The 230,686-nt window shown below is 39.1% G+C and carries 211 protein-coding genes, 3 tRNA genes, 10 pseudogenes, 1 riboswitch and 1 other annotated feature (2 of these 226 only partly in view); of the genes and pseudogenes, 200 read left to right on the top strand and 24 right to left on the bottom strand.

The genetic code is table 11. The features are described 5' to 3' along the window. The 18 genes from AAFQ93_RS08140 to AAFQ93_RS08055 form a co-directional block, all read left to right on the top strand. A protein-coding gene (locus AAFQ93_RS08140) for an efflux RND transporter periplasmic adaptor subunit (RefSeq protein ID WP_375555145.1) crosses the window boundary here: on the top strand, positions 1-1,187 show its 3' portion. Its footprint begins 1 nt before the window's first position; only the last 1,187 of its 1,188 coding nucleotides appear in the window; only part of the start codon is in view: it crosses the left edge, with 2 bases visible at positions 1-2; it ends in the stop codon at positions 1,185-1,187. Further along, the gene (locus tag AAFQ93_RS08135; RefSeq protein ID WP_375555144.1) at positions 1,171-1,872 is read left to right on the top strand and encodes an ABC transporter ATP-binding protein; all 702 of its coding nucleotides are present in this window, start codon (positions 1,171-1,173) and stop codon (positions 1,870-1,872) included. The genes AAFQ93_RS08140 and AAFQ93_RS08135 overlap by 17 nt, the downstream gene beginning before the upstream one ends. A 1-nt stretch (position 1,873) precedes the next feature. After that, complete coding sequence (locus tag AAFQ93_RS08130) at positions 1,874-3,133, top strand: ABC transporter permease (protein WP_375555143.1); 1,260 nt, start codon at positions 1,874-1,876, stop codon at positions 3,131-3,133. A 134-nt stretch (positions 3,134-3,267) separates the two neighbouring features. Next, on the top strand, positions 3,268-5,265 hold the full coding sequence (gene metG, locus AAFQ93_RS08125) for a methionine--tRNA ligase (protein WP_375555142.1): 1,998 nt from the start codon (positions 3,268-3,270) through the stop codon (positions 5,263-5,265). A gap of 92 nt (positions 5,266-5,357) precedes the next feature. Further along, positions 5,358-6,284 carry an aldo/keto reductase family oxidoreductase gene (locus AAFQ93_RS08120; protein ID WP_375555141.1) on the top strand — a complete coding sequence of 309 codons (927 nt, stop codon included), beginning with the start codon at positions 5,358-5,360 and terminating at the stop codon, positions 6,282-6,284. A 98-nt stretch (positions 6,285-6,382) separates the two neighbouring features. Beyond that, the gene (locus AAFQ93_RS08115) at positions 6,383-6,619 is read left to right on the top strand and encodes a DUF2829 domain-containing protein (RefSeq protein WP_033683421.1); all 237 of its coding nucleotides are present in this window, start codon (positions 6,383-6,385) and stop codon (positions 6,617-6,619) included. Further along, positions 6,612-7,310 carry a 3-oxoacyl-ACP reductase gene (locus AAFQ93_RS08110; protein ID WP_375555140.1) on the top strand — a complete coding sequence of 233 codons (699 nt, stop codon included), beginning with the start codon at positions 6,612-6,614 and terminating at the stop codon, positions 7,308-7,310. The genes AAFQ93_RS08115 and AAFQ93_RS08110 overlap by 8 nt, the downstream gene beginning before the upstream one ends. Positions 7,311-7,346: 36 nt before the next feature. Beyond that, positions 7,347-7,682 carry a hypothetical protein gene (locus AAFQ93_RS08105; protein ID WP_375555139.1) on the top strand — a complete coding sequence of 112 codons (336 nt, stop codon included), beginning with the start codon at positions 7,347-7,349 and terminating at the stop codon, positions 7,680-7,682. A gap of 18 nt (positions 7,683-7,700) precedes the next feature. After that, positions 7,701-8,126 carry an SMI1/KNR4 family protein gene (locus AAFQ93_RS08100; RefSeq protein WP_375555138.1) on the top strand — a complete coding sequence of 142 codons (426 nt, stop codon included), beginning with the start codon at positions 7,701-7,703 and terminating at the stop codon, positions 8,124-8,126. A 12-nt stretch (positions 8,127-8,138) separates the two neighbouring features. Continuing rightward, entirely contained in the window at positions 8,139-8,477 is a 339-nt protein-coding gene (locus tag AAFQ93_RS08095; protein ID WP_375555137.1) for a hypothetical protein, read from the top strand. 53 nt (positions 8,478-8,530) lie between these two features. Further along, positions 8,531-8,902: an Imm51 family immunity protein gene (locus AAFQ93_RS08090; RefSeq protein WP_375555136.1), complete on the top strand. Its 372-nt coding sequence runs from the start codon at positions 8,531-8,533 to the stop codon at positions 8,900-8,902. Positions 8,903-8,953: 51 nt separating this feature from the next. Beyond that, positions 8,954-9,559 (top strand): DUF6707 family protein, encoded by a 606-nt coding sequence (locus AAFQ93_RS08085; protein WP_375555135.1) that lies wholly within the window; start codon positions 8,954-8,956, stop codon positions 9,557-9,559. Between the two features lie 39 nt (positions 9,560-9,598). Continuing rightward, positions 9,599-10,099: an NUDIX hydrolase gene (locus tag AAFQ93_RS08080; RefSeq protein WP_223139900.1), complete on the top strand. Its 501-nt coding sequence runs from the start codon at positions 9,599-9,601 to the stop codon at positions 10,097-10,099. Next, on the top strand, positions 10,077-10,976 hold the full coding sequence (locus AAFQ93_RS08075) for a putative PEP-binding protein (RefSeq protein ID WP_375555134.1): 900 nt from the start codon (positions 10,077-10,079) through the stop codon (positions 10,974-10,976). Before AAFQ93_RS08080 ends, AAFQ93_RS08075 begins: the two co-directional genes overlap by 23 nt. Next, positions 10,921-11,361, top strand: a complete 441-nt coding sequence (locus AAFQ93_RS08070) for an ASCH domain-containing protein (protein ID WP_375555133.1) — start codon at positions 10,921-10,923, stop codon at positions 11,359-11,361. Before AAFQ93_RS08075 ends, AAFQ93_RS08070 begins: the two co-directional genes overlap by 56 nt. 122 nt (positions 11,362-11,483) lie before the next feature. Beyond that, positions 11,484-14,030, top strand: a complete 2,547-nt coding sequence (locus AAFQ93_RS08065; RefSeq protein WP_375555132.1) for a M1 family metallopeptidase — start codon at positions 11,484-11,486, stop codon at positions 14,028-14,030. Positions 14,031-14,145: 115 nt separating this feature from the next. Next, entirely contained in the window at positions 14,146-14,817 is a 672-nt protein-coding gene (locus AAFQ93_RS08060; RefSeq protein WP_375555131.1) for a response regulator transcription factor, read from the top strand. Continuing rightward, positions 14,810-16,144, top strand: coding sequence for a sensor histidine kinase (locus AAFQ93_RS08055; RefSeq protein WP_375555130.1), 1,335 nt, complete (start codon positions 14,810-14,812; stop codon positions 16,142-16,144). The genes AAFQ93_RS08060 and AAFQ93_RS08055 overlap by 8 nt, the downstream gene beginning before the upstream one ends. 109 nt (positions 16,145-16,253) lie before the next feature. On the opposite strand, the gene AAFQ93_RS08050 is transcribed toward AAFQ93_RS08055, so the two are convergent. Beyond that, positions 16,254-16,529: a DUF3270 family protein gene (locus AAFQ93_RS08050; protein WP_375555129.1), complete on the bottom strand. Its 276-nt coding sequence runs from the start codon at positions 16,527-16,529 to the stop codon at positions 16,254-16,256. Positions 16,530-16,667: 138 nt separating this feature from the next. Here AAFQ93_RS08050 and AAFQ93_RS08045 point away from each other — a divergent pair, with 138 nt between their 5' ends. The 9 genes from AAFQ93_RS08045 to AAFQ93_RS08005 all read left to right on the top strand — a co-directional run bounded on the left by AAFQ93_RS08045 (position 16,668) and on the right by AAFQ93_RS08005 (position 24,948). Continuing rightward, positions 16,668-17,597, top strand: coding sequence for a peptidase U32 family protein (locus tag AAFQ93_RS08045; protein WP_375555128.1), 930 nt, complete (start codon positions 16,668-16,670; stop codon positions 17,595-17,597). Between the two features lie 105 nt (positions 17,598-17,702). Continuing rightward, positions 17,703-18,386 carry a ribose-5-phosphate isomerase RpiA gene (gene rpiA, locus AAFQ93_RS08040; RefSeq protein WP_075227727.1) on the top strand — a complete coding sequence of 228 codons (684 nt, stop codon included), beginning with the start codon at positions 17,703-17,705 and terminating at the stop codon, positions 18,384-18,386. A 12-nt stretch (positions 18,387-18,398) separates the two neighbouring features. Continuing rightward, positions 18,399-19,610, top strand: a complete 1,212-nt coding sequence (locus tag AAFQ93_RS08035) for a phosphopentomutase (RefSeq protein WP_375555127.1) — start codon at positions 18,399-18,401, stop codon at positions 19,608-19,610. Position 19,611: 1 nt separating this feature from the next. After that, positions 19,612-20,172, top strand: a complete 561-nt coding sequence (locus AAFQ93_RS08030) for a DUF1697 domain-containing protein (RefSeq protein ID WP_375555126.1) — start codon at positions 19,612-19,614, stop codon at positions 20,170-20,172. Continuing rightward, on the top strand, positions 20,169-20,978 hold the full coding sequence (locus AAFQ93_RS08025) for a purine-nucleoside phosphorylase (protein WP_375555125.1): 810 nt from the start codon (positions 20,169-20,171) through the stop codon (positions 20,976-20,978). Before AAFQ93_RS08030 ends, AAFQ93_RS08025 begins: the two co-directional genes overlap by 4 nt. Before the next feature lie 4 nt (positions 20,979-20,982). Further along, positions 20,983-22,218 carry a chloride channel protein gene (locus AAFQ93_RS08020; protein WP_375555124.1) on the top strand — a complete coding sequence of 412 codons (1,236 nt, stop codon included), beginning with the start codon at positions 20,983-20,985 and terminating at the stop codon, positions 22,216-22,218. Next, positions 22,215-22,925, top strand: coding sequence for a glutamine amidotransferase-related protein (locus AAFQ93_RS08015; RefSeq protein WP_375555123.1), 711 nt, complete (start codon positions 22,215-22,217; stop codon positions 22,923-22,925). The genes AAFQ93_RS08020 and AAFQ93_RS08015 overlap by 4 nt, the downstream gene beginning before the upstream one ends. A gap of 351 nt (positions 22,926-23,276) precedes the next feature. After that, on the top strand, positions 23,277-23,987 hold the full coding sequence (gene deoD, locus AAFQ93_RS08010; RefSeq protein WP_045763751.1) for a purine-nucleoside phosphorylase: 711 nt from the start codon (positions 23,277-23,279) through the stop codon (positions 23,985-23,987). Between the two features lie 229 nt (positions 23,988-24,216). After that, positions 24,217-24,948 (top strand): NAD-dependent protein deacylase, encoded by a 732-nt coding sequence (locus AAFQ93_RS08005; protein WP_375555122.1) that lies wholly within the window; start codon positions 24,217-24,219, stop codon positions 24,946-24,948. A gap of 230 nt (positions 24,949-25,178) precedes the next feature. Here AAFQ93_RS08005 and AAFQ93_RS08000 read toward each other — a convergent pair whose 3' ends face one another. The 3 genes from AAFQ93_RS08000 to coaA all read right to left on the bottom strand — a co-directional run bounded on the left by AAFQ93_RS08000 (position 25,179) and on the right by coaA (position 26,977). After that, positions 25,179-25,691 (bottom strand): DNA topology modulation protein, encoded by a 513-nt coding sequence (locus AAFQ93_RS08000; protein WP_060955903.1) that lies wholly within the window; start codon positions 25,689-25,691, stop codon positions 25,179-25,181. Between the two features lie 64 nt (positions 25,692-25,755). Further along, positions 25,756-26,004 carry a 30S ribosomal protein S20 gene (rpsT, locus tag AAFQ93_RS07995; RefSeq protein WP_029689628.1) on the bottom strand — a complete coding sequence of 83 codons (249 nt, stop codon included), beginning with the start codon at positions 26,002-26,004 and terminating at the stop codon, positions 25,756-25,758. 52 nt (positions 26,005-26,056) lie between these two features. Beyond that, positions 26,057-26,977, bottom strand: a complete 921-nt coding sequence (gene coaA / locus AAFQ93_RS07990; RefSeq protein ID WP_223139888.1) for a type I pantothenate kinase — start codon at positions 26,975-26,977, stop codon at positions 26,057-26,059. Positions 26,978-27,178: 201 nt separating this feature from the next. Between coaA and AAFQ93_RS07985 the strand changes: the two genes are divergently transcribed. From AAFQ93_RS07985 to AAFQ93_RS07940, 10 genes are all read left to right on the top strand, one after another. Beyond that, positions 27,179-27,583, top strand: a complete 405-nt coding sequence (locus AAFQ93_RS07985; RefSeq protein ID WP_075227720.1) for a hypothetical protein — start codon at positions 27,179-27,181, stop codon at positions 27,581-27,583. 169 nt (positions 27,584-27,752) lie between these two features. Further along, entirely contained in the window at positions 27,753-28,031 is a 279-nt protein-coding gene (locus AAFQ93_RS07980) for a 1,4-dihydroxy-2-naphthoate prenyltransferase (RefSeq protein WP_075227719.1), read from the top strand. A 107-nt stretch (positions 28,032-28,138) separates the two neighbouring features. Beyond that, positions 28,139-28,729 carry a class I SAM-dependent methyltransferase gene (locus tag AAFQ93_RS07975; protein ID WP_375555121.1) on the top strand — a complete coding sequence of 197 codons (591 nt, stop codon included), beginning with the start codon at positions 28,139-28,141 and terminating at the stop codon, positions 28,727-28,729. Beyond that, positions 28,726-30,009: a pyrimidine-nucleoside phosphorylase gene (locus AAFQ93_RS07970; RefSeq protein WP_375555120.1), complete on the top strand. Its 1,284-nt coding sequence runs from the start codon at positions 28,726-28,728 to the stop codon at positions 30,007-30,009. Before AAFQ93_RS07975 ends, AAFQ93_RS07970 begins: the two co-directional genes overlap by 4 nt. Positions 30,010-30,026: 17 nt before the next feature. After that, positions 30,027-30,689, top strand: coding sequence for a deoxyribose-phosphate aldolase (deoC, locus tag AAFQ93_RS07965; protein ID WP_371561104.1), 663 nt, complete (start codon positions 30,027-30,029; stop codon positions 30,687-30,689). After that, positions 30,676-31,065, top strand: coding sequence for a cytidine deaminase (locus AAFQ93_RS07960; protein ID WP_000246078.1), 390 nt, complete (start codon positions 30,676-30,678; stop codon positions 31,063-31,065). The genes deoC and AAFQ93_RS07960 overlap by 14 nt, the downstream gene beginning before the upstream one ends. Positions 31,066-31,154: 89 nt before the next feature. Then, the gene (locus AAFQ93_RS07955) at positions 31,155-32,210 is read left to right on the top strand and encodes a BMP family protein (RefSeq protein ID WP_375555119.1); all 1,056 of its coding nucleotides are present in this window, start codon (positions 31,155-31,157) and stop codon (positions 32,208-32,210) included. Between the two features lie 141 nt (positions 32,211-32,351). Further along, on the top strand, positions 32,352-33,881 hold the full coding sequence (locus AAFQ93_RS07950) for an ABC transporter ATP-binding protein (protein ID WP_375555118.1): 1,530 nt from the start codon (positions 32,352-32,354) through the stop codon (positions 33,879-33,881). After that, positions 33,881-34,939, top strand: coding sequence for an ABC transporter permease (locus AAFQ93_RS07945; RefSeq protein WP_000038693.1), 1,059 nt, complete (start codon positions 33,881-33,883; stop codon positions 34,937-34,939). The genes AAFQ93_RS07950 and AAFQ93_RS07945 overlap by 1 nt, the downstream gene beginning before the upstream one ends. 2 nt (positions 34,940-34,941) lie before the next feature. Then, the gene (locus AAFQ93_RS07940) at positions 34,942-35,898 is read left to right on the top strand and encodes an ABC transporter permease (RefSeq protein ID WP_049509105.1); all 957 of its coding nucleotides are present in this window, start codon (positions 34,942-34,944) and stop codon (positions 35,896-35,898) included. 94 nt (positions 35,899-35,992) lie between these two features. On the opposite strand, the gene AAFQ93_RS07935 is transcribed toward AAFQ93_RS07940, so the two are convergent. Next, positions 35,993-37,267 carry an MFS transporter gene (locus tag AAFQ93_RS07935; protein WP_375555117.1) on the bottom strand — a complete coding sequence of 425 codons (1,275 nt, stop codon included), beginning with the start codon at positions 37,265-37,267 and terminating at the stop codon, positions 35,993-35,995. 63 nt (positions 37,268-37,330) lie between these two features. Next, on the bottom strand, positions 37,331-37,972 hold the full coding sequence (gene plsY / locus AAFQ93_RS07930; protein WP_375555116.1) for a glycerol-3-phosphate 1-O-acyltransferase PlsY: 642 nt from the start codon (positions 37,970-37,972) through the stop codon (positions 37,331-37,333). A gap of 215 nt (positions 37,973-38,187) precedes the next feature. On the opposite strand from plsY, the gene AAFQ93_RS07925 reads away from it, so the two are divergent. The 25 genes from AAFQ93_RS07925 (at position 38,188) to AAFQ93_RS07805 (ending at position 63,915) form a co-directional block, all read left to right on the top strand. Then, positions 38,188-38,829 (top strand): amino acid ABC transporter permease, encoded by a 642-nt coding sequence (locus AAFQ93_RS07925; RefSeq protein WP_375555115.1) that lies wholly within the window; start codon positions 38,188-38,190, stop codon positions 38,827-38,829. 10 nt (positions 38,830-38,839) lie between these two features. Next, the gene (locus AAFQ93_RS07920; protein ID WP_375555114.1) at positions 38,840-39,469 is read left to right on the top strand and encodes an amino acid ABC transporter ATP-binding protein; all 630 of its coding nucleotides are present in this window, start codon (positions 38,840-38,842) and stop codon (positions 39,467-39,469) included. A gap of 9 nt (positions 39,470-39,478) precedes the next feature. After that, positions 39,479-40,321 carry an amino acid ABC transporter substrate-binding protein gene (locus tag AAFQ93_RS07915; RefSeq protein ID WP_375555113.1) on the top strand — a complete coding sequence of 281 codons (843 nt, stop codon included), beginning with the start codon at positions 39,479-39,481 and terminating at the stop codon, positions 40,319-40,321. A 146-nt stretch (positions 40,322-40,467) separates the two neighbouring features. After that, a complete protein-coding gene (parE, locus tag AAFQ93_RS07910) occupies positions 40,468-42,417 on the top strand; it encodes a DNA topoisomerase IV subunit B (protein ID WP_375555112.1) in 1,950 nt (649 codons plus the stop codon). 16 nt (positions 42,418-42,433) lie between these two features. Then, positions 42,434-43,543 (top strand): hypothetical protein, encoded by a 1,110-nt coding sequence (locus AAFQ93_RS07905; protein WP_375555111.1) that lies wholly within the window; start codon positions 42,434-42,436, stop codon positions 43,541-43,543. A gap of 141 nt (positions 43,544-43,684) precedes the next feature. Beyond that, on the top strand, positions 43,685-44,503 hold the full coding sequence (locus AAFQ93_RS07900; protein ID WP_375555110.1) for an aminoglycoside 6-adenylyltransferase: 819 nt from the start codon (positions 43,685-43,687) through the stop codon (positions 44,501-44,503). 218 nt (positions 44,504-44,721) lie between these two features. Further along, positions 44,722-47,199 (top strand): DNA topoisomerase IV subunit A, encoded by a 2,478-nt coding sequence (parC, locus tag AAFQ93_RS07895; protein WP_375555109.1) that lies wholly within the window; start codon positions 44,722-44,724, stop codon positions 47,197-47,199. A gap of 124 nt (positions 47,200-47,323) precedes the next feature. Continuing rightward, on the top strand, positions 47,324-48,346 hold the full coding sequence (locus AAFQ93_RS07890) for a branched-chain amino acid aminotransferase (protein ID WP_375555108.1): 1,023 nt from the start codon (positions 47,324-47,326) through the stop codon (positions 48,344-48,346). A gap of 21 nt (positions 48,347-48,367) precedes the next feature. Beyond that, complete coding sequence (locus tag AAFQ93_RS07885; protein WP_074324191.1) at positions 48,368-50,335, top strand: peptide ABC transporter substrate-binding protein; 1,968 nt, start codon at positions 48,368-48,370, stop codon at positions 50,333-50,335. 34 nt (positions 50,336-50,369) lie between these two features. After that, positions 50,370-51,059 carry a DUF969 domain-containing protein gene (locus AAFQ93_RS07880; RefSeq protein WP_375555107.1) on the top strand — a complete coding sequence of 230 codons (690 nt, stop codon included), beginning with the start codon at positions 50,370-50,372 and terminating at the stop codon, positions 51,057-51,059. Continuing rightward, complete coding sequence (locus AAFQ93_RS07875; protein ID WP_375555106.1) at positions 51,056-51,979, top strand: DUF979 domain-containing protein; 924 nt, start codon at positions 51,056-51,058, stop codon at positions 51,977-51,979. Before AAFQ93_RS07880 ends, AAFQ93_RS07875 begins: the two co-directional genes overlap by 4 nt. Before the next feature lie 13 nt (positions 51,980-51,992). Then, positions 51,993-52,637, top strand: coding sequence for a pyroglutamyl-peptidase I (gene pcp / locus AAFQ93_RS07870; RefSeq protein ID WP_375555105.1), 645 nt, complete (start codon positions 51,993-51,995; stop codon positions 52,635-52,637). A gap of 134 nt (positions 52,638-52,771) precedes the next feature. Beyond that, entirely contained in the window at positions 52,772-53,002 is a 231-nt protein-coding gene (locus tag AAFQ93_RS07865; RefSeq protein WP_000037109.1) for a DUF2969 domain-containing protein, read from the top strand. Positions 53,003-53,051: 49 nt separating this feature from the next. Continuing rightward, positions 53,052-53,132 (top strand) — tRNA-Tyr (locus AAFQ93_RS07860). A gap of 9 nt (positions 53,133-53,141) precedes the next feature. Next, a tRNA-Gln gene (locus tag AAFQ93_RS07855) sits at positions 53,142-53,213 on the top strand. A 161-nt stretch (positions 53,214-53,374) separates the two neighbouring features. Next, a complete protein-coding gene (rpsA, locus tag AAFQ93_RS07850; RefSeq protein ID WP_375555104.1) occupies positions 53,375-54,577 on the top strand; it encodes a 30S ribosomal protein S1 in 1,203 nt (400 codons plus the stop codon). 85 nt (positions 54,578-54,662) lie between these two features. Next, positions 54,663-55,160, top strand: a complete 498-nt coding sequence (locus AAFQ93_RS07845; RefSeq protein ID WP_061863210.1) for a GAF domain-containing protein — start codon at positions 54,663-54,665, stop codon at positions 55,158-55,160. Beyond that, a complete protein-coding gene (gene dnaX / locus AAFQ93_RS07840) occupies positions 55,160-56,824 on the top strand; it encodes a DNA polymerase III subunit gamma/tau (protein WP_375555103.1) in 1,665 nt (554 codons plus the stop codon). Before AAFQ93_RS07845 ends, dnaX begins: the two co-directional genes overlap by 1 nt. Before the next feature lie 22 nt (positions 56,825-56,846). Then, a complete protein-coding gene (locus AAFQ93_RS07835) occupies positions 56,847-57,041 on the top strand; it encodes a DUF3272 family protein (RefSeq protein WP_049503772.1) in 195 nt (64 codons plus the stop codon). Between the two features lie 152 nt (positions 57,042-57,193). After that, positions 57,194-57,964: a Fe-S cluster assembly ATPase SufC gene (sufC, locus tag AAFQ93_RS07830; RefSeq protein ID WP_375555102.1), complete on the top strand. Its 771-nt coding sequence runs from the start codon at positions 57,194-57,196 to the stop codon at positions 57,962-57,964. A gap of 27 nt (positions 57,965-57,991) precedes the next feature. Continuing rightward, complete coding sequence (gene sufD / locus AAFQ93_RS07825) at positions 57,992-59,254, top strand: Fe-S cluster assembly protein SufD (RefSeq protein ID WP_375555101.1); 1,263 nt, start codon at positions 57,992-57,994, stop codon at positions 59,252-59,254. A 10-nt stretch (positions 59,255-59,264) separates the two neighbouring features. Then, positions 59,265-60,491, top strand: coding sequence for a cysteine desulfurase (locus AAFQ93_RS07820; protein ID WP_375555100.1), 1,227 nt, complete (start codon positions 59,265-59,267; stop codon positions 60,489-60,491). After that, positions 60,478-60,918 (top strand): Fe-S cluster assembly sulfur transfer protein SufU, encoded by a 441-nt coding sequence (sufU, locus tag AAFQ93_RS07815; RefSeq protein WP_375555099.1) that lies wholly within the window; start codon positions 60,478-60,480, stop codon positions 60,916-60,918. Before AAFQ93_RS07820 ends, sufU begins: the two co-directional genes overlap by 14 nt. A 57-nt stretch (positions 60,919-60,975) precedes the next feature. Beyond that, positions 60,976-62,388, top strand: a complete 1,413-nt coding sequence (gene sufB, locus AAFQ93_RS07810) for a Fe-S cluster assembly protein SufB (RefSeq protein WP_375555098.1) — start codon at positions 60,976-60,978, stop codon at positions 62,386-62,388. A 129-nt stretch (positions 62,389-62,517) separates the two neighbouring features. After that, positions 62,518-63,915, top strand: a complete 1,398-nt coding sequence (locus tag AAFQ93_RS07805) for an APC family permease (protein WP_375555097.1) — start codon at positions 62,518-62,520, stop codon at positions 63,913-63,915. A gap of 36 nt (positions 63,916-63,951) precedes the next feature. Here AAFQ93_RS07805 and pbp3 read toward each other — a convergent pair whose 3' ends face one another. Then, complete coding sequence (gene pbp3 / locus AAFQ93_RS07800; protein ID WP_375555096.1) at positions 63,952-65,193, bottom strand: D-alanyl-D-alanine carboxypeptidase PBP3; 1,242 nt, start codon at positions 65,191-65,193, stop codon at positions 63,952-63,954. Between the two features lie 105 nt (positions 65,194-65,298). On the opposite strand from pbp3, the gene AAFQ93_RS07795 reads away from it, so the two are divergent. From AAFQ93_RS07795 to AAFQ93_RS07725, 15 genes are all read left to right on the top strand, one after another. Further along, positions 65,299-66,408 (top strand): AI-2E family transporter, encoded by a 1,110-nt coding sequence (locus AAFQ93_RS07795; protein WP_375555095.1) that lies wholly within the window; start codon positions 65,299-65,301, stop codon positions 66,406-66,408. Positions 66,409-66,821: 413 nt separating this feature from the next. Next, positions 66,822-68,018, top strand: a complete 1,197-nt coding sequence (gene tuf / locus AAFQ93_RS07790; RefSeq protein ID WP_001040718.1) for an elongation factor Tu — start codon at positions 66,822-66,824, stop codon at positions 68,016-68,018. A gap of 158 nt (positions 68,019-68,176) precedes the next feature. After that, positions 68,177-69,286 (top strand): glutamate 5-kinase, encoded by a 1,110-nt coding sequence (gene proB, locus AAFQ93_RS07785; protein WP_375555094.1) that lies wholly within the window; start codon positions 68,177-68,179, stop codon positions 69,284-69,286. Between the two features lie 9 nt (positions 69,287-69,295). Further along, positions 69,296-70,558 carry a glutamate-5-semialdehyde dehydrogenase gene (locus AAFQ93_RS07780; RefSeq protein ID WP_375555093.1) on the top strand — a complete coding sequence of 421 codons (1,263 nt, stop codon included), beginning with the start codon at positions 69,296-69,298 and terminating at the stop codon, positions 70,556-70,558. A gap of 3 nt (positions 70,559-70,561) precedes the next feature. Next, on the top strand, positions 70,562-71,359 hold the full coding sequence (gene proC / locus AAFQ93_RS07775) for a pyrroline-5-carboxylate reductase (RefSeq protein WP_045763719.1): 798 nt from the start codon (positions 70,562-70,564) through the stop codon (positions 71,357-71,359). A 119-nt stretch (positions 71,360-71,478) separates the two neighbouring features. After that, on the top strand, positions 71,479-72,117 hold the full coding sequence (gene tmk / locus AAFQ93_RS07770; RefSeq protein ID WP_070461005.1) for a dTMP kinase: 639 nt from the start codon (positions 71,479-71,481) through the stop codon (positions 72,115-72,117). Further along, positions 72,114-73,010, top strand: coding sequence for a DNA polymerase III subunit delta' (locus tag AAFQ93_RS07765; RefSeq protein WP_223139864.1), 897 nt, complete (start codon positions 72,114-72,116; stop codon positions 73,008-73,010). The genes tmk and AAFQ93_RS07765 overlap by 4 nt, the downstream gene beginning before the upstream one ends. A gap of 24 nt (positions 73,011-73,034) precedes the next feature. Then, on the top strand, positions 73,035-73,352 hold the full coding sequence (yabA, locus tag AAFQ93_RS07760) for a DNA replication initiation control protein YabA (protein ID WP_001034369.1): 318 nt from the start codon (positions 73,035-73,037) through the stop codon (positions 73,350-73,352). A gap of 2 nt (positions 73,353-73,354) precedes the next feature. After that, positions 73,355-74,233 (top strand): 16S rRNA (cytidine(1402)-2'-O)-methyltransferase, encoded by an 879-nt coding sequence (rsmI, locus tag AAFQ93_RS07755; protein ID WP_375555092.1) that lies wholly within the window; start codon positions 73,355-73,357, stop codon positions 74,231-74,233. A 134-nt stretch (positions 74,234-74,367) separates the two neighbouring features. Continuing rightward, positions 74,368-75,702: a methylenetetrahydrofolate--tRNA-(uracil(54)-C(5))-methyltransferase (FADH(2)-oxidizing) TrmFO gene (gene trmFO / locus AAFQ93_RS07750; RefSeq protein WP_223139862.1), complete on the top strand. Its 1,335-nt coding sequence runs from the start codon at positions 74,368-74,370 to the stop codon at positions 75,700-75,702. An 86-nt stretch (positions 75,703-75,788) separates the two neighbouring features. Beyond that, positions 75,789-76,523 (top strand): UMP kinase, encoded by a 735-nt coding sequence (gene pyrH, locus AAFQ93_RS07745; protein ID WP_000433488.1) that lies wholly within the window; start codon positions 75,789-75,791, stop codon positions 76,521-76,523. Between the two features lie 9 nt (positions 76,524-76,532). Continuing rightward, entirely contained in the window at positions 76,533-77,090 is a 558-nt protein-coding gene (gene frr / locus AAFQ93_RS07740; protein WP_001262232.1) for a ribosome recycling factor, read from the top strand. A gap of 60 nt (positions 77,091-77,150) precedes the next feature. Next, complete coding sequence (cvfB, locus tag AAFQ93_RS07735; RefSeq protein ID WP_375555091.1) at positions 77,151-78,005, top strand: RNA-binding virulence regulatory protein CvfB; 855 nt, start codon at positions 77,151-77,153, stop codon at positions 78,003-78,005. Between the two features lie 7 nt (positions 78,006-78,012). Continuing rightward, positions 78,013-78,228 carry a YozE family protein gene (locus tag AAFQ93_RS07730; RefSeq protein ID WP_001232087.1) on the top strand — a complete coding sequence of 72 codons (216 nt, stop codon included), beginning with the start codon at positions 78,013-78,015 and terminating at the stop codon, positions 78,226-78,228. A 210-nt stretch (positions 78,229-78,438) separates the two neighbouring features. Further along, the gene (locus AAFQ93_RS07725; protein ID WP_049503680.1) at positions 78,439-79,425 is read left to right on the top strand and encodes a PhoH family protein; all 987 of its coding nucleotides are present in this window, start codon (positions 78,439-78,441) and stop codon (positions 79,423-79,425) included. A gap of 58 nt (positions 79,426-79,483) precedes the next feature. Here AAFQ93_RS07725 and ald read toward each other — a convergent pair whose 3' ends face one another. Beyond that, complete coding sequence (gene ald / locus AAFQ93_RS07720) at positions 79,484-80,596, bottom strand: alanine dehydrogenase (protein ID WP_375555090.1); 1,113 nt, start codon at positions 80,594-80,596, stop codon at positions 79,484-79,486. A 168-nt stretch (positions 80,597-80,764) separates the two neighbouring features. Here ald and AAFQ93_RS07715 point away from each other — a divergent pair, with 168 nt between their 5' ends. The 13 genes and pseudogenes from AAFQ93_RS07715 (at position 80,765) to AAFQ93_RS07655 (ending at position 92,542) form a co-directional block, all read left to right on the top strand. Next, a complete protein-coding gene (locus AAFQ93_RS07715; protein WP_375555089.1) occupies positions 80,765-81,334 on the top strand; it encodes a GNAT family N-acetyltransferase in 570 nt (189 codons plus the stop codon). Positions 81,335-81,400: 66 nt separating this feature from the next. Beyond that, positions 81,401-82,042, top strand: a pseudogene (locus tag AAFQ93_RS07710) (helix-hairpin-helix domain-containing protein). Next, positions 82,026-84,245: a ComEC/Rec2 family competence protein gene (locus AAFQ93_RS07705; RefSeq protein ID WP_375555088.1), complete on the top strand. Its 2,220-nt coding sequence runs from the start codon at positions 82,026-82,028 to the stop codon at positions 84,243-84,245. The pseudogene AAFQ93_RS07710 and the gene AAFQ93_RS07705 overlap by 17 nt, the downstream one beginning before the upstream one ends. Before the next feature lie 125 nt (positions 84,246-84,370). Continuing rightward, positions 84,371-85,657 (top strand): U32 family peptidase, encoded by a 1,287-nt coding sequence (locus AAFQ93_RS07700; RefSeq protein ID WP_000169115.1) that lies wholly within the window; start codon positions 84,371-84,373, stop codon positions 85,655-85,657. A gap of 13 nt (positions 85,658-85,670) precedes the next feature. Then, on the top strand, positions 85,671-85,982 hold the full coding sequence (locus tag AAFQ93_RS07695) for a CHY zinc finger protein (protein ID WP_223139856.1): 312 nt from the start codon (positions 85,671-85,673) through the stop codon (positions 85,980-85,982). Between the two features lie 229 nt (positions 85,983-86,211). Continuing rightward, positions 86,212-86,412 carry a F0F1 ATP synthase subunit C gene (locus tag AAFQ93_RS07690; protein WP_001054551.1) on the top strand — a complete coding sequence of 67 codons (201 nt, stop codon included), beginning with the start codon at positions 86,212-86,214 and terminating at the stop codon, positions 86,410-86,412. Positions 86,413-86,444: 32 nt separating this feature from the next. Next, positions 86,445-87,161, top strand: a complete 717-nt coding sequence (atpB, locus tag AAFQ93_RS07685; RefSeq protein ID WP_060955849.1) for a F0F1 ATP synthase subunit A — start codon at positions 86,445-86,447, stop codon at positions 87,159-87,161. A gap of 18 nt (positions 87,162-87,179) precedes the next feature. Then, positions 87,180-87,674 carry a F0F1 ATP synthase subunit B gene (atpF, locus tag AAFQ93_RS07680; protein ID WP_223139855.1) on the top strand — a complete coding sequence of 165 codons (495 nt, stop codon included), beginning with the start codon at positions 87,180-87,182 and terminating at the stop codon, positions 87,672-87,674. After that, complete coding sequence (locus tag AAFQ93_RS07675) at positions 87,674-88,210, top strand: F0F1 ATP synthase subunit delta (protein ID WP_223139854.1); 537 nt, start codon at positions 87,674-87,676, stop codon at positions 88,208-88,210. The genes atpF and AAFQ93_RS07675 overlap by 1 nt, the downstream gene beginning before the upstream one ends. A 14-nt stretch (positions 88,211-88,224) precedes the next feature. After that, positions 88,225-89,730 carry a F0F1 ATP synthase subunit alpha gene (gene atpA, locus AAFQ93_RS07670; protein ID WP_049503616.1) on the top strand — a complete coding sequence of 502 codons (1,506 nt, stop codon included), beginning with the start codon at positions 88,225-88,227 and terminating at the stop codon, positions 89,728-89,730. 15 nt (positions 89,731-89,745) lie between these two features. Further along, the gene (locus AAFQ93_RS07665; protein ID WP_049549330.1) at positions 89,746-90,624 is read left to right on the top strand and encodes a F0F1 ATP synthase subunit gamma; all 879 of its coding nucleotides are present in this window, start codon (positions 89,746-89,748) and stop codon (positions 90,622-90,624) included. A gap of 81 nt (positions 90,625-90,705) precedes the next feature. Next, positions 90,706-92,112 (top strand): F0F1 ATP synthase subunit beta, encoded by a 1,407-nt coding sequence (gene atpD, locus AAFQ93_RS07660; RefSeq protein WP_000094353.1) that lies wholly within the window; start codon positions 90,706-90,708, stop codon positions 92,110-92,112. Between the two features lie 10 nt (positions 92,113-92,122). Continuing rightward, a complete protein-coding gene (locus AAFQ93_RS07655; protein WP_049503620.1) occupies positions 92,123-92,542 on the top strand; it encodes a F0F1 ATP synthase subunit epsilon in 420 nt (139 codons plus the stop codon). A gap of 42 nt (positions 92,543-92,584) precedes the next feature. On the opposite strand, the gene AAFQ93_RS07650 is transcribed toward AAFQ93_RS07655, so the two are convergent. Continuing rightward, a complete protein-coding gene (locus tag AAFQ93_RS07650; protein ID WP_375555087.1) occupies positions 92,585-93,592 on the bottom strand; it encodes a lactonase family protein in 1,008 nt (335 codons plus the stop codon). Positions 93,593-93,801: 209 nt separating this feature from the next. On the opposite strand from AAFQ93_RS07650, the gene AAFQ93_RS07645 reads away from it, so the two are divergent. The 5 genes from AAFQ93_RS07645 (at position 93,802) to AAFQ93_RS07625 (ending at position 98,247) form a co-directional block, all read left to right on the top strand. Beyond that, positions 93,802-94,965, top strand: coding sequence for an AI-2E family transporter (locus AAFQ93_RS07645; protein WP_126419784.1), 1,164 nt, complete (start codon positions 93,802-93,804; stop codon positions 94,963-94,965). Then, complete coding sequence (locus tag AAFQ93_RS07640; protein WP_375555086.1) at positions 94,955-96,184, top strand: tetratricopeptide repeat protein; 1,230 nt, start codon at positions 94,955-94,957, stop codon at positions 96,182-96,184. Before AAFQ93_RS07645 ends, AAFQ93_RS07640 begins: the two co-directional genes overlap by 11 nt. 181 nt (positions 96,185-96,365) lie before the next feature. Further along, positions 96,366-97,202 (top strand): DegV family protein, encoded by an 837-nt coding sequence (locus AAFQ93_RS07635; RefSeq protein WP_375555085.1) that lies wholly within the window; start codon positions 96,366-96,368, stop codon positions 97,200-97,202. Between the two features lie 106 nt (positions 97,203-97,308). Then, positions 97,309-97,584 carry an HU family DNA-binding protein gene (locus tag AAFQ93_RS07630; protein ID WP_001284633.1) on the top strand — a complete coding sequence of 92 codons (276 nt, stop codon included), beginning with the start codon at positions 97,309-97,311 and terminating at the stop codon, positions 97,582-97,584. Between the two features lie 342 nt (positions 97,585-97,926). Continuing rightward, positions 97,927-98,247: a heavy metal-binding domain-containing protein gene (locus AAFQ93_RS07625; RefSeq protein WP_000587311.1), complete on the top strand. Its 321-nt coding sequence runs from the start codon at positions 97,927-97,929 to the stop codon at positions 98,245-98,247. Positions 98,248-98,291: 44 nt separating this feature from the next. On the opposite strand, the gene AAFQ93_RS07620 is transcribed toward AAFQ93_RS07625, so the two are convergent. After that, entirely contained in the window at positions 98,292-98,534 is a 243-nt protein-coding gene (locus AAFQ93_RS07620; protein ID WP_000710764.1) for a type B 50S ribosomal protein L31, read from the bottom strand. Positions 98,535-98,630: 96 nt separating this feature from the next. Next, positions 98,631-99,566 (bottom strand): bifunctional oligoribonuclease/PAP phosphatase NrnA, encoded by a 936-nt coding sequence (locus tag AAFQ93_RS07615; RefSeq protein WP_375555084.1) that lies wholly within the window; start codon positions 99,564-99,566, stop codon positions 98,631-98,633. A 103-nt stretch (positions 99,567-99,669) separates the two neighbouring features. On the opposite strand from AAFQ93_RS07615, the gene AAFQ93_RS07610 reads away from it, so the two are divergent. The 6 genes from AAFQ93_RS07610 (at position 99,670) to AAFQ93_RS07585 (ending at position 101,769) form a co-directional block, all read left to right on the top strand. Further along, positions 99,670-100,113, top strand: coding sequence for a flavodoxin (locus AAFQ93_RS07610; protein WP_001162134.1), 444 nt, complete (start codon positions 99,670-99,672; stop codon positions 100,111-100,113). A gap of 115 nt (positions 100,114-100,228) precedes the next feature. Beyond that, entirely contained in the window at positions 100,229-100,495 is a 267-nt protein-coding gene (locus tag AAFQ93_RS07605; RefSeq protein ID WP_049503632.1) for a chorismate mutase, read from the top strand. After that, positions 100,492-100,866, top strand: coding sequence for a fluoride efflux transporter CrcB (crcB, locus tag AAFQ93_RS07600; protein WP_375555083.1), 375 nt, complete (start codon positions 100,492-100,494; stop codon positions 100,864-100,866). Before AAFQ93_RS07605 ends, crcB (AAFQ93_RS07600) begins: the two co-directional genes overlap by 4 nt. Beyond that, complete coding sequence (gene crcB, locus AAFQ93_RS07595) at positions 100,860-101,189, top strand: fluoride efflux transporter CrcB (RefSeq protein ID WP_375555082.1); 330 nt, start codon at positions 100,860-100,862, stop codon at positions 101,187-101,189. Before crcB (AAFQ93_RS07600) ends, crcB (AAFQ93_RS07595) begins: the two co-directional genes overlap by 7 nt. 118 nt (positions 101,190-101,307) lie before the next feature. After that, positions 101,308-101,655 (top strand): 50S ribosomal protein L19, encoded by a 348-nt coding sequence (rplS, locus tag AAFQ93_RS07590; RefSeq protein WP_001068670.1) that lies wholly within the window; start codon positions 101,308-101,310, stop codon positions 101,653-101,655. A 42-nt stretch (positions 101,656-101,697) separates the two neighbouring features. After that, positions 101,698-101,769, top strand: a tRNA-Arg gene (locus AAFQ93_RS07585). 259 nt (positions 101,770-102,028) lie between these two features. On the opposite strand, the gene AAFQ93_RS07580 is transcribed toward AAFQ93_RS07585, so the two are convergent. After that, a complete protein-coding gene (locus tag AAFQ93_RS07580; RefSeq protein WP_049504144.1) occupies positions 102,029-102,331 on the bottom strand; it encodes a YciI family protein in 303 nt (100 codons plus the stop codon). An 87-nt stretch (positions 102,332-102,418) separates the two neighbouring features. On the opposite strand from AAFQ93_RS07580, the gene AAFQ93_RS07575 reads away from it, so the two are divergent. Both AAFQ93_RS07575 and AAFQ93_RS07570 read left to right on the top strand, forming a co-directional pair. Beyond that, positions 102,419-102,736: a helix-turn-helix domain-containing protein gene (locus AAFQ93_RS07575; RefSeq protein WP_080982707.1), complete on the top strand. Its 318-nt coding sequence runs from the start codon at positions 102,419-102,421 to the stop codon at positions 102,734-102,736. A gap of 125 nt (positions 102,737-102,861) precedes the next feature. Further along, positions 102,862-102,993: pseudogene (locus AAFQ93_RS07570) on the top strand (ATP-binding cassette domain-containing protein); the annotation flags it as partial. 274 nt (positions 102,994-103,267) lie between these two features. On the opposite strand, the gene AAFQ93_RS07565 reads toward AAFQ93_RS07570, so the two are convergent. Continuing rightward, the gene (locus AAFQ93_RS07565) at positions 103,268-104,638 is read right to left on the bottom strand and encodes a sensor histidine kinase KdpD (protein WP_006149378.1); all 1,371 of its coding nucleotides are present in this window, start codon (positions 104,636-104,638) and stop codon (positions 103,268-103,270) included. Next, the gene (locus AAFQ93_RS07560; protein WP_006149379.1) at positions 104,635-105,333 is read right to left on the bottom strand and encodes a response regulator transcription factor; all 699 of its coding nucleotides are present in this window, start codon (positions 105,331-105,333) and stop codon (positions 104,635-104,637) included. Before AAFQ93_RS07560 ends, AAFQ93_RS07565 begins: the two co-directional genes overlap by 4 nt. Before the next feature lie 180 nt (positions 105,334-105,513). On the opposite strand from AAFQ93_RS07560, the gene AAFQ93_RS07555 reads away from it, so the two are divergent. The 5 genes and pseudogenes from AAFQ93_RS07555 to AAFQ93_RS07535 all read left to right on the top strand — a co-directional run. Beyond that, positions 105,514-105,654: a type A2 lanthipeptide gene (locus tag AAFQ93_RS07555; protein ID WP_006149380.1), complete on the top strand. Its 141-nt coding sequence runs from the start codon at positions 105,514-105,516 to the stop codon at positions 105,652-105,654. A 153-nt stretch (positions 105,655-105,807) separates the two neighbouring features. Further along, positions 105,808-106,719 carry an ABC transporter ATP-binding protein gene (locus tag AAFQ93_RS07550; protein ID WP_006149382.1) on the top strand — a complete coding sequence of 304 codons (912 nt, stop codon included), beginning with the start codon at positions 105,808-105,810 and terminating at the stop codon, positions 106,717-106,719. A 5-nt stretch (positions 106,720-106,724) separates the two neighbouring features. Next, the gene (locus tag AAFQ93_RS07545) at positions 106,725-107,474 is read left to right on the top strand and encodes an ABC transporter permease (RefSeq protein WP_029689695.1); all 750 of its coding nucleotides are present in this window, start codon (positions 106,725-106,727) and stop codon (positions 107,472-107,474) included. Then, positions 107,471-108,199: an ABC transporter permease gene (locus AAFQ93_RS07540; protein WP_006149384.1), complete on the top strand. Its 729-nt coding sequence runs from the start codon at positions 107,471-107,473 to the stop codon at positions 108,197-108,199. Before AAFQ93_RS07545 ends, AAFQ93_RS07540 begins: the two co-directional genes overlap by 4 nt. A 92-nt stretch (positions 108,200-108,291) precedes the next feature. Continuing rightward, a pseudogene (locus tag AAFQ93_RS07535) lies at positions 108,292-108,390 on the top strand (peptidylprolyl isomerase); the annotation flags it as partial. Positions 108,391-108,428: 38 nt separating this feature from the next. Here the strand turns inward: AAFQ93_RS07535 and yidA are convergent. Both yidA and AAFQ93_RS07525 read right to left on the bottom strand, forming a co-directional pair. Further along, entirely contained in the window at positions 108,429-109,235 is an 807-nt protein-coding gene (gene yidA, locus AAFQ93_RS07530) for a sugar-phosphatase (RefSeq protein WP_375555081.1), read from the bottom strand. A 12-nt stretch (positions 109,236-109,247) separates the two neighbouring features. Next, complete coding sequence (locus AAFQ93_RS07525; RefSeq protein WP_375555080.1) at positions 109,248-110,552, bottom strand: HD domain-containing protein; 1,305 nt, start codon at positions 110,550-110,552, stop codon at positions 109,248-109,250. Positions 110,553-110,623: 71 nt separating this feature from the next. On the opposite strand from AAFQ93_RS07525, the gene AAFQ93_RS07520 reads away from it, so the two are divergent. Next, the gene (locus AAFQ93_RS07520; protein ID WP_373093602.1) at positions 110,624-111,001 is read left to right on the top strand and encodes a DUF1934 domain-containing protein; all 378 of its coding nucleotides are present in this window, start codon (positions 110,624-110,626) and stop codon (positions 110,999-111,001) included. Positions 111,002-111,116: 115 nt separating this feature from the next. On the opposite strand, the gene AAFQ93_RS07515 is transcribed toward AAFQ93_RS07520, so the two are convergent. Together AAFQ93_RS07515 and AAFQ93_RS07510 are read right to left on the bottom strand one after the other, a co-directional pair. Then, positions 111,117-112,199 (bottom strand): DEAD/DEAH box helicase, encoded by a 1,083-nt coding sequence (locus tag AAFQ93_RS07515; protein WP_375555079.1) that lies wholly within the window; start codon positions 112,197-112,199, stop codon positions 111,117-111,119. Then, positions 112,196-113,173, bottom strand: a complete 978-nt coding sequence (locus tag AAFQ93_RS07510; RefSeq protein WP_373114266.1) for a Gfo/Idh/MocA family protein — start codon at positions 113,171-113,173, stop codon at positions 112,196-112,198. The genes AAFQ93_RS07515 and AAFQ93_RS07510 overlap by 4 nt, the downstream gene beginning before the upstream one ends. 145 nt (positions 113,174-113,318) lie before the next feature. Between AAFQ93_RS07510 and AAFQ93_RS07505 the strand changes: the two genes are divergently transcribed. The 10 genes from AAFQ93_RS07505 to sdbB all read left to right on the top strand — a co-directional run bounded on the left by AAFQ93_RS07505 (position 113,319) and on the right by sdbB (position 121,071). Then, on the top strand, positions 113,319-114,005 hold the full coding sequence (locus AAFQ93_RS07505; protein ID WP_373114264.1) for a YoaK family protein: 687 nt from the start codon (positions 113,319-113,321) through the stop codon (positions 114,003-114,005). 64 nt (positions 114,006-114,069) lie between these two features. Continuing rightward, positions 114,070-114,249, top strand: a sequence feature (ribosomal protein L21 leader region). Between the two features lie 35 nt (positions 114,250-114,284). Next, on the top strand, positions 114,285-114,599 hold the full coding sequence (rplU, locus tag AAFQ93_RS07500; protein WP_373114262.1) for a 50S ribosomal protein L21: 315 nt from the start codon (positions 114,285-114,287) through the stop codon (positions 114,597-114,599). Positions 114,600-114,614: 15 nt separating this feature from the next. Further along, positions 114,615-114,959, top strand: coding sequence for a ribosomal-processing cysteine protease Prp (locus tag AAFQ93_RS07495; protein ID WP_373114260.1), 345 nt, complete (start codon positions 114,615-114,617; stop codon positions 114,957-114,959). A gap of 16 nt (positions 114,960-114,975) precedes the next feature. Further along, positions 114,976-115,269 carry a 50S ribosomal protein L27 gene (gene rpmA / locus AAFQ93_RS07490; RefSeq protein WP_000916509.1) on the top strand — a complete coding sequence of 98 codons (294 nt, stop codon included), beginning with the start codon at positions 114,976-114,978 and terminating at the stop codon, positions 115,267-115,269. 420 nt (positions 115,270-115,689) lie between these two features. After that, on the top strand, positions 115,690-116,949 hold the full coding sequence (locus AAFQ93_RS07485) for a UDP-N-acetylglucosamine 1-carboxyvinyltransferase (protein ID WP_045763439.1): 1,260 nt from the start codon (positions 115,690-115,692) through the stop codon (positions 116,947-116,949). Between the two features lie 16 nt (positions 116,950-116,965). Then, a complete protein-coding gene (locus AAFQ93_RS07480) occupies positions 116,966-117,517 on the top strand; it encodes a GNAT family N-acetyltransferase (protein ID WP_375555066.1) in 552 nt (183 codons plus the stop codon). Further along, entirely contained in the window at positions 117,510-118,787 is a 1,278-nt protein-coding gene (gene spxR, locus AAFQ93_RS07475; RefSeq protein WP_373114255.1) for a CBS-HotDog domain-containing transcription factor SpxR, read from the top strand. The genes AAFQ93_RS07480 and spxR overlap by 8 nt, the downstream gene beginning before the upstream one ends. Positions 118,788-118,801: 14 nt before the next feature. Further along, positions 118,802-119,662: a methionyl aminopeptidase gene (locus AAFQ93_RS07470; RefSeq protein WP_049525847.1), complete on the top strand. Its 861-nt coding sequence runs from the start codon at positions 118,802-118,804 to the stop codon at positions 119,660-119,662. A 125-nt stretch (positions 119,663-119,787) separates the two neighbouring features. Beyond that, positions 119,788-120,495 (top strand): thiol-disulfide oxidoreductase-associated membrane protein CcdA2, encoded by a 708-nt coding sequence (gene ccdA2 / locus AAFQ93_RS07465; RefSeq protein ID WP_373114252.1) that lies wholly within the window; start codon positions 119,788-119,790, stop codon positions 120,493-120,495. 12 nt (positions 120,496-120,507) lie between these two features. Continuing rightward, positions 120,508-121,071: a thiol-disulfide oxidoreductase-associated lipoprotein SdbB gene (gene sdbB, locus AAFQ93_RS07460; protein WP_373114250.1), complete on the top strand. Its 564-nt coding sequence runs from the start codon at positions 120,508-120,510 to the stop codon at positions 121,069-121,071. Between the two features lie 57 nt (positions 121,072-121,128). On the opposite strand, the gene AAFQ93_RS07455 is transcribed toward sdbB, so the two are convergent. Further along, positions 121,129-122,115: an L-lactate dehydrogenase gene (locus tag AAFQ93_RS07455; RefSeq protein ID WP_045763432.1), complete on the bottom strand. Its 987-nt coding sequence runs from the start codon at positions 122,113-122,115 to the stop codon at positions 121,129-121,131. Between the two features lie 195 nt (positions 122,116-122,310). On the opposite strand from AAFQ93_RS07455, the gene gyrA reads away from it, so the two are divergent. The 30 genes and pseudogenes from gyrA to AAFQ93_RS07305 all read left to right on the top strand — a co-directional run bounded on the left by gyrA (position 122,311) and on the right by AAFQ93_RS07305 (position 160,222). Next, a complete protein-coding gene (gene gyrA / locus AAFQ93_RS07450; RefSeq protein WP_373114249.1) occupies positions 122,311-124,779 on the top strand; it encodes a DNA gyrase subunit A in 2,469 nt (822 codons plus the stop codon). After that, the gene (locus AAFQ93_RS07445) at positions 124,779-125,528 is read left to right on the top strand and encodes a class A sortase (RefSeq protein ID WP_373114248.1); all 750 of its coding nucleotides are present in this window, start codon (positions 124,779-124,781) and stop codon (positions 125,526-125,528) included. Before gyrA ends, AAFQ93_RS07445 begins: the two co-directional genes overlap by 1 nt. Before the next feature lie 288 nt (positions 125,529-125,816). Beyond that, positions 125,817-126,893 (top strand): aspartate-semialdehyde dehydrogenase, encoded by a 1,077-nt coding sequence (locus tag AAFQ93_RS07440; RefSeq protein WP_000542499.1) that lies wholly within the window; start codon positions 125,817-125,819, stop codon positions 126,891-126,893. 50 nt (positions 126,894-126,943) lie between these two features. After that, positions 126,944-127,879 (top strand): 4-hydroxy-tetrahydrodipicolinate synthase, encoded by a 936-nt coding sequence (gene dapA / locus AAFQ93_RS07435; RefSeq protein ID WP_373114245.1) that lies wholly within the window; start codon positions 126,944-126,946, stop codon positions 127,877-127,879. 106 nt (positions 127,880-127,985) lie between these two features. After that, entirely contained in the window at positions 127,986-128,843 is an 858-nt protein-coding gene (gene dprA / locus AAFQ93_RS07430; protein WP_152904343.1) for a DNA-processing protein DprA, read from the top strand. A 118-nt stretch (positions 128,844-128,961) separates the two neighbouring features. Then, a complete protein-coding gene (topA, locus tag AAFQ93_RS07425; protein WP_375555065.1) occupies positions 128,962-131,049 on the top strand; it encodes a type I DNA topoisomerase in 2,088 nt (695 codons plus the stop codon). Between the two features lie 254 nt (positions 131,050-131,303). Continuing rightward, positions 131,304-131,663 (top strand): YbaN family protein, encoded by a 360-nt coding sequence (locus AAFQ93_RS07420; protein WP_045763427.1) that lies wholly within the window; start codon positions 131,304-131,306, stop codon positions 131,661-131,663. A 93-nt stretch (positions 131,664-131,756) separates the two neighbouring features. After that, positions 131,757-132,389, top strand: coding sequence for a copper homeostasis protein CutC (locus AAFQ93_RS07415; RefSeq protein WP_375555064.1), 633 nt, complete (start codon positions 131,757-131,759; stop codon positions 132,387-132,389). Positions 132,390-132,432: 43 nt separating this feature from the next. Continuing rightward, complete coding sequence (locus AAFQ93_RS07410) at positions 132,433-133,089, top strand: MmcQ/YjbR family DNA-binding protein (protein WP_375555063.1); 657 nt, start codon at positions 132,433-132,435, stop codon at positions 133,087-133,089. A 314-nt stretch (positions 133,090-133,403) separates the two neighbouring features. Further along, entirely contained in the window at positions 133,404-134,966 is a 1,563-nt protein-coding gene (locus tag AAFQ93_RS07405; RefSeq protein ID WP_223141082.1) for a 2-isopropylmalate synthase, read from the top strand. A gap of 11 nt (positions 134,967-134,977) precedes the next feature. Next, positions 134,978-136,015 (top strand): 3-isopropylmalate dehydrogenase, encoded by a 1,038-nt coding sequence (gene leuB / locus AAFQ93_RS07400; protein WP_223141081.1) that lies wholly within the window; start codon positions 134,978-134,980, stop codon positions 136,013-136,015. Continuing rightward, complete coding sequence (locus AAFQ93_RS07395; protein WP_049526689.1) at positions 136,012-136,281, top strand: DUF1294 domain-containing protein; 270 nt, start codon at positions 136,012-136,014, stop codon at positions 136,279-136,281. Before leuB ends, AAFQ93_RS07395 begins: the two co-directional genes overlap by 4 nt. Before the next feature lie 3 nt (positions 136,282-136,284). Further along, positions 136,285-137,667, top strand: coding sequence for a 3-isopropylmalate dehydratase large subunit (leuC, locus tag AAFQ93_RS07390; protein ID WP_223141080.1), 1,383 nt, complete (start codon positions 136,285-136,287; stop codon positions 137,665-137,667). Positions 137,668-137,676: 9 nt separating this feature from the next. Then, the gene (leuD, locus tag AAFQ93_RS07385) at positions 137,677-138,270 is read left to right on the top strand and encodes a 3-isopropylmalate dehydratase small subunit (RefSeq protein WP_375555062.1); all 594 of its coding nucleotides are present in this window, start codon (positions 137,677-137,679) and stop codon (positions 138,268-138,270) included. A gap of 27 nt (positions 138,271-138,297) precedes the next feature. Further along, entirely contained in the window at positions 138,298-139,077 is a 780-nt protein-coding gene (locus tag AAFQ93_RS07380; RefSeq protein WP_000160505.1) for an L-threonylcarbamoyladenylate synthase, read from the top strand. 196 nt (positions 139,078-139,273) lie between these two features. After that, a pseudogene (locus AAFQ93_RS07375) lies at positions 139,274-141,280 on the top strand (McrB family protein). Further along, positions 141,267-142,583 carry a 5-methylcytosine restriction system specificity protein McrC gene (locus tag AAFQ93_RS07370; protein ID WP_223141164.1) on the top strand — a complete coding sequence of 439 codons (1,317 nt, stop codon included), beginning with the start codon at positions 141,267-141,269 and terminating at the stop codon, positions 142,581-142,583. The pseudogene AAFQ93_RS07375 and the gene AAFQ93_RS07370 overlap by 14 nt, the downstream one beginning before the upstream one ends. Before the next feature lie 170 nt (positions 142,584-142,753). Continuing rightward, a complete protein-coding gene (gene guaC / locus AAFQ93_RS07365; RefSeq protein WP_000931194.1) occupies positions 142,754-143,737 on the top strand; it encodes a GMP reductase in 984 nt (327 codons plus the stop codon). Then, a riboswitch (purine riboswitch) is annotated at positions 143,730-143,826 on the top strand. Its footprint overlaps the gene before it by 8 nt. Before the next feature lie 76 nt (positions 143,827-143,902). Continuing rightward, positions 143,903-144,484 (top strand): xanthine phosphoribosyltransferase, encoded by a 582-nt coding sequence (locus AAFQ93_RS07360; RefSeq protein WP_223141078.1) that lies wholly within the window; start codon positions 143,903-143,905, stop codon positions 144,482-144,484. After that, positions 144,484-145,743: a nucleobase:cation symporter-2 family protein gene (locus AAFQ93_RS07355; RefSeq protein ID WP_223141077.1), complete on the top strand. Its 1,260-nt coding sequence runs from the start codon at positions 144,484-144,486 to the stop codon at positions 145,741-145,743. The genes AAFQ93_RS07360 and AAFQ93_RS07355 overlap by 1 nt, the downstream gene beginning before the upstream one ends. A gap of 93 nt (positions 145,744-145,836) precedes the next feature. Then, positions 145,837-147,795, top strand: coding sequence for an NAD-dependent DNA ligase LigA (ligA, locus tag AAFQ93_RS07350; protein WP_223141076.1), 1,959 nt, complete (start codon positions 145,837-145,839; stop codon positions 147,793-147,795). 3 nt (positions 147,796-147,798) lie between these two features. Next, the gene (locus AAFQ93_RS07345; protein ID WP_223141075.1) at positions 147,799-148,749 is read left to right on the top strand and encodes a diacylglycerol kinase family lipid kinase; all 951 of its coding nucleotides are present in this window, start codon (positions 147,799-147,801) and stop codon (positions 148,747-148,749) included. A gap of 32 nt (positions 148,750-148,781) precedes the next feature. Next, positions 148,782-151,064 carry a type I pullulanase gene (gene pulA / locus AAFQ93_RS07340; protein ID WP_223141074.1) on the top strand — a complete coding sequence of 761 codons (2,283 nt, stop codon included), beginning with the start codon at positions 148,782-148,784 and terminating at the stop codon, positions 151,062-151,064. Positions 151,065-151,350: 286 nt separating this feature from the next. Beyond that, entirely contained in the window at positions 151,351-152,391 is a 1,041-nt protein-coding gene (locus AAFQ93_RS07335) for a DMP19 family protein (RefSeq protein ID WP_223141073.1), read from the top strand. A gap of 375 nt (positions 152,392-152,766) precedes the next feature. Then, positions 152,767-154,695, top strand: coding sequence for a 1,4-alpha-glucan branching protein GlgB (glgB, locus tag AAFQ93_RS07330; protein ID WP_223141072.1), 1,929 nt, complete (start codon positions 152,767-152,769; stop codon positions 154,693-154,695). Next, positions 154,685-155,827 (top strand): glucose-1-phosphate adenylyltransferase, encoded by a 1,143-nt coding sequence (locus AAFQ93_RS07325; RefSeq protein ID WP_223141071.1) that lies wholly within the window; start codon positions 154,685-154,687, stop codon positions 155,825-155,827. The genes glgB and AAFQ93_RS07325 overlap by 11 nt, the downstream gene beginning before the upstream one ends. After that, positions 155,817-156,956: a glucose-1-phosphate adenylyltransferase subunit GlgD gene (gene glgD, locus AAFQ93_RS07320; RefSeq protein ID WP_223141070.1), complete on the top strand. Its 1,140-nt coding sequence runs from the start codon at positions 155,817-155,819 to the stop codon at positions 156,954-156,956. Before AAFQ93_RS07325 ends, glgD begins: the two co-directional genes overlap by 11 nt. Beyond that, positions 156,953-158,386 (top strand): glycogen synthase GlgA, encoded by a 1,434-nt coding sequence (glgA, locus tag AAFQ93_RS07315; RefSeq protein WP_375555061.1) that lies wholly within the window; start codon positions 156,953-156,955, stop codon positions 158,384-158,386. The genes glgD and glgA overlap by 4 nt, the downstream gene beginning before the upstream one ends. Positions 158,387-158,448: 62 nt before the next feature. After that, entirely contained in the window at positions 158,449-159,090 is a 642-nt protein-coding gene (gene serB, locus AAFQ93_RS07310) for a phosphoserine phosphatase SerB (RefSeq protein WP_223141068.1), read from the top strand. A 16-nt stretch (positions 159,091-159,106) separates the two neighbouring features. Beyond that, on the top strand, positions 159,107-160,222 hold the full coding sequence (locus AAFQ93_RS07305) for a glycerate kinase (protein ID WP_223141067.1): 1,116 nt from the start codon (positions 159,107-159,109) through the stop codon (positions 160,220-160,222). Here AAFQ93_RS07305 and AAFQ93_RS07300 read toward each other — a convergent pair. After that, on the bottom strand, positions 160,219-160,665 hold the full coding sequence (locus AAFQ93_RS07300) for a DUF1694 domain-containing protein (RefSeq protein ID WP_045763408.1): 447 nt from the start codon (positions 160,663-160,665) through the stop codon (positions 160,219-160,221). The genes AAFQ93_RS07305 and AAFQ93_RS07300 overlap by 4 nt on opposite strands. 164 nt (positions 160,666-160,829) lie before the next feature. Between AAFQ93_RS07300 and eno the strand changes: the two genes are divergently transcribed. From eno to AAFQ93_RS07245, 11 genes are all read left to right on the top strand, one after another. Further along, positions 160,830-162,134 (top strand): surface-displayed alpha-enolase, encoded by a 1,305-nt coding sequence (eno, locus tag AAFQ93_RS07295; protein ID WP_000022825.1) that lies wholly within the window; start codon positions 160,830-160,832, stop codon positions 162,132-162,134. 234 nt (positions 162,135-162,368) lie between these two features. Continuing rightward, the gene (gene xseA / locus AAFQ93_RS07290; protein ID WP_375555060.1) at positions 162,369-163,709 is read left to right on the top strand and encodes an exodeoxyribonuclease VII large subunit; all 1,341 of its coding nucleotides are present in this window, start codon (positions 162,369-162,371) and stop codon (positions 163,707-163,709) included. Further along, on the top strand, positions 163,687-163,899 hold the full coding sequence (locus AAFQ93_RS07285) for an exodeoxyribonuclease VII small subunit (RefSeq protein ID WP_000043228.1): 213 nt from the start codon (positions 163,687-163,689) through the stop codon (positions 163,897-163,899). Before xseA ends, AAFQ93_RS07285 begins: the two co-directional genes overlap by 23 nt. After that, positions 163,896-164,771 (top strand): polyprenyl synthetase family protein, encoded by an 876-nt coding sequence (locus tag AAFQ93_RS07280; RefSeq protein ID WP_375555059.1) that lies wholly within the window; start codon positions 163,896-163,898, stop codon positions 164,769-164,771. Before AAFQ93_RS07285 ends, AAFQ93_RS07280 begins: the two co-directional genes overlap by 4 nt. Beyond that, positions 164,764-165,579, top strand: a complete 816-nt coding sequence (locus tag AAFQ93_RS07275; RefSeq protein WP_375555058.1) for a TlyA family RNA methyltransferase — start codon at positions 164,764-164,766, stop codon at positions 165,577-165,579. The genes AAFQ93_RS07280 and AAFQ93_RS07275 overlap by 8 nt, the downstream gene beginning before the upstream one ends. Then, a complete protein-coding gene (locus AAFQ93_RS07270) occupies positions 165,572-166,003 on the top strand; it encodes an arginine repressor (RefSeq protein ID WP_375555057.1) in 432 nt (143 codons plus the stop codon). The genes AAFQ93_RS07275 and AAFQ93_RS07270 overlap by 8 nt, the downstream gene beginning before the upstream one ends. 6 nt (positions 166,004-166,009) lie before the next feature. Continuing rightward, complete coding sequence (gene recN / locus AAFQ93_RS07265) at positions 166,010-167,677, top strand: DNA repair protein RecN (RefSeq protein WP_375555056.1); 1,668 nt, start codon at positions 166,010-166,012, stop codon at positions 167,675-167,677. Further along, complete coding sequence (locus AAFQ93_RS07260) at positions 167,678-168,406, top strand: metallophosphoesterase family protein (protein WP_375555055.1); 729 nt, start codon at positions 167,678-167,680, stop codon at positions 168,404-168,406. It begins immediately after the preceding gene. Positions 168,407-168,484: 78 nt separating this feature from the next. Continuing rightward, positions 168,485-170,308, top strand: a complete 1,824-nt coding sequence (lepA, locus tag AAFQ93_RS07255; protein ID WP_049510208.1) for a translation elongation factor 4 — start codon at positions 168,485-168,487, stop codon at positions 170,306-170,308. A gap of 125 nt (positions 170,309-170,433) precedes the next feature. Continuing rightward, on the top strand, positions 170,434-171,042 hold the full coding sequence (locus AAFQ93_RS07250; protein WP_375555054.1) for a hypothetical protein: 609 nt from the start codon (positions 170,434-170,436) through the stop codon (positions 171,040-171,042). Between the two features lie 356 nt (positions 171,043-171,398). Beyond that, on the top strand, positions 171,399-181,886 hold the full coding sequence (locus AAFQ93_RS07245; protein ID WP_375555053.1) for an Ig-like domain-containing protein: 10,488 nt from the start codon (positions 171,399-171,401) through the stop codon (positions 181,884-181,886). Between the two features lie 279 nt (positions 181,887-182,165). Here AAFQ93_RS07245 and AAFQ93_RS07240 read toward each other — a convergent pair whose 3' ends face one another. Next, positions 182,166-182,744, bottom strand: coding sequence for a hypothetical protein (locus AAFQ93_RS07240; RefSeq protein WP_375555052.1), 579 nt, complete (start codon positions 182,742-182,744; stop codon positions 182,166-182,168). Positions 182,745-183,947: 1,203 nt separating this feature from the next. On the opposite strand from AAFQ93_RS07240, the gene AAFQ93_RS07235 reads away from it, so the two are divergent. The 17 genes and pseudogenes from AAFQ93_RS07235 to AAFQ93_RS07155 form a co-directional block, all read left to right on the top strand. Then, positions 183,948-184,424: a PTS sugar transporter subunit IIA gene (locus AAFQ93_RS07235; RefSeq protein WP_375555051.1), complete on the top strand. Its 477-nt coding sequence runs from the start codon at positions 183,948-183,950 to the stop codon at positions 184,422-184,424. 41 nt (positions 184,425-184,465) lie between these two features. Beyond that, positions 184,466-184,771 (top strand): PTS sugar transporter subunit IIB, encoded by a 306-nt coding sequence (locus tag AAFQ93_RS07230; RefSeq protein ID WP_000590576.1) that lies wholly within the window; start codon positions 184,466-184,468, stop codon positions 184,769-184,771. A gap of 44 nt (positions 184,772-184,815) precedes the next feature. Then, positions 184,816-186,291, top strand: coding sequence for a PTS galactitol transporter subunit IIC (locus AAFQ93_RS07225; RefSeq protein WP_248034357.1), 1,476 nt, complete (start codon positions 184,816-184,818; stop codon positions 186,289-186,291). Between the two features lie 103 nt (positions 186,292-186,394). Next, on the top strand, positions 186,395-187,288 hold the full coding sequence (locus tag AAFQ93_RS07220; protein ID WP_375555050.1) for an aldose 1-epimerase family protein: 894 nt from the start codon (positions 186,395-186,397) through the stop codon (positions 187,286-187,288). Positions 187,289-187,545: 257 nt separating this feature from the next. After that, positions 187,546-187,971: a galactose-6-phosphate isomerase subunit LacA gene (gene lacA / locus AAFQ93_RS07215; protein ID WP_214261866.1), complete on the top strand. Its 426-nt coding sequence runs from the start codon at positions 187,546-187,548 to the stop codon at positions 187,969-187,971. Positions 187,972-188,119: 148 nt separating this feature from the next. Then, positions 188,120-188,635 carry a galactose-6-phosphate isomerase subunit LacB gene (gene lacB / locus AAFQ93_RS07210; protein ID WP_001216925.1) on the top strand — a complete coding sequence of 172 codons (516 nt, stop codon included), beginning with the start codon at positions 188,120-188,122 and terminating at the stop codon, positions 188,633-188,635. Between the two features lie 10 nt (positions 188,636-188,645). Beyond that, positions 188,646-189,575, top strand: a complete 930-nt coding sequence (locus tag AAFQ93_RS07205; protein WP_049526280.1) for a tagatose-6-phosphate kinase — start codon at positions 188,646-188,648, stop codon at positions 189,573-189,575. Position 189,576: 1 nt separating this feature from the next. Further along, a complete protein-coding gene (gene lacD / locus AAFQ93_RS07200) occupies positions 189,577-190,557 on the top strand; it encodes a tagatose-bisphosphate aldolase (protein WP_060955788.1) in 981 nt (326 codons plus the stop codon). A 234-nt stretch (positions 190,558-190,791) separates the two neighbouring features. Then, entirely contained in the window at positions 190,792-191,628 is an 837-nt protein-coding gene (locus tag AAFQ93_RS07195) for a PRD domain-containing protein (protein ID WP_375555049.1), read from the top strand. A 35-nt stretch (positions 191,629-191,663) separates the two neighbouring features. Next, positions 191,664-191,981, top strand: a complete 318-nt coding sequence (locus AAFQ93_RS07190) for a PTS lactose/cellobiose transporter subunit IIA (RefSeq protein WP_060955786.1) — start codon at positions 191,664-191,666, stop codon at positions 191,979-191,981. Next, positions 191,981-193,672, top strand: a complete 1,692-nt coding sequence (locus AAFQ93_RS07185) for a lactose-specific PTS transporter subunit EIIC (RefSeq protein WP_375555048.1) — start codon at positions 191,981-191,983, stop codon at positions 193,670-193,672. Before AAFQ93_RS07190 ends, AAFQ93_RS07185 begins: the two co-directional genes overlap by 1 nt. A 99-nt stretch (positions 193,673-193,771) precedes the next feature. Beyond that, positions 193,772-195,178, top strand: coding sequence for a 6-phospho-beta-galactosidase (lacG, locus tag AAFQ93_RS07180; protein WP_375555047.1), 1,407 nt, complete (start codon positions 193,772-193,774; stop codon positions 195,176-195,178). A gap of 42 nt (positions 195,179-195,220) precedes the next feature. After that, on the top strand, positions 195,221-195,475 hold the full coding sequence (locus AAFQ93_RS07175) for a DUF3884 family protein (protein ID WP_373093523.1): 255 nt from the start codon (positions 195,221-195,223) through the stop codon (positions 195,473-195,475). Positions 195,476-195,785: 310 nt separating this feature from the next. Beyond that, complete coding sequence (locus AAFQ93_RS07170; RefSeq protein ID WP_375555046.1) at positions 195,786-198,854, top strand: pneumococcal-type histidine triad protein; 3,069 nt, start codon at positions 195,786-195,788, stop codon at positions 198,852-198,854. Positions 198,855-199,140: 286 nt separating this feature from the next. Next, positions 199,141-200,070 carry a metal ABC transporter solute-binding protein, Zn/Mn family gene (locus tag AAFQ93_RS07165; RefSeq protein WP_301560178.1) on the top strand — a complete coding sequence of 310 codons (930 nt, stop codon included), beginning with the start codon at positions 199,141-199,143 and terminating at the stop codon, positions 200,068-200,070. 7 nt (positions 200,071-200,077) lie between these two features. Further along, positions 200,078-201,004 (top strand): annotated as a pseudogene (locus AAFQ93_RS07160) (pneumococcal-type histidine triad protein); the annotation flags it as partial. Between the two features lie 159 nt (positions 201,005-201,163). Beyond that, a pseudogene (locus AAFQ93_RS07155) lies at positions 201,164-203,515 on the top strand (pneumococcal-type histidine triad protein); the annotation flags it as partial. A gap of 75 nt (positions 203,516-203,590) precedes the next feature. Here AAFQ93_RS07155 and pepT read toward each other — a convergent pair. Beyond that, the gene (gene pepT / locus AAFQ93_RS07150; protein WP_375555045.1) at positions 203,591-204,814 is read right to left on the bottom strand and encodes a peptidase T; all 1,224 of its coding nucleotides are present in this window, start codon (positions 204,812-204,814) and stop codon (positions 203,591-203,593) included. Positions 204,815-204,968: 154 nt separating this feature from the next. Between pepT and hemH the strand changes: the two genes are divergently transcribed. Next, on the top strand, positions 204,969-206,063 hold the full coding sequence (gene hemH / locus AAFQ93_RS07145; protein ID WP_375555044.1) for a ferrochelatase: 1,095 nt from the start codon (positions 204,969-204,971) through the stop codon (positions 206,061-206,063). Between the two features lie 392 nt (positions 206,064-206,455). Here hemH and mnmE read toward each other — a convergent pair whose 3' ends face one another. Beyond that, the gene (mnmE, locus tag AAFQ93_RS07140) at positions 206,456-207,829 is read right to left on the bottom strand and encodes a tRNA uridine-5-carboxymethylaminomethyl(34) synthesis GTPase MnmE (RefSeq protein WP_375555043.1); all 1,374 of its coding nucleotides are present in this window, start codon (positions 207,827-207,829) and stop codon (positions 206,456-206,458) included. Positions 207,830-207,951: 122 nt separating this feature from the next. After that, positions 207,952-208,134 (bottom strand): 4-oxalocrotonate tautomerase, encoded by a 183-nt coding sequence (locus AAFQ93_RS07135; protein WP_001117401.1) that lies wholly within the window; start codon positions 208,132-208,134, stop codon positions 207,952-207,954. Positions 208,135-208,257: 123 nt separating this feature from the next. On the opposite strand from AAFQ93_RS07135, the gene AAFQ93_RS07130 reads away from it, so the two are divergent. The 22 genes and pseudogenes from AAFQ93_RS07130 to AAFQ93_RS07025 all read left to right on the top strand — a co-directional run. Next, positions 208,258-208,857: a thymidine kinase gene (locus tag AAFQ93_RS07130; protein ID WP_075227424.1), complete on the top strand. Its 600-nt coding sequence runs from the start codon at positions 208,258-208,260 to the stop codon at positions 208,855-208,857. After that, a pseudogene (locus AAFQ93_RS07125) lies at positions 208,847-209,340 on the top strand (GNAT family N-acetyltransferase). The gene AAFQ93_RS07130 and the pseudogene AAFQ93_RS07125 overlap by 11 nt, the downstream one beginning before the upstream one ends. Positions 209,341-209,349: 9 nt before the next feature. After that, on the top strand, positions 209,350-210,429 hold the full coding sequence (prfA, locus tag AAFQ93_RS07120; RefSeq protein WP_001028815.1) for a peptide chain release factor 1: 1,080 nt from the start codon (positions 209,350-209,352) through the stop codon (positions 210,427-210,429). Further along, positions 210,429-211,265: a peptide chain release factor N(5)-glutamine methyltransferase gene (gene prmC / locus AAFQ93_RS07115; RefSeq protein WP_375555033.1), complete on the top strand. Its 837-nt coding sequence runs from the start codon at positions 210,429-210,431 to the stop codon at positions 211,263-211,265. Before prfA ends, prmC begins: the two co-directional genes overlap by 1 nt. Next, positions 211,252-211,851, top strand: a complete 600-nt coding sequence (locus tag AAFQ93_RS07110) for an L-threonylcarbamoyladenylate synthase (protein WP_375555779.1) — start codon at positions 211,252-211,254, stop codon at positions 211,849-211,851. The genes prmC and AAFQ93_RS07110 overlap by 14 nt, the downstream gene beginning before the upstream one ends. Position 211,852: 1 nt before the next feature. Further along, positions 211,853-212,284, top strand: a complete 432-nt coding sequence (locus tag AAFQ93_RS07105) for a GNAT family N-acetyltransferase (RefSeq protein WP_375555032.1) — start codon at positions 211,853-211,855, stop codon at positions 212,282-212,284. A 56-nt stretch (positions 212,285-212,340) separates the two neighbouring features. After that, entirely contained in the window at positions 212,341-213,597 is a 1,257-nt protein-coding gene (glyA, locus tag AAFQ93_RS07100) for a serine hydroxymethyltransferase (protein WP_375555031.1), read from the top strand. Between the two features lie 7 nt (positions 213,598-213,604). Continuing rightward, on the top strand, positions 213,605-214,579 hold the full coding sequence (locus tag AAFQ93_RS07095) for a nucleoid-associated protein (protein WP_375555030.1): 975 nt from the start codon (positions 213,605-213,607) through the stop codon (positions 214,577-214,579). Then, positions 214,579-215,181, top strand: a complete 603-nt coding sequence (locus AAFQ93_RS07090; RefSeq protein WP_375555029.1) for a lysozyme family protein — start codon at positions 214,579-214,581, stop codon at positions 215,179-215,181. The genes AAFQ93_RS07095 and AAFQ93_RS07090 overlap by 1 nt, the downstream gene beginning before the upstream one ends. Positions 215,182-215,504: 323 nt before the next feature. Further along, positions 215,505-221,243 (top strand): YSIRK-type signal peptide-containing protein, encoded by a 5,739-nt coding sequence (locus AAFQ93_RS07085; RefSeq protein ID WP_375555028.1) that lies wholly within the window; start codon positions 215,505-215,507, stop codon positions 221,241-221,243. 192 nt (positions 221,244-221,435) lie between these two features. Next, on the top strand, positions 221,436-222,410 hold the full coding sequence (locus tag AAFQ93_RS07080) for a DUF1002 domain-containing protein (RefSeq protein ID WP_045763014.1): 975 nt from the start codon (positions 221,436-221,438) through the stop codon (positions 222,408-222,410). Between the two features lie 74 nt (positions 222,411-222,484). After that, a complete protein-coding gene (rlmD, locus tag AAFQ93_RS07075) occupies positions 222,485-223,843 on the top strand; it encodes a 23S rRNA (uracil(1939)-C(5))-methyltransferase RlmD (RefSeq protein WP_375555027.1) in 1,359 nt (452 codons plus the stop codon). 369 nt (positions 223,844-224,212) lie between these two features. Further along, positions 224,213-225,211 (top strand): hypothetical protein, encoded by a 999-nt coding sequence (locus AAFQ93_RS07070; RefSeq protein ID WP_375555026.1) that lies wholly within the window; start codon positions 224,213-224,215, stop codon positions 225,209-225,211. Then, positions 225,201-225,665 (top strand): annotated as a pseudogene (locus AAFQ93_RS07065) (hypothetical protein); the annotation flags it as partial. The gene AAFQ93_RS07070 and the pseudogene AAFQ93_RS07065, both read left to right, overlap by 11 nt. A gap of 30 nt (positions 225,666-225,695) precedes the next feature. Next, complete coding sequence (locus AAFQ93_RS07060; RefSeq protein WP_301560212.1) at positions 225,696-225,956, top strand: hypothetical protein; 261 nt, start codon at positions 225,696-225,698, stop codon at positions 225,954-225,956. 289 nt (positions 225,957-226,245) lie between these two features. Beyond that, positions 226,246-226,587: pseudogene (locus AAFQ93_RS07055) on the top strand (hypothetical protein); the annotation flags it as partial. Next, positions 226,588-226,725 (top strand): annotated as a pseudogene (locus tag AAFQ93_RS07050) (DUF4343 domain-containing protein); the annotation flags it as partial. 132 nt (positions 226,726-226,857) lie between these two features. Continuing rightward, on the top strand, positions 226,858-227,541 hold the full coding sequence (locus tag AAFQ93_RS07045; protein WP_223141030.1) for a hypothetical protein: 684 nt from the start codon (positions 226,858-226,860) through the stop codon (positions 227,539-227,541). Positions 227,542-227,768: 227 nt separating this feature from the next. Further along, positions 227,769-228,113, top strand: coding sequence for a hypothetical protein (locus AAFQ93_RS07040; protein ID WP_375555025.1), 345 nt, complete (start codon positions 227,769-227,771; stop codon positions 228,111-228,113). A 75-nt stretch (positions 228,114-228,188) separates the two neighbouring features. After that, entirely contained in the window at positions 228,189-229,472 is a 1,284-nt protein-coding gene (locus AAFQ93_RS07035) for a cellulose synthase (protein ID WP_223141028.1), read from the top strand. Between the two features lie 53 nt (positions 229,473-229,525). Then, positions 229,526-230,308 carry a hypothetical protein gene (locus AAFQ93_RS07030; RefSeq protein ID WP_223141027.1) on the top strand — a complete coding sequence of 261 codons (783 nt, stop codon included), beginning with the start codon at positions 229,526-229,528 and terminating at the stop codon, positions 230,306-230,308. Between the two features lie 28 nt (positions 230,309-230,336). Then, positions 230,337-230,686 carry the 5' portion of a DNA alkylation repair protein gene (locus tag AAFQ93_RS07025; RefSeq protein WP_375555024.1) on the top strand. The gene runs 268 nt beyond the window's last position, so the window shows 350 of its 618 coding nt (coding positions 1-350); its start codon is at positions 230,337-230,339; its stop codon lies off the right edge, out of view.

Raw genomic sequence — 230,686 nt, 5'->3', positions numbered from 1 at the left:
TGAAAAGAAAGTCAAAAGCTAAGAAATGGCCTTTATTTACTGCTATTGGAGTGGCGTCAGTACTTGTAGTGGGAGCAGCAGCTATTCTTCTATTGAGACAACCAAATCAAGCTGCAGCAAAAGATGAAACTGCTAAGATTGTCCTTGCCAAAGAGGGTTCTGTGGCATCTTCAGTTCTTTTATCAGGTTCAGTAACTGCTCAGAATGAACAATACATCTATTATGATGCAAGCAAGGGTGACTTGGATGAGGTCTTGGTTTCTGTTGGTGATCAGGTCAGCGAAGGACAGGCTCTCGTCAAGTATAGTAGCACAGAAGCCCAGGCTGCCTATGATGCTGCCAGTCGTGCTGTTGCTAAAGCTAACCGTCATATCAATGAACTGAATGAGTCTCGAAATACCGCCGCAGCAACACCTAGCCTTCCGCAAGCAGGTCTAGAAGGAGCAACTGGACAAGCACCAGCTCAGTCATCCGGTTCTGCCACAGCTGCTATTGATTCTCAAATCAGCGATGCACGTGATGTGCGTGCAGATGCAGAAGCGCAGCTCGAAAAAGCTCAAGCCCAGTTGAATGCTACTACGGTATTGAGTACGGTAGAGGGAACAGTTGTTGAAGTGAATCGGAATGTTTCAAAATCTCCAACTGGAAATAGTCAAGTTTTGGTTCATATCGTAAGTAACGATAACTTGCAGGTCAAGGGAGAGCTTTCTGAGTACAACCTTGCCAATCTATCTGTTGGCCAAGAAGTCACTTTTACTTCCAAGGTTTACCCAGATAAAACTTGGAATGGTAAGATTAGCTATATTTCAAATTATCCAAAAAATAACAGTGAAGCAAGTAGTAGCTTAGCTACTTCAAACACAGGTTCTAAATATCCATATACAGTCGATGTAACTAGCGAAATCGGTGATTTGAAACAGGGCTTTACAGTCAGTGTTGAAGTGAAAAGCACTAGCAAAGCATTGATTGTTCCGATCACCAGCGTAGTCATGGAAGAAGATAAAAACTATGTTTGGATCCTTGATGAAAATCAAAAGGCCAAAAAAGTTGAAGTTGGATTGGGCAATGCAGATGCAGAAAATCAAGAAATCACATCTGGTCTGACAGATGGAGCAAAAGTCATCAGTAATCCGACAGCTTCCTTGCAAGAAGGAAAAGAGGTGAAGACTGATGAAGCAACTAATTAGCCTCAAAAATATCTGCCGTAGTTATCGAAATGGTGATCAAGAGCTTCAAGTCCTTAAAGACATTAACCTAGAAGTTCATGAGGGAGAATTCGTAGCAATCATGGGACCATCAGGTTCTGGTAAGTCCACCCTCATGAATACCATCGGTATGTTAGATACACCTACAAGTGGTCAGTATTTTCTAGATGGAAAAGAAGTAGCTGGTTTAGGTGAAAAACAATTAGCCAAGGTTCGAAATCAGGAAATCGGCTTCGTCTTTCAACAATTCTTTCTCTTGTCCAAGCTCAATGCTCTTCAAAACGTAGAATTACCCTTGATTTATGCTGGAGTTTCAGCTTCAAAACGTCGCAAATTAGCAGAAGAGTATCTGGAAAAGGTTGAACTGACAGAGCGTAGTCATCATTTACCTTCGGAGTTGTCAGGTGGTCAGAAGCAAAGGGTTGCCATTGCGCGTGCATTGGTCAATAATCCTTCGATTATCTTGGCAGATGAACCTACTGGAGCCTTAGATACTAAAACTGGAAATCAAATCATGCAACTCTTGGTTGAATTAAACAAAGAAGGAAAAACCATCATTATGGTTACGCATGAGCCTGAAATTGCTGCCTATGCGAAACGTCAAATCGTCATCCGTGATGGTGTCATTTCGTCTGATAGTGGCCTAGTAGAAAAGGAGGAAAACTAAGATGCAGAATCTGAAATTTGCCTTTTCATCCATTATGGCCCACAAGATGCGATCCTTCTTGACCATGATCGGGATTATCATCGGTGTATCCTCCGTTGTCGTGATTATGGCCTTGGGCGACTCTATGTCTCGTCAGGTCAATAAAAATATGACCAAGTCCCAGAAAGATATCCATGTCTTTTTCTCACCTACAAAGAGTAAGGACGGTTCCTTTACACAAAGACAATCTGCATTGACCTTGTCTGGTGGTCAAGAAGAAAATTTTGTTGAACCACCAAAACCTCAAGAAGCATGGGTCAAGGAAGCTGCTAAGCTCAAGGGAGTGGATAGCTACTATGTGACCAACTCAGCCAATGTGACCTTGACTTATAAGGATAAAAAGGTCGAACACGCTAACATGACGGGTGGGAATGTCACCTATATGGATGCGGTCGAAAATGAAATCATTGCAGGTCGTGGCCTTAGAGCGCAAGATTATAAGGATTTCGCAAGTGTGATTATCCTAGATGAAGAACTAGCCAATAGCCTTTTTGGTTCAGCACAAGAAGCTCTCAACCAAATTGTTGAAGTAAATGAAATCAGTTACCGTGTTATTGGTGTTTATGCAAGTAAAGAGGCTAAGGCTGCGAAAACATTTGGAGTCGGAGGACTACCAATTACGACCAATATTTCTCTTGCAGCTAATTTTAACACAGATGAGATTTCAAATATTGTCTTCCGTGTCAATGATACTAGCTTAACCCAGACTTTAGGACCAGAGTTGGCAAGAAGAATGACAGAGATTGCAGGTCTTCAACAAGGGGAATATCAAGTTGCAGATGCGTCTGCTGCCTTCCAAGAAGTTCAACAACTCTTTGGTTTTATAACTACCATTATTAGTGCTATTGCGGGGATTTCCCTTTTTGTCGGTGGTACTGGTGTTATGAACATTATGCTTGTTTCGGTGACAGAGCGTACCCGTGAGATTGGTCTACGTAAAGCACTAGGAGCAACACGAGCTAATATTCTGGTTCAGTTCTTGATTGAATCCATGATTTTAACCTTATTAGGTGGGGTCATCGGTCTTCTGCTTGCTGCAGGAGTGACCATGCTTGCAGGTGTTCTTCTTCAAAACTTGATTGCAGGAATCGAAGTTGGCGTATCCATCCCAATCGCTCTCTTTAGCTTAGCGGTCTCAGCTGGCATCGGTATGATATTTGGTGTTCTACCAGCCAATAAAGCTTCTAAACTCGATCCTATTGAAGCTCTTCGCTATGAATAAGATAATCAACAGGAAAAACAAGATGGACATCAGTCTGTCTTGTTTTTGTATGGATTTCCTTATCGAAAATCATCGAAATATGATATAATGAAGTGTTAGAAAAACAGGTTTCATTTGCCTGGAAAGGAAATATTATGTCTGAAAAGAATTTTTATATTACAACACCGATTTACTATCCATCTGGTAAACTTCATATCGGTTCTGCCTACACTACCATCGCTTGTGATGTCCTAGCTCGCTACAAACGCCTTATGGGCTACGATGTCTTTTATCTGACTGGTCTTGATGAGCATGGCCAAAAGATTCAACAAAAAGCTGAAGAAGCTGGCATCACGCCTCAAGCCTATGTTGACGGAATGGCAGTTGGTGTTAAAGAACTCTGGCAATTACTGGATATCTCATATGATAAATTTATCCGTACCACAGATGACTACCATGAAAAAGTGGTAGCACAAGTTTTTGAACGCTTGCTTGCTCAAGATGACATCTACCTAGGTGAATACTCTGGCTGGTACTCAGTATCCGATGAGGAATTCTTTACAGAAAGCCAACTTGCGGAAGTTTTCCGTGACGAAGCTGGAAATGTAACGGGTGGTATTGCTCCATCAGGTCACGAGGTTGAATGGGTATCTGAAGAATCATACTTCCTTCGCCTCAGCAAATACCAAGATCGTTTGGTCGAATTTTTCAAATCACATCCTGACTTTATCACTCCAGATGGTCGTCTGAATGAAATGCTGCGCAACTTCATCGAACCAGGTTTAGAGGATTTGGCGGTTTCTCGTACAACCTTTACCTGGGGTGTACAAGTCCCATCAAATCCAAAACACGTTGTCTATGTTTGGATGGATGCCCTTCTTAACTATGCGACTGCTCTTGGCTACGATCAAGACGAACACGCTAACTTTGACAAGTTCTGGAACGGAACAGTCTTCCAAATGGTCGGAAAAGACATCCTTCGTTTCCACTCCATCTACTGGCCAATCCTTCTTATGATGTTGGATATCAAATTGCCTGAACGTTTGATTGCTCATGGTTGGTTTGTCATGAAAGACGGCAAGATGTCTAAGTCTAAAGGGAATGTCGTTTACCCTGAAATGTTGGTAGAACGCTATGGTCTAGATCCGCTTCGCTACTACCTCATGCGTAGCCTTCCTGTTGGTTCAGACGGAACCTTTACTCCAGAAGACTATGTAGGTCGTATCAACTATGAATTAGCAAATGACCTTGGAAACCTCCTCAACCGTACGGTTTCTATGATCAACAAGTACTTTGATGGACAAATCCCTGCCTATGTAGAAGGTGTGACAGAATTTGACACTGCTCTTGCTGATGTTGCAGAACAATCTATCTCTGACTACCATACACACATGGAAGCAGTTGACTATCCACGTGCACTTGAAGCAGTCTGGACTCTTATCTCACGTACTAACAAATACATTGATGAGACAGCTCCATGGGTACTGGCTAAGGACGAAGCGCACCGTGACCAACTGGCAAGTGTGATGAGCCACTTGGCAGCTAGCCTTCGTGTCGTAGCTCACTTGATTGAGCCATTTATGATGGAAACTAGTCGTGCAGTCTTGACACAACTTGGTCTAGCAGAAGTTTCTAGCCTTGAGAACTTGAGCTTGGCTGATTTCCCTGCAGGTGTAACAGTAGTTGCCAAAGGAACACCAATCTTCCCACGTCTCGATATGGAAGAAGAAATCGCCTATATCAAGGAACAAATGGAAGGCAACAAACCAGCAGTCGAAAAAGAGTGGAACCCAGACGAAGTTGAACTTAAACTAAACAAGGAAGAAATCAAGTTTGAAGACTTTGACAAGGTCGAAATCCGTGTCGCAGAAGTCAAAGAAGTGTCTAAAGTAGAAGGTTCAGATAAGTTGCTTCAATTCCGCTTGGATGCTGGTGATGGTGAAGATCGTCAAATCCTCTCAGGAATTGCAAAATACTATCCAAATGAACAAGAATTGGTCGGCAAGAAAGTCCAAATCGTTGCCAACCTCAAACCACGTAAGATGATGAAAAAATATGTCAGCCAAGGGATGATTCTCTCAGCTGAACATGATGGCAAATTAACCCTTCTAACAGTTGATCCAGCTGTACCAAACGGAAGTGTGATTGGCTAAGATTAGTTTGAACTGGTTCTTTTCTTTTGTAAGGTATCAGTTGATAAAAGCGTCATTCTGCTTTATAATGAAGAAAAACGGAGGAAATTGCCATGAAATACATTCCATTTGGTCAAGAGAAAAGAGAATTGTCCGAAATCGTTCTAGGCATGATGCGCATCAGTGACAAGTCGGTTAAAGAGGTTGAGGAGTTGGTTGAAACAGCCCTATCTGTAGGAATCAATGCCTTTGACTTGGCAGATATCTATGGTGGAGGTCGTTGCGAAGAATTACTGGGACAAGTGTTAAACAATCGTCCTGACCTGCGAGAAAAGATGTGGATCCAGTCCAAGTGTGGCATTCGCATAGAAGAATTTACCTATTTTGATTTTTCAAAAGATTATATTTTAGAATCAGTAGACGGGATTCTAAAAAGATTGCAGGTTGATTATCTAGATAGCTTGCTTCTCCATCGTCCAGATGCTTTGATGGAAGCTGATCAAGTGGCTCAAGCCTTTGAAATTCTACACACATCAGGTAAAGTTCGAGACTTCGGTGTGTCCAATCAAAATCCCATGATGATGGAATTACTGAAGAAAGAAGTCAAACAATCCCTATCGATCAATCAACTCCAACTAAGTGCAGCATTCACACCAGGATTTGAAGCAGGCTTCCATGTTAATATGGAAGGTAATAAGGCAGCTGTGCGTGATGGAAGCGTCTTTGAATACTGCAAACTAAACGACATAGTCATTCAGGCATGGTCAGTTTTGCAGTTTGGCTATTTTAAGGGCAATTTTGTTGGTAATGAGCAGTTTCAAGCTTTGAATCAAGTTTTAAACCGTCTTGCGCAAAAATATGGAGTAAGCCCATCAGCTATTGCCATCGCTTGGGTGTTACGCTATCCAGCTAAGATGCAAGCGGTGGTAGGGACAACAAATCCAAAACATTTGCTAGAAGCAAGCCAAGCAAGTAATGTTAACCTGACTCGAAAAGAATGGTATGAGATTTACCTAGCAGCAGGGAATGATTTGCCTTAGGGGAAAATGTATTTAAAGAACTAACAGTCAAAAAGCCGTTGAAAAACGGTTTTTTGTTATAATGAAATTAAGATTCATAGATAACAAAGGAGAAAAACATGACATTTGAAGAGATTTTACCTGGACTAAAGGCTAAGAAGAAATATGTGCGTACTGGCTGGAGGGGAGCTGAAAATTATGTGCAGCTTTTTGATACCATTGAACAAAATGGCGTCGCCCTTGAAGTAACACCCTATTTCCTCATCAATGTGTCTGGAGAAGGAGAAGGTTTTTCCATGTGGAGTCCAACTCCTTGTGATGTCTTAGCGACAGACTGGGTGGAAGTCCATGACTAAACGTGTACTGATTACAGGGGTTAGCTCAGGGATTGGTCTGGCTCAAGCTCGACTCTTTTTAGAAAAAGGTTATCAGGTTTTTGGAGTGGATCAGGGTGAAAATCCTGATTTACAGGATGACTTTCACTTTTTACAACGTGATTTAACGCTTGACTTGGAACCAATTTTTGACTGGTGCTCTCAGGTGGATATTTTGTGTAACACAGCTGGGGTTTTGGATGATTACAAGCCATTACTAGAACAAACAGCCCAAGAAATCCAAGAAATTTTTGAAATCAACTATGTGACACCAGTAGAGCTGACGCGACATTATCTTACGCAAATGCTAGCGAATAAAAAAGGGATCATTATCAATATGTGTTCCATTGCCTCAAGTCTAGCAGGCGGAGGTGGTCACGCCTATACCTCGTCTAAACATGCCTTGGCAGGATTTACCAAGCAATTAGCTCTAGATTATGCTGAAGCTGAGATCCAGGTCTTTGGGATTGCTCCTGGTGCTGTTAAGACTGGTATGACAGCAGCTGACTTTGAGCCAGGTGGTCTGGCAGACTGGGTAGCCAGTGAAACACCTATCAAACGCTGGATTGAGCCAGAGGAAGTGGCGGAAGTCAGCCTCTTTCTAGCAAGCGGGAAGGCAAGCGCCATGCAAGGGCAAATTCTGACAATTGACGGTGGCTGGTCTTTGAAGTAGCATAGTTGCTATTCTATAAATATGTGGAGGTGAGCCATGAAGAGAGATGAGTTTGGATTTGTCTTGCCCAATCTCTACTATCAGTTTTTAACAGAGTGGGAAGAGATTGACCCCTATGAAATTGGAGATACTGGTATCTGTTTGTATGCCAAGGAGGATCTTAAAGAGCGTAATGAAACTTATCAGATTGAGGAAGTAGAGCTAGATTACTTTATGATTGGACAGGAAGGAGATTTGGCCTACTTTATTAAGAAAAATGCAGATGATTGCATTTATGAAAATGACTTGGGTGCTTTAGGATCCTTAGAAATGCAAAAAGTAGCTACAAACGTCTATGACTTTATTGATAAGGTATTGGAAGAAGAATTGTAAAAAAGGAAGAAATTAATCATGTTTAGAGTGCTAGATGCAGATTCACCGATTTCAAAAGAAGATTTTTTACAATTTGAGGAGATTCTTGGGAAGAAATTACCGGAAGCTATGAAGGATTTTTACCTCAAGTACAACGGTGGTCAGCCTCAGGTAAGGGGTGTCCACGATGATCGTCATCTCTTTCCTTTCAATTCCTTTAATTCAATAGGGGAGATGAGCAAGTCTCTTACATGGTTTGACAATGAGGCTGTGCCTGAGGGATTTAAGGGCGCAGATCTTCTCCATTTTGCCTATGATCCTGGATCTGGCAATTATGCTCTTTCACTAAGGGAAGAGGACTTTGGCAAGGTGTATTTCTATGTTCTAGAAGAAACAGCTGAAGTGTATGGTCAATGGCTGTCTTTTGAAGAATTTTTGAATTCTTTTGTTGAAGAACAAGACTAAAAAGGAGAAGAGATGCGGAAACACCAAGAACTTTCACTAGAGCAGATGATCGAGCAGGTGCGCGCGGACGAGGCTTCTTCAGATGATTTTTGCCTCTATGGCAAGGAGGATGGAGAGCTAGCACTAGATAGGCTCTATTGGGTATCAGATTATCCGGATGTCATAGAAGACCGTGATGTCTATCCGATGGATGTGGCGAAGCAGGATCTCCAGCTAGTCTACTATGGAGAGCAGTTGCTTGATGTTCTCACGGTTGCACTTGAGGAAAAGCCAGATGCAAGTCCCCAAGACTTGGTCGAGGCTTTGAAATATTACCATCAGCATGATAGTTTTATGCCCTTTGAACCCTAGTTACAAAGCTAGAATGTTGCAGTTCCATTGATAATAAAAAAAGGAGTTAAGAAATGATAGATTACGAAAACATAAATGAAAAAATTGCCCCTTTTAGCCTGCTTGTATATGATGAGGATCCTAAAAATGTTCGAGGGTCGCTCATTTATTACCCTGATGGAGAATATAGACAGGAAGTGTTTGATACTCGAGAAGAGGAGGGATTTGAAGGAAATGGCTATGATTGGGCATCCTTGGCTTTGGTATTTTTGGAGGAAAAAATGCCTGAATTAAGCGATGCTATTGACTTTGATCCTGAAGGAAGTATGTTTTGTGCCTATTCTTCCAAGGTGGACGCCTTGGCTAAATTCGCTTTAGGATTTAAAGAATTTTGTGATGATATCGAATCTATGAAAGACTTGTTCAGTAGAGCAGAGTTGGATTAATTTACTAAAATCTCTTTAAATTTTTTTAAAAAAGAATAGAAAGGGTTTCAGATGAAGCTATCAGAAGTAGTTGAGCTAGTGGAAAATCATCCAGACCTACATCTCTATTTAGATAAAATTTTAAAAAAGAATAAGAAACCCCAAGCTAGCTATCTCGAATCACTGAATCATCTGGCCTATTTACTTTATCTGGATGGCCAAGAGGAAATGGCTAAGGAATTATTAGATCGTATCATACAAGTCCCATTTGAAGGGAATTATAACACTTGGACCTTTGTTGACAGTTCTCTGGTTTTATTGGCCTATATGGAAAGAGAAACAGAAAATAAGTTATCCGCCTATAAAAAACTCCTTTTGTCTCCGTTAGAACAAGGGGAAGGATCCACTCAAAACATAAGAAGGAGAGTTCATCAGAGATTTTTGAATGGTGATAGCTTGGAGCAAAAGCTTGCAAAAATTAAGCAAGCCTCAAGTCTTGAATCAGAAATGGAACGTCGTCTGCTATACTTGACAGATTTATTGAAGATTCACCTCTTTATTGCTGAGTCAACGTGTGAAGAGACAGATATTCAAGCAAAAATTGAAGAGAATATGGAGATACTGAAGAAGTATATCAAGGAACATGAAATCTATAGCCTCTTTCCTTTTAAGGGATAAGGTGAGCTAGAAATCTTTGACTTTTAGAAAGAGTGGAATATGGAAATCAAAAATCACTTTGGTGTCTATGGAATTTGCTATGAGAAAGGAAAATTACTCTGCATTGAGAAAACGAGAGGACCTTATCAACATCGTTTTGATTTACCTGGTGGTAGTCAGGAAGCAGGTGAAGGGTTGACAGAAACCCTCAAGAGAGAAGTTTTGGAAGAGACAGGCTATACTCTTAGCCGTTCTTCAAATCCTAGGATTTATGATGTGATGGTTCAAGAAGAGGGGCAAGACTTCGCAGTACATCATATCATGGCCTTTTATGATATAGTACTTGATTTAGAACGCTCTCAAAAATCCCTTCCTCATGAAGTTCTTGACGGAAGCAATGATTCAGCAAAGGCAATTTGGCTTCCTCTTGAGCAGATTACCCAAGAAAATGCCTCCCCCTTAGTATTGAAGGTGAAGGCAGAGTTACGAGGATTTCCAGAATTGGACATGACAACCTATAAGAATTGGAAGGTAAAACATGCAAAATCAACTGGCTCTTAGTGGCGAAAGAATTGTTGAAAAAATTTACCCACAACTATTTCATCATGTTGGTATGATTCGTGGCGAATATTTGGTGAGGGAAATCAGTCAAAATATACTGCTAAAAAGTTGTCAGCAATTTGTAAAAGATTATCTAGACACTATTTGCCATTTATACTCAGATGAAGAAGTCTGGTATCGCTTTTCAGAGTTAACAAATGCAGAAGCAAATAGTCTAGACGGGACTAAAGAGTATTTTGACGAACGACACCCATTATTTGGATATAGAGGGACTAGGCGTTTATTGGCGTGTCCAGATGAATTTCAGGCTGAGGCACATGTCGTTACAGAAGTTTATCAAACCAATCCTAATCTGTCTGTTATTTTTCCTTTTGTCAATGATGCTGAACAGTTAAAACAAGCTATTAGAGTATTGCGCCAGCATGGTTTTACTGGAAAAGTTGGAACAATGATTGAATTACCGTCAGCTTATTTTGACTTGAACAGAATACTGGAAACTGGTATTTCAAAGATTGTAGTGGGAATGAATGATTTGACTTCATTTATTTTTGCGACTGTAAGAAACAGTCAATGGCATGATATGGAAAGTCCCATTATGTTAGAAATGCTGAGACAGATGCAGGATAAAGCAAGGATGAAAAAGATAGATTTCGCTGTAGCAGGCTATCTGAATCCTTCTTTCATACAAAAAATGAATCAGATGGGGATTGAGTGCATTATCCACTACAGTTCTATTCCGGAGATTTTTGATTTAAAAATTGACCATCCAGACCATCTCAAACGTGTAAAAGAAGAAAGTAAAAAAATACAAAGGAGAACCCATGACACCTCAAGAAATGTGGAATGCCTACAAGCAAATCAACCCCTCTATCGGTGATGAGATAGACGCTTGGGCTTTTGGAGTAGAAGCCGATCTCTTAGCAGATTTGGTTTTAAAAGGTGAAAAGACGGCAACTGCCTCAGCCTATGATCTTTATGCAGTTGATAACGATCCCCTGCCACAAGAAGGGACCTTTGACATCATTTTAGATAGCCAAGATCGGGCTGTCTGCATTATCGAAATTACAAAGGTTTCCGTTCAGCCTTTTAATCAAGTGTCAGCCGACCATGCCTACAAGGAAGGCGAAGGAGAGAAATCTTTGGCCTACTGGCGTCAGGTTCATGAAGACTTTTTCACCGAGTGGATGAGGGAGGCTGGACTGACTTTTACACCTGACAGCAAGGTTGTTTTGGAAGAATTTCGCAAGGTCTACCCTCTGTAGACTACTAGAAGGAAGAAAGTTTTGGAAATCACCGTCCAAAGCTTTTTTCTGACTTAAAATATGATAAAATAGGTATGTTTGAACTAGAGCATTTGCTCAGAAATTTAGAATAGGAGAAAATGATGCAAGCAGTAGAACATTATATTGAAACATTTGTTCCTGAACATTATGATTTGTTTTTAGACTTGAGTCGTGAGACCAAGACGTTTTCAGGAAAAGTAACTATTACTGGTCAAGCTAAAAGTGACCGTATTTCCCTTCACCAAAAAGACCTAGAAATTACTTCTGTTGAAGTAGCAGGCCAAGCTCGTCCATTTACAGTTGATAATGAAAACGAAGCCCTTCATATTGAGCTTGCGGAAGCTGGTTCAGTTGAATTGGTTATCGCTTTTTCAGGTAAAATCACAGACAACATGACAGGAATCTACCCATCATACTATACAGTTGATGGTGTTAAGAAGGAAGTTTTGTCAACTCAGTTTGAAAGTCACTTTGCTCGTGAAGCCTTCCCATGTGTGGACGAACCAGAAGCCAAAGCAACCTTTGACCTAGCTCTTCGATTTGACCAAGCAGAAGGCGAACTTGCCTTGTCTAACATGCCAGAGATTGATGTTGAAAACCGCAAGGAAACTGGTATCTGGAAATTTGAGACAACTCCACGTATGTCTTCTTACTTGCTAGCTTTCGTTGCTGGTGATTTGCAAGGGGTAACTGCTAAGACAAAAAATGGTACTTTGGTAGGTGTATACTCAACTAAGGCGCATCCACTTTCAAACCTTGATTTCTCACTGGATATCGCTGTTCGTTCAATCGAGTTTTACGAAGACTACTATGGAGTTAAGTACCCAATTCCGCAATCTCTTCACATCGCCCTTCCTGACTTCTCAGCTGGTGCTATGGAAAACTGGGGTCTGGTAACTTACCGTGAAGTTTACTTGGTTGTGGACGAGAACTCGACCTTTGCCAGCCGTCAACAGGTAGCCCTCGTTATTGCCCATGAGCTTGCTCACCAATGGTTCGGTAACCTTGTAACTATGAAGTGGTGGGATGACCTCTGGCTCAATGAAAGCTTCGCGAACATGATGGAATACGTCTGTGTGGATGCCATCGAGCCAAGTTGGAATATCTTTGAAGATTTCCAAACAGGTGGAGTACCTCTTGCTCTTGAACGCGATGCGACGGATGGCGTTCAATCTGTTCACGTTGAAGTCAAACACCCAGATGAAATCAATACGCTCTTTGATGGAGCTATCGTCTATGCCAAAGGAAGTCGCCTCATGCACATGCTTCGTCGTTGGTTAGGAGATGCTGATTTTGCCAAAGGTTTGCATGCTTACTTTGAAAAACACCAATACGGAAATACCATTGGTCGTGACCTTTGGAATGCTCTTGGTCAAGCATCAGGCCGTGATGTAGCAGCCTTTATGGATTCTTGGTTGGAGCAACCTGGTTATCCAGTCCTTACTGCCACAGTTGAAAATGATGTATTGAAGATTTCGCAAAAACAATTCTTTATCGGTGAACACGAAGATAAGAACCGACTTTGGGTAGTGCCACTTAACAGCAACTGGAAAGGCTTGCCAGATACTCTCGAAACTGAAAGTATCGAAATTCCTGGTTATGCTGCGCTTCTTGCTGAAAACAAAGGAGCCCTTCGTCTTAACACTGAAAATACAGCCCACTACATTACTGACTATCAAGGTCAATTACTGGATGCTATTCTTTCAGAATTAGTAGAACTTGATAATACAAGTAAACTTCAAATCGTCCAAGAACGTCGTTTGCTTGCTGAAGCAGGACACATTTCATACGCAGACTTGCTTCCAGTAGTGGATCAATTAGCACAAGAAGAATCTTATCTCGTTGTTTCAGCAGTTTCACAAGTTATCGGAGCGCTTGATCGCTTTATCGATGAAGGAACTGAGACAGAAAAATCCTTTAAAGCCCTTATTGCTAAACTGGCTCGTTACAACTATGACCGTCTTGGCTTTGAAGCTAAAGAGGGTGAATCTGATGAGGCTGAATTGGTTCGTCAATTGACAATTTCTATGATGATTCGTTCAAATGACGGGGAAGCCAGTCAAGTTGCTAGCCAAATTTTTGCAGCCCACAAGGATAATCTTTCAGGACTTCCAGCAGCTATTCGTTCACAAGTTCTCATCAATGAAATGAAACACCATGAGACTAAGGAATTGGTCGCAACTTATCTCGATCTTTATACTCATGCGACAGATGCCGCCTTTAAACGCCAATTGGCAGCAGCCCTTGCTTATGCGACAGATGCAGAGAACATCCAAACACTGCTTGCAACTTGGAAGGACAAATTTGTGGTAAAACCACAAGACTTATCAGCTTGGTACTTCCAGTTCTTAGGTCATCAAGCAACCCAGGAAACAGCGTGGTCTTGGGCGCGTGAAAACTGGGCTTGGATTAAGGCGGCCCTTGGAGGAGATATGAGCTTTGATAGCTTTGTTATCCTTCCTGCCCATGTATTCAAGACAGAGCAACGCTTGGCGGAATACAAGGAATTCTTTGAGCCACAACTTTCTGACCTAGCTCTTAGCCGTAACATCGGTATGGGAATCAAGGAAATCGCAGCTCGCGTTGAATTGATTAAGCGTGAAAAAGCAGCAGTTGAAGTAGTTGTAGCTAAATATAGCAAAGATTAAAAGATTCTAGTCTAACTAGATTATAAAAACTCAACTTTCTCTTGGAAAAACAAGGGAAGTTGAGTTTTTTTTAAGATATTTTTGCTATAATAGGTATAATAAGGAGGAATTTTTGATGATCAAAATTCTATTAGTAGAAGATGACCTAGGCCTATCAAATTCAGTCTTTGATTTTTTGGATGATTTTGCGGATGTCATGCAGGTTTTTGATGGCGAAGAAGGTCTTTATGAGGCCGAAAGTGGTGTTTATGACTTGATTTTATTGGACTTGATGTTACCTGAGAAAAATGGGTTTCAAGTTTTAAAAGAATTGCGTGAAAAAGGGATTTCAACTCCAGTTCTCATCATGACAGCCAAGGAAAGTCTTGATGATAAGGGACATGGATTTGAGCTTGGAGCAGATGATTATCTAACAAAACCATTTTATCTAGAAGAGATCAAGATGCGTATCCAAGCGCTGCTCAAACGTTCTGGTAAGTTCAATGAAAATACCCTCTCTTATGGTGATTTGACAGTTAATCTATCTACAAATGAAGTTAAAGTCAATGATACTGTTGTGGAATTATTAGGTAAAGAATTTGATCTCTTGGTTTATTTCCTCCAAAACCAAAATGTGATCTTACCAAAAACACAGATTTTTGACCGTTTGTGGGGATTTGACAGTGACACAACCATCTCCGTGGTAGAAGTCTATGTATCAAAAGTTCGTAAGAAATTAAAGGGCTCAGTCTTTGCTGAAAACCTCCAGACCTTGCGTAGTGTTGGGTATATTTTAAAACATGTTTAAAAAAATTAAAAAGAATTGGTATGCGGAGGATTTTAGTTATTTTATCCGTAACTTTGGAGTATTTACTCTGATTTTCTCTGCTATGACCTTGATTATCTTACAGGTTATGCACTCCAGTCTCTACACATCGGTGGATGAAAAACTCTTATCACTGAGCAAAAATCCTCAAGACGTTATTCAATTGGCGGTCAATCGTGCAACTGAGGACGTTAAGGATTTAGGTAGTGCCAATGTTGCTCCAGCTTCTGATAAAAAACCAACGGTTAGTTCCAATACGGAAGTGATATTGCTAGATTCAAATTTGAATCAATTAGTGACTGGCAACCGCTTTTTAGGGCTTGACAAGATCACTTTTAATAAAAAGGATTTGAATCATATTCGACAACTTCATGTTCAGAATAGTTATGGTCAGGACGAGATTTACCGAGTGATTCTATCTGAAATAAATATCGATTCTGTCTCGACCAATATTAAGTATGCAGCGGTTTTGATAAATACCAGTCAGATAGAGCAAATTAGTCAAAATCATGAGCAATTAATCGTGGTAGTCATGGCTAGCTTCTGGATTTTATCCATTATTGCCAGCCTTTATCTTGCGCGTGTCAGTGTTAAACCTTTACTTGAAAGCATGCAAAAGCAACAGAGTTTTGTGGAAAATGCCAGTCATGAGCTACGAACTCCATTAGCTGTTCTGCAAAATCGTCTAGAAACTCTTTTCAGAAAACCTGAGGCAACTATTATGGAGTCAAGTGAGAGTATTGCTTCCAGTCTAGAAGAAGTTCGTAATATGCGCTTTTTAACGACTAATCTCCTTAATTTAGCTCGTCGTGATGACGGCATTAAACCGGAATTAGGAGAGGTAGAGCCAGATTTCTTTAACACAACTTTTACCAACTATGAGATGATCGCATCTGAAAATAACCGCGTTTTTCATTTTGAAAATCGTATCCATCGGACCATCATAACAGATAAGCTTCTTCTTAAACAACTGATGACTATCTTGTTTGACAATGCTGTCAAGTACACAGAAGAAGAAGGAGATATCCATTTTGTCATTGCTACGACGGAGCGTAATCTCTATTTGTCAGTAGCTGATGATGGAATTGGTATTTCTGCAGTAGATAAAAAGAAAATTTTTGATCGCTTTTACAGGGTTGATAAGGCTCGTACTCGGCAAAAAGGTGGTTTTGGGTTAGGCTTATCCTTAGCAAAACAGATTGTCGATGCTCTTAAAGGAACCATCAGTGTCAAAGATAACAAACCTCATGGTACGATTTTTGAAGTAAAAATCGCTATCCAAACACCATCCAAGCGTAAAAATAAATAAGAAAAGGCTGTGACTTAGAAAGCGGTAGACCAAGTATCGCTTTTCTAGTCGCAGCCCTTTAGCTATCGTAGAAAAAATAGGTCGGGACAAAAATCCCGACTTTTTGAATCTAATATAATTTCTTCTTAATCATCGAACGTTGAACGTTTGATGTTGCTAAACTCAAGGCAATTGCTAGGCTAAAAGCCAGAACTGTATTAAACTTGAGGGCTAAAAAGATAAAGCTAAACAAGGCCAAAAAGACGCAAAAACAAGCAATGTTTACAAAGAAAAGAACTTCCTTCAAACTAGCAACGGAAGTGGTTTCTGGAACATAGTCTTGGTATGGCGTTGTTTGAGTTTCCTCTTCTTCAAACTCATACGGTTGATATTTTCTTACGGGCATGATTCTCTCCTTAACAGTACTCTTTCATTTTACCATTTTTCAAGAAAAAAATTATTACAGTAAGGTTACAAAAATAATAAGTAAATTTATCATTTTAGGGAATAGCTGATTTTTAAGAAATGTGGTATAATTTTTCTTATGGACAAGATTATTATTACAGCAACTGCTGAAAGCATTGAACAAGTAAAAGAATTACTAGAGGCGGGAGTTGACCGCATCTATGTCGGTGAGAAAGATTTTGGACTTCGCCTACCAAAGACTTTTTCTTATGATGAACTGAGAACCATCGCTGCTCTGGTTCATGATGCAGGTAAGGAATTGATCGTAGCGGTCAATGCTCTTATGCATCAGGATATGATGGATCGTATCAAACCCTTCCTTGATTTCTTGGAAGAAATTAAAACAGACTACATTACTGTTGGAGATGCGGGTGTCTTTTATGTTGTCAATCGTGATGGTTATTCTTTTAAAACCATCTATGATGCCTCAACCATGGTAACTAGTAGCCGTCAGATTAATTTCTGGGGACAAAAGGCTGGCGCTTCTGAGGCAGTATTGGCTCGTGAAATTCCATCAGCTGAACTCTTTAAAATGCCTGAAATTTTGGAAATTCCTGCTGAAGTTTTGGTTTACGGTGCTAGTGTCATCCACCACTCTAAGCGTCCACTCCTGCAGAATTACTATAATTTTACTCAGATTGATGATGAAAAAACACGTCAACGCGACCTCTTCTTAGCAGAGCCTAGTGATCCAGATAGTCACTACTCAATTTTTGAAGACAATCATGGAACTCACATTTTTGCCAATAACGACCTCGATTTGATGACCAAATTGCCAGAGTTGGTAGAGCATGGTTTCACTCATTGGAAACTAGAAGGACTTTATACTCCAGGTCAAGATTTTGTTGAGATTGCAAAACTCTTCATCCAAGCCCGTAGCTTGATTCAAGAGGGAAGCTTAACGCATGACCAAGCCTTCTTGTTGGACGAGCAAGTCCGTAAACTCCATCCCCAAAATCGTTTCCTTGACACAGGATTTTATGACTACGATCCTGACATGGTTAAATAAGAATCAGAAACCCGAAATAAAATGTTCGGGTTTTTCTAGTACAAGGATGAATTTAAAGCGTATTCATGTTATAATAGAAGTAGCTTTTTGTTTGGAGGTGTTTAAGTGGAAAATCTGAAAAAAATAGCAGGCATCAAGGCTGCTGAGTTCGTAACCGATGGAATGGTTGTAGGACTTGGAACAGGCTCGACTGCCTATTATTTCGTAGAGGAGATTGGTCGTAGAATTAAGGAGGAAGGACTTCAAATTACAGCTGTAACGACCTCGAGCGTAACGACAAAACAGGCACAAGGATTGAATATACCGCTTAAGTCTATTGATGAGGTGGATGAGGTTGATGTGACTGTTGATGGAGCTGATGAGGTGGATCGTCAGTTTAATGGTATCAAAGGAGGCGGTGGTGCACTTCTAATGGAAAAAGTAGTTGCGACACCAACTAAACAGTATATCTGGGTGGTAGATGAGAGCAAGATGGTTGAGAAACTGGGCGCTTTCAAACTACCTGTCGAAGTTGTCCAATATGGAGCAGAACAGGTTTTCCGACGTTTTGAAAAAGCTGGTTATAAGCCAAGTTTTCGTGAAAAAGATGGCCAACGCTTTGTGACGGATATGAAAAATTTCATCATTGATCTGGATCTAGGTGTTATTGAAGATCCGATCGCTTTTGGTCGTCAATTGGATCTTCAGGTTGGTGTTGTTGAGCACGGTTTATTTAATCAAATGGTTGATAAAGTGATCGTTGCAGGACAAGCTGGCGTTCAGGTTTTAACTTCAACAAAAGGGAAATAAAGGAGGCAAATGATGTCAAAATTTAAACGTATTCACTTGGTGGTACTCGATTCTGTAGGAATCGGTGCGGCACCAGATGCTCATAACTTTGTCAATGCAGGGGTTCCAGATGGAGCATCTGATACATTAGGACACATCTCTAAATCAGTTGGTTTGAATGTACCGAATATGGCTAAGATTGGTCTTGGGAACATTGAACGTGAGACAGCCCTTAAAACCGTTCCCGCAGAAGAAAATCCTAGCGGTTACTACACTAAACTTGAGGAAGTGTCACTAGGGAAAGACACTATGACAGGTCACTGGGAAATCATGGGGCTTAATATCACTGAACCGTTTGATACTTTCTGGAATGGATTCCCAGAGGAAATCCTTACTAAAATCGAAGAATTCTCAGGTCGCAAGGTCATCCGTGAAGCCAACAAACCATACTCAGGAACAGCTGTCATCGATGACTTTGGACCACGCCAAATGGAAACTGGCGAGTTGATTATCTATACATCAGCTGACCCAGTTCTTCAAATCGCAGCTCACGAAGAGATTATTCCTTTGGATGAACTCTACCGTATCTGTGAATACGCTCGTTCAATTACCCTTGAGCGTCCAGCTCTTCTAGGACGTATCATTGCTCGTCCTTATGTTGGTGAGCCTGGAAACTTCACACGTACTGCAAATCGTCGTGACTTGGCTGTATCTCCATTTGCTCCAACAGTTTTGGACAAACTCAACGAAGCAGGCATTGATACTTACTCAGTAGGTAAGATTAGCGATATCTTTAATGGTGCTGGGGTGAACCATGATATGGGCCACAATAAGTCAAATAGCCATGGAATTGACACACTTTTGACAACAATGGGCCTTACTGAGTTTGAAAAAGGATTCTCATTCACTAACTTGGTCGACTTTGATGCACTTTACGGTCACCGCCGTGATCCACATGGTTACCGCGACTGCTTGCACGAGTTTGATGAACGTTTGCCAGAACTTACCGCTGCTATGAGAGAAGATGATTTACTCATGATTACTGCAGACCATGGTAATGATCCTACTTATGCAGGAACGGACCATACTCGTGAATACATTCCACTTTTGGCCTACAGCCCATCACTAAAAGGAAATGGACACCTACCAATCGGTCATTTTGCTGATATTTCTGCGACAATCGCTGATAACTTTGGCGTTGATAAAGCTATGATTGGTGAAAGCTTCTTAGATAAATTGGTTTAAGATGACTCGCTTTGCATTACTGGTTAGAGGGATCAATGTCGGTGGGAAACATAAGGTGGTTATGGCCCAGATTCGGCAAGAGTTGACAGAGTTGGGATTAGAAACTGTTGAAACCTACATCAATAGCGGCAATATTTTCTTTGACACAAGTATCTCGAAGACTCAACTAGTGGAGATTTTACAGGCTTTCTTTGACAAGCATTATCCATTTATTCAGAGTTTTTCCTTGTTGAGTCTGGAAGACTATGAAGAGGAGCTTAGAAATCTTCCTGATTGGTGGAATCATGAGATGGCTCGAAAGGACATCCTCTTCTACACTGTGGACTTGAATGTGGATCAAGTCATCGAGAAAGTGAACAGTTTGGAACTGGTCGATGAAGTGCTTCATTTTGGGAAACTAGGGATCTTCTGGGGTAAATTGTCAGAAGCTAGCTACTCTAAAACAGCTTATCATAAGCACTTGCTTAAGATGCCTTTCTATCGTAATATTACCATTCGTAACGCTAATACCTTTGACAAAATTGGTCAATTTTTAAAACATAAAAAAGGAGATAGACAATGACATTATTAGCAAAAATCAATGAAACAGCTGCTTTCTTGAAAGAAAAGGGAGTTGAAGCGCCGGAGTTTGGCTTGATTCTTGGTTCAGGACTTGGAGAATTAGCTGAAGAAATCGAAAATGCAGTCGTAGTAGACTACTCTGACATTCCAAACTGGGGTCAATCCACAGTAGTCGGACATGCTGGTAAATTGGTTTATGGTGATCTTGCTGGACGTAAAGTCTTGGCTCTTCAAGGTCGTTTCCACTTCTACGAAGGAAATCCTCTTGAAGTTGTGACTTTCCCTGTCCGTGTTATGAAAGTCTTGGGCTGTGAAGGTGTGATTGTAACTAATGCTGCTGGTGGTATCGGCTATGGACCAGGTACCTTGATGGCAATCACTGACCACATCAACATGACTGGTCAAAACCCATTGATTGGTGAAAACTTGGATGACTTTGGTCCTCGCTTCCCTGATATGTCGAAAGCTTACACTCCAGAATACCGTGCTACTGCCCATGAAGTGGCTAAAAAACTCGGAATCAAGCTTGATGAAGGTGTCTATATTGGTGTAACCGGTCCAACTTATGAAACTCCAGCTGAAATCCGTGCATATAAGACTCTTGGTGCAGACGCTGTCGGTATGTCAACTGTTCCTGAAGTCATCATTGCGGCTCACTCTGGTTTGAAAGTTCTTGGTATTTCATGTATTACCAACTTTGCGGCTGGTTTCCAAGAAGAGCTCAACCACGAAGAAGTAGTGGAAGTGACTGAGCGCGTCAAAGGAGACTTCAAAGGATTGCTTAAAGCTATTCTTGCTGAATTGTAAGACTATGAGAGCACGACTCCAAAGCCTACCCTACGGATGGCGCCTGCTGTTAGCGACTATAACTTTGGGAATAGGAACAGGTCTAGTTGGAATTGCTTGTCACTATTTACTAGAAGGTGTGCAATGGCTTGCCTTTGGTCAAGATGGATCAGATTTGCTCCAGCAATTCAAACAAGCTGGAGGACTCCGTAGATTTCTCGTTCTATCTGTGACAGGGATTTTGGCAGCAGGATTCTGGCATGTCCTGCAACGGCGTTATAAACTCCTTTCCATTCGAAGTCAAATTGACCTGGTTGGAGATAAAGAACCAGCGCTCTTAGCCCATATCCTTCATGCAAGTATGCAGGTTGCGATTGTCGGAGCCGGCGCTTCGGTCGGAAAAGAAGCAGCTCCACGCGAGCTTGGTGCTCTTATAGCTGGAAGATTGGGCAAAGTCTTGTCTTTGACTATCAAAGAGCGAAGAGTTTTGATTGCCTGTGGAGCAGGAGCCGGCTTAGCTGCGGTTTATCAGGTTCCTTTTGCCAGTAGCTTGTTTGTCTTTGAGACCTTGGGGGTATCTTATCGCTGGAAAAATTTTGTACTGGTCTTGTCCAGTACTTACCTAGCGGCCTGGGTATCCCAGCCTATTGTTGGCCATGGTGCTATTTATCACATGTCACTGGTTCATTGGTCAGCGAGTAGTTTCTTCCAGGCTGTCATAGTAGCTTTATTAGTTACTCCGTTGGCACTTGCCTTTCGTTTTCTAGCCAGTCGGGCTAGTCGCAAACGTCGCAAGGACGAGACGATTCTTTGGGCTCTTCCTCTAGCCTTTCTAGTGCTGGGGAGCCTAGTAGCCTTTTTCCCTATCTTTATGGGAAATGGCCAGGTATTAGCCCAAGCCTTGTTGTCTAGCCAGCCGATTCCCTATCTTCCATTGACTCTCGTAGTGAAGGGGCTTCTGGTTTATCTCCTCTTGCGCAATGGTGCTTATGGGGGAACTTTGACACCATCATTTGCCTTAGGGATTGGCTCTGGCTACCTAGTGACCTTGCTTTTGACAGCAGTTGGTATTCATCTAGATCCAGCTCTAGGAATGCTACTAGGAGCGACCGTCTTTTTAGGGACGACCTTAAAAGCTCCACTGACAGCCATTGCCCTGAGCCTTGGTTTTACAGGACAGAGCTGGACTTTGATTCTACCACTGGCACTAGCTGCTGGTGTGTCTTATGTGATTCAAAATAGATGGGAGAATAAACAATGAGAGTGCATTTTGTCTTGCACGAAACTTTTGAAGTACCGGGTGCTTATCTAAAGTGGGCGCAGGAACGTGGCCATCAAGTGACCACGACCAAAGTCTATGAGAATGAAGCCTTACCAGAGACAGTGGATGAGATCGACTTTTTGATCGTAATGGGAGGACCACAATCGCCAGATGAGGATCGCACAACCTTCCCTTACTATGATCCACAAGCTGAGATTGAACTAATTCAAAAAGCTATGAAGGCGGATTGCTACATCGTTGGTGTCTGTCTGGGTGCGCAGCTCATGTCAGTTGCTTATGGGGCGGAGTATGAGCATAGTCCAGAGCGTGAGATTGGGGTGTATCCTGTGAGCTTAACGCCTGAAGGCCTAGCAGATCCGCATGTCGGCTTGTTTGGTGCAAACTTTGATTCAGGCCACTGGCATGGAGATATGCCGGGATTAACAGAGAATGCTGTCGTCCTTGCGACCAGTCAAGGTTGTCCACGTCAGATTATTCGCTTTAGTCCTAAACATTATGCTTTCCAAGCTCATTTGGAATTTGATTCAGAAGCGATTGACCTTCTGATTGCTGCGGATGGTGAAGAAGTTTTGGAAGAACAAAGCAAAAAATTGACCTATGTTCAAAATCCTGAGACCATTCGCGCATATGATTATCAAGAAATGAATGCAAAGCTTTACGAATTTTTGGATTCATTAACAAACTAAACAAAATGGAAAGCTAGAGCATGTGTTCTAATTTGAACACGAACGGAAAGCTTTTTTAAACAAAGAATACACACAGAAAGGATAGGTTAACCGTATTAGCTGAACTGAATACGGGCGGAGAACTGTGTAAAAAAGATAAACTGTCTAGCATTTATAATGCGTCGCCAGTTTCCTATTTTTACTTTGTTCTCTGTCGCCTGTCCTATTAATAAAAAAGAAAGGTAGAGCGTGTGTTCTAATTTGAACACGAGCGGAAAGCTCGGAAAATAGATAATCTGACTGAGAAATCAGGTTTTCTCGTCAGATTCCTAATTTTCAGTCGCTTTCTGGTCGCTCTTTGTATCATAAATTATGTCTATCCATATTGCTGCTAAGCAAGGTGAAATTGCTGATAAAATTCTCCTTCCTGGAGATCCTCTTCGTGCAAAATTTATCGCTGAGAATTTCCTTGAAGACGCTGTTTGTTTCAACGAAGTCCGTAACATGTTTGGTTATACAGGTACTTACAAAGGTCACCGTGTATCTGTCATGGGTACAGGGATGGGTATGCCATCCATCTCTATCTATGCTCGTGAATTGATTGTCGATTACGGTGTGAAAAAATTGATTCGTGTCGGTACAGCCGGTTCTTTGAATGAGGATGTTCACGTTCGTGAGTTGGTCTTGGCACAAGCAGCTGCTACCAACTCAAATATCATCCGCAACGATTGGCCTCAATACGATTTTCCACAAATTGCTAGCTTTGATCTTTTAGACAAGGCTTATCATATTGCCAAAGACCTTGGTATGACTACTCACGTCGGAAATGTTTTGTCATCAGATGTTTTCTACTCAAATTACTTTGAAAAAAATATCGAACTTGGTAAATGGGGAGTGAAAGCTGTGGAAATGGAAGCGGCAGCGCTGTATTATCTTGCAGCTCAACATCATGTTGATGCCCTTGCTATCATGACTATTTCAGATAGTTTGGTTAATCCAGATGAAGATACAACTGCAGAAGAACGTCAAAACACCTTCACTGATATGATGAAGGTTGGTCTAGAAACATTGATTGCAGACTAAAGGTAGGCTATATTCAGAATGATTTCTCTTGTTCTCAAAATGATAACTATCAACAATGAATCAATCCTGAAATAGGTAAGAATAAGGAAATTGAAGAAAGCCTAATTGTGTCAAAGGACCGAGACTAGTCAGTTTAATATCTAAATCATAATCAAATGAAGTTGGAAGCCAAGTTGACAAGAAGTCAAGGCTTTCAACTTTTTAACTTGAAAATTCCTAGGAGTACAAAATGGATAAAATTGAACAACTACAAGGTATTATTGATCAAAGTCAGAGAATTGTCTTTTTCGGTGGTGCAGGGGTTTCTACAGAGTCTAATATTCCAGATTTTCGTAGTTCAGATGGTATATATAGTCTGAAACTAGGGCGCCATTTTACTGCCGAGCAACTGGTTTCACGCACAATGTTTGAGCGCTATCCAGAGGATTTTTTTGATTTCTACAAAAAGTATCTGATCTATCCAGATGCCGAGCCAAATTTAGCACATGATTATCTAGCATCGTTGGAAAAAACAGGCAAATTAAAGGCGATTGTGACGCAAAATATCGATAGCCTTCATGAAATGGCAGGATCTCAGAAAGTTTTGAAACTGCATGGTAGTGCAGATCGTAATTACTGTTTGGGCTGTCATCGCTTTTATGATTTGACTGCATTTTTGGCACTTGAAGGTCCAGTTCCTTACTGCTTAGATTGTGGTAAGGTGGTCAAACCTGACGTAACCCTTTATGAAGAACCTCTGGATATGGATGTTTTTAGTCGAGCAGCCCAAGTCATTCAGCAAGCAGATTTATTGATCATTGGTGGAACTTCCTTAGTCGTTTATCCTGCAGCTAGCCTAATCAATTATTTTTCAGGGTCAAATCTTGTCGTTATCAACAAGTCCAGCACTCCTCAAGATAGCAAAGCAGATTTAGTTATCGAAGGTAAGATTGGAGAAGTTTTTTCTAAATTGAGACAATAAAAAACTGAAAGAAGTAGGATTATACTTCCTTCAGTTTTTTTGTATCACGAACTCAGAAACTATGAACAAGATTCTCTTCATTTCTAGGGGAACTTTATTGTTGATTTATAAATTGCTTGAGTTATTTTTAATTGTTGAATAAAAGGAAAAAAGGAAGACTTTCTGGATGAAAATCTTCCTTTTTTAGTCAATCAGTACATGCTGATTTTAATGAAATGCTACTATATTGTTTACTTTTTTAAAGATCGCAAAAAACAATCAATCTCTGCTTGAGAATGGAGAATGCTCATCTTTTCTGGGTAAGTATTGTTTAAGTATTGGTATCTTTCCTTAGCATTTTTTGTACGTCCATCCCAGAGAATCCAACGGATAAATTCCCAATTGAATTGCTCAGGGCATCCCGCTGCCATACTTTCTCTCACTTTTCCTCTGTACTTTAAATACCGCTTAAAGGCTCTTAGCAGACAATTCCAAGCAGAGAAGTTTAAAAAGATGATATGGTCAGCTTGCTCCATTCTTTCCTCATAGCAACACCAAGAGTAGTTGCCATCAATGACCCAGTTTTCGTTGTTGGCTAGAAAAGTTTTCATTTCGTTCAGCATCCAGTCGCGGTCACTATCTTGCCACCCTGGCTGAAATTGGAGAGTATCCATATGAAGTTTGGGGATAGAGTAGTGATTAGCTAGTTTTTCTGCAAGAGTGGATTTGCCTGATCCAGAATATCCAATGATAGCTATTTTCATAATAACCTCCAGAAAATGTGCACAAAAAAAGCTCCGAGGAGCTCATTTTGTATGCAGTTAATGATTAACCAAGTTTAGCTGCAAGACGTGCTTTATCACGGCTAGCTTTGTTTTTGTGGATCAAACCTTTAGTTTCTGCTTTATCGATAGCTGAGCTGGCAGCACGGTAAAGTTCTTCAGATGGGTTTGCTTCAAAAGCTTTGATAGCAGTACGCATAGCTGATTTTTGAGCTGAGTTCTTTTCGTTTTGTTTAACGTTCAATTCAGCGCGTTTGATAGCTGATTTAATGTTTGCCAATGTTCTTACCTCCATTTTTACTAACTATACCATTATATCTGAAAACTTACGTTTTGACAAGGGGAAATTATTTTTTTAAGTAAATTTCATCAATTTCGTGATTTTTAGATTTATGGAGAATGACCTCGGCACGATTTCGTGTCGGTTCAATGTAATTCTGGAGATTGGTTAGGTTGATACTGGTCCAAACTTGGTGGGCAAAATCCTTGACTTCGCTAAGAGGAAGTTGAGTGAAACGATAGTAATAGTTGCCTGGATCATCTTGAGCAAAGCTAAGAAGTTTTAAGAAACGATCCAAATACCAACTTTCAATGTCTTCGACAGCGGCATCGACATAGATTGAAAAGTCAAAGAAATCAGTAATATAGAGACGGGCATTATGTGGATTTTGGAACACATTGATTCCCTCAACAATAACAAAATCAGCGGCTTCTACTCGTTGTTTTTGACCTGGCACGATATCATAGATTTCATGGGAATAAACAGGGATATCAACATCCTGTCCATTTTTGAGTTGGTCTAGGAAATTGAGCAAAGCTTCCATGTCGTAGCTCTCAGGAAAACCCTTGCGGTTGAGAATGTCTTGCTCAATTAAGACACTGTTTGGGTATAAAAAACCATCCGTCGTAACCAGTTCAACACTTGCTCTAGGGACTATACGAGAAAGCAAAATTTGCAAGAGACGACTAGTGGTTGATTTACCTACGGCAACACTTCCAGAAACTCCGATAATAAAGGGCTGTTTTTTGCTCTCTCTTTGAAGGAAAATGCCTTTTGAAAAGGCAAGATCTTCTTTGGAACGTTTGTAAATCTGAATCAGATGTGCCAGTGGCAGATAGATATCAGTAACATCTTGTAGGCTAATCTGGTCATTGAAACTCTTAATAGAATCTAACTCCTCCTCGGTCAAGGGAGGAGTTGTTTTGCGATGCAAGGATTGCCAAGTTTCGCGGTTTATCTTTTCAAAATGTAAAAATTCGTTGGTCATTTGTTTTCCCCTAGATATTTTGTCTATCATACCATAAAAAGCTAAAAAAATGAAGCGGTTTCTTGAATGTGGTAAGTCAGTAGTATATACTATAAGTAGATAGAGGATGAACAAATTATTGATGAAGTAGGAGCTGGTTTCTCCTGATTTTATCAGCTAATAAAGGGGGCTTTTTAGTTCACAACTTATAGGAGGTGTACTATGAAAATCTTAAAAAGTTACATATTGGAACTCTGTTTTATTTTAAGTTTTGCTTTACCTTTTATAAAAGGAGCCAATGCAGATAATGGCAGACGCTTTGTGGAAACCTATTACGGTTTTACTTTTTTGATGGATCATGCTATTGTAACAGCTGTCTTTATCTGTTCGCTCTTAATTGCTTTCTTACTAAAAAAACGGTGGACGAAATGGCTTGCTGCTAGTAGTTATCTATTTTTGATTTTGTGGATTGCTACAGAGGGTTATTTATTCCGCATGTCAATAGAAGATTTGATACGACTGTGGACAAGTTTGGAAATCCTAACACAAACTTATCAGTTGGGCTTTTATCTAAACATCTTATTAGGAATACTGTTGATAATTAAGTATTTGAAGGTAAAGCAATAGTAATCAAAATGTGTCTGATTATAGACAATAAATTTGTTGTTTTATCCTGACTGTGACACCTTGTAGCTCCCAATGACTTGTCATTCGTTTCCAATAATTGATTGAGATTGAAGAATAGCGCTCTCTTTGTTAAAATATAAGTGGGAAAATCTATAAAGGAGGTGCTAAGATGAAAGCTAGATTAAGAGAAAAAACGCTGGTTTTTATCAGCCTATTTGTAGTTGTTTTATGGTTATCACCAAACTGGGTGCATTTCTCCTTTTCAATAGGACCTTACTCCTATAACTGGACTATTTTTGTCCTTTTTATCTTATTGCCCCTCATAGGTCTTGGCTACCTTGTGCTAGCCTTCTTTAAAAGAAAGTGGTGGCTCTTCTTTTTTGGTTTAGCTTGTATCTTTGCTTTTCCGATTACCATGGCAGTGGGGAGCTTTTTACTAGGTCCCTAATCCTAATCAGAACTTATATTATTTTTGAAAAAATACAATGTGATTTAAAGGCTTGATACCTTTGTAAACGATTTACAAATAACTTATTTTTATGGTAAAATAGTATCATGAGTAAAATGTATTATGCAGAAAATCCAGATGCAGCCCATGATGTTCATGAGCTTAGAGTTGAGCTACTTGGGCAAAAGATGACCTTTTTGACAGATGCTGGTGTCTTTAGTAAAAAAATGATTGACTTTGGAAGTCAGTTGTTGTTAAGATGCCTTGATGTTGAAAAAGGTGAAAAAATTCTTGATGTTGGTTGTGGCTATGGTCCGATAGGTTTGTCTTTGGTTAAGGCTTATGGTGTCCAAGCGACAATGGTGGATATCAATAACCGTGCTCTGGATTTAGCCCAGCAAAATGCAATGAAAAACAAGGTTCAAGCGACTATCTTCCAGTCTAATATTTATGAGCAGGTAGAGGGACAATTTAACCATGTCATTTCGAATCCTCCTATACGTGCTGGTAAGCAAGTAGTCCACGAAATCATCGAAAAAAGTATAGACTTTTTAGTAGACGGTGGAGATTTGACTATTGTCATCCAAAAGAAACAAGGAGCCCCAAGTGCCAAAAGTAAGATGGAAGACGTATTTGGCAATTGTGAGGTTGTAAAGAAAGATAAGGGATATTACATCCTTAGAAGTGTAAAAGAATGAGAGCAGTAGATCTAATCCAGAAAAAAAGAGACGGGCAAGAACTCAGTTCGAACGAAATCCAATGGTTGATTGAAGGCTATGTCGCAGGAACAGTTCCTGACTACCAGATGTCAGCATTTGCCATGGCAGTTTACTTCCAAGGAATGACCACGAGAGAAATTTCTGATTTAACTATGAATATGGTTAAGACAGGTCAGGAGTTTGATTTATCAGCTATAGATGGTGTCAAGGTTGATAAACACTCTACGGGTGGTGTCGGTGACAAGGTAACTTTAATCCTAGCACCCTTGGTAGCCAGTTTTGATGTCCCAGTGGCTAAGATGAGCGGTAGGGGCTTAGGCCACACGGGTGGTACTATCGATAAATTAGAATCCATCAAAGGTTTTCAGATTGAACGAAGTCAGGATGAATTTATCAAACAAGTTCAAGATATTGGTGTTTCAGTTATTGGGCAATCCGATCAACTGGTTAAGGCTGACAAACTTCTCTATGCCCTTCGTGATGTGACGGCAACAGTGGATACCATTCCCTTGATTGCTAGTTCGGTCATGAGTAAAAAAATTGCAGCTGGAGCTGATGCTATCTTACTTGATGTAACAGTGGGTGAAGGTGCCTTTATGAAGACAGTTGATGAGGCACGCCAACTGGCTCAAACCATGGTAAACCTTGGTAAGGCTGTAGGTCGTAAGACAGTAGCAGTTATTACTGATATGAGTCAACCTTTGGGACGTGCCATTGGTAATCGTTTAGAAATCCTAGAAGCTCTGGAAATTCTTCAAGGTAAAGGCCGTCAAGATATTAGCCACTTTATCTGTGAGTTGGCCCAGATTATGTTATCATTAGCAAATGTTGAAAAAACTATTGAGGAAGTAAGGCAACATCTTGAAAATGGTAAGGCTCTCAAGAAATTTGAAGAGATGGTTCTAGCTCAGGGTGGAGATCTAGAAGACCTCTATCGTCAAGTAAAAGTTGACCATGTAGTTGATATTCCTGCTCAAGAAGACGGACTTATCGCAGAACTTCCAGCCATGGAGTTTGGTCTTTTTGCTATGAGATTGGGTGCTGGTCGTGCCGTTAAAACAGATGCTCTTGACTATGAGACAGGGATTGTTTTTGAGAAGAAAGTTGGAGAATCAGTCAAAAAGGGTGAAATTGTTGCAAAAGTATATGCAAATGGCAAAATTTCTCCGGAACTAGTTACAGATTTCCAAAAATATGTTAAAATTAAAATAAGTGATGAAGTGATAAAATCACGTGAAATTATCGAAATCATCTCCTAATTTAAGGAAAAACCGAAATGAAATTAAATAAATACATTGATCATACGCTTTTAAAGCAAGATGCAACAGTGGAACAAATTGATCGTTTGTTATCTGAAGCCAAAGACTATGATTTTGCCAGTGTTTGTGTCAATCCGTGCTGGGTTGCTCATGCCAAATCTGGTCTAGAAAATACTGATGTCAAGGTTTGTACGGTTGTAGGCTTTCCTCTTGGAGCCACAACATCTGCTGTTAAAGCCTTCGAAACTAAAGAAGCTATCCAAAATGGTGCTGATGAGATTGATATGGTCATCAATGTTGGAGCACTCAAGTCTGGGAATGCTGATTTAGTTGAGTCAGATATTCGAGCAGTTGTTGAAGCAAGTGGAGACAAACTGGTTAAGGTTATTATTGAGGCTTGTTTGTTAACTGATGAAGAAAAAGTTCAGGCTTGCCAGCTAGCCCAGAAAGCAGGAGCAGACTTTGTCAAGACGTCAACAGGCTTCTCAACAGGTGGTGCAACCCTACCGGATGTTAAATTAATGCGCCAAACAGTTGGACCTGATATGGGGGTTAAAGCTGCTGGTGGTGCTCGTTCTTATGCAGATGCTGTTGCCTTTGTTGAAGCTGGAGCTACTCGTATTGGAACATCTTCTGGTGTAGCAATCTTAAAAGGAGAGTTAGCAGATGGCGACTACTGAGTTGATTGATTTAGCGATTGAAACTAGTAAAAAAGCTTACGTTCCCTACTCACATTTTCCGATTGGCGCTGTTTTGGTAGCCAAGGACGGAAGTATCTATACAGGGGTTAACATTGAAAATGCTAGCTATCCCTTGACTAACTGTGGCGAAAGGACAGCTATCTTTAAGGCAGTTTCTGAAGGACAACGAGAGTTTTCAGAATTGATTGTTTATGGGGAAACTGAGAAACCTATTTCGCCTTGCGGTGCTTGCCGACAGGTTATGGTCGAATTTTTTAAACCAGATCTAAAGGTGACTCTAGTCGCCAAAGATAAAACGACGGTCGAGATGACGGTCGGGGAATTACTTCCATACTCATTTACAGACTTGCAATAGTCTGTGTCACTCTCTGAGTGACAAGGTCCTTGTGACCAATCAATCCATACTTGCAACTTCGTTGCGCATCTTATTTAGGAGGTTCAGTAATGAACAAGAAACAATGGCTAGGCCTTGGTCTAGTTGCAGTAGCAGCATTTGGACTTGCTGCATGTGGTAATCGCTCTTCTCGTAACGCAGCTTCTTCATCTTCTGATTTGAAGACTAAAGCAGCTATCGTTACAGATACTGGTGGTGTTGATGATAAATCATTCAACCAATCAGCTTGGGAAGGTCTTCAAGCTTGGGGTAAAGAGCACAATCTTGCAAAAGATAAAGGCTACACATACTTCCAATCAACAAGTGAAGCCGACTACGCTAACAACTTGAACCAAGCAGCAGGAAGCTACAACTTGATTTATGGTGTTGGTTTTGCCCTTCACAATGCGGTTGAAGAAGCAGCGAAAGAACATGCAGACTTGAACTATGTTTTGATTGATGATGTGATTAAAGATCAAAAGAACGTAGCAAGTGTAACATTTGCTGATAACGAAGCAGCTTACCTTGCAGGTGTAGCAGCAGCTAAAACTACTAAAACAAAACAAGTTGGTTTTGTAGGTGGTATGGAATCTGAAGTTATTTCTCGTTTCGCAGCTGGTTTCAAAGCTGGTGTTGAGTCAGTTGACCCATCTATCAAAGTACAAGTAGACTATGCTGGTTCATTTGGTGATGCCGCTAAAGGTAAAACAATCGCTGCAGCTCAATACGCTGCAGGTGCAGACGTAATCTACCAAGCAGCTGGTGGTACTGGTGCAGGTGTCTTCTCAGAAGCTAAATCTTTGAATGAAAGCAAAAACGAAGGCGAAAAAGTTTGGGTTATCGGTGTAGACCGTGACCAAGTTGACGAAGGTAAATATACTTCTAAAGACGGTAAAGAATCAAACTTCGTACTTGCTTCTACTTTGAAACAAGTCGGAACAACAGTTCAAGATATCGCAAACAAAGCTGAAAAAGGTGAATTCCCTGGCGGTCAAGTGATCGTTTACTCATTGAAGGATAAAGGGGTTGATCTAGTAACAACTAACCTTTCTGAAGAAGGTAAAAAAGCTGTTGAAGATGCAAAAGCTAAAATCCTTGATGGAAGTGTAAAAGTTCCTGAAAAATAATGGATGAAAGTCATTTCTTAGGGGAGCGGCCTGTGGCCGCTTCTTTAAGAATTGAGACAAAGTGTTTTGTCTCAATAGAGCTTGCTAAGTTTCTTTAGCAGGTTTTATTGAAACAAAATAAAACTCTGAAAGGAAGAGCACATGGCACACGAAAATGTCATTGAGATGCGTGAAATTACCAAAGTTTTTGGTGAATTTGTCGCTAACGACAAGATTAACCTTGAACTTCGTAAAGGTGAAATTCATGCACTTTTAGGAGAAAATGGAGCTGGTAAGTCCACTCTTATGAACATGCTTGCAGGGCTTCTAGAACCAACTAGTGGTGAAATTGTGGTTAACGGTCAAGTTGTAAAACTAGACTCGCCATCAAAAGCAGCTAGCCTAGGAATTGGGATGGTTCACCAGCACTTTATGTTGGTAGAGGCTTTCACTGTTGCTGAAAATATCATTTTGGGAAGCGAATTAACCAAAAATGGTGTTCTAGATATTGCTCGAGCAACTCGAGAAATTCTTGAATTATCAGAGCGTTATGGACTAGCTGTGGATCCTTCTGCCAAAGTAGCAGATATCTCTGTTGGTGCTCAACAACGTGTTGAAATTTTGAAGACACTTTATCGTGGTGCCGATATTCTTATCTTTGACGAACCAACTGCCGTTTTAACACCATCAGAAATCGATGAGTTGATGGCTATCATGAAGAACTTGGTCAAAGAAGGCAAATCAATTATCTTGATTACCCACAAGTTGGATGAAATTCGTGCAGTTTCTGACCGCGTTACAGTTATCCGTCGTGGGAAATCAATCGAAACAGTTGAAATTGCTGGTGCAACTAATGCTGACTTGGCAGAAATGATGGTGGGACGTTCTGTTTCCTTTAAAACTGAGAAGCAAGCACCACAACCTAAAGAAGTCGTTCTTTCCATCAAAGACTTGGTTGTTCATGAAAACCGTGGCGTTCCTGCTGTTAAAAATCTTTCACTCGATGTTCGGGCTGGTGAGATTGTCGGAATTGCCGGTATTGATGGAAATGGTCAGTCTGAATTGATCCAAGCTATCACAGGACTTCGTAAGATTGAGTCTGGTAGTGTGGAATTGAAAGGCCAGTCCATTGTAGGATTGCATCCACGTCAAATTACTGAACTGAGCGTTGGTCACGTTCCGGAAGACCGTCACCGTGATGGTTTGGTCTTGGAAATGATGATTTCTGAAAATATCGCTCTTCAAACCTACTATAAAGAACCTCTTAGCAAGAAGGGAATTTTAAATTATACGAATATCATTGACTATGCGAAAAAATTAATGCAGGAGTTTGATGTTCGTGCTGCTAGTGAGATTGTTCCAGCTTCTGCCCTTTCTGGAGGAAATCAACAAAAAGCAATCATCGCTCGGGAGATTGATCGAAATCCGGATCTCCTCATCGTCAGCCAACCAACTCGTGGTTTGGACGTCGGTGCCATTGAATACATTCACAAACGCTTGATTCAAGAACGTGATAATGGGAAAGCTGTCCTTGTAGTCAGCTTTGAACTAGATGAGATTCTAAATGTCTCAGATAGAATCGCTGTTATCCATGATGGTAAGATTCAAGGGATTGTAACGCCAGAAACAACCAACAAGCAAGAGCTTGGTGTCTTGATGGCTGGTGGTGAATTGGAAAAAGGAGAAGAGTGATGTCTAAAAAATTACAACAAATTTCGGTTCCCTTGATTTCTGTTATCCTTGGAATCTTGCTTGGAGCCATCGTCATGTGGATTTTTGGCTATGATGCTATTTGGGGTTATGAAGAGTTGTTCTACACAGCCTTTGGTAGTGTTCGTGGAATCGGTGAAATTTTCCGTGCCATGGGGCCATTAGTCTTGATTGCTCTTGGATTTGCAGTTGCGAGTCGTGCTGGTTTCTTTAATGTCGGGCTTCCAGGACAAGCACTCGCTGGTTGGGTTATGAGTGGCTGGTTCGCTCTTTCAAATCCAGATTTGCCACGTCCATTGTTGATTCTTGCGACAGTTGTCATTGCGTTGGTGGCTGGAGGAATCGTTGGTGCCATTCCTGGTATTTTAAGAGCCTATCTTGGAACATCTGAAGTCATCGTAACCATCATGATGAACTACATTGTTCTCTATACAAGTAATGCCTTTATCCACTCTTTCCCTAAAGATATCATGCAAAGTACAGACTCATCAATCCGAGTAAGTGCAAACGCAACTTATCAAACGCCTTGGCTTGCTGAGTTAACTGGAAACTCTCGTATGAATATTGGGATTTTCTTTGCCATCATTGCAGTTGCAGTTATCTGGTTCTTGCTTAAGAAGACAACTCTCGGTTTTGAAATCCGTGCAGTTGGTCTCAATCCAAATGCTTCTGAATACGCAGGTATTTCAGCTAAACGCACCATTATTCTATCAATGATTATCTCAGGTGCTCTTGCAGGTCTAGGTGGAGCTGTAGAAGGACTTGGTACCTTCCAAAACGTCTATGTTCAAGGTTCATCATTGGCGATCGGATTTAATGGTATGGCGGTCAGTCTACTTGCTGCAAACTCACCGATTGGAATTCTCTTTGCAGCCTTCTTGTTCGGAGTGCTTCAAGTTGGAGCCCCTGGTATGAATGCCGCTCAAGTTCCATCAGAGCTTGTAAGTATCGTTACAGCCTCAATTATCTTCTTTGTCAGCGTTCACTACATCATCGAACGCTTTGTCAAACCAAGAAAACAACTTAAAGGAGGTAAATAAGGATGTCGATTACAACAATGCTAACCCTTATGGTTTCTTCAATGTTGATTTACTCAGCACCACTTATTTTCACAAGTATCGGAGGCGTTTTCTCTGAACGTGGTGGAGTTGTTAACGTTGGACTTGAAGGAATCATGGTCATGGGTGCCTTCTCTGGAGTTGTTTTTAACCTTGAATTTGCACAAGATTTGGGAGCATTAACTCCTTGGTTGGCTCTTCTAGTTGGTGGATTAGTCGGAGCTATCTTTTCACTGATTCACGCAGTAGCTACAGTTCATTTTCGTGCTGACCATGTTGTCAGTGGTACCGTACTTAACTTGATGGCGCCAGCCTTGGCAGTCTTCTTGGTGAAGGTGCTTTATAACAAGGGACAAACGGATAACTTAACGCAAACTTTTGGACGTTTTGATTTCCCTCTTTTGGCTAATATCCCAGTTATCGGAGATATCTTCTTCAAGTCAACAAGTTTACTTGGTTACCTAGCAATTGCCTTCTCATTCTTAGCATGGTTTGTCCTCTTTAAAACTCGCTTTGGACTTCGCCTCCGTTCAGTAGGTGAACATCCACAAGCAGCAGATACTTTGGGGATTAATGTTTACAAGATGAGATATCTTGGAGTTGTGATTTCAGGTTTCCTTGGAGGAATCGGTGGAGCTATCTACGCTCAGTCAATTTCCGTTAACTTCTCAGTTACAACCATCGTTGGACCTGGATTTATCGCACTTGCTGCTATGATCTTCGGTAAATGGAATCCTGTTGGTGCTATGCTTTCAAGTCTCTTCTTTGGACTATCACAAAGTTTAGCAGTTATCGGTTCTCAACTTCCTTTCTTGCAAGGAGTCCCAGCCGTTTACTTGCAAATTGCACCATATCTTTTGACCATTGTCGTACTAGCAGCCTTCTTTGGTAAAGCTGTTGCACCGAAGGCAGATGGTATCAACTATATCAAATCTAAATAAACAAAAAAGCGTCGGTTTGAAACTGACGCTTTATTTTATCAAGAATTATACCTCGTAAAGATATCAAAAGGTTTTTTTCACTTACAATTATTAATCACTTTGAACTTGCTTTTAAAAGGTTGAAAATGCGAGGTAGTAGGAACATCGTATAGATTAGAAGGCAAGTACCGCCAACAATAAAGATGACCCCACCATTTACTTCTTGTTGGAATAAATAAGTAAATACAAGTGTCCCTATTGGCATAATAGAGGTATTGAGTGTAAATAAGGTACTCATAACTCTGCCTAAAAATTTAGTTTCAATGGTACTTTGAAGGTAGGTCATGACAACAATATTTAAGATAACCAGAGTAAATGCGATGATTCCCATGAATAAACCACCAAGAGTTGAAATAAAGATTTGAGACTGGGTTGTTGAAAATGTTACTCCTAAACCAATAATCGCAATGATTAGAAGAAAAAGAGGGAAGCTGATTTTATTAGAGAGGAGTTTGTTTTCTTTTTTGTCCGGTAGTAGTGACATGGAAATACTAGCTAGCAGCATTCCAATTGCTGACATAGTTTCAAGGATTCCAATGGTTGCATTATCTAAGAGGAGCTGTTCTTTGACTACAAATGGGACTCCAATACTGATAGAGGTGTAGAAGAAGTTAAGAACGACACTCACAAGAATGATGTATTTAACAATCTGATTTTCTTTTAAAAAGTGAATAATTTCTTTAACTCCATACAGTTGTTTTTCCAGTTTTTTGTTCGCCGTTTCAGGCTCTTCATACTCGTAGTAAAATTTCATAGTGAGCAGAACTCCTAAGGATAGAAAGTTTGCAAGGATTTCGATAAGAATAAAACCTGCAAAACCAATCCAACTATAAAAAATAACTCCGATAGCTGGAGAAAGCATAGTTGCAATAGCGATGGCGGTCTGTGTAACAGAACTTAATCGTTGAATTTTTCTGTCATTGACTAATTCATGAATAGAAGCTGAATAACAAGTGTCACTGATATTGACTGTGATAGAGTGGAGTACGACGAATGGAATCACCAGATACAAGATACTAGATGAATCCGTTAAAAAATAGAAGGCGTAAAAGAAGAGAAAGATAAGCATCCGAAAAATGAAATTAAAGGTTAGAATCTTTTTATGGTGGTACTTATCTACTATATTGCCAATAGGTACCAAGAAAATCAAACTAACTAAAGGATAAATAATCATATTTATCCCAAAACTCATAGCAGATTTTGTTTGGTCCAGTAACATCAAACCTAAAGCAAAATTGAATGCTTTACCACTCAGCGAACCGATGAAGTTACTGATAAAATCTTTAATGATTTGCTGGTTAGACTTACGGTCACTAATACTATGTTGCATACTATTTCTTCCTTAATCTTTGAGCGGTAGTAGAGCTAGATTCTCAAAAACTTTTTCTCTCAATCATTTTTTAGGTTCTTGGTGTGTGAGATTTAAGCCCCAAGGAACAAGATTTTCTGTTTTATTACGAATACGATTGATGTTATCCTTATGGCGAATGATAATTAGACTTGCGAGGGCTAAGATAATCACTACAAATAATAAATCGTAACTTGGCAGTAGGAAACCGATAAGTGGAAAGAGGATCACCCCAAGTACAGCAGCGAGGGCAGCAGTAACACTAGAGAGAGAAATCATACTGCCTAGATAAAGAGTGCCGAAGAAAACAACTGCTAGATAGAGGCAAAATAGAGGAGCAAATCCGAAAATGACTCCAGCACTAGTTGCGACAGCCTTTCCTCCTTTAAAGCCTGCAAATACTGGGAAGGTATGCCCAATTACAGCTAAAAGACCAAAGACTAGAGGTGAAACACCTTGAACATGAAAAATAAGTGGGAGTAAGGTTGCGATGGTTCCTTTGAAAAAGTCAATCACGAAGGTTGCCATACCCGCTTTCTTACCTAGGATTCGAAAGGTATTGGTCGTTCCAGTATTACCAGAACCATGTTCTCTTAGATTAATCTTAAAGAAGATTTGCCCGATCCACAGTCCTGAAGGGATAGAACCCAATAAATAAGCTAAAATTAATAATACTATTGTCATCATGCTTCTATTATACCATGAAATAGGAGAGAAACGGAAAGGAATCTTTTCTCAAATTGTGACATCTGAAACTTTAAGTAAGTAGAAAAGTTTTATTAGGAACACTATTGTTCGGAAATTAAGGCTAAAGTTTTAAAAATTCATGGAAATTTCTGAAAATCCTTGATTTTGTGTTTATTTATGCTATAATAGGAACAATTATTTTTAGGAGGTGGAATATGTCTTACTTATTCGAGATATTGCCAAGTTTATTGAGCGGTGCGACAATGACTTTACAAGTTTTTGCACTGGTCTTGCTTTTTTCAATCCCTTTAGGCATTTTGGTTGCCTTTTGCTTACAGGTCCATTGGAAACCCCTCCATTACATGATTGATATCTATATCTGGGTGATGCGCGGGACACCCTTGCTCTTGCAACTAATTTTTAGTTATTATGTCCTTCCAAGTATTGGGATTCGTTTAGATCGTGTGCCTGCAGCGATTATTGCCTTCACGCTTAATTATGCAGCCTATTTTGCTGAAATTTTCCGTGGAGGGATTGCAACCATTCCTCAGGGGCAGTACGAAGCAGCTAAGGTTTTGAAATTTAATCCTATTGATACCGTTCGCTATATCATTTTGCCACAGGTGACCAAAATTGTCTTACCAAGTGTATTTAACGAGGTTATGAGTTTGGTTAAGGATACTTCTCTGGTCTATGCGCTCGGTATTTCAGATTTAATCCTAGCTAGTCGTACTGCAGCCAATCGTGATGCTAGCTTGATTCCAATGTTTCTAGCAGGAGCTATTTATCTGCTTATGATTGGTATCGTTACGATTTTAGCTAAGAAACTTGAGAAGAAGTTCAGCTATTATAGATAGGAGGTTATCCATGTTAGAGTTAAGAAATATCAGCAAAAAATTTGGAAAAAAAGAAATTTTATCAAATTTCAGTTTAACAATTCCGGAAAAGCAAATTTTGGCCATCGTTGGACCTTCTGGTGGTGGGAAAACAACCTTGCTTAGAATGTTAGCTGGACTTGAAACTATTGATTCAGGAGAGATATTTTATAATGGAGCATCCCTACCATTGGATGAACTTGAAAAGCGCCACTTGTTAGGATTTGTTTTTCAAGATTTTCAGCTTTTTCCTCACTTATCCGTTATGGAAAACTTGATTTTGTCACCTATCAAGACTATGGGGATGTCTGAAGCAGATGCTAAGAAGAAGGCAATCGACTTACTCACTCGTCTGGGACTCGAAGCTCATGCAGATGCCTATCCTTATTCCTTATCTGGTGGTCAAAAGCAACGGGTTGCCTTAGCACGTGCAATGATGATAGATCCCGAGGTAATTGGGTATGATGAACCAACTTCGGCCCTTGATCCAGAGTTGCGTCTCGAAGTTGAAAAACTGATTTTACAAAATCGAGACTTAGGCATGACGCAGATTGTCGTGACCCACGACCTCCAGTTTGCAGAGAATATTGCTGACCAGATTCTCAAAGTAGAGCCTAAGTAGGAGGTGTCTATGAATCGAAAGAAAATCAGCCTTGTTTTGGTATTCTTTCTGGCTTTTTTCCTGGTAGGATGCACGCAAAAAGCTAGCAATCCTAAAGTAGATAATTGGGAAAAATACCAACAACAAGGAAGCATTACTATTGGATTTGACAATACTTTTGTTCCTATGGGATTTGAAGAAAAGAATGGGCAATATGTTGGATTTGATATTGATTTAGCCCAAGCCGTTTCTGAGAAACTGGGGTTCAAGGTACAGTTTCAACCCATTGATTGGGATATGAAAGAAACAGAACTTCAAAACGGGACCATTGATGCAATCTGGAATGGATATTCGGCGACTGATGAACGCCGTGAGAAAGTAGCTTTTACCATTCCTTATATGGAGAATCAGCAGGTTCTAGTCTCAAAAAAATCGCAAAATATCCAGTCGGTTTCGGATATGAAAAATAAGATTTTGGGAGCCCAAGCAGGTTCTTCTGGTTATCTAGATTTTGAAGCTCAGCCTGACCTGTTGAAAAATATCGTAAAAGATCAAAAAGCAAACCAGTATCAGAGTTTTAATGAAGCCTTGATTGACTTGCAAAATGATCGGATTGATGCTCTTTTAATTGACCGTGTTTATGCCAATTATTATCTTAAAACGGAAGGGATATTAGACCAGTATGAGATTTTCTCAGCCGGTTTTGAGAGTGAGTCATTTGCGGTCGGAGTAAGACCAGCGGATAAGACCTTATTAGCCAATTTTAATAAGGCTTTTGTGGAATTGTATCAAGAAGGAAAATTCCAAGAAATTAGCCAAAAATGGTTTGGTGAAGATATTGCAACAAGCCAAGTTAAAGGAAAAGAAAACTGAGACTCTCGTCTTGGTTTCTTTTTTTAGGGTGAGAATGAGTGATTTTTTACTAAAAAGGACTTGTGAATAGGCTTTTAACTTGAAAATTTTGCAAAATCCTTAGAAAACCTGTAAAATAGAAAAGATGAACAAATAGGAGGTTCCTTGTGTCAAAAAAGGAAATCAATATTAACAATTATAATGATGACGCCATTCAGGTGCTAGAAGGGTTGGATGCGGTCCGTAAACGTCCAGGGATGTATATCGGATCGACAGACGGTGCTGGGCTACATCACCTTGTTTGGGAAATTGTCGATAATGCAGTCGATGAAGCCTTATCTGGATTTGGTGATCGTATTGATGTAACCATTAATAAAGATGGGAGCTTAACGGTTCAAGACCACGGACGTGGGATGCCAACTGGTATGCACGCTATGGGGATTCCAACGGTTGAGGTCATCTTTACCATTCTCCACGCTGGCGGAAAATTCGGTCAAGGTGGTTACAAGACTTCTGGTGGTCTCCACGGGGTTGGTTCTTCTGTTGTGAATGCACTCTCTAGTTGGCTTGAAGTAGAAATTACACGTGATGGGGCTGTTTACAAACAACGCTTTGAAAATGGTGGGAAACCAGTAACAACTCTTGAAAAGGTTGGAACTGCACCTAAGTCTAAAACAGGTACCAAAGTGACCTTTATGCCGGATGCTAGTATCTTTTCTACGACAGACTTTAAATACAATACCATTTCAGAGCGTCTCAATGAGTCAGCCTTTCTCTTGAAAAATGTAACCTTGTCATTAACGGACAAACGAACAGATGAAGCAATTGAATTCCATTATGAGAATGGGGTACAAGACTTTGTTTCTTACCTCAATGAAGACAAGGAAACCTTGACGCCAGTCCTTTACTTTGAAGGCGAAGATAATGGTTTTCAAGTAGAAGTAGCCCTCCAATATAATGATGGATTTTCAGATAACATCTTGTCCTTTGTTAACAACGTTCGTACTAAAGACGGTGGAACGCATGAGACAGGACTTAAGTCTGCCATTACCAAGGTTATGAATGACTATGCCCGTAAGACTGGTCTTCTTAAGGAAAAAGATAAAAATCTTGAAGGGTCCGATTACCGTGAAGGATTAGCAGCCGTTCTTTCTATTTTAGTCCCTGAAGAACACTTGCAGTTTGAAGGACAGACTAAGGATAAACTAGGAAGTCCCCTTGCTCGTCCTGTTGTAGATGGAATTGTGGCTGATAAGTTGACCTTTTTCCTTATGGAAAATGGTGAACTGGCTTCCAATCTCATTCGCAAGGCTATCAAGGCTCGCGATGCTCGTGAAGCAGCACGTAAGGCGCGTGATGAGAGTCGTAATGGTAAAAAGAATAAGAAAGACAAGGGCTTACTTTCTGGGAAATTAACTCCAGCCCAGTCTAAAAATCCAGCTAAGAATGAACTCTATCTAGTCGAAGGGGACTCTGCCGGTGGTTCTGCTAAACAAGGCCGTGACCGTAAGTTCCAAGCTATCTTGCCTCTTCGAGGTAAGGTTATCAATACAGCCAAGGCTAAGATGGCAGATATCCTCAAAAATGAAGAAATCAATACCATGATTTATACCATCGGTGCTGGTGTGGGGGCAGACTTCTCTCTTGAAGATGCTAATTATGACAAGATTATTATCATGACCGATGCGGATACCGACGGTGCCCACATCCAAACACTTCTCTTAACCTTCTTTTATCGTTATATGCGTCCGCTAGTTGAAGCTGGACATGTCTATATCGCCCTTCCTCCACTTTACAAGATGTCTAAAGGCAAAGGCAAGAAAGAAGAAGTGGCCTACGCTTGGACGGATGGCGAGCTAGAAGAACTTCGCAAGCAGTTCGGCAAAGGCGCTACCCTCCAACGCTACAAAGGTCTTGGTGAGATGAATGCGGACCAACTCTGGGAAACAACTATGAATCCAGAAACTCGCACCCTTATCCGTGTCACAATCGAAGACCTAGCACGCGCAGAACGTCGCGTCAATGTCCTTATGGGTGATAAGGTCGAACCACGCCGTAAATGGATTGAGGATAATGTCAAGTTTACGCTGGAAGAGAGTGGGGAGACGGTGTTTTGAGGAGTTTTAGAAAAGTATGGTTATAGCAATACAAAATGTCCAGCAAAATAATTTACCATTATCACAACAGTGGTGGTGGATAGTATTAGCACTGATAGTATCTGCGATTTTGGGACCAATTATAGTACATGTTTTTAAAAATAGATTTAATAATAAAAAAAGAATTACTATAATTGGGAGTAATATTTCAAACATAAATAACAGAAATGGAATGCGTGAACCAACAACTTCTGGACGACGATTATACTCAAATTTTATATTAAATATTCTAACTGTAGAAAATAAAAGAAGTACTACTCAAGCAGTAACAAATATTGAGTTATATAAGATTAAGAAAGAAAATAGTGATTTTTCAGACATTCAATATGATGGGGGATTTTATGAGAAAAATCAAAAATTTGTGCTATTAGTGTATAACAATGGAACTAAGGAAGATTTATTGAGGAAATGTACTGTTAAATTTACATTCTGTGAGAAAGAAACATATAAAGAGATTGATGAAGTAGAGAAACATATAGAGACTACTGATATTTTAAAGTCTGGAGATATTAAGAGCTTACTTATATATTCATTTAATGAATTTGTTGCTAAATTCGAAGAGAATAGAAATTTAGACATTGTAAAAATTTCAGTATTTGATGAAAATGTACATAAAATTTCTCATCTAAAGTTACATGTATTCTATGATAGAAATCAGAAGAGTTTTTATAAGCGTTCTAGTGGACGTGGTTCTTCAAATAGTGGTGAAATTCCACTATTTGATCTGCGTGAAGATATAAATCGACAAACCGTTGGTTGCACTCAAATTTTAAAACAGGGCGCGAATGATATTTACTTTTATGTTTTGGTTGATAGAAGTTGTAACTTGAAATATCGAGTTGCAATTAAATGTGGGAATAAAAAAATCAAGAGTAAAGAAAAATATTCTCTAGATGTTCGAATTCCTGTATATGTACAGGAGACAGGGGGCTTCGATGGGATTTTCTATTCTCTTTTACTAAAAAATGCTCCTGATTTAATGAATGATATCCATTATAACAAAGATTTAATAGAATATTTAGATAAAAATTTAATTTATGATAAATATTATGCTGCAAAAATTGCTATTAATGCAAATATAGAATAGAACAATATTTTTATCTAACTCTGAAATCGATGAAAAGAAATACTTCTTTATAAATTACAAGATTAAAGTAGGATTATATGAATTAATCTGATTTATTAGACATTTTTAATAACATATAAAAACAATTAAGTAGTTATAACCATGAGAACTGAAACAGAAATGATGAATCTGATTTTACAAATATCTGAAACTTTAAAAGTCGAAGCTGTGGTTCTATCTGGTTCGCGTACAAACCAAAAGATTCAAACAGATGAATTTCAAGACTATGATGTTGTCTATATTGTGGATGACTTAGATTATCTGACGAGTGACCTTTCTTGGCTGGATCAGTTTGGCAATCGTCTGATTGAGCAGCATAATATTCTAGGAAACCGTCGTCTCTACCTTATGCTTTTTGAAGATGGGAATCGCATTGATCTAACCCTCTGTCCTAAAGATCACATCAACGAGTGGGTGGATAGTGAGGCAGGATTCACAGTTTTAGTAGATGAGAAGGGTTTGTTTGAATCTTATCTACCTAGTCCGAAGCGCTACTGGACGAATCCAGCTAGTGAGACGGATTTTGAAATATCTTGTAATGAATTTTGGTGGGTTTCTGCCTATGTAGTTAAGGGCATTTGTCGGAATCAGCTCATCTATGCCATTGAACATCTTTATGGTATTTGTCAACAAGAACTCCTAAAGATCTTGGCTTGGCAGGTGGCAAGTGATGGGGGGACTGTCGACATCGGCAAGAACTATAAGTATCTCTTTAACTATATACCTGCTGAGAAAGAGAAAGAATTATCAAATTTGCTTGATTTCTCAAGTTTAGACAAAATCACTCAATCTTTATTGGCTGCGATGCAAATTTTCCACCAAGAAGCTCAAACCCTTGCCCAAAAGATGGGCTTTGAATACGATAGGGAAGTAGCTGAGAAGATGATTCAGTATGCTGAGGAAAAACTTCCTAATTACTAAGAAGTAAAGAACTCTATTTAACAATTTAAACTACAGAAAGGATAGTTTGGTTACTGAAGGTAACTGAACACCTTCGTTTATAAAAACTACTCTATATTCTTTGAAAGGAGTTGAACACGCCTTAAATACTGGGTGAAAAAGATAAATTCTCTTGAGAGCATCGCTCCCTGCAAGAATTTCCTATTTTCACTTTGCATGTTACGGGCTTTGTATCCTATATGAGTAATATCCAAAATATGTCCTTGGAGGACATCATGGGAGAGCGCTTTGGGCGCTACTCCAAATACATCATTCAAGACCGGGCTTTGCCAGACATTCGTGATGGATTGAAGCCGGTTCAACGCCGTATTCTTTATTCGATGAATAAGGATGGCAATACTTTTGATAAGAGTTATCGTAAATCAGCCAAGTCTGTCGGTAACATCATGGGTAATTTCCACCCACACGGAGATTCTTCTATCTATGATGCCATGGTTCGTATGTCTCAGGACTGGAAAAACCGTGAGATTCTGGTTGAAATGCACGGGAATAACGGTTCCATGGACGGAGATCCACCTGCGGCTATGCGTTATACTGAGGCACGATTGTCTGAAATTGCAGGTTATCTCCTTCAAGATATCGAGAAAAAGACAGTTCCTTTTGCTTGGAACTTTGACGATACAGAGAAAGAGCCAACTGTCTTACCAGCAGCCTTCCCAAACCTCTTAGTCAATGGTTCAACGGGGATTTCAGCTGGTTATGCCACAGATATTCCACCACATAATTTAGCCGAAGTTATCGATGCTACAGTCTACATGATTGATCATCCGACTGCCAAGGTTGAAAAGCTCATGGAATTCTTGCCTGGGCCAGATTTCCCTACTGGTGCTATCATCCAAGGTCGTGACGAGATCAAGAAGGCCTATGAAACTGGTAAGGGGCGCGTGGTTGTTCGTTCTAAGACTGAAATTGAGAAGCTTAAAGGTGGTAAGGAACAAATCGTTATCACTGAGATTCCTTATGAAATCAATAAGGCTAACTTGGTCAAGAAAATTGATGAAGTCCGTGTCAATAACAAGGTGGCAGGTATCGCTGAGGTTCGTGATGAGTCTGACCGTGATGGTCTTCGCATCGCTATAGAACTCAAAAAAGATGCGAACACGGAACTTGTTCTCAACTACCTTTTCAAGTACACTGACTTGCAAATCAACTACAACTTCAACATGGTTGCGATTGACAATTTCACGCCTCGCCAAGTTGGAATTGCACCAATCTTGTCTAGTTATATCGCCCACCGTCGTGAAGTCATCTTGGCACGTTCTCGCTTTGACAAGGAAAAGGCTGAAAAACGCCTCCATATTGTGGAAGGTTTGATTCGTGTCATCTCTATTTTAGATGAAGTCATTGCTCTTATCCGTGCTTCTGAGAACAAGGCTGATGCCAAAGAGAACCTCAAGGTCAGTTATGATTTTACTGAAGAGCAGGCTGAAGCTATTGTTACCTTGCAATTGTATCGTTTGACCAATACAGACGTGGTTGTCTTGCAAGAAGAAGAAGCTGAACTACGTGAAAAGATTGCTATGCTTGCGGCTATCATCGGTGACGAACGAACCATGTACAATCTCATGAAGAAAGAACTCCGTGAAGTCAAGAAGAAATTTGCGACTCCACGTTTGAGTACTTTAGAAGATACAGCAAAAGTGATTGAGATTGATACAGCTAGTCTTATCGCTGAAGAAGATACTTACGTCAGCGTGACGAAGGCGGGCTATATCAAACGTACTAGCCCTCGTTCCTTTGCAGCTTCAACACTTGAAGAAATTGGTAAACGGGACGACGACCGATTGCTATTCGTTCAATCTGTCAAGACTACTCAGCACCTCTTAATCTTTACAACGCTTGGAAATGTCATTTACCGACCAGTCCATGAGTTAGCAGATATTCGTTGGAAGGATATCGGAGAGCATTTGAGCCAGTCTATTACAAACTTTGAAACCAATGAAGAAGTGATCTATGTAGAAGTTGTGGATCAGTTTGATGATGCGACGACCTACTTTGCAGTGACTCGTCTTGGTCAAATCAAACGTGTCGAACGCAAAGAATTTTCTCCATGGAGAACCTATCGTTCTAAATCTGTCAAGTACGCTAAGTTGAAAGACGATACTGACCAGATTGTAGCAGTAGCTCCGATTAAATTGGATGATGTTCTGTTGATCAGTCGAAACGGCTATGCCCTCCGCTTTAACATCGAAGAAGTGCCAGTTATCGGTGCCAAAGCTGCAGGGGTGAAAGCCATGAATCTCAAAGCAGATGATGTGATACAAGCAGCCTTTATCTGCAACACTTCATCTTTCTATCTTTTGACGCATCGTGGAAGTCTTAAGCGCGTTTCGATTGAGGAAATTCCAGCAACCAGTCGTGCTAATCGTGGTCTTCAAGTCCTTAGAGAATTAAAGAGCAAACCACATCGTGTCTTCCTTGCTGGTGCAGTTTCTGAACAAGGATTTGTTGGAGATCTCTTTAGTACAGAAGTAGAAGATGGAGAGCAAACGCTTGTCATCCAATCAAATAATGGAACGACTTACGAAGCAATCCTACAAGATTTGAATCTATCGGAACGCACAAGCAATGGAAGCTTCATTTCAGATAGCATTTCTGATGAAGAAGTTTTTGATGCTTATCTCAAAGAAATCTTTAAAGAAATCAAAGAAAATTAAAAATCAGTCCTAGTGACTGATTTTTTATAAGTAAAATTTTCAGAAAATTACAAATAATACTTGAATTTTTAGGAGAATAGTGTAGAATAGAACACAGAGCTTGATTAGAATAAAGGAGATTGTCATGACAGTTACGATTGATTGGGAAAATCTTGGTTTTTCCTATATGAAACTACCTTATCGTTATATCGCTAATTTTAAAAATGAACAATGGTCTCAAGGAGAATTAACAGAAGATGCAACCTTGCATATTTCAGAATCATCTCCAAGCCTTCACTATGGACAGCAAGCATTTGAAGGATTGAAAGCCTATCGTACAAAGGATGGCAGTATTCAACTCTTCCGTCCAGATGAAAATGCTAAACGTCTGCAACGTACCTGTGATCGTCTCTTGATGCCACAAGTTCCAACAGAAATGTTTGTAGAGGCTTGTAAAGCCGTTGTTCGTGCAAATGAAGAATACGTACCCCCTTATGGAACTGGTGGAACTCTTTACCTTCGTCCGCTCTTGATTGGTGTTGGAGATATCATTGGGGTAAAACCAGCTGAGGAGTATATTTTTACCATCTTTGCTATGCCAGTTGGAAATTACTTTAAGGGTGGATTGGTTCCAACAAACTTCTTGATTCAAGATGAGTATGACCGTGCTGCACCAAATGGAACAGGGGCTGCCAAGGTCGGTGGTAACTATGCGGCGAGTCTTTTGCCAGGAAAAATGGCTAAATCCCGTCATTTCTCAGATGTTATTTATCTAGACCCATCAACCCACACCAAGATTGAAGAAGTTGGTTCAGCAAACTTCTTTGGAATTACAGCTGATAATGAGTTTGTAACCCCACTGAGTCCGTCAATCTTGCCATCGATTACCAAGTACTCATTACTTTATTTGGCAGAGCATCGTTTGGGCTTGAAGCCTGTTGAGGGAGATGTACCAATTGATAGTCTGGATCGATTTGTAGAAGCAGGTGCCTGCGGTACTGCGGCAGTTATCTCACCAATTGGAGGAATTCAACATGGTGATGACTTCCACGTTTTCTACAGTGAGACAGAGGTTGGTCCAGTGACTCGTAAACTATACGATGAATTGACAGGTATTCAATTTGGTGACATTGAAGCACCAGAAGGTTGGATTGTAAAAGTAGATTAAAAATTATTAAAGGAGATCTTTATGAAAACGAAAAAGTGGATGTTAACAGCAGGAGTGGTCCTGAGTACAGCAGTTCTTCTTGTAGCTTGTGGGAAAGCCGACAAGGAAGCAGATGCGCCTACAACTTTCTCTTATGTCTATGGAGTAGACCCATCATCTTTGGACTACAGTATCGCAACTCGTACTTCAACAACTGATATCATCGGTAACGTTGTTGATGGATTGTTGGAAAACGATGAATATGGGAATTTGATTCCTTCCCTCGCTGAGGATTGGAGTGTCTCACAAGACGGTTTGACTTATACTTATAAACTTCGCAAAGGGGTTAAATGGTACACGTCAGAAGGTGAAGAATACGCTGAAGTAACTGCGCATGACTTTGTTACTGGGTTGAAACACGTAGCTGATGGCAAATCAGACGGTGTCACTCTTATTCAAAACTCAATCAAGGGCTTGAATGAATATATGACTGGTGAGACTAACGACTTCTCAACAGTTGGGGTTAAGGCAGTAGATGATTATACTGTTGAGTACACTCTAAATGCACCTGAAACTTTCTGGAATTCAAAAGTAACTTCAGCAACTATGTTGCCAGTAAATGAAGAATTCCTCAAAGCATCAGGTAAGAATTACGGAACGGTCAGCCCAGCTGGTATTCTTTATAACGGTCCATATATCTTGAAGACATTGACTTCAAAATCTTTAATCGAATATGAAAAGAACCCAAATTATTGGGATAAAGAGAAGGTTAAAATCGAGAAAGTTAAATTAACTTACTATGATGGTTCAGACCAAGAATCCTTGATCCGTAGCTTCTCTTCAGGTGTTTACACAACAGCTCGCCTCTTCCCAAGTAGCTCAAACTTTGCTTCTACTTTGGAACAATACGGAGATAAAATTACTTACAGCCCACAAGATTCAACTAGTTACTACTTTACCTTTAACGTAAACCGTCAATCTTTCAATAAGACAGCGAAAACAAGTGAAGAACAGAAAACTTCTACAAAAGAAGCAATGTTGAACAAGGACTTCCGTCAAGCAATCAATTTTGCCTTCAACCGTCATTCTTATGCTGCCCAGCTCAATGGTGAAGATGGTGCGGATAAGATTATTCGTAATAGCTTAGTACCAGACAATTTCGTTCAATCTGGTGGTAAAAACTTTGGTGATATCGCTCAAAAAGAATTGGTCAACTATGGAGACCAATGGAAAGGTGTTGAGCTCGTTGACGGAAAAGATACCATCTACAATCCTGACAAAGCCAAAGCTTCATTTGAAAAAGCTAAGAAAGAATTGGAAGCAAAAGGTGTAACCTTCCCAATTCACTTGGATGTTCCAGTTGAGCAAACAGATACAATTGCTGTTCAACAAAGCAATTCCTTTAAACAATCAATCGAGTCAACACTTGGTTCTGAAAATGTCGTGATCGATGTTCTTCAAATGACTGATAACGAGAAGGAAAGCATTACATCTCAAGCACGTGTTCCTGCTCAAAAAGACTATGACTTGAACAGTACTGGATGGGCTCCAAGCTACCAAGATCCAGCAAGTTATCTCAATATCATGGATCCTAAGACAGGTTCTGCTATGAAACACCTTGGTATCACTAAAGGAAAAGACAAGGAAGTAGTAGCTCAACTAGGTTTGGACGAATATAAGAAACTCTTGGATGATGCAGTTTCTGAGACAAGCGACTTGGATAAGAGATATGAAAAATATGCTAAAGCGCAAGCATGGCTCACTGATAGTTCTCTCTTGATGCCAACAGCTTCATCAGGTGGTTCACCAGTTGTCAGCAATATTGTTCCTTTCTCTAAACCATACTCACAAGTTGGTATTAAGGGTGATCCATACATCTTCAAGGGAATGAAATTGCAAAAAGAGATTGTATCTGCGAAAGAATATCAAGCAGCTCTTGAAAAATGGCAAAAAGAAAAATTGGAATCAAACAATAAATACCAAAAAGAATTAGAAAGTCATGTCAAATAAAACAGACTAGTACTTTTGGAATAAAGGGGCCTATATGGAATGGATTAAACTAATAGGGATAGTTATCATTGTGGTTGGTTTTATCTATAAGTTAGATACCATTGCAACGGTAGTCTTAGCTAGTTTAGTTACAGCTCTAGTTTCTGGAGTTTCTCTTGTTGAGTTCTTGGAAATTTTGGGAAAAGAATTTAGTAATCAACGAGTTCTGACGATTTTTATGGTAACCTTGCCACTAGTAGGTTTATCTGAAACTTTTGGCCTCAAGCAACGTTCGATTGACTTGATTCAAAAGATTAAGGGACTGACCGTAGGAAGTTTTTATACCGTGTATTTCTTTTTTCGGGAACTCGATGGTTTCTTTGCCATTCGTCTTGGAGGACATCCGCAGTTTGTAAGGCCTTTGGTTCAACCCATGGGACAAGCAGCAGCAGAGTCTCAATTAGGTAGAAAATTAACGGATCAAGAGAGCGAAGCGCTAAAAGCGCGTGCAGCAGCAAATGATAATTTCGCAAATTTCTTTGCTCAAAACACTTTCGTTGGTGCAGGTGGTGTCCTCTTGATAGGGGGCACACTGGACCAATTAGGTTACGAAAGTAATTATGCAGGAATTGCTTCAGCTTCGCTTATAGTTGCAGGAATTGCCCTATTTATAGTTGGGATTTACAATTACCTGTTTGATAGAAAACTGCTAGCAAATAAGGTTAGTAAAGGGAAAGAAGAATGACCAATCTAGCAAGACAGTTATTAGAGTTGACCTATATTGTGATTGGTTGTCAATTCCTTCATACGGCTTATTGTAGCTATAAAGATAAAACAAACCCAGTTCGCTTTGGAACGGCTGGGTTTTGGGCTTTATTGGGCATCAGTTTTATCGGTGGTTCCTATCTACCTTCTGTCTGTATTGGAGTTATCGTAGTGCTATTAGCCCTGCTAACTCTCTTTAAACAGGTTCGTATCGGCACCTTACCGTCTCTGGATGAAGTCAAGGCAAATATTGAAGCTAAACGACTAAAGAATAAAATTTTTATTCCAGTCATGTTAATGGCTTTGATTGCTTTGGTATTAGCAAAAATGATCCCTGAGTTTAGTAAGATTGCTATCAGTCTTGCTGCATTTTTCGCAACCATCTCTCTTTTATTGATTACTAAGAGTTCTCCTAGAAGTTTGTTAGCAGAAAACAATCGCATGGTGCAACAAGTTTCAACCAGTGGGATTGTGCCTCAACTTTTAGGGGCTTTAGGGGCAATTTTTACCGTAGCAGGAGTTGGAGATCTGATTTCTCATTTGATAAGTGGTCTAATTCCTTCGGGTAGTAGTTTTATGGGAGTGGTAGCTTATGTCCTTGGGATGGTTCTATTCTCCATGATAATGGGGAATGCATTTGCTGCTTTCACAGTTATTACTGCTGGAATTGGAGTTCCCTTTGTATTTGCTTTGGGAGCTGATCCAATCGTGGCTGCAGCTCTAGCAATGACGGCAGGTTGCTGTGGGACCTTATTGACTCCAATGGCGGCTAACTTTAATGCTTTACCGGCAGCTCTCCTGGATATGAAAGATCCAAATGGAGTTATCAAAGCGCAAGTAGGAGTAGCTGTTATCATGATTATCCTACATATATTTTTGATGTACTTTTTGGCATTTTAGCAAAGGAAATAAAATGAAAATATTAGTAACAGGTTTTGATCCTTTTGGTGGTGAAAAGGTTAATCCAGCTCTGGAAGCTGTTAAATCATTACCATCTGAGATTCATGGAGCTGAAATTCATTGGGTAGAAATCCCAACGGTATTTTATAAAGCAGCAGAGGTATTAGAAACAGCAATCGTCCGCTATCAGCCAGATGCGGTGCTTTGCATCGGCCAAGCAGGAGGAAGAGCTAGTCTAACTCCTGAGCGAGTTGCCATCAACCAAGATGATGCTAGAATTCCTGATAACCAAGGGAATCAGCCGATTGACACTCCTATACGCCAGGATGGTCAAGCAGCCTATTTTAGCACACTACCGATCAAAGCAATGGTACAAGCCATAAAAGAGGAAAGGCTACCAGCTACAGTTTCCAATACAGCAGGAACCTTTGTTTGCAATCATTTGATGTATCAGGCTCTCTATTTAGCGGATAAAAAATTTCCACATATGAGATCAGGCTTTATGCATATTCCTTATATGACAGAACAAGTGGTAAATAAGCCTAATACAGCATCTATGAATTTAACTGATATCGTCAGAGGTATCGAAGCTGCGATTGGTGCTATCGTAGATTATAAAGATAAGGACATAAAATTAGTGGGTGGGACAACCCACTAACAATGAGTCTTCCCTAGATTAAAAAATTAGATTCTCTCACAAAAACTCTTTATCAAGGCTGCCCTTATAAAGAGTTTTTTCTTGCCAGTTTTTTAAATTTCTTGTACAATAGGAAGAGTGAAAAGAGGTATGGTATGAGTAAAAAAGATAAAAAAATTGAAATTCAATTAACAGACGCAACTGTTTTAGTTGGTCAGGAAAAATTTGAAGGCTACACATTAACCATTGGGAAAAAGATTATCGGTGAAATTGCTGAACTAGATAATCAATTCGCAATCATAAAGAATGGAAATGTCGATAGTTTTTATAAAAAACTTGAAAAAGCTGTGGAAATTTTGATTGAAAACTATAATTTAGCAAAATAAAGCTTGTTTTTTGTAAATTTTCATGATATAATAGTTTTTGTTGAACATTGGAGAGATAGCGAAGAGGCTAAACGCGGCGGACTGTAAATCCGCTCCTTCGGGTTCGGGGGTTCGAATCCCTCTCTCTCCATTTCACTTTTGGGGTATAGCCAAGCGGTAAGGCAAGGGACTTTGACTCCCTCATGCGTTGGTTCGAATCCAGCTACCCCAGTTCTTAGGTAATAAATTCAAGATAAAAAGAAAAATATCTTAGGGTATTTTATTTTTATAATTGAAGGACGTGAACGATATAACATGTCTTTGCGGGTGCTTAGGAAAAAATTATAAGTATGTCAAGTTTAAGAAAAACTTGATTGTTGGAGGATTTTTTAGATGAACGAATTTGAAGATTTGCTAAATAGCGTTAGCCAAGTTGAGCCAGGTGATGTTGTTAGTGCTGAAGTATTGACAGTTGATGCTACTCAAGCTAATGTTGCAATCTCTGGAACTGGTGTTGAAGGTGTCTTGACTCTTCGCGAATTGACAAACGATCGCGATGCAGATATCAATGACTTTGTAAAAGTAGGTGAAGTATTGGATGTTCTTGTACTTCGTCAAGTAGTTGGTAAAGGTACTGATACAGTAACATACCTTGTATCTAAAAAACGCCTTGAAGCTCGCAAAGCATGGGATAAACTTGTAGGACGTGAAGAAGAAGTTGTTACAGTTAAAGGAACTCGCGCTGTTAAGGGTGGACTTTCAGTAGAATTTGAAGGTGTGCGTGGATTTATCCCAGCTTCAATGTTGGATACTCGTTTTGTACGTAACACTGAGCGTTTTGTAGGTCAAGAGTTTGATGCTAAAATCAAAGAAGTTGATCCTAAAGAAAACCGCTTCATCCTTTCACGTCGTGAAGTTGTAGAAGCAGCTACTGCAGCAGCTCGTGCTGAAGTATTCGGTAAATTGGCTGTTGGTGATGTTGTAACTGGTAAAGTTGCACGTATCACAAGCTTCGGTGCTTTCATCGACCTTGGTGGTGTTGACGGATTGGTTCACTTGACTGAATTGTCACACGAACGTAACGTTTCACCAAAATCAGTTGTAACTGTTGGTGAAGAAGTTGAAGTGAAAATCCTTGATCTTAACGAAGAAGAAGGACGTGTATCACTTTCACTTAAAGCTACAACACCTGGACCATGGGATGGCGTTGAACAAAAATTGGCTAAAGGTGATGTTGTAGAAGGTACAGTTAAACGTTTGACTGACTTCGGTGCATTTGTTGAAGTATTGCCAGGTATCGATGGACTTGTTCACGTATCACAAATTTCACACAAACGTATTGAAAATCCAAAAGAAGCTCTTAAAGTTGGTCAAGAAGTTACTGTTAAAGTTCTTGAAGTTAACGCTGATGCAGAACGTGTATCTCTTTCTATCAAAGCTCTTGAAGAACGTCCAGCTCAAGAAGAAGGACAAAAAGAAGAAAAACGCGCTCCACGTCCACGTCGTCCAAAACGTCAAGAAAAACGTGATTTTGAACTTCCTGAAACTCAAACAGGATTCTCAATGGCTGACTTGTTCGGAGACATCGAACTTTAATCCATTCGAATTTGAATAAAATCCTTTGTTTTTAAAACAAAGGATTTTTCTTTTTTCTACTAGCATTTTTTGATATAATGGTTTTATGTTATATTCAGAAAAAGAATCACTTTATCAAACAATAAATGAACAGCTCTCTTATCTTTTAGAAGGAGAGCCCAATGTGTTGGCTAATCTATCAAATGCCAGTGCTCTGCTAAAAACAAGTTTTCCCAATACTGTTTTTGCAGGTTTCTATCTATTTGATGGGAATGAACTGATCTTGGGACCCTTTCAAGGTGGAGTTTCATGTGTACGAATCGCTCTTGGAAAAGGTGTTTGTGGAGAGTCTGCAGCTAGTCGTCAAACAGTGATTGTTGGTGATGTTAAAACCTATCCAAACTATATTTCTTGTGATAGTAGTGCTCGTAGTGAAATTGTTGTGCCGATGGTTAAAGAGGGACGTCTTCTGGGCGTTCTAGATTTAGATTCATCTCTTGTTGATGATTATGATGACTTGGATCTGAAATATCTAGAAGAGTTTGTTGCTATTTTGTTAGAGAAAACCGAATGGATTTTTTCAATGTTTGAGGAGAAAGCGTAATGTATCAGGCCCTTTATCGAAAATATAGAAGTCAAACATTTTCACAGTTAGTAGGTCAGGAAATTGTTGCAAAAACTCTGAAACAAGCCGTAGAGCAGGAAAAGATTAGCCATGCCTATCTATTTTCAGGGCCTCGTGGAACTGGAAAAACCAGTGTAGCCAAAATTTTTGCCAAGGCTATGAACTGCCCTAATCAAGAGGGAGGAGAACCTTGCAATAACTGTTATATCTGTCAAGCTGTAACAGACGGTAGCTTGGAAGACGTTATCGAAATGGACGCGGCCTCTAACAATGGAGTGGATGAAATTCGTGATATCCGCGATAAATCAACCTATGCTCCAAGTATAGCTCAGTATAAGGTCTATATCATTGATGAGGTTCATATGCTTTCAACAGGAGCCTTCAATGCCCTTTTGAAAACTCTTGAAGAACCAACTCCTAATGTTGTTTTTATCCTAGCAACAACAGAGCTTCATAAGATTCCTGCAACCATTTTGTCTCGTGTTCAACGCTTCGAGTTCAAATCTATTAGAACTCAGGATATTCGAGATCATATTTTCCATATTTTGGAGAAGGAAGGGATTGATTATGAGTCTGAAGCTGTCGAGATTATCGCTCGTAGAGCCGAAGGTGGTATGCGGGATGCTTTGTCCATTTTAGACCAAGCATTGAGCTTGACTCAAGATGCTAGATTAACGACAGCTGTTTCTGAGGAAATTACTGGGACTATTAGTCTAAGTGCTTTGGATAATTATGTGGCTGCCTTGGCACAAAAAGATGTGACTCGTGCTTTGGAAAATCTAAATTTGATTTTTGATAACGGAAAAAGCATGACACGATTTGTAACGGATTTGTTGCAATACTTGCGAGATATTTTGATTGTTCAAACTGGAGGGGAGAATACTCACTATAGTGATCTCTTCAAGGATAACCTAGGTCTTTCACAGGCTGTTTTGTTCGAGATGATTGGAATTGCAACAAGTAGTTTAGCTGATATCAAGGCTAGCTTACAGCCTAAGATTTATGCGGAAATGATGACCATTCGTTTGACAGAGCTTGATTCCCAACCAGAACTTTCAGGTGATGTGGCTGAGGAATTATCTTCTCTTAGAGAAGAAGTTACTCGATTGAAACAGGCTCTGGCAAATGTTAACACGAGTCCTAAGCAGACAACACCAACGCCAAGTCGCCCAGTTAACAGCAAGTCAATTTATCGCGTAGATCGCAATAAGGTTCAGTCTATTCTTCAAGAAGCGGTTGAAAATCCTGATTTAGCCCGTCAAAATCTAATACGTCTTCAAAATGCTTGGGGAGAAGTTATTGAAAGCTTGTCAGGTCCTGATAAGGCACTTTTAGTTGGTTCTCAACCTGTTGCGGCTAATGAACATCATGCCATTCTTGCATTTGAGTCTAACTTCAATGCTGGTCAGACCATGAAACGTGATAATCTCAACACCATGTTTGGTAATATCCTTAGTCAAGCAGCGGGATTTTCACCAGAGATTCTTGCTATATCTATGGACGAGTGGAAAGAAGTCAGAGCTGATTTCTCAGCAAAGGCTAAATCGTCTCAAGGTCAACCGGTTAAGGAAGAAGTTGAAGAATCTGTCCTTCCTCAAGGATTTGAATTTCTAGCGGATAAAGTGACCATAGCAGAAGATTAAAAGGATTTTGTAACATAATACGATGAACAGACAACAATTTATAATCATGGCCTTATTTACTGCTGCTGAGACCTATTTCCTTAATGAATCCATCATGGAGCAACGGTATATTATGGCCTTGCTTTGGGCTATTTTAATCCTAAGAAATTTTAGAGTCAGCTATATTATGGGTAAAATTGTCAACGCTATTGATGACCATTTTCGAGGAAAGAAGTAACCCTCAGCTTCTAGGCAAAATTAAAGCCTTTTAGGCTTTTTTTTGTTATACTATTAAAGTATATTTATTGACATTTTATCGTTTTTTACTAGAAAAATAAGGACAATTTTCTAGCGAAAATGGTAAAACGGATTGAAAAGAAAGGAATTATCATGTCAGTATTAGAGATCAAAGATCTTCACGTTGAAATTGAAGGAAAAGAAATTTTAAAAGGGGTCAATCTGACTCTTAAAACAGGAGAGATTGCAGCTATCATGGGACCAAATGGAACTGGGAAATCAACTCTTTCTGCCGCTATTATGGGAAATCCTAACTATGAAGTAACCAAAGGTGAAGTCTTGTTTGACGGCGTAAACATCCTTGAATTGGAAGTTGACGAGCGTGCGCGTATGGGGCTTTTCCTGGCTATGCAATACCCATCAGAAATTCCAGGAATTACCAATGCAGAATTCCTTCGTGCATCTATAAATGCTGGTAAAGAAGATGATGAGAAGATTTCAGTGCGTGAGTTTATCACTAAGCTAGACGAAAAAATGGAATTGCTCAACATGAAAGAAGAAATGGCAGAGCGTTACCTCAACGAAGGTTTCTCAGGTGGTGAGAAAAAACGTAACGAAATTCTTCAACTCTTGATGTTGGAACCAACATTTGCACTTTTGGATGAGATTGACTCTGGTCTTGATATTGATGCCCTTAAAGTTGTTTCTAAAGGTGTGAATGCTATGCGTGGTGAAGGCTTCGGTGCCATGATTATTACTCACTACCAACGTCTTTTGAACTATATCACACCAGATGTGGTACACGTTATGATGGAAGGTCGTGTTGTTCTTTCTGGTGGTCCAGAATTGGCGGCACGTTTGGAACGTGAAGGATACGCAAAATTAGCTGAAGAACTTGGCTATGACTACAAGGAAGAATTGTAATTCCCTCGTATCTTTTAGGAGAAGTAAATGACTAAAGAAACTATTAAACTTTTTTCAGAAATGCACGCTGAACCAAGCTGGTTGTCTGAACTCCGTCAAAAAGCTTTTGACAAAATTGAGAGCCTAGAATTACCAGTCATTGAGCGTGTCAAATTTCACCGTTGGAATCTTGGTGACGGAACTATCACAGAAAGCGAACCCTCAGCAAATGTTCCTGACTTCACAGCTTTAGATAATCATTTAAAGTTGGTGCAAGTTGGAACTCAAACTGTTTTTGAGCAAATTCCAGTTGAGTTGGCTGAACAGGGTGTTGTCTTCACAGACTTTCATTCAGCTTTAGAAGAAATTCCAGAGCTGATCGAAGAATTCTTCATGTCATCTGTTAAGTATGACGATGATAAGTTGGCGGCCTACCACACAGCTTATTTCAATAGTGGTGCTGTTCTCTACATTCCTGATAACGTGGAAATTGCTGAACCAATCGAAGGAATTTTCTACCAAGACAGCGATAGCGATGTGCCATTTAACAAGCACATTCTGATCATTGCAGGTAAAAACTCTAAAATCAGCTACCTCGAACGTTTAGAATCACGCGGTGAGGGTAGTGCTAAGGCGACTGCTAATATCACTGTTGAAGTGATTGCACGTTCTGGTGCTCAAGTGAAATTTGCTGCAATTGACCGTCTTGGTGTGAATGTCACTGCCTACATTAGCCGTCGTGGTAAATTAGGCAACGATGCAAGTATTGACTGGGCCATCGGTGTCATGAACGAAGGAAATATCGTTGCTGACTTTGATAGTGACTTGATTGGTAATGGTAGCCATGCAGACCTTAAGGTCGTAGCACTTTCAAGCGGTCGTCAGGTACAGGGAATTGATACTCGAGTGACTAACTATGGTTGCAACTCTATCGGTAATATCCTCCAACATGGGGTTATCCTTGAAAAAGCAACTTTGACCTTCAACGGTATCGGTCACATCATCAAGGGCGCTAAGGGAGCAGATGCCCAACAAGAAAGTCGTGTTCTCATGCTTTCAGATCAGGCTCGTTCAGACGCCAACCCAATTCTTTTGATTGATGAAAATGATGTTACTGCAGGACACGCAGCGTCTATCGGACAAGTTGATCCAGAAGACATGTATTACCTCATGAGTCGTGGATTGGATAAGGCAACTGCAGAGCGCTTAGTTGTTCGTGGTTTCCTTGGATCTGTTATCGTTGAGATTCCAGTCAAAGAAGTTCGCGATGAAATGATTGCAACGATCGAAGAAAAATTGTCAAAACGCTAAGGGGAAGCCTATGTTAGATGTAGAAGTGATTCGCAAGGATTTTCCGATTTTAGACCAGATTGTCAATGACGAACCTCTGGTTTATTTGGATAATGCTGCGACGACACAAAAACCACTAGCTGTTCTTGAAGCGATTAATCATTACTATGAGCAGGACAATGCCAATGTTCACCGTGGGGTTCATACCTTGGCTGAAAGGGCGACAGCATCTTATGAAGCTGCTCGTGAAACCATTCGGAAGTTTATCAATGCAGACTCCACAAAGGAAGTTCTCTTTACCAGAGGTACGACAACTAGTCTTAATTGGGTAGCACGTTATGCTGAAGAAATCTTGACTGAGGGAGATCAGGTCTTGATTTCTGTCATGGAACATCACTCCAATATTATCCCATGGCAGGAAGCTTGCCGAAAGACTGGGGCAGAGCTTGTTTATGTCTATCTCAAAGATGGAGCTCTGGATATGGGTGACTTGCGTTCTAAATTAACTGACAAAGTTAAATTTGTTTCACTAGCTCACGCATCAAACGTTCTTGGAGTGGTTAATCCTATCAAAGAAATTACTCAATTAGCTCATGAAGTTGGAGCCATCATGGTGGTAGATGGTGCTCAATCTACACCTCATATGAAGATTGATGTTCAGGACTTGGATGTGGACTTCTTTGCCTTTTCAGGTCACAAGATGGCTGGTCCAACTGGTATTGGCGTCCTTTACGGTAAAGAAAAGTATCTGGAACAAATGTCACCAGTTGAATTCGGTGGCGAAATGATTGATTTCGTCTATGAGCAATCTGCTAGCTGGAAGGAGTTACCTTGGAAATTCGAGGCTGGAACTCCCAATATGGCTGGAGCTATTGGATTTGCAGCTGCCGTGGATTATCTTGAAAAGATTGGTATGGATGCCATTGAATCTCATGAACAAGAACTGATTGCATACGTATTTCCAAAATTGCAGGAAATTGAAGGTTTGACCATTTACGGTTCGCAAGATTTGGCTCAGCGTTCAGGTGTTATTGCCTTTAATCTAGGGGACCTTCATCCTCACGACCTTGCGACAGCTCTAGATTATGAAGGAGTAGCAGTTCGTGCCGGTCACCATTGTGCTCAACCTCTGCTTCAATATTTGGACGTCCCAGCAACAGCTCGTGCAAGTTTTTATATCTACAATACCAAGGCAGATTGCGACAAGCTGGTCGATGCTTTACAAAAGACAAAGGAGTTTTTCAATGGCACTTTCTAAACTAGATAGCCTCTATATGGCGGTGGTAGCGGACCATTCAAAAAATCCTCATCATCAAGGGAAGTTAGAAGATGCTGAACAAATCAGTCTCAACAATCCTACCTGTGGTGATGTTATCAATCTCTCTGTCAAGTTTGGTTCTGACGATCGTTTGGAAGATATCGCTTTTCTAAACTCTGGCTGTACCATCTCAACTGCCTCTGCTAGTATGATGACAGATGCCGTTTTGGGTAAGACCAAGCAAGAAATCCTAGAGCTTGCGACCATTTTTTCAGAAATGGTTCAAGGACAAAAAGATGACAAACAAGATAGTCTTGGAGACGCAGCCTTCTTGTCAGGAGTTGCCAAATTTCCGCAACGAATCAAATGTGCAACCCTAGCTTGGAACGCCCTTAAGAAAACAATCGAAAATCAAGAAAACAAATAAGACAAGCTTCTTTTGTCTTATGAAATATTAGAAATGAAGAATGAAAGAAAGGATATTATGGCTGAAGAAAGAGTAGAACCAAAACCAATTGATCTTGGTGAATATAAATTTGGTTTCCATGATGATGTAGAGCCTGTCCTATCGACAGGCAAAGGACTCAACGAAGGTGTTATTCGTGAATTATCTGCTGCCAAGGGTGAGCCTGAGTGGATGTTAGAATTCCGTTTGAAATCTTATGAAACCTTCAAAAAAATGCCCATGCAAACCTGGGGAGCAGACTTGTCAGAGATTGATTTTGATGACTTGATCTACTACCAAAAACCTTCTGATAAACCAGCACGTTCTTGGGATGATGTACCTGAAAAGATTAAAGAAACCTTTGAACGTATTGGGATTCCAGAAGCTGAGCGTGCCTATCTAGCTGGAGCTTCTGCCCAGTATGAGTCAGAAGTGGTTTACCACAACATGAAGGAAGAATTTGAGAAGTTAGGTATCATCTTTACAGATACGGATTCTGCCCTCAAGGAATACCCAGACTTATTTAAACAATACTTTGCGAAATTGGTACCGCCGACAGATAACAAGTTAGCTGCCCTCAATTCAGCAGTGTGGTCAGGTGGAACCTTTATCTATGTACCAAAAGGTGTCAAGGTAGATATTCCACTTCAAACTTACTTCCGTATCAACAACGAAAATACTGGTCAGTTTGAACGTACCTTGATTATCGTTGATGAGGGAGCAAGTGTCCACTACGTAGAAGGATGTACAGCTCCAACTTATTCAAGCAACAGCTTGCACGCAGCCATTGTAGAAATCTTTGCTTTGGACGGAGCTTATATGCGTTATACAACCATCCAAAACTGGTCTGATAACGTCTATAACTTGGTTACAAAACGTGCTAAGGCTCAAAAAGACGCGACTGTTGAGTGGATTGATGGAAACTTGGGTGCTAAAACGACTATGAAATATCCATCTGTATACTTAGATGGAGAAGGAGCGCGTGGTACCATGCTTTCTATCGCCTTTGCTAATGCTGGACAGCATCAGGACACTGGTGCTAAGATGATCCACAATGCTCCACATACTAGTTCATCTATCGTATCTAAGTCTATTGCCAAAGGCGGAGGTAAGGTTGACTATCGTGGACAGGTAACCTTTAATAAAAACTCTAAGAAATCTGTTTCTCACATCGAGTGTGATACCATTATCATGGATGACTTGTCAGCATCAGATACCATTCCATTTAATGAAATCCACAACTCACAAGTTGCTTTGGAGCACGAAGCCAAGGTTTCTAAGATTTCAGAAGAACAACTCTATTACCTTATGAGTCGTGGCTTGTCAGAGACTGAAGCAACTGAAATGATTGTCATGGGATTTGTAGAGCCCTTCACCAAAGAACTTCCAATGGAGTATGCAGTTGAGCTTAATCGCTTGATTAGCTACGAAATGGAAGGATCTGTCGGATAAACTTTATGAACGGAAACTGAGCAAGTATTACATTTGTTCAGTTTTTTTTGATGAAAGATGCTAATAAATATTCACAAAAATCCTTATATATGATAAAATAATACAATCTTATAAATTGGGAGATGAATAATGAATATTTTTAGAACCAAAGACGTTAGTCTAGGTAAGACAGAAATGCATCGCCATTTAAAACTATGGGATTTAATTCTCTTGGGAATTGGTGCTATGGTGGGAACAGGTATTTTTACGATTACAGGAACTGCTGCAGCAACATTAGCAGGACCTGCCCTTGTGGTATCGATTGTAATTTCTGCTATCTGCGTGTCCTTATCTGCACTCTTTTTTGCAGAATTTGCTTCTCGTGTTCCTGCAACGGGTGGAGCATATAGTTATTTATATGCAATTTTGGGTGAATTCCCAGCCTGGATAGCTGGTTGGTTAACCATTATGGAATTTATGACAGCAGTTTCAGGTGTTGCTTCTGGTTGGGCGGCCTATTTTAAAGGTTTGCTTAGCCATTATGGAATTTCCTTGCCACAAGCCTTAAATGGAACTTTTAATCCTGAACATGGTACTTATATTGATTTTTTACCAATTTTAGTAATTCTACTTGTTACAGGCGTTGTACTTTTAAATTCGAAAGCAGCTCTCCGTTTTAATTCTATTCTTGTTGTTTTAAAATTTTCTGCTCTTGCCTTATTTATTCTAGTTGGTATTTGGTACATTAAACCTGAAAATTGGTCAGATTTTGCACCATTTGGTTTTGGTCAAATTTATGGTGGAAGCACTGGAATTATGGCAGGTGCTTCACTGATGTTCTTTGGATTCTTAGGGTTTGAGTCCATTTCTATGGCAGTTGACGAAATTCAAAGTCCACAAAAGAATATTCCACGTGGGATTGTTTTATCCTTAACCATTGTAACCATTCTGTATGCCTTGGTTACCTTGATATTGACAGGTATCGTTCATTATAGCAAGCTCAATGTTGATGATGCAGTGGCTTTTGCTCTGAGAAGTATCGGTATTGGTTGGGCAGCTAATTATGTTTCACTTGTTGCAATTTTTACTTTGATTACGGTATGTATTTCCATGACTTACGCCTTGTCTCGAATGATTTATAGTTTGGCACGTGATGGGCTCATGCCTCAGAGTTTCAAACAAGTGACTAAGACCAGTCGTGTCCCTAAGAATGCGACCATTTTAACAGGTGTTGTTTCAGCTATTGCAGCGGGAATTTTCCCACTGGCAAGTATCGCAGCCTTTCTCAATATCTGCACCTTAGCCTATCTTATTCTCCTAGCCTATGGGATCATCAAATTGAGAAAAGATAAGGGTATGCCCAAAGAGGGAGAATTTAAAACACCCCTGGTTCCTTTTTTACCAATCTTGTCTATTCTGATCTGCCTTTCATTTATGCTCCAATATACCCTTGAAACATGGATGGCATTTGGACTAGCTTTATTAATAGGAGTTATTATTTACTTTGTTTACGGATATAACCATTCGACTGTAGCTAAAAATGAATAAAGAAAAAAATCGCGAATTTCGCGATTTTTCGATTTTTTATAACTTCTCGTTAACAAAACGAACGAAGCGATTCCACCAAACTTTTAAGAAGAAGGCTTTTTCGACATTTTTTTCTGCGACCATCTCAAAACTAGGTTTGTCAGTTGTAATGTATCCTTGACCAACTAGATCCTTGTCTTCATAAGTCAAATGTCCAACGACAGTTCCTGCCTCTAGTGGAGCAGTGTGTTCAGTAGTATCCGCTGAGTAGGTAATAGTTGATTGTGTACGACTACCAAGACGTTGTACGATTTTGATATCTTCTTTGGCGACAGCTGTAACTGTATCTTCCTTCCCATCTAATACAGGCGATTTACTATCTTCATAACTCTCTCCTTGTTTGACAATTGTCTGAAGAGCAAAGTTTGATGAGATGTAATCTAAAATAGAAGAAGTAGCTGTGAAGCGTGCATATGGATTAGTATCTTGGTTGTCAGCGTTTAAGACAACTGTGATGATGCGCATTCCTTTTTCTACAGTCGTACCTACAAAGGATGCTCCAGCTTTATCAGTCGTACCAGTTTTAAGTCCATCAACACCACCACGATAGGCAGGCATTCCTTCCAACATATAGTTGGTAGAATGAATGGTCATCCCTGCAAAAGTAGAAGAAGGTTTCTTGGTGATTTCTAAAACTTGAGGATACTTGAGGATGAGGTTGCGAGCAACGACAGCAACATCATAAGCGCTCAATTTGTTTTCATCATCTTTCTTTGAACCAGGATAGATATTAGTGCCAAGAGTTTCATTATTGAGTCCAGTTGTGTTGACGAGTGTAGCATCTTGAATTCCCCATTCTTGTAGTTTGGCCTTCATCATATCTACAAAGTCCTTCTCAGAACCAGCAATTTTTTCAGCTAAAGCGATAGCAGCACTGTTAGCGCTAGATACCAAAGTCGCTTCTAGCAATTCTTCGACAGTGTAATTTCTAGCTTCCATGGGAACATTACTAGCCGCAGAATTAGTTGTCAACTGGTAGGGGTAATCAGAAATTTCTACAGGAGTAGAAAGAGAGATTTTCCCCTGTTCCAAGGCTTCGTAAACGAGATATACGGTAAGCAATTTGCTAATAGAAGCAATTTCAACAGGTTGAGTAGCATCTTTTTCGTATAAAATCTTACCGCTATTAGCTTCAACAGCAATCGCATGTTTTGCAGCTACATCAAAATCCTGGGCCGAAACAGTTGTAGCCGAACCGAAAAAAAATAATGTGATTAGGGTTAAAAATAATTTCTTCATAGTAACTTTATTCTATCACAAAGACAAAAGATATTCTTGTTTTTGTGATGAAAGTTATCAATCTTTTTTGAAATATGGTAAAATAGGGAAAAGAGGAGGTGGCCTATGTTTCGGAGAAACAAACTATTCTTCTGGACAACTGAAATTCTACTAATAACCTTAATTTTCTATCTATGGAAAGAAATGGGTGCTATTATTACACCCTTTGTTAGTGTTGCAAATACAATCATGATTCCTTTTTTATTGGGAGGATTTTTGTATTATCTAACTAACCCAATTGTTATCTTTTTAGAGAAGGAATGCAAAATCAATCGAATCATTGGGATTTTGTTAACCCTTTGTGCCTTAGTTTGTGCACTCGTACTTAGTTTTGTTTATCTGCTGCCGATTTTGATTAATCAGTTAAGTAGCTTAATTTACTCGAGTCAAAACATTTACGGTCGTCTTCAAGATTTAGTCATTGAGTTATCAAAACATCCAGCCCTGCAAAATCTAGATATCCAACAAACTATTCAGCAACTGAACCTCTCTTATGTTGATATTTTGCAAAATATCTTGAACAGTGTGACAAATAGTGTTGGAAGTGTTCTATCTGCACTCGTAAGCACTGTATTGATTATCATCATGACACCAGTTTTCTTGATTTACTTATTACTTGATGGGCATAAATTTTTACCCATGCTAGAAAGAACGATATTAAAACGAGATAAATTGAACATATCTGGTTTATTGACAAACCTAAATACAACTATTTCTCGTTACATTAGTGGAGTGTCTATAGATGCAGTTATTATTGGATGTTTAGCTTTTATCGGTTATAGTGTGATTGGTCTAAGATATGCCTTGGTCTTCGCCATTTTTTCTGGATTGGCTAATTTGATTCCGTATGTAGGACCAAGCATTGGCTTGATTCCAATGATCATCTCAAATCTCTTCACCGATCCTCATAAAATGATTATTGCTGTCATTTATATGTTGATTATTCAGCAAGTTGATGGAAATATTTTATATCCACGTATTGTGGGTGGGGTTATGAAGGTTCACCCAATTACTATTTTAGTCTTGCTTTTATTATCAAGTAATATTTATGGTGTGATTGGGATGATTGTTGCTGTTCCAACCTATTCCATTTTAAAAGAGATTGCTAAATTCTTAGCGCGACTGTATGAAAATCATAAGGAAGCACAAGAAGTTAAGAAACATCTATCAGAATAAAGATGTCGGGATAAAAAATCCCGACCTTTTTTTGATCATTGTATCTTTGGCGCTGTAGTTGATCAACCTTTTTATTGGTTTTCAAACTCTCAAATCTCTTATAATGAAACTTTAATTTTTCTATACATAAATTTTTTACAAACAACTGAATGATTGAAGTCTTTCGGGGCTGGAAATAAGAAATTCAGACTTGGGTTATCGATTTATGGTCTATCGCCTTTTGCTAAAATAAACCTATTTATAGATATTTTAAATAAATTGGTAGAGGAAGTAGAGCAAGAATAAGAATAATTCACAAAAACTTTGTAAAACACTTGCAATTTAGCTGAAATTTGATAAAATAGTAAGGAAAGTTAGACTGTATTGCCTACTGTCTATCTATAAAATATATTTTATTGGAGGCTTTTACTCAAATGGCAAAAGAAAAATACGATCGTAGTAAACCACACGTTAACATTGGTACTATCGGACACGTTGACCACGGTAAAACTACCCTAACTGCAGCTATCACAACTGTTTTGGCACGTCGCTTGCCTTCAGCAGTTAACCAACCTAAAGACTATGCGTCTATCGATGCTGCTCCAGAAGAACGCGAACGCGGTATCACAATCAACACTGCGCACGTTGAGTACGAAACTGAAAAACGTCACTACGCTCACATCGACGCTCCAGGACACGCGGACTACGTTAAAAACATGATCACTGGTGCCGCTCAAATGGACGGAGCTATCCTTGTAGTAGCTTCAACTGACGGACCAATGCCACAAACTCGTGAGCACATCCTTCTTTCACGTCAGGTTGGTGTTAAACACCTTATCGTCTTCATGAACAAGATCGACTTGGTTGACGACGAAGAATTGCTTGAATTGGTTGAAATGGAAATCCGTGACCTTCTTTCAGAATACGACTTCCCAGGTGACGATCTTCCAGTTATCCAAGGTTCAGCTCTTAAAGCTCTTGAAGGTGACTCTAAATACGAAGACATCATCATGGAATTGATGAACACTGTTGATGAGTACATTCCAGAACCAGAACGTGACACTGACAAACCATTGCTTCTTCCAGTCGAAGACGTATTCTCAATCACTGGACGTGGTACAGTTGCTTCAGGACGTATCGACCGTGGTACTGTTCGTGTCAACGACGAAATCGAAATCGTTGGTATCAAAGAAGAAACTAAAAAAGCTGTTGTTACTGGTGTTGAAATGTTCCGTAAACAACTTGACGAAGGTCTTGCAGGAGACAACGTAGGTGTCCTTCTTCGTGGTGTTCAACGTGACGAAATCGAACGTGGACAAGTTATCGCTAAACCAGGTTCAATCAACCCACACACTAAATTCAAAGGTGAAGTTTACATCCTTACTAAAGAAGAAGGTGGACGTCACACTCCATTCTTCAACAACTACCGTCCACAATTCTACTTCCGTACTACTGACGTTACAGGTTCAATCGAACTTCCAGCAGGTACTGAAATGGTAATGCCAGGTGATAACGTGACAATCGACGTTGAGTTGATCCACCCAATCGCCGTAGAACAAGGTACTACATTCTCTATCCGTGAGGGTGGACGTACTGTTGGTTCAGGTATGGTTACAGAAATCGAAGCTTAATTCGATTTAGTTCCCAGAAGAACAATTATTTAAGTCAGACACTAAAAGAATCTTGCTTTGCAAGGTTCTTTTTTTTTCGATCAAAAGTGAGAGAGTTCCTTTTTTACAATTTCATAAAATCATGGTAAAATGGTTAAATATTAAATTTGGAGAGAAATATGAAGTACAAGCGTATCGTATTTAAGGTAGGGACTTCATCCTTGACTCATAAAGATGGAAGTTTATCTCGCAGTAAAGTAAAAGCTATTACACAGCAGCTAGCAATGCTACATGAAGCAGGTCATGAGCTGATTTTGGTGTCTTCTGGGGCTGTTGCAGCAGGTTTCGGAGCCTTAGGATTTAAAAAACGACCAACAAAGATTGCGGATAAGCAAGCTTCAGCGGCGGTTGGTCAAGGATTGCTTCTGGAAGAATATACAACAAATTTGCTCTTAAGACAGATTGTTTCAGCGCAAATCTTGCTAACTCAGGATGATTTTGTCGATAAACGACGTTATAAAAATGCCCATCAAGCTTTGTCAGTCCTGCTTAATCGTGGTGCGATTCCTATTATCAATGAAAATGACAGTGTCGTTATTGATGAGCTCAAGGTCGGGGATAATGATACGCTCAGTGCTCAGGTAGCTGCAATGGTGCAAGCAGATCTTTTGGTTCTCTTAACAGATGTAGACGGTCTTTATACTGGTAATCCTAACTCGGATCCAAGAGCTAAACGCTTGGAGAGAATCGAGACCATCAATCGTGAAATTATCGATATGGCTGGCGGAGCAGGTTCATCTAATGGAACTGGAGGTATGCTGACTAAGATAAAGGCAGCGACCATTGCGACAGAGTCAGGAGTACCTGTTTATATTTGTTCATCCTTGAAAGCTGATGCTATGATAGAGGCAGCAGAGAAGACCAAGGACGGTTCTTACTTTGTTGCACAGGAGAAGGGGCTCCGTACCCAGAAACAATGGCTAGCCTTTTATGCCAAAAGTCAGGGGGCTATTTGGGTTGATAAAGGTGCTGCAGAAGCTCTCTCTCAACATGGTAAAAGTCTACTTTTATCAGGTGTTGTAGATGTTGAGAGCAATTTTTCTTATGGCGATATTGTTACGGTTTTTGATAAGGAAACTGGAAAATCACTTGGAAAAGGTAGAGTACAACTAGGTGCATCGGGGCTGAAAGATGTCCTTCGATCTCAAAAAGCCAAGGGGGTCTTGATTCACCGTGATGACTGGATTTCCATTACTCCTGAAATCCAACTACTCTTTACAGAATTTTAGAGGTAAACTATGGTAAGTACACAAGAACAATTTGAACAGGTACAGGCTGTTAAAAAATCGATCAATACAGCTAGTGAAGAGGTGAAAAACCAAGCCTTGCTAGCCATGGCTGATCACTTATTAGCAGCTACTGAAGAGATTTTAACAGCTAATGCTAACGATATGGAAGCGGCCAAAGGTAAAATCTCAGATGTTATGCTGGATCGTCTTTATTTGGATGCAGGGCGTATAGAAGCTATGGCAACTGGGATTCGTGAAGTAGTTGCTTTACCAGATCCAATCGGTGAAGTTTTAGAAACTAGTCAGCTTGAAAACGGCCTGGCCATCACCAAGAAACGTGTAGCCATGGGGGTTATCGGTATTATCTATGAAAGCCGTCCAAATGTGACGTCTGATGCAGCTGCTTTGGCTCTTAAGAGTGGAAATGCGGTTGTTCTTCGTAGTGGTAAGGATGCCTATCAAACAGCTCATGCTATTGTCATAGCCTTGAAAAAGGGCTTGGAGACAACGACTATTCATCCAGATGTCATTCAATTAGTAGAAGATACTAGCCGTGAAAGTAGTTATGCCATGATGAAGGCCAAGGGCTATCTAGACCTCCTTATTCCTCGTGGAGGGGCTGGCTTGATCAATGCTGTCGTTGAGAATGCTATTGTACCAGTCATCGAGACAGGGACTGGGATTGTCCATGTCTATGTGGATAAGGATGCAGACGAAGACAAGGCTCTGTCTATCATCAACAATGCTAAAACCAGTCGTCCCTCTGTTTGCAATGCCATGGAGGTTCTACTTGTTCATGAAGACAAGGCAGCAAGCTTCCTTCCTCGCTTGGAGCAAGTTCTGGTTGCCGATCGAAAAGAAGTTGGACTTGAACCTATTCAATTCCGTTTAGATGAAAAAGCTAGTCAATTTATTTCCGGGATAGCAGCAGAGCCACAAGATTTTGATACCGAGTTTTTGAACTATATCTTAGCCGTTAAGGTCGTTTCTAGTCTTGAGGAAGCAGTTGAACATGTCGAAGCTCACAGTACCCATCATTCGGACGCTATTGTGACAGAAAATGCTGATGCTATAGCTTACTTTACAAATCAAGTGGACTCGGCAGCGGTTTATGTCAATGCTTCGACTCGTTTCACAGATGGTGGCCAATTTGGTCTGGGTTGTGAAATGGGGATTTCTACTCAGAAATTACATGCGCGTGGTCCAATGGGCTTAAAGGAATTGACCAGCTACAAATATGTAGTTACTGGTGATGGACAGATAAGGGAGTAAGAGATGAGGATTGGATTTATCGGTTTGGGAAATATGGGTTCCAGCTTGGCTAAGGCTGTCTTGCAGGCAAAAATGAGTTATCAGATTCTCCTCGCTAATCGTAGTCAAGCTAAGGTGGATGCTTTTATTGCCAATTATGGTGGTCTGGCTTCTAGTAATGACGAAATCTTTGCAGAAGCAGATGTGATTTTTCTAGGAGTGAAGCCAGCTCAATTCTCAGAACTGCTTACTCAATATCAGTCAATCCTTGAGAAACGAGAAAGTATTCTTTTGATTTCCATGGCAGCTGGTTTGACCTTGGAAAAACTCGCTAGTCTTCTTCCAAGTCACCATAGGATTATTCGCATCATGCCTAATACACCTGTTGCTATTGGGCAAGGAGTGATTAGCTATGCCTTGTCTGCAAATTGTCATCCCGAAGACAGTGAACTTTTTTGTCAACTATTAGCCAAGGCTGGCCAGTTGGTTGAAATAAGTGATGGTTTAATAGATGCAGCAACAGGACTTGCAGGCTGTGGACCAGCCTTTGTCTATCTATTTATCGAAGCTTTGGCAGATGCAGGAGTTCAAACAGGATTGCCAAGAGAAACGGCATTGAAAATGGCGGCTAAAACAGTAGTTGGTGCAGGTCAAATGGTCCTAGAAAGTCAGCAACATCCTGGAGTCTTGAAAGACCAAGTTTGCAGTCCAGGTGGTTCAACCATTGCTGGTGTATCAAGTCTAGAAGAACATGCTTTTAGAGGAACCGTTATGGATGCTGTCAATCAAGCCTACAAAAAAACTCAAGAATTAGGCAAATAAGAGGTGAGTGTTAAAACTCACACTCTTTTTTTCTTACAAAGAAGGAAATGAAAAAAGCTTTTCACAAATCCCTATTTTTTTGATAGAATAGAAGAGAGAAAAATAGAAATGAGTCAGACATGTCAAAAGGATTTTTAGTCTCTCTTGAGGGACCAGAGGGAGCAGGAAAAACAAGCGTTCTTGAAGCCTTAATCCCTATATTAGAGGATAGGGGAGTAGAAGTTTTAACAACGCGCGAACCAGGTGGGGTCTTAATTGGAGAAAAAATTCGCGAAGTTATCCTAGATCCTAGTCATACTGAAATGGATCCTAAGACTGAGCTTCTCCTCTATATTGCTAGTCGTCGACAACACTTGGTGGAAAAGGTCTTACCAGCACTTGCAGCTGGAAAACTGGTTATCATGGATCGCTTTATCGATAGTTCTGTTGCTTATCAGGGCTTTGGGCGTGGTTTAGATATCGATGCCATTGATTGGCTTAATGAGTTTGCGACAGATGGACTGAAACCTGATTTGACTCTTTATTTTGATATTGAAGTCGAAGAGGGGCTGGCACGTATTGCTGCCAACAGTGATCGGGAGGTAAATCGTTTGGACATGGAAGGTCTGGATCTACACCGAAAAGTTCGTCAAGGTTACCTTTCTCTTCTTGAAAGAGAAGGAAATCGCATCGAAAAAATCGATGCTAGCCTACCACTTGATCAAGTGATTGAAAATACGCAACAGCTACTTTTTGATAGGATGGGATTAAGGAGATGAAGCAAGAGCAATTAAGAGCTTGTCAACCTCTACAATTTGAACGTTTTGTCCATATCTTGGACCAAGGGCAGCTCAATCATGCCTATCTCTTTTCAGGTAATTTTGGAAGTTTAGAGATGGCCCTTTTCTTGTCTAAAAGTCTCTTTTGTAGTGAGAAAAATGGTATTTTTCCTTGTGAAAAATGTCGGAATTGTAAATTGATTGAGCAGGAAGAGTTTCCTGATGTGACCATAATTAAACCTCTAAATCAAGTCATTAAGACGGAGCGTATTCGAGAATTAGTTGGTCAATTTTCCCAGTCTGGTATTGAGAATCAACGTCAGGTCTTTATTATCGAGCAAGCGGAAAAAATGCATGTGAATGCTGCAAATTCACTCTTGAAGGTTATTGAAGAGCCACAAAGTGAGATTTATATTTTCTTTTTGACCGATGATGAGGAACAGATGTTACCAACGATTCGAAGTCGGACACAGATTTTCCAATTTAAGAAACAAGTCTCAACTTTAATGTCACAGCTTGAAGAGGCTGGTTTAGTAAAAAATAAAGCTAAGCTATTGGCTCAGTTTAGTCAATCTCAGGCGGAGGCTGATAAGCTTGTCCATCAAGCAGGATTTTGGACACTAGTAGATGAAAGTGAACGCCTCTTTTCTTGGCTTTTAGCCCATAAAAAAGAATCCTATTTGCAAGTTGCAAAATTAACGAGTTTGTCTGATGATAAAGAAAAGCAAGATCAAGTGCTCAGAATTTTAGAGGTACTAGCTGGTCAAGAGATTCTCAATGTTTCAGCTCGTAATATTTTGCAAAATCTCGTCCAAACTCGTAAAATGTGGCGGGCCAATGTTAGCTTTCAAAACGCTTTGGAATACCTGGTTTTACAAAAAAATTTAAAGTAAAGATAGATTATAGAAAGGGCTGTAATGAATAAAAAAGAATTATTTGATGCTTTAGATGACTTTTCACAGCAATTGTTGGTAACCTTGGCAGACGTCGAAGCTATCAAGAAAAATCTCAAGAGTCTGGTAGAGGAAAATACAGCTCTTCGTTTAGAAAATGATAAACTGAGAGAACGTTTGGGAGAGGTTGAGGAGACAGCTCCAGCCAAAACGAAACATGTAAGGGAAAATGTCCGTCGCATTTATGAGGACGGTTTTCATGTTTGCCGTGACTTTTATGGCCAACGTCGAGAGCAAGATGCAGAATGCATGTTTTGTGATGAGTTGTTATTTAGGGAGTAAGTATGCAGATTCAAAAGAGTTTTAAGGGACAAACTCCCTATGGCAAGCTTTATCTAGTCGCAACGCCAATCGGTAATCTAGATGATATGACTTTTCGCGCTATTCAGACCTTGAAAGAGGTTGACTGGATCGCGGCAGAAGATACTCGTAATACGGGACTTTTGCTCAAGCATTTTGAGATTTCAACCAAGCAAATCAGTTTTCACGAACACAATGCCAAGGAAAAAATTCCTGATTTGATTGGTTTGTTGAAACAAGGTCAAAATCTTGCCCAAGTATCTGATGCAGGGATGCCTAGTATTTCTGACCCGGGGCATGATTTGGTCAAGGCTGCTATCGAAGAAGATATTGCAGTTGTCACAGTTCCTGGAGCTAGTGCAGGAATTTCTGCCTTGATTGCTAGCGGCTTGGCACCACAACCCCACATCTTTTATGGTTTTCTACCACGAAAATCAGGTCAGCAAAAGCAATTTTTCGAAGCGAAAAAAGCTTATTCAGAGACCCAGATTTTCTATGAATCTCCTCACCGTGTGGCGGATACGCTAGAAAATATGCTAGAAGTCTGCGGTGATCGCTCGGTGGTTTTGGTCAGAGAATTGACCAAAATCTTTGAAGAATATCAACGTGGAACTATTACTGAATTATTAGAAAGTATTTCTCAAACACCTCTTAAAGGCGAATGCCTTCTCATTGTAGAAGGTGCTAGTCAAGAAGTAGAGGATAAGGATGAAGAGGATTTATTTTCTGAGATACAGGACCGCATTCAGCAAGGCATGAAGAAAAATCAAGCCATTAAGGAAGTTGCAAAGATTTACCAATGGAACAAAAGCCAGCTCTACGCTGCTTATCACGAATGGGAAGACAATCAATCCAATGACTAAACAGGGAAGTTTGCCTTCTTCCCTTTTTTTGTTATACTAGAAGAAGAAAAAAATAGAAAGATTTGTGGGTGTCAAACAGTCTAGTGACTTATTCTGGAATGAACTTAAGTTTCACCCAAAGAGGTATTAGTGTCGTGTCTCAATCTTATATCAATGTTATCGGTGCGGGTTTGGCAGGTTCTGAAGCAGCCTACCAAATCGCAGAGCGTGGTATTCCAGTTAAACTTTATGAAATGCGTGGTGTCAAGTCAACACCGCAACACAAAACTGACAATTTTGCAGAGTTGGTCTGCTCTAACTCTTTACGTGGGGATGCTCTTACAAATGCTGTCGGTCTCCTCAAAGAAGAAATGCGTCGTCTTGGTTCTCTTATCCTAGAATCAGCAGAAGCTACGCGAGTTCCTGCTGGTGGTGCTCTCGCGGTTGACCGTGATGGTTTCTCTCAAATGGTTACTGAAAAGATTGCCAACCATCCCTTGATTGAAGTGGTACGTGACGAAATCACAGAATTGCCAACAGATGCCATTACAGTTGTTGCGACTGGTCCTTTGACTAGTGATGCTCTTGCTGAAAAGATTCACGCTCTTAACGGCGGGGACGGTTTTTATTTCTACGACGCGGCAGCTCCAATTGTAGATGTTAATACCATTGATATGAATAAGGTCTATCTCAAATCTCGTTATGATAAGGGAGAAGCAGCCTATCTCAATGCTCCTATGACCAAACAAGAGTTTATGGATTTCCATGAAGCCTTGGTCAATGCAGAAGAAGCTCCGTTGAATTCTTTCGAAAAAGAAAAATATTTTGAAGGATGCATGCCAATCGAAGTCATGGCTAAACGGGGTATCAAAACCATGCTCTATGGTCCTATGAAACCAGTTGGTTTGGAGTATCCAGACGATTACACAGGTCCTCGTGATGGAGACTTTAAAACTCCTTATGCGGTCGTTCAGCTTCGTCAGGACAATGCTGCAGGTAGTCTTTATAACATCGTTGGTTTCCAAACTCACCTTAAATGGGGAGAGCAGAAGCGTGTCTTTCAAATGATTCCAGGTCTCGAAAACGCTGAGTTTGTTCGCTATGGAGTTATGCACCGTAATTCTTACATGGATTCACCAAATCTTCTTGAGCAGACTTATCGTTCTAAGAAACAGCCAAATCTATTCTTTGCTGGTCAGATGACGGGTGTGGAAGGCTATGTTGAGTCAGCGGCATCAGGTCTAGTAGCTGGTATTAACGCAGCTCGTCTTTTCAAGAGCGAAAGCGAGGCTATTTTCCCAGAGACAACAGCAATTGGAAGTCTAGCTCATTACATCACCCATGCTGATAGTAAACACTTCCAACCAATGAACGTCAATTTCGGAATTATCAAGGAATTGGAAGGCGACCGCATTCGTGATAAGAAGGCTCGTTATGAAAAAATTGCAGAGCGTGCTTTGGCTGATTTGGAAAACTTCTTATCCGTTTAAAATTTTCAAAAGAATAACTCATGATACTATAAAAATCTTAGAAATTGTGATAAAATAGTTTGAATAAAATAAAGGAGCTAAGTCAGGTGGAACCCAAATATAAACGTATTTTGATTAAGTTATCAGGTGAGGCCCTTGCTGGCGAACGTGGTGTCGGAATTGATATCAAAACAGTTCAAGCAATGGCTCAAGAAATTCAAGAAGTACATAACTTAGGTATTGAGATTGCCCTCGTTATTGGTGGAGGAAATCTCTGGCGTGGAGAACCTGCAGCAGAAGCTGGAATGGATCGTGTTCAAGCAGACTATACAGGAATGCTTGGAACCGTTATGAATGCTCTTGTAATGGCAGATTCATTGCAACAAGTTGGTGTGGATACACGTGTTCAAACAGCCATTGCCATGCAACAAGTAGCAGAACCTTACGTTCGTGGTCGTGCCCTTCGTCATCTTGAAAAAGGACGCATTGTTATCTTTGGTGCGGGAATTGGTTCACCATACTTCTCAACAGATACAACAGCGGCTCTTCGTGCAGCTGAGATTGAAGCGGATGCTATCTTGATGGCTAAGAATGGAGTTGATGGTGTCTACAATGCTGATCCTAAAAAAGATAAGACAGCTGTTAAATTTGAAGAGTTGACTCACCGTGACGTGATTAATAAAGGTCTCCGTATCATGGACTCAACAGCGTCAACACTTTCAATGGACAATGATATTGACTTGGTAGTTTTCAACATGAACCAACCAGGAAATATTAAACGTGTTGTATTTGGTGAAAATATCGGAACTACAGTTTCAAATAATATCGAAGAAAAGGAATAAGAAAAGATTATGGCAAACGCAATCGTAGAAAAAGCAAAAGAGAGAATGACCCAATCTCACCACTCACTTGCTCGTGAGTTTGGAAGTATTCGTGCTGGCCGTGCTAATGCTAGCTTGCTTGACCGCATCCACGTTGAGTACTATGGTGTTGAAACACCACTTAACCAAATTGCTTCTATCACAATCCCAGAAGCGCGTGTCTTGTTGGTAACACCATTTGACAAATCATCTTTGAAAGATATCGAACGTGCTTTGAATGCTTCAGACCTAGGTATTACACCAGCTAACGATGGTTCTGTTATTCGCTTGGTAATCCCAGCTCTTACAGAAGAAACTCGTCGCGACCTTGCTAAAGAAGTGAAAAAAGTCGGTGAAAATGCTAAAGTTGCTATCCGTAATATCCGTCGTGATGCTATGGACGAGGCTAAGAAACAAGAAAAAGCAAAAGAAATCACTGAAGACGAATTGAAGACTCTTGAAAAAGATATTCAAAAAGCAACAGACGATGCTGTTAAACACATCGACGAAATGACTGCCAACAAAGAAAAAGAAATCTTGGAAGTCTAAGAAATAAACAGAAAAACTCAGTTGGCATTGCTGGCTGAGTTTTATTCGAAAGAAGGAAATATGAATACAAATCTTGCAAGTTTTATCGTTGGACTCATCATCGATGAAAATGACCGTTTTTACTTTGTTCAAAAGGATGGTCAAACATATGCCCTAGCTAAAGAAGATGGTCAGCATACAGTTGGTGATACGGTCAAAGGTTTTGCTTACACAGACATGAAGCAAAAACTACGTTTGACAACTATAGAAGTGACTGCTACTCAGGACCAATTTGGTTGGGGAACTGTAACAGAGGTTCGTAAGGACCTGGGTGTTTTTGTTGATACAGGATTACCAGACAAGGAAATCGTTGTGTCACTAGATATTCTCCCTGAACTTAAAGAACTCTGGCCAAAGAAAGGTGATCGACTTTATATTCGTCTAGAAGTGGATAAGAAGGACCGTATCTGGGGAATCTTAGCTTATCAGGAAGATTTCCAACGATTGGCACGTCCTGCCTACAATAACATGCAGAATCAAAATTGGCCTGCCATTGTTTACCGTCTCAAATTATCAGGAACCTTCGTCTATTTACCAGAGAACAACATGCTTGGATTTATCCATCCAAGTGAGCGCTATGCAGAACCACGTTTGGGCCAAGTGCTAGATGCGCGTGTCATTGGTTTCCGTGAGGTTGACCGTACTCTTAATCTTTCTCTAAAACCACGTTCTTTTGAGATGTTGGAAAATGATGCTCAGATGATTTTGACCTACTTGGAAAGCAATGGTGGCTTCATGACCTTGAATGATAAGTCATCACCAGATGATATCAAGGCCACTTTCGGTATTTCAAAAGGTCAATTTAAAAAAGCACTCGGTGGTTTGATGAAGGCTGGCAAAATCAAGCAAGATCAGTTCGGCACAGAGTTGATTTAGGAGGCTTATGAGAAAATCATTTTATACTTGGCTCATGACCGAGCGCAACCCTAAAAGCAATAGTCCCAAAGCAATTTTAGCGGATTTGGCTTTTGAAGAATCCGCCTTCCCAAAGCATACAGATGATTTTGATCAAGTGAGTCGTTTTTTAGAGGAACATGCTAGCTTTTCCTTTAATATGGGAGACTTCGATCGTATCTGGCAGGAATATTTAGAACATTAAGGCTACTAGATGAGGTTTGGGATAGTAATTTCTCAGCCTCTTTGCTATAATATAGTCATTCAGTTTATCTTTTATGAGGATTTTACTTATTTTGGCAAGTATCGTTTACCATTACGAATTGTCAAAGTGATAGGATTTTTGAAAGTTATTTCATACTTAAAAGAAAACAAAATGATAAAACGAAATAAGAGAATTAGAGAGGTTCTTTGTTTGAAGGAACATTCAATAGATATTCAACTGAGTCATCCAGATGACCTTTTTCACCTTTTTGGGTCCAATGAGCGCCACCTTAGATTGATGGAGGATGAGTTGGATGTCATCATCCATGCCCGTACAGAGATTGTTCAAGTTTTGGGAGAGGAGTCTGCTTGTGAGGAAGCACGGCAAGTTATCCAAGCCTTGATGGTCTTGGTTAATCGTGGAATGACTGTTGGAACTCCGGATGTGGTGACAGCCATTACCATGGTTAAGAATAATGAAATCGATAAGTTTGTCGCCCTCTATGAAGAAGAGATTATCAAGGATAATACAGGTAAGCCCATCCGTGTTAAAACTTTGGGTCAAAAGCTTTATGTGGATAGTGTCAAGCAACACGATGTGACCTTTGGGATTGGGCCAGCAGGAACAGGTAAGACCTTCTTAGCAGTGACTTTGGCCGTAACAGCCCTCAAGCGTGGCCAAGTCAAGCGAATCATACTGACACGTCCAGCAGTGGAAGCAGGAGAGAGCTTAGGATTTCTTCCAGGTGATCTCAAGGAAAAGGTCGATCCTTATCTTCGTCCAGTTTATGATGCCTTGTACCAGATTCTTGGGAAAGATCAAACAACCCGTCTTATGGAACGTGAAATTATTGAAATTGCTCCTCTGGCCTATATGCGTGGGCGTACCTTGGATGATGCCTTTGTCATTCTCGATGAGGCGCAAAATACGACCATCATGCAGATGAAGATGTTCTTGACCCGTCTTGGATTTAACTCGAAAATGATTGTCAATGGGGATATTAGCCAGATTGACCTACCTCGTAATGTCAAGTCAGGTTTGATTGATGCTCAAGAAAAACTCAAGAATATTCATCAAATTGACTTTGTTCATTTCTCAGCCAAGGATGTGGTTCGCCACCCAGTTGTAGCTCAAATTATCAGAGCCTATGAACCTCTACCTGTCAAAGCTGAAGAAAGTGAAGAAGAAACAGAATAAAGAAAAAGAGCAGTTGAAAAGCTGCTCTTATTTTTGTAGTTTAAATTTATAAATCATTTTAAACAAGTTCACTGATTGAAGTGAAGTCACGATCCAAGCCTTCTGCAACTGGCTGGCTAGTGAGGATACCTTGATAAGTTGTAACTCCTTCACGTAAACCAGCATCATCAGAAATAGCTTTCTTAAATCCTTTTCCTGCCAAGGCTTCGATATATGGAAGAGTAACATTTGTAAGGGCGATCGTAGATGTGCGAGCAACTGCTCCAGGAATGTTAGCAACGGCATAGTGAAGAACACCGTGTTTTTCATAGACAGGCTCATCATGGGTTGTCACACGGTCAGCTGTTGCAATAACACCACCTTGGTCTACAGCAACGTCTACGATGACAGAACCAGGACGCATTTGTTGTACCATTTCATCTGTCACCAATTTTGGAGCTTTGGCACCAGGAATCAAGACAGCACCGATAACAACGTCTGCTTCACGCACACTTGCTTCGATATTAAATGGGTTAGACATCAAAGTTTGGATTTGGTGACCAAAGACATCTTCTAGGACAGAGAGGCGTTTAGCACTGATATCAAGAATGGTTACTTGAGCTCCCAAACCAAGAGCGATGCGAGCTGCGTGTGTACCAACAACACCACCACCGATGATGGTTACTTTTCCTTTTGGAACACCAGGGACACCACCGAGTAGAACTCCTGAACCACCAGCTTGTTTCGTCAAGAAGTGGGCTCCGATTTGGACTGCCATACGACCAGCAACTTCACTCATTGGAACCAATAGAGGGAGTTGTCCTTGAGTATCACGGACTGTCTCATAAGCAACACCCGTTGTTTTAGCTGCAAGCATAGCATCAGCCAATTCTGGAGCAGCTGCCATGTGCAAGTAGGTGAAGAGAAGTAAATCGTCACGCAAGAATTGATATTCACTAGCAAGGGGTTCTTTTACTTTGACCACTAATTCTGCAGCCCAGGCTTCAGCAGCAGTTGCGACAATTTCAGCTCCTTGCTTTTCATAGTCAGCATCAGCAAAACCAGAACCAAGTCCAGCATTTGTTTCGATGAGGACTCGGTGGCCACGACCAACAAGACTCTGTACACCAGCAGGTGTCAAAGCAACACGATTTTCATTATTTTTAATTTCCTTTGGAATTCCAATTAACATAGGATAACTCACTTTCTATTAAGCTGTTTCAATTTATGTATCACATCATTCGTCAGAGTTTTTGTGATGACTTTATTGTATATGAAACCGTTTTAAATTGCAAGAAAAACTTGTAAACCTATTTCTTTTATGTTATTCTTTTAGCAACCTATTTTGGGAGGTGCAATCATGGAATCACTATTTATCAAACTAGCGAAGCATCAAATTATCGAAACAGAACGTTTAGTGCTTAGACCTGTAACACTTGATGATGCAGAAGCCATGTTTGAATATGCTTCAAACCAGGAAAATACGCGCTATACTTTTCCAACCAATCAAAGTTTAGAGGAAACCAAGAATAATATTGCCCAGTTTTATCTAGCAAATCCATTGGGCCGATGGGGAATTGAATTAAAAAATAGTGGAGAGTTTATCGGAACTATTGACCTGCACAAGATGGATACTGTTCTTAAGAAGGCAGCTATTGGTTACATTATCAATCAAAAACATTGGAACCAAGGATTGACGACAGAAGCCAATCGTGCCGTGATTGAACTAGCTTTTGAAAAGATTGGAATGAATAAGTTGACCGCTCTTCACGATAAAGATAATCCTGCGTCAGGAAAGGTCATGGAGAAATCAGGTATGCGCTTTTCTCACGAAGAACCTTATGCTAGAATAGATAAAAACGAACCTGGAAGAATCGTAACAGATGTCCATTATGTCTTAACCAAGGAAGATTTTTTTGCAAATAAGTAAGCAGTTGAAATGATTTTTCAGCTGTTTTTTTCTTTGCCTTACGAATAAGATAAGAGAGGAGAAAATATGGAAGAACTTATTGAGAAAATCAAAGAATATAAAATCATTGTTATCTGTGCTGGTTTGGGTTTGGTCTTGGGTGGATTTTTCCTGCTTAACCCAGCTAGGCAAACACCTGCTAAGGAAACAAAGGTGCAGACTGAAGTTGCAGCTGTTCCAAAGGATTCGACAGATGAAAAGGAAGATGGAAATCAGAAGGAAGAAGCTGTGGAGCAAGATCTAATTACTGTTGATGTCAAAGGGGCTGTCAAAAAACCAGGGATTTATGATTTGCCAGTTGGAAGTCGTATCAATGATGCTGTCCAAAAAGCGGGTGGACTGACAGATAATGCTGATAGTAAGTCTATCAATCTTGCTCAGAGAATTAGTGACGAAGCACTTGTCTATGTTCCGACTAAGGAAGAAGCTACTAGTCAAGAAATGCCATCAAGTACTTCTAACAGCAAGGAAAATAAGAAAGTCAATCTCAATAAAGCTAGTTTAGAGTAACTTAAACAAGTCAAAGGCTTAGGTGCGAAACGTGCGCAAGATATTATTGACCATCGTGAGTCCAACGGTAAATTTAAGTCAGTTGATGATCTCAAAAAGGTTTCTGGTATTGGTACAAAAACGATAGAAAAGTTAAAAGAGTATGTCACAGTGGATTAGTCGCTTTCCCATCCCCAAAATCTATCTCAGTTTTCTTTTGCTATGGCTCTACTATGCAATCTTTTCCGCAAGTGTATTAGCACTTTTGGGCTTTGTTTTTTTACTGGTCTGCCTCTTTTTCCAATTTCCATGGAAAACTGTGACCAAGGTCCTCTTGATTTGTGGACTTTTCGGGAGTTGGTTTGCATTTCAAAAATGGCAGCAAGAAGAAGCTAGTAAACATCTCGTTGACTCGGTTGATACGGTCCGAATCTTACCTGATACCATCAAGGTAAACGGGGATAGTCTTTCTTTTCGTGGAAAGGCTGACGGTAGACTCTTTCAGGTCTATTATAAACTTCAATCAGAAGCAGAAAAAGAAGACTTTCAACAACTAACGGATATTTATGAAATTACTTTAGAAGGGAAATTAGCTAGCCCTCAAGGAGCCAGTAATTTTGCTGGCTTTGACTATCGTAATTATCTAAAAAGTCAAGGGATTTACCAAACCTTGACTATTTCGAAAATTTCAGATAAGACAGCCACGAGCAGTTGGGATATTGGAGAAAATTTATCTAGTTTGCGAAGAAAAGCAGTTGTATGGATAAAAAGGAACTTTCCCGACCCCATGCGCAATTACATGACAGGTCTGTTATTAGGGCACTTGGACACAGACTTTGAGGAAATGAATGAACTCTATTCTAGCCTTGGAATTATTCACCTATTTGCTTTGTCAGGGATGCAGGTTGGTTTCTTCATGAATGCTTTTAAAAAATCAATCTTACGTTTGGGCTTGACTCAAGAGAAGTTCAAATGGCTTGCCTATCCCTTTTCTTTGTTCTATGCAGGCATGACAGGATTTTCAGCCTCTGTGATTAGAAGTCTTCTACAAAAAATCTTGGCCCAGCATGGTTTTAAGGGCTTGGATAACTTTGCTATAACAGTCCTCCTTTTGTTTATAGTCATGCCAAATTTTTTCCTTACAGCTGGAGGAGTTCTTTCCTGCGCCTATGCCTTTATCCTAACTATGACAAGTAAAGAAGGTCAAGGCATAAAAGCTATTGCCAGAGAGAGTTTCATTATTTCCTTGGGAATCTTGCCAATCTTATCATTCTATTTTTCAGAATTTCAACCGTGGTCTATCCTCTTGACTTTTGTTTTTTCATTCTTATTTGACATGGTTTTGTTACCACTCTTATCGATTCTCTTTTGTCTGTCATGCATCTATCCTATTACCCAGTTTAACTTTCTCTTTGAATGGTTAGAAAACATCATACGCTATATTTCTCAGCTATCTACGAGGCCTCTTGTTTTTGGTCAGCCGAGTCTTTGGGTTCTGGTATTTCTTTTAATTTCTTTGGCGCTGATTTATGATTATAGAAAGAATTTGAAAAAAATATCTATGCTTGGCATAGTTGCCATCTCGTTCTTTTTAATTACCAAACATCCACTGGAAAATGAAATCACAGTCCTAGACATGGAGCAGGGGCGAAGCATTTTCCTAAGAGACCTGACAGGCAAGACCATTCTACTGGATGTCGGAGAGAAGTCTGAAGTTGAAAAGAAAGAAGCCTGGCAGGAGAAAGTCACCACGAGCAATGCCAAACGTAGCTTAATCCCTTATCTAAAAAGTCGAGGAGTCGCAAAGATTGATCAGCTGGTTCTAACGACTAGTGATACCAAGCAGTTAGATCATGTGTTAGAAATCAGTAAAGCCTTCGAGCTTGGAGAGATTCTAGTAACTGAAGAAACTTTATCTAAGAGAGAATTTATGGATAAGCTGAAGGAAAGCAAAGTCAAGGTAGTTGCCATCAAAACTGGACAGCAGTTACCTATTTTTGGAAGTAGTTTGGAAGTAATCACAACTCAAAATAAGGATAAAAATGATTCAATTACAATGTATGGAAAGTTACTAAACCAAACCTTTCTAGTTACTGGAAATATAGAGGAGAAATTTTTAACGAGCTATTATCCAAGGCTGAAAGCAGATGTAGTGATAACTCATCAGCAAGCATCGAAGAAAAAGACAGATATCGAAAAATTCAAAAATGTACACCCTAAAATCACCGTTATTTCAATAGACAAGAAAAAATCATTTAAAGTTAAAAATGGGGAGAATAACCAAGAAGAGAAAGAACTTGAGAATTTAGTCTTAAAAACTGACAACAAGGGCGCCATTCGTTTCAAGGGATGGACTACTTGGAATGTTGAAACTGTTCAATAACGTTTTCAGAGAAAACTAAACATTAAAATTGTCTAAACAATCATTCAAGGCTTGATTTTGAACCCTGTTTACTATAAAATAGTTAAGATTGGTGTCAAACTTTTATATTGCAAATAGGAGAAAAAATGACAAAAACTTTGAAACGTCCTGAGGTTCTATCACCTGCAGGAACACTAGAAAAACTAAAAGTAGCTGTTCAATACGGAGCAGATGCTGTCTTTATCGGTGGTCAGGCCTATGGTCTACGTAGCCGTGCTGGTAACTTCACTTTCGAACAAATGGAAGAAGGAGTTCAGTTTGCGGCTAAGTATGGCGCTAAGGTATATGTGGCTGCTAATATGGTTATGCACGAAGGAAATGAAGAAGGTGCCGGAGAATGGTTCCGTAAGTTGCGTGATATTGGTATTGCAGCGGTTATCGTTTCTGACCCTGCCTTAATCATGATTGCAGCAACAGAAGCACCAGGACTTGAAATCCACCTTTCAACACAAGCTAGTGCGACCAACTATGAAACTCTTGAATTCTGGAAAGAACTTGGATTGACTCGTGTCGTTTTGGCGCGTGAGGTTTCTATGGAAGAATTGGCAGAAATTCGCAAACGTACAGACGTTGAGATTGAAGCTTTTGTACATGGAGCTATGTGTATCTCCTACTCTGGCCGTTGTACCCTTTCTAACCACATGAGTATGCGTGATGCCAACCGTGGTGGATGTTCACAATCTTGCCGTTGGAAATATGACCTTTATGATATGCCATTTGGTAAAGAACGTAAGAGCCTCAAGGGAGAAATTCCTGAAGAATTTTCAATGTCTGCGGTTGATATGTCTATGATCGACCATATTCCAGATATGATTGAAAATGGAGTGGACAGTTTGAAGATTGAAGGTCGTATGAAGTCTATTCATTACGTTTCAACAGTAACAAACTGCTACAAGGCTGCCGTTGATGCTTACCTTGAGAGCCCTGAAAAGTTTGAAGCAATCAAGCAAGACTTGATTGATGAAATGTGGAAGGTTGCCCAACGTGAATTGGCTACAGGTTTCTACTACGGAACACCATCCGAAAACGAACAACTATTCGGAGCACGCCGTAAGATTCCAGAATACAAGTTTGTTGCTGAAGTAGTAGCTTATGATGATGCAACACAAACAGCAACTATTCGCCAACGTAACGTTATCAACGAAGGAGACCAAGTTGAGTTTTATGGCCCAGGTTTCCGCCATTTTGAAACTTATATCGAAGACCTTCATGATGCCAAAGGTAACAAGATTGACCGTGCACCAAATCCAATGGAACTTTTAACCATCAAGGTTCCACAACCAGTACAAGCAGGTGATATGGTCCGTGCTTTGAAAGAAGGCTTGATTAATCTTTACAAAGAAGATGGAACAAGCGTTACTGTTCGTGCCTAGAGAAGGAAAGTCAATGGTTCAAGCTCATGGATTACTAGTAGATAATGAAAGCAGATGTGTTCATTACCATAGTGATAAAGATATCGTAGCGCTCCAGTGTTATGAGTGTCAGAAATACTATGCCTGTTATCAGTGTCACAATGCGCTAGAGGAGCACACATTTTCTCCCTATCCTTTAAGACTTAAACAGAATAAACCTATCTTATGTGGTTCCTGTAAGACGACCCTAACTTATGAGGAGTATAGAGAAAAGGGGAGCTGTCCTTATTGTGCAGCACTCTTTAATCCAGCTTGCCAGAGTCACCATTCTTATTATTTTAAATAAGAAACGATAAATCCAGGTTGTAAAACTTGGATTTTTCTTTTCAGAAAAATAGGAAAGATAAGGAAAATAACCTGAAACGACATTAAAATTTTCTATATGATAGTCTTGAAAATCGTAAAATTAGAAATAAATGATTTGAAACGCTTTCAATGCTAGTAAAGAGTTGACAAAAGCAAATTTTAGGACTAAACTAGGGAAGTAAATTTAATTTAAAAAAGGAGAATTCGTCATGAATTTAACATTTTTCGGTCTATGTCTTGCCTGTATGGGTGTATCTCTTGCAGAAGGATTTTTGATGAACGGTTTGTTCAAATCTGCAGCACGCCAACCAGATATCATCCCTCAATTGCGTAGTTTGATGATCATGGGGATTGCCTTTATCGAAGGAACATTCTTTGTAACCTTGGCGATGTCATTTGTCATTAAATAGACAACTCTATTTAGAAATGGAGGTGTCAAACCATGGAAGAAAGTTTGAATCCAACCGTTAATATTGGACCAATATCCTTTGATTTGACCCTGCTTGCCATGTCTCTTGTAACTGTTTTGATGGTTTTTGCCTTTGTCTACTGGGCAAGTCGTAAAATGACCATCCGTCCAAAGGGTAAACAAAATGCTCTTGAGATGATTTATGACTTTGTGATTGGTTTTACCAAACCAAACATTGGAGAATCATACATCAAGGATTATTCCTTGTTTCTGTTTTCTCTATTTCTGTTTATCTTAGTTGCCAATAATATCGGCTTAATGGCAAAAGTACAAACAACAAACGGTTATAACTTGTGGACTTCCCCAACAGCCAACCTTGGATACGATTTATCCCTCTCATTATTGATCACTTTGATCGCCCATGTAGAAGGAGTTCGTCGTAGAGGCGTTAAAGAATATTTGAGAGCATTTGTTACACCTGGCTTTATGACTCCGATGAACATTTTAGAAGAGTTCACCAATTTTGCTTCCTTGGCGATTCGGATCTACGGAAATATTTTTGCCGGTGAGGTCTTAGCTGGATTGCTATTAGCCTTGTCACAAAATGCTTTGTATTGGTATCCTTTTGCCTTTATCGCAAACATGTTATGGACAGCCTTTTCAATTTTCATTTCATGTATTCAGGCTTATGTATTTACCATGTTGTCATCTATGTACATTGGTAAAAAAATAAATGAAGGGGAAGAGTAAGTAGAGGAGGATTAGAAGATGGATTTAACTATTAGTACCATTATCGGTGACTTTATTCTTATCGCTGGTTCCTTCCTTTTATTAATCTTTTTAGTGAAGAAATATGCTTGGGGAAATCTTTCCAGCATCTTAGATGAACGTGCTGAAAAGATTTCTTCAGATATTGATGGTGCCGAGGAAGCCCGTAAAAAGGCTGAGGAACTAGCTAGCAAACGTGAAGCTGAGTTAGCAGGTAGCCGTACCGAAGCTAAAACGATTATCGAGAATGCTAAGGAGACAGCTGAAAAGAGCAAATCGGATATTCTGGCTGAAGCGAAGCTAGAAGCTGGTCGCTTGAAAGAAAAAGCTAACCAAGAAATTGCGCAAAACAAAGCTGAGGCTTTACAAAGCGTTAAAGGTGAGGTAGCAGATTTGACAGTTAGTCTAGCTGGAAAGATTATCTCACAAAACCTTGACGGTCATGCCCATAAAGAACTCATTGATCAGTATATCGATCAGCTAGGAGAAGCTTAATGGACAAAAAGACAGTAAAGGTAATTGAAAAATACAGCATGCCTTTTGTCCAATTGGTGATTGAAAAAGGAGAAGAAGATTCTATCTTCTCCGACTTGACCCAAATCAAGCAAGTCGCTGAAGAAACAGACTTGCCTTCTTTTTTGGCTCAGGTAGATGTTGATGAGTCTGACAAGGAAAAAACAGTCAGTTATTTCCAAGACTCTGCATCACCATTATTACAAAACTTCATTCAAGTTCTGTTGTACAATCATCGATCAAATCTTTTTTATGATGTGATTGTAGATTGTTTAAACCGTCTTGAGAAAGAAACGAATCGTTTTGAAGTAACGATTATGTCTGCTCATCCTCTAACCGATGAACAGAAAGAACGTCTACTTCCTATTATAGAGAAAAAGATGTCTTTAAAAGTGCGTAGCATTAAAGAAGAAATCGACGATAGTTTAATCGGTGGTTTTGTCATTATCGCCAATCACAAGACAATTGATGTTAGTATTAAACAACAACTTAAAGTTGTTAAGGAAAATTTGAAATAGAAAGTGGTGTTCTTTTGGCAATTAACGCACAAGAAATCAGCGCTTTGATTAAGCAACAAATTGAAAATTTCAAACCCAATTTTGATGTGACTGAAACTGGTGTTGTAACCTACATCGGGGACGGAATTGCGCGTGCTCATGGTCTTGAAAATGCCATGAGTGGAGAGTTGTTGATTTTTGAAAACGGCTCTTATGGTATGGCGCAGAACTTAGAATCAACAGATGTTGGTATTATCATCCTTGGAGACTTTACAGATATCCGCGAAGGCGACACTATTCGTCGTACAGGGAAAATCATGGAAGTTCCAGTTGGTGATAGCTTGATTGGACGTGTCGTGGATCCACTTGGTCGTCCAGTAGATGGGCTTGGTCCAATCGACACAAATAAAACTCGTCCAGTTGAAGCGCCAGCTCCTGGGGTTATGCAACGTAAATCAGTATCACAACCATTGCAAACTGGTTTGAAAGCTATTGATGCCCTTGTTCCAATCGGTCGTGGTCAACGTGAGTTGATTATCGGTGACCGTCAAACAGGGAAAACAACCATCGCTATTGATGCTATCTTGAACCAAAAAGGTCAAGATATGATTTGTATCTATGTAGCGATTGGTCAAAAAGAATCAACAGTTCGTACACAAGTAGAAACACTTCGCCAATACGGAGCCTTGGATTACACAATCGTTGTGACAGCGTCAGCTTCACAACCTTCTCCATTACTTTTCCTTGCACCTTATGCAGGGGTTGCTATGGCCGAAGAATTTATGTACCAAGGTAAGCATGTCTTGATCGTTTATGATGACTTATCTAAACAAGCGGTAGCTTATCGTGAACTTTCTCTCTTGCTCCGTCGTCCACCAGGTCGTGAAGCCTTCCCAGGGGATGTCTTCTACCTTCATAGCCGTCTACTTGAACGTTCAGCTAAAGTTTCGGATGAACTTGGTGGTGGATCTATTACAGCTCTTCCATTTATCGAGACACAAGCCGGAGATATCTCAGCCTATATCGCTACAAACGTAATCTCTATTACGGATGGACAAATCTTCCTAAGTGATAGTCTCTTTAATGCAGGTATCCGTCCAGCTATTGATGCGGGTTCTTCCGTATCTCGTGTTGGTGGTTCTGCTCAGATTAAGGCCATGAAGAAGGTTGCCGGTACTCTTCGTATCGATCTTGCTTCATACCGTGAGTTGGAAGCCTTCACTAAATTTGGTTCTGACTTGGATGCAGCTACTCAGGCTAAATTGAACCGTGGTCGTCGTACTGTAGAAGTATTGAAACAACCAGTTCACAAACCATTACCTGTTGAGAAACAAGTTACTATTCTCTATGCTTTGACCCATGGTTTCTTGGATACAATTCCTGTAGACGATATCGTTCGTTTCGAAGAAGAGTTCCATATGTTCTTTGATGCTCAACATCCTGAGATTTTAGAAACCATTCGTGAAACAAAAGACTTGCCAGATGAAGCAGTCTTGGATGCTGCGATTACTGAGTTTCTCAATCAATCAAGCTTCCAATAAGAATAGAGGTGTCAGATGGCAGTATCTCTAAATGATATTAAAACAAAAATCGCCTCAACAAAAAATACTAGTCAAATCACTAACGCGATGCAGATGGTTTCTGCAGCTAAGTTAGGTCGTTCTGAAGAAGCAGCTCGTAACTTCCAAGTTTATGCACAAAAAGTACGTAAGTTGGTTACAGATATTCTTCATGGAGATGGTGCTGGTGGATCAACAAACCCTATGTTGATTAGTCGCCCTGTCAAGAAAACAGGCTATATCGTCATTACATCTGACCGTGGTCTTGTTGGAGGATATAATTCTTCCATCTTGAAAGCAGTCATGGAAATTCAGCAAGAATACCATCCTTCAGGTGATGACTTTGAGGTCATCTGTATCGGTGGTATGGGAGCAGATTTCTTCAAATCACGCGGTATTCAACCAATCTATGAATTGCGTGGACTTGCGAGTCAACCAAGCTTTGATGAAGTTCGTAAGATTATCTCTAAAACGATTGAAATGTATCAAAATGAACTTTTTGATGAGCTCTACGTTTGCTACAACCACCACGTGAATACATTGACAAGTCAAATGCGTGTAGAACAGATGCTTCCAATCGTGGACTTGGATCCAAATGAAGCAGATGATAACTATAGCTTGACCTTTGATCTTGAAACAAGTCGTGAAGAAATCTTGGATCAATTGCTACCACAGTTTGCAGAAAGTATGATTTATGGTGCTATTATTGATGCCAAGACAGCTGAAAATGCTGCTGGTATGACAGCCATGCAAACAGCGACTGATAATGCCAAAAAGGTGATTAATGATTTGACAATCCAGTATAACCGTGCCAGACAGGCGGCGATTACACAAGAAATCACAGAAATCGTGGCAGGAGCTAGCGCTTTAGAATAAAGCCATCCTGCTCATATCAATGAACTTAGGACCTAGCAAAACTAGGAACCGACAGTATCTTATATAGAATAGGAGAAGGAGATGAGTTCAGGTAAAATTGCTCAGGTTATCGGACCCGTTGTAGACGTTTTGTTTGCAGCAGGTGAAAAACTACCTGAGATTAACAATGCACTTGTCGTCTACAAAAATGACGAAAAGAAAACAAAAATCGTCCTTGAAGTAGCCTTAGAGTTGGGAGATGGTATGATTCGTACCATCGCCATGGAATCAACAGATGGTTTAACTCGTGGAATGGAAGTGTTGGACACAGGTCGTCCAATCTCTGTACCAGTAGGTAAAGAAACCTTGGGACGTGTCTTCAATGTTTTGGGAGATACCATTGACTTGGAAGCTCCTTTTGGAGAAGACGCAGAGCGCCAGCCAATTCATAAAAAAGCACCTACTTTTGATGAGTTGTCTACCTCTTCAGAAATCCTCGAGACAGGGATTAAGGTTATCGACCTTCTTGCCCCTTATCTTAAAGGTGGTAAAGTCGGACTCTTCGGTGGTGCCGGAGTTGGTAAGACTGTCTTGATCCAAGAATTGATTCATAACATTGCCCAAGAACACGGTGGTATCTCAGTATTTACTGGTGTTGGAGAACGTACTCGTGAAGGAAACGACCTCTACTGGGAAATGAAAGAGTCAGGCGTTATCGAGAAAACAGCCATGGTATTTGGTCAGATGAATGAGCCACCAGGAGCACGTATGCGTGTTGCCCTTACTGGTTTGACAATCGCTGAATACTTCCGTGATGTAGAAGGCCAAGACGTTCTTCTCTTCATTGACAATATCTTCCGTTTCACACAAGCTGGTTCAGAAGTATCTGCCCTTTTGGGTCGTATGCCATCAGCCGTTGGTTACCAACCAACCCTCGCAACAGAAATGGGTCAATTGCAAGAACGTATCACTTCAACTAAGAAAGGTTCTGTAACCTCTATCCAGGCTATCTACGTGCCAGCGGATGACTATACTGACCCAGCGCCAGCAACAGCTTTCGCCCACTTGGATTCTACAACCAACTTGGAACGTAAATTGGTTCAATTAGGTATCTACCCAGCCGTTGATCCACTTGCTTCAAGCTCTCGTGCTTTGGCACCTGAAATAGTTGGAGAAGAGCACTACGCAGTTGCTGCTGAGGTTAAACGTGTTCTTCAACGTTACCATGAGTTGCAAGATATCATCGCCATCCTTGGTATGGATGAACTTTCTGATGAAGAAAAGACTTTGGTTGCTCGTGCCCGTCGTATTCAGTTCTTCCTTTCACAAAACTTCAACGTTGCGGAACAATTTACTGGTCAGCCAGGTTCTTATGTTCCTGTAGCGGAAACAGTTCGTGGATTTAAGGAAATTCTTGACGGAAAACATGATCATCTCCCAGAAGATGCCTTCCGTGGAGTAGGTTCAATCGAAGATGTTATCGCTAAGGCTGAAAAAATGGGATTTTAAGAGGTGATCTATGGCTCAGTTAACTGTCCAGATCGTGACACCAGATGGCCTCGTCTATGATCACCATGCCAGCTTTGTATCGGTTCGAACTCTGGATGGTGAGATGGGGATCTTGCCACGACATCAAAATATGATTGCGGTATTAGCAGTTGATGAAGTTAAAGTCAAACGTATTGATGATGATTCTCATGTCAACTGGATAGCAGTAAACGGAGGAATCATTGAGATTGCTAATGATGTCATTACCATTATTGCAGACTCAGCTGAGCGTGCTCGTGATATCGATATTAGCCGTGCAGAACGTGCCAAACTTCGTGCAGAACGTGAAATCGAAGAAGCGCAAGACAAACACTTGATTGACCAAGAGCGTCGTGCTAAGATTGCATTACAACGTGCTATTAACCGAATCAATGTCGGAAATAAATTATAAAAAAATGAACTTGATTTGAGAATCAAGTTCATTTTTTTATGTTTAAAATGTAACGCAAACCGCTTCGGGAACGTGGAAATCATTGGAAAGTTCTGCAAGACGACCAGTTTCAGGATTACGCTTAAAGACTGTTGCATTATCAGAATCCTGGTGAACAGCGATAAGAAATTCTTGATCTGGTGAGAGAATAAAGTCTCGAGGAGTTTTCCCGTTTGTAGGAACGAATTCCAACAATTCTAAACTACCATCAGCTAGAATAGTGTAAACTACAATAGAATCATGACCACGGTTTGATGCGTACAGGTATTTTCCATCTTGTGAGAGACGAATGGCAGCAGTTCCATTAAAGTCATTAAATCCTTCAGGAAGGGTAGAAATAACTTGCATTTTTTCAAATGCACCAACACCATCATAAATTAATACTTCAATTGTACTATTGAGTTCACAGATGAGATAAGCAATCTTGTAGTGGTTGTGAAAAACAAGGTGACGTGCCCCAGCACCAGGACTACAATTGTAGGTAGTTAGCTTATTTAGTTTTCCTTCTGGATTGACATCATAAGTAGTAACCTCATCAGTACCTAAGTCGCAAGTGACTAAATACTGATCTGGTGTTAAATCTGTAAAGTGTACATGTGGAGAAGCTTGATTTTCATGAGGACCATGACCGCTATGCTGAACTGTATCAGCCAATTCTAGACTACCATCTTCTTTACGTTTATAGACCAAAACTTGTCCCTTGTGATAGTTAGCACCATATACTAGGCCACGTTTCTCATCAACTGCAACATAACAGTGAGGAGCGCCTTCTGTCACAACATGGTTTAGCAAAGTACCATCAGTTTGATAGGCAGCAATTCCACCTTGTCCATCTTTGCTACCGACAGTGTAGAGGTGATTTTCTTGATCAAAGGCAAGATAGGTAGGACTTGGCTCAGCTGCAAATAGTTTCAGATTAGATAGTTGCCCAGTTTCTGTATCAAAATCAGCTTGATAAATCCCTTGGGATAAACGACGTGTGTAAGTTCCGAAATAAATTGTTTCAATCATAGCTATACCTCTAAATAAAGATGTTTCTATTATATCATAAATTAGGAGACCTGAAGAAAATAGTGAAAAAAGTATGAAACATCTAAGTATAAAATTAGTAAAATGCAAGGTCGCTTTGTTAAAGTTCTCAATCGTCACCTCAACACTTTAAAAACAGTTTATTCCCTATAAAAATGGTATAATGAAAGGACAAAGGAAAGGAAGTAGATATGGAACAAAAAGAGAAACATTTTAATTTATCTTGGTTTTTTAAATGGTTTTTAGATAATAAGGCTGTTACAGTTTTTTTGGTAGCCTTGTTACTAGGTCTGAATATTTTTATTTTAAGTAAGATTAGTTTTTTATTTATCCCTGTCGTTGATTTTTTATCAGTGGTTATGTTGCCTGTTATTTTATCAGGATTACTTTTTTATCTCTTAAATCCACTGGTGGATTTGATGGAGAAGTATAAGATAAATCGTGTCTTAGCCATTAGTATTATCTTTGTCATTATTGCCATACTCTTGATTATTGGTTTGGCCGTTGCGATTCCAAATCTTCAGCGTCAAGTAGTTATTTTTGCGCAAAATGTCCCTAGTTATCTGGAAGATGCTGACAGAGTTATTGATGATCTTGTAACTAAGCGGTTACCAGATGACTTTAGACCTCAACTAGAACAGGTTCTGGCTCAATTCTCAACACAAGCAACTGCTTGGGCAAGTAATATTTCATCAAAAGCTGTGAACTGGGTAAGTGCTCTTATTAGTGGAACGTCACAAGTCATTGTTGCTTTGATTATCATGCCCTTTATGCTCTTTTATCTCCTTAGAGATGGAAAAGGTTTGAGAGATCATATCACTCAATTCTTACCAAATAAATTGAGAGAACCAGTAGGTAAGGTTCTAACGGATGTGAACCAACAACTTTCTAACTATGTGAGAGGACAAATTACTGTTGCTGTTATCGTAGCAATTATGTTTATCATCTTCTTTAAGATTATTGGTTTGAGATATGCGGTGACTCTTGGAATTACTGCAGGGGTTTTAAATCTTATTCCTTATCTTGGAAGTTTCCTTGCCATGCTACCAGCTCTGGTCTTAGGTTTAATTGCTGGACCAGTTATGCTCTTGAAAGTTATTATCGTTTTTATTGTAGAGCAGACAATTGAAGGTCGTTTTGTATCTCCATTGATTTTAGGTAGTCAATTAAACATCCATCCAATCACGATTCTATTTGTTTTGTTGACGTCTGGTTCTATGTTTGGTGTTTGGGGAGTCCTACTAGGAATTCCTGTTTATGCTTCAGCAAAAGTTGTTATTTCAGCGATTTTTGAATGGTATAAAAAAGTTAGTGGTTTGTATGAGTTAGAAGAGGAGGTTGAAGGTGAGCAATAGTCAAGAAATGCTTGAAGCTCTGGATCAGCAAGATTTAACAAAAGCTGATTACTATTTTCAAAAAGCATTGGTAGAAGACTCTGATGATCTTCTTCTGGAACTGGCTTATTATCTAGAAAGTATTGGTTTTTATCCACAAGCTCGTCAAATCTATGAAAAACTAGCTCCAATATTTCCAGAAGTAAATCTCAATCTAGCTAGTATCGCAAGTGAAGACGGACAAATTGAAGAAGCATTTGCCTATCTAGAAGAAATTCAACCCAATAGCGATTCTTATGTATCTGCTCTTGTTTTAAAGGCTGATTTCTATCAAATGGAAGGATTGACGGATGTAGCTCGCGACAAGCTATTAGAAGCTCTTAATTACTCTGATGATCCTTTATTGATTTTTGGGATAGCAGAGTTAGATAGTGAACTTGGAAATGATTTAGAAGCGATTAAGGGCTATGCTCAACTGGATAATCGTGAAATATATGAGCAGACAGGGATTTCGACCTATCAACGAATTGGAACTGCCTATGCTCGACTTGGAAAGTTTGAATCAGCCATAGAGTTTTTAGAAAAAGCTTTAGAGTTAGATTATGAAGATCAGACTGCATTTGAATTAGCAAGTCTTTACTTTGATCAAGAGGAATATCACAAGGCAGTTTTATATTTTAAACAGCTGGATACTATTTCTCCAGATTTTGAAGGGTATGAGTATGGTTATAGTCAGGCTCTACATAAGGAACACCAGACTGAGCAAGCCTTACTGATAGCTCAACAAGGTTTGGAAAAAAATCCATTCGAAACACGTTTACTACTCCTTGCTTCACAATTATCTTACGAATTGCATCAACCCGAGCAGGCGGAAGCTTATCTTCTTCAAGCTCAAGAAGATGCGGAAGACCAAGAAGAAATCCTCTTGCGACTAGCAACCATGTATCAGGAGCAAGAACGGTATGAGGATATTCTAGCCTTAGAAGTATATGAGCCAGAAAATCTCTTGACTAAGTGGATGATTGCACGGAGTTACCAAGAAACTGAAGATTTGGATGTTGCCTATGAATCTTATCAGGCATTGGTTTCAGAACTCAAGGAAAATCCTGAGTTTTTAGAGCAATACATTCATCTATTACGCGAACTTGGAAGATTTGAAGAAGCAAAAGAACAGATCCAACACTATCTCAAGTTGGTTCCTGATGACATACAGATGCAAGATTTGTATGAACGTTTATGATGATACCAAAATAGTCGTCTTAGCAGGCGACTATTTTTATAAAATGAAAGATTTAAAAATCTATAAATTCAATCATAAAAATGAATAGATACAGTATGAATTTTTAGCATTTTTTTGATATAATTGTTATAGTTAAATTGAAAAACTCACTCAAAAAGTGAAACATAGAAAGATTTGAATTATGACACAAGTAAAAATCGTAACAGATTCTTCTGTTACCATTGAACCAGAAGTGGTCAAAGAATTAAATATTACCGTCGTTCCGCTCTCTGTAATGATTGATAGTGTTCTTTATTCGGATGCTGATCTTGAAGAAGGGGAATTTCTTCGCTTGATGAAAGAGAGTAAAAATCTGCCTAAAACAAGTCAACCTCCAGTTGGACTCTTTGCTGAGATTTTTGATGAGTTAAGTAAAGACGGTAGTCAAATTTTAGCCATTCATATGTCTCATGCCTTATCAGGAACTGTCGAAGCAGCTCGTCAGGGTGCAAGTTTGTCAACGGCAAATGTGACCGTATTGGATAGTTCCTTTACAGACCAAGCCTTAAAATTTCAAGTGGTTGAAGCAGCTAAGTTAGCTCAAGAAGGACAAGACATTGAGACAATTGTGGCTCATGTTGAAGAAGTGAAGAAGAACACAGAGCTCTATATTGGTGTTTCTACCTTGGAAAACCTTGTTAAAGGTGGTCGTATTGGCCGAGTGACAGGTCTTTTAAGCTCTCTATTAAATATTCGCGTAGTCATGCAGATGAAGGATGACGAATTACAACCAATCGTGAAAGGACGTGGAGCAAAAACCTTTAAGAAATGGTTGGATGAACTAGTTTCAAAACTGTCAGAGCGTTCTGTTTCTGAGATTGGTATTTCCTATTCTGGAACTAGGGACTGGGCAGAAGAGATGAAAGAAATCCTACAACCATTCGTTGAAAAACCAATCTCTGTACTTGAAACAGGTTCGATTATTCAGACACATACAGGTGAAAATGCTTGGGCTATTTTAGTCAGATATGAGTCCTAAAAAAATAAAGAAAATAGCAAGAAATAGCGTTTTTGACTTGACCTACAAGAGAATTTAGGATATGATTGTAATTGTTAATTAGAAAATATTTGGAGGAATTATTAACATGGCAAACAAACAAGATTTGATCGCTAAAGTAGCAGAAGCTACAGAATTGACAAAGAAAGACTCAGCAGCAGCAGTTGATGCTGTATTTGCAGCAGTAGCTGATTACCTTGCAGCTGGTGAAAAAGTTCAATTGATTGGTTTTGGTAATTTCGAAGTTCGTGAGCGTGCAGCACGTAAAGGTCGCAACCCACAAACTGGTAAAGAAATCACTATCGCAGCTTCAAAAGTTCCAGCATTCAAAGCTGGTAAAGCTCTTAAAGACGCTGTTAAATAATGAATTTAGAAAAAGCCTATTGTATCAAGCTTTCTAGCTTGGTCGATAGGCTTTTTTTGTAGTTTTGGGGCAAAAAGGGGGCAGGAGAGAACAGTCTCTTCTATACCAGTCATAGATTCTAAGATCTACTATTGGTAAGAATGGTGAAGCCGATAAGCCTATCTCAAGTTAGGCTTGCAAAGAAAAGATTTAGGCCACCATCCATACAATTGACACTAAATGGATAGCAAACAAGGATGGTGAGCAGAGTTTACTTTCAAGCACTGAGCCCCTTATAGTATTTCTTGACAGAGTTAGTGAAAGGGTTTACAATTATATAAAAGAAGTTAGGAGGAAAGGAAGATGATTATTTCAACTACGGGAATTGAAGGCAAGAAAATCCTAGCCTACAAAGGAATTGTCTTTGGTGAAGTAGTTGCTGGAGTTAATATGTTCAAAGATATGGCTGCTGGCTTCCGTAATGTTTTTGGAGGTCGAGCGAGTAGTTATGAAGGTGAATTGACTCAAGCAAGAGAAGAAGCTATAGCAGAAATGATGGAGCGTGCAAGTGAACGTGGAGCAAATGCTATTATAGGTATAAAAATGGACTATGAAACTTTAGGTGCTGAAAATGGTATGCTGATGGTCACTTGTAGTGGAACAGCAGTAGTCGTTGACTCCTGATTTGAAGAAACAAAAAAGAACAGCTAGAGCTGTTCTTTTTATGATTATTTGAGACCGTATTTTTTGTTGAAACGATCCACGCGTCCATCTGCTTGAGTGAACTTTTGACGTCCAGTGTAGAATGGGTGTGAGTCTGATGAAATTTCCACACGGATCAATGGGTAAGTTTCGCCTTCGAACTCAACAGTTTCGTTAGAGCGTTTTGTTGAACCGCTAAGGAATTGGTAACCAGTAGTTGTGTCCATGAAGACAACTGGGCGATATTCTGGATGGATATCTTTTTTCATTTTGCAATATTTCCTTTCTGCCATGGTCTCTTTGCGAGCCATAGATTGTTACCATACTAGTCTAACAGATTATGCTAAGTTTGGCAAGCTTTTTATCTATTTTTTCAGTAAGTTTTTTAATTTTTGGTAGATGACTTCATTTTCCTCTAGGCTATAGGAGTTAGCACCACTTGCAAGTGGGTGACCTCCACCATCATGTTCTTTTGCAACACCATTGATTGGAACGAATTTACTGCGAAGTCGAACGCGATAGTGGCCATCTGCTTGTTCCACAAAGATTCCCCAAAGGTTAACAGTATCAATACGACCTGGAGCACCAACAATGGCTGCTGTTTCTGCGTCTGTTACTTGATATGTTTTTAGAATTTCTTGAGTCAGAATGACACGCGCAACACCGTTTTCATCAACTTCTAAGTGATCATAGACAAAACCTTGAAGTTTAGCAATTTTAAAGCTCATGGTGTCCATTTTACGTGCTAATTCAGCATAGTCAAAGTTATGTTCTCTTAGTTTACTAGCAATTCGAAGGGTACGAGCAGAAGTAGACGGATAAAGGAAACGACCGGTATCGCCAATAATTCCAGCGCATAGCATTTTAGCTGCATAGTCAGATAATTCAAGATTAGTTGCTTCAGCAAAGAGAGCAATCATCTCACTGGCACTGCTTGAGTTGGTATCTACCCAAACAAGATCTCCGTATACTTCATCATTTGGATGGTGGTCAATTTTAATAATGGTTTCAGCATTGATATAACGTTTATCATCGATACGAGCAGTATTTGCTGTATCACAAATGATAGCAAGCGCTCCTTGATAATCTTTGTCTTCTACCTGATCCATCTTTGTAAGCCATGTTAGGGTCGGTTCATCATAACCGACTACCTTGATTGTTTTTTCTGGGAAATGATGTTCCAGAAGCGCTTTGAGTCCAACCTGACTTCCTAAGGCATCAGGATCGGGTTTCATGTGACGGTGAATGATGATGGTATCGGATGCTTTAATTTTTTCTAAAATTTGATGGCAAATTTCCATAAGTAACCTCAATTCTTTCTTATTTCATTGTAGCACAAGAGTTTTTATTTTTAAAATGAAAAAGATGTGATATAATGGAGGAAGATAAATTGAGGAGGACGATATGGCATTAGCAAAAATTGTATTTGCCAGTATGACCGGTAATACCGAAGAAATTGCAGATATTGTAGCAGATAAATTGCGTGAGTTGGGCTTAGAGGTAGATGTTGATGAGTGTACAACTGTTGACGCATCTGACTTTCTTGAAGCAGATATCGCAATCGTTGCAACCTACACTTATGGTGATGGAGAGTTACCAGATGAGATGATGGACTTCTACGAAGACCTAGCAGATCTTAATTTGAGTGGCAAGATATACGGTGTGGTAGGATCAGGCGATACTTTCTACGATGAGTTCTGTAAAGCTGTTGATGACTTTGATCGTGTATTTGTGGCAACAGGAGCTGAAAAGGGATCAGAGTGCGTCAAAGTGGATCTCTCTGCAGAAGAAGAAGATATCGAACGCTTGGAACAATTTGCAGAAGAATTGGCTGCTAAAGTAGGATAAGCATGAAGTTGCACTGATGAAAGTTGTCAGTGCAGTTTTTGTTAGTTGTTCCTAAAAATGTACCATTCCATCTAGAAGATTTTTGCTAAAATCATTCAAATAAAAAGGAGACTCTATGGATTTAGATATTATTAGACAAGAAATCGATCAGATTGATGATCAAATCGTGAAGCTCTTGGAAGAAAGAATGCATCTTGTGGAAGGCGTAGTTGCTTATAAAAAGGCTTCAGGGAAACCGATTTTGGACACCAAAAGAGAAGAGGCTATCTTTGAAAAAGTCAGAAGTCGTGTCAGCAATAAAAAATACGAAGAGTCAATTGTCGCGATTTTTTCAGACATTCTCAAACGTTCGCGCGATTATCAGGATAAAAACATCAAATGAAAAAAGAACAATTTTACCCACTAGGAATCTTTCTAGCTGCCATGCTAGGAGGCCTTGTCCGTTATTTGATTTCCAAATGGTTGCCAGCCAGTCCAGATTTTCCATGGGGGACACTAGTCGTCAACTATCTAGGAATTTTCTGTTTAGTCTATCTTGTCAAAGGTTATTTGGTTTATAAGGGGAGCAGTAAGGGTCTGATTTTAGCACTTGGTACTGGCTTTTGTGGCGGTTTAACGACTTTTTCTAGCCTCGTGTTAGATGCCGTAAAACTGCTGGATACAGGTTCTTATCCAAGTCTGATAATCTATCTAGTTCTGAGCATTGGTGGAGGGCTTTTATTGGCTTATTGTTTAGGGAGGAAGAAATGGTAATCATGTATTTAGCACTTGCTTGTGGCGTTGGAGCGCTTGTTCGTTATTTCCTTTCTACCCTCAATCAAGAGAGAGTTTTACCATTAGGAACACTTCTAGCAAATCTTTTAGGTTGTTTTTTAATTGGTTTATTTTACAATTATGTAGAAGATAAAGAGCTCTATGCTATCCTTGCTACAGGCTTCTGTGGAGGTCTAACCACTTTTTCAACCTTGAATGATGAACTCCAAAAACTCTTGGCTGATAAGAAGGTCTTTTACAGATATTTTCTCTTGACCTACTTAGGTGGTTTGCTTGTTATTTTTTTAGGAATTTTACTGTAAATTTCTTTACTTTTTTTAAGAAATTTGGTAAACTATATCTTGTGTGTAATGGACGCACAAAAATACAGTTTATCCGCTGAGGAAGCTTCCTCAAGATTGACAAAGATAGGAGAATAAAATGAATCCATTAATCCAAAGCTTGACTGAAGGTCAACTTCGTACTGATATCCCATCATTCCGTCCTGGTGACACTGTTCGTGTACACGCGAAAGTTGTCGAAGGTAACCGTGAACGTGTTCAGATCTTTGAAGGTGTTGTTATTGCACGTAAAGGTGCTGGCATCTCAGAAAACTATACAGTTCGTAAAATCTCTAACGGTGTAGGTGTTGAACGTATCTTCCCAATCCACACTCCGCGTGTTGAAAAGATCGAAGTTGTTCGTTACGGTAAAGTACGTCGTGCGAAATTGTACTACTTGCGTGCTCTTCAAGGTAAAGCAGCTCGTATCAAAGAAATCCGTCGTTAATTCGACCAAAAAACTCTGCTCATTCGGCAGAGTTTTTCTCTAGCTCCCTTAGTTCAATGGATATAACAACTCCCTCCTAAGGAGTAGTTGCAGGTTCGATCCCTGCAGGGGGCATTTTTAGTAATGTAAAGAAAGACAAAGAAAATTCAAAATGTTTAATTGAAGGCAATTATCACCAGTTCATTTTTAAAAATAATTTAGTATTTTTAATTTTTTTGACCAAATCATGACCAAATTTTGACCAAAAATTATATTTTGTCAATGGCTAGAGAATAAAATGGATCATGAAAATGTCTTTGATTTATAGTAGTGTTAAAAAAGGACTTCCTTTATTGGAATGTCCTTATTTTTATTATGAAATTGACAAATGAGGTTAAGGTTCAGATGGATTGTTCAGGACGGTTTTCAATTCAGGACAATATTTACTTACCTCAAATTCAATAATCTCATATTGAGCAATCTCATTTTGATAGAATGGATCGTGTGTAATGATTTCTTGAACGGCTTCTTTATTTTTAGCTCTCATGAGAATGATACCGCCGGTTCTTGGATTTTTTCTTCCAGATGCGATAAAAAGACCTTTTGTATAATACTGATTTAAAAAATCTATGTGTTTTTCTAAGTGTTTTTCAACTTCATCAAGGGACTTTATATAGGTAAGATTTACAATAAACATAAGTTACTCCTTTAAAATAAATGATAAAAAGATTATAATACTTTATAAACAAGTTGTATAGTAGGCACATTTTTGTAAGGAGAAAAAATGTTAACAAATAAAAATTGGAACTGCAGTATGTCTCAAGTCTTAGATGTAGTTGGTGGGAAATGGAGGATGAATATATTATGGGTTATAAACAAGCATAAGAAAATTCGTTTCAATCAATTGAGAAGAGAAGTTGAAGGGATTACAACTATCAGTTTGACACGTGGATTAGATGTTTTAATAGAGAACCAATTGGTTGAGAAATATGATTATGAGTCTCTGCCTCTTCATACAGAATATGAGTTGACAGAAAAAGGTAAATCACTGATGCCGATTTTAAAGGACTTGAATCAATGGGGAAAAGAATGGTTGCATTAAATTTTCTTCTTCTTTTTATCACTTTCATCTTGCCACTTAGGTTCTCATTTTGACCGCTTATCCCAAAAGGCCGTTTTTTAAACGGCTTTTTTGCTAGACTGATACTGCCAAAAAGGAGAGAAGACATGATATTACAAGCTAAAAACATCAGTAAACGGTATGGAAATCATCTAGTGGTTAATCATATTCACCTACAGTTTGAAAAGGGAACGTTTAATGCGATTATAGGACCAAATGGGGCGGGGAAATCAACGACTGAGAAATAAGATTATTGACTCACTATTTATGGAAGTAGTTATTTAAGAGAGAAAGATGAGTTACCAAAAAGTTACTAAAATTTGAAAAATGAGTCTATTTTGCAAGATTCAAAAGTCCTAAAACCCTATTAAATCAAGGTTATAAGATTTAAAAAATGTATTAATAGAACTCAATATCTTGCTTTGCTTGTCTTGGCGGGTCGGACAGGGTATAAGTGGAAGATAAGATGAAAAAAATGGAGAAAACTCTAATGGTTCTTCTCCATTTTTTTATCTAATTGGTAATGTTGAAAATCGGAAGTGAAATGATACTTTCAAAGAATTCATTTTGGATACTAGCAAACGAAATAGAACCCTGATGCAAATCAACAATTTGTTTTGAAATTTTTAGCCCAATTCCAGTCGTTCTAATTTTAGAAATATCAATGTTTTTAAAAGATAATTCATTAAGTTCAGCAATTTTTTCTGGTGAAGCTCCCTGTCCATTATCTTTGATTTCGACAATTACATTTGTATCTTTTTTGTATAAGTGGATTCTTATTGTGCAACCCTTTTCGTTATGTAAAACAGAGTTGTAGATGATATTATGGATAACTCTTGTGATTAAAAACTGCTCAATCATGATAGATTGATTAACAAGTGAATAATCGTAATCAAATTCAAATTCAAATTCATTCCAGATTTCTTGATTTAAAATATGGATGAGAATGTCTTTGAAGAAGGGGATAATTTTTGTTTCAGTCTGATTTAATTGAAGATGACCGGATGAAAGGCGAGCTACTATATTTAAGTCATTTAAAACATTTTGGATGTAATAGGATTCCGTCAATATTGGACGAATATGTTTTTTAAACTGTGTATCTAGTTCAGAATCATTTAACAAGGACGCGTTAGAAATGATGACAGAAAGAGGTGTTTTGATATCGTGTGCAATACCTGAAATCCATTGCTCTTTAAAGACTTCATTCTCTTTGAGTAGAGTATCGGTTTGATTAATTGCAGTTGTAAGATATTCTAGTTCTGATATAGAATTTATTGGATTTTTTAAACCATATGGGAGATTCTGAATAGCAGTTACAAGAGGCACAATTTTACGATTGATATGCGTCACGCCATAGTAGTAAAGAAAAGCGAAATAAAGGCAGTTGAAAAGCAATACTCCAAATGCTATTAGTGGAAACAGGCGGAGACTATCTATATCTAAGTAATTAAAACTATAACGAGCAATTTTATCTTTTGGAAAACCAACAACAATGATGTATCCACCTTTTATCTGACTAAAAACAGGATAATCTGAAAGATAATAGCGAGAAAACTGTAAAATGTCCCCGTAGTCAAATTGCGAAGGAACTTCTGTAGGTTTATACTGTTCGTACACTTGTTTTCCAGTCTGCTTATCCAATACCATGAGCCATAACTTTTGTTCTTTTAGACTAGAAATATCATTTTCAGGTATGTGGACGTTATTATTTGTGATGGTAATGTGTTCAGAAATTATTTTCACAGTCTCAGTAGCAGTTTGCTTTTTACTAATGTAGAAAACAAAACTGGCAATTAGAATAATATTGGTAATAAAGATAATGATGGAAGAAAAGATAAATTTCTTTAGTGAATACCTTAAAATTTTGGTTTGATTCATAATCATGATAACAATTTATATCCTAGCCCTTTAGCTGTCTTTAAATATTGAGGTTTTGAAGGATTTTCTTCTATTTTTTCTCGAATTTTCCGAATATGTACAGTCAAAGAGTTTTCATAACCAAAGCTATCCACTCCCCAAATCGTATCACAGAGAGATTCGGTTGAAACGATGTAATTTTTATTATCGTAAAGTTTTTTCAAAATCTGAATTTCAATTGGCGTAATAGAAATTTCTGCTCCATTTTTTTGTACTGTTGCATTCCGAAAACTCACCAAAGTCTGTCCAATCTGTATTGTTTCCTGTTCTGATTTATAACTTCTACGGAGCAGAGCCATAATACGATAGATAAGATTTTTTGGAATGAAGGGTTTCATGATATAATCATCACCACCAGCATTGAAACCAGCTATCTCATCTTCAGGATTATTTTTGGCAGTCAGAAAGAGGATAGGAGTATCGCCTTTTTTTCGGATATGTTTTGCTAATGTGTAGCCATCCCCATCGGGTAGCATAATGTCCAAAAGGAAAAGGTCGAACTGCTCTATTTCAATCATGTCCAAACTAGATTCTATATCATAGGCTGATGTTAGATTGGAAAATCCGTAGGCAGTGAGAATATCTCTTATGGAAGAGTTTAAAATTTTGTCGTCATCAATGATAAGGATGTGCTTATTCAGGAGTTGTTGTTCGAAACTCATAATCTTACCTCGCTTATTTAAATTATACCATTTAAAAGAGTGAAAAAAAGAAAAATACTTTAATCTTAATGTAAAATTAAGGTTAGCTTAGTTTAAAATTAATCTAGCATGTCTATAATAAAGACATAACCTAGATAGAGATACTTCTCAAATTAATTTTAATCAGTGAGGTATTTCCAAATGGTTAAACAACAAATGAATCTCGTTGAGATTGAAGCAATGAATTCTCTTCAAGAATTGACTCTTGAAGAACTTGATAACGTTCTTGGTGCTGGTGGTGGAGTAATCCAAATCCATTTTATTCAGACAAAACAATGGTAATAGTGACTCACCAATTAGATATTGTGAATTATGTTGATTCTATCATTTTTGTTGATAAGAGTAGTAGAGATGTTATCAAAGATACTCATGATAATTTGATTCATGGAAATCAAAATTATAGAAAATTTTTTAGTTTAATGGAGGAAGTTCATAATGATTAGTAATGTTTTACAGATAAAAAACTTACAAAAGGAATTTAAGGACACTCAGGTAGTTAACCTTAGTTCCTTATCAGTTCAACAAGGTGAGATTTATGGTTTTCTAGGTCCAAATGGAGCTGGGAAAACAACCACCATGAAGATGATTTTGTCTTTGATTTCTCGTACAGCTGGGGATATTGAAGTGTTCGGTCAATCCATAGGTACGGACAAGCAGTATCTTAATCAGATTGGCTCTATGATTGAAGAACCGTCTTATTATCCTAATTTGACAGGCTATGAAAATCTCTTGGTTTTCCAAAAAATCCTTGGATTTGATAAGAAAAATATTCAGGAAACCTTGAAAATTGTTGGGTTAGATCAACCTAAAAACAAGAAAAAATTGGTTAAAGATTATTCTCTGGGTATGAAACAGCGTTTGGCTTTAGCCTTTGCCTTAGTCAAGAAACCGCGTTTGTTGATACTGGATGAACCAACTAACGGGCTAGACCCAGCAGGGATTCATGAAATTCGGGAACTGATTATCAAGTTGGCAAAAGAACAGGGCATTACTGTCTTCATCTCTACCCATATCCTTTCTGAAGTAGAGCATATCGCTGACCGTGTAGGGATTATCAATCATGGTCAACTCGTTTACGAGGGAGAAATTCGTAAAATTCAGTCCAATAAATGGCTGGAAGTGCGTGGGGATTTTAGAGGTCGACGTGAAGCCATTAGCCAAGTGTTATTTGGTTATCCGTGCAAGATGTTAGAAATACATGAGGATAAACTCAAGCTGACTAACCTTGCCGACCAGCAGATTTCTAGTTTGTTACGAGATTTAATAGTCGAGGAAGTTCCAATTTATGAAGTGAAGCAAGAACAAGAAACCTTGGAATCTATCTTCCTCAACTTAACCAAGGAGTGAGTCTTATGTTGAATAATTTGTCTATTGAATTGCTCAAGGCAAAACGAACCAAATCCTTCTTCATTATCATACTAGTTATGGGAGTCGGATTTGCTTGGGCAATTGCAGCCGCTACACGTTACCTAAGTAATCCAGACATGCACCAGATTAACCTAATTTTCTATATGATAAAAGAAGTAAATGGCTTGATTCTCCCTATCGTGATTGCTCTCTTTGTATCCCGGATTGTCAAGAACGAGAAGGAGGGCAACACTTTCAAACTGCTTTTGGCAAATGGTGAAAATGTACGGCATATCTTTCTGAGTAAGCTTGGCCTGACTATGTTCGTTTTGACCTTTCTCGCTATTTTGGAGGGAGTAGTAGTCCAGTTGATTGCAAACTTTTCTGGTCTAGAAATGCCTGTTAGCCTAATCCTCTGGCAAATCGTCATTTTCTTGCTAGCATCTTTTGTCTTAACCTGTCTGTTTTTGACTTTGCAGTTTTTACTGAAAAAGCAGGCATTGATAATGGCATTAGGGATTTTCGGAGGATTTCTTGGAGTTGGATTTGGTCATGCAACAGCTTTTCTACAGCTGATTTTCCCATTTGGTGGTATAGCATATCTGTCTCTGGTGGATTACCAGAAAGTCGCCAGTCAAGTGAGTTATGTTTTGGCGACAAACCTAGGATTTAAACTCTTTACATATTTGCCAATAGCCCTAATCTATCTCTTCTTATCTCTCTATCTAGTTGAAAAGAAAGGAGGCAAGCTATGATGTCTTATCTATCAGTAGAATGGCGGAAAACCCAAAAATTTTCCATGTTGATGATTGGTATTTTCTTCTTAGCTTTTTGTAGCCTGATTGGTCTTGGTATTTACTTAGGTGCAGCTTATTCTATGGTTGCAGAAAGTGAAAAAGTGCCTGTTTTATGGGGACAATTGACCTTCTATTATAGCCAGCTTTTCTTTCCGATTTTGGTCAGCATTTATGTAGCCATGATGTTAGGAAAAGAGTTTGATAGGAAAAATATTGAATTTCTCAGAGCTAATAATGTCAGTCTTGGGAAATTATTGTTGGCAAAAGAAATAGTAATTATCTTGTTTATTGCTGTTTTACAGTTGTTCTTGTTTGGTATTTTTTATGTCAGTGCTCACCTAATTCATTTAGAAATTTCTAATTTGTTCACCTACCTTAAGTGGGATTTATTGGGGATTTTTGGAACAATTAGTATGATGGCAGTACAGTTTTTTGTGACAGCTAAAACTCGTGTTTTTAGTAAATCTGTGGGAATTGGTTCTATTGGTACTTTCGTAGGATTCATGATGATTTTTGTATCTGATAAATTATCTTTAATCTATCCCTACTCCCAAGCTATGGTGGCAATGCGGTCACGGAATTTGATAGACTTTAATTTAGTGGAAATATTGCTGTTTATCATTGTAAATATTCTTCTGTGGGGGATTTTTCATACATTGAGTAATAAAGAATTGCATAAGTAATGCGAAGACTCTTCGGAGTCTTTTTCTTGTGATAAAAGCTCCAAGCTTTATCTGGTATGCTTGACCTAGTTTTTATAGAAAGAAGGTCTAAGATGTTAAATAAAGTCAAAACTAAATCCTTAATTAGTGTTGGAGCAGTGGCTGCAACTAGCTTTATTCTCTGCAATCTTGGCAGTAATCAGACATCAAAAACCGCTCTGCTGAGCGGTTTTTGATGTATCCATTTCTTCTACAACACCCAAGTTCGAATGGCATGAGCAACGCCTGATTCGTCATTAGATTTAGTGATGTATTTGGCAATTTTTTTGAGTTCTGGATTTCCGTTTTCCATAACAACGGGGTTACCAACAACTTCAAGCATGGCACGGTCATTTTCCTCGTCACCGATAGCCATAGTTTCATCCTTGTTCAAACCAAGTTTCTCAGCTAAGTGAGTGATAGCTGAACCCTTGTCTACACCTTTTTTGAGAAGTTCGAGGTAGAAAGGAGCAGATTTGTTGATAGAGTAGCGGTCGTAAAATTCTGCTGGAATCTTTTCAATCGCAGCATCAAGAATTTCCGGTTCATCGATAAACATACACTTGACGATTTCCTTATCAGCCATTTCTTCAGGTGTACGATAGAAGATGGGCATGCTGACGAGGGTTGATTCGTGAACAGTGTATTTTCCGATATTGCGATTGGCTGTGTAGATGCCATCCTTGGTAATAGCATGCATATGGACACCGAGCTTACGACTGATGAATTCCATATCTAGATAATCCTCGTAAGTCAAGGATTCGCTGATAATTTCATGACCTGTAGCGGTTTCTTGGACAAGGGCACCGTTGAAGGTCACTACATAGTCACCCTCATCTCTTAATTTTAAGTCGTCTAGAAGTTTGGCAACTCCTGCGATAGGGCGACCAGTTGCAATCATAACTTTAACACCAGCTTGTTTGGCATCTTGGATGGCAGAAAAGACTTCTGGAGTGATTTCCTTTTGACTGTTGACAAGGGTTCCATCGATATCGACGGCGATTAGTTTAATACTCATATAGTTCCTCTTTTAGTTTTTATTTGGTTTGAAATGATCGTTTTCAATCAAGTGTAAAAATTGCTGAGTGATGCTTGCGAAGATGCTGTTTTGGTCCAACATTTCTTTTGGGAAATAGAAACGATTATCTCCGTGGCGACTGCCAGCAAGGGATTGAACGATAGGAGAAAGGCTAGAGAGTTCTGCTAGTTCTCCATTTTTTTGTATAATCTCAATCTGAGTTCGTGGGTTTTCAGATTCAGGGCGATAGATATCATAAGGAAGGTCAAAGTTCTTATGAATAGCTGTGTAATATTCGGGCTCAAAGCCGATATCTTCTACCATTTTTCTCATAGATGCAAGCTGTTCTTGATCTTCTTGTGAAAAGGTGATTGATTTAAAGACCTTGCGATTGACAAAGCGTTGTGACAGGTCAGCTAAAATCTTGTCAGAACTGGTCATCCATAGTTGGAAATAGGTATTCATAACTCCGTCATCCAAAGATAGATAGTCAGCTAAGCTAACATTTTTTTCGAAAAATGGCAGTAGATGTGGGGATGTAAGTGTAAAGAAGTCCTTGTTTCCTGGATAAAGTTCTTTAGCACGTTTCAAAAGATTCTGCAGAAGTACTTCCATAGCACGTGTTGCTGGATGGAAATATACCTGCATATACATTTGATAGCGACTAAGAACATAGTCTTCGATGGCATGCATCCCGTTTCGTTGAAAGGCAATTCCGTTTTCGATAGGGCGAATAACTCGTAAGATACGTGTTAGGTCAAATTCCCCATAAGAAGCCCCTGTAAAATAGGAGTCACGTAAGAGATAGTCCATGCGGTCTGCATCGATTTGACTCGAAATCAATTGGACCACCTGCTTATTTGGATAAGTATGGTCTATAACACTAGCTACCTTTTTAGGGAAATCTGGAGCTACCTGTAAAAGAACCTGGTGAATCTCTGTTTCAGGGCTTTGGATAATTTCCTGCGTAATCGCCTCATGATCGGTATCAAAGAGATTTTCAAAGGTATGAGAGTAGGCACCATGTCCTAAGTCATGAAGGAGGGCTGCAGTCATGGTCAGGAGGGACTCCGAAGGATCCCATTCTTTAGGATACCTTTCCTCAAAAATCTCGGTGATGCGTCGTGCAATCTCGTAAACACCCAGACAGTGAGAGAAACGACTATGTTCTCCACCATGAAAGGTGTAACTGGATGTTCCGAGCTGCTTGATACGACGAAGCCGTTGAAATTCTTTGGTATTGATTAAGTCATAGATAATCTGATTATCAACATGGATATAATTGTGAACAGGGTCACGAAATACTTTTTCATTCATAAAACCATTATAGCAAAAAGCCACAGTTTTTGGTAAAATAGTAGGATAAGAGTGAAGAAAGAGGACTTGAAGTGAAGATTCGAATGAGAAATACCATCCAATTTGATGAACAATTGGAAGTGATCGACCAACTTTATGACGTTGAGTTACGTGAGAAAGGTGATTTTTCCTATCTCCTTTTTTACAATGAAGAGAAGGAAAAAGTGGTACTCAAGTTTAATGATACAGAGTTGGTGATGTCTCGATTTTCCAACCCCAAGACCATCATGCGTTTTCTGAAGGAAAATGATAGTTTAGCCTATATTCCTACACCAATGGGGATACAGGAGTTTATCATCCAAACAAGTCATTATCAAGTTGAACAACAAAAGATTGAGCTAGCCTATCAACTACAAAACAAAGAAGGAAATCCATTTGCGGACTATCGCTTAGAAATTACCTGGGGATAAAAAGTCGTTGGAGGAGAAATCGATAGACAAAGTCTCGATTTCCTAGTTCCAAATCAGCTAGCAGGCAAAATATTTTTACTAATAAAAAATGAGGTTGGGATTTTTGTCCCAGCCTCTATTTGATATATAGTTCTTGATTTTTCAAGACGATTTCACGTAAACTTGCAAATTTCTTAAGTTTTTTAAGATCTTCTGGATGTGTAACGAGGGTAATAACATATCCCTCTTTACCCATGCGTCCTGTCCGACCCGCACGGTGAGTGTAAGTTTCCGTGTCTCTAGGGACATCAAAATTAATCACGCATTCCAGGCTATCAATGTCGATACCACGAGCTAGAAGGTCTGTCGCAAGAAGTAGTGTTAGCTGATTATCTTTGAATTTTTCTAAGATAACTTTTCTAAATTTGACGTTGACATCGCTAGCTAGTGAAACAGCTAAAACATCACGATACTGCAATTTTTCCTCAGCACTTCCAAGATCTGACAAGTTATTGAAGAATACCAGTCCACGGAAGTCTTCGACATGTGCCAGTTTTCTAAGCATATCTACTCGATGACGTTGATCTACTTGCATGTAGAAGTGTTGAATGTTGTCCAACTTTTGATCAGAGAGATCGATGGTGCGCGTGTTAGGCGCAATCTTATCTTGATCAAACTTGGTAGTGGCACTCATATAGATGAGTTGGTGGTCGCGAGGTGCGTAGTGAGTAATCTTTTCTACAAAGTGGATTTGAGAGTCATCTAGCAACTGGTCAAACTCATCAAGTATAATAGTCTCCACATTCATCATCTTGATTTTTTTCAATTTGATCAGTTCGAAGATACGACCGGGAGTTCCGATCAAAATTTCTGGTCCTTTTTTTAGTCGTTCAATTTGGCGTTTCTGACTCGAACCTGATAGAAATAGCTGAGCTGTTAATCCGATTGCCTTACCCCAGGTTTTAGTTACCTCAAAAATCTGACCAGCCAGTTCAGTATTTGGTGCTAAAATCAATAGTTGTTGCGCTTTTTTCTTTTGGAGACGAAGAAGACTTGGTAGGAGATAAGCTAAAGTCTTACCTGTACCAGTTGGACTGACTCCAAGAAGGGTTTGACCGTCTAAAATCGGATCAAAAAGCTGAATTTGAATAGGTGTGAATTCTTGAAAGCCGAGTTGGTCAAGGAGTTCTAGCCATTCAGTTGGTAGTTTGGTTTTCATTTTTCTGCCTCAAATCTAATGCCAGCAGTCTGGCGCATGGTGTAAAGTAGCTTATGGACGTGTGTTGCATCATCCAACCAAGCTTGGTAAAGTTCTAGGTTTGGCTGCTTGATCATGTTAGCAAAAGCAGCGACCTCCTCAGTCATGGTGTGAGGTGCTTGCTGAATAGGTAGATGTGTTTCATTACCTTGATGATCAGTGAAAATAGCTGATCGAACGTGTTCGATAGTGTTGAGCGTCAGAGTTCCATCTGTTGTATATATTTCGCAAGGCAGATTAGAAGTAATATTTTTACCAGCCTTGATATGGACTTGATAACCGGGATAAGATAAGATACCATCTCCGTTTAGATCAATAGTGTTGTCAAGTTGTTGAGCTTGATAGGTCGCATCGAGTGCTTTTCCAAATAAGCGAACCGCAGCATAGATCGGATAAATTCCCAAGTCCATGAGAGCCCCACCAGCAAAACGGTCTGAAAAGACATTCGGAGTATTTCCAGAAAGAAGGTCTGGCATCTTAGAAGAATACTTGGCATAGTTGAGGTCTGCACCTAAAACCTCCGTATCTACTAAAAAGTTTTTAATAGTTGTGAAGGCTTCCTCATGATAGTTACGGGCTGCTTCAAAGATAAAACGGTGATGCTCCTGAGCTATTTGAATTAACTCTTGCCATTCTTGGGGTTGAGTCACAGCAGGTTTTTCAAGGATAACATGTTTACCAGCAGATAAGGCCTTTTTAGACTGACTATAATGCAGAGAATTGGGACTTGCGATATAGACAACATCAAATTCAGATTGGAAGAAATCCTCTAAATTATCAAATAGACTAACATTTGTATAGGAACTAGCAAATTGCTGGGCAGTCGTAAGCTTTCTTGAATAAACAGCGACCAACTGGAATTCCTGACTAGCATGAGCAGCATCTATAAAGTAGTGACTGATCGCACCAGTACCGATAATACCGAGTTTAAGCATGAAATCTCCTTTTCTACAAGTAATGACTGCTTTCATTATATCACAGATAAACTAAACTAGCCAAAGGGAGGCAATTCTTTTATTTGATACTTCGAATTTTCATCAAAAAATGGTACAATAGATTCAGAAAAAATAGGAGTGTAGTATGAGATTATTACCTATGAGAAAAATTTCTCGTCATTCAAAAAGATTGGCGCTTTTTTTGACTTTTTGTGCGGGCTATGTAGATGCCTATACCTTTATCATACGTGGGAATACTCTAGTTGCAGGTCAAACGGGTAATGTCGTTTTCCTTTCCGTTGGTCTCATTCAAGACAATGTTTCAGATGCCAGTGCCAAGGTAATGACTTTGATTTCCTTTATGGTAGGTGTTTTCCTCTTGACAGTCTATAAAGAAAAGTTACGGTTTGTAAGAAAACCAATTCTATCCCTTATTCCACTAGCAATTTTATCTTTGATTATAGGATTTGTTCCCTTGACGGTTGATAATATATACATAGTACCACCATTAGCCTTTTGTATGGGACTTGTAACAACAGCATTTGGAGAAGTTTCAGGAATCGCATATAACAATGCTTTTATGACTGGTAATATCAAACGAACCATGTTAGCATTTGGGGAATATGTTCGCACAAAACATACTCCTTTTTTACGAGAAGGTCTTATCTTTGTCAGCCTACTATCTAGCTTCGTTTTCGGAGTTGTTGTATCAGCTTATCTGAGTATTTTTTATAAAGAAAAAACAATTTTAGGGATTCCAATCATGATGAGTGTTTTTTATCTAAGTATGCTTTTTGCATCTTGGAGGAAAAAAGTTGGAGAAAAAGTTTAAATTCGATGATTAATACTTGTCAAAAATTAGGAATCATGCTATACTTGAGGAGTTGACTATGCACGATCCTGTGCAACCGCACGAACATCGTTGCTCGTCGTATAACAAATTTAAACTTCGTCATTATCGCCTTGCCTAACATAAGTTATGTCTTCGGCTCAATTCCTAGTTTATTCTTTGTTATACTTAGAGCTCTTCTTTTAAGTGGTTCGTCCCACGATGCTAGGCGAGTCTTCACAAAAATACGGGGAAACCCCAAAAAATCATAGGAGGTGCATAATGAGCACATACGCAATTATCAAAACTGGCGGAAAACAAGTTAAAGTTGAAGTTGGTCAAGCAATCTACGTTGAAAAATTGAACGTTGAAGCTGGTCAAGAAGTTACTTTTAACGAAGTTGTTCTTGTTGGTGGTGAAAACACTGTTGTCGGAACTCCACTTGTTGCTGGAGCTACTGTAATTGGAACTGTTGAAAAACAAGGAAAACAAAAGAAAGTTGTTACTTACAAGTACAAACCTAAAAAAGGTAGCCACCGTAAACAAGGTCACCGTCAACCATATACAAAAGTTGTCATCAACGCAATCAACGCTTAATTTTAAGGAGAACACATGATACAAGCAGTCTTTGAGAGAGCCGAAGATGGCGAGCTGAGGAGTGCGGAAATTACTGGACACGCCGAGAGTGGCGAATACGGCTTTGATGTCGTGTGTGCATCGGTTTCTACGCTTGCCATTAACTTTATCAATTCCATTGAGAAATTTGCAGGCTATGAACCAATCTTAGAATTAAACGAAGATGAAGGTGGCTATCTTATGGTTGAAATTCCCAGAGATCTTCCTTCACATCAGAGAGAAATGACTCAGTTATTTTTTGAATCATTTTTCTTAGGTATGGCAAACTTATCGGAGAACTCTTCTGAGTTCGTCCAAACCAGAGTTATCACAGAAAACTAACACGGAGGAAAACATTATGTTAAAAATGACTCTTAACAACTTGCAACTTTTCGCCCACAAAAAAGGTGGAGGTTCTACATCAAACGGACGCGATTCACAAGCTAAACGTCTTGGAGCTAAAGCAGCTGACGGACAAACTGTAACTGGTGGATCAATCCTTTACCGTCAACGTGGTACACACATCTATCCAGGTGTAAACGTTGGACGTGGTGGAGACGATACTTTGTTCGCTAAAGTTGAAGGCGTAGTACGCTTTGAACGTAAAGGTCGCGATAAAAAACAAGTTTCTGTTTACCCAATCGCTAAATAATCGCTCTAAGTAGCATTAAATAAGGCTTTCCGAGTTTTCGGAGAGCCTATTTTTTTGTTTTGATACCCATTTTGGTACCCAAAATGATTTTTATGTAAAATTTTTGTACAATATCATCGGTTTTATTTCTTATTTTTAAAAGTTGAATACTATTGCATATACTTAATAAGCCTGTCTTTCTTTACCCAATCGCAAACAAAAAATGTACAGTAAAAATTTTGTTGCAAGCCTTAAAATTACAGGCTAGGAAGATTTTTACTAGCTTTGATAAGTATGATAATTCTAACTGATATAACCAAAGTTATCGTCTTTAATATCAAGATAGTTCTGGGCCTAATTTTTTTATAGGATTGGCTATTAGTAAGAAATATGGTATAATATAGGGTGAGACCTTCTTAATAAATAGTGAAAGAGTATAAAATGAAAAAAATTGTCATTAACGGTGGGAGACCATTGAAAGGTGAAATTACGATTAGTGGCGCTAAAAATAGTGTCGTTGCCTTGATTCCTGCCATTATTTTATCAGATGATGTTGTGATTTTGGATTGTGTTCCGGACATTTCTGATGTAGCTAGCCTTATTGAGATTATGGAAATTATGGGAGCTAGTGTCAAGCGTTATGACGATGTTCTTGAGATTGATCCTCGTGGTGTTCAAAATAAACCAATGCCTTATGGTAAAATTAATAGCTTGCGTGCGTCTTATTATTTCTATGGTAGTCTTTTAGGTCGTTTTGGTGAAGCAACTGTAGGTTTGCCTGGAGGGTGTGACCTAGGACCACGTCCGATTGATTTGCACTTAAAAGCATTTGAAGCTATGGGAGCTAAGACAACCTACGAGGGAGATAATATGAATCTCTCAACCCAAGGATCAAGTCTACATGGTGCGCATATCTATATGGATACTGTTAGTGTTGGTGCAACAATCAATACGATGCTAGCAGCAGTAAAAGCTAAAGGTCGAACAGTTATTGAAAATGCTGCTCGCGAACCTGAAATCATTGATGTGGCTACATTATTAAACAATATGGGAGCTCACATTCGTGGAGCAGGTACAGATATGATTACAATTGATGGTGTGGATAGCTTGCATGGGACACGCCACCAAGTCATCCCTGACCGTATCGAAGCAGGTACATATATTTCAATGGCAGCTGCAGTAGGTCATGGGATTCGAATTAATAATGTACTTTATGAGCATTTAGAAGGATTTATTGCTAAACTTGAAGAAATGGGTGTTCACATGACTGTTTCTGAAGACAGTATTTTCGTCGAAGAGCAAACAAATCTAAAGGCTGTTAATATCAAGACAGCTCCTTATCCAGGTTTCGCAACAGATCTTCAACAGCCTATTACTCCCTTGCTATTAAAAGCAGAAGGTCGTGGCACATTGATTGATACAATCTATGAAAAGCGTGTCAACCATGTTTTTGAATTAGCCAAAATGAATGCAGATATTTCAACAACAAACGACCACATCCTTTATAAGGGTGGAAATCCTTTGCAGGGTGCAAAAGTTAAGGCAACAGATCTACGTGCTGGAGCTGCCTTAGTTATTGCTGGCTTGATGGCTGAAGGAAAAACAGAGATTACCAATGTTGAATTCATCCTTCGAGGCTACTCGAATATTATCGAAAAATTGCGTAATCTTGGAGCAGATATTGAGCTAATCGAAGATTAGCAATTTGAGGATTGCAATGAATATCTGGACTAAATTAGCAAAATTTTCTTTCTATGAGACGGAACGTTTATATTTCCGTCCCTTCTTTTTTACAGATGTAGATGATTTTCATCAACTTGCATCGGATCCTGAAAATCTTCAATTTATCTTTCCTGCACAAGCAAGTATTGAAGAAAGTCAGTATGCTCTTGCCAATTATTTTATGAAATCACCTTTGGGGATTTGGGCTATTTGTGATAAAAAAGAGCAAAGAATGATTGGAGCTATCAAGTTTGAAAAGCTTGATGAAATTAAGAAAGAAGCAGAAATTGGCTATTTTTTAAAGAAAAACTATTGGTCTCACGGTTATATGACTGAAGCAGTTACCAAATTACGAGATTTATCCATGAACGAGTTTGCATTGAAGCAACTTTCGATTGTGACACATCTAGAAAATGCTGCTAGTCAGAAAGTAGCAGAAAAATCAGATTTTGTTCTTTATCGTCGTTTTAAAGGTAGCGATCGTTATACCCGAAAGATGCGGGATTATCTAGAATTCCGTTATACAAAAGGAAATCTAAATGAGTAAACACCAAGAAATATTAGCCTACTTGGAAGAATTACCAATTGGGAAGCGTGTTAGTGTTCGTAGTATTTCAAATCGGCTGGGAGTAAGTGATGGTACGGCATATCGGGCTATCAAAGAAGCTGAAAATAGGGGACTTGTTGAAACACGTCCTCGAAGTGGAACAGTACGTGTAAAGTCAAAAAAAGTAGCTATTGAGAAATTAACGTTCGCAGAAATTGCAGAAGTCACAGGCTCGGAAGTTTTAGCTGGTCAAACTGGATTGGATAGAGAATTTAGTAAATTCTCCATTGGAGCGATGACTGAAAAGAATATTCTTTCTTATCTTCATGATGGCGGCTTACTTATCGTAGGAGATCGAACACGTATTCAGTTATTAGCACTTGAAAATGAAAATGCTGTCTTGGTAACAGGTGGATTTGAAGTTCATGAAGATGTTTTGAACCATGCTAATAAAAAAAATATTCCAGTATTACGCAGTAAGCATGATACATTTACAATTGCGACTATGATCAACAGAGCTTTGTCTAATGTTCAGATTAAGACAGATATTTTAACGGTTGAAAAAATCTATCGTACCAGTCATGAATATGGTTTCCTACAGGAAACGGATACTGTCAAAGATTATCTAGACTTGGTTCGTAAGAATAGAACGAGCCGTTTCCCTGTCATCAATCAGCATCAGGTTGTTGTTGGTGTAGTTACTATGCGTGATGCTGGAGATAAATCACCTGGTACAACGATAGATAAGGTCATGACAAGGACTGTCTATATGACTGGTTTAGCGACGAATATCGCTAACGTTAGCCAGAGAATGATTGCTGAAGACTTTGAAATGGTACCTGTTGTGAGAAGCAATCAAACCTTACTTGGTGTCATTACTAGACGGGATGTCATGGAAAAGATGAGTCGCTCTCAAGTTTCAGCTTTACCAACATTTTCAGAACAGGTTGGTCAGAAGTTATCTTACCACCATGACGAAGTTGTCATTACGGTTGAACCATTTATGTTGGAAAAAAATGGAGTCCTTGCAAATGGAGTTCTTTCAGAAATATTGACCCATATGACACAAGATCTGGTTGTGAATAGCGGACGTAACCTCATCATTGAACAAATGTTGATTTATTTCTTACAAGCTGTTCAGATTGATGATACCTTGCGGATTCAGGCTAGAATTATTCATCATACGAGAAGGTCAGCTATTATTGACTATGACATTTACATCAATCATCAAATCGTATCAAAAGCAAATGTTACTGTAAAAATTAATTAAAACTAGGAGAAAACATGATTACATTAAAATCAGCTAGAGAAATCGAAGCAATGGATAAAGCTGGCGATTTTCTTGCCAGTATTCACATCGGTTTGCGTGACATCATCAAACCAGGTGTAGATATGTGGGAAGTAGAAGAATATGTGCGTCGTCGTTGTAAAGAAGAAAATTTCCTTCCACTACAAATCGGTGTTGATGGGGCAATGATGGATTATCCTTATGCCACTTGCTGTTCACTCAATGACGAAGTAGCCCATGCTTTTCCACGCCACTATATTTTGAAGGAAGGCGATTTGCTGAAGGTTGATATGGTTCTTGGTGGGCCAATCGCTAAGTCTGACCTCAATGTTTCTAAACTCAACTTTAACAACGTTGAGCAGATGAAAAAATATACTCAAAACTTTACGGGCGGCTTGGCAGATTCTTGTTGGGCATACGCTGTTGGTAAACCGTCAGAAGAAGTTAAAAACTTAATGGACGTGACCAAGGAAGCTATGTACATTGGTATTGAAAAAGCTGTTGTAGGAAACCGTATTGGAGATATTGGAGCTGCTATTCAGGAATATGCTGAAAGTCGTGGTTACGGCGTTGTTCGTGATCTTGTAGGACACGGCGTTGGTCCAACTATGCATGAAGAACCAATGGTTCCTAACTATGGTATCGCAGGTCGCGGTCTCCGCCTTCGTGAAGGTATGGTTTTGACAATCGAACCTATGATCAATACAGGTGATTGGGAAATCGATACAGATATGAAAACAGGTTGGGCACATAAAACAATCGATGGTGGACTATCATGTCAGTACGAGCATCAGTTTGTTATTACTAAAGATGGGCCTGTAATCTTGACAAGTCAAGGTGAAGAGGGAACTTATTAAAAAAAAAGGAGCTGAGCTCCTTTTTTGATTCTTTCAAGTTGAAAATAAATTTGCGTAGCGGATTTCTTACAAACGTTTTCTTTTATAGTAAAATAAAAGATGACTATATGAAAGAAGGTTCTTAATTGGAAAGTATTTTATTTTTTATTTCTGTCTTTATAGCTGGGATCTTGTCATTCTTTTCTCCCTGCATCTTTCCCTTGTTACCAGTCTACGCAGGTGTTCTGTTAGATGATCAAGAGGAGTCAAGGACATTTCGTTTTTTGGGTAAAGATGTTGCCTGGTCAGGATTGATTCGGACACTCTGTTTCATTGCGGGTATCTCTCTCATCTTCTTTATTCTTGGATTTGGAGCAGGATTCCTTGGGAATTTACTTTATACTGACTGGTTCCGTTATGTCATGGGAATCATGATTATTATACTGGGTTTGCATCAGATGGAAATTCTTCACTTACAAAAATTAGAGGTACAAAAAACAGTAACATTTAAGCAAAAACAGTCTAGCAAATATTTGTCGGCCTTTTTACTGGGTATCAGCTTCAGCTTTGGCTGGACTCCATGTATAGGCCCAGTTTTAAGTTCTGTTTTAGCACTGGCTGCCTCAGGAGGAAATGGAGCTCTTCAGGGGGCCTTATTAACCCTCATTTACACTCTCGGAATGGCGCTTCCATTTTTAGTTCTGGCCTTGGCATCAGGTCTTATCATGCCTTATTTTAGTAGAATCAAATCCCACATACTTTTATTGAAGAAAATTGGTGGTTTATTGATCATTCTCATGGGAATTTTATTAATGTTGGGACAGTTAAATGTCTTATCTGGAATATTAGGATAAAAGGAGTTATCTATGAAAAAAATTATCTATTTTGGGCTTAGTTTCTTGTCTCTCTTTCTTCTGATTGCTTGTGGCAAGGAAGAGAAAAAATCAAGTCAAGAAAATCAAACGACTCAGACACAGCAGCAAGCAACTGTGAAGCAAGTGGCTGTAGGAGCAGAAGCACCTGATTTTACGCTTCAATCAATGGATGGAAAAGAAGTGAAATTATCTGATTTTAAAGGTAAAAAAGTTTATCTTAAATTTTGGGCATCTTGGTGTGGACCATGTAAGAAGAGTATGCCAGAATTGATGGAGCTTGCTGCTAAGGAAGATCGTGATTTCGAAATTTTATCTGTCATTGCGCCGGGTATTCAAGGTGAAAAAACGATAGATCAATTTCCAAAGTGGTTTGAAGAACAAGGTTATAAAGACATTCCTGTTTTATATGATACAAAAGGAACTGTTTTTCAAGATTATCAAATTCGAAGCATCCCTACAGAGTATCTAATTGATTCACAGGGTAAAATTGCTAAAATTCAATTAGGTGCGATTAGTAACGCAGATGCAGAAGCAGCTTTTTCTCAAATGAAATAAAGTAATGAAATATAAAAATGTCTAGACAAACTGTCTAGACATTTTTTCTAACTTAAATTAGTTTTTTGAAGCTGCTTGGAATTCAGGGTTTTTCCAAGCTTCATCAATAATAGCTTGCAATTCTTTTGCTGAAGCTTGCATTTTTTGAGTTTCAGCATCGTTCAATGGGATGTTTACTGGACGCACAATACCATGTGCTCCAACAACAGCTGGTTGACCGATGAAGACATCTTTGATTCCGTATTGACCTTCTTGGAATACAGAAAGTGGAAGTACTGCATTTTCATCGTCAAGGATTGCTTTAGTGATACGAGCAAGGGCAACTGCGATACCGTAGTATGTAGCACCTTTCTTGTTGATGATTGTGTAAGCAGCGTCACGAACACCTTCGAACAATTCGATCAATTCAGTTTCTTGAACGTTTTGAGTGTCTTTAAGGAATTCTTCAAGGTTAACACCTGCGATGTTAGCGTGTGACCAAACGGCAAATTCTGAGTCACCGTGTTCACCCATGATGTAAGCGTGAACTGAACGAGCGTCTACATCCAATTTTTCAGCAAGGGCTTGACGGAAACGAGCTGAGTCAAGTGAAGTACCTGAACCGATAACGCGTTCTTTAGGGAATCCTGAGAATTTCCATGTAGAGTATGTCAAAACGTCAACTGGGTTAGCAGCTACAAGGAAGATACCGTTAAATCCTGATTCAACAACTTGTGTTACGATAGATTTGTTGATTGCAAGGTTTTTACCAACAAGGTCAAGACGAGTTTCACCTGGTTTTTGAGGGGCACCTGCAGTAATTACAACAAGGTCAGCATCCGCACAGTCAGCGTACTCAGCTGCATAAATCTTCTTAGGTGAAGTGAAAGCAAGGGCGTGGCTAAGGTCAAGCGCATCACCAACAGCTTTTTCGTGCAATTGAGGAATTTCAATGATACCAAGTTCTTGGGCAATTCCTTGGTTAACAAGAGCGAAAGCGTAAGATGAACCTACGGCACCGTCACCAACGAGGATAACTTTTTTGTGTTGTTTAGTTGCTGTCATTAGTCTAAACATCTCCTTTGTTTTTTTAAGGGTAATACCCTGTTTAGTTTCATTCTATCACTTTTAAATAGCTTTGTCACGAATATAACATCCACTTAGCCATGTAAACGTTTTAGTCATACTGTAACACTGAAATAAGAGACAAACTATGGTATAATATATCTAGTTACTAATAGTGAAATGAGGCATTTGTTAATGCAAGATAAAAATTTAGTGAATGTCAATCTGACAAAGGAGATGAAGACCAGCTTTATCGACTACGCCATGAGTGTTATCGTATCGCGGGCCCTTCCTGATGTTCGAGATGGTTTGAAACCAGTTCATCGTCGTATTCTATACGGTATGAACGAATTGGGTGTGACACCAGATAAACCTCATAAGAAATCTGCTCGTATTACAGGGGATGTCATGGGTAAATACCACCCACACGGTGACTCATCTATCTACGAAGCTATGGTTCGTATGGCGCAATGGTGGAGTTATCGATACATGCTTGTAGATGGGCATGGGAACTTTGGTTCTATGGATGGTGATGGTGCCGCAGCTCAGCGTTATACTGAAGCACGTATGAGTAAGATTGCTCTTGAGATGCTTCGCGACATCAATAAAAATACCGTTGATTTTGTAGATAACTATGATGCCAATGAACGTGAACCCCTGGTTCTACCAGCTCGTTTCCCAAATCTTTTGGTCAATGGAGCTACAGGTATCGCTGTTGGTATGGCGACTAATATTCCGCCACATAACTTGGGTGAAACCATTGATGCAGTGAAGTTGGTCATGGATAATCCAGAAGTTACAACCAAGGAATTAATGGAAGTTCTTCCTGGTCCAGATTTTCCAACTGGTGCCCTTGTTATGGGGAAATCAGGTATTCATAAGGCCTACGAAACTGGTAAAGGATCGATTGTGCTTCGTTCTCGTACTGAAATCGAAGAAACTAAGACTGGTCGCGAACGTATCGTTGTAACAGAATTTCCATATATGATCAACAAGACCAAAGTCCATGAACATATTGTGCGTTTGGTTCAGGAAAAACGTATCGAAGGTATTACAGCTGTTCGTGACGAATCAAACCGTGAGGGAGTTCGCTTCGTAATTGAGGTGAAGCGTGATGCATCTGCTAATGTTATTTTGAACAACTTGTTCAAGATGACTCAAATGCAAACTAGCTTTGGATTTAACATGCTGGCTATCCAGAATGGTGTACCAAAGATTCTTTCTCTTCGTCAAATCTTGGATGCTTATATTGAGCACCAAAAAGAAGTGGTGACTCGTCGTACTCAATTTGACAAAGAGAAAGCTGAAGCGCGTGCACACATCTTAGAAGGTTTGTTGATTGCTCTGGACCACATCGACGAAGTCATTCGTATCATCCGTGCCAGTGAAACGGATGCAGAAGCCCAAGCTGAATTGATGAGCAAGTTCAAGTTATCTGAACGTCAAAGTCAAGCAATTCTTGATATGCGTCTTCGTCGTTTGACAGGTTTGGAACGTGACAAGATTCAGTCAGAATATGATGAGCTTATTGCTTTGATTGCTGACTTGGCAGACATTCTTGCAAAACCAGAACGCGTAGCGCAAATCATCAAGGAAGAACTGGATGAGGTCAAACGTAAGTTTGGTGATCCACGTCGTACTGAGTTGATGGTTGGTGAGGTCTTGACGCTTGAAGATGAAGACTTAATTGAAGAGTCTGATGTTCTCATCACTCTATCAAATAAAGGTTACATCAAACGTTTGGACCAAGATGAGTTCACAGCTCAAAAACGTGGTGGACGTGGTGTTCAAGGAACTGGAGTTAAGGACGATGACTTTGTGCGTGAATTGGTTTCAACCAGCACTCACGATCATTTGCTTTTCTTTACCAATAAAGGACGTGTTTATCGTCTTAAGGGATATGAAATTCCAGAATACGGTCGTACAGCCAAAGGTTTGCCAGTTGTCAATCTTTTGAAACTGGATGAAGGTGAAAGCATTCAAACCATTATCAATGTTGAATCAGAACGTAGTGATGATGCCTATCTCTTCTTTACAACTCGAGCAGGTATTGTCAAAAGAACTAGTGTCAAAGAATTTGCCAACATTCGCCAAAATGGGCTCAAAGCCTTGAATCTGAAAGATGAGGATGAGTTGATTAATGTCTTACTAACTGAAAAAGACACAGATATCATCATCGGAACCAGATTAGGTTATGCAGTTCGTTTCAATCAGTCTTCAGTTCGTAGTATGAGTCGTATTGCCACTGGTGTTAAAGGGGTAAACCTTCGTGAAGGTGATGCTGTTGTTGGAGCAAGGGTGATTACTGACCAAGATGAAGTCCTTATCATTACTGAGAAAGGATTCGGTAAGCGCACAGTTGCGACTGAATATCCAACAAAAGGGCGAGCCGGTAAGGGAATAAAAACAGCCAATGTTACTGAAAAAAATGGTCCTCTGGCTGGTCTCTTAACAGTAAAAGGGGATGAAGATCTGATGATAATCACTGACACAGGTGTCATGATTCGAACCAATGTTGCCAATATTTCACAAACGGGACGTTCAACTATGGGAGTAAAAGTGATGCGTCTAGATCAAGATGCTAAGATTGTGACTTTTACAAGTGTTGCAGCAGCAGAAAAAGAAGAAGTTGGGGCAGAACAGGAAACAGAAAGTGAAGCATAATGTCTCAAAAAAAGAATCAAAGTAAAAAAAATAAACGTAAAAATCTACTGATTAACATACTGGCAGGATTCCTAATCTTGCTATCTATCGCTTTAATCTTCAATGCTAATATTCGTGATGTGTTCATGATTTGGAACACTAATAAGTATCAGGTCAGTCAAGTGACCAAGGAAGAGATTGAAGAGAACAAAGAAACAGAAGGAAATTTCGATTTTGACTCTGTAAAATCACTTTCCTCGGAGGCAGTCCTATCAGCTCAATGGAATTCCCAGCAACTTCCGGTAATCGGAGGGATTGCAATTCCAGAGCTTGAAATGAATCTACCAATATTTAAGGGACTCGATAATGTTAACCTTTTTTATGGTGCTGGGACAATGAAAGCCAATCAGGTAATGGGAGAAGGAAATTATTCTCTAGCAAGTCACCGTATATTTGCAGGTGAAAATGCTGATAAGAAATTATTCTCTCCTCTTGCTCGTGCTGAGAAAGGGATGAAAATTTATCTCACTGATAAAGAAAAAGTCTATACATACGAGATTGAAGAAGTTAAAATTGTAACACCTGATCGTGTAGATGTAATTGACGAACGTGATGGGATTAAAGAGATTACCTTGGTAACTTGTGAAGATGCTAATGCAGTTGAGAGAATTATCGTTAAAGGGAATTTGACAGAGATAAAATCTTATGCAGAGACTCCATCAGATATCTTAGAAGCCTTTAATAAACCCTATAAACAATTTTATGAATAGTAGAAGAGGTTGGGACAAAAGAGCCCGACCTCATTTTTTATTAGCGATCAAACTTTGACGCGGTAGCTGATTGAACTTTTTGTTCGTCTTTTAGACTCCAAAAAGCTCCTAATCATCCTCGCGGGGTTGGGACTACGAAATCGAGACTTTGTCTATCGATTTCTGTCCCACCGCCTTTTTCTTGTCAATTTCAGAAAATAGATAGGAAAAAGACTTTTCAATTTTGGTAAAAAGTAGTATAATGTTTCTATTATAGAAATTTTTAGAAAATTCCGAAAGAGGTTTGTTATGGGATACACAGTTGCTGTTGTCGGCGCTACAGGTGCCGTTGGTGCTCAAATGATCAAAATGTTGGAAGAATCAACTCTTCCGATCGATAAGATTCGTTACCTTGCGTCTGCACGTTCTGCAGGTAAGGTCTTGCAATTCAAAGGTCAAGATGTGACCATCGAAGAAACAACAGAAGACGCTTTTGAAGGGGTTGATATTGCTCTCTTCTCAGCTGGTGGATCAACTTCTGCAAAATATGCACCTTATGCTGTTAAAGCAGGCGCAGTTGTCGTAGATAACACTTCTTATTTCCGTCAAAATCCAGATGTACCATTGGTTGTTCCTGAAGTGAATGCCCACGCCCTTGATGCTCACAACGGAATTATCTCTTGTCCTAACTGTTCAACAATTCAAATGATGGTGGCTCTTGAGCCCGTTCGTCAAAAATGGGGATTGGACCGTATTATCGTTTCAACTTATCAAGCAGTTTCAGGTGCTGGTATGGGAGCAATTCTTGAAACCCAACGTGAGCTTCGTGAAGTCTTGAATGATGGTGTAAATCCGCGTGATTTGCATGCGGAAATCCTGCCTTCAGGTGGCGATAAGAAACATTATCCAATTGCCTTCAATGCTCTTCCACAAATTGATGTTTTCACTGATAATGATTACACTTACGAAGAGATGAAGATGACCAATGAAACCAAGAAAATCATGGAAGACGATAGCATTGCCGTATCCGCAACATGTGTACGTATTCCAGTTTTGTCAGCTCACTCTGAGTCAGTCTATATTGAAACAAAAGAAGTAGCACCAATTGAAGAAGTGAAAGCTGCTATTGCTGCATTCCCAGGTGCAGTTCTTGAAGATGATGTTGCTCACCAAATCTATCCTCAAGCAGTAAATGCTGTCGGTTCACGTGATACTTTCGTTGGACGTATCCGTAAAGATTTGGATGCAGAAAAAGGTATTCATATGTGGGTAGTTTCTGATAACCTTCTTAAAGGTGCTGCTTGGAACTCAGTTCAAATCGCTGAGACTTTACATGAACGTGGTCTAGTACGCCCAACAGCTGAATTAAAATTTGAATTGAAATAATGTGTAGGAGTTCATTTGAACTCCTTCTTTAAAATAGAAAGGTGTTTTGTATGTCTTATCAAGATTTAAAAGATTGTAAAATTATCACAGCCTTTATTACTCCTTTTCATGAAGATGGCTCTATCAATTTCGATGCCATTCCAAAGTTGATTGAACATTTATTGGCTCATCATACAGATGGAATTCTCCTAGCAGGGACAACTGCTGAGAGTCCGACTCTAACTCACGATGAGGAGTTGCAGTTGTTTGCGGCTGTTCAAAAGATTGTCAATGGCCGTGTTCCTTTAATTGCCGGTGTTGGTACCAATGACACACGTGACTCTATCGAATTCGTCAAAGAAGTAGCAGAGTTTGGTGGTTTTGCAGCTGGTCTTGCGATTGTTCCTTACTATAATAAACCATCCCAAGAAGGTATGTATCAGCACTTTAAAGCCATTGCAGATGCCTCTGATTTGCCAATTATTATTTATAACATTCCAGGTCGTGTAGTTGTTGAAATGACTCCAGATACCTTACTTCGTTTGGCAGAACATCCAAATATTATCGGTGTCAAAGAATGTACCAGTCTTGCCAATATGGCTTACTTGATTGAGCATAAACCAGAAGAATTCTTGGTTTATACTGGTGAAGATGGAGATGCCTTCCATGCTATGAATCTTGGTGCCGACGGGGTTATTTCTGTTGCTTCTCACACAAATGGGGATGAGATGCATGAAATGTTCACTGCGATTGAAGAGAGTGATATGAAGAAGGCGGCAGCGATTCAACGTAAATTTATTCCTAAAGTCAATGCTCTCTTCTCTTACCCAAGTCCAGCACCTGTTAAGGCAGTACTCAACTATATGGGATTCGAAGCTGGGCCAACTCGTCTACCTTTGGTTCCTGCGCCTGAAGAGGATGCTAAACGCATTATCAAGGTTGTTATTGATGGGGATTACGAAGCAACCAAGGCAACTGTCACTGGAGTCCTTCGTCCTGATTACTAAGATAACTAATATAAAAAACTTTCTAAACAAGTAAAATTGTTGGGAAGTTTTTTTCTTTTTCTACGAATAAATAGATAGAGAGAAAAACAAGGAGTCTATCATGAAGATTAAGATTGATAATTTTGAGATTTATAAGTTGAAACAAGCAGGTCTGAGTAATCAACAGGTTTTAAAGGTACTTCAATATGGAGAAATCTATGATCAAGAATTAACCCTAGAAACGATAGCAGAAGCATCAGAGTGTCGAAACCCAGTGGTTTTTATGGAACGTTATCATAAACTCACCTTCGAAAGTATGGAGAGATTAAGAAGTGACTTTGAAAAATTTCCCTCTTTTTCCATCCTAGACGATGTCTATCCCTTTGCTCTCAGTGAAATCTATGATGCTCCAGTGTTGTTATTCTATAAGGGCGATTTAAATCTCTTAAAGTTGCCTAAGATTGCAGTTGTAGGCAGTCGCTCTTGTAGTCAAACAGGAACAAAATCGGTCCGTAAGGTTATTGAAGAATTAGAGAATGAGTTGGTGATTGTGAGTGGGCTTGCTAGAGGGATTGATACTGCAGCGCATATGTCTATACTTCAAGGTGGTGGAAAAACCATTGCAGTCATTGGGACTGGCTTAGATGTCTATTATCCGCGTTCTAATAAACGACTGCAGGACTACATCGGTGAATATCATTTGCTCCTGAGTGAGTATGGACCTGGCGAAGAACCCTTGAAATATCATTTTCCAGCGCGAAATAGGATTATTGCTGGTCTATGTATGGGTGTCATTGTTGCTGAGGCAAAGATGAGATCTGGTAGTTTGATTACCTGTGAGCGAGCTATGGAAGAAGGAAGGGATGTTTTTGCTATTCCAGGGAGCATTTTAGATGGTCGTTCAGATGGTTGTCATCACTTGGTTCAAGAAGGTGCAAAACTTGTTTCAAGTGGTCAGGATGTGCTAGCAGAATTTGAATTTTAAGAACTAGCAAGGTTTTATCGGTTAAACTTTTCTTCTATATATAGGAGTTAAGTCTTGACAGGTTTTTAAAAATGGTTTACACTTTATAAAGTTTATTACTTTGAAAAGGTGTGATACTGTGGCTACGGCAACAAAGAAGAAAAAATCAACAGTTAAAAAAAATCTAGTAATCGTGGAGTCGCCTGCAAAGGCTAAAACGATTGAAAAATACCTGGGTAGAAATTATAAGGTTTTAGCCAGTGTTGGTCATATTCGTGATTTGAAAAAATCCAGTATGTCAGTCGATGTAGAAAATAATTATGAACCCCAATATATCAATATTCGTGGGAAAGGTCCTCTGATCAATGACTTGAAAAAAGAAGCTAAAAAAGCCAATAAAGTCTTTCTCGCAAGTGACCCGGACCGCGAAGGAGAAGCAATTTCTTGGCATTTAGCTCATATTCTTAATCTAGATGAAAATGATGCTAACCGTGTTGTTTTCAACGAGATTACCAAGGATGCAGTAAAAAATGCCTTTAAAGAACCTCGTAAGATTGATATGGATTTGGTGGATGCCCAACAAGCCCGTCGTGTCTTGGACCGCTTGGTAGGTTATTCCATTTCACCAATTTTATGGAAAAAGGTCAAGAAGGGCTTGTCAGCTGGCCGTGTTCAGTCTGTTGCGCTCAAGTTAATCATTGACCGAGAAAATGAGATCAATGCTTTTCAACCAGAAGAATATTGGACTATTGATGGAGTCTTCAAAAAGGGGACTAAGCAATTCCAAGCATCCTTCTATGGAATGAATGGCAAGAAGATGAAATTGACAAGCAATGAAGAGGTCAAAGAAGTCTTGTCTCATCTATCTAGCAAAGACTTTACAGTTGATCAGGTAGATAAAAAAGAACGCAAGCGTAACGCTCCACTTCCTTATACTACCTCAACTATGCAGATGGATGCAGCTAATAAAATCAATTTCCGTACTCGAAAGACTATGATGGTTGCCCAGCAACTCTATGAAGGGATTAATATTGGTACGGGCGTCCAAGGTTTGATCACCTATATGCGTACAGACTCGACTCGTATCAGTCCAGTTGCTCAAAATGAAGCTGCAAACTACATTAACGAACGTTTTGGCAGTAAGTATTCTAAGCATGGCAGCAAGGTAAAGAATGCGACTGGTGCTCAGGATGCCCATGAGGCTATTCGCCCATCAAGTGTCTTTAATACACCTGAAAAGATCGCTAAATACTTAGACAAAGACCAACTTAAGCTTTATACACTTATCTGGAATCGCTTTGTAGCGAGTCAGATGACGGGTGCTATCTTTGATACCATGGCTGTGAAGCTCTCTCAAAATGGAGTTCAGTTTGCAGCGAATGGTAGTCAGGTTAAATTTGACGGTTACTTGGCCATTTATAATGATTCAGATAAGAATAAGATGTTGCCGGATATGGCAGTTGGTGATGTCGTCAAGCAGGTCAATAGTAAGCCTGAGCAACACTTCACTCAACCACCAGCCCGATATTCGGAAGCAACACTGATTAAGACCTTGGAAGAAAATGGTGTTGGACGTCCATCAACTTATGCACCCACTATTGAAACCATTCAAAAGCGCTATTATGTGCGTTTGGCAGCCAAGCGTTTTGAACCGACAGAATTGGGAGAAATTGTCAATAAACTGATTGTTGAATACTTCCCAGATATCGTCAATGTGACCTTTACAGCTGAAATGGAAGGTAAACTGGATGATGTCGAAGTTGGAAAAGAGCAGTGGCAACGAGTCATTGATGAATTTTACAAACCCTTCTCTAAAGAGGTTGCCAAAGCCGAAGAGGTAATGGAAAAAATCCAAATTAAGGATGAGCCAGCAGGATTTGATTGTGAAGAGTGTGGCAGTCCGATGGTCATTAAACTTGGTCGTTTTGGTAAGTTCTATGCTTGTAGCAATTTCCCAGATTGCCGTCATACACAGGCTATCGTGAAAGAAATTGGTGTTGAGTGTCCAAGCTGTCATCAAGGTCAAATTATTGAACGAAAAACCAAGCGTAATCGTATCTTCTATGGTTGCAATCGCTATCCAGAATGTGAATTTACTTCTTGGGACAAGCCTGTTGGCCGAGATTGTCCAAAATGTGGTAACTTCCTCATGGAGAAAAAAGTCCGTGGTGGCGGGAAGCAGATCGTTTGTAGCAATGGTGATTACGAAGAAGAAAAAATCAAATAAAATGAGTCCTGAAAGTAAATTTCAGGCTCTTTTTAGTAAAGGCTTGACAAAATTCCTTACTTTGTGGGAAACTAGAAGAAGATTATTTTATACTCAATGAAAATCAAAGAGCAAACTAGGAAGCTAGCCGCAGGCTGCTCAAAGCACTGCTTTGAGGCTGTAGATAGAACTGACGAAGTCAGTAACATATATACGGTAAGGCGACGCTGACGTGGTTTGAAGAGATTTTCGAAGAGTATTAACTAGGAGAAGTTATGCGTATTATCTATCTGATTATTGGATTTCTGTCATTAGCTCTGGCTATTGTTGGAGTTGTCTTGCCCTTGTTGCCCACGACTCCTTTTCTTTTGTTGTCTATTGCTTGTTTTTCGAGAAGTTCCAAGCGTTTTGAAGATTGGCTTTATCATACCAAACTTTATCAGACTTACGTAGCGGACTTTCGTGAGACCAAGTCTATTGCGCGTGAACGTAAGAAAAAAATTATTGTATCGATTTATATCTTGATGGGAATTTCCATTTATTTTGCGCCTCTTTTACCAGTCAAAATTGGTTTGGGATGTTTAACCATCTTTATTACCTACTATCTTTTTAAGGTGATTCCTGATAAAGAATAGCTTTAATAAGTAACGATTTTCCTTGATAAAAACAAAAACATATTCGAAATAGTATGATATAATAAATTTAAAGTAATCTTCAAGGAGAATCAAATGATTTACGAATTTTGTGCTGAAAATGTAACCTTGCTTCAAAAAGCTATGCAGGCAGGAGCTCGTCGCATCGAGCTTTGTGACAATCTAGCAGTTGGTGGAACAACTCCAAGCTACGGAGTAACCAAGGCAGCTGTGAAGCTGGCGGCCGACTACGATACGACCATTATGACTATGATTCGTCCACGTGGTGGTGACTTTGTTTACAATGATCTAGAAATTGCCATCATGCTTGAAGACATCGCTCTAACTGCTCAAGCAGGAAGCCAAGGCGTTGTCTTTGGTGCATTGACTGCTGATAAGAAGTTGGACAAGGCCAATCTTGAAAAATTGATTGCTGCATCTAAAGGTATGGAAATTGTTTTCCATATGGCATTTGATGAATTGAGTGAACAGGAGCAGTTAGAAGCTATTGATTGGCTCAGCCAAGCTGGAGTGACACGCATTCTGACTCGTGCTGGCCTATCTGGCGACTCGTTAGAGAAACGCTTTGCTCACTATCATAGAATTCTAGAACACGCTGCAGGAAAAATTGAAATTTTACCTGGTGGAGGGATTGACATGGACAACCGTCAAACCTTTATTGATCAACTGGGCGTGACACAATTACATGGAACTAAGGTTGTCTTTTAAAAAATAGAAAGGAACTGCTAGCTTTTGGTAGCAGTTTTCGCTTATGTTTGAAATTTTTAAAGCTTATCAGTTTAATAGTAAAAAGGCTAAAGAGTATGGATTTGTAGAAAATCAAGGCGTATGGAACCATAGTTCGACTATCTTGCACGGAGATTTTCTCATGATGGTTACAGTTGAGGATGGAGACTTAAGTTTTCAAGTTTATGACCAAGAAACTGGCGATCTTTATCCTCAAGTTCATATGGCAAGTATGAGAGGTACTTTTGTTGGAACTGTTCGAGAGGCTTGTTTAGAAGTTCTTTATGACATTCGAAAGGCCTGTTTTGACGTGCAGGGATTTCTCTGTCCACAGACTAAGAGAATTATGGCAGTTGTTCAAGAAAAGTATGGAAATCAATTGGAATATCTATGGGAGAAATCCCCTGATACAGCTGTTTTACGCCATGAGGACAATCAAAAGTGGTATGCTGTTTTGATGAGAATCTCTTGGGATAAGCTTGAAAAGGGCAGAGAAGGACTAGTGGAAGCAGTCAATCTCAAACATGATCAAGTATCTGATTTGTTGGTAAAAAAAGGGATTTATCCAGCCTTTCATATGAACAAGCGCTACTGGATAAGTGTGCCACTTGATGACAGTTTATCAGATGAAGAGGTGTTTGAATTGATCGAAAAAAGTTGGAACTTGACCTTGAAAAAGTAATTAGATTTACTTGATTTTTCAAATACTTTCAATTAGCAAAATATTCTTTACTGAAGAAATTTTCAGAAAATATTGGATTTTTTCTTGACATGTGTTTTTTCCTATGCTAAAATACTAAACAAGATATCAAACGAAGGAGAAAGTCAAACATGAAAACAGCTAAGTTTAATCAATTTGCTTTGTTGTTGAGGTACTCGGGCTAGTGCAAAAGCATTAGTCCTGTTTGGCTTACCAAGCGGGAGTAAATCAACATCTCGCTTGGAACTCCGAGCGAGATGTTTTTTTAAAACCGAATTTAGAAAAGGGGAAATCTTATGAGAACAGTTGAATTTCTAGATACTAGCCTTCGAGATGGTGAGCAGACACCAGGTGTTAATTTTTCGATCAAGGAAAAGATTGCCATTGCAAGACAACTGGAAAAATGGGGAATTTCGGCAATTGAAGCTGGTTTTCCAGCAGCTAGTCCAGACTCATTTACTGCAGTTCAGGAAATCGCAAAAGTCTTGAAGAAAACAGCGGTAACTGCTTTAGCTCGCTCTGTTAAATCAGACATTGACGCTTGTTATGAAGCACTGAAGGAAGCTAAGTATCCACAAATCCATGTTTTTATCGCTACTAGTCCTATTCATCGTGAATTTAAGTTGAATAAAAGCAAAGAGGAAATATTGGAAGCTATTAAAGAGCATGTTTCCTATGCACGGAGTAAATTTGAAGTGGTAGAATTCTCTCCTGAAGATGCGACTAGAACTGAGCTGGATTTCCTCTTACAAGTCGTTCAAACAGCGGTAGACGCAGGTGCAACCTATATCAATATTCCTGACACGGTTGGTTTTACCACATCAGAGGAATATGGGAATATCTTCAAGTATCTGATTGACAATGTTAAAACTGATCGTCAGATTATCTATTCGCCTCACTGTCACGATGACCTTGGAATGGCAGTTGCAAATAGCCTTGCAGCTGTTAAGAATGGGGCAGGGCGTGTTGAAGGCACTATTAACGGAATCGGAGAAAGAGCTGGGAATGCTGCTTTAGAAGAAATAGCAGTGGCTCTCAATATTCGCCAAGATTACTACCAAGCAGAGACAAGTATCGTCCTAAACGAAACGATTAATACATCCGAAATGGTTTCTCGCTTCTCAGGGATTCCAGTTCCAAAAAATAAGGCGGTTGTTGGAGGAAATGCCTTCTCTCATGAATCAGGTATTCACCAAGACGGTGTTCTTAAAAATCCTCTCACTTATGAAATCATTACACCTGAATTGGTTGGTGTCAAGAGTAATAGTCTTCCGCTCGGTAAATTGTCTGGTCGCCATGCCTTTGTAGAAAAACTGAGAGACTTAGCCCTAGACTTTACAGACGAAGATATCAAGCCACTCTTTACTAAGTTCAAGGCCTTGGCAGATAAGAAGCAAGAAATCACAGATGCAGATATTCGAGCTCTGGTCGCTGGCACCATGGTCGAAAACCCAGAAGGATTCCACTTTGATGATTTGCAACTTCAAACCCATTCTGAAAATGACATTGAAGCAATAGTTAGATTAGCTAATTTTGATGGTGAGAAAGTTGAATTTAATGCGACAGGTCAAGGTTCTGTTGAAGCTATTTTCAACGCTATTGATAAATTCTTTAATCAATCTGTTCGCTTGGTATCCTATACGATTGATGCGGTAACTGATGGGATTGATGCCCAGGCACGTGTATTGGTAACTGTTGAAAACAGAGATACAGAGACTATCTTTAACGCAGCTGGACTTGATTTCGATGTGTTGAAGGCTTCGGCTATCGCTTATATCAATGCTAATACCTTTGTTCAAAAAGAGAATGCTGGTGAGATGGGAACAACAGTTTCCTATCGTGACATGCCTAGCCTGTAAAGGAGAAAGCTATGACAAAGAAAATAGTGGCCCTAGCAGGTGATGGTATCGGCCCAGAAATCATGGAAGCTGGTTTAGAAGTTCTGGAGGCTCTAGCTGAAAAAACAGGCTTTGACTACGAGATAGACAGACGACCTTTTGGAGGGGCGGGTATTGATGCTGCAGGACATCCCTTGCCAGACGAAACGCTTAAGGCTTCTAGAGAAGCGGATGCTATTCTGCTCGCTGCAATCGGTAGTCCTCAGTATGATGATGCTCCAGTTCGACCTGAACAAGGGCTTCTGGCCCTTCGAAAGGAACTAAATCTCTATGCCAATATTCGTCCAGTTAAAATCTTTGAGAGTCTCAAGCACTTATCACCTCTGAAGCCAGAACGAATAACTGGTGTTGACTTTGTAGTAGTACGTGAGTTGACAGGAGGAATTTACTTTGGTGATCATATCCTTGAAGAAAAATCGGCACGTGATATCAACGATTATAGCTATGAGAAAGTAGAACGGATTATACGTAAGGCTTTTGAAATTGCAAGAAGTCGGAGAAAAATCCTTACCAGTATTGATAAGCAAAATGTTTTGGCAACATCAAAACTATGGCGGAGAGTTGCTGATGAAGTTGCAAAAGATTTTCCAGATGTAACTTTGGAACACCAGTTGGTCGACTCAGCTGCCATGCTCATGATTACAAACCCAGCTAAGTTTGATGTTATCGTGACAGAGAATCTTTTCGGAGATATCTTATCTGATGAATCAAGCGTTCTATCTGGTACACTCGGGGTTATGCCATCAGCCAGCCACTCTGAAGATGGTCCGAGTCTTTATGAACCGATTCACGGTTCGGCACCTGATATTGCAGGTAAAGGAATTGCCAATCCTATTTCTATGATTTTATCAGTTGCTATGATGTTGCGTGATAGTTTTGGACGATATGAGGATGCTGACCGTATCGAAGATGCTGTTGAAACAACTTTAGCTGCAGGAATTTTAACGAGAGATATAGGAGGACAGGCTTCTACCAAGGAAATGACGGAAGCCATTATCGCAAGACTATGAAACTAAACGAAGGAATTACTTTTGCCCTCCTGATTTGGAATCTCATCATTTTCTTGATATATGGCATTGACAAATTTAAGGCAAGGAGAAGAGCTTGGCGCATCCCAGAGAAAATCTTACTCATTTTAGCCTTTGCTTGTGGTGGTTTTGGTGCCTGTCTAGCAGGAATCGTTTTTCATCACAAGACTAGAAAATGGTATTTTAAAACAGTTTGGTTTATAGGAATGGTGCCCACGCTAGTAGCCTTATATTTTATTTGGAGGTAATGGATGGCAGGAAAATCAATTTTTGATAAATTATGGGACCTCCATGTGATTACAGGAGAAGAAGGACAGCCTCAACTCATGTATGTAGATCAGCACTATATTCACGAGGTGACCAGTCCTCAAGCTTTTCAAGGATTGCGAAATGCAGGACGTAGATTGAGACGACCCGATTTAACATTTGGGACCTTTGACCACAATGTCCCGACGGTCAATATATATGATATTCGAGATGTAATTTCCAAAGCACAGATTGATAAGTTAGCTGAAAATGTTGAAGAGTTTGGAATCGAACATGCTGCCCACGGTTCAGAAAAACAAGGTATCGTTCATATGGTTGGTCCAGAAACAGGAAGAACACAACCTGGGAAATTCATTGTCTGTGGAGATAGCCATACAGCTACCCACGGAGCTTTTGGAGCGATTGCCTTCGGAATTGGAACCAGTGAGGTCGAACATGTCTTTGCAACCCAAACCATTTGGCAGGTTAAACCCAAGAAAATGTTGGTAGAATTCACTGGTGTCCCTAAAAAAGGAGTCTATTCCAAAGATTTTATTTTAGCCTTGATTGCCAAGTACGGTGTTGCTTGTGGTGTTGGCTACGTGGTGGAGTATCGAGGTCAGGCTATTGATGCACTGAGCATGGAAGAGCGAATGACCATCTGCAATATGTCCATTGAATTTGGCTCTAAGATGGGAATCATGAATCCAGATCAGACCACTTTTGACTATTTAAAGGGACGAGAGTGTGTACCCAAAGATTTTGATGCAGCAGTAGCTGATTGGAAAAGGCTGGTTAGCGACGACGATGCCGTTTATGACAAGGTTATCCGAATGGATGTCTCTGAATTGGCTCCTATGGTGACTTGGGGAACCAATCCTGCTATGGGTGTTGACTTTGATAGTAGCTTCCCAGAAATAAAGGATATGAATGATGAACGTGCTTATCATTACATGGATTTACAACCAGGTCAGAAACCAGCAGATATCCAACTAGGCTATGTCTTTATTGGCTCTTGTACAAATGCTCGGCTCAGTGATTTGCAACTGGCTGCGCGATTTGTCGAAGGGAAGAAGATTGCCCCTAACTTAACAGCTATTGTGGTACCTGGTTCTCGACCAGTCAAGCGAGCTGCTGAAAAGTTGGGCTTGGATAAGGTTTTCCAAGATGCTGGTTTTGAGTGGAGAGACCCAGGTTGCTCCATGTGCCTAGGAATGAATCCTGACAAAGTACCAGATGGTGTTCACTGTGCCTCAACCAGTAACCGCAACTTTGAAGATAGACAAGGATTTGGCGCTAAGACCCATCTCTGTAGTCCAGCCATGGCAGCAGCAGCAGCTATTGCAGGGCGCTTCGTAGATGTTCGACAAATGCCAGAAGCCCAGTAAGGAGAGGATATGGAAAAATTTACTGTTTATACGGGAACGACCGTTCCTCTTATGAATGATAATATTGATACCGACCAAATTCTACCCAAGCAGTTTCTGAAATTGATTGACAAGAAAGGTTTTGGTAAATATCTCATGTATGCTTGGCGTTATCTGGACGATAAGTACACTGAGGATCCAGACTTTGTCTTTAACCGACCTGAATATCGCAAGGCGAGTATTCTCATCACAGGAGATAACTTTGGGGCTGGCTCTTCTAGAGAGCACGCAGCTTGGGCATTAGCAGATTATGGTTTTAAGGTCGTAATTGCAGGATCTTTCGGTGACATTCATTACAATAATGAACTCAATAACGGCATGTTGCCAATTGTTCAACCAAGGGAAGTTAGAGAAAAACTCGCCCAGCTCCAACCAACTGACCAAGTGACGGTAGACTTGGAGCAACAAAAAATCATCTCACCAGTTGGAGAATTTTCCTTTGAAATTGATAGCGAATGGAAACACAAGCTCTTAAATGGTTTGGATGATATCGGTATTACTTTACAGTATGAAGACTTGATTGCTGCTTATGAGAAACAACGACCAGCCTACTGGCAGGATTAGAATAAATATAGAAAAGGAAATAGAACTATGACAAAACACATTCAATGGAACGGAACACTTTCACAAGAAGGCTATGACATTTTAAAAGGTGAGGGCGGATGTATCGTTTGTCCTACTAAGGTTGGTTACATCATTATGACTAGTGATAAGGCAGGACTTGAGCGTAAGTTTGAAGCCAAAGAACGTAATCGTAACAAACCAGGCGTAGTCCTCTGTGGTAGTATGGATGAGCTTCGCGCTTTAGCACAGCTAAATCCTGAAATCGAAGCTTTCTACCAAAAACATTGGGACGAAGATATTCTCCTCGGTTGTATCCTTCCTTGGAAACCAGAAGCCTTTGAAAAACTTAAAGCATATGGTGATGGTCGCGAAGAACTCATGACTGACGTGCGTGGAACGAGCTGTTTCGTTATCAAGTTTGGTAAAGCTGGTGAACAATTGGCTGCTAAACTCTGGGAAGAAGGTAAAATGGTTTATGCCTCATCTGCAAACCCATCTGGAAAAGGAAATCGTGGTAAGGTTGAAGGAATCGGAGAACGTATCGAAGGAGCAGTGGACCTTGTTATCGAGGCAGACGACTACGTGGCATCAATCCAACCTGACAAAACGATTGAAACACGCTACGAGCAAGGTGTGATGGTTTCTATGGTCGATAAAGACGGCAAACTCATTCCAGAACAAGGTGGAGCACGCTCAACTTCACCAGCTCCAGTGGTTATCCGTAAAGGACTTGACATCGATAAAATCATGATGCACCTGTCAGACACCTTTAACTCATGGGATTACCGTCAAGGCGAATATTACTAAAATAAGAAAGAAGTCTAGTGTTAAGAGACATTGAAGCTCCTAACGCTGGGCTTTTTCTTTAGAAATTCTTTTCATTTTTTATAGGATATGATATTCTATATATGAAATGTGTGTTAAGATAGTTATTAAAAATATTTACACTAACAAATAATATTTAGAGCCTTTAATAATTATTTAATAAGCGAGGTAAAGCATTATGATATCTGAATCAACTTTTATTGATAGAATAAAAAAAGAATTCCCAGATGCAATTGAAAATCAAACAAAAAGTTATATTTCTTTTCAGGTTAAAAATAGGAAAGGGAAGTTACAAAATTTTATAGAGATTAATTTTCAAAATAAAGGAATAAAGATTGCCGTTCTCTCTAAGAGTCTTCATGATTCAGATATTTTGTTGTTTAATAAGAAGCCTGATTCATTCGGTTGGACACTTGATGCTGAGTATTTTATTGAGAATGAAAATTCATTAAATGAGATTTTACCTTTTATAAACAAATCTTATGAATTTGTAAAAAGTGGAATTAAATCAGAGTGTTATAAAGTCTTCAAAGAATTTTTGTCTAAATTTGTGAATCAAGCAAATATCTATAATTCAAAAGATATAGAAATTAAACGTTCTCAAAAATTAGATGGAGCTGAATATATTTACCCTGCTCTGACTATTGAGGGTATTCCGTACAAAGTTGAAATGCTTAACACAGGTCATTTTGGTCCAAAGAGTGGTAATGGATATATTAAATCACCTTACTTTGGATATCGGCTGAGTGACATGGATAACTCATGGATAAATATAAGGTGTGGTTTTCAGAGATTTAAACTCACAGAATTTAAAATAGTAAAATGGTATAGTAATAATCGAGATGAAGATTTAGATTATAAATACTTTGTCAAGGACTTAGAGTTGGAATCAACTGCTGAACCTAACGATATTTTAAAAGAGTTTTATGATAATTTCACTAGTTTTTATAGAGAATCAGAAAAGGAAGAGATAAACATGTCAGAAAATATCAACGAGTATAAGAATATCTTATTACAATCCAAAAACCTCATTCTCCGCGGTGCTCCTGGCACAGGAAAAACTTATCTTGCTAAAGAAATTGCTAAAGAATTAACGGATGGCAACGAAGATCAAATCGGCTTTGTACAGTTTCATCCATCTTATGATTATACGGATTTTGTTGAGGGTTTAAGACCGGATTCAAATGAGGATGGCAGTATATTTTTTAAATTAAAAGAAGGTATTTTTAAGAAGTTTTGTCAGAATGCTATAGATTCTAAGAAGATTGGAGGTCAAGATAATTTTGATGAAGCTTGGGATCTTTATCTTGAGTATGTAAATAACAGAGATGAAAAAGAATATTTGACAGAATTTTCCTATCTAACAGTAAATAGTCGAAATAATTTTAATATCAATTATGAAACTAAAGCTCAAGGAACTGTCTTAACAAAATCTTATGTTTATTAACTATATAAAGATGAAAACTATCTGAAACAGCCCTATTATCATAACCAAGGAAAAAAAGTCCTTGAAACTTTAAAGAAAAGATTTGGTTTGAAAGACTATATTTCTCCAGAAGAGGTTGAAACAGACAAGAATTTTGTCTTCATCATCGATGAGATCAATCGTGGGGAGATTTCTAAGATTTTTGGCGAACTCTTTTTCTCTATCGACCCTGGCTATCGTGGCGAAAAGGGAAGTATTTCTACTCAGTATGCTAACTTACACAAGACGGATGATAAATTTTATATCCCAGAAAATGTCTACATCATCGGAACCATGAATGATATTGATCGCTCAGTGGATACCTTTGATTTTGCTATGCGTCGTCGTTTTCGTTTTGTTGAAGTTACTGCTGAAAGTCAACTTGGTATGCTTGATGAGGTGCTTGGTAATAAAGCTCAAGAAGCTAAAATTCGTCTAAGAAACTTGAATGCTGAAATTGAAAAAGTTCAGGAGTTAAATAGTCATTATCATATCGGTCCAAGTTATTTCCTTAAACTGAAGGATGTAGATTTTAACTATGAATTACTCTGGTCTGATTATCTGAAACCACTCTTAGAAGATTACTTGCGCGGTTCTTACGAGGAAGTTGAAATTCTAGAAAATTTGAAAAAGGCCTTTGACAAGACAAGCAATGAGCAAAAAAATCAGGTAGTTACTGACAACAATGAAGGCGATGGAAATGAAAATGCGGATCACTGATAATCAGCATAAGATTATTAAAGAAGACTTTGTTGCAGAATATCCCAAAATAAGCCAACTTCTCTTAGATAGAACACTAAATAATCTTTCTCAAGAAGATAATATCTTTATTTTTCCAAATGACCTACAATATTCTCCAGATTTGGATAAGGATCAAAAAATCTTAGAAACTGTCAATCAGGAAATAAAGACAGGAAATATCATTGGATTTCTTGGCTACGGCCAGGAGAGATTAACCATTTCTTCTCGCTTTTCAAACGAAAGTGATGACTATTTTTTACATTATCTTTTGCAAAAGGTTCTTCATATCAATCTCACTAGTTTAGATGTTGCTTTATCGCGTGAAGATAGACTCTATCAACTTTTGATGTATCTCTTTCCCAAGTATTTGCAAGTCGCTCTCCGAAAAGGTCTTTACAAGGAATACCAGAGATTTTCTCATAACGACAGTCATGTTAAGGGGGTGATTGATGTAGGAAATCATCTCAAGAAAAATCTTCCTTTCATAGGAAATGTTGCCTATACAACAAGAGAGTTTACCTATGATAATCCACTCATACAGCTGATTCGGCATACGATTGAGTTTATAAAGACTCAAAAAAGTTTCAGAGCTATGCTCGATAATAGTCGTGAAACTATAGCTGAAGTTACGCGTGTAACCCCTTCTTATAAATTAGCCGATCGTGCTAAATTTATAAGAATAAATAAAACCAAACCCCTTCGTCATGCCTACTTTCGAGAGTACAGAAAATTACAAGAGCTTTGCCTGATGATCCTAAATAGAGAAAAGCATGGTTTAGGAGACCAAGAGCAAAAAATCCATGGTATTCTTTTTGATGTTGCCTGGATTTGGGAAGAGTATGTTTATACCTTGTTGCCAAAAGATTTCATCCATCCACGAAATAAGAATAGGGCGGACGGTATTTCAGTATTTTCTGACCGTGAACGAAAAGTATTTCCAGATTTCTATCATCAAAACCATAAAATCGTACTAGATACTAAATATAAAAAACTAGAGTTCACTGAAAAAGGGATCAATCGTGAAGACTTGTTCCAGCTGATTTCTTATTCTTATATTTTAAAAGCTGAGCAGGCTGGGCTTGTTTTTCCGAGCAAGGAAAAGGTAGTTGATAATGAGATAGGTAAGCTAGCAGGCTATGGAGCCCTGTTGAAGAAATGGTCTATCCAAATACCTGGACAAGCCGAAAGTTATGAAGATTTTGTCAAGAGGATTGAGTCCTCTGAAAAAGTCTTTATCGAAAATCTAGGTAAGTGTTTGAAAGGTAAGACAAATACAGGGTGAATGTCTACTTATTATCTAAATCAAGAATTATAAACACGAACATTATTTGTTTTCGGTCATTACAATTGACAAAAAACGGACATTATTGTAAACTTGTTAGAGTAATTGTCTGGAAAAGACGAGGCTATTCCTAACTTTAGGAAGGTCTAAACAAGAGAAATGAGAGAAATATGTTAAACGAATTTCCGATCTTTGACTATGAAGATATTCAGCTAATCCCTAACAAGTGTGTTCTTAAAAGTCGTGCAGAGGCTGACACGCAGGTAACTTTAGGGAAGCATACCTTTAAATTACCAGTTGTTCCTTCCAATATGCAAACAATCCTAGATGAAAATGTTGCTGAACAACTTGCTAAGGGTGGATATTTCTATATCATGCATCGATTTGATGAAGAAGGACGCATTCCTTTTGTCAAACGTATGCACGATCAGGGCTTGATTGCTTCAATCTCAGTAGGTGTTAAAGACTACGAGTATGATTTTGTGAGTCAATTAAAGGCTGATGCACCAGAGTACATCACCATTGATATTGCTCATGGTCATGCAGACAGCGTGATTTCAATGATTCAGCACATCAAGAAAGAATTACCTGATACTTTTGTCATCGCTGGTAATGTTGGTACTCCAGAAGCCGTTCGTGAACTTGAAAATGCTGGTGCAGATGCTACTAAGGTCGGAATCGGTCCAGGTAAAGTATGTATTACTAAGGTTAAAACTGGTTTTGGTACTGGTGGTTGGCAGTTAGCCGCCCTCCGCTGGTGTGCGAAAGCTGCTCGTAAACCGATTATTGCTGATGGTGGTATCCGTACACATGGTGATATTGCCAAGTCAATCCGCTTTGGTGCAAGCATGGTCATGATTGGTTCACTGTTTGCAGGGCATATCGAAAGTCCTGGTAAAACAGTTGAAGTGGATGGTAAACAATTCAAAGAATACTATGGTTCAGCTTCAGAATACCAAAAAGGTGCCTATAAGAATGTCGAAGGTAAGAAAATTCTTCTTCCTGCCAAAGGACATTTGCAAGATACCTTGACTGAGATGGAACAGGATTTGCAAAGTTCGATTTCTTATGCTGGAGGTCGAAAGGTAGCTGATCTTCGTCACGTTGACTATGTCATTGTGAAAAATTCTATCTGGAATGGTGACGCTCACTAATATTACTATTACTTATTTATGCCGCGAATTGGCGTGGCGTTTCTACAAGGTACCGTAAATACCTAACAATGAGTAAGCTGCAGAGATATAAGGATAGGTGTTAAATCTATTTCTTTATTTCCTAGAGGCTTACTTGGTAAGTCTCTTTTTATTTCGGAGGATATTGTGAAATTATTAGAAGAACGAATTTTAAAGGACGGAAACGTTCTTGGTGAGAATATTCTTAAGGTGGATTCCTTCTTAACCCACCAAGTTGATTATTCCTTGATGCGCGAGGTTGGTCGTACTTTTGCAGAGCATTTTAAAAATGCTGGTATTACCAAAGTCGTAACCATTGAGGCATCTGGAATTGCCCCAGCCCTTTATGTGGCTGAACAGTTAGATGTACCCATGATTTTTGCTAAGAAGGCAAAAAATATTACTATGAATGAAGGAATTTTGACTGCTGAAGTTTATTCTTTCACTAAACAAGTAACTAGTACCGTATCTATTGCAGGTAAGTTCTTATCTCCTCAAGATAAAGTATTAATTATTGATGATTTCTTGGCTAATGGTCAAGCAGCTAAAGGTTTGATTCAGATTATTGAACAGGCTGGTGCTAGCGTCGAAGCTATCGGAATTGTGATTGAAAAATCCTTCCAAGATGGTCGTGAACTGTTAGAAAAATCAGGTCATCAAGTAGTATCACTCGCGCGATTAGAGCGTTTTGAAAATGGAAAAGTTATCTTTAAGGAGGCAGATATCTAATGAAACAACAGGAAAACCACTCACAGGCAGCCGTTCTTGGTTTGCAACACTTGCTAGCCATGTACTCAGGTTCAATCCTGGTACCAATCATGATTGCAAGTGCTTTAGGGTATTCAGCTCAACAGTTGACCTACCTTATTTCAACAGATATCTTTATGTGTGGGGTTGCAACTCTTTTACAATTGCAACTCAATAAACATTTTGGTGTTGGTTTGCCTATTGTTCTTGGGGTAGCCTTCCAGTCTGTTGCTCCTCTTATCATGATCGGTCAGAGTCATGGTAGTGGTGCTATGTTTGGAGCTTTGATTGCTTCAGGGATTTATGTTATCCTGATTTCAGGTATCTTCTCTAAGGTTGCCAATCTGTTCCCTTCAATCGTAACGGGTTCTGTCATTACAACAATCGGATTGACCTTGATTCCAGTTGCCATCGGAAATATGGGAAATAATGTTGAAAAACCTACTGGACAAAGTTTAGCCTTGGCAATGATTACAGTTCTCATTATTCTTTTGGTAAATATTCTTACAAAAGGATTTATCAAATCTATTTCCATTTTGATCGGTTTGATTGCCGGTACGATTATTGCAGCGACTATGGGCTTGGTTGATTTCTCTCCAGTAGCAGAGGCTCCACTCGTTCATATCCCAACTCCATTCTACTTCGGTGCTCCACAATTTGAGATTTCTTCTATTGTAATGATGTGTATCATCGCTACTGTATCTATGGTAGAATCAACTGGTGTGTATCTTGCCCTTTCTGATATTACTAAAGATCCAATCGATAGCACTCGTCTTCGTAATGGTTATCGCGCTGAAGGTCTTGCTGTCTTACTTGGTGGACTTTTCAATACCTTCCCTTATACAGGATTTTCACAAAACGTAGGTTTGGTGAAACTTTCAGGTATTCGTACTCGTTTACCAATCTACTACGCAGCTGGTTTCCTTATCTTGCTCGGTCTTTTGCCTAAGTTCGGTGCCTTGGCACAGATTATTCCTAGTCCTGTTCTAGGTGGAGCTATGCTCGTCATGTTCGGTTTCGTGTCTCTCCAAGGGATGCAAATCTTGGCGCGTGTAGACTTCGAACACAATGAACACAACTTCCTCATTGCAGCAGTGTCTATTTCTGCTGGGGTTGGATTGAACGGAAGCAATCTCTTCAATACTTTACCGACTGAATTACAAATGTTCTTCTCAAATGGTATTGTTATTGCAAGTACAGTAGCCATCGTCTTGAATGCTATTTTGAATCGTAAAAAATAAAAATAAATGAGAAGCGATAGAAATATCCTTCTCATTTTCTTTTTTAGAGCTTGAGTATTGTTTATAGAGCCCTTTTTATGGTAAAATGGTTCTATGAATGAAAGAATGAAAGAGCTCGTTGAACTGCTTAATCGCTATGCGACAGAGTATTATACAAGTGATAATCCATCTGTATCTGATAGTGAGTATGACCGTCTTTATCGTGAATTGGTAGAGTTAGAAAAAGCTCATCCTGACCAAGTTTTACCAGAAAGTCCGACACATCGTGTTGGTGGAAAGATTCTTGATGGGTTTGAGAAATATAGTCATCAGTATCCTCTTTATAGTTTGCAGGATGCTTTTTCACGTGAAGAACTCGACGCCTTTGATGCGCGTGTTCGTAAAGAATTGGATGATGTCACTTATATTTGTGAGTTGAAGATTGATGGTTTATCGATTTCCTTGACTTATGAGCAGGGAATTTTTGTTACTGGGGCAACTCGCGGTGATGGCTCCATCGGTGAAAACATCACTGAAAATCTTAAACGAGTGAAAGACATTCCTTTATCATTACCAGAAAAATTAGATATTACTGTTCGTGGTGAATGTTATATGCCGAGATCTTCTTTTGACCAGGTCAATCAATCTCGTCAAGAAAATGGGGAGCCAGAATTTGCCAACCCAAGAAATGCGGCTGCAGGAACACTTCGTCAGTTAGATACAGCAGTAGTATCCAAACGTAATCTTGCAACCTTCCTTTATCAGGAAGCTAGTCCTTCAACTCGGGATAGTCAAGAGAAGGTTTTGAAACATTTAGAACAATTAGGCTTTGTGGTTAATCAAAGACGTCTATTAGCTCATAGTATGGATGAGGTTTGGGCGTTTATTCAAGAAATTGGTCAAGAAAGAGATCAGTTGCCTTATGATATCGATGGAGTTGTGATTAAGGTCAATGATCTAGCTGGTCAGGAGCAACTAGGATTTACAGTCAAAGCACCTAAATGGGCAGTAGCATATAAATTCCCAGCAGAAGAAAAAGAAGCGAAACTTCTTTCTGTTGACTGGACAGTAGGGCGTACAGGAGTTGTGACTCCGACTGCTAATCTTACTCCAGTGCAACTTGCAGGTACAACTGTAAGTCGTGCAACTCTTCATAATGTCGACTATATCGCTGAAAAGGATATCCGTAAGGATGACACAGTCATTGTCTATAAGGCAGGGGATATCATTCCAGCTGTTCTACGAGTGGTAGAATCCAAGCGAGTGTCAGAAGAAAGACTAGATATTCCAACAAACTGTCCAAGTTGTGACAGTAAGCTTTTGCATTTTGAAGATGAGGTTGCCCTTCGTTGTATCAATCCGCGATGCCCTGCTCAAATCAAGGAAGGCTTGACGCACTTCGCATCGCGTGATGCTATGAATATTTCTGGCCTTGGTCCATCGATCGTTGAGAAACTATTTGCTGCCGATTTGGTTAAGGATGTTGCAGATATTTATCGTTTGACTGTTGAAGATTTGCTCTTGCTGGATGGTATCAAGGAAAAATCTGCTCAAAAGCTCTACCAGGCTATTCAAGCATCCAAAGAAAATTCTGCTGAAAAACTCTTGTTTGGTTTGGGGATTCGTCATGTAGGAAGTAAGGCAAGTCAGTTGCTTTTACAAAACTTCCACTCAATCGAATCGCTAGCACAAGCCAATCCTGAAGAAATTGCAAATATTGAAAGTTTGGGGAGAGTCATTGCTCAAAGCCTACAGACCTATTTTGCTACAGAGGGTTCTGAAATCCTTTTAAGGGAATTGAAAGAATCAGGTGTTAATCTAGACTACAAAGGACAGACAGTTGCAGCAAATGCATCCTTGTCTGGTCTAACTGTCGTATTGACAGGAAAGCTAGAGCGTCTTAATCGCTCAGAAGCTAAAAATAAATTAGAAAGTCTAGGAGCCAAGGTTACTGGTAGTGTGTCGAAAAAAACAGACCTTGTTGTAGCAGGAGCAGATGCAGGAAGCAAGCTCCAAAAAGCACAAGAACTGGGAATAGAGATTCGTGATGAAGCTTGGCTTGAGAGTTTGTAAGCTATGAAAGAAGAAAAAAAACGCGCACGTCTCATTTATAATCCGACATCAGGCCAGGAAATGATCAAGCAAAATATCGCAGAAGTCCTAGAAGTGTTAGAGAGCATAGGCTATGAAACCAGTGCTTTCCAGACCAAACCTGAACACCTGTCAGCCCAGAAAGAAGCAGAAAGAGCTGCAAAAGCTGGCTTTGATTTGGTTTTAGTAGCTGGTGGTGATGGCACTATCAATGAAGTGGTTAATGGAATTGCACCTCTGGAACATCGGCCAAAGATAGCCATCATTCCGACTGGGACTACCAATGACTATGCAAGAGCATTGAAAATCCCTATGGGGGATCCAGTTGCTGCAGCGAAGATCATTGCTAAAAATGAAACCAAGAAAATTGATATTGGTCGTGCCTTTGGCGATAAGTATTTCATCAATATTGCTGCGGCAGGAGCTCTTACAGAGCTAACCTTTAGTGTTCCGAGTGAACTGAAGACGCGTCTGGGTTATCTGGCCTATGTTGCTAAAGGCATCGAGATGTTCCCAAAATCCAAATCCCGTCCTGTTCGTATTTACCATGATTGGGGAATTTTTACAGGAGAAGTTTCTCTTGTCTTTGTTGCCTTGACCAATTCTATTGGTGGATTTGAGCAATTTGCACCTGATACCAAACTGGATGATGGCAATTTCACGCTTATTCTAGTAAAGACGGATAAAATACTAGATATGTTGAGTCTGCTAGTTCAGGCCATGAACGGAGGCCAACATGTGTCAGATGTCAATGTTGAATATCTGAAAACTAGTAAACTCCGAATTGAAACTTTGGATCAGGAAGAGCCATTTATGCTCAACCTTGATGGAGAATACGGTGGCGACACACCAGTAGATTTGGAAGTATGCCATAATCACATTGAGTTTTTTGTGAATCGTGAGGCGATTGATCAAGAAATTATTAGTAACATATAAAATCAAATTTAATTTAGAAATTAGGGAGAACTATGTACAATTATCCTGTACTTATTCATTACCATCGCAAGGATGAAGCCTACGAGGCTTGTAGTTTCAGTAAAAAAACAGTAGATTCAGTAGAGCTTATCAAAGAAGAAGAATATTTTGGTGCCAAATTTTCACTGACTCAATCGAGTGAAGTAGCCCTTGAGACCATGACTTTTAGTGTTGAAAAAGACGGTATCAGCAAAGAATATCCTATTCGCTTCAATTACTATCCACTTTTGACAGAGGTTTGGATTTTGGATGGAGACGATACAGTTTATTATTCTGAAAATCCAGCTATTGCCAGTTCCCACTATAAGGACCAAAATCCTTTTGCCTTTGACAAGGCAATCAATAGTGCGAGTTTCGACCACCACTGGGGTTATCAAGGAGAGTTGGGATGTCAAGTTTCTGAAAATGAAACAAGTTTTAGCCTATGGGCACCAACAGCTACTTCTGTCCAAGTAGTAGTCTATGAATCAGCGAGCAATGACGCTCCTATCCTTAAAACCTTTGAAATGGAGCGAGGAAATAGTTATTCTTATAGCCACAAGTATAATACCATTGGTGTTTGGAGTTTAACAGTTCCAGAAAACTTAGCAGGTCGTGCTTACCACTACCAAATTGACTTTCCTCATCACCAGTCATTAACTCGTGATTCATATACAATAGCGACAAGTCCTGATGGAAAACGTTCAGCCATTGTCTCAAATCAAGATCGTCAGGTCGAAGGTTTTGAGGTTAAGCATGGTACAGAAGCAACTTGGCGTTTGGAAAATCCTTGCCAAGCAGTCATTTGTGAAATGCATATCCGTGATTTGACTAAGTCTGAAACATCTGGTGTTGCGCCAGAATTAAGAGGAACCTTCTTAGGTGCAGCGCAAACTGGAACAGTTAACCAGTATGGTCAGTCGACTGCATTTGATTACATTAAAGAACTTGGTGTCAACTATGTTCAGCTGCAACCAATTGCTGACCGTCATAAAGAATACGACGCTGATGGAAATGTAACTTATAACTGGGGATATGATCCACAAAACTACAATGCTCCAGAAACTAGCATGTCTACAAACCCAAACGATCCAGGTCAAGCTATCCGGGATTTGAAAGCCATGGTCCAAGCTTATCACGATGCTGGTATCGGTGTTATTATGGATGTTGTTTACAATCATACCTTCTCAACGGTGGATGCGCCATTTCAAACAACGGTTCCCGATTATTATTATCGAATGAACCATGACGGAACCTATCAAAATGGAACAGGAGTCGGGAACGAAACTGCCAGTGAGCACGAAATGTTCCGTAAATATATGATTGATTCTCTTCTCTACTGGGTAAAAGAATTCAATATTGACGGTTTCCGCTTTGACTTGATGGGAATTCATGATGTCAAAACTATGCAGATGATTCGTTGGGCTATGGACGAAGTCGATCCTAAAATCATCCTTTATGGAGAAGGATGGGATATGGGAACTGGTCTTGCTCCTTATGATAAGGCTAAGAAAGATAACGCCTACCAGTTGCCAAACATTGGATTCTTTAATGATAATCAACGTGATGCGGTCAAAGGCTGTGAAGTCTATGGCTCTATCAAATCTGGTTTCGTCAGTGGTGCTGGAACTGAGCCGATCGTCGCAAAGGCTATCCTTGGAAGCCGAGAGCTAGGTTCTTATCTCAGTCCCAATCAGGTTCTTAACTATGTAGAAGCCCACGATAACTACAATTTGCATGATTTGCTTAAAACTCTTCATCCAACGGAGAGTGAAAAACGTATCATGAAGAAAGTAGAAACAGCGACAGCCATGAACCTTCTCATGCAAGGGATGGCCTTCATGGAGTTGGGGCAAGAGTTTGGCCGTACCAAGCTTGTAGCTACAGGAGAAAATGGCGAGTTGACTCACGCAGATCGTGAGAGAGCTATGAATAGTTACAATGCTCCTGATAGCGTCAACCAAGTCAACTGGGATTTGATCAATGAGCGTCAAGATAGTATCGAGTTTGTTCGTCAGATTATCCGACTTAAAACACAAAACAGTGCCTTTTCATACCCTACCTATGAAGAAGTCTACCGTCATGTCTTTGTTCACACAGCCATTGAAAATAGTGGTTGGATTGTCTACGAGATTCAGGGAATTGAAGAGCACTTCTTGGTTGTATTCAATGCCAAAGGGGCTTCCTATTACTATGAAAATGCAGGAAACCTAGAAATGTTAGTAACTAATAGCCGTTCTAACCAAGAAAATGTTATTGACGACGTCAGTGTGGCAGTTATGAATGTTTTATCGTAAGTCTTAAATTGAAGACGGAGTCAATGAAATGTAGGGCAAAGCTATTTTGTAGAGTCCAATGAATGAACAAAAATGTTTCAAAGGCTCATTTCTACTAAAAATACGAGGTCGGGATTTTTGATCCCGGCCTATAATTCTAGACAGTCTCTGTTGAAGTCCTAAGTAAAACTAAAATTTTCAGAATAGTAGTTCATTTTCAAGTCGTAGACAGATAGAAAAAAACAGAAGTTTCATTACTAATTGAATCATAATTAGAAAAGTTCATTACTTTTAGTGGGAGATACCTATGGATATCAATACAATTACTCTGGAAAAATTCATCACCTTAAATGAAGAGGAGAAACTTCAGTGTCTCAAAGACATTAAGCATACCTACCAATTCGAAAAGATAAAGGAAATCCTCTCAGAGCTTGGATTAGAAAATTTAAGTGGCCAAGTACTTAGTGAACTAGCCAAAGTTTGTAATAATTGGAGTCAATTCGAAGAGGCAAAAATAGTTTTAGAGATGGTTTCTGAAGAAGATAGAGATGCTATTTGGTATTATCGAAATGGTTTTACCCATTGGCGTTTATCTAGTGATCCGAACAAGGACTTTGAAACTGAAGCTAATCAGGCTCTAGCTTTATTAGAAAATGCTATCAAAAATGCTGGTTCCCCAACAAATCCAGTTATTGAATGGTGTATTGAGTTGGTTAGAGTAGGTTCTCTAAAGCAAGTTCTTGAAAACAGGCCAACAGACTATCCCTTGTTACAAAAATACTATTTTGAAGATGTTAATGAAACTAATCAAGTAATGAAAATTGTACAAAATAAGAAATTATACAAGAATATTACGGTAGAAGACGTTCAAAAGGCAAAAGACTCATGGGATATTATTAAACCAGTATACGAAACTGTTAACATTTATAACACCTATGAAGACTATCTCGATTCTGCAAAAATCTTTACTTTAGAACAAAGATACCTTCTGGCAATTATCTGGTATTTTATCGAAGTAAACAATGGAGGCCACTATCAATTTTTTGATAATTCGACAGGGATTGTCTGGGAAGATACTTTAAAGGGCTTCGAACTGTTTGGAATGAAGGAGCATGCTGCTAATTTCAAAAATCTCCTTGCATACTTTGGCGGAACTATCTCCTTTGTTAGAGAAGAAAGATCAGAGCTGCTAGCACAGATGGAAGAAGAGTATGGTGATGCTTTTTATGAGAAATTGGATGAAGCAGATGATTTTATCTATGATTATGATGGAAATGAGAATGAACTAAGTTTTATCAAAAAATATCCCGAGAAATTCATTTTTCATGGAAGTGCAGATAAATCGTAAAGAATAGTAAATAAAGAAAGAGCAGATTGGAAGATCTGCTCTATTTTTTGGGAGAAATCCCTTGTTTCTGAATAGTTGCAATCTAAATTGAATGTTATAAACTCAATATTTACGGATTTTCAATATATTTTTTAAAAATATCAGGCTAAAAATTGCTTAAATCCGAACATTTTGTTACTATTATATAAAAATGTAAGAAAATGAAAAGAGGTGAAGATAAATCGGAAAATTAAAATGATTTTCCCAGGACGCATCAGAGAATTATTTTCAGATTTTCAAAATAATTTTTAAAAATATAGTAATTTACTTGAAACTTCTCTTAAAAGGTAGTATAATAAAAAACAAGAAAACGCTTTCAATTAAAAGGGGGATTAAATGGATAAATTAGAAGCTTTAAGAACTTTTACCAGTGGTGAAAATTTCCATCTTCAACACTATTTAGGAGCGCATCGTGAAGAAAGAGACGGTGAGTATGGCTATACATTCCGTGTCTGGGCGCCAAATGCGCAGGCTGTCCATCTAGTTGGTGATTTTACTAACTGGATTGAAAATCAAATCCCCATGGTTCGTAATGAATCTGGAGTTTGGGAAGTTTTTACAACTTTAGCTCAAGAGGGGCATATTTATAAATATCATATTACTCGTGCTAATGGTCATCAGCTTATGAAGATTGATCCCTTGGCAGTACGCTATGAAGCTCGTCCAGGAACAGGGGCAGTTTTAACAGAAATTCCTGAGAAAAAATGGAAGGACGGTCTCTGGTTAGCTCGCAGAAAACGTTGGGGATTTTTCGAACGACCAGTCAATATCTATGAGGCGCATGCAGGATCTTGGAAGAGAAATCCTGATGGGACACCTTATAGCTTTGCTCAACTCAAAGAAGAGCTCATCCCCTATCTTGTTGAGATGAACTATACTCATATCGAGTTTATGCCTTTGATGTCTCACCCACTTGGTTTGAGTTGGGGCTACCAGCTCATGGGCTACTTCGCTTTAGAGCATGCCTATGGTCGTCCAGAAGAGTTTCAAGACTTCGTTGAGGAATGTCATATCAATAATATCGGTGTAATTGTGGACTGGGTACCTGGACACTTTACAATCAATGATGATGCTTTGGCATACTACGACGGCACACCGACTTTTGAATATCAGGATCATAATAAGGCTAACAACTACGGTTGGGGAGCACTCAACTTTGACCTTGGTAAAAATGAAGTCCAATCTTTCTTGATTTCTAGCATTAAGTTTTGGATCGATTTCTATCACCTAGATGGTATTCGTGTTGATGCCGTAAGTAATATTCTCTATCTAGATTATGACAATGCTCCATGGACACCAAATAAAGACGGTGGCAATCTCAACTATGAGGGATATTATTTCCTACAACGTTTGAATGATGTTATTAAGCTAGCTCATCCGGATGTTATGATGATTGCAGAGGAGTCTTCTTCAGGTACCAAGATTACTGGCATGAAGGAAATGGGTGGGCTAGGATTTGATTACAAGTGGAACATGGGGTGGATGAATGATATCCTACGTTTCTACGAAGAAGATCCAATTTACCGCAAGTATGACTTTAATCTTGTAACTTTCAGCTTCATGTATGTCTTTAATGAAAATTATCTACTACCTTTCTCACATGATGAGGTTGTACATGGTAAGAAAAGTATGATGCATAAGATGTGGGGTGATCGTTACAATCAGTTTGCTGGTTTGAGAAACCTCTACACTTATCAAATTTGTCACCCTGGTAAGAAATTACTCTTCATGGGTAGTGAGTTTGGTCAATTCCTAGAGTGGAAATCCGAAGAGCAATTAGAGTGGTCTAACCTAGAAGATCCGATGAATGCCAAGATGAAGTACTTTACATCACAGTTGAATCAGCTTTATAAAGACCACCGTTGTCTTTGGGAAATTGATACAAGCTATGACGGTATTGAAATTATTGATGCGGATAACAGAGATCAGAGTGTTCTTTCCTTTATCCGAAAAGGCAAGAAAGGCGAGATGCTAGTTTGTGTCTTCAATATGGCACCAGTTGAACGTCCTGATTTTACAATTGGTCTTCCAGTTGCAGGGATTTATGAAGAAATTTGGAATACAGAGTTAGAACAATGGGGTGGTGTGTGGAAAGAACATAACCAAACAGTTCAAACTCAAGAAGGATTGTGGAAGGATTATGAGCAGACTTTGACATTTACATTGCCAGCTATGGGATCAAGTATTTGGAAAATCAAACGTCGCATCAAACCTACTAAAAAAGTCGCTAATAAAACTCAAAAAGGAGTAGAAAATGAAGAATGAAATGCTAGCTTTAATCCTTGCTGGTGGGCAAGGAACTCGTCTCGGTAAACTCACTCAAAGCATTGCGAAACCTGCCGTGCAATTTGGTGGGCGCTACCGTATCATTGACTTCGCTCTTTCAAACTGTGCCAACTCTGGTATCCATAATGTTGGGGTTATTACACAGTATCAACCACTAGCTCTCAACAGCCACATTGGTAATGGTTCTAGTTGGGGTCTAGATGGTATTGACACCGGAGTTTCTATCCTTCAACCCTACTCTGCAAGTGAAGGAAACCGTTGGTTTGAAGGTACAAGTCATGCCATTTACCAAAACATCGACTATATCGACAGCATCAATCCTGAGTATGTTTTGATCCTTTCAGGTGACCATATCTACAAGATGGACTATGATGATATGCTCCAATCACACAAGGATAATAATGCCAGCTTGACAGTTGCTGTCTTGGATGTACCACTAAAAGAAGCTAGCCGTTTTGGTATCATGAATACAGATGCTAATAATCGTATTGTTGAGTTTGAAGAAAAACCAGCTGAACCAAAATCAACTAAGGCATCAATGGGGATTTATATCTTTGACTGGAAACGACTTCGCAATATGCTAGTTGCAGCTGAGAAGGCCAACCTAGACATGTCAGACTTCGGTAAAAATGTTATTCCAAACTATCTTGAAACAGGTGAAAGTGTCTATGCTTATGAGTTCAATGGATACTGGAAGGACGTGGGTACTATTGAATCACTCTGGGAAGCAAATATGGAATACATCTCTCCAGAGAATGCTCTAGATAGTCGTAACCGTCAATGGAAAATTTATTCTCGTAACCTTATCGCTCCACCAAACTTTATTGGAGAACATGCTCATGTAGAAGACTCTCTTGTAGTGGATGGCTGTTACGTAAATGGTACAGTAAAACACTCTATCCTTTCTACAGCTGCTCAAGTTCGTAAGGGAGCAGAAGTTGTTGATTCTGTCATCATGAGTGGAGCAGTTATCGGTAGAGGAGCTAAAATTACACGTGCAATCATCGGTGAAGGTGCAATTATTGCCGATGGTGTTGAAATTGATGGTATAGAAGAAGTACAAGTAGTCGGATATAACGAAGTAGTGGGGGTAGCAACAGATGAAGATTGATAAATATTCAGCGATTTTAGGAAATACCGTTGGTTTCCATGATATGTCAACCTTGACAAGTAACCGTCCAGTGGCAACTTTACCATTTGGAGGAAAGTATCGTTTGATTGACTTCCCGCTTTCAAGTTTAGCTAATGCAGGCGTTCGTAGTATCTTTGGAATTTTCCAACAAGATAACATCAGCTCAGTTTTTGACCATATTCGTTCAGGACGTGAATGGGGCTTGAATACACTTCTTAGCCACTACTATCTTGGAATCTACAATACTCGTGTAGAGAGCAGTACTGTTGGAAAAGAGTACTATAAACAACTCTTAACTTACTTAAAACGTTCAGGTTCAGACCAAACAGTTTCCTTGAACTCTGATGTTTTGGTGAATATTGATCTCAATCAAGTTTTCCATTTGCATAATACAACAAAATCACCAATCACAGTTGTTTATAAGAAATTGCCTAAGAAGGACATTTCAGAAGTAAATGCAATCCTTGATATCGACGAAACTGACCATGTGGTTTCTCACAAACTCTTTGATAAAAAATCAAATCAAGATTACTACAACATGTCAACAGATATCTTTGTTGTAGATACTCAATGGTTGATTAAACGTTTAGAAGAAGAAGCTCAAAAAGAATATCCAGAAAAATTACGTTATGTTCTTCGTGATTTAGCAGCTAAAGAAGGTGCTTTTGCATATGAATACACAGGATACCTAGCAAATATTCATTCAGTAGAAACATACTACCAAGCTAATTTAGATATGCTTGATCAGCATAAATTCTACTCTTTGTTCTCGCCAAATCAAAAGATTCACACTAAAGTTAAAAACGAAGAGCCTACTTACTATGCACCGGGTTCAAAAGTAAACACTTCTCAATTTGCTTCTGGTAGTATCGTTGAAGGCGAAGTGATTAAATCTGTTATTTCGCGTAATGTTCGTATCAATAAAGACAGCTTGGTTAAAGAATCTCTTATCTTCCCTCGCGTTGTCGTTGGAAAAGGTGCACAAGTTGAGTATGCAATTGTTGATAAGGGTGCTGAAATAGCTGAGGGAGTTGTCGTTCGAGGTACAGCAGAAAACCCTGTTATCATCAAAAAAGGCGAAAAAGTAACAGAGGATGTCCTTTCATGAAAATTTTATTTGTAGCAGCAGAGGGAGCTCCCTTTTCAAAAACAGGTGGATTGGGAGACGTTATCGGAGCACTTCCAAAATCATTAGTAAAAGCTGGGCATGAAGTTGCTGTTATCTTACCCTACTATGACATGGTTGAAGCCAAGTTTGGTGATCAAATTGAAGATGTCCTTCAATTTGAAGTCTATGTTGGTTGGCGCAGACAATTTTGTGGAATTAAGAAAACTGTTTTAAACGGTGTTACTTTCTACTTCATCGACAATCAATATTATTTCTTCCGTGGACATGTTTATGGAGATTTCGATGATGGTGAACGTTTTGCCTTCTTCCAACTTGCTGCCCTTGAAGCTATGGAGCGTATCGGATTTATCCCTGATGTCCTCCACGCTCATGACTACCATACAGCAATGATCCCGTTCTTGTTAAAAGAAAAATACAGATGGATTCAAGCTTACCAAGGAATCAAGACTGTTTTGACCATTCATAACTTAGAATTTCAGGGTCAATTTTCTGAGAGTATGCTTTGGGACTTGTTCAGGGTTGGATTTGAGCGCTACGCTGATGGAACAGTTCGTTGGAATGATTGTCTTAACTGGATGAAGGCTGGTATTCTTTATGCCGATCGTGTATCAACCGTGTCACCGAGCTATGCTTATGAGATCATGACTACAGAGTTTGGTTGCGGTATTGATCAGATTCTTCGTATGGAATCTGGTAAGGTTTTAGGTATTGTTAATGGTATTGATACAGATTTGTACAACCCAGAGACGGATGCTTTACTTGACTATCATTTTAATAAAACTGATTTGTCAGGAAAAGCTCAAAATAAAGCGAAACTTCAAGAAAGAGTTGGTCTTCCAGTACGTCCTGATGTGCCAATGATTGGTATCGTGTCACGTTTGACTCGTCAGAAGGGCTTTGATGTGGTAGTTGAAAGCCTGCATCGTATGCTTCAAGAGGATATTCAAATTGTTCTCTTGGGAACTGGAGATCCAGGATTTGAACAAGCTTTCTCTTGGTTTAGTCAAGTATTCCCAGAAAAACTTTCTGCCAATATTACTTTCGATGTGAAATTAGCTCAAGAAATCTACGCTGCTTGTGATTTGTTCCTTATGCCAAGTCGTTTTGAACCGTGTGGACTTTCACAAATGATGGCTATGAGATATGGAACACTTCCTTTAGTAAACGAGGTGGGTGGACTTAGAGATACTGTTCAAGCTTTTAACCCAATTGAAGGAACAGGTACAGGATTTAGCTTTAACAACCTAACTCCATACTGGCTCAACTGGGCATTGCAAACAGCTTTGGATGTTTATCACAACCATCCTGGTGTTTGGAAAAATATGCAAGTTCAAGCTATGGAATGTGATTTCTCTTGGGATACAGCTTGCAAGTCATATCTTGATTTGTATCACAGTTTAGCAAACTAAATAGTTAAAATCGTATGATACCTTCATACGATTTTTTGAGATTCTGAAAGTAAGGCAATTATATGAAAAAAATTAAAGGACTCTGTGTACTGGATGTAGATGGGACACTGATAGAAGAGGAAGTTATTGATTTGTTGGGGAAAGAAGCAGAGTGTGAAAATGAAGTAGCTCTGCTGACGGCCCAAGCTATGAGGGGAGAACTAGATTTTGAAGAAAGCCTGAGAAAACGTGTTTCTTTATTACAAGGACTATCTGTAGATACTTTTGATAAGATTTATCATGAACTACACCTTAGTAAAAATGCTGCGCAATTTATTAACACTCTGCAAAAAAATCAGATAGAAGTGGGTTTAGTTTCGGGGGGATTTACACCTGTGGTTGAAAGAATAGCAAAAGATTTAGGGATTTCATTATTTGCTGCTAATCAACTGGAAATCAGAGATGGTCATTTAACCGGAAATCTTGTTGGTCCTATTATAAGCAGAGAAGTTAAAAAAGAAACCCTAGTAAGATGGGCTGATGAATTAGAGGTACCAATCGATAGAACAATTGCTATTGGAGATGGAGCTAATGATTTAGCGATGTTGAAGAGAGCTGGAATCGGCATTGGCTTCTGTGCCAAAGAAATCGTGAAAGAGGAAATTCCCCTTCAAATTGAAGAAAGAGATTTAACAAAAGTATTGAATCTGATAGATTTCCTTTGATTAGAAAGATGAGTGTATGAAAATTGTTATAGCACCTGACTCTTTTAAGGAGAGTCTCCCTGCAAGTGAAGTAGCTAAAGCTATTAAACGAGGCCTTAAAAAGGCTCTACCTGAATCGAAATGTTTGCTCTTACCTGTTGGCGATGGAGGGGAAGGAACAGTAGATGCCATTAAAAATTCACTTGGTCTTGTAGAAAAAACTGCTTTAGTGACAGGCCCCTTTGGAGATGAGATTCAAATGACTTATGTTCAAAAAGGAGAACTTGCTCTGTTCGAGGTGGCCGATTTAGTTGGGCTTGCTAAAATTCCTATTGAAAAACGAAATCCACTGAAGATTCAAACAAAGGGGATTGCTCAACTGATCCTATATTTAATCGAACAAGGAATGAAAGAGATCTATATAGGAGTTGGTGGGACATCCAGTAACGATGGTGGTATTGGAATTGCCTCAGGACTTGGTTACCAGTTTTATGACAAAAATGGAGATGAACTTATAGCTATTGGTCAGTCTTTGTTTGAAATTAGTAAGATTTTGGACAAAAGTGTCGTTACCATCCCAGCAGATGTGCATATCAAAATCTTAGCAGATGTTACCAATCCACTCTGTGGAATTCGCGGTGCCACCTATACATTTGGGAAGCAAAAAGGGTTGGAACCAGCTAAATTCCAAGATGTTGATATTGCTATTGAAAACTTTTACCGCAAAGTTGCACCTGAAATGTTAAAATTGGATGGTGCTGGAGCAGGTGGTGGTATTGCGGCTGGTTTGTGTGCCTTTGCAGGAGCAGAGATTGTATCTGGTATTCAAACCTGTTTAGATATAATCAATTTTGATAAAAATGTTGCAGATGCAGATCTAGTTATTGTTGGTGAAGGTAGGTTAGATTCTCAAAGTTTATCTGGTAAGGCGCCAATTGGAGTAGCAAAAAGAACACCAGATGGTGTTCCAGTTATTGCTATTTGTGGTAGTTTAGCTGAGGATTTACCTCCTTTACCATTTGAGAATGTCATAGCTGCTTTTTCAATATTAGAGAAAAGCGAACCATTAGAAGATAGTTTAAAAAATGCAGCTATCTATTTAGAAGATACAGCTGCAAACATTGGTCAAATTTTAGCTTGGAAGAAAAATTAACCAAACCACTTTTTCCAAAGAGAAGTAGGAGCTTTTTTCATCTCTTTTTCCTGCCATAAGTCTGAAAAGGCCTTTCTGAGGTCTTTTTCACTTGTTTGAACAGGGGCATCGCTATGGATAACTAGGCCAAAAGGAGAAGAGTTATGATCTTCAGAAACGATGGTCGCTTGGCAGTCAGCATCTTTGGATTGTTTCAGATAAAAAACTTGTTTATCAAACTCTACCTGAGGAGAAATTTTGACAAATAGAGGTTGAGTCTCTTTTTTAAAGGTTTCTATAATTGTTAAAAAACCATTTTTAAATTTATCATCATCAGCTGTTTCAAGGTCCGCGTAGCCAAGGACACGTTCTTCAAATGTTCCGAGAAAACGTCTTTGTTCATCAGGATTTAGTTTAAGACCACCATTGGCCTTTTCTAGGATTTGTTTAGATACATCAGTCATAAAAATAGTATATCATAAAATAAAGGAGAAAACAGATGAAAGAAAGCGATTACTTTATAAACTTAAGGAAAATTTGCACAAAGATAACGTTTTTCCTTGAAAAAGGAGTCTTTTTAAGGTATCATAGAGGTGTAAAAAATTTAACTCAATAAGGAGAGTAAAAAATGTCAATTATTACTGATGTTTACGCTCGCGAAGTCCTAGACTCACGCGGTAACCCAACACTTGAAGTAGAAGTTTACACTGAATCAGGTGCTTTCGGACGTGGTATGGTTCCATCAGGAGCTTCTACTGGTGAACACGAAGCAGTTGAACTTCGTGATGGTGACAAATCTCGTTACGGTGGTCTTGGTACACAAAAAGCTGTTGACAACGTAAACAACATCATCGCTGAAGCAATCATCGGCTACGATGTACGTGACCAACAAGCTATCGACCGTGCTATGATCGCACTTGACGGAACTCCTAACAAAGGTAAATTGGGTGCTAACGCAATCCTTGGTGTGTCTATCGCTGTAGCTCGTGCTGCTGCTGACTACCTTGAAATCCCACTTTACAGCTACCTTGGTGGATTCAACACTAAAGTTCTTCCAACTCCAATGATGAACATCATCAACGGTGGATCTCACTCAGATGCTCCAATCGCTTTCCAAGAATTCATGATCGTACCTGCTGGTGCACCAACATTCAAAGAAGCTCTTCGTTGGGGTGCTGAAATCTTCCACGCTCTTAAGAAAATCCTTAAATCTCGTGGTCTTGAAACAGCCGTAGGTGACGAAGGTGGATTCGCTCCTCGATTCGAAGGAACTGAAGACGGTGTTGAAACTATCCTTGCTGCTATCGAAGCTGCTGGTTATGTTCCAGGTAAAGACGTATTTATCGGATTTGACTGTGCATCATCAGAATTCTACGATAAAGAACGTAAAGTTTACGACTACACTAAATTCGAAGGTGAAGGAGCTGCTGTTCGTACTTCTGCAGAACAAATCGACTACCTTGAAGAATTGGTAAACAAATACCCAATCATCACTATCGAAGATGGTATGGACGAAAACGACTGGGATGGATGGAAAGCTCTTACTGAACGTCTTGGTGGTAAAGTTCAATTGGTTGGTGACGACTTCTTCGTAACAAACACTGCTTACCTTGAAAGAGGTATCGCTGAAGGCGCTGCTAACTCAATCCTTATCAAAGTTAACCAAATCGGTACTCTTACTGAAACATTCGACGCTATCGAAATGGCTAAAGAAGCTGGTTACACTGCCGTTGTATCACACCGTTCAGGTGAAACTGAAGATTCAACAATCGCTGACATCGCAGTTGCAACTAACGCAGGACAAATCAAGACTGGTTCACTTTCACGTACAGACCGTATCGCTAAATACAACCAATTGCTTCGTATCGAAGATCAACTTGGTGAAGTAGCTGAATACCGTGGATTGAAATCATTCTACAACCTTAAAAAATAAAATAGTTCGGTGAACTATTTTATCCCGAACCTTGAAACTCAAAAGTTCGGCTCTTGATTAAACAAGATTCAAGCCCCTCGGATTTTATCCGAAGGGCTTTTTTTCTGTTCGAGGGGCAAAATTTTTGTAGAAACAAACTGTATTTTTGCCATTCTAAGTGGGAAATAAAGATTTTTAAGCATATTTTTGGTATAATAATACCCAGGAAAAACTAGAGAAAAGAAGGAGGTAGAGATGGAAAAGTATTTATCGGTTGCAACTTTGACCAAGTATTTAAAAATGAAATTCGATAAAGACCCCTACTTGGAACGGGTCTATTTAACTGGTCAAGTCTCTAACTTCCGCAAGCGTCCAACGCATCAGTATTTTTCTCTTAAGGATGATCGTGCAGTTATTCAGGCAACCATTTGGTCAGGTATTTATCAGAAACTAGGTTTTGATTTGGAAGAAGGGATGAAGATCAATGTGGTTGGTCGTGTCCAAGTCTATGAGCCAAGTGGAAGTTATTCGATTATCATTGAAAAAGCTGAACCAGATGGTGTTGGTGCCTTGGCTATCCAATTTGAACAACTTAAGAAGAAACTGGCAGAAGAAGGTTTGTTTCAAGAGCGATTTAAACAATCTTTACCACAATTTTCAAAAAAAATAGGTGTGGTGACCAGCCGTAGCGGAGCTGTCATTCAGGATATTATTACGACAGTCAGCAGACGCTTCCCTGGTGTAGAAATTGTCTTATATCCTACTAAAGTTCAAGGTGAGGGTGCTGCAGAGGAAATTGCTCGTAATATAACTCGAGCCAATGAACGCGATGACTTAGATGTTCTGATTATCGGCCGTGGGGGAGGTTCCATTGAAGATCTTTGGGCCTTTAACGAAGAAATTGTAGTTCGAGCAATTTTTGAATCTCGTTTACCGATTATTTCGAGTGTAGGTCATGAAACAGATGTCACCTTGGCTGATTTTGTTGCTGATAAGAGAGCGGCAACGCCGACAGCTGCTGCTGAACTCGCTACACCAGTAACTAAGTTAGATCTTTTGACCTATCTTCAGAATCAAGAAAAACGCATGACTACAGCGGTTAAGCATAGTTTGTCAAAGAAACAAGAAGCTTTGAGAATCCTAAGTCAATCGGTCATCTTCAGACAACCAGAGCGTTTATATGACGGTTATCTACAACGCTTGGATCAATTACAGCTGCGACTGAAGCAAGGACTGAATGCTGAATTGGTTCGAAATCAACAAAAGGTTCAAGAACAAATCCACCGTTTGGAACAATTATCACCAATTATTAAAATCCAGCGTTATCAGGATCATATCCAGCAATTAAAGAAACTGCTGCGAAGCCAGATGGCTGTGACCTATGATGCAAAAGTAGCAGAAGTAAAACGCCTATCAGAAGCTCTCCTTATGCTAGATACTAGTCGAATTGTAGCCAGAGGTTATGCAATTGTCAAAAAAGGAGAAGTTGTAGTGGCTTCTGCGAAAGATTTGAAAGAAAATGACCAAGTATCACTGTTGATGCGGGACGGTCAAGTAGAATTAGAGGTAAGAGATGTCAAAACAAAAGAAATTTGAGGAAAATCTAGCAGAGCTTGAGACTATTGTTCAAAGCTTAGAAAATGGTGAAATTGCTTTGGAAGATGCTATTTCCGCTTTTCAAAAAGGAATGCTCTTATCCAAAGAATTGCAGGCAACACTTGATAAGGCTGAAAAGACCTTGGTCAAGGTTATGCAAGAAGATGGAACAGAAAGTGAACTGGTATGAACAAGCAGGAAAAACTAGCTTTGGTCGAGTCAGCTCTTGAAGACTTTTATGGGGACCAACAATTTGCGTCCAGTTTAAGAGAATCTATTCTCTATTCCGTCCATGCTGGTGGTAAACGGATTCGTCCATATTTGCTTTTAGAAGTTTTGGGCTCCTTACAAGTGCCTATCACTCAGGAACATGCTCAAGTTGCAGCGGCACTAGAAATGATTCATACAGGAAGTTTGATCCATGATGATCTTCCTGCTATGGATAATGATGATTTTCGTCGGGGGCGTTTGACCAACCATAAGGTGTATGGTGAAGCTCTAGCTATTTTAGCAGGGGATGCGCTTTTTTTGGATCCCTATGCTTTAATTGCTCAAGCTGATTTGCCGAGTCAAACAAAGGTTGATTTAATAGCTAATTTATCACTTGCTTCTGGAAGTATGGGAATGGTGGCTGGACAAGTTTTGGATATGGAAGGCGAGGGGCAACAGTTAAGCCTAGAAGAACTTCAGACTATCCATGCTAATAAAACGGGCAGACTCTTGGCTTTTCCTTTCCAAGCGGCTGGTATCATTGCTGGATTGGATGAAAATCTTCAGAAGCAGCTTAAAACAGTTGGCGAGTTGATTGGCCTGGCTTTCCAAGTAAGAGATGATGTGCTTGATGTTACAGCAAGTTTTGAGGAAATCGGCAAGACACCTCAGAAAGATTTGCAAGCCGAAAAGTCAACCTATCCTGCTTTGTTGGGATTAGATCAGGCGATAGCGTTTTGCAATCAAACCTTGGATCAAGCTAATGCGAAACTAGAAGAGATTAGCCGAGTTGTGAGCTTTGATAAGGAACCAATTGTGAAAATAGTAGAAAGTTTGAGAATCAATGGCTAAGGAAAGAGTAGATGTATTAGCTTACAAACAAGGTTTATTTGAAACGAGAGAACAAGCCAAACGAGGTGTTATGGCTGGTTTGGTAGTTGCTGTTATAAATGGCGAACGATTTGATAAACCAGGAGAAAAAATTCCTGACGATACAGAGTTGAAACTCAAGGGCGAGAAACTTAAGTATGTCAGTCGTGGTGGCTTGAAACTTGAGAAGGCACTAGATATTTTTGATCTATCAGTTGAGGGACAAACGACCATTGATATCGGAGCTTCAACTGGAGGTTTTACGGATGTCATGTTGCAAAATGGTGCTAAACAAGTTTTTGCAGTTGATGTTGGTACTAATCAACTGGCATGGAAATTACGCCAAGACCCTCGTGTTGTCAGTATGGAGCAGTTTAATTTCCGTTATGCTGAAAAGAGCGACTTTAATCAGGAACCAAGTTTCGCAAGTATCGATGTCAGTTTTATTTCCTTAGGCCTTATTTTGCCAGCCTTACACCGTGTTTTAGCCGTTCAAGGTCAGGTTGTGGCTCTAGTTAAGCCTCAATTTGAGGCTGGTCGAGAACAGATTGGTAAAAATGGAATTATCAGAGATGCCAAGGTTCACCAAAATGTTTTAGAAGCAGTTACTAAAATGGCAGTTGATGAAGGATTTTCAGTCTTAGGATTGGACTATTCTCCTATTCAAGGTGGTCATGGGAATATCGAGTTTTTAGCCTATTTGCGAAAAGAAGATCACGCAAGCAATCAGGTTGTTACTGAAATAGAAAAAGTTGTAGAGAAAGCACATAGAGAATTTAAAGATGAATAAAAAAGAGAGACTTGAGAAGATAAGAAGATTTGTTACAGATTATCAAATCGGAACACAGGAAGAAATCGTTGAACACTTGAGAGAAGCGGGTATCTCTGCTACTCAAGCAACAGTCTCCCGAGATATTAAAGAATTAGGTATTGTAAAAATTCCATTGAAAGACAATACTTACATTTATGAATTACCAAAATCAATCGTTAGAAGCTTGCAGTTGGCAGAAAATAATATTATTCATGCTGAACGCATGGGGCATATGATCAATTTGCAAGTCATTCCAGGAAATACTATTTTCGTCAAGAGTCAGTTGATGACTGTTTTTTCTGACCAAGTTTTTAGCTGTATTGCTGATGATAATTCCATCTTGATGGTATTGAGAAGTGAAGAAACAGCCAAGGATATTTTTGAGCAAGTTAAAAATTGGTAGGATTATATGTTACTGGAAATTTCGATTAAAAATTTTGCTATCATCGAATCAATTTCTTTGAACTTTGAACAAGGGATGACAGTTTTAACTGGTGAAACAGGTGCGGGTAAATCAATCATTATTGACGCTATGAATATGATGTTAGGAGCTCGAGCTACAACAGAAGTTATTCGTCATGGGGCTCCAAAAGCGGAAATTGAAGGTCTTTTTTTAATTGAAAGTAACCGCGCGCTAGAAGAAATTTTTGATGAACAAGGATTAGAATTGAGTGATGAAATCATTATTCGTCGCGAAATTTTACAAAACGGTCGGAGCATCAGTCGTGTAAATGGACAGATGGTTAATCTTTCAGTATTAAGGACGATTGGTCAACAGCTAGTTGATATCCATGGTCAACATGACCAAGAGGAGTTAATGCGCCCACATCGACATATCCAGATGTTGGATGAGTTTGGGGATGCCTCTTTCTTTGAATTAAAAGAAGCCTATCAGATGAGCTTTGATAACTATCGCTGTATGCGTAAGCAAGTGCTTGACATCAAAAAAAATCAGCAAGAGCACAAGGCGCGAATTGAGATGTTGGAATTTCAGATGGCTGAGATTGAAGCGGCTAATTTGAAAGCTGGTGAAGATGTTACTCTCAATCAAGAAAGAGAAAAACTTCTTAACCATAAACATATCGCCGATACTTTAACAAATGCTTATAGTATGCTCGATAATGAAGAATTTTCAAGCCTAGCAAATGTTCGTTCGGCCATGAATGATATGGAAAGTCTTGAAGAGTTTGATCCAGAGTATCGTGAGATTTCAAACTCCCTTTCTGAATCCTATTATGTTCTAGAAGATATCACCAAGCGCTTGGAATCCATTATTGATGATTTAGATTTTGATGGTAATCGTTTGATGCAGGTTGAAAGCAGACTAGATTTAATTCACACCATTACCCGTAAGTATGGTGGTAGTGTAGATGATGTCCTTGAATACTTTGCCAAGATTACAGACGAATACAATCTTCTAACAGGAAATAATTTATCTTCTGAAGATATGGAAATCGAACTCAAGAAGCTTGAAAAAAAACTTGTGGATTTAGCAGGTCAAGTTGCTCAAGCTCGCCATAAAATAGCGAAGGACTTAGAAGCTGAAATCAAGCAAGAATTGCAAGACCTATACATGGAAAAAGCTGAATTTCAAGTTCGTTTTAGTCAAGGAAAATTCAGTCGTGAAGGTAATGAGAGTGTTGAATTTTACATTTCAACCAACCCTGGAGAAGATTTTAAACCATTAGTAAAGGTGGCATCTGGTGGAGAGTTGTCTCGTTTGATGTTAGCTATCAAGTCTGCTTTTTCTCGTAAGGAAGGCAAGACCAGTATCGTCTTTGATGAGGTGGATACGGGAGTCTCAGGGCGTGTAGCTCAAGCTATTGCACAAAAGATTCATAAAATTGGGCAGCATGGTCAAGTATTAGCTATTTCTCACCTTCCTCAAGTTATTGCGATTGCAGATTATCAGTTCTTCATCGAAAAGATTAGCAATGAACATTCAACCGTTTCAACAGTTCGCTTGTTAACAGTTGAAGAAAGGATTGAAGAAGTTGCTAAGATGTTGGCTGGAGAGAATGTGACAGAAGCAGCATTGACTCAAGCGAGAGAATTATTACAAAGTAAGGAGAAATAAATGACAGACTATTATGTAATTGGTGATGTCCACGGAAAAGCTGGAATGTTAGAAGACTTACTTAAAACATGGGATGGTAAGACTCAATTACTCTTTCTTGGAGATTTGATTGATAGAGGAGAAGATAGCCGTCGTGTTCTTGAAATGGTCAAGGATTTGGTAGATAACCAAGGAGCTATCTGCTTATCAGGGAACCATGAGTATATGTTTTTAACTTGGTTGGATAATCCTGAAGAAAGCTATGACCACTATCGTCGTAATGGTGGAGATACAACTATTAATTCTATTCTAGGTCGCCCATTGGATGCACCAGTAGATGGTGTAGCAGATGCGAAGCGTGTCGAGACTGAAGCAGCAGACTTAGTGGAGTTTATCCGTCAGATGCCTTTTGTCATTGAAACGGAAAAGTATATCTTCGTTCATGCCGGTATTGATTTGACTTTGGATGATTGGCACGATACTACTGACTATAAGAAGGTATGGCTCAGAAAACCATTCCACGAAGCAGCCAATCATACTGGAAAAACCATTGTCTTTGGACATACACCAGTCTATGGTTTGTTGGATCAAAAACCTGGTACATCTGAACTTTGGATGACAGAAGACGGTAAGATTGGAATGGATGGAGGAGCTGTTTACGGCGGTGTCCTTCATGGGATTGTCTTTACCGACCAAGGTATGATTGAGCACTATTTCATCGAGAATGATGGCTTTGTTGCTGAAGATTAGTACTCCTAACAGGGTATGGTCTTGTCAAAATGTTAAAAACAATTTATAATTAATAGATACCCTGAAAGGAAGAGAATGATGAACTTAGAAGAATTGAAAAAACGACAGGAGAAGATTCGTAACTTCTCTATTATCGCCCATATTGACCATGGAAAGTCAACACTAGCAGATCGTATTTTGGAAAAGACAGAGACAGTTTCCAGTCGTGAAATGCAGGCCCAACTTCTTGATAGTATGGATTTAGAGCGTGAGCGTGGAATTACTATCAAGCTTAATGCTATCGAGCTTAATTATACGGCTAAAGATGGTGAGACTTATATCTTCCATTTGATTGACACACCTGGACACGTGGACTTTACCTATGAAGTTTCACGTTCTCTAGCTGCTTGTGAAGGTGCTATTTTGGTCGTTGATGCTGCCCAAGGGATTGAGGCTCAAACTCTGGCAAACGTCTATCTTGCTTTAGATAATGATTTGGAAATCCTTCCAGTTATCAATAAGATTGACCTACCAGCAGCAGATCCAGAGCGCGTGCGTACAGAAATTGAAGATGTCATTGGTCTAGATGCTAGCGAAGCAGTATTGGCTTCAGCCAAGGCGGGTATCGGTATCGAAGAAATTCTCGAACAAATCGTAGAAAAAGTTCCAGCACCAACTGGTGACGTGTCAGCACCATTGAAAGCCTTGATTTTCGACTCAGTATACGATGCCTATCGTGGAGTTATCCTCCAAGTTCGTGTCATGGATGGAGTAGTCAAACCTGGTGATAAGATTCAGCTCATGAGCAATGGTAAGACCTTCGATGTTACTGAAGTCGGAATTTTCACGCCTAAAGCTGTAGGACGTGATTTCCTTGCGACAGGTGATGTTGGTTATATTGCAGCATCTATCAAAACTGTTCAGGACACACGTGTCGGTGATACAGTAACCTTGGCGACAAATCCAGCGACTGAACCACTTTCAGGATACAAGCAGATGAATCCGATGGTTTTCGCAGGTCTCTATCCAATCGAGTCAAATAAATACAACGACCTTCGTGAAGCTCTTGAAAAATTGCAACTAAATGATGCTAGCTTGCAGTTTGAACCAGAAACATCCCAGGCTCTTGGATTTGGTTTCCGTTGTGGTTTCCTTGGACTTCTTCATATGGATGTTATTCAGGAACGTTTGGAACGTGAGTTTAACATCGACCTTATTATGACTGCACCATCTGTTATCTACAAGGTTAATCAGACTGATGGGGAGTCTATGGATGTGTCTAATCCATCCGAGTTCCCAGATCCTACAAAGATTGCGACCATTGAAGAACCATATGTTAAAGCACAAATCATGGTACCGCAGGAATTCGTTGGAGCAGTTATGGAGCTAGCACAGCGCAAACGTGGTGACTTTGTGACGATGGATTATATTGATGACAATCGTGTCAATGTTATCTATCAAATCCCACTAGCTGAGATTGTCTTTGACTTCTTTGATAAGCTCAAATCTTCAACACGCGGTTATGCAAGCTTTGACTATGAATTGTCAGAGTATCGTCCATCTAAGTTGGTTAAAATGGATATCCTTCTTAATGGTGATAAGGTGGATGCTCTCAGCTTTATCGTTCACAAAGACTTTGCCTACGAACGTGGGAAACTCATTGTTGATAAGCTTAAGAAAATCATTCCTCGTCAACAGTTTGAAGTTCCAATCCAGGCAGCTATAGGGCACAAGATTGTCGCGCGTACAGATATTAAAGCCCTTCGTAAGAACGTTCTTGCCAAGTGTTATGGTGGTGACGTTTCACGTAAACGTAAGCTTCTCGAAAAACAAAAAGCTGGTAAGAAACGTATGAAAGCCATCGGTTCTGTAGAAGTGCCTCAGGAAGCTTTCCTCAGTGTCTTGAGCATGGATGAAGAATAGTTGATAGGTGAGAATGGCATCTAGTATAAGAAATCAATTACTGTATTTTGTAAATTTTCAAAATACAGTAATTTTTTGACACTTTTCTCTTCTTGCTTTAAAATAGAAGGGAAAGGAGAGTTATCATGAAAAAAATAATAACTTTATCTACACTTTTACTTTGCAGTCTTAGTCTAATTGCTTGTAGTCATTCAGAAAAGACAAATGAAGTAAAGACAGAAGCATCTTCTAGTGTTCAAGAAGTTTCAAGTCAAGAGCCTAGTTCATCGCAAAAACAGACGGAAGAAACGCAAATAGTTGGATCTGATGATTATGGATATGTGAAAATTCCTAAATCATGGGTTCATTTCAAAGAAATTGAAGGTGGAGATGACATTCAGTACTGTGATGGAACGGATGTCAACATTGTAACTCTCAATACTTTTAAACCAGAACAGTTTGGTATTAGTGAAAGCGAATATGCAGCGCTAGAAACTGTTCAAATTTCAACTAGCATATATGAATCCAAACAGAAAAGTCAAGATTTCTCCAAGGTATGGGGGTCAAAATCAACTATCGGTGGCTGTGAGGCCTACGTAGTAAACTGTATTGCTAAGAATGGTAAATATTTAATTATCTGGGTATTTAAATCTGATGATGGTAAGTTTAGATATGTTTCTCTTGAAGGTGTTCCAGAGGTATTAAAAAATCTCCTTCCAATGGTTGAAGAAAGTTGGACCAATAAAAAGAGTTAACATCGTGAAAACAGGAGTTATTCCTATCAAAAGTAGATCATAAAAGATTAAGCAACAGCCTTGTTCCTTATTTTCAAAAGGGGCAGGGCTATAATTTTGCTATTGTAACTATTTGTCATATTATCAATAAAAACTTTGTCATAAATTTTAAACTTCTGAAAATCGTAGTAGATAGTTTTAAAGTAGTCGAACGAGTTCCTAAGTTGCAATATGATTAGCGGTATTTAAGTCTTGTAACATAGACTAAGCACTATGATATTTTGATCTAAGAATTTATAGACAGATTACTATCTACTATCAATGTAGAGAAACAATACTGCATTTGGATTTGCTTTTATTAAAAAAGGAGACAATTTATGTATTTTAATCGTAAAAATGCAGAACAAAAGAATTGGCGTATGATCAAAAAAGGAAAACATTTCCTTTTCGGTTGTTCGCTTGTTTTTGCGGTTGGGGCAGCTTTGGTGGCTCCATCAGTTAAAGCAGATACAGTAGAAGCTAAGCCAGAAACTAGCTCTACAACAGAGGGGACTAAGCCGGTTGCAACCGAAGAGAACCCAACTTATGCTGCACCAGCTGTAGAAGTAGCTCCAGCAGCAGTGGCTGAAGCAAAAGCTGAAAAACCAGCCGCAACTACTCAAAATTCTAAAGAAGAACCAGTAGTTGCGGTTGAAAAAGCTAAGGAAGCAGACAGCATCCAAGCGCCAGAAGTGACGGTTGTTTATGATCCATCAGCACTTACTGATGAAGAAAAAGCAAAAGTTGTAGCAGCTGTTAAGGCGGTAAACCCTACAGCGACTGATGTTCAAGTCCAAGCAGACGGATCAGCAGTTGTGACTTTTGCCGATGGATCAAGAGCAAACTTGACAGCAGCTCAAACTATTAAAGATGGTTCTCAAGTAGCGAAACCACGTACTAATCGTGCAGCGCGAGCAACAGCAACACGTACGTCAGATGGTGCACAAAATCTTGATTATTCTAATAAAGAAAATGTTCAAGATTACGTACAGATTAGCTACGAAGTAGATAAGGCTAATAATGTTATCCATTGGACTGTTCTTGATAATCCTGGTCGAAAAGCAAATTCCGCTAGTGGTTATGTTTACTTTACGATTCCTAAAGATTCTGTTGGCGCACCAACAAACTGGAAAGTTGTTCAAACAGATAAAAACGGAAAAGTAGTCAATACACGTAATTACTGGAAAGATAATGATGGATCATACTTGATGGGTCAAAATGGTAGAATGGATTCCTATACTGGCGCTGAAATGACGAAGCGTTTGACTACCCTTTACAAAGATACAAAAAATCCAGCAATTAAAGGAAATGAAGCAGCGGTAGCGGCTCAAACAGCAGAACGTTCACAAGCTTTGTATACACTGACAGCGGATAATAATGCAATTCGTAATGTTATGTGGACGATTACCTATGACACACCAATCCTAGATAAATCTAAGCCACTTGACTATGTTGCAGGTATGCAAGGAACAGGAGTTATTGGTGGAAGAACAAATATCATGACTGGTTACACAGATAACTTCATTGATAATGAAAGTTCAAAATTCCAAGCAGTTGCAGTCAAAGAAAAGTACACTGCTAAAGTTGGTGGAAGTTTTGATGCTGATCCAGCTACTTATGTAACCAATAAAGCTGGAACTCCAGAATTTCCAAATAACTATCGTGGTGCAACAACATTTGCATGGAAAGACGGTCAAGCACCTACTGCTACAACTCCAGGTACGTATACAAAAACAGTAGTTGTAACTTACCCAGCACACTACAACCAAGCTCCACAAGAAGTGACAATCACTTTTGAAGTGACAGAAGCACCTGAAATTGTTAATAATTTAGCAGGTAAGGCAAGTACACCAGCAACCGTTACAGTTAATGCTCCAGCAGGTTCAACTGTAAAACTTTACAATAAAGATGGCGTTGTGATCGGTGAAGCTGTAGCTAACGACCAAGGTGTAGCAACAATCACTCCAACAAACAGCCTTCCTGAGGGAGAAGTTACAGCTACTTCAACACCAGCAGGTGGAACAGAGTCAGCTAAGAGTGCACCGATTACGGTTACAAAAACACCAGTGACTGGTAAAGGTGGTGGTCTTTCAAGAGGTAGTGATAACACTCAACTTCTCGTTAGTGCATCACACATCATAGTCTACCCGGGTGACAAAGTTAACGTTGATGTTATTGCTGCGGCTACAGCGATTGAACACTTCTGGGTTCCTCAAAATCCTACTGCTATCTCAGGTGTACTTCCTTTAGGTGCTTACTTGACGACAGCTGGTTCAAAGACCTATAGACAGCGTAATGCTTCTTACCAAGGTACTGTTGCAGAGACACAACCAGCAGGTGATACTGTTGTGAGATTTGCAGTTACAAGTAAGAAAAACGTAACTGTAACACGTGATCTTAAAGTTACTGTTCTTGAGTCAGCTAAGAAGTATGAACCAGTTGCAGGTGCAAAAGTAGAGGTTGCTGATGTAAATAATGTAAGTGAAGCAGAGAAAACAAAGATTATTGCTGCTGCTAAGGCTGCAAATACCTCTTTGCCATCAAGTGCAACATATAATGTTGACGAAAAAGGAAACCTTGTCATTACTTATGCTGATAAATCAACAGATAAGATTGCAGCTGCATACTTAGTTACACCAGCAGCAGATACAGAAGCTCCAGCCAAACCAGTTGTCAATACAGATCTTACAGGAAAAGCTGGAACTAAGACACCAGTTGAAGTAACTGCGGAAAAAGGTTCAACGGTGGCTCTTTACGATAAAGACAACAACAAGATTGGTGAGGCGACTGCAGGTGAAAATGGTAAAGTAACTATTACTCCAACAGTCGACATTCCAGCAGGTAATGTAACAGCGAAAGCAACAGATGCAGCAGGCAACACATCAGTAGCAAGTGATCCAGCAACAGCAACAGCTCCAGCAGCGCTAGTAGCACCAACAGTAGAGATTCCTTACTCAAACAAAGATACTAAAGAAGTTTATGTATACGGTGGGGAAGAAAACTCATTCGATATCAAATTCAAAGATGATAGCGGAAAAATTGCAAGTGCTACTGTAAAACAAGGCGGTAACAAAGACTTTGGTTCTGTTGCTGGCGAAGCAGATACCATCAACACTCAATATGGATTTAAAGCAAATGTTATCTCTACTGAAACACCAGCAACAGCAGATGCACCAGCAGTCATTACTTATAGAGGTACTCCAGCAGCGACAGATGGCTTGACACAAGACAGACTAACTGCGGCAACTAAGGGAGAAAATCCAGCTGGTTTGGTTTTAGGCTGGCGTTATGCGACTGCAACTGATACAGATGGTGCACTGATTGAGAATATAGCCACAGGTGGCTCAACTGCAACTGACCCAGGTGCATTCCGTGTTGTGCTTAAGCCACAAAACCAAAAATATGATATTGCAACTCCGACCGAAAAAGTTACTGTAGCAGATCCAGCTAACGTGACCGAAGCTGAGCTAGCTAAAATCAAAGAAAAAGTCCAACTTGAGTACTCTCAAAACAACGATGATGCGAACTTAGCAGACAAAAAAGGGACAACAGCTGATAAAACTAATAAGATTCAATCAGTCACAAAAGATGCGGATGGAAATCTTGTAGTAACTTATACAGATGGCTCTATAGATAAAAAACCATTATCAGAATTTGTAAATGTAGCTCCAACAGTAGAGATTCCTTACTCTAATAAAGATACTAAAGAAGTTTATGTATACGGTGGGGAAGAAAACTCATTTGATATCAAGTTCAAAGATGATAGCGGAAAAATTGCAAGTGCTACTGTAAAACAAGGCGGTAACAAAGACTTTGGCTCTGTTGCTGGCGAAGCAGATACCATCAATACCCAATATGGATTTAAAGCAAATGTTATCTCTAGTGAAACACCAGCAACAGCAGATGCACCAGCAGTCATTACTTATAGAGGTACACCAGCAGCGACAGATGGTTTGACACAAGACAGACTAACTGCAGCAACTAAGGGAGAAAATCCAGCTGGTTTGGTTTTAGGCTGGCGTTATGCGACTGCAACTGATACAGATGGTGCCCTTATTGAAAATAAAGCCACAGGTGGCTCAACTGCAACTGACCCAGGTGCATTCCGTGTTGTGCTTAAACCACAAAATCAAAAATATGATATTGCAACACCAAGTGAAAAAGTTACTGTAGCAGATCCAGCTAACGTAACCGAAGCTGAGCTAGCTAAAATCAAAGAGAAAGTACAACTTGAGTACTCTCAAAACAACGATGATGCGAACTTGGCAGACAAAAAAGGTACAGCTGTAGCTGATAAAGATGCTAAGATTCAATCAGTCACAAAAGATGCTGATGGAAATCTTGTAGTAACCTACACAGATGGTTCTCAAGATAAAAAACCATTATCAGAATTCGTAAACGTAGCTCCAACAGTAGAACTTCCATACTCAAATCAAGATAAGAAACAAATCTATGTTTATACAGGTGAAAACACTGATCTAACATTTAAAGCATCAGACAATACTGCTGTTAAAGATATGTATGTACGTGGTCCTGGTAAATTTAAAAATGATAATACCGCCACTTACGGTTTCACAACAGGGAAAATAGAGAATTCAGCAGTCACTCATGGTGATGGTACTGTATCGGGTGCTACAGCTACTATTAAGATGACAGGAGTTACAAATCTTACAGCTCCAAACCGTTGGACAAGTTTTGTTGTTGCTAACGATAATGATAATGCACCATCAAATACAGATTTTAATGCATTAGATGTAAATCCGAATGCAACTCAGACACCAGGATATGTTCAATTCATCGTTAAATCACAAACAGATAAGTACGATATTGCAACTCCAGCTCCAGCTGATAAAGTTGAGGTAGCTAATCCAGATAACGTAACAGATGCTGAGTTTGATAAAATCAAAGAAAAATTACAACTTGAGTACAACAAGAACAATGACGATGCGAACATCTCAAAAGATTCTCCAGTTGATAAAAATGGTAAGATTCAATCAGTCGAAAAAGAAGGAAACAATCTTGTTGTAACCTATAAAGATGGTTCTAAAGATACAAAACCATTATTAGATTTTGTAACTAAAGCTCCAGCGAAACCAAGCAAACCAGTTGTCGATACAGATCTCACAGGTAAAGCCGGCACTAAGACACCAGTTGAAGTGACAGCAGAACCAGGATCTACAGTAGCCCTCTACGATAAAGATGGCCACAAGATTGGTGAAGCTACAGCTGATAACACTGGTAAAGCAACTATTACCCCAACAGTTGATATTCCAGCAGGCCCAGTAACTGTTAAAGCAACGAAAGATGGTCAAACATCAGACGCAAGTGATCCAGTTCAAGCCACAGCAGCAACTCCAGCGAAACCAAGCAAACCAGTTGTCGATACTGATCTTACAGGTAAAGCCGGCACTAAGACACCAGTTGAAGTGACAGCAGAACCAGGATCTACAGTAGCCCTCTACGATAAAGATGGCCACAAGATTGGTGAAGCTACAGCTGATAACACTGGTAAAGCAACTATTACACCAACAGTTGATATTCCAGCAGGCCCAGTAACTGTTAAAGCAACGAAAGATGGTCAAACATCAGACGCAAGTGATCCAGTTCAAGCCACAGCAGCAACTCCAGCGAAACCAAGCAAACCAGTTGTCGATACTGATCTTACAGGTAAAGCCGGCACTAAGACACCAGTTGAAGTGACAGCAGAACCAGGATCTACAGTAGCCCTCTACGATAAAGATGGCCACAAGATTGGTGAAGCTACAGCTGATAACACTGGTAAAGCAACTATTACCCCAACAGTTGATATTCCAGCAGGCCCAGTAACTGTTAAAGCAACGAAAGATGGTCAAACATCAGACGCAAGTGATCCAGTTCAAGCCACAGCAGCAACTCCAGCGAAACCAAGCAAACCAGTTGTCGATACTGATCTTACAGGTAAAGCCGGCACTAAGACACCAGTTGAAGTGACAGCAGAACCAGGATCTACAGTAGCCCTCTACGATAAAGATGGCCACAAGATTGGTGAAGCTACAGCTGATAACACTGGTAAAGCAACTATTACCCCAACAGTTGATATTCCAGCAGGCCCAGTAACTGTTAAAGCAACGAAAGATGGTCAAACATCAGACGCAAGTGATCCAGTTCAAGCCACAGCAGCAACTCCAGCGAAACCAACTCAACCAGAAATTACAACAGACCTCACAGGCAAAGCGGGCACTAAGACACCAGTTGAAGTGACAGCGGAACCAGGATCTAAGGTTGAGATGTATGATAAAGACGGTAACAAGATTGGTGAAGCCACAGCTGATGAAAATGGTAAAGCAACTATTACTCCAACAGTCGACATTCCTGAAGGTAATGTGACAGTTGTAGCAACCAAGGATGGTCAAACACCAGAAGCAAGTGATCCAGTTCCAGCAACAGTTGCTAAAAATCCAGAAACTCCAGCGAAACCAAGCAAACCAGTTGTCGATACAGACCTTACAGGCAAAGCAGGTACTAAGACTCCAGTTGAAGTAACAGCAGAACTAGGCACTAAGGTAGAATTGTTCGACAAAGATGGTAAGAAGATTGGTGAAGCAGCAACAGGAGCAAATGGTAAAGCAATCATCATACCAACTGTAGATATTCCAGAAGGAAATGTGACTGCTAAAGCAACGAAAGATGGTCAAACATCAGACGCAAGTGATCCAGTTCAAGCCACAGCAGCAACTCCAACAACACCAACTCAACCAGAAATTACAACAGACCTCACAGGCAAAGCCGGCACTAAGACACCAGTTGAAGTTATAGCGGAACCAGGATCTAAGGTTGAGATGTATGATAAAGACGGTAACAAGATTGGTGAAGCCACAGCTGATGAAAATGGTAAAGCAACTATTACTCCAACAGTCGACATTCCTGAAGGTAATGTGACAGTTGTAGCAACCAAGGATGGTCAAACACCAGAAGCAAGTGATCCAGTTCAAGCCACAGCAGCAACTCCAGCGAAACCAAGCAAACCAGTTGTCGATACAGATCTCACAGGTAAAGCCGGCACTAAGACACCAGTTGAAGTGACAGCAGAACCAGGATCTACAGTAGCCCTCTACGATAAAGATGGCCACAAGATTGGTGAAGCTACAGCTGATAACACTGGTAAAGCAACTATTACACCAACAGTTGATATTCCAGCAGGCCCAGTAACTGTTAAAGCAACGAAAGATGGTCAAACATCAGACGCAAGTGATCCAGTTCAAGCCACAGCAGCAACTCCAGCGAAACCAAGCAAACCAGTTGTCGATACTGATCTTACAGGTAAAGCCGGCACTAAGACACCAGTTGAAGTGACAGCAGAACCAGGATCTACAGTAGCCCTCTACGATAAAGATGGCCACAAGATTGGTGAAGCTACAGCTGATAACACTGGTAAAGCAACTATTACACCAACAGTTGATATTCCAGCAGGCCCAGTAACTGTTAAAGCAACGAAAGATGGTCAAACATCAGACGCAAGTGATCCAGTTCAAGCCACAGCAGCAACTCCAGCGAAACCAAGCAAACCAGTTGTCGATACAGACCTTACAGGCAAAGCAGGTACTAAGACTCCAGTTGAAGTAACAGCAGAACTAGGCACTAAGGTAGAATTGTTCGACAAAGATGGTAAGAAGATTGGTGAAGCAGCAACAGGAGCAAATGGTAAAGCAATCATCATACCAACTGTAGATATTCCAGAAGGAAATGTGACTGCTAAAGCAACGAAAGATGGTCAAACATCAGACGCAAGTGATCCAGTTCAAGCCACAGCAGCAACTCCAACAACACCAACTCAACCAGAAATTACAACAGACCTCACAGGCAAAGCCGGCACTAAGACACCAGTTGAAGTTACAGCGGAACCAGGATCTAAGGTTGAGATGTATGATAAAGACGGTAACAAGATTGGTGAAGCCACAGCTGATGAAAATGGTAAAGCAACTATTACTCCAACAGTCGACATTCCTGAAGGTAATGTGACAGTTGTAGCAACCAAGGATGGTCAAACACCAGAAGCAAGTGATCCAGTTCAAGCCACAGCAGCAACTCCAGCGAAACCAAGCAAACCAGTTGTCGATACAGATCTCACAGGTAAAGCCGGCACTAAGACACCAGTTGAAGTGACAGCAGAACCAGGATCTACAGTAGCCCTCTACGATAAAGATGGCCACAAGATTGGTGAAGCTACAGCTGATAACACTGGTAAAGCAACTATTACACCAACAGTTGATATTCCAGCAGGCCCAGTAACTGTTAAAGCAACGAAAGATGGTCAAACATCAGACGCAAGTGATCCAGTTCAAGCCACAGCAGCAACTCCAGCTGTAACTCCAGTCGTGAACCCATCAGCCCTTACAGATGCCGAAAAAGCAAAAGTAGCGGACGAAGTTAAGAAAGCTAACCCAACAGCAACAGATGTTAAAGTTGGTGAAGATGGTACAGCAACCGTAACCTTCCCAGACGGTTCAACAGCAAGTTTGACACCAGCACAGACAGTAAAAGAAGCTGATAAAGAGCTTAAGGATCCAGCTGTAACCCCAGTTACAGATCCAAGCAACTTGACTGATGCGGAAAAAGCTAAAGTAGCCGACGAAGTTAAAAAAGCTAACCCAACAGTAACAGATGTTAAAGTTGGTGAAGACGGCACAACAACAGTTACATATCCAGGTGGTACAACAGCTGTTCTCCCATCAAATAAAACTGTTAAGAGATCAGTTGATAAAGAAATTAAGGATCCAGCTGTAACACCGGTTACAAATCCAAGCAATTTGACTGATGCCGAAAAAGCTAAGGTAGCAGAAGAAGTTAAGAAAGCTAACCCAACCGTAACAGATGTTAAAGTTGGTGAAGACGGCATAACAACAGTTACATATTCAGATGGTACAACAGCAACCTTAACTCCAGAGAAGACAGTAAAAGAAGCTGACTCAAATGGCGTTAATAGTCCAGCTGTAACCCCAGTTGTAAATCCATCAGCTCTTACAGATTCTGAAAAAGCTAAGGTAGCTGAAGAAGTTAAGAAAGCTAATCCAACCGTAACAGATGTTAAAGTTGGTGAAGATGGTACGGCAACAGTTACATATCCAGATGGTACAACAGCGGTTATCTCTCCAGATAAGACTGTTAAGAAATCTGCTGATAAAGTCATTAAAGATCCAGCTGTAACTCCAGTCGTTAATCCATCAGCCCTTACAGATGCCGAAAAAGCAAAAGTAGCGGACGAAGTTAAGAAAGCTAACCCAACAGCAACAGATGTTAAAGTTGGTGAAGATGGTACGGCAACAGTTACATATCCAGATGGTACAACAGCGGTTATTCCATCAGATAAGACTGTTAAGAAGTCAGATGATAAAGTCATTAAGATTCCAGTTGTAACCCCAGTAGCGAACCCATTAGCTCTTACAGATGCCGAAAAAGCAAAAGTAGCGGACGAAGTTAAGAAAGCTAACCCAACAGCAACAGATGTTAAAGTTGGTGAAGATGGCACAACAACCGTAACCTTCCCAGATGGATCAACAGCAAACTTGACACCAGCACAGACAGTGAAAGAAGCTGACTCGAATGGCGTTAAGACCCCAGCTGTAACTCCAGTAGCGAACCCATCAGCCCTTACAGATGCCGAAAAAGCAAAAGTAGCTGAAGAAGTTAAGAAGGCTAACCCAACAGCAACAGATGTTAAAGTTGGTGAAGATGGCACAGCAACAGTAATCTTCCCAGATGGTTCAAAAGCAACCTTGACACCAGCGCAAACAGTGAAAGAAGCTGATTCAAATGGCGTTAAGACCCCAGCTGTGACCCCAGTAGCGAACCCATCAGCTCTTACAGATGCCGAAAAAGCAAAAGTAGCAGAAGAAGTTAAGAAAGCTAACCCAACTGCAAAAGATATCAAGGTAAACAAAGACGGATCAGTAGTTGTAACCTTTAAAGATGGCAGCACAGCGGTTATCCCATCAGATAAGACTGTTAAGAAATCAGCTGATAAAGCTAAGGAATCAGATGGAGTTAAGAATCCATCAGTAACAGCAGTTACAGATCCAAGCAACTTGACAGACGCCGAAAAAGCAAAAGTAGCGGACGAAGTTAAGAAAGCTAACCCAACTGCAAAAGATATCAAGGTAAACAAAGACGGATCAGTAATTGTAACCTTTAAAGATGGCAGCACAGCGGTTATCCCATCAGATAAGACTGTTAAGAAATCAGCTGATAAAGCTAAGGAATCAGATGGCGTTAAGAATCCATCAGTAACTCCTGTTGTAAATCCAAGCAACTTGACAGACGCCGAAAAAGCTAAAGTAGCAGACGAAGTTAAGAAAGCTAACCCAACTGCGACAGATATTAAGGTGAACAATGATGGTTCAGTAGTTGTAACCTTTAAAGATGGTAGCACAGCGGTTATCCCATCAGATAAGACTGTTAAGAAATCAGCTGATAAAGCTAAGGAATCAGATGGAGTTAAGAATCCATTAGTAACAGCAGTTACAGATCCAAGCAACTTGACAGACGCCGAAAAAGCTAAAGTAGCAGAAGAAGTTAAGAAAGCTAACTCAACTGCGAAAGATATCAAAGTTAACAATGATGGATCAGTAGTTGTAACCTTTGCGGATGGATCAGTAGCAGTCATTCCAGCAGAAAAAGCTGTTACAGCTGCTAACCAAGATTCACCTGCTCAAGCACCAGCTAAGAAAGCAGGAGCGAAAGAATTACCAAACACTGGTACAAAACAATCTAGCGCTTCACTTGCTCTAGCACTTCTTACAGCAGCGACAGGAGGACTTCTCATCGCTAAAAAACGCGAGGAAGAAGAGTAATAAAATACTCAAATAAAGTAAATTTAAGAATATGAATCCTGCAATTTGCTAGAAAAGGCTAAGAGAAAAGACTAGCTCGTCATAAAACCACACAGAGATTCCAGACTTGAGAACAATCAAGATTAAAGAATCACTGCGTGGTTTTTAAGGTTCTTTGTTAACTATGGTTGAGATAGAAGATTTAGTTAGAGTGGGATGTAGCAGAAAAGTAATTTCTACAATCTGAATGAAAAAGGAGGAATCTACCCAAATATGAGATAGATTCCTCCTTTTGTTTACTTATTTTTGATTTAGTAAAGCTATAATCCTTTTCATAGTAATCACGAATATAGTCATTGCTTCTTGCAATTTTATGTAAAAAAAGACCAAATGATCCAGGTGTATCAATAACATGTCGGTATTACATTTCCGGATTTCTAGCCTCTCTCTTGTAGCGCTATTTAGTTTTTCCTTTAAAATACAATATCTTCTGAAAAGATGTTCGTAACCCTTAAGGGTAATAGAATAGATTTTAGATTTATCCTCTTTTTGAAAAGCAGATTTGACAATGCTTAATATCAAAATAGTGGGTTTCCTGAGTAATAAATCTATCCATTTTCTTCCTACCTTAGCTTTCTTAAGTGCCATATTTCTTTCTGTACAAACAAAGAGGACCTGCATTTTTATTAAATAAAAAATCTTCTTTGCGATTAAAGGCATTAAAAAAGCTAGATGTAGCTTAGCGACTAAAGTCATATGTTTCTTCTTGGTAAATTGAATTCTATATCTCCCAGAATAGACTCTATCCCCTAAAACAATTAGGTCATTATCCTTGGTTTTATGATAAATTTTTTCTACAATAGGATTAAAATTTTTCATCAGTTATCACGACACAGACTGTGATCATACGATCGTCTATTATTGTAAGATGCTCTTTAGAGCCATAAAAGGAGCTATTTAAGTAAGCTTCATTTTTAACAGAGGTTTATAAGTGTTATAGATATCCTCCATGCTTCTTTAAGCAAATTTAATTTTTGTGAAACCACAAATAATGTTGTTAATTCTTCCTTGATATCTTCCAAGAAATTGTTTTCCGCAAGATTTTGTGCATTTGCGCAGAATTTCTTATGATTTTAATAAGTTTTAGCATGAGTCGCACCCATAATGAGAATTTTACTTTCAATCAAGTCGTGTTCAAGATAGATTTTTCTATTTTTAGTGATGACTCAATTAACTCTTCAGCTTTGATTCGAAGTTTATGGAATTTAGTTAATGAAGAAGGTTCAATGGAAGCTAGACCAAGGAAATTTTTAAAAGCACATTAGAAAAGGATTGCACAAACACATCCACATCAGATAATGTAGAGTTATCTTTTAACTAGTGATGTTTTAACATTATCATCGCATTCACAGTCAGAACTATAATTTTTTAACTCATCGTATCGTAAATAAAGCTAAATCACAACGTTCTGTTAGCTGGCGTAAAAAAGTTTCTTTTGAAAAAAGATCATATAGACTGGAATAGAGAAAATTTTTTTAAAGTTAACTGATTATAAGACATGCAATCACGTTAACTCTTAAGTATACCATCCCCTAAAAGAATAGCTAATGATGACGTTTTCATTAGGTTGTCAGAATGATTTTAGTACCATTTATTCCGTGAGGAATTACGAGAGACATAGACAGAGTAACAAGAAATTATGAAAATTCAGTTGAGGTAGCACAAAAGATGAAGTTGCAAAATTTTATCTTAGACATCCTTAAGAACCTGATTATTTTAGCTGTCTCCTTTATTGCTATTCTACTTACAATAAGATTAGTACTGGTTATGCTCGCCTATTTTGATTTATAAACTAGTTTAATTTTTAGAAGGATTTAATAATTCTTCGTTAAATCTTATGAGTTTTGATATCAAGAGTTTCACTTATTAAGAAAATTATAAAAATATGTTTGAAATCATTAAATGTTTAATTCGTAAACAAAAAAAATAAAAATCAAACAAAATACAACAAAAAAATATTGACAACGGTTTCATATAGTGTTATACTTGTATCATAAAAGTTAAATATGAAGGGAGAAGGTCATGGGATTAGATCATTTCTTCAGCAAAGACTTAGTTTTTTGTCTAGAAGCAGATAATCAAGAGCAACTATTTGATCAAGTTGCAACCCTATTGGAAGAAAAGAAAGTTGTTACGGATACCTATCGATCGGCCTTGATTGAACGTGAAAAAATGTTCCCAACCGGTTTAGATATGGAATTTCTAGGGAAGGACTTGCCAAACGTAGCAATCCCTCACACAGATACGATTCATAATTTAACTGAAAATGTTGTTGTGGTTCGCTTACCAAAACCAGTAACATTCCACAATATGATTGCACCTGACAAGAAAGTAGAAGTATCATTACTTTTCTTTATCATCAATAATTCAAGTTCAAGTCAAACAAACATTCTTGCTCAATTGATGGACTTCTTTACAGGTAACGGTCATCTAGAGGCGCTTTCTAAGATTACAGAACCAGAAGCTCTGTACCAGTATATCTCAGAAGCAACTGCTTAAATTTTAAAATAAATAGAAACTAAAAAACGGAGGAAATCCAAATGATTAAAATTCTTGCTGCTTGTGGTGCAGGTGTTAACTCAAGCCACCAAATTAAAAGTGCTCTTGAAGAAGAACTTTCTAACCGTGGGTACGATGTTCAATGTGATGCTGTAATGGTAAAAGATGTCAATGAAGACTTGATTAAAGGTTATGATATCTTTACACCAATCGCTGCTACTGATTTAGGTTTTGAACCAGGTATTCCAGTTGTTGAAGCAGGACCAATCTTGTTCCGTATTCCAGCTATGAGCGCTCCAGTTTATGACAATATTGAAGCAGCTATCAAAGAACATGGTCTAAGCTAATTATTAATTTGTAAATATTCCATAAAAATAAAGGGAGGAAAATTATGGATATCATTATCGAACTAGCCAATAAGGTGTTCAAGCCTATCTTGGAAATGGGTGGACCGATCATCATGCTGATCATTTTGACACTATTGGCTCTACTTTTTGGAGTGAAATTCTCCAAAGCGCTTGAAGGTGGTATCAAACTTGCCATCGCTCTTACTGGTATCGGTGCTATCATCGGTATGTTAAATGGTGCTTTCTCAGCATCACTTGCAAAATTCGTTGAAAACACTGGTATTCAATTGAATATTACCGACGTTGGTTGGGCACCACTTGCTACAATCACTTGGGGTTCAGCTTGGACACTTTACTTCTTGCTTGTGATGTTGATCGTCAACATTGTCATGCTTGCAATGAAGAAAACTGATACACTTGACGTCGATATCTTTGATATCTGGCACTTGTCTATCACAGGTCTTTTGATCAAATGGTACGCTGACAACAATGGAGTTAGCCAAGGAGTTTCACTCTTCATCGCGACTGCAGCAGTTGTTCTTGTTGGGGTTCTTAAAATCATCAACTCTGACTTGATGAAACCAACATTTGATGACCTTCTTAACGCACCAAGTTCATCACCAATGACTTCAACTCACATGAACTACATGATGAACCCAGTTATCATGGTTTTGGATAAGATTTTTGATAAACTCTTCCCAGGTCTTGATAAATACGACTTTGACGCTGCTAAATTGAATAAACGAATCGGTTTCTGGGGATCTAAATTCTTCATCGGTTTCATCCTTGGTATCGTTATCGGTTTGATGGGAACTCCACATCCAGTTCCTGGTGTTGAAGGTGCTGATAAATGGGAACTTGTTATTAAAGGTTGGTTGTCACTTGGTTTGACTGCCGGTGTCTGCTTGGAGCTCTTCTCATTGATCGGTTCATGGTTTATCGCAGCCGTAGAACCACTTTCACAAGGTATTACAAACGTTGCTACTAAACGTCTTCAAGGACGTAAATTCAACATTGGTCTTGACTGGCCATTTATCGCTGGTCGTGCTGAAATCTGGGCTTGTGCCAACGTACTTGCACCAATCATGTTGGTTGAAGCAGTGCTTCTTTCAAATGTCGGAAATGGTATCTTGCCACTTGCTGGTATCATCGCAATGGGTGTAACTCCAGCTCTCTTGGTAGTTACTCGTGGTAAATTGCTCCGTATGATTATCTTCGGAACACTCTTGTTGCCACTCTTCCTTCTTTCAGGTACACTTATCGCACCATTCGCAACAGAACTTGCTAAAGGTGTAGGTGCCTTCCCAGAAGGTGTAAGCCAAACTCAATTGATTACTCACTCAACTCTTGAAGGACCAATCGAAAAACTATTTGGTTGGGCAATTGGTAATGCTACAACTGGTGATATCAAAGCTATCCTTGGCGCATTAGTATTCCTAGTATTCTACGTTGGTATCTTTGCATGGTACAGAAAACAAATGATCAAACGTAATGAAGAATACGCAGCAAACGCAAAATAATTCGCTCCTAAAAATGTAAATTGTAAAAACTAGGTTGTCAGTTTCCAAATCTGGAGTCGACAGCCTAGTTTTTTTAGGTCTTAAATAAATGGAGGTAATTCTAATGATTGAATTAAAAACAGAACAGCTAAGTGTACAGTTTCAAACTTTTGGTGGTGCACTTTCTTCAATAAAAGACAAAGATGGAATTGAGTATTTGTGGCAGGGAGATCCAACTTACTGGGGTGGACAAGCACCTGTTTTATTTCCAATCTGTGGATCCGTTAGAAATGATACTGTCTTGTATGATCAAGAAGATGGTAGTCAAGTAACAGGTAAAATTCCACGTCATGGTTTGGTTCGAAAAAAAGAATTTGAATTAGTGGAACAAACAGAGAATGCTGTCACCTTTGCGATCGAAGATGACCAAGAAATGTATGAGAATTATCCCTATCATTTTCGTCTAGAAATAACTTATACTGTTACTGGAAAGACTATTCGAACACAGTATCAAGTTACCAATAAGGAAACAGATAAAAAAATGCCTTACTTTATTGGTGGACATCCAGGCTTTAACTGTCCTTTATTTGATGATGAAGCTTATGAAGACTACTATCTTGAGTTTGAAAAAGCTGAAACTTGTACAGTTCCAAAACCATTCCCAGAAACAGGGATGTTAGATTTTCAAGATAGAATTAGCTGGTTAAAAAATCAAAAAGAATTGGATCTAAACTATGATTTCTTTAGCTATGATGCTGTGACTTTAGATGAGTTAGCCTCTCGCTCTGTTTCCTTACGGTCACGTAAGCATGATAAGGGATTAAAACTAGACTTTAAAGAGTTTCCAAACCTCATCGTTTGGTCAACGCTTAATAAAGGTCCCTTCCTTGCTCTGGAACCTTGGTCAGGTTTATCAACATCACTCGAAGAGGGCGATCATCTAGAAGATAAGAAAAATGTTCGAATCTTAAATCCAGGTCAAATTGATCAAATTGGGTTTGATATCGAAATTTTATAAAAATAAACAAAAACAAACACAAACTGTTGACTTTTTTAAACAATAGTAGTATATTATGTTTAGAAAGAACAATTTGTGTTTGTTTTAACAAGTTATTCTTCCAATTTCTCTTAGGAGAAGTTTTTAAGAGTGATTAGATGAATCATTCTTAAACTAAAATAGTCAACAAAAACTACTAGTAACTATTTGGTGATGGTCATTTTCTTTCCAGAACCAAAAAATTTTTACTGGTCTATTATAAAAAAGGAGTATACAATATGTCTATTGTTATTGGTGCAGATGCTGCAGGTTTAAGATTGAAAGAAGTCGTTAAGGATTTCTTAGAAAAAGAAAACTTCCACGTTGTGGATGTTACAGCTGATGGTCAAGACTTCGTTGATGTAACTCTTGCAGTTGCTGAAGAAGTTAAAAAAGAAGAACAAAATCTTGGTATTGTCATTGATGCTTATGGTGCAGGTCCATTTATGGTTGCAACTAAAATCAAAGGAATGGTTGCAGCAGAAGTATCTGACGAACGTTCAGCCTATATGACTCGTGGTCACAACAACTCACGTATGATTACTATGGGTGCTCAACTCGTTGGTGACGAATTGGCTAAAAACATTGCTAAAGGCTTTGTAAATGGTAAGTATGACGGCGGTCGTCACCAAATCAGGGTCGACATGTTGAACAAAATGTGCTAATACTCTTCAAAAATCAAGATAATCTGTCGTCAGCTCACTTTAGCTAACCTCAGTTATGCTTGCAGCTCGCTTCCTAAGCTAATCTTGATTTTTCTTGAGTAAAGATAAATGATATTAGATTTATATAATTAATCGGAGGGAATAACTAATGAGAATTGCAATTGGATGTGACCACATCGTAACTAATGAAAAAATGGCGGTTTCAGAATTTTTGAAATCAAAAGGACATGAAGTCATCGACTTTGGTACTTATGACCACGCTCGTACTCACTACCCAATCTTTGGTAAAAAAGTTGGTGAAGCAGTAGTTAGTGGCCAAGCTGATCTTGGTGTCTGTATCTGTGGTACTGGTGTAGGTATCAATAACGCTGTTAACAAAGTTCCAGGTGTTCGTTCTGCTTTGGTTCGTGATATGACAACAGCTCTTTACGCTAAAGAACAATTGAATGCCAACGTTATCGGATTTGGTGGTAAAATCACTGGTGAATTGCTTATGTGCGATATCATTGAAGCTTTCATCAACGCTGAATACAAACCATCTGAAGAAAATAAAAAATTGATCGCTAAAATCCAACACGTTGAAACTCATAACGATCATCAAACAGATGCCAACTTCTTTACAGAGTTCCTTGAAAAATGGGATCGCGGTGAATACCACGACTAAGAGGTGACTTATGATTTTAACAGTCACAATGAACCCATCCATTGATATTTCCTATCCTTTGGATGAATTAAAAATTGACACTGTCAACCGTGTTGTAGATGTTACGAAAACGGCTGGTGGTAAAGGTCTTAACGTTACTCGTGTCCTATCAGAATTTGGTGACTCTGTAGTCGCAACAGGACTTGTCGGTGGTAAACTTGGTGATTTTTTAGTAGAAAATATTGATGATAAAGTAAGCAAACGTTTCTTCTCTATTCAAGGTGAAACTCGTAACTGTATCGCAATTCTACATGGAGAAAACCAAACAGAAATCCTAGAAAAAGGTCCTGAAGTTCAAGAAAAAGAAGGTCAAGATTTCTTGGCTCATTTCAAAGAACTTTTAGAGACTGTAGAGGTAGTGGCCATTTCAGGTAGTCTACCAGCAGGACTACCAGTGGATTATTATGCTAGTCTGGTTGAACTTGCTAACCAAGCTGGTAAACCTGTTGTCTTGGACTGTTCAGGAGCTTCACTTCAGGCGGTTCTTGAATCTCCACATAAGCCAACAGTTATCAAACCAAATAATGAAGAATTGTCTCAACTTTTAGGAAGAGAAATTTCTAAAGATTTGGATGAATTAAAAGAGGTTCTTGAAGAGCCCCTATTTGAAGGAATTGAGTGGATCATCGTTTCTTTAGGTGCTAATGGTGCCTTTGCTAAGCACGGGGACACTTTCTATAAAGTAGATATTCCAAGAATCCAAGTTGTAAACCCAGTTGGATCTGGTGATTCTACAGTAGCAGGTATTGCTTCAGGATTGTTCCATAAGGAATCTGATCAAGAATTACTGACTAAGGCGAATGTCCTTGGTATGCTAAATGCTCAAGAAAAAATGACTGGTCATGTCAATATGGCAAACTATCAAGGCCTATATGACCAACTAGTAGTGAAAGAGGTATAAAATGGTTTTAACAGAAAATAAACGCGCTTGTATGCAAAAACTCTCTAATGAGAATGGTATCATCTCAGCTCTTGCTTTTGACCAACGTGGTGCTTTGAAACGCCTTATGGCTCAATACCAAACAGAAGAGCCAACAGTAGCTCAAATGGAAGAACTTAAAGTCTTGGTAGCGGATGAATTGACAAAATACGCTTCATCTATGCTTCTTGACCCTGAATACGGACTTCCTGCAACAAAAGCTTTGGATAAAGAAGCTGGTCTTCTTCTTGCATATGAAAAAACAGGATATGATACTTCAAGTACAAAACGTTTGCCTGACTGTTTGGATGTTTGGTCTGCAAAACGTATCAAAGAACAAGGTGCAGATGCAGTTAAATTCTTGCTTTACTACGATGTAGATAGTTCAGATGAATTGAACCAACAAAAACAAGCTTACATCGAACGTGTTGGTTCTGAATGTGTTGCCGAAGATATTCCTTTCTTCTTGGAAATCTTGGCTTACGATGAAAAGATTGCTGATGCAGGTTCTGTAGAATATGCGAAAGTAAAACCTCGTAAAGTTATCGAAGCTATGAAAGTATTCTCTGATCCACGTTTCAACATCGACGTATTGAAAGTTGAAGTTCCAGTAAACGTGAAATATGTTGAAGGATTTGGTGATGGAGAAGTCGTTTACAGCCGTGAAGAAGCAGCAGCATTCTTCAAAGCTCAAGACGAAGCTACTAACTTGCCATACATCTACTTGAGTGCAGGTGTATCAGCTAAATTATTCCAAGAAACACTTGTCTTTGCTCATGATTCAGGTGCTCGTTTCAACGGCGTACTTTGTGGTCGTGCTACTTGGGCGGGTTCAGTTGAACCTTATATCAAAGAAGGTGAAGCAGCAGCTCGCGAATGGCTTCGTACAACTGGTTTTGAAAACATTGATGAACTCAATAAAGTACTTCAAACAACAGCTACTTCATGGACTGAACGTGTCTAAATTTCCCCCCTTTTATGTCCTAAAACCTAGCTAAAAAACTTTTAAAAAAAGTTGTATGTAAAGGTTTACAAAATAAAAATCTTGTGCTATACTTAAATCACAAGTTAATACAAAGTGAGTGTTACTAAGTAATATTAGGCATGATCACAGATGACTCAGATGTATATTTTTTGAGTTCATTTGTGGTCATTTTTTATGCTCACAAAACTTAAATAATAGGGCAAGGAGGTTGCCATGTATCGGATATTAAATCCAATGAATAACAATGTTTCTCTCGTGCGGAATAGCAAGGGAGAGGAGTTGATCGTAATTGGTAAGGGTATTTCGTTCGGTAAGAAGAAAGGAGATTTGATTTCTGAGGATCAGGTTGAAAAAGTTTTTCGGATGAAAACAGAAGAGTCGCGAGAAAACTTTATGGCTCTTCTAAAGGATGTACCGCTTGATTTTATTACGGTCACTTATGAGATTATTGATAATCTTTCTAAAAAATATCAATATCCTGTCCAAGAGTATCTATACGTCACTCTGACAGACCATATCTATTGTTCTTATCAGGCTATTAGCCAAGGACGCTATAAGGATAGTAACTTGCCTGACATTTCTGCAAAATATCCTATCGCTTTTCAAATTGCACAAGAAGCTTTTGAAATTTATCGTCAAAAACTGACAGAAAATTTTCCTGAAGACGAAATCATTCGTATCGCTTATCATTTCATCAATGCCGAAGGTGAGAGTGAAGTCGAAGTTGTTGAGTCGATTGATAAAAGAAAGGAAATTTTAAAGAGGGTCGAAAGCGTTTTGAAGAGTTATAAAATCCAGCGAACACCTGAAAATAATAATTTCTACGACCGCTTTATGATTCATCTAAATTATTTCTTGGATTATCTGGATCGTAGTCGGGATGATAATCAATCCTTGCTCGATATGGAAGAACATATAAAGAATATCTATCCAGAAGCATTCGAGATTGGTAGCAAAATTTATGAGGTCATTGCTCAGGAAACTGGTCTTGACCTCTACAAGAGTGAACGAGTTTATCTTGTTCTACACATCCAACGTTTATTGTCATAACGCTTTACTAAAAAATATATAAGGAGAATTCTATCGTGAATAGAGAAGAAGTAACATTGTTAGGTTTTGAAATCGTTGCCTATGCAGGTGATGCTCGTTCAAAATTATTGGAAGCTTTGAAGGCTGCTGAAGCTGGTGATTTTGCGAAAGCAGAAGCTCTTGTTGAAGAAGCAGCAGGTTGCATTGCGGAAGCTCACAAAGCGCAAACATCTATGCTTGCTCAAGAAGCTGCAGGGGAAGAAATTCCATACAGCATCACAATGATGCACGGACAGGATCACCTGATGACAACAATCTTGCTAAAAGATTTGGTGCATCATTTAATTGAACTTTATAAAAGAGGAGCTAAATAATGAATAAGTTAATTGCCTATATCGAGAAAGGGAAGCCTTTCTTTGAAAAACTATCTCGAAATATCTATCTTCGTGCTATTCGTGATGGATTTATCGCAGGAATGCCAGTCATTCTCTTCTCAAGTATTTTTATCTTGATTGCTTTTGTTCCAAACTCTTGGGGCTTTAAATGGTCTGATGAAGTAGTAGCACTTTTGATGAAACCTTACAGCTACTCTATGGGGATTCTAGCAGTCTTGGTAGCTGGTACCACTGCTAAATCTTTAACAGACTCCGTCAATCGTAGTATGGAGAAAACCAACCAAATCAACTATATGTCAACGCTCTTGGCGGCTATTGTTGGTTTATTGATGTTGGCAGCTGATCCAATCGAGGGTGGCTTTGCAACTGGTTTCCTTGGAACAAAAGGGTTGCTTTCAGCCTTCCTGGCAGCTTTTGTAACTGTAGCTGTCTATAAGGTTTGTGTGAAGAACAACGTTACTATTCGCATGCCTGACGAAGTTCCACCAAATATTTCACAAGTCTTCAAAGACGTTATTCCTTTTACACTTTCCGTTGTTTCTCTTTATGCTCTTGACTTGCTTGCACGTCATTTTGTTGGTACAAGTGTTGCAGAATCAATCGGTAAGTTCTTTGCACCTCTTTTCTCAGCAGCAGACGGTTATCTTGGTATTACTATTATCTTTGGTGCTTTTGCCTTCTTCTGGTTTGTCGGTATTCACGGCCCATCTATCGTTGAACCTGCCATTGCAGCGATTACTTATGCAAATGCCGAAGTCAACTTGAACCTTCTTCAACAAGGTATGCACGCTGATAAGATCCTTACATCTGGTACACAAATGTTTATCGTCACTATGGGTGGTACAGGAGCAACTCTTGTAGTTCCATTCATGTTTATGTGGTTGTGTAAGTCTAAGCGTAATCGTGCAATCGGACGTGCTTCAGTAGTTCCTACATTCTTCGGTGTAAATGAACCAATCTTGTTTGGTGCACCACTTGTTTTGAATCCAATCTTCTTTATTCCATTTATCTTCGCACCTATTGCAAACGTATGGATCTTTAAGTTCTTTATCGAAACTCTCGGCATGAACTCATTTACTGCCAACCTTCCATGGACTACACCTGGGCCTCTAGGTATTGTTCTTGGTACAAACTTCCAGTTCTTGTCATTTGCTCTTGCAGCATTGTTAATCGTAGTGGATATTGCTATCTACTATCCATTCCTTAAAGTTTATGACGAACAAATTCTTGAAGAAGAACGTTCTGGTAAAGCCAACGATGAATTAAAAGAAAAAGTAGCCGCAAACTTCAATACTGCTAAAGCAGATGCTATCCTTGAAAAAGCTGGAGTAGAATCAGCACAAAATACAATTACTGAAGAAACAAACGTGCTCGTTCTTTGTGCGGGTGGAGGAACAAGTGGTCTTCTTGCAAATGCCTTGAATAAAGCGGCAGCAGAATACAAGGTGCCAGTTAAGGCAGCCGCTGGTGGCTATGGAGCTCACCGTGAAATGTTACCAGAGTTTGATTTGGTTATCTTAGCACCACAAGTTGCTTCAAACTATGAGGACATGAAGGCTGAAACAGATAAACTTGGAATCAAATTGGCTAAGACTGAAGGAGCTCAATACATCAAGTTGACTCGTGATGGTAAAGGTGCTCTTGCATTTGTTCAAGAACAATTTCAATAATAATAAATACTGTTGATTGAAGTGAGATGGAGAAGGGTACCTCACTGACTCCTCTCCATTTCGCTTTGTTTTTATTTAATAATGGATAAGGGGAAACATATGTCTAAAACATTGCCTAAAGATTTTATTTTCGGTGGCGCAACAGCGGCTTATCAAGCAGAAGGTGCTACACATACAGATGGTAAAGGACCAGTTGCATGGGATAAATATTTAGCTGATAACTATTGGTATACAGCTGAACCAGCGAGTGATTTCTACCATAAATATCCAGTGGACTTAAAGTTGGCTGAGGAATATGGGGTAAACGGTATCCGTATTTCTATTGCTTGGTCACGTATTTTTCCAACTGGTTATGGTGAAGTAAATCCAAAAGGGGTAGAATTCTATCATAAGTTATTTGCTGAATGTCATAAACGTCATGTAGAACCGTTCGTTACTCTTCATCACTTTGATACACCTGAAGCTCTTCACTCAAATGGAGACTTCTTAAATCGTGAAAACATCGAACACTTTGTAGATTATGCTGCATTCTGTTTTGAAGAATTCCCAGAAGTCAACTACTGGACAACCTTTAATGAAATTGGTCCAATCGGTGACGGTCAATACTTGGTCGGTAAATTCCCACCAGGTATTCAATACGACCTTGCGAAAGTATTCCAATCTCACCACAATATGATGGTGTCTCATGCTCGTGCTGTGAAATTGTACAAAGACAAAGGCTATAAAGGTGAAATCGGGGTTGTTCACGCCCTTCCAACTAAGTATCCATTGGATCCTAAAAATCCTGCAGACGTTCGTGCTGCTGAGTTGGAAGATATCATCCACAACAAATTTATCTTGGATGCTACATACCTTGGACACTATTCAGATGCAACAATGGAAGGTGTAAACCACATCTTATCAGTAAATGGTGGTAGCTTGGATCTTCGTGACGAAGACTTTGCAGCACTTGAAGCAGCTAAAGATTTGAATGACTTCCTCGGAATTAACTACTATATGAGCGATTGGATGGAAGCCTTTGATGGTGAAACTGAGATCATCCACAACGGTAAAGGTGAAAAAGGAAGCTCTAAATACCAGATCAAGGGTGTTGGTCGTCGTGTAGCTCCTGACTATGTACCTCGTACTGACTGGGACTGGATCATCTACCCTCAAGGTTTGTATGATCAAATCATGCGTGTTAAGAAAGATTATCCAAACTACAAGAAGATCTACATCACTGAAAACGGACTTGGATACAAAGATGAATTTGTGGACAACACTGTTTACGATGATGGCCGTATTGATTATGTGAAACAACACTTGGAAGTATTGTCTGATGCGATTGCAGATGGTGCAAACGTCAAAGGATACTTCATCTGGTCATTGATGGACGTCTTTTCATGGTCTAATGGTTATGAAAAACGTTACGGACTCTTCTATGTTGACTTCGATACACAAGAACGTTATCCTAAGAAATCTGCACATTGGTACAAGAAATTAGCAGAAACCCAAGTGATTGAATAGTACTAATAGTCATTAGGTATAGAGTTCAAGCGAGGAAAGTTTATGCTGAAAAATTTTATTAAATCAGTCTATGAAAAAGTTTATATTATTAACTTTGAACATTGCTCTCATGTACCATCCTTGACCAAGGAGCAACTTGCAAGTCTTGGAAAATGGTATGTCTCGACGGGTAAGGAGTGGATTTGTCATTCAGACTATGAATTTGAAGAATTTCAAAAGCTGTTTTTAAATTTTGTCAACGCAGAAGATAAGGATAACATTTGCTTTGAATCGGATTTTATGCCATTTCAACACTAATATAGTAAAAAGAGGAATCTATCTCATACTAGGGGATATTCCTCTTTTTTATCTAGATTTTACCTGAAAGACAAAAAAATTCTTGACAGATTTATGTGATAGGAGTAAACTATTAACTAGTTAAATAACTGGTTAAGTATATAAAGAGGTAACTCACTCGCTCAAATCTTGTTTGATAAATAGAAAATAGAAGGAGGAGTTTTAAAAGTGATTTCGTTTTTCAGTTATGTGCTTAACCAGTTAAGGAAGTTCTTTAGGAAAAAGTGTAGTTCTTTATTTAACGAATAAATGAAATAGGAAGTGTGTTTAGATGAAAATCAATAAAAAATATGTTCTTGGTTCGGTAGCTCTTTTAGCATTAAGCCTTTCAAGTTATGAACTGGGGCGTTTCCAAGCGGTACAGACTAGCAAAGAGCCTAATCGTGTGGCTTATATAGAAGGAAATCAGGCTAGTACTAAGACTGAAAATCTGACACCAGATGAAGTTAGTCAGCGAGAGGGGATCAATGCTGAGCAGATTGTCGTTAAGATTACCGATCAAGGTTACGTGACTTCACATGGGGACCATTATCATTACTTTAATGGCAAGGTTCCTTATGATGCTATCATCAGTGAAGAACTGCTGATGAAAGATCCGAATTATCAGTTGAAGGATTCAGACATTGTCAATGAAATCAAGGGTGGCTATGTGATTAAGGTTGACGGGAAATACTATGTTTACCTTAAGGATGCGGCTCATGCGGACAATATTCGTACAAAAGAAGAGATTAAACGTCAGAAGCAGGAACATAGTCATAATCATGGAGGCGGTTCTAACGATCAGGCGGTAGTTGCAGCCAGAGCTCAAGGCCGTTATACAACGGATGATGGGTATATCTTTAATGCCTCTGATATCATAGAAGATACAGGTGATGCCTATATCGTTCCTCATGGTAATCATTTCCACTATATTCCGAAGAGTGATTTGTCTGCCAGTGAATTAGCTGCTGCTCAGGCCTTCTTATCTGGTAAAGGTAGTCAATTAAGTACCGTTGAATATCGTTCAAGCAGAGGAGAAACAAGATCTAGTGTGAGAACGAGTCAATCTGAGACACCTCAAGATCCTGCAACAGATTCTGAAAGTCAAAGTGAGGATTTAGCTAGTCTCCTTCAAGAATTGTACGCTTTGCCACTTAGCCAACGTCATGTGGAATCTGATGGATTAGTATTTGACCCAGCACAGATTACAAAACGTACTGCAAATGGTGTGGCAGTTCCTCACGGGGATCATTTCCATTTCATTCCGTATTCGCAAATGTCTGCTTTGGAAGAAAAATTGGCTCGAAATCTGCCAATTGGAGGTCAGCCAATTCAAAGTCATGCTGATAATCCGAAACCAAGCAGTTCTGAGAAACCAAGTTCAACCATTAAACCAAACTTTAATCTCAATACGCCGGCACCGAATCGAGGAACTGGAGGAGCCTATACAACGGATGATGGGTATATCTTTAGTCCGACAGATGTGATTGAAGATACAGGAGACGCTTTTGTTGTACCACACGGCAATCATTTCCACTATATCCCTAAGAGTGATTTGTCAGCAGGAGAATTGGCTACTGCCCAAGCTTATTGGAATGGTAAACAAGGCGCACATTCCTCTACAAGTTCAAGTAAACCAAGTAGTGATAATTCTAAGCCAGCTCAACCAAGTTTGACAGAGACTCCAAATCTGACTGTCACACCAACTTATCATCAAAATCAAGGGGAAGTCATTTCAACACTTTTAAGTGAATTGTATGCAAAACCTTTATCAGAACGCCATGTGGAATCGGATGGTCTAGTCTTTGATCCGGCACAAATCATCAAACGTACTGCAAATGGTGTCGCAGTGCCTCACGGAGACCATTATCACTTTATTCCTTATTCACAAATGTCTGATTTAGAGCAGAAGATTGCAAGAATGATTCCGTTAAAAGGGCAAAATGGATTAAACGAAATTGTTACAGATATTAAACCTTTAGCATCAAAAGAAGTAGTTCATAAGTTCTTAGGACAACCAATCAAAGCTTATGGAAAAGGTTTAGATGGTAAACCTTATGATACGAGCGATGGATATATATTTACCAAAGATTCCATCGATTCTGTTGATAAATCAGGTGTTATTGCCAAACACGGAGATCATTTCCATTATATGGGATATGGTGAATTAGAACAATTCGAATTGGATGAAGTTGCCAAATGGATTCAAGAAACTGGTAAAAATCCAGATTCCATCGTTTCTTCAGTACACTCAGATGAGGAGGAAAGACCAAAGTTTGATTATAAAAAAGTAACTAATAAAATTTCTAGAAATAGTAAAGTTGGTTATATAATTAATGAAGGTGGTAAAGATTATTTTTATTCACGTGAAGAACTCGATCTTACTCAAATAGCTTTTTCTGAGCAGGAACTAATGCTTAAAGATAAAGATAATTATCGTTATGATATTGTAGAAACAGAAATTAAACCAAGATTAGCTGTTGATGTATCTAGCTTGCCTATGCATGCAGCCAATACTACCTATGATACTGGAAGTTCATTCATTATTCCACACATTGATCATATTCACGTTGTTCCTTATTCTTGGTTAAATAGTGAGCAAATAGCAACTATAAAATATGTAATGCAACATCCTGATGTGCGTCCTGAAGTTTGGTCAAAACCAGGTCATGATGATGCTGGATCTGTTATTGCTAATGTGACTCCTCTTGAAAAACGCGCTGGAATGCAGAATTGGCAAATTATCCATTCTGCTGAAGAAGTTCAGAAAGCTCTTGCAGAAGGTCGATTTGCAACTCCAGATGGTTATATTTTTGATCCGAAAGATGTATTGGCAAAAGAAACTTTTGTATGGGAAGACAAATCATTTAGTATTCCAAGAGCGGGAGGTGGTTCATTGAGAAGTATCACTAAATCCGACTTGTCAGAAGTAGAATGGAAAGAAGCACAAGACTTAATAGCAAAAAGAAAAAAAGAAAAAGAATCCAAAACTGAAACGTCTACACATCCTAATAAAGAATTAAAACCTGATTCAAACAATACTGAAAATAGTGATAAGAATAATACTGCTGTAGATAAAAATGAGGAGCAACCGAAGAAAAATACAGGGGAGAATGAGACTGGTACAACCAACGAAATTCCTTCAGAAAATAAAGAGAATGCCAAAGAAGAAAATGACGATGATTTACCAGACTATGGGTTAGATAAAGTAACTTTAAATGAACATATAGAAAAGTTAGCGAAAATTGCCCAAATTGATCCTAAGTTTCTAATCTTTCAACCAGATGGGGTTCAGTTTTACAATAAAAACGGTGAATTAGTGATGTATGACATTAAGACACTAAAACAAATAAAACCTTAAAAGATTTTTATTAGTTATAATCTACTCGAAAGGATATTATTCGATTTTTGATTGAATAATGTCCTTTTCTTTGTTAAAAAACTGAAATTTGCTGTCTTAAAAAATGAATCAAGGAGTTCTAAAACAATTAAAAGTCAAATGTTAAAAATAACCAGTGAGAACTGATAATGAAATCTAGTTCTCACTTTTTTCATGAAAATCTATAAAAAATATTGACATTTTAAATTTTTAGGAGTAAAATGTTTACTAGTTAATTAAATGGTTAAATACTAGTTAAGGAGTTGTTATGAAAAAAAGAACTATCCTATGGCTCATGATTGCCTTCTTTGCTCTCGTTTTAGGAGCTTGTGGACAAAAGACCAGTCAAGACAAGAGTGATGAAACTAAGGGGATGAAGATTGTGACCAGTTTTTATCCTGTCTATGCTATGGTCAAAGAGGTTTCAGGTGATCTAAATGATGTTCGGATGATTCAGTCTAGTTCTGGTATCCATTCCTTTGAACCTTCTGCAAATGATATTGCAGCCATCTATGATGCTGATGTTTTTGTTTATCATTCTCATACATTAGAGTCATGGGCGGGAAGTTTGGATCCGAGCCTACAAAAGTCCAAGGTAAAGGTGTTGGAAGCATCAGAAGGTATGACCTTGGAGCGCGTGCCTGGGTTAGAAGATATGCAGGCAGGAGATGGGATTGATGAGAAGACCTTGTATGATCCACACACTTGGTTAGATCCTGAAAAGGTTGCAGAAGAAGCACAGATAATTGCTGATAAGTTATCCGAACTGGACAGTGCCAACAAGGATACCTATCAGAAAAATGCAGAGAACTTTAGTGCCAAGGCTCATGACTTAACTAAGAAATACCAACCCATCTTTGAAAAAGCAAATCAAAAGACATTTGTGACCCAACACACAGCCTTTTCATATTTGGCAAAACGATTTGGACTCAATCAGCTTGGGATTGCAGGAATATCTCCTGATCAAGAACCAAGTCCAAGACAATTGACTGAAATCCAGGAATTTGTAAAGACTTATAAGGTAAAGACCATCTTTACAGAGAGTAACGCTTCATCAAAGGTAGCTGATACACTTGTCAAATCAACAGGTGTGAGTCTGAAAACTCTCAATCCTTTAGAGGCCGACCCACAAAATGACAAGTCCTACATAGAAAACCTAGAAGAAAATATGGCTATCTTAGCTGAAGAATTGAAATGAGGAGATTATGAAGATTAATAAAAAATATCTAGCAGGATCTGCAGTGGTCCTTGCTTTAAGTGTCTGCGTTTATGCTTTGAATCAACATCAAGCACCTGAGAAAAAAGATGATAATCGTGTATCCTATGTTGACGGTAAAGGATCTGAAGCTAAGAAGAATGAATCTCTGACACCAGATCAAGTTAGCAAGAAGGAAGGAATAGAAGCTGAACAGATTGTTACCAAGATCACTGATCAAGGTTATGTGACGTCCCACGGCGACCATTTCCATTACTATAATGGTAAGGTGCCTTATGATGCCATCTTTAGTGAAGAACTGGTCATGAAAGATCCGAACTATCAGTTGCGTGATCAAGATATTGTCAATGAGATTAAAGGTGGCTATATTATCAAAGTGGACGGCAAATACTATGTCTATCTAAAAGATGCAAGCCATGCTGATAATGTCCGTACCAAAGAACAAATCGAGCAGCAAAAACAAGAACACACATCAGATAGTGGTAATGCAAGTGAGGAAGTTCTTGCTGCCAGAGCACAAGGCCGATATACAACGGATGATGGTTATGTCTTTAATGCTGCAGATATTATTGAAGATACAGGGGATGCTTATATCGTTCCTCACGGTGGGCATTATCACTACGTTCCAAAGAGTGCCCTATCTTCAAGTGAATTAGCAGCAGCTCAAGCCTATCTAGCTGGAAGAGGAAGTCAACCAAGCCTGACGGATTATAAACCAAATCCAAGTGTTACACCAAGTTCTCAAGCCGATAGCCCAGCAACAAGCATCCCAGTAGATCAAGAGGATAGCCTCCAAAGTCTTCTTGCTCAGTTATATGCTTTACCAGTTAGTCAACGCTATCAAGAATCTGATGGTTTGGTATTTGACCCAGCTAAAATTACCAGTCGAACACCATCAGGAGTTGCGATTCCACACGGCAATCACTACCATTTCATTCCTTATAGTAGTATGTCTGCTTTGGAGCAAAAAATTGCTCGTTTGATACCACTTGGCGGTGCCCTAACACTAACAAAGCCGTTAGAAAATCAAAATAAACCAACAGTTCAGCGTGATCATAAAAATGTAAGTCATAAGAACCATCATGAGGATGAACATGATCATGGCTTTGCCGCTGAGCGTGTGATTAGAGAAGATGAGCAAGGTTTTGTAGTTTCACATGGGGACCATGCCCACTATTTCTTCAAAAAAGATTTGTCAGCAGAGCAGATAAAGGCAGCGCAGGAACATTTGCATGGTCATGGCCGAACAGAAGTTCCAAAAGATAATCCAAACACTCATAAAGAGAATGAAGTGAAACATGAGCATCATGAAGATGAACATGATCATGGCTTTGCCGCTGAGCGTGTGATTAGAGAAGATGAGCAAGGTTTTGTAGTTTCACATGGGGACCATGCACATTATTTCTTTAAAAAAGATTTGTCAGCAGAGCAGATTAAGGCAGCGAAAGAACATTTACATGGGCATAGCCAAACAGAAGTTACAAAAGATAATCCAAACACTCATAAAGAGAATGAAGTGAAACACGAGCATCATGAAGATGAACATGATCATGGCTTTGCCGCTGAGCGAGTGATTAGTGAGGATGAGCAAGGTTTTGTGGTTTCACATGGAGACCATGCCCATTATTTCTTTAAGAAAGATTTGTCAGCAGAGCAGATAAAGGCAGCTCAAGAGCATCTGCATGGTCAACATCAGGCGGAACCTGTAAAACCTCTTGCCAAGACTGTAGAAAGTTTCTCTCGAGATGCCAGCGATGAAGAAAAGATAGCTTATATCTCTAAAACCTATGGTGTTCCGCTTGAAGCGATTCGAATTTCAAATGGATTCTTTGTATTTGGAAATCCAGACCAGGCTTACGACCCAACTCACATTCACCCTTATGCAGTTCGAAAGGAACACGTTCGTATTCCTCTCCAAACAGGAGATGCAGAGCTTGATTTCCTAAACGAACTCTATACAACTGCTTTACGTGATGGTGTTTCTCCTTATAGCTTACAGGTTGAAAATGGTAGCTTTGTCATTCCTCACGGTGATCATAATCACTACATCAAAGTACAAACTAAAGGCTATGAAGTGGCTTTGAAACATAAGATTCCTGCCTTGCAGTCTAACTACCAACCAGGAACCTTTGATGAAGCTACTGTTCAAAATAAGGTTGATCAACTTCTAGCAGAAAGTCGTGAAGTCTATAAAGATAAACCAATTTTACAAAGACAAATTGAGCTTTCCTTGGGACAATTCTCTGAAAATATGAAGAAGCTCTCAACCAACTCAACAGCTGGTTATCTGGCTGCTTTAGATCTCTTTGACAAGCAGTATATCCACGTTGATTCTAGTGTAAAACCAACAGAAATCAGTCCATTAGACAAGAAATATCAAGCTTTAGTAGATAAGATTAATACCTTGGATACGGATGCTTATGGACTTCCTAAAAAGGATCTTTTGGCTCAACTCCAAGAAAATAAATTGGCTCAAGATGAGGCTGGTTTAGATGCAGTTGAAGCTAAACTACAAGCTCTGCAAGATTTTAATGATCGAACTGGTGTTACGACAGTCGAATACATTAAGTATTTCTACCAACATCTGTCAGATGGTCGTTTAAATGACACTCTTAGAAATAAAGTTGCTAACTTAACTTGGACTCTTTATCAGTCACAATCTTTCCTTAAGGCAACTGACTTGAACAAACTCTTCCCTGAAATCTATCAAACAAAATTAGAGGTAGAAGAAGCAGTGAAGAATGAATCAGTTGCTCATAAACCTTCTGAAACGATCCTAGACACTGAAAAAGTGGATGGTCATAGTGCTAAAACGGCAGTCTATGAATTTTTGAAAGGTTTGTATGATGATATTCAACCTGAGGAACAAAGCAATCATGTTCGAAAAGGTCAAGTAGAAGAACTCTTAACAAAAGCTGAAGAATTAGTAGCTCAAGTCAAAGAAGAGGGAGTTAAAGCTTCACTTGCTGACGAAGTTAAAAATCTGAAAGCTGCTCTAGATAAAGATGACGCAGACCTTGATGAATTAAATACGCAAGTCCAAGATCTTCTGAAACGTATTTCACAGACTATTCAGAATGAACGTGAAAATGCAAACCAAGACCCAGAAGTTTTAGTTCTCTACCAAAAACTTTATAATGGTGTCATTGCCCTTCATACTTATTTAGAAATGAATAATGGTTCTGATGCTGACTTTGAAAAAGTAGACGCCTTATTTGATAAGCTTAGTGCAGCAAGCAAAGACAAGCAAGCTCTTTTAGCTCTTGCTCAAGAAATCGTTTTATTAAACCAAGAATTTCAATCAAAAGTCAAGCCAGCTGAAGCTGGCACAGAAACAGCCAATAAAGAAACAAACGATAAACAAGCTGAGACGAACTTAACTCCTGCAACTAGCTCTCCAGAAACAAGAGAAAAAGTAGCAGAATAATAAAAAACTTAGACAGCTACCGTTTCAAAAGTAGGCTGCTGATAAAAAAGAGGTCGGGAACTTTTCCCGATCTCTTTAGTCTTTATAAGCTACAATCCCAATAATGGTGTCGACTGCACGTTCCATTGTTTGTAGACTAACGTATTCAAAACGACCGTGCATGTTTTCACCACCAGCGAAGATATTTGGCGTAGGAATTCCCATAAAGGAAATTTTAGAACCGTCTGTTCCTCCACGGATAGGTTCGATAATTGGTGTGATACCAAGGTCTTCCATAACTGCTTTGGCAATGGTTACTGGTGTCATATCCTTTTCAATGACTTCTTTCATGTTGTAATACTGGTCTGTCAATGTTAAAGTAACACGATCACTACCAAGTTCTTGGTTCATCTTATCAGTAATAGCTTGCATAGCAGCTTTACGCGCTTCGAAGCTTTCTTTTTCGAAGTCACGAATAATATAACTAGCACGCGCTTCCTCAACACTACCCGTTACATCCATGAGATGGTAGAATCCTTGGTACCCCTCAGTCAACTCAGGTCGGTCACCTGCTGGGAGTTGATTGTGGAAGTCAATCGCTAATTGGAGAGCATTAACCATTTGCCCTTTAGCTGTTCCTGGGTGAACATTACGACCTTGGAAGTGAAGTTCTGCACCAGCAGCAGAGAAGGTTTCGTATTGCAATTCACCAAGAGGTCCACCGTCGACTGTATAGGCAAAGTCGACATCGAAATCTTCTGCATCAAATTTATTGGCACCGACACCGATTTCTTCATCTGGTCCGAAGCCGACACGGATTTCACAGTGTTTAATCTCAGGATGAGCAGTCAAGTATTCGATAGCTGTCATGATTTCAGCGATACCAGATTTATCATCAGCCCCGAGAAGGGTAGTTCCATCTGTAGTAATTAAGGTTTGGCCAGGATATTTCTCTAAGCTCTTGAAATCCGCTGGATCTAGCTTGAAACCAGAATTACCTAGTTCGATAAGGCCACCATCATAATTTTCAATAACTTGCGGGTTAACACTGTCAGCATTAAAATCAGCTGTATCCATGTGGGAGATAAAGCCGATTTTACGAGTCAAACTAGGATCGTTAGCTGGAAGAGTACCGATAGCAAAACCGTTTGGTAGGTAGTAAACATTTTGCAAACCAACACGTTTCATCTCAGGGATGAGGACATTGGTTGCGAAGTCTACTTGACTTTGGGTACTTGGTGTAGTGGTTGAATGTTCGTCAGAACGTGTATTGACTTTGACATAAGTCAAAAAACGCTCCAACAATGTTTGGTATTTCATAAAAACTCCTTTTTTCCTTCTTTTAAAACCATTGTATCATAGAAAGAAGAGAAAAACAAAAGTCAGAAGGGAGAAAAAATCCTTATGTTAGCGTTTACTTATAGCTTCTTTAGTGATACAATAAAAAAGATAAAAATATCACAAGGATGCAGAGATGAAAAAAGCAATTTTAATGATGACATTTGGTTCACCAGAAGAGATTACCTTTGAAGGAGTAGCCGACTTTTTTACCAACATTCGTCGAGGAGTTCGACCTCAAGACCACGAGATTCAAACCCTTTATGATAATTATGTTCGAATTGGAGGAACTCCACTTCAAAAAATTACCCGTGAAGAAGTTGCCTTGGTAGAAGCTAGGTTAGGAAATGAATATAGTGTCTATTTTGCCAATAAATTTTCAACCCCTTTTATTCCAGATGTAATTCGGCAAATGGAAGCAGATGGAATTGAAAAGTGTATTTGCTTGATTTTGGAGCCACACTATTCCTTTTACTCTGTCATGGGGTACGAAAAGTTTCTGGAAAGCAAACAAATTCAGTTTTTAGTTATTAAGGATTGGTATCAAGAAGAAGCCCTATTAAACTATTGGACAGCTGAAATTGCTAAAATTTTAAAAGAAAAGGTGAAACAGGATAGCTTTAAAGTCATCTTTTCTGCCCACAGTGTGCCCATTTTTGCCTTGGATTTTGGTGATCCCTATATCGACCAGATTTTCGAAAATAGCAAGTTAATTGCTGAGAAATTAGGCTTGAAACCAGAGCAATATACCAACACTTGGCAGAGCGAAAGTGATATTGGTATTCCTTGGATTAAACCAGATGTATTGGAGTATCTAAGAGAACAGGAAGAACATCCAGAGCATTATATTTTTGTGCCTATTAGTTTTATCAGTGAGCATATTGAAGTCTTGTTTGACAACGATGTGGAATGTCATGACTTGTGTCAGGAATTGGAGGTGAACTACCATCGTCCACCAATGCCAAATACAGATTCTCGTTTGATTGATGCCTTGGTCAATATTATCCGAGCTAATGAACATAAAGAATTTAGAGAATTCCTCCCAGAAGAAGAAACCTTTGATGAATTAGTCCCTTCGGAGGAAACTAAGAATATTTTAGATGAATCACAAGACTTACAAATGCCAGAATTTGTTAAAAAATTAATTGAGAAAAAAGGTCGTGAAAATGTCAAGATGCCTTATTTAATCAAAAAAATGCTTGAAAAAGCTGGCAAATTACCTAAAGACTAAGTGAAAATAGAAAAGAACTGGTAATACTCTTCGAAAATCAAATTCAAACTGCGTCAACGTCGCCTTACCGTACTCAAGTACAGCCTGCGGCTAGTTTCCTAGTTTGCTCTTTGATTTTCATTGAGTATAAGGTTTGTTTCAGATTTCTGCTAAGGTAGGTTATAACTTAGAAGGTGAAAGAAAAGGCGGTGGGACAGAAATCGATAGACAAAGTCTTGATTTCGTAGTTCCAGCCCCGCGAGGGTGATTAGGAGCTTTTTGGAGTCTAAAAGACGAACAAAAAGTTCAATCAGCTACCGCGTCAAATTATGATTGATAATAAAAAGTGAGGTCGGGATCTTTTTGTCCCAACCTCTTTTTAGGTGACTAGCATTTTTTGACCTAGTTTTTTCTTATTTACCCAGACAAAATTGGCTAAACAATTGTGTAATAAGTTCATCTGGTGCAGCATCTCCTGTAATTTCTCCAAGAATTCCCCAGGTACGGGTCAAATCAACCTGAAGCAGGTCAACTGGCATCCCCAATTCAAGACCTTCGTTAACTGCTTGTAGGCTTTCGACTGCCTTCTCAATTAATGAAATATGACGGGCGTTGGATAGATAGGTAGCATCTTGTTCGACCAAGCCAGCATTTTCAAAGAAGAGGTTGTTAATCCGTTCTTCAATCTTATCAATGTTTTGATTTTTGAGGACTGAAATACGGATGACATCTTCAGGAAGTTCCTGAGTTTCAATAGCCTCAGGTAGGTCAGTTTTGTTAAGTAGGATGATACGGTTGGTATCTTGGCTGATTTCAAGAAGTTGTCGGTCTTGGGCAGTTAGAGGTTCGCTGGCGTTTAAGACAAGTAAAACCAAATCAGCTTCCTTGAGGGCTTTTTTGGAGCGCTCAACCCCGATCTGCTCGACGATATCATCTGTTTCACGGATACCAGCAGTATCAATCAATTTCAGAGGCACACCGTTGATGTTGACGTATTCTTCAATGACATCTCGGGTAGTACCTGCAATATCCGTTACAATAGCCTTGTCTTCACGTAGTAGGTTGTTGAGTAGGCTTGATTTTCCAACGTTGGGACGACCAATGATAGCCGTTGAAATCCCTTCGCGGAGAATTTTACCACGACGTGCAGTTTTTAGGAGATTGGTCAAGAGTTGTTCAAACTCCATAGTTTTTTCGCGGACAACAGCAGTAGTGGCTTCTTCCACATCGTCATACTCAGGATAATCGATATTAACCTCAACCTGAGCCAAGGTATTGAGAATTTCCTGACGAGTATTGTTAATGAGGTCAGACAGGGATCCATCAAGTTGTTTGACTGCTATATTCATAGCCTTGTCAGTCTTAGCACGGATGATATCCATCACAGCCTCGGCCTGAGTCAAGTCCACACGACCGTTAAGGAAGGCACGCTTAGTAAATTCACCAGGCTCTGCCATACGAGCCCCTTCACGGATAGCCAGTTGGAGAATTTCATTGGTTACGGCGATTCCACCGTGGGTATTGATCTCGATAATGTCTTCACGAGTGAAGGTCTTTGGAGACTTCATAGCTCCAACCATGACCTCATCCATGACCTTGCCTGACTGAGGATCAACAATGTGGCCGTAGTTTAGAGTGTGGCTAGTAACCTTGCTCAAGTCCTTGCCTTTAAAGATTTTCTGCGCAATGGCAAAACTATCCGTTCCGCTTAGGCGGACTATCCCAATAGCACCTTCACCAAGCGGTGTCGAGATGGCTGCAATGGTATCAAATTCCCGTGTAATCATTTCAATTCCTTTATAGTTTATTTGTTTGTAAAGACTAATATCTCTTCAAATTGTAACAAATTTTAGTATTTTCTTCAATGAATGTTACTTATAAAGAAAAGCCTAAGCAGATTGCTTAAGCTTTACTTAGTGCGCATTTCGCCTTGTGGGAAATAGGTTCCTTCAGGCATATCGTTGATAATGACATGAACAGCAGACTGAGGTGCACCAGTGTTGCGAACAACAGCTTCCGTAACTTCCTTGGCTAGGGCTTTCTTTTGCTCTAGCGTGCGTCCTTCAAATAAATCGATGCGTACAAATGGCATAATTGCGTCCTCCACTAGTTATTTGATTTCTTCTATTTTACCACATTTTGCCATTTAAAGCTTTGAGAAAATATGGTATACTAGAATGTAGCAAAAATTTAGAAATGGACGTGAAATAGAAGCATGGCACAGTTGTATTATCGTTATGGGACCATGAACTCAGGAAAAACGATTGAGATTCTCAAAGTAGCCTATAACTATGAGGAGCAAGGAAAGGGAGTTGTAATTATGACTTCGGCTCTGGATACGCGTGACGGTGTTGGCTATGTTTCAAGTCGAATTGGGATGAAAAGACCAGCAGTTGCTATTGAGGAAACAACGGATATCTTTGGATTTATCCGAGATTTACCTGAAATGCCTTACTGTGTACTTGTCGATGAAGCCCAGTTTTTAAAGCGTCACCATGTTTACGATCTAGCTCGTGTTGTGGATGAGTTAGACATACCTGTCATGGCATTTGGTTTAAAAAATGACTTTCGTAATGAACTATTCGAAGGTTCAAAATATCTTCTGCTTTTAGCAGATAAGATTGACGAAATCAAGACCATTTGCCAGTATTGCAAGAAAAAAGCGACCATGGTGTTGCGTACGCAGAATGGTCTGCCAGTCTATGATGGTGAGCAGATCCAGATAGGTGGCAATGAAACCTATATCTCGGTTTGCCGTAAACATTATTTTGCGCCACTGATAACATCTAAAAAGGGACAAGACTATGACAATTGAACTAAGAGATGTTACAATGGAAAATTATTTTGATGTTCTGCATTTGGATGTTAAGGAATATCAAAAACAATTTATTGCTACTAACGCAATTAGTTTAGCTGAAGCATATGTCTACACTAAAAATGGAGATTTTGAAATGGAGATTTTGTGGCTCCATTGGCAGTTTACGATAATGATGCAATCATAGGTTTTGTGATGTTAGCTTATGATAAAAAAATCGGAATTAGTAATGGAAATTATTTACTATTTCGTTTCATGATTGATAAGCATTTTCAAAATCAAGGATATTTTAAACCAATTATGGATAAGGTGCTAGACTATGTTTGGACAGCGCCAGCAGGTTTAGCCAATAAACTTTGGTTGTCTTATGAATCAGAAAATAAACATGCAAGGTCTTGTTACCTCAGTTATGGATTTAAAGAAACTGGGGAAATATTTGAGAACGAAGTAGTAGCAATATACGATTTAACAATTGAGAAATAAGGAGAAAAAATGAACATCTATGATCAACTACAAGCTGTAGAAGACCGTTATGAAGAGTTGGGAGAATTGCTGAGCGACCCTGATGTGGTCTCTGATACCAAACGCTTCATGGAATTGTCCAAAGAAGAAGCTTCAACTCGTGACACCGTAACTGCCTACCGCGAATACAAACAAGTCCTTCAAAATATTGTCGACGCTGAGGAGATGATTAAAGAATCAGGCGGAGATGCTGACTTGGAAGAAATGGCCAAACAAGAATTGAAAGATGCTAAGGCTGAAAAAGAAGAGTACGAAGAAAAATTGAAAATCTTGCTCCTTCCTAAAGATCCAAACGATGACAAGAACATCATCCTTGAAATCCGAGGAGCAGCTGGTGGTGATGAAGCTGCCCTCTTTGCTGGCGATTTGCTAACCATGTACCAAAAATATGCTGAAGCCCAAGGCTGGCGCTTTGAAGTCATGGAAGCCTCAATGAACGGTGTTGGTGGTTTCAAAGAAGTGGTTGCTATGGTATCAGGTCAGTCTGTATACTCTAAGCTTAAGTATGAGTCTGGTGCCCATCGTGTTCAACGTGTCCCTGTGACAGAAAGCCAAGGGCGTGTGCATACCTCTACAGCAACAGTTCTTGTTATGCCTGAAGTGGAAGAAGTAGAGTACGATATTGATCCAAAAGACCTTCGTGTGGATATCTACCACGCGTCAGGTGCTGGTGGACAGAACGTCAACAAGGTTGCGACTGCTGTTCGTATTGTTCACTTGCCAACCAATATCAAGGTTGAAATGCAGGAAGAACGTACCCAGCAGAAAAACCGTGAGAAGGCTATGAAGATTATTCGTGCGCGTGTTGCTGACCACTTTGCACAGATTGCTCAAGACGAGCAAGACGCAGAGCGTAAGTCTACTATCGGTACTGGTGACCGTTCAGAACGTATCCGTACTTATAACTTCCCACAAAACCGTGTGACAGACCACCGTATCGGCTTGACTCTTCAAAAACTTGATACTATCTTGTCTGGTAAACTCGATGAAGTTGTGGATGCCTTGGTTCTTTACGACCAAACTCAAAAATTAGAAGAATTAAACAAATAATGAAATTAGCTCAAATTTTTAAAGATTTTGAGGAAAAGTTAATAGCACAAGGAGAGGAAGCTGAAAGCCTCTCCTTTGTCTATCGTGGCCTGAAAAATCTATCTTTTACAGACTTTGTCTTTGCTCTTCAGCAAGAAATTTCAGAGAAAGAAAGACAATTTGTAGAGTATATTTATAGGAAATTGGCAAATCATATACCCGCCCAGTATATTATCGGTCATGCTGAATTCTTTGGGATGCAGTTAAAAGTAGATGAGCGGGTCTTGATTCCCCGTCCAGAAACAGAAGAACTAGTGAAGCTCACCCTAGCTGAGAATCCAAAGGAAAATCTCAAAGTTCTGGATATCGGAACAGGGAGTGGTGCTATTGCTCTTGCCTTAGCTAAAAATAGACCTGATTGGACAATCACAGCTGCCGATATTTCTCAGGATGCTTTGGATTTGGCGATGGAAAACGCTAATAATCAAGGTCTAACATTATCTTTTATTAAATCTGACTGTTTCTCCGAAATTTCTTCAAAATATGATATAATTGTATCCAATCCACCTTACATATCTCGAGTAGATGAGGCAGAAGTAGGTTTGAATGTTCTCCATTCAGAGCCACATTTAGCCCTCTTTGCAGATGAGGATGGTCTAGCGATCTATCGCAGAATTGCGGAAGAATCAAAGGACTATCTAAATGATGGTGGTAAGATTTATCTTGAAATTGGCTACAAACAAGGTCAAAGTGTTCCAGCTCTTTTCAAGGAAAATTTTCCCGAGAAGCGAGTTCGAACTCTGAAAGACCAATTTGGTCAAGATAGGATGGTTGTCATTGATGATGGAGAAAATTAAGAAAGAGCTTGAAAATGGTGGAGCTGTAGTTTTGCCGACAGAAACAGTTTATGGTCTCTTTGCAAAAGCTTTGGATAAAAAGGCAGTTGACCATGTTTATCAGCTTAAACGTCGCCCAAGAGACAAGGCACTTAATCTCAATGTCGCAAGTTTAGACGATATCTTGAACTTTTCTAAGAATCAGCCAGCTTATCTCCAAAAACTGGTTGAAAGTTTTTTACCAGGCCCTTTGACCATTATCTTAGAAGCTAATGACAAGGTTCCCTACTGGGTCAATTCAGATTTGATGACTGTTGGATTTCGCATGCCGAGTCATCCAGTAACTCTGGACTTGATTCGTGAATTTGGCCCCTTAATCGGACCTTCTGCCAATATCTCAGGGCAATCAAGTGGAGTTACTTTTCGAAAGATTCTTCATGATTTTGACCAAGAGGTCTTGGGACTTGAAGACGATGCATTTTTAACAGGTCAGGATTCGACTATTTTAGACTTATCTGGTGACAAGGTAAAGATTCTACGCCAAGGAGCGATTAAGCGAGAAGATATCCTTGCCAAGATACCAACAATTCCTTTTGAGGAGGTATGACATGCTACGTGATTTGAAAACAACAGATGTTGAAGCAATTTGTGAGATTAACAAAGAGGCTTTAGGTTATGCTTTTAGTTCAGAGGAAACGTCTAGTCAACTAGCTAAGTTATCTCAGGACTCTCATCACTACCTACTGGGTTTCGAGGATTCGACCAGCCATGACTTACTTGGTTATGTTCATGCCGAGGTTTATGAATCCCTTTATTCAAAACCAGGTTTTAATATCCTAGCTTTAGCTGTTTTGCCTCAAACACAGGGTCAGGGTATCGGAAAAACTTTGCTCCAAGGATTGGAACAAGAAGCAAAAAAACGAGGCTATAACTTTATTCGCTTAAATTCTGCAGACCATCGTCTAGGTGCCCATGCATTTTACGAAAAAGTTGGTTATACTTGTGATAAAGTGCAGAAACGGTTTATTCGCATCTTTTAGTTTGATTTATGTAGAACAAAACTAAAGGACCTGTCACACTATAAAGGAGAAGACCTATGATTTTTGACAAAGATGATTTTAAAGTTTATGACGCAGATCTCTGGAATGCTATTGCCAAAGAAGAAGAACGCCAACAAAATAACATTGAGTTGATTGCTTCCGAAAACGTCGTTTCAAAGGCTGTTATGGCTGCTCAAGGGTCTATCTTGACCAATAAATATGCCGAGGGTTACCCAGGACGTCGTTATTATGGTGGAACTGATGTAGTAGACGTGGTAGAAACTCTAGCTATTGAACGTGCTAAAGAAATCTTTGGTGCCAAGTTTGCCAATGTACAACCCCACTCAGGAAGCCAAGCCAACTGTGCTGCCTACATGGCCTTGATTGAGCCAGGTGACACTGTCATGGGTATGGATCTGGCAGCAGGTGGTCACTTGACTCACGGAGCTCCTGTCAGCTTCTCTGGTCAAACCTACAACTTTGTTTCTTATAGTGTTGATCCTGAAACAGAACTCTTGGACTTTGATGCTATCTTGAAACAAGCCCAAGAAGTAAAACCAAAACTGATCGTAGCAGGTGCTTCAGCGTATTCTCAAATTATCGACTTCTCAAAATTCCGTGAAATTGCTGATGCTGTTGGGGCTAAGCTCATGGTGGACATGGCCCATATCGCTGGTTTGGTTGCTGCTGGTCTACATCCAAGTCCAGTTCCATACGCTCATATCACAACAACGACGACCCACAAAACCCTTCGTGGACCACGTGGTGGTTTGATTTTGACTAATGACGAGGACCTAGCGAAGAAAATCAACTCAGCTATTTTCCCAGGTATCCAAGGTGGACCTTTAGAGCACGTTGTTGCTGCTAAGGCTGTTGCCTTCAAAGAAGTTTTGGATCCAGCCTTCAGGGAATACGCTGCTAATGTCATCAAGAACAGCAAGGCTATGGCAGATGTCTTCTTGCAAGACCCTGATTTCCGTATCATTTCTGGCGGAACTGAAAACCACCTCTTCCTTGTTGATGTAACTAAGGTTGTAGAAAACGGAAAAGTTGCTCAAAACTTGCTAGATGAAGTCAACATTACCCTAAATAAAAACTCTATCCCTTACGAAACCTTGTCACCATTCAAGACAAGTGGTATTCGTATTGGAGCAGCCGCAATAACTGCACGTGGATTTGGTGAAGAAGAAAGTCGTAAAGTGGCAGAGCTTATCATTGAAGCCCTTAAGAATGCAGAAAATGAAGCTGTTTTAGAAGAAGTGAGAAGTGCAGTCAAAGAATTGACAGATGCCTTCCCATTATACGAGGACTAAAATTTTTATGGACATTTATATTAAGAAAGCCATTATCCATCAGTTCAGCCCGGATGACACAGAGTTGTTTCTAGCGGATAAATTTCTCAATATCACTCCAAAAATCGAGGAATACCTACGTAAGAAAATCGAACGTGTGTATTCAGATGAAGCCAAGACTGGGATTTTCGAAGAAGAAAATCCCTTCTTCAATCACATTACAGACGATTTATTGGAGACATCGGTGACACTGGCTAACCTCTGGAAAGAGGAATTCAGCATTTCCGAAAATCTTAAGACCAATGACTTGATTTTTGTGCAATTTTCTAAAGAAGGAGTAGAGCATTTTGCTTTTTTACGTATTGCCCTACGTGAGACCTTGACCCACCTCGGAGGAGAGGTTGATAATCCAATCAAGCTGACTCAAAACAATCTTCCTGGATTTTGTACAGGGGCTGACGAGGCCTTGGTGGTCAATCTTCAAAGCCGAAAATATCACCTGATTGAGAAACGAATCAAGTATAACGGGACTTTTTTGAACTATTTTTCTGAGAATCTGATACAGGCTCATCCTAAGATTTCACCTAAGAAGTCAATCAAGGAACTGGAAAAAACAGCTCAGAGAATTGCTGAAACATTTAATACAGATGATTTTCAATTTCAATCTAAGGTCAAGTCTGCTATTTTCAATAACCTTGAAGAAAGCAATGAGTTGTCTCCTGAAAAATTGGCTAATGATCTTTTTGACAACAATCTCACCGCACGTCTTAGCTTTATTGACCAAGTCAAGGAAGCAGTGCCCGAGCCAGTTCAATTTGATGAAATCGATGCCAGTCGTCAATTAAAGAAATTTGAAAACCAAAAGCTTTCTCTGTCAAATGGGATTGAGTTAATCGTACCCAATAATATTTACCAAGATGCTGAGTCGGTCGAATTTATCCAAAATGACAATGGTACCTACTCTATCTTAATCAAAAACATCGAGGATATACAAAGCAAATAATGTTTAAATTTATAAGAAGGGTCTTGGTGCTTGTTCTTATCTTATTTACTGGCTATAAACTTTTTCATATGTATCGGGATGTGAAGCAGGTCATGACCTATCAATCCTTGGTACGAGAGGTTTTAAGTGAGCAAGATACTCCAGCAAATGAAGAACTAGTCCTGGCCATGATTTATACCGAAACCAAAGGTAAAGAAAGTGACGTGATGCAGTCTAGTGAGTCTGCCAGCGGTACTACAAATACGATTTCTGACAATAGGAGTAGTATTCGTCAGGGAATTCAAACCTTGACTGAAAATCTGTATTTAGCACAAGAAAAGGGCGTGGATGCTTGGACTGCTGTACAGGCCTATAACTTTGGTCCAGCTTATATTGATTATATTGCCCAAAACGGGAAAGAAAATACACTTACCCTAGCCAAGAAATATTCGAGAGATACAGTTGCGCCAACTTTAGGAAATACAACTGGAAAAACCTATCGCTATGTCAATCCAATTTCCATCTTTCAAGGTGGAGAACTCTATGTGGATGGTGGAAACTATTATTACTCTAGACAGGTTCAACTAAATCTTTACATTATTAAATTTTTTAATCTATTTTAAGCACTCAAATCCACTATTAAATTATAGGGAAACGACAAGATCTAGTCTCAATAAGTACTAGATCTTTTTATTATGAAAATAGTTTAAATATCTAAAAATAACTAATCTGACACTTTGTTACAAAATTCCTATTATTCGAACGTTAATTCATAAAATGATTATATGTTTATTTGAAATATTAGAATTTCATTTGGTTTTAGATTGTTATCACTGATTTAATACAAAAAAAGCGAATAATATATCTTGGAATAGAGAGAAATACTTGAAATTCAAAGTAATAGTGATATAATGAATGTAACGAATAATTAGATTGGGGATTAATAATGAAAAATTATTTTAGTGAACGGCAACGTTTTTCATTACGGAAGTATAGTTTTGGTTTAGCTTCTGTATTATTAGGTACGGCCTTCTTTTTGAGTGGGCAGGTTGCAAGTGCTGATGAAACACCTATTTTAGATAGAGTAGCTGTTGCTGAAGCAAGTGATCAACAAACGGTTGCTAGTGATCAGCAATCTATTCCCACTAAAAAAACGGTTGATGAAGAGGCAGTAGAGACCACTTTTTCTGAAGCAAGTGCAGGTATTCAAGAATCTCAAAAAACAACCAACAATTCAGAAAATAGCAAATTAAATGATCAAATTTCAAAAGTAGATGAAGAAACTACTCCTGATAATAAAGTAGATGTACAGAAGACGGAAACTTTAGATTCAGCTACTAGTGTTCAAAATGAGGAATCTAAAAACTCCTATAAAAAATCTGATAACTCCTCTGAGCTTAAAGGTGACTACACAGAAAATAAAGTATCAGATTCTCGTCTAAATCGTAGCCGAAGAGCTATCTCGGAAAATGGATGGGCTTCACATGAAATAGATCCAAAAGATTTAAGTTTTAAAGCTGTGAATATTCCAGTAATCTCAGGTCAATATGTCACGAGAGATGATATTAATGGAATTAAAATTGAAACAGACATGTTTGATATTCCTTGGACCTACAATTATGTCATCGTTTCGAAGAGTAGTAATGGTGGAGAAGCGAGACATCGCATCATAAATATTTATTACAAGAATCTAGGAACGATTAGTTTTGTAGATTCTGACGGCAATTCAATCTCTGGAGTAACGACTAGTAAAGTCTTTAAAAATACAAATAATACTCTTACTTCTGATGATGGTACTCCTGTCCCAGATCCATCGGATGCTGCTATTACTGAACTTCCAAAACTTCCAGCAGGTTATCGTCTTAAAACTGTTGATGGTGATCCTACAAAAGTAGAAGCCTATATTGACCGTCAGACAAGTGACACTATCTATGATTATAGTGAAATTCACACCAATGAGGTTATTGATCCAGATTCTCTAACTCCAGATGAATTGGATGAAGCTTTGAAGAAGTATCCTGCTCCAAAGATTAGTAGTGAAACGTGGTCTTTGACCCAAAAAGAAACAGTTACTCTCATTCGTCAACCTGATGGAAGCTATGCTATTGATCCTACTATTGCAGGTAATGGAGGAAATCAATTTGCACCAGGAACACGCTATCGTCTTGTTCTTGAAAAAGATTCTACCGCTATTCAACAAACAACTAGCCAAACTGTAACCTATACTGGAGCAGAGAGTAACCCACCACAAAATCTTCAAAATGACTTTACTTTTACAGGCGAAGAAAATAGTCAAACACATGACAAAACATGGAAACAAACATCTCATACTTATGGAGAAGTTTTAACTCCAGTCGTTACAGGTTACTACGCAGATAAAACTAGTGCAGGTAAAAAGACTGTTACACCAGATCAACCGCATGCAACTGATACTGTAACTTATAAAAAGTTAGGTAAAATTATCCAAGTAGACGAAGCCGGAAATGTTATTCCAGGTTCAGTATCTAAGACTTATGAAAATAATCCAGTTGATCCGACCCAAGCAGCAGAAACTAAAATTCCTGATGCTCCAGCTGGATACAAAATTAAGGAAGAACAACCTCAAGCTTGGGGTTACAATATAGTTGATAAAACGATTGAACCAAATGATGAAAGTGATCCAGATCGTATTTCACGAGATACCCCAATCATCTACGTGCCAATCGTAAATGATGTGACAAAACCAACCAAACAAACCGTAACCTTTGAAGGTGCGGGTGTAGATACTCCAACTCCTAATGTTCAAACTGACTTCACATTTACTGGTAAGCAAAAACAGGCAGATGGTACGATCACATGGGATCAACCAAGCCATACCTACGGTAAGGTTATTGTTCCAGTTGTAGAAGGATTCTACTCAGATAAGGCGGAAGCTGGATCAAAAGTAGTAACTCCAGATCAACCAGAAGTAACAGACCATGTTATCTACAAACCACTTGGAAGCTTGGTGCCAAAATCTGACGATCCAAAATTCCCATCAACTCCAAAAGTGAAGTATCCAAATGATCCGACAGATCCAACCAAACCAAGTAAACCAATTGTGCCAAATGTCCCAGGCTACAAACCATACTTGCCAGATCCAAACGATCCAACGAAACCAGATACAGATAAACCAGTAGAACCAGGTAAGGAGCTACCAAACCTTCCAACAAACCCCGGTGATGATACTCCAATCATCTACGTTCCAATCGTAAATGATGTGACAAAACCAACCAAACAAACGGTAACCTTTGAAGGTGCGGGTGTAGATACTCCAACTCCTAATGTTCAAACTGACTTCACATTCACTGGTAAGCAAAAACAGGCAGATGGTACGATCACATGGGATCAACCAAGCCATACATACGGTAAGGTTATTGTCCCAGTTGTAGATGGATACTACTCTGATAAGACAGAAGCTGGATCTAAGACAGTGACTCCAGAACAACCAGAAGTAACAGACCATGTTATCTACAAACCACTTGGAAGCTTGGTTCCAAAATCTGACGATCCAAAATTCCCATCTACGCCAAAAGTGAAGTATCCAAATGATCCGACAGACCCAACTAAGCCAAGTAAACCAATTGTGCCAAATGTCCCAGGTTACAAACCATACTTGCCAGATCCAAACGATCCGACGAAACCAGATACAGATAAACCAGTAGAACCAGGTAAGGAGCTACCAAACCTTCCAACAAACCCAGGTGATGATACACCAATCATCTACGTGCCAATCTTAAATGATGTAACAAAACCAACTAAACAAACTGTAACCTTTGAAGGAGCAGGTGACAAGACTCCGGCTGCCGATGTCCAAAATGACTTCACATTTACTGGTAAAGAAAAACAAGCTGATGGAACTACAACATGGACTGAAACTAGTCACACCTATGGCAAGGTTACTGTCCCAGTTGTAGATGGATACTACTCAGATAAGGCAGAAGCTGGATCTAAAGTTGTAACTCCAGATCAACCAGAAGTAACAGACCATGTTATCTACAAACCACTTGGAAGCTTGATTCCGAAATCTGACGATCCAAAATTCCCATCAACTCCAAAAGTGAAGTATCCAAATGATCCGACAGATCCAACCAAGCCAAGTAAACCAATTGTGCCAAATGTTCCAGGCTACAAACCATACTTGCCAGATCCAAACGATCCGACGAAACCAGATACAGATAAACCAGTAGAACCAGGTAAGGAGCTACCAAACCTTCCAACCAACCCAGGTGATGACACCCCAATCATCTACGTTCCAATCGTAAATGATGTGACAAAACCAACCAAACAAACGGTAACCTTTGAAGGTGCGGGTGTAGATACTCCAACTCCTAATGTTCAAACTGACTTCACATTCACTGGTAAGCAAAAACAGGCAGATGGTACGATCACATGGGATCAACCAAGCCATACATACGGTAAGGTTATTGTCCCAGTTGTAGATGGATACTACTCTGATAAGACAGAAGCTGGATCTAAGACAGTGACTCCAGAACAACCAGAAGTAACAGACCATGTTATCTACAAACCACTTGGAAGCTTGGTTCCAAAATCTGACGATCCAAAATTCCCATCTACGCCAAAAGTGAAGTATCCAAATGATCCGACAGACCCAACTAAGCCAAGTAAACCAATTGTGCCAAATGTCCCAGGTTACAAACCATACTTGCCAGATCCAAACGATCCGACGAAACCAGATACAGATAAACCAGTAGAACCAGGTAAGGAGCTACCAAACCTTCCAACAAACCCAGGTGATGATACACCAATCATCTACGTGCCAATCTTAAATGATGTAACAAAACCAACTAAACAAACTGTAACCTTTGAAGGAGCAGGTGACAAGACTCCGGCTGCCGATGTCCAAAATGACTTCACATTTACTGGTAAAGAAAAACAAGCTGATGGAACTACAACATGGACTGAAACTAGTCACACCTATGGCAAGGTTACTGTCCCAGTTGTAGATGGATACTACTCAGATAAGGCAGAAGCTGGATCTAAAGTTGTAACTCCAGATCAACCAGAAGTAACAGACCATGTTATCTACAAACCACTTGGAAGCTTGATTCCGAAATCTGACGATCCAAAATTCCCATCAACTCCAAAAGTGAAGTATCCAAATGATCCGACAGATCCAACCAAGCCAAGTAAACCAATTGTGCCAAATGTTCCAGGCTACAAACCATACTTGCCAGATCCAAACGATCCGACGAAACCAGATACAGATAAACCAGTAGAACCAGGTAAGGAGCTACCAAACCTTCCAACCAACCCAGGTGATGACACCCCAATCATCTACGTTCCAATCGTAAATGATGTGACAAAACCAACTAAACAAACCGTAACCTTTGAAGGTGCGGGTGTAGATACTCCAACTCCTAATGTTCAAACTGACTTTACATTTACTGGTAAGCAAAAACAGGCAGATGGTACGATCACATGGGATCAAACAAGCCATACATACGGTAAGGTTATTGTCCCAGTTGTAGATGGATACTACTCTGATAAGACAGAAGCTGGATCTAAGACAGTGACTCCAGATCAACCAGAAGTAACAGACCATGTTATCTACAAATCACTTGGAAGCTTGGTGCCAAAATCTGACGATCCAAAATTCCCATCAACTCCAAAAGTGAAGTATCCAAATGATCCGACAGATCCAACCAAACCAAGTAAACCAATTGTACCAAATGTCCCAGGCTACAAACCATACTTGCCAGATCCAAACGATCCAACGAAACCAGATACAGATAAACCAGTAGAACCAGGTAAGGAGCTACCAAATCTTCCAACAAACCCAGGTGATGATACCCCAATCATCTACGTTCCAATCGTAAATGATGTGACAAAACCAACCAAACAAACAGTAACCTTTGAAGGTGCGGGTGTAGATACTCCAATTCCTAATGTTCAAACTGACTTCACATTCACTGGTAAGCAAAAACAGGCAGATGGAACAATTACATGGGATCAACCAAGCCATACATACGGTAAGGTTATTGTTCCAGTTGTAGAAGGATTCTATTCAGATAAGGCAGAAGCTGGATCTAAAGTTGTAACTCCAGATCAACCAGAAGTAACAGACCATGTTATCTACAAACCACTTGGAAGCTTGGTGCCGAAATCTGACGATCCAAAATTCCCATCAACGCCAAATGTGAAGTATCCGAATGATCCGACAGATCCAACTAAACCAAGTAAGCCAATTGTGCCAAATGTCCCAGGCTACAAACCATACTTGCCAGATCCAAACGATCCAAGTAAACCAGGTCAACCAGTAGAACCAGGTAAGGAGCTACCAAACCTTCCAACAAACCCCGGTGATGATACCCCAATCATCTACGTTCCAATTAAACCAGAGAATCCGACAGTTCCAACCCCTGGACCAAAACCAGAGAATCCGATAGTTCCAACTCCTGGACCAAAACCGGAGAATCCGACAGTTCCAACTCCTGGACCAAAACCGGAGAATCCGACAGTTCCAATTCCAGAACCAAAACCTCAAATTCCTGTTACTCCGGAACCAAAACTTTTAGATCCTGAAAAAGTAGTTTACGAATTGCCAAATACAGGTGCGGATTCAAACTCAGTAGTGACTGGACTTGGAATCATTGGAATAGCGACAACACTATTAGGGTTAGCTCAAAAGAAAAAAGAAGACTAAATTAAAAATCTAGTTAAATAAAAAATTTTCATGAGCAAATCACTTGTATAAAAGATTAGAGAAGACTATTTTGTTCTTCTCTTTTCTTGTATTCTGAACAGTGAGATAATTTTACTCAATATGATTTAGTAACTGTATAAGACTTTTTTAAGTTTTGTAAGGTATGCTAGAATGGAAAAGGAGGAGCGTCCAATGAGAAAGAAATTCTTTCTGACTAGTGCTGCAGTACTTTTAGCAGTTGCAACACTGCAAAGCGCCCAGGCAGCTACTGATGTTCAAAAAGTCATTGATGAAACCTATGTTCAACCTGAGTATGTCTTGGGTTCTTCACTAACAGAAGATCAAAAAAATCAAACACTAAAAAAACTAGGCTATGATGCCTCTAAAGATACTAAAGACTTGAAGACCATGACGCCCGATGTCTACTCAAAAATTATGAATGTCGCAAACGACTCTAGTCTCCAGCTCTATTCGTCTGCAAAAATTCAAAAACTAGGTGAAAAATCTCCACTTGAAGTCAAGATTGAAACACCTGAAAACATCACCAAAGTGACACAAGACATGTACCGTAATGCGGCAGTTACCTTGGGTGTTGAACATGCTCGTATAACCGTAGCTGCACCAATCCCTGTAACAGGTGAAAGTGCCCTAGCTGGTATCTACTATTCATTAGAAGCTAATGGTGTTCAACTTCCTCAAGAAAATAAAGACCTAGCTCAGGAAGAACTAAAAGCTTTGTCAGACATCAACGATGAAAACAAGGACAAATCAGGCTATGATGCCAATAAACTCAATGTAGCCCTTGCCGATATCAAATCTGCTATCGCTAAAGCTAAAGAGTCCAAGGGTGAGCTTACTGAGGATGATGTTCGTAAGATCGTTGAAGATACGTTGAAAAATTATAAGCTGGATCAGGTTATAACAGGAAACCAGATCAATGTCATCATCAACTTTGCCTTTAATCTTTCTAAGAGCGATATTTTGAATAACGAAGACTTTACAAAGACTCTAAAGGATCTGAAACAAAGTATCGTTGCGCAAGCAGGAGATAGTTTTAGCAATATCGACCTTAACTTTGATGCTAATAAAGCTATTCAAGACGGTGGCAATATCATCAGTGCTATTTGGCAAGCAATTGTAAACTTTTTCAAGAGTTTTGGTGCTTAGGTTAATTCATGGTATAATAGATGGTAACAGAATAGTTGCCGTCTTTTTTTGTCGGCTGATAGAAAGTGAAAATTATGTTAAAGAAAAATGATATTGTAGAAGTAGAGATTGTCGATTTGACCCATGAAGGAGCAGGTGTTGCTAAGGTAGATGGCTTGGTATTTTTTGTTGAGAATGCTCTTCCGACTGAGAAAATCCTCATGCGTGTCCTTAAAGTCAACAAGAAGATTGGCTTTGGTAAAGTCGAGGAATACCTTACGCAATCACCACATCGCAACCAAGACTTAGATTTGGCTTACTTGCGTTCAGGGATCGCCGACCTAGGTCATCTAGCTTATCCAGAGCAACTCAAGTTTAAAACCAAGCAAGTAAAAGACAGTCTCTATAAGATTGCTGGAATCAGGGAAGTAGAGGTTGCTGATACTCTTGGTATGGAAAATCCTATCAAGTATCGTAACAAGGCTCAGGTTCCTGTTCGTCGCGTTAATGGTGTTCTGGAGACTGGTTTCTTCCGTAAGAATTCTCACGACCTTATGCCATTGGAGGATTTTTACATTCAGGATCCAGTCATTGACCAAGTTATTGTAGCTTTACGTGATTTGCTCCGTCGATATGACTTGAAGCCTTATGATGAGAAGGAACAGTCAGGCTTGATTCGTAACCTTGTTGTGCGTCGTGGACATCACTCAGGTCAAATCATGATTATTTTGGTGACCACACGTCCTAAAGTTTTCAGAGTTGAACAGGTGATTGAACAAATCGTCAAGCAATTTCCAGAAATTGTGTCTGTCATGCAGAATATCAATGATCAAAACACCAATGCGATTTTCGGTAAAGAATGGCGTACACTTTATGGTCAAGATTACATTACAGATCAGATGTTGGGTAATGATTTCCAAATCTCTGGACCAGCTTTTTACCAGGTCAATACAGAAATGGCAGAGAAACTCTATCAGACAGCTATTGACTTTGCGGAGTTAAAACAAGATGATGTCGTCATCGATGCCTACTCAGGAATTGGGACTATTGGACTATCTGTCGCTAAGCACGTCAAGGAAGTTTATGGTGTAGAGGTCATCCCAGAAGCTGTAGAAAACAGCCAGAAAAATGCTAGCTTAAATGGTATCAGCAATGCTCACTATGTCTGCGATACAGCTGAAAATGCCATGAAAAACTGGCTCAAGGTAGGCATCCAACCAACTGCTATCCTAGTCGATCCACCACGCAAGGGCTTGTCCGAGAGCTTTATCAAAGCCAGCGCCCAAACAGGAGCTGATCGCATCGCTTATATCTCTTGTAATGTAGCAACCATGGCTCGAGATATCAAACTCTATCAAGAGCTAGGCTATGAATTGAAGAAAGTCCAGCCGGTGGATTTATTTCCGCAGACGCATCACGTCGAGTGTGTGAGCTTGTTGGTAAAACGAAGTTAATCCTCAAAAGGTTCACCCAAACCTTTTGGGTTCCACAGATACAGCATGTGGAGTGTGTAGTGTTGCTACAACGACTAAAAGGGTGAAAATTCTTGATTTTAAGCACTTTTTCAAGCATTTTGTCTTTATTGAAAAGAGTGATTTTGACATAAAAAAGGTGCAAAAAAATACATTGATGTGAACGTCTGTTTGAATGTCGACTGCGTAGACAAAAAATAGATACGTCAGTAATAAATGAATCCAGCGAGAACATTTTGATAAGTGTTCTCGCTTTTTTTATCTTTTGTAAGTCACTTTTTATTATCAAAAAACTTGCATTTTATCATTTAAAATGATAAAATACGTACAAAATGATAAAAAGGAAAAACAATGAATGTTCAAAAGATAATTTCTATTTTTCAATCGTTTTATATTAATGTAAGTGTTGAAAAAATAGCTTTAACTTTACCAATTAGTTTTGAAAAAAGATTTCAATATGTCCAAATGAAGTTTCATAAGGAGTCATTTTTATTGATTAAAGAAAAGAGAAGAGGTAGTTTAGACTCATTTGTTACTCAAGCTCGTATTATGGGTGAAAAAGCTAGCATGGACGTTATTTTGGTATTTTCAAAGCTATCTGACATTGAAAAAAAACAACTCCTTCAAGCTAGAGTTCCTTTTGCAGATTTCAAGGGAAATCTCTTTTTTCCTCCATTGGGATTAGTATTGAATGCTAATGATGATGTTGTAGCATCTAAAGAATTAACACCTAGTGAACAATTAACTTGGATTGCCTTTTTATTGACAAAAGGTCAAAAAGAAGTAGATGTTGATATGCTTTCACAGGTAACTGGGCTTCCAAACTCAACGATTTATAGATGTTTGAGGACTTTTAAAACTTTAGATTGGTTAAATAAGCCAAATAAACTTTACACCTATACAGCATCAAAAAAAGAATTATTCTTAAAATCAGAGTCCTATTTATTTAATCCCATCAAAAAACGGCTCTTATTGCCCAATGTAGATCTAGAGAATATAAAATCTGCTTCTAGGCTTCTATACGGTGGTACTTATGCTTTATCCTATTTGACTTTTTTAGCTGAATCGGATGAAAATAGTAGCTATGTTATATCACAGAGACAATTCAATAAATTATCCTTGCCATTATCTCAGCATGTTTTAGAAGGCAAGGTATTAGAAATATGGCGATATCGCCCTTTTGTATCTGAATTTTGGAACGGTTTTAAAGAAAATCAAGATAGACAGTTTGTAGATCCTATTTCACTTTATTTGACCTTAAAAGATGATGATGATCCACGTGTGGAGGAAGAGATTGAAGCACTAAAAAATAATATATTACAGTATCTAGGAGAAGATGATGTCAGCTAATACGAAAGCTATTTTTCAAGAAATGTTTGCGAATTTTCAAGACTATTATGTTTTGATTGGAGGGACTGCAACCTCTATTGTATTGGACTCGCAAGGATTTAAAAGTCGGACAACAAAAGATTATGATATGGTAATCATTGATGAATTAAAAAATAAGGAATTTTATGATACCTTGAATCACTTTTTAGAATTGGGAGAATATCAAGGAAGTCAGAAGGATGAAAAAGCGCAATTATTTCGATTTACAACAAATAAACCTGAGTTTCCTTCTATGATTGAACTATTTAGTATTTTACCAGAATACCCATTAAAGAAGGAGGGGAGAGAAACACCCTTACATTTTGATGAAGATGCTAGTTTGTCGGCCTTATTATTGGATAAGGATTATTATAATATATTGGTGCATGAAAAAGAATCCATTCAGGGATACTCGGTGTTGAGTAATCGTGGTTTAATTATTTTCAAGGCTAAAGCTTGGTTGGATATGAGAGAACGCTCTGCCATAGGTATTCAAGGTTTAAGTAAAGCCATAAAAAAACATTTGAACGATATTACTCGATTAACAGCTTTATTAGTAGGAAGTGAAAAACTGTCAAATATAACCTCTAGTGACACGGTAAAAGCAGATATGCACCGTTTTGTGATAGAACTTGAGTCTGTGATATCAACTATTCCTCAAAATGATGATATTTTATTGAATCGAAATGAAGTTTTTGAAATTTTGAAGGATTTTTTAGATAGTTAAAATAATTGTAGTAATATAGGTATATTGGAATGTGGCATACTTGTTTATGTCTGGGAGGACTGATGTGTCAGTTCTCCTGTTTTTTATGTTCAAGTTACTTGATTTAGTTCAGGTGGCTTTTTTGCTGTTCTTTTTTATGCGATAACCATTTCAAGACGTTTTTGGTAGGATTTGAGAGAAATATAAATAGTAGGAGATAGTCACATGTTGATTCAAGAAAAAGTGAGAAACATGTTTTTCGTAAAAGCAAAAAATACCGCCCTTTTGTTCGATTACGATTGGAACTTTGATGAGCGCAGCTGTTGGTCAAGGTGGACAGTCGCTCCATGTAGATGAAGTTGGGAGAACAGGAAATCCTGCCACCAATCTTATCCAAGCAAAGCCAGCTGATAGTGAACATATAATCCAAGCCAAATTAAGTGGTCAGGCAAGTGGAGAATTAACCTTTGCCGTTTCGAACGAGGAATTAGATAAAGTAGAACAAGTAGCTAAGGCTGAAGGCGTTCAAGTTGTCACAGATAAGGAAGTCAATCTGGCTACAAAAACAGCAGTGGAAAAAAGCATCGCTCTTTCCAAAGAACAGACTGACTCTGATAAGCAGGTCTCGGAAGTTAAGAAAGCGACAGCTGATTATGCATTGGAAAATTATGGCCTATCTCCTTTAAAACCAATCAAATTTAACAAGGCTAGATGGAAAGAAATGGTAAAACCTTATTTTGAAAAAAATGATGTTTTTACTATGCCTCAAAATGAAAATATAAGTTTCTAAAAGGAACAGAAGTAAATCTGTGTTTAACTGCAACTAGTAAGTTGCAGTTTTTTGTTTTGAATAATGATATAATAGGTTAAGAAAATAATGAAAACGCTATATATTTGAAAATTGATTAGGAAAGCAGAAAGTATGGAAACAATCGATATGATTATTAAATCATCAACTGAATTTTATAACGATTTAAAAGCTGATGAACATGACAGATATCGTTCATGGGAACATTGCTATTCACATTTTATGAAAGCTCGAAAAGAGAATGATGTGAATCTTGATTACTTGAGTTTACAACTTGCATTTTATTTAGCAAGTTGGGGGATGTATAGAGGTTCTTCATTCTTATTACAAAAGGATTATAGAGTACATATACCTGTAGTAAGAGAAATCTTAAGCAATAAATATGATTCTCTAGCAGGAATAGAATGTAAAGATTTTAAAAATGAAACTAACCAAAAATTGCTAAAGGAAATAAATGAATTTATTGCTAATTATTATGATGAAATCAGACGTGAAGTGAGAAGTTCAGCACTAAAAAATAACTTATCAGAAACACTAATCACAAAGATACTGATGGGCACACTTGGTTGCGTTCCGGCATATGATAGATATTTTGTTAAAGGAATAAGATCTCAAAAGATTGCAAGTGGAACCTATAACATTAAATCTATTTTACAACTAGTAGATTTTTATGAAAAAAACATAGAACAATTTGATTCAGTTCAAAAGAATTTTATTGTTGCTGATATGCTGTATCCTCAAATGAAAATACTTGATATGGGATTTTGGCAGATTGGTTTTGACCTAGATAGTAAATAACTATTTACTTCTGTATCTGGAATTTATAAATGGATTTACTTTGAAAAGATAGTAACTCTAAATCTTAATAATAATTTTTCATTGAATAGATTTTAGATAATTAGCTTTTAGAGTATGGTATGCTACATATTAATTTTATTATTAGGGAAAGCGACTAGATAGCATCGTATTAAGATATTTTTACATAGATGATATTGCATTTTGAATTATAACAAAGGAGTACTAACATGCCGAAATATACCGACGAAGATATTAGAAAATTAAATAAAATCACATTAAAAATTGCTGGTGATTATTTAGGTATAAGTTCACAGGCAGTTGCTATAGGTCTTAGAAATAATCTTCTTCCAATTGGGTTCGCTATTCATAACGAAGAAAGAGACAGACGTTTTACTGAGAGCTGGTCATATCATATTATCGCTGAAAGAATGATTTCGTACAATCATGGTAATCTATCAGAGATCCGTGTTGAAAATATTGAAACTAGTTTAGATAAAATAATAGAGGAATTTAACGGTTTAAAACAAGATTTACTTTTTATATTAAGCGAAAATGCAGAAGTGAAGAATTAGAAGTTTTTGAATTTGCGTTTTCGCTTGGTAAATATAAAAACGGTGATGTAAAATATAAGGGTAAAGGTGTTTCAAATGAAGATGATAAAGACCTTTTCTAGAGAAGAACTCTATGAAGAAATCTGGAAGATAAGTGCGAAACAAGTTTCATTGAAATATGATTTAAGTTATTCTGACTTACTCAAGAAATGTAAAGAATTTGAAATCCCAATTCCAAAGGGTAGTTATTGGTATCGTAAGAATACTGGACAAGACCTAAGTGAACTTATCGTTCCATTACCACAAAATGACATAAATGAGGTTCATATTGATAGAAAAAGTTTAAAAAACAGTAGAATTAGAGCTGCTAAACATAAAGAAGATAATACGGAGGATAAAAACGAAGATACTGTTAAACTTGATACAACTAGTATAAGAAGTTCATTATCATTTATAGAGGACGATAAAATAGAGCGTATTATTGAAGCAGTTTCAAACCTAAACCAGGCTCCAAATAAGAGATTACATAAATCTGTAGCTAATCTAAGAGATAAAATTGCAGAGTGGAATAAGAGAGAAAAAGCTGCTTCTTATCCTTACTTTGATTCTAGGCACAGATATAATGATTTAAAAGAACCTAAATTTGTAAAAAACATTTCACTAAATTCTCTTCCGCGTTTATATCGCTTTTTAGATACACTAGTTACTGTAATTGAAAAAATCGGCGATAATGTAACTTCAAATTGGGATATTCAAATTGAAAAGGATATTGTTCGTTTTGAAGTTATAGAATCAACAGACAAAGTAACTCATGAATTAACAAAAGAAGAAGCTAAAGAACTAGCAGAGTACAATGATAGCGTTAAGTTTAATAGATATGCTTTTAAACCAAGAATAAAGAAGTATGACTATATTCCAAATGGAAAATTTAGATTTAAGATAATAGATGGTAAATACATTAAAGATACTAAAGAATTCACACTTGAACAATCAATACCAGAAATAATTATTTTAATTTACCAAGAGTATTATAAAGTTAAGAACTTACGACTTGAACGTGAAGAGAGAGCAAGACAATACGAAGAGGAGCAGGAGCGAAAAAGAAAATTACAAAATAGAATCGAAGAAGAGAAGAAGCGGACAATGTCTCTTCTGAATATGCTAGAAGATTTTCAAACAGCAAATGATTTAAGACTGATGGCTGATAAACTGGAGATATCAGGGAAACTTAGTAAGGATGAAATTGATTGGATTAGATCCAAAGCTGACTGGATAGACCCAATAGTTTCTTCAACAGATGAATTATTAGGAAATAGAAATCATGAAAATTCTAGAGAACAAAAAGAACAATATCTAAGTGAGAAAAGGTACTACTGGTAACTTTATTTTTCTTATGTTTTATAAAGACAATTGTAAATAAAGGAGTTTTAATTATGACAACTAGTCTAGAAAACAATGAGTTTATAGATAAAACAAAAGTTGGTTTAGATTTAGATGAAGATGATCCAAGACTTGGAGTTAGAGGCTTTGAATTTGATAACTCAACATCTGAAAAAGATTGTGTTTTGGTTATTGGTCTAAACCCTGCAGGAGATGAAGAAGATGCTACAATTGAGGAAGATGACAGGACATATCTATATAGTTTAAAAAAGTCTATTAAAAGTAAATATGTTTATAATAAATACTATAAACCTATTTATGATTTAATGAATGATATTTTTGATAATAAAGCTAAATGGCATTGGTGTAATAAATCATGGGATATTTTAAGAAAAGAAATAGAACATTCTATTGAATATTTTAAGAACAAAAAAATTTTAGATGTGATACATGAAGAGTATTTAAACCACCAAAATAGGAAAGTATCAATCTATATTGGAGATATGTTCTACTATCATCAAACAAGTTCTAAAAAACTTCCACTTAAAAAATCAGTATCTTACCCTCAATACTGCAAAGAAATGTTGGAACTTCACATTGAATCTCTTATAGAAGCTGGTAAAAGTATAAAATTTGTATACATAAATAATTCACAAGTTTCTCAATGGTTGTGTGATAGTGATATAAAGACATTTACAGTTTTCGGGGATAGGAAAATTCCTGTATTCTTTGGTGGAATGGTTTCAGGTGGTAGAATGGATTTATTTTCAAAGAAAAGATTAGTTCATGAGATCCAAGATTATTTAAATAAACTTGAACCAAAAATCGAAAACTAATTAAAATTCTATGAGGAACCGAAGTTACATGAAAGAATATGTTTTAAGTTTGGAAAAAGAATTCTCTTTAATAGAAAATGGATTTAAAGAAGAAGAAAAAAGAGCTCTTGCTGACTATCAATCAAACGATAATGCGTATATCAAAGAATTAGCATTTTTAGCTTATAAATCCAATGTATATCAAGTTAGAATGTACGGTGTATTTCTTTTTGGATACTTATCAGAACAAGATGATATTTTAGCATTTATGCGAGATGAAGTTTCCAAAGATGATAATTGGAGAGTTCAGGAAGTATTGGCAAAGGCATTTGATGATTTTTGCAAGAAAATAGGATATGAAAAAGCACTTCCAGTAATTGATGAATGGTTAAAAAATAA

Source organism: Streptococcus nidrosiense (assembly GCF_042140045.1).
In the GTDB taxonomy this organism is placed as follows: domain Bacteria; phylum Bacillota; class Bacilli; order Lactobacillales; family Streptococcaceae; genus Streptococcus; species Streptococcus nidrosiense.
This window is presented reverse-complemented; position numbering and strand designations above follow the sequence as displayed.

Coding starts and splice junctions, on each gene's coding strand:
- atpB (WP_060955849.1), top strand. CDS start 86,445: ATGGAAGAAAGTTTGAATCCAACCGTTAATATTGGACCAATATCCTTT.
- AAFQ93_RS08025 (WP_375555125.1), top strand. CDS start 20,169: ATGACATTATTAGCAAAAATCAATGAAACAGCTGCTTTCTTGAAAGAA.
- atpF (WP_223139855.1), top strand. CDS start 87,180: ATGGATTTAACTATTAGTACCATTATCGGTGACTTTATTCTTATCGCT.
- AAFQ93_RS07095 (WP_375555030.1), top strand. CDS start 213,605: ATGGACATTTATATTAAGAAAGCCATTATCCATCAGTTCAGCCCGGAT.
- AAFQ93_RS07715 (WP_375555089.1), top strand. CDS start 80,765: ATGGAATCACTATTTATCAAACTAGCGAAGCATCAAATTATCGAAACA.
- xseA (WP_375555060.1), top strand. CDS start 162,369: ATGGAAAAGTATTTATCGGTTGCAACTTTGACCAAGTATTTAAAAATG.
- AAFQ93_RS08000 (WP_060955903.1), bottom strand. CDS start 25,691: ATGAAAATAGCTATCATTGGATATTCTGGATCAGGCAAATCCACTCTT.
- AAFQ93_RS07130 (WP_075227424.1), top strand. CDS start 208,258: ATGGCACAGTTGTATTATCGTTATGGGACCATGAACTCAGGAAAAACG.
- AAFQ93_RS07300 (WP_045763408.1), bottom strand. CDS start 160,665: ATGACTGATGTATCTAAACAAATCCTAGAAAAGGCCAATGGTGGTCTT.
- AAFQ93_RS07845 (WP_061863210.1), top strand. CDS start 54,663: ATGTTATATTCAGAAAAAGAATCACTTTATCAAACAATAAATGAACAG.
- AAFQ93_RS07900 (WP_375555110.1), top strand. CDS start 43,685: ATGAGAACTGAAACAGAAATGATGAATCTGATTTTACAAATATCTGAA.
- AAFQ93_RS07940 (WP_049509105.1), top strand. CDS start 34,942: ATGTCGATTACAACAATGCTAACCCTTATGGTTTCTTCAATGTTGATT.
- AAFQ93_RS07470 (WP_049525847.1), top strand. CDS start 118,802: ATGATTACATTAAAATCAGCTAGAGAAATCGAAGCAATGGATAAAGCT.
- AAFQ93_RS07630 (WP_001284633.1), top strand. CDS start 97,309: ATGGCAAACAAACAAGATTTGATCGCTAAAGTAGCAGAAGCTACAGAA.
- AAFQ93_RS07650 (WP_375555087.1), bottom strand. CDS start 93,592: ATGATTGAAACAATTTATTTCGGAACTTACACACGTCGTTTATCCCAA.
- AAFQ93_RS07185 (WP_375555048.1), top strand. CDS start 191,981: ATGAATAAGTTAATTGCCTATATCGAGAAAGGGAAGCCTTTCTTTGAA.
- rplU (WP_373114262.1), top strand. CDS start 114,285: ATGAGCACATACGCAATTATCAAAACTGGCGGAAAACAAGTTAAAGTT.
- AAFQ93_RS07485 (WP_045763439.1), top strand. CDS start 115,690: ATGAAAAAAATTGTCATTAACGGTGGGAGACCATTGAAAGGTGAAATT.
- AAFQ93_RS07505 (WP_373114264.1), top strand. CDS start 113,319: ATGAGATTATTACCTATGAGAAAAATTTCTCGTCATTCAAAAAGATTG.
- AAFQ93_RS07175 (WP_373093523.1), top strand. CDS start 195,221: ATGCTGAAAAATTTTATTAAATCAGTCTATGAAAAAGTTTATATTATT.
- tmk (WP_070461005.1), top strand. CDS start 71,479: ATGTCAAAAGGATTTTTAGTCTCTCTTGAGGGACCAGAGGGAGCAGGA.
- AAFQ93_RS07935 (WP_375555117.1), bottom strand. CDS start 37,267: ATGCAACATAGTATTAGTGACCGTAAGTCTAACCAGCAAATCATTAAA.
- pepT (WP_375555045.1), bottom strand. CDS start 204,814: ATGAAATACCAAACATTGTTGGAGCGTTTTTTGACTTATGTCAAAGTC.
- AAFQ93_RS07080 (WP_045763014.1), top strand. CDS start 221,436: ATGAGAAAGAAATTCTTTCTGACTAGTGCTGCAGTACTTTTAGCAGTT.
- serB (WP_223141068.1), top strand. CDS start 158,449: ATGAAAAAAATTAAAGGACTCTGTGTACTGGATGTAGATGGGACACTG.
- AAFQ93_RS07415 (WP_375555064.1), top strand. CDS start 131,757: ATGATTTACGAATTTTGTGCTGAAAATGTAACCTTGCTTCAAAAAGCT.
- AAFQ93_RS07045 (WP_223141030.1), top strand. CDS start 226,858: ATGGAAACAATCGATATGATTATTAAATCATCAACTGAATTTTATAAC.
- AAFQ93_RS07880 (WP_375555107.1), top strand. CDS start 50,370: ATGGAATGGATTAAACTAATAGGGATAGTTATCATTGTGGTTGGTTTT.
- AAFQ93_RS07510 (WP_373114266.1), bottom strand. CDS start 113,173: ATGCTTAAACTCGGTATTATCGGTACTGGTGCGATCAGTCACTACTTT.
- leuB (WP_223141081.1), top strand. CDS start 134,978: ATGACAAAGAAAATAGTGGCCCTAGCAGGTGATGGTATCGGCCCAGAA.
- AAFQ93_RS07135 (WP_001117401.1), bottom strand. CDS start 208,134: ATGCCATTTGTACGCATCGATTTATTTGAAGGACGCACGCTAGAGCAA.
- AAFQ93_RS07370 (WP_223141164.1), top strand. CDS start 141,267: ATGCGGATCACTGATAATCAGCATAAGATTATTAAAGAAGACTTTGTT.
- AAFQ93_RS07335 (WP_223141073.1), top strand. CDS start 151,351: ATGGATATCAATACAATTACTCTGGAAAAATTCATCACCTTAAATGAA.
- AAFQ93_RS07960 (WP_000246078.1), top strand. CDS start 30,676: ATGGCGACTACTGAGTTGATTGATTTAGCGATTGAAACTAGTAAAAAA.
- AAFQ93_RS08135 (WP_375555144.1), top strand. CDS start 1,171: ATGAAGCAACTAATTAGCCTCAAAAATATCTGCCGTAGTTATCGAAAT.
- proC (WP_045763719.1), top strand. CDS start 70,562: ATGAGGATTGGATTTATCGGTTTGGGAAATATGGGTTCCAGCTTGGCT.
- AAFQ93_RS07260 (WP_375555055.1), top strand. CDS start 167,678: ATGACAGACTATTATGTAATTGGTGATGTCCACGGAAAAGCTGGAATG.
- pbp3 (WP_375555096.1), bottom strand. CDS start 65,193: ATGAAGAAATTATTTTTAACCCTAATCACATTATTTTTTTTCGGTTCG.
- glgD (WP_223141070.1), top strand. CDS start 155,817: ATGAAGATTGATAAATATTCAGCGATTTTAGGAAATACCGTTGGTTTC.
- pcp (WP_375555105.1), top strand. CDS start 51,993: ATGAAAATATTAGTAACAGGTTTTGATCCTTTTGGTGGTGAAAAGGTT.
- cvfB (WP_375555091.1), top strand. CDS start 77,151: ATGAATACAAATCTTGCAAGTTTTATCGTTGGACTCATCATCGATGAA.
- recN (WP_375555056.1), top strand. CDS start 166,010: ATGTTACTGGAAATTTCGATTAAAAATTTTGCTATCATCGAATCAATT.
- AAFQ93_RS08050 (WP_375555129.1), bottom strand. CDS start 16,529: ATGCCCGTAAGAAAATATCAACCGTATGAGTTTGAAGAAGAGGAAACT.
- AAFQ93_RS07070 (WP_375555026.1), top strand. CDS start 224,213: ATGAATGTTCAAAAGATAATTTCTATTTTTCAATCGTTTTATATTAAT.
- AAFQ93_RS07250 (WP_375555054.1), top strand. CDS start 170,434: ATGAAAAAAATAATAACTTTATCTACACTTTTACTTTGCAGTCTTAGT.
- AAFQ93_RS07345 (WP_223141075.1), top strand. CDS start 147,799: ATGAAAGAAGAAAAAAAACGCGCACGTCTCATTTATAATCCGACATCA.
- yidA (WP_375555081.1), bottom strand. CDS start 109,235: ATGAGTATTAAACTAATCGCCGTCGATATCGATGGAACCCTTGTCAAC.
- AAFQ93_RS07235 (WP_375555051.1), top strand. CDS start 183,948: ATGGGATTAGATCATTTCTTCAGCAAAGACTTAGTTTTTTGTCTAGAA.
- AAFQ93_RS07690 (WP_001054551.1), top strand. CDS start 86,212: ATGAATTTAACATTTTTCGGTCTATGTCTTGCCTGTATGGGTGTATCT.
- AAFQ93_RS07550 (WP_006149382.1), top strand. CDS start 105,808: ATGATTAGTAATGTTTTACAGATAAAAAACTTACAAAAGGAATTTAAG.
- lacD (WP_060955788.1), top strand. CDS start 189,577: ATGGTTTTAACAGAAAATAAACGCGCTTGTATGCAAAAACTCTCTAAT.
- crcB (WP_375555083.1), top strand. CDS start 100,492: ATGAAAAAAGAACAATTTTACCCACTAGGAATCTTTCTAGCTGCCATG.
- AAFQ93_RS07205 (WP_049526280.1), top strand. CDS start 188,646: ATGATTTTAACAGTCACAATGAACCCATCCATTGATATTTCCTATCCT.
- sufU (WP_375555099.1), top strand. CDS start 60,478: ATGGCACTTTCTAAACTAGATAGCCTCTATATGGCGGTGGTAGCGGAC.
- AAFQ93_RS07545 (WP_029689695.1), top strand. CDS start 106,725: ATGTTGAATAATTTGTCTATTGAATTGCTCAAGGCAAAACGAACCAAA.
- AAFQ93_RS07280 (WP_375555059.1), top strand. CDS start 163,896: ATGAACAAGCAGGAAAAACTAGCTTTGGTCGAGTCAGCTCTTGAAGAC.
- AAFQ93_RS07110 (WP_375555779.1), top strand. CDS start 211,252: ATGGAGAAAATTAAGAAAGAGCTTGAAAATGGTGGAGCTGTAGTTTTG.
- AAFQ93_RS07165 (WP_301560178.1), top strand. CDS start 199,141: ATGAAAAAAAGAACTATCCTATGGCTCATGATTGCCTTCTTTGCTCTC.
- sufB (WP_375555098.1), top strand. CDS start 60,976: ATGGCTGAAGAAAGAGTAGAACCAAAACCAATTGATCTTGGTGAATAT.
- AAFQ93_RS07885 (WP_074324191.1), top strand. CDS start 48,368: ATGAAAACGAAAAAGTGGATGTTAACAGCAGGAGTGGTCCTGAGTACA.
- crcB (WP_375555082.1), top strand. CDS start 100,860: ATGGTAATCATGTATTTAGCACTTGCTTGTGGCGTTGGAGCGCTTGTT.
- AAFQ93_RS08055 (WP_375555130.1), top strand. CDS start 14,810: ATGTTTAAAAAAATTAAAAAGAATTGGTATGCGGAGGATTTTAGTTAT.
- sdbB (WP_373114250.1), top strand. CDS start 120,508: ATGAAAAAAATTATCTATTTTGGGCTTAGTTTCTTGTCTCTCTTTCTT.
- AAFQ93_RS07030 (WP_223141027.1), top strand. CDS start 229,526: ATGACAACTAGTCTAGAAAACAATGAGTTTATAGATAAAACAAAAGTT.
- AAFQ93_RS07380 (WP_000160505.1), top strand. CDS start 138,298: ATGACAAAACACATTCAATGGAACGGAACACTTTCACAAGAAGGCTAT.
- sufD (WP_375555101.1), top strand. CDS start 57,992: ATGACTAAAGAAACTATTAAACTTTTTTCAGAAATGCACGCTGAACCA.
- lacG (WP_375555047.1), top strand. CDS start 193,772: ATGTCTAAAACATTGCCTAAAGATTTTATTTTCGGTGGCGCAACAGCG.
- AAFQ93_RS07455 (WP_045763432.1), bottom strand. CDS start 122,115: ATGACAGCAACTAAACAACACAAAAAAGTTATCCTCGTTGGTGACGGT.
- AAFQ93_RS07865 (WP_000037109.1), top strand. CDS start 52,772: ATGAGTAAAAAAGATAAAAAAATTGAAATTCAATTAACAGACGCAACT.
- AAFQ93_RS07245 (WP_375555053.1), top strand. CDS start 171,399: ATGTATTTTAATCGTAAAAATGCAGAACAAAAGAATTGGCGTATGATC.
- AAFQ93_RS07695 (WP_223139856.1), top strand. CDS start 85,671: ATGGTTCAAGCTCATGGATTACTAGTAGATAATGAAAGCAGATGTGTT.
- rpmA (WP_000916509.1), top strand. CDS start 114,976: ATGTTAAAAATGACTCTTAACAACTTGCAACTTTTCGCCCACAAAAAA.
- dapA (WP_373114245.1), top strand. CDS start 126,944: ATGTCTTATCAAGATTTAAAAGATTGTAAAATTATCACAGCCTTTATT.
- AAFQ93_RS07420 (WP_045763427.1), top strand. CDS start 131,304: ATGCGTATTATCTATCTGATTATTGGATTTCTGTCATTAGCTCTGGCT.
- AAFQ93_RS07555 (WP_006149380.1), top strand. CDS start 105,514: ATGGTTAAACAACAAATGAATCTCGTTGAGATTGAAGCAATGAATTCT.
- AAFQ93_RS07565 (WP_006149378.1), bottom strand. CDS start 104,638: ATGATTATGAATCAAACCAAAATTTTAAGGTATTCACTAAAGAAATTT.
- prfA (WP_001028815.1), top strand. CDS start 209,350: ATGAACATCTATGATCAACTACAAGCTGTAGAAGACCGTTATGAAGAG.
- AAFQ93_RS07610 (WP_001162134.1), top strand. CDS start 99,670: ATGGCATTAGCAAAAATTGTATTTGCCAGTATGACCGGTAATACCGAA.
- glgA (WP_375555061.1), top strand. CDS start 156,953: ATGAAAATTTTATTTGTAGCAGCAGAGGGAGCTCCCTTTTCAAAAACA.
- AAFQ93_RS07540 (WP_006149384.1), top strand. CDS start 107,471: ATGATGTCTTATCTATCAGTAGAATGGCGGAAAACCCAAAAATTTTCC.
- AAFQ93_RS07445 (WP_373114248.1), top strand. CDS start 124,779: ATGTCTCAAAAAAAGAATCAAAGTAAAAAAAATAAACGTAAAAATCTA.
- AAFQ93_RS07575 (WP_080982707.1), top strand. CDS start 102,419: ATGTTAACAAATAAAAATTGGAACTGCAGTATGTCTCAAGTCTTAGAT.
- leuD (WP_375555062.1), top strand. CDS start 137,677: ATGGAAAAATTTACTGTTTATACGGGAACGACCGTTCCTCTTATGAAT.
- AAFQ93_RS07950 (WP_375555118.1), top strand. CDS start 32,352: ATGGCACACGAAAATGTCATTGAGATGCGTGAAATTACCAAAGTTTTT.
- AAFQ93_RS07285 (WP_000043228.1), top strand. CDS start 163,687: ATGTCAAAACAAAAGAAATTTGAGGAAAATCTAGCAGAGCTTGAGACT.
- yabA (WP_001034369.1), top strand. CDS start 73,035: ATGAATAAAAAAGAATTATTTGATGCTTTAGATGACTTTTCACAGCAA.
- dnaX (WP_375555103.1), top strand. CDS start 55,160: ATGTATCAGGCCCTTTATCGAAAATATAGAAGTCAAACATTTTCACAG.
- AAFQ93_RS07835 (WP_049503772.1), top strand. CDS start 56,847: ATGAACAGACAACAATTTATAATCATGGCCTTATTTACTGCTGCTGAG.
- AAFQ93_RS08045 (WP_375555128.1), top strand. CDS start 16,668: ATGGACAAGATTATTATTACAGCAACTGCTGAAAGCATTGAACAAGTA.
- AAFQ93_RS07355 (WP_223141077.1), top strand. CDS start 144,484: ATGAAACAACAGGAAAACCACTCACAGGCAGCCGTTCTTGGTTTGCAA.
- AAFQ93_RS07615 (WP_375555084.1), bottom strand. CDS start 99,566: ATGGAAATTTGCCATCAAATTTTAGAAAAAATTAAAGCATCCGATACC.
- AAFQ93_RS07195 (WP_375555049.1), top strand. CDS start 190,792: ATGTATCGGATATTAAATCCAATGAATAACAATGTTTCTCTCGTGCGG.
- ald (WP_375555090.1), bottom strand. CDS start 80,596: ATGTTAATTGGAATTCCAAAGGAAATTAAAAATAATGAAAATCGTGTT.
- deoD (WP_045763751.1), top strand. CDS start 23,277: ATGTCTATCCATATTGCTGCTAAGCAAGGTGAAATTGCTGATAAAATT.
- AAFQ93_RS07230 (WP_000590576.1), top strand. CDS start 184,466: ATGATTAAAATTCTTGCTGCTTGTGGTGCAGGTGTTAACTCAAGCCAC.
- AAFQ93_RS07225 (WP_248034357.1), top strand. CDS start 184,816: ATGGATATCATTATCGAACTAGCCAATAAGGTGTTCAAGCCTATCTTG.
- AAFQ93_RS07925 (WP_375555115.1), top strand. CDS start 38,188: ATGTCTTACTTATTCGAGATATTGCCAAGTTTATTGAGCGGTGCGACA.
- AAFQ93_RS07605 (WP_049503632.1), top strand. CDS start 100,229: ATGGATTTAGATATTATTAGACAAGAAATCGATCAGATTGATGATCAA.
- AAFQ93_RS07305 (WP_223141067.1), top strand. CDS start 159,107: ATGAAAATTGTTATAGCACCTGACTCTTTTAAGGAGAGTCTCCCTGCA.
- AAFQ93_RS07060 (WP_301560212.1), top strand. CDS start 225,696: ATGAGAGAACGCTCTGCCATAGGTATTCAAGGTTTAAGTAAAGCCATA.
- AAFQ93_RS07220 (WP_375555050.1), top strand. CDS start 186,395: ATGATTGAATTAAAAACAGAACAGCTAAGTGTACAGTTTCAAACTTTT.
- AAFQ93_RS07665 (WP_049549330.1), top strand. CDS start 89,746: ATGGCAGTATCTCTAAATGATATTAAAACAAAAATCGCCTCAACAAAA.
- AAFQ93_RS07275 (WP_375555058.1), top strand. CDS start 164,764: ATGGCTAAGGAAAGAGTAGATGTATTAGCTTACAAACAAGGTTTATTT.
- AAFQ93_RS08070 (WP_375555133.1), top strand. CDS start 10,921: ATGACACCTCAAGAAATGTGGAATGCCTACAAGCAAATCAACCCCTCT.
- glyA (WP_375555031.1), top strand. CDS start 212,341: ATGATTTTTGACAAAGATGATTTTAAAGTTTATGACGCAGATCTCTGG.
- AAFQ93_RS07805 (WP_375555097.1), top strand. CDS start 62,518: ATGAATATTTTTAGAACCAAAGACGTTAGTCTAGGTAAGACAGAAATG.
- AAFQ93_RS07090 (WP_375555029.1), top strand. CDS start 214,579: ATGTTTAAATTTATAAGAAGGGTCTTGGTGCTTGTTCTTATCTTATTT.
- AAFQ93_RS07495 (WP_373114260.1), top strand. CDS start 114,615: ATGATACAAGCAGTCTTTGAGAGAGCCGAAGATGGCGAGCTGAGGAGT.
- AAFQ93_RS08105 (WP_375555139.1), top strand. CDS start 7,347: ATGAAGAGAGATGAGTTTGGATTTGTCTTGCCCAATCTCTACTATCAG.
- AAFQ93_RS07730 (WP_001232087.1), top strand. CDS start 78,013: ATGAGAAAATCATTTTATACTTGGCTCATGACCGAGCGCAACCCTAAA.
- rplS (WP_001068670.1), top strand. CDS start 101,308: ATGAATCCATTAATCCAAAGCTTGACTGAAGGTCAACTTCGTACTGAT.
- AAFQ93_RS08120 (WP_375555141.1), top strand. CDS start 5,358: ATGAAATACATTCCATTTGGTCAAGAGAAAAGAGAATTGTCCGAAATC.
- prmC (WP_375555033.1), top strand. CDS start 210,429: ATGAAATTAGCTCAAATTTTTAAAGATTTTGAGGAAAAGTTAATAGCA.
- AAFQ93_RS07955 (WP_375555119.1), top strand. CDS start 31,155: ATGAACAAGAAACAATGGCTAGGCCTTGGTCTAGTTGCAGTAGCAGCA.
- AAFQ93_RS08095 (WP_375555137.1), top strand. CDS start 8,139: ATGCGGAAACACCAAGAACTTTCACTAGAGCAGATGATCGAGCAGGTG.
- AAFQ93_RS08030 (WP_375555126.1), top strand. CDS start 19,612: ATGACTCGCTTTGCATTACTGGTTAGAGGGATCAATGTCGGTGGGAAA.
- lepA (WP_049510208.1), top strand. CDS start 168,485: ATGAACTTAGAAGAATTGAAAAAACGACAGGAGAAGATTCGTAACTTC.
- AAFQ93_RS07675 (WP_223139854.1), top strand. CDS start 87,674: ATGGACAAAAAGACAGTAAAGGTAATTGAAAAATACAGCATGCCTTTT.
- AAFQ93_RS07875 (WP_375555106.1), top strand. CDS start 51,056: ATGACCAATCTAGCAAGACAGTTATTAGAGTTGACCTATATTGTGATT.
- AAFQ93_RS07515 (WP_375555079.1), bottom strand. CDS start 112,199: ATGAAAACCAAACTACCAACTGAATGGCTAGAACTCCTTGACCAACTC.
- AAFQ93_RS07560 (WP_006149379.1), bottom strand. CDS start 105,333: ATGAGTTTCGAACAACAACTCCTGAATAAGCACATCCTTATCATTGAT.
- AAFQ93_RS07105 (WP_375555032.1), top strand. CDS start 211,853: ATGCTACGTGATTTGAAAACAACAGATGTTGAAGCAATTTGTGAGATT.
- plsY (WP_375555116.1), bottom strand. CDS start 37,972: ATGATGACAATAGTATTATTAATTTTAGCTTATTTATTGGGTTCTATC.
- glgB (WP_223141072.1), top strand. CDS start 152,767: ATGGATAAATTAGAAGCTTTAAGAACTTTTACCAGTGGTGAAAATTTC.
- spxR (WP_373114255.1), top strand. CDS start 117,510: ATGAGTAAACACCAAGAAATATTAGCCTACTTGGAAGAATTACCAATT.
- rpsT (WP_029689628.1), bottom strand. CDS start 26,004: ATGGAGGTAAGAACATTGGCAAACATTAAATCAGCTATCAAACGCGCT.
- AAFQ93_RS07405 (WP_223141082.1), top strand. CDS start 133,404: ATGAGAACAGTTGAATTTCTAGATACTAGCCTTCGAGATGGTGAGCAG.
- AAFQ93_RS07525 (WP_375555080.1), bottom strand. CDS start 110,552: ATGAATGAAAAAGTATTTCGTGACCCTGTTCACAATTATATCCATGTT.
- AAFQ93_RS07780 (WP_375555093.1), top strand. CDS start 69,296: ATGGTAAGTACACAAGAACAATTTGAACAGGTACAGGCTGTTAAAAAA.
- pulA (WP_223141074.1), top strand. CDS start 148,782: ATGTACAATTATCCTGTACTTATTCATTACCATCGCAAGGATGAAGCC.
- AAFQ93_RS07765 (WP_223139864.1), top strand. CDS start 72,114: ATGAAGCAAGAGCAATTAAGAGCTTGTCAACCTCTACAATTTGAACGT.
- AAFQ93_RS08115 (WP_033683421.1), top strand. CDS start 6,383: ATGACATTTGAAGAGATTTTACCTGGACTAAAGGCTAAGAAGAAATAT.
- lacA (WP_214261866.1), top strand. CDS start 187,546: ATGTCTATTGTTATTGGTGCAGATGCTGCAGGTTTAAGATTGAAAGAA.
- AAFQ93_RS07625 (WP_000587311.1), top strand. CDS start 97,927: ATGATTATTTCAACTACGGGAATTGAAGGCAAGAAAATCCTAGCCTAC.
- AAFQ93_RS08090 (WP_375555136.1), top strand. CDS start 8,531: ATGATAGATTACGAAAACATAAATGAAAAAATTGCCCCTTTTAGCCTG.
- AAFQ93_RS08080 (WP_223139900.1), top strand. CDS start 9,599: ATGGAAATCAAAAATCACTTTGGTGTCTATGGAATTTGCTATGAGAAA.
- AAFQ93_RS08130 (WP_375555143.1), top strand. CDS start 1,874: ATGCAGAATCTGAAATTTGCCTTTTCATCCATTATGGCCCACAAGATG.
- coaA (WP_223139888.1), bottom strand. CDS start 26,977: ATGACCAACGAATTTTTACATTTTGAAAAGATAAACCGCGAAACTTGG.
- AAFQ93_RS08035 (WP_375555127.1), top strand. CDS start 18,399: ATGTCAAAATTTAAACGTATTCACTTGGTGGTACTCGATTCTGTAGGA.
- AAFQ93_RS07795 (WP_375555095.1), top strand. CDS start 65,299: ATGTTTCGGAGAAACAAACTATTCTTCTGGACAACTGAAATTCTACTA.
- eno (WP_000022825.1), top strand. CDS start 160,830: ATGTCAATTATTACTGATGTTTACGCTCGCGAAGTCCTAGACTCACGC.
- AAFQ93_RS07270 (WP_375555057.1), top strand. CDS start 165,572: ATGAATAAAAAAGAGAGACTTGAGAAGATAAGAAGATTTGTTACAGAT.
- AAFQ93_RS08085 (WP_375555135.1), top strand. CDS start 8,954: ATGAAGCTATCAGAAGTAGTTGAGCTAGTGGAAAATCATCCAGACCTA.
- rpsA (WP_375555104.1), top strand. CDS start 53,375: ATGAACGAATTTGAAGATTTGCTAAATAGCGTTAGCCAAGTTGAGCCA.
- AAFQ93_RS07980 (WP_075227719.1), top strand. CDS start 27,753: ATGAAAGCTAGATTAAGAGAAAAAACGCTGGTTTTTATCAGCCTATTT.
- AAFQ93_RS07705 (WP_375555088.1), top strand. CDS start 82,026: ATGTCACAGTGGATTAGTCGCTTTCCCATCCCCAAAATCTATCTCAGT.
- proB (WP_375555094.1), top strand. CDS start 68,177: ATGAAGTACAAGCGTATCGTATTTAAGGTAGGGACTTCATCCTTGACT.
- lacB (WP_001216925.1), top strand. CDS start 188,120: ATGAGAATTGCAATTGGATGTGACCACATCGTAACTAATGAAAAAATG.
- AAFQ93_RS07170 (WP_375555046.1), top strand. CDS start 195,786: ATGAAAATCAATAAAAAATATGTTCTTGGTTCGGTAGCTCTTTTAGCA.
- hemH (WP_375555044.1), top strand. CDS start 204,969: ATGAAAAAAGCAATTTTAATGATGACATTTGGTTCACCAGAAGAGATT.
- AAFQ93_RS08075 (WP_375555134.1), top strand. CDS start 10,077: ATGCAAAATCAACTGGCTCTTAGTGGCGAAAGAATTGTTGAAAAAATT.
- AAFQ93_RS07035 (WP_223141028.1), top strand. CDS start 228,189: ATGAAGATGATAAAGACCTTTTCTAGAGAAGAACTCTATGAAGAAATC.
- AAFQ93_RS07970 (WP_375555120.1), top strand. CDS start 28,726: ATGAGAGCAGTAGATCTAATCCAGAAAAAAAGAGACGGGCAAGAACTC.
- AAFQ93_RS07645 (WP_126419784.1), top strand. CDS start 93,802: ATGGAACAAAAAGAGAAACATTTTAATTTATCTTGGTTTTTTAAATGG.
- frr (WP_001262232.1), top strand. CDS start 76,533: ATGGCAAACGCAATCGTAGAAAAAGCAAAAGAGAGAATGACCCAATCT.
- AAFQ93_RS07395 (WP_049526689.1), top strand. CDS start 136,012: ATGAAACTAAACGAAGGAATTACTTTTGCCCTCCTGATTTGGAATCTC.
- AAFQ93_RS07325 (WP_223141071.1), top strand. CDS start 154,685: ATGAAGAATGAAATGCTAGCTTTAATCCTTGCTGGTGGGCAAGGAACT.
- AAFQ93_RS08110 (WP_375555140.1), top strand. CDS start 6,612: ATGACTAAACGTGTACTGATTACAGGGGTTAGCTCAGGGATTGGTCTG.
- AAFQ93_RS07040 (WP_375555025.1), top strand. CDS start 227,769: ATGCCGAAATATACCGACGAAGATATTAGAAAATTAAATAAAATCACA.
- deoC (WP_371561104.1), top strand. CDS start 30,027: ATGAAATTAAATAAATACATTGATCATACGCTTTTAAAGCAAGATGCA.
- metG (WP_375555142.1), top strand. CDS start 3,268: ATGTCTGAAAAGAATTTTTATATTACAACACCGATTTACTATCCATCT.
- AAFQ93_RS08015 (WP_375555123.1), top strand. CDS start 22,215: ATGAGAGTGCATTTTGTCTTGCACGAAACTTTTGAAGTACCGGGTGCT.
- AAFQ93_RS07890 (WP_375555108.1), top strand. CDS start 47,324: ATGACAGTTACGATTGATTGGGAAAATCTTGGTTTTTCCTATATGAAA.
- AAFQ93_RS07945 (WP_000038693.1), top strand. CDS start 33,881: ATGTCTAAAAAATTACAACAAATTTCGGTTCCCTTGATTTCTGTTATC.
- rlmD (WP_375555027.1), top strand. CDS start 222,485: ATGTTAAAGAAAAATGATATTGTAGAAGTAGAGATTGTCGATTTGACC.
- AAFQ93_RS07620 (WP_000710764.1), bottom strand. CDS start 98,534: ATGAAAAAAGATATCCATCCAGAATATCGCCCAGTTGTCTTCATGGAC.
- AAFQ93_RS07905 (WP_375555111.1), top strand. CDS start 42,434: ATGGTTATAGCAATACAAAATGTCCAGCAAAATAATTTACCATTATCA.
- guaC (WP_000931194.1), top strand. CDS start 142,754: ATGTTAAACGAATTTCCGATCTTTGACTATGAAGATATTCAGCTAATC.
- AAFQ93_RS08065 (WP_375555132.1), top strand. CDS start 11,484: ATGCAAGCAGTAGAACATTATATTGAAACATTTGTTCCTGAACATTAT.
- AAFQ93_RS07985 (WP_075227720.1), top strand. CDS start 27,179: ATGAAAATCTTAAAAAGTTACATATTGGAACTCTGTTTTATTTTAAGT.
- AAFQ93_RS07975 (WP_375555121.1), top strand. CDS start 28,139: ATGAGTAAAATGTATTATGCAGAAAATCCAGATGCAGCCCATGATGTT.
- AAFQ93_RS07410 (WP_375555063.1), top strand. CDS start 132,433: ATGTTTGAAATTTTTAAAGCTTATCAGTTTAATAGTAAAAAGGCTAAA.
- AAFQ93_RS07820 (WP_375555100.1), top strand. CDS start 59,265: ATGTTAGATGTAGAAGTGATTCGCAAGGATTTTCCGATTTTAGACCAG.
- gyrA (WP_373114249.1), top strand. CDS start 122,311: ATGCAAGATAAAAATTTAGTGAATGTCAATCTGACAAAGGAGATGAAG.
- AAFQ93_RS07655 (WP_049503620.1), top strand. CDS start 92,123: ATGGCTCAGTTAACTGTCCAGATCGTGACACCAGATGGCCTCGTCTAT.
- atpD (WP_000094353.1), top strand. CDS start 90,706: ATGAGTTCAGGTAAAATTGCTCAGGTTATCGGACCCGTTGTAGACGTT.
- AAFQ93_RS07700 (WP_000169115.1), top strand. CDS start 84,371: ATGACAAAAACTTTGAAACGTCCTGAGGTTCTATCACCTGCAGGAACA.
- AAFQ93_RS07915 (WP_375555113.1), top strand. CDS start 39,479: ATGAATCGAAAGAAAATCAGCCTTGTTTTGGTATTCTTTCTGGCTTTT.
- mnmE (WP_375555043.1), bottom strand. CDS start 207,829: ATGATTACACGGGAATTTGATACCATTGCAGCCATCTCGACACCGCTT.
- AAFQ93_RS08060 (WP_375555131.1), top strand. CDS start 14,146: ATGATCAAAATTCTATTAGTAGAAGATGACCTAGGCCTATCAAATTCA.
- AAFQ93_RS08005 (WP_375555122.1), top strand. CDS start 24,217: ATGGATAAAATTGAACAACTACAAGGTATTATTGATCAAAGTCAGAGA.
- AAFQ93_RS07240 (WP_375555052.1), bottom strand. CDS start 182,744: ATGAAAAATTTTAATCCTATTGTAGAAAAAATTTATCATAAAACCAAG.
- AAFQ93_RS07920 (WP_375555114.1), top strand. CDS start 38,840: ATGTTAGAGTTAAGAAATATCAGCAAAAAATTTGGAAAAAAAGAAATT.
- ligA (WP_223141076.1), top strand. CDS start 145,837: ATGAATGAAAGAATGAAAGAGCTCGTTGAACTGCTTAATCGCTATGCG.
- AAFQ93_RS08020 (WP_375555124.1), top strand. CDS start 20,983: ATGAGAGCACGACTCCAAAGCCTACCCTACGGATGGCGCCTGCTGTTA.
- sufC (WP_375555102.1), top strand. CDS start 57,194: ATGTCAGTATTAGAGATCAAAGATCTTCACGTTGAAATTGAAGGAAAA.
- AAFQ93_RS07635 (WP_375555085.1), top strand. CDS start 96,366: ATGACACAAGTAAAAATCGTAACAGATTCTTCTGTTACCATTGAACCA.
- AAFQ93_RS08100 (WP_375555138.1), top strand. CDS start 7,701: ATGTTTAGAGTGCTAGATGCAGATTCACCGATTTCAAAAGAAGATTTT.
- AAFQ93_RS07480 (WP_375555066.1), top strand. CDS start 116,966: ATGAATATCTGGACTAAATTAGCAAAATTTTCTTTCTATGAGACGGAA.
- AAFQ93_RS07085 (WP_375555028.1), top strand. CDS start 215,505: ATGAAAAATTATTTTAGTGAACGGCAACGTTTTTCATTACGGAAGTAT.
- rsmI (WP_375555092.1), top strand. CDS start 73,355: ATGCAGATTCAAAAGAGTTTTAAGGGACAAACTCCCTATGGCAAGCTT.
- leuC (WP_223141080.1), top strand. CDS start 136,285: ATGGCAGGAAAATCAATTTTTGATAAATTATGGGACCTCCATGTGATT.
- AAFQ93_RS07440 (WP_000542499.1), top strand. CDS start 125,817: ATGGGATACACAGTTGCTGTTGTCGGCGCTACAGGTGCCGTTGGTGCT.
- parC (WP_375555109.1), top strand. CDS start 44,722: ATGAGTAATATCCAAAATATGTCCTTGGAGGACATCATGGGAGAGCGC.
- AAFQ93_RS07580 (WP_049504144.1), bottom strand. CDS start 102,331: ATGTTTATTGTAAATCTTACCTATATAAAGTCCCTTGATGAAGTTGAA.
- tuf (WP_001040718.1), top strand. CDS start 66,822: ATGGCAAAAGAAAAATACGATCGTAGTAAACCACACGTTAACATTGGT.